This is a genomic window from Rhizobium sp. 25PS6 (assembly GCF_032464655.1).
In the GTDB taxonomy this organism is placed as follows: Bacteria; Pseudomonadota; Alphaproteobacteria; order Rhizobiales; family Rhizobiaceae; genus Rhizobium; species Rhizobium laguerreae.
Genome location: NZ_JAWDIV010000014.1, coordinates 1 through 212,151, shown reverse-complemented (window position 1 = coordinate 212,151; position 212,151 = coordinate 1). Strand labels below are relative to the sequence as shown.

190 protein-coding genes, 1 tRNA gene and 8 pseudogenes are annotated in these 212,151 nt (G+C 61.9%); 96 read left to right on the top strand and 103 right to left on the bottom strand.

Features of this window, described 5'->3' with window-relative positions; all coding sequences use genetic code 11:
* Positions 1-89: 89 nt before the first annotated feature.
* The 12 genes from ccmE to ccoN all read right to left on the bottom strand — a co-directional run bounded on the left by ccmE (position 90) and on the right by ccoN (position 11,672).
* Positions 90-542 (bottom strand): cytochrome c maturation protein CcmE, encoded by a 453-nt coding sequence (gene ccmE / locus RWK44_RS21325; RefSeq protein ID WP_131664332.1) that lies wholly within the window; start codon positions 540-542, stop codon positions 90-92.
* Positions 539-1,621, bottom strand: coding sequence for a c-type cytochrome biogenesis protein CcmI (ccmI, locus tag RWK44_RS21320; protein WP_316029350.1), 1,083 nt, complete (start codon positions 1,619-1,621; stop codon positions 539-541). The genes ccmE and ccmI overlap by 4 nt, the downstream gene beginning before the upstream one ends.
* 78 nt (positions 1,622-1,699) lie before the next feature.
* On the bottom strand, positions 1,700-2,419 hold the full coding sequence (locus tag RWK44_RS21315) for a response regulator (protein ID WP_131664334.1): 720 nt from the start codon (positions 2,417-2,419) through the stop codon (positions 1,700-1,702).
* A 286-nt stretch (positions 2,420-2,705) separates the two neighbouring features.
* Positions 2,706-3,371 (bottom strand): Crp/Fnr family transcriptional regulator, encoded by a 666-nt coding sequence (locus RWK44_RS21310; RefSeq protein ID WP_131664335.1) that lies wholly within the window; start codon positions 3,369-3,371, stop codon positions 2,706-2,708.
* Entirely contained in the window at positions 3,371-3,547 is a 177-nt protein-coding gene (ccoS, locus tag RWK44_RS21305) for a cbb3-type cytochrome oxidase assembly protein CcoS (RefSeq protein ID WP_131664336.1), read from the bottom strand. The genes RWK44_RS21310 and ccoS overlap by 1 nt, the downstream gene beginning before the upstream one ends.
* Complete coding sequence (locus tag RWK44_RS21300) at positions 3,544-5,823, bottom strand: cation-translocating P-type ATPase (RefSeq protein ID WP_316029349.1); 2,280 nt, start codon at positions 5,821-5,823, stop codon at positions 3,544-3,546. The genes ccoS and RWK44_RS21300 overlap by 4 nt, the downstream gene beginning before the upstream one ends.
* Positions 5,820-6,305, bottom strand: coding sequence for a FixH family protein (locus RWK44_RS21295; RefSeq protein WP_316029348.1), 486 nt, complete (start codon positions 6,303-6,305; stop codon positions 5,820-5,822). Before RWK44_RS21295 ends, RWK44_RS21300 begins: the two co-directional genes overlap by 4 nt.
* Positions 6,302-7,870, bottom strand: a complete 1,569-nt coding sequence (ccoG, locus tag RWK44_RS21290) for a cytochrome c oxidase accessory protein CcoG (RefSeq protein WP_131664339.1) — start codon at positions 7,868-7,870, stop codon at positions 6,302-6,304. The genes RWK44_RS21295 and ccoG overlap by 4 nt, the downstream gene beginning before the upstream one ends.
* Before the next feature lie 410 nt (positions 7,871-8,280).
* Complete coding sequence (gene ccoP / locus RWK44_RS21280) at positions 8,281-9,144, bottom strand: cytochrome-c oxidase, cbb3-type subunit III (protein WP_316029347.1); 864 nt, start codon at positions 9,142-9,144, stop codon at positions 8,281-8,283.
* 1 nt (position 9,145) lies between these two features.
* Entirely contained in the window at positions 9,146-9,298 is a 153-nt protein-coding gene (locus RWK44_RS21275) for a CcoQ/FixQ family Cbb3-type cytochrome c oxidase assembly chaperone (RefSeq protein ID WP_064683053.1), read from the bottom strand.
* A gap of 8 nt (positions 9,299-9,306) precedes the next feature.
* Positions 9,307-10,041, bottom strand: a complete 735-nt coding sequence (gene ccoO, locus RWK44_RS21270) for a cytochrome-c oxidase, cbb3-type subunit II (protein ID WP_064683054.1) — start codon at positions 10,039-10,041, stop codon at positions 9,307-9,309.
* A gap of 8 nt (positions 10,042-10,049) precedes the next feature.
* Positions 10,050-11,672: a cytochrome-c oxidase, cbb3-type subunit I gene (gene ccoN / locus RWK44_RS21265; protein WP_131664343.1), complete on the bottom strand. Its 1,623-nt coding sequence runs from the start codon at positions 11,670-11,672 to the stop codon at positions 10,050-10,052.
* A gap of 234 nt (positions 11,673-11,906) precedes the next feature.
* Between ccoN and RWK44_RS21260 the strand changes: the two genes are divergently transcribed.
* From RWK44_RS21260 to RWK44_RS35065, 5 genes and pseudogenes are all read left to right on the top strand, one after another.
* Complete coding sequence (locus tag RWK44_RS21260) at positions 11,907-12,632, top strand: Crp/Fnr family transcriptional regulator (RefSeq protein ID WP_316029346.1); 726 nt, start codon at positions 11,907-11,909, stop codon at positions 12,630-12,632.
* A 15-nt stretch (positions 12,633-12,647) separates the two neighbouring features.
* Complete coding sequence (locus tag RWK44_RS21255; RefSeq protein WP_131664345.1) at positions 12,648-14,573, top strand: hybrid sensor histidine kinase/response regulator; 1,926 nt, start codon at positions 12,648-12,650, stop codon at positions 14,571-14,573.
* A 551-nt stretch (positions 14,574-15,124) separates the two neighbouring features.
* Positions 15,125-15,568, top strand: a complete 444-nt coding sequence (locus RWK44_RS21250; RefSeq protein ID WP_168283146.1) for a pseudoazurin — start codon at positions 15,125-15,127, stop codon at positions 15,566-15,568.
* Positions 15,489-15,917 (top strand): annotated as a pseudogene (locus RWK44_RS21245) (YcnI family protein); the annotation flags it as partial. The gene RWK44_RS21250 and the pseudogene RWK44_RS21245, both read left to right, overlap by 80 nt.
* A 209-nt stretch (positions 15,918-16,126) precedes the next feature.
* Positions 16,127-16,687 (top strand): copper resistance protein CopC, encoded by a 561-nt coding sequence (locus tag RWK44_RS35065; RefSeq protein WP_410056139.1) that lies wholly within the window; start codon positions 16,127-16,129, stop codon positions 16,685-16,687.
* Here the strand turns inward: RWK44_RS35065 and RWK44_RS21240 are convergent.
* Both RWK44_RS21240 and RWK44_RS21235 read right to left on the bottom strand, forming a co-directional pair.
* On the bottom strand, positions 16,684-17,142 hold the full coding sequence (locus tag RWK44_RS21240; RefSeq protein ID WP_131664348.1) for a pyridoxamine 5'-phosphate oxidase family protein: 459 nt from the start codon (positions 17,140-17,142) through the stop codon (positions 16,684-16,686). The genes RWK44_RS35065 and RWK44_RS21240 overlap by 4 nt on opposite strands.
* Positions 17,143-17,654: 512 nt before the next feature.
* Positions 17,655-17,918 (bottom strand): BON domain-containing protein, encoded by a 264-nt coding sequence (locus tag RWK44_RS21235; RefSeq protein ID WP_168283144.1) that lies wholly within the window; start codon positions 17,916-17,918, stop codon positions 17,655-17,657.
* Positions 17,919-18,093: 175 nt separating this feature from the next.
* Here RWK44_RS21235 and RWK44_RS21230 point away from each other — a divergent pair, with 175 nt between their 5' ends.
* Together RWK44_RS21230 and RWK44_RS21225 are read left to right on the top strand one after the other, a co-directional pair.
* Positions 18,094-18,486 (top strand): hypothetical protein, encoded by a 393-nt coding sequence (locus tag RWK44_RS21230; protein ID WP_131664350.1) that lies wholly within the window; start codon positions 18,094-18,096, stop codon positions 18,484-18,486.
* Positions 18,487-18,544: 58 nt separating this feature from the next.
* Positions 18,545-18,736, top strand: a pseudogene (locus tag RWK44_RS21225) (protein norD); the annotation flags it as partial.
* A gap of 134 nt (positions 18,737-18,870) precedes the next feature.
* On the opposite strand, the gene hemN reads toward RWK44_RS21225, so the two are convergent.
* Complete coding sequence (gene hemN, locus RWK44_RS21220) at positions 18,871-20,223, bottom strand: oxygen-independent coproporphyrinogen III oxidase (RefSeq protein WP_131664353.1); 1,353 nt, start codon at positions 20,221-20,223, stop codon at positions 18,871-18,873.
* A 220-nt stretch (positions 20,224-20,443) separates the two neighbouring features.
* Between hemN and RWK44_RS21215 the strand changes: the two genes are divergently transcribed.
* Positions 20,444-20,707 carry a DUF2249 domain-containing protein gene (locus RWK44_RS21215; RefSeq protein WP_168283143.1) on the top strand — a complete coding sequence of 88 codons (264 nt, stop codon included), beginning with the start codon at positions 20,444-20,446 and terminating at the stop codon, positions 20,705-20,707.
* Here RWK44_RS21215 and RWK44_RS21210 read toward each other — a convergent pair.
* The 9 genes and pseudogenes from RWK44_RS21210 to RWK44_RS21170 form a co-directional block, all read right to left on the bottom strand.
* A pseudogene (locus tag RWK44_RS21210) lies at positions 20,682-21,118 on the bottom strand (universal stress protein); the annotation flags it as partial. The gene RWK44_RS21215 and the pseudogene RWK44_RS21210 sit on opposite strands and share 26 nt — an antisense overlap.
* A gap of 90 nt (positions 21,119-21,208) precedes the next feature.
* Positions 21,209-21,622 (bottom strand): EF-hand domain-containing protein, encoded by a 414-nt coding sequence (locus RWK44_RS21205; RefSeq protein WP_131664355.1) that lies wholly within the window; start codon positions 21,620-21,622, stop codon positions 21,209-21,211.
* Between the two features lie 106 nt (positions 21,623-21,728).
* On the bottom strand, positions 21,729-23,948 hold the full coding sequence (locus tag RWK44_RS21200) for a copper-transporting P-type ATPase (RefSeq protein WP_221946923.1): 2,220 nt from the start codon (positions 23,946-23,948) through the stop codon (positions 21,729-21,731).
* On the bottom strand, positions 23,941-24,621 hold the full coding sequence (locus tag RWK44_RS21195) for a methyltransferase family protein (RefSeq protein WP_131664357.1): 681 nt from the start codon (positions 24,619-24,621) through the stop codon (positions 23,941-23,943). The genes RWK44_RS21200 and RWK44_RS21195 overlap by 8 nt, the downstream gene beginning before the upstream one ends.
* A complete protein-coding gene (locus RWK44_RS21190; protein ID WP_131664358.1) occupies positions 24,614-24,871 on the bottom strand; it encodes a DUF2933 domain-containing protein in 258 nt (85 codons plus the stop codon). The genes RWK44_RS21195 and RWK44_RS21190 overlap by 8 nt, the downstream gene beginning before the upstream one ends.
* Before the next feature lie 55 nt (positions 24,872-24,926).
* A complete protein-coding gene (locus RWK44_RS21185; RefSeq protein WP_316029345.1) occupies positions 24,927-26,402 on the bottom strand; it encodes a multicopper oxidase family protein in 1,476 nt (491 codons plus the stop codon).
* A 108-nt stretch (positions 26,403-26,510) separates the two neighbouring features.
* Positions 26,511-26,855 (bottom strand): hypothetical protein, encoded by a 345-nt coding sequence (locus tag RWK44_RS21180; RefSeq protein ID WP_312887278.1) that lies wholly within the window; start codon positions 26,853-26,855, stop codon positions 26,511-26,513.
* Positions 26,856-26,904: 49 nt separating this feature from the next.
* A complete protein-coding gene (locus RWK44_RS21175) occupies positions 26,905-27,210 on the bottom strand; it encodes a hypothetical protein (protein ID WP_316029344.1) in 306 nt (101 codons plus the stop codon).
* Positions 27,211-27,514: 304 nt separating this feature from the next.
* Positions 27,515-28,093, bottom strand: a complete 579-nt coding sequence (locus tag RWK44_RS21170) for a TetR/AcrR family transcriptional regulator (protein ID WP_221999726.1) — start codon at positions 28,091-28,093, stop codon at positions 27,515-27,517.
* Positions 28,094-28,260: 167 nt separating this feature from the next.
* Here RWK44_RS21170 and RWK44_RS21165 point away from each other — a divergent pair, with 167 nt between their 5' ends.
* Positions 28,261-28,449 (top strand): hypothetical protein, encoded by a 189-nt coding sequence (locus RWK44_RS21165; protein ID WP_131664362.1) that lies wholly within the window; start codon positions 28,261-28,263, stop codon positions 28,447-28,449.
* Positions 28,446-28,970, top strand: a complete 525-nt coding sequence (locus RWK44_RS21160; RefSeq protein WP_131664363.1) for a hypothetical protein — start codon at positions 28,446-28,448, stop codon at positions 28,968-28,970. The genes RWK44_RS21165 and RWK44_RS21160 overlap by 4 nt, the downstream gene beginning before the upstream one ends.
* A 40-nt stretch (positions 28,971-29,010) precedes the next feature.
* Here the strand turns inward: RWK44_RS21160 and RWK44_RS21155 are convergent, their stop codons facing one another.
* The 4 genes from RWK44_RS21155 to RWK44_RS21140 all read right to left on the bottom strand — a co-directional run bounded on the left by RWK44_RS21155 (position 29,011) and on the right by RWK44_RS21140 (position 31,596).
* Positions 29,011-29,343, bottom strand: coding sequence for a hypothetical protein (locus RWK44_RS21155; RefSeq protein ID WP_168323975.1), 333 nt, complete (start codon positions 29,341-29,343; stop codon positions 29,011-29,013).
* 61 nt (positions 29,344-29,404) lie between these two features.
* Positions 29,405-30,481 (bottom strand): L,D-transpeptidase family protein, encoded by a 1,077-nt coding sequence (locus RWK44_RS21150; RefSeq protein ID WP_206116724.1) that lies wholly within the window; start codon positions 30,479-30,481, stop codon positions 29,405-29,407.
* 36 nt (positions 30,482-30,517) lie between these two features.
* A complete protein-coding gene (locus RWK44_RS21145; protein WP_131664366.1) occupies positions 30,518-30,835 on the bottom strand; it encodes a hypothetical protein in 318 nt (105 codons plus the stop codon).
* A gap of 242 nt (positions 30,836-31,077) precedes the next feature.
* Entirely contained in the window at positions 31,078-31,596 is a 519-nt protein-coding gene (locus RWK44_RS21140; protein WP_168283138.1) for a Spy/CpxP family protein refolding chaperone, read from the bottom strand.
* Between the two features lie 57 nt (positions 31,597-31,653).
* Here RWK44_RS21140 and RWK44_RS21135 point away from each other — a divergent pair, with 57 nt between their 5' ends.
* A complete protein-coding gene (locus RWK44_RS21135; protein WP_168283137.1) occupies positions 31,654-32,217 on the top strand; it encodes a Crp/Fnr family transcriptional regulator in 564 nt (187 codons plus the stop codon).
* Between the two features lie 55 nt (positions 32,218-32,272).
* Positions 32,273-32,476: a heavy-metal-associated domain-containing protein gene (locus RWK44_RS21130; RefSeq protein WP_131664367.1), complete on the top strand. Its 204-nt coding sequence runs from the start codon at positions 32,273-32,275 to the stop codon at positions 32,474-32,476.
* Positions 32,477-32,530: 54 nt separating this feature from the next.
* Here RWK44_RS21130 and RWK44_RS21125 read toward each other — a convergent pair whose 3' ends face one another.
* Entirely contained in the window at positions 32,531-33,280 is a 750-nt protein-coding gene (locus tag RWK44_RS21125) for an adenylate/guanylate cyclase domain-containing protein (protein WP_316029343.1), read from the bottom strand.
* A 65-nt stretch (positions 33,281-33,345) separates the two neighbouring features.
* Here RWK44_RS21125 and RWK44_RS21120 point away from each other — a divergent pair, with 65 nt between their 5' ends.
* Positions 33,346-35,820, top strand: a complete 2,475-nt coding sequence (locus RWK44_RS21120) for a heavy metal translocating P-type ATPase (protein WP_316029342.1) — start codon at positions 33,346-33,348, stop codon at positions 35,818-35,820.
* A gap of 51 nt (positions 35,821-35,871) precedes the next feature.
* The gene (gene cueR / locus RWK44_RS21115; protein ID WP_131664369.1) at positions 35,872-36,336 is read left to right on the top strand and encodes a Cu(I)-responsive transcriptional regulator; all 465 of its coding nucleotides are present in this window, start codon (positions 35,872-35,874) and stop codon (positions 36,334-36,336) included.
* Here cueR and RWK44_RS21110 read toward each other — a convergent pair.
* The 6 genes from RWK44_RS21110 to RWK44_RS21085 form a co-directional block, all read right to left on the bottom strand.
* Positions 36,302-36,613: a transposase gene (locus tag RWK44_RS21110; RefSeq protein ID WP_131664370.1), complete on the bottom strand. Its 312-nt coding sequence runs from the start codon at positions 36,611-36,613 to the stop codon at positions 36,302-36,304. The two genes, cueR and RWK44_RS21110, sit on opposite strands and share 35 nt — an antisense overlap.
* A 64-nt stretch (positions 36,614-36,677) precedes the next feature.
* Positions 36,678-37,043, bottom strand: a complete 366-nt coding sequence (locus tag RWK44_RS21105) for a hypothetical protein (RefSeq protein ID WP_131664371.1) — start codon at positions 37,041-37,043, stop codon at positions 36,678-36,680.
* 324 nt (positions 37,044-37,367) lie between these two features.
* Positions 37,368-39,752 (bottom strand): phosphoketolase family protein, encoded by a 2,385-nt coding sequence (locus tag RWK44_RS21100; protein ID WP_131664372.1) that lies wholly within the window; start codon positions 39,750-39,752, stop codon positions 37,368-37,370.
* 9 nt (positions 39,753-39,761) lie between these two features.
* Positions 39,762-40,934, bottom strand: coding sequence for an acetate/propionate family kinase (locus tag RWK44_RS21095; RefSeq protein WP_131664373.1), 1,173 nt, complete (start codon positions 40,932-40,934; stop codon positions 39,762-39,764).
* Entirely contained in the window at positions 40,927-41,280 is a 354-nt protein-coding gene (locus RWK44_RS21090; RefSeq protein ID WP_131664374.1) for a hypothetical protein, read from the bottom strand. Before RWK44_RS21090 ends, RWK44_RS21095 begins: the two co-directional genes overlap by 8 nt.
* A complete protein-coding gene (locus RWK44_RS21085) occupies positions 41,261-42,895 on the bottom strand; it encodes an MBL fold metallo-hydrolase (RefSeq protein ID WP_168283132.1) in 1,635 nt (544 codons plus the stop codon). Before RWK44_RS21085 ends, RWK44_RS21090 begins: the two co-directional genes overlap by 20 nt.
* A 141-nt stretch (positions 42,896-43,036) precedes the next feature.
* On the opposite strand from RWK44_RS21085, the gene RWK44_RS21080 reads away from it, so the two are divergent.
* On the top strand, positions 43,037-43,285 hold the full coding sequence (locus RWK44_RS21080) for a BON domain-containing protein (RefSeq protein ID WP_312887281.1): 249 nt from the start codon (positions 43,037-43,039) through the stop codon (positions 43,283-43,285).
* Between the two features lie 250 nt (positions 43,286-43,535).
* Here the strand turns inward: RWK44_RS21080 and RWK44_RS21075 are convergent, their stop codons facing one another.
* Together RWK44_RS21075 and RWK44_RS21070 are read right to left on the bottom strand one after the other, a co-directional pair.
* Entirely contained in the window at positions 43,536-43,802 is a 267-nt protein-coding gene (locus tag RWK44_RS21075) for a hypothetical protein (RefSeq protein WP_410056138.1), read from the bottom strand.
* Positions 43,799-44,545, bottom strand: coding sequence for a DUF2092 domain-containing protein (locus tag RWK44_RS21070; RefSeq protein ID WP_168283131.1), 747 nt, complete (start codon positions 44,543-44,545; stop codon positions 43,799-43,801). Before RWK44_RS21070 ends, RWK44_RS21075 begins: the two co-directional genes overlap by 4 nt.
* A 16-nt stretch (positions 44,546-44,561) precedes the next feature.
* On the opposite strand from RWK44_RS21070, the pseudogene RWK44_RS21065 reads away from it, so the two are divergent.
* From RWK44_RS21065 to RWK44_RS21055, 3 genes and pseudogenes are all read left to right on the top strand, one after another.
* A pseudogene (locus tag RWK44_RS21065) lies at positions 44,562-45,017 on the top strand (DUF3604 domain-containing protein); the annotation flags it as partial.
* The gene (locus tag RWK44_RS21060) at positions 45,014-45,943 is read left to right on the top strand and encodes a peptidylprolyl isomerase (protein ID WP_316029341.1); all 930 of its coding nucleotides are present in this window, start codon (positions 45,014-45,016) and stop codon (positions 45,941-45,943) included. The pseudogene RWK44_RS21065 and the gene RWK44_RS21060, both read left to right, overlap by 4 nt.
* The gene (locus tag RWK44_RS21055) at positions 45,940-46,935 is read left to right on the top strand and encodes a HupE/UreJ family protein (RefSeq protein ID WP_316029340.1); all 996 of its coding nucleotides are present in this window, start codon (positions 45,940-45,942) and stop codon (positions 46,933-46,935) included. The genes RWK44_RS21060 and RWK44_RS21055 overlap by 4 nt, the downstream gene beginning before the upstream one ends.
* Positions 46,936-47,152: 217 nt before the next feature.
* On the opposite strand, the pseudogene RWK44_RS21050 reads toward RWK44_RS21055, so the two are convergent.
* Positions 47,153-47,518 (bottom strand): annotated as a pseudogene (locus RWK44_RS21050) (alcohol dehydrogenase); the annotation flags it as partial.
* 124 nt (positions 47,519-47,642) lie between these two features.
* On the opposite strand from RWK44_RS21050, the gene RWK44_RS21045 reads away from it, so the two are divergent.
* Positions 47,643-47,936, top strand: a complete 294-nt coding sequence (locus RWK44_RS21045) for a hypothetical protein (protein ID WP_131664379.1) — start codon at positions 47,643-47,645, stop codon at positions 47,934-47,936.
* A 75-nt stretch (positions 47,937-48,011) separates the two neighbouring features.
* Positions 48,012-48,155, top strand: a complete 144-nt coding sequence (locus RWK44_RS21040; RefSeq protein ID WP_245503881.1) for a hypothetical protein — start codon at positions 48,012-48,014, stop codon at positions 48,153-48,155.
* A gap of 10 nt (positions 48,156-48,165) precedes the next feature.
* Here the strand turns inward: RWK44_RS21040 and RWK44_RS21035 are convergent, their stop codons facing one another.
* Both RWK44_RS21035 and RWK44_RS21030 read right to left on the bottom strand, forming a co-directional pair.
* Complete coding sequence (locus tag RWK44_RS21035) at positions 48,166-48,537, bottom strand: hypothetical protein (protein WP_131664380.1); 372 nt, start codon at positions 48,535-48,537, stop codon at positions 48,166-48,168.
* Between the two features lie 46 nt (positions 48,538-48,583).
* Positions 48,584-49,041 (bottom strand): annotated as a pseudogene (locus tag RWK44_RS21030) (pyridoxamine 5'-phosphate oxidase family protein).
* 128 nt (positions 49,042-49,169) lie between these two features.
* On the opposite strand from RWK44_RS21030, the gene RWK44_RS21025 reads away from it, so the two are divergent.
* Positions 49,170-49,991, top strand: a complete 822-nt coding sequence (locus RWK44_RS21025) for a universal stress protein (RefSeq protein ID WP_221999733.1) — start codon at positions 49,170-49,172, stop codon at positions 49,989-49,991.
* Here the strand turns inward: RWK44_RS21025 and RWK44_RS21020 are convergent.
* Both RWK44_RS21020 and RWK44_RS21015 read right to left on the bottom strand, forming a co-directional pair.
* Complete coding sequence (locus RWK44_RS21020; RefSeq protein ID WP_316029339.1) at positions 49,988-51,850, bottom strand: heavy metal translocating P-type ATPase; 1,863 nt, start codon at positions 51,848-51,850, stop codon at positions 49,988-49,990. The genes RWK44_RS21025 and RWK44_RS21020 overlap by 4 nt on opposite strands.
* Before the next feature lie 28 nt (positions 51,851-51,878).
* Complete coding sequence (locus RWK44_RS21015) at positions 51,879-52,202, bottom strand: TraR/DksA family transcriptional regulator (RefSeq protein WP_113546138.1); 324 nt, start codon at positions 52,200-52,202, stop codon at positions 51,879-51,881.
* 238 nt (positions 52,203-52,440) lie between these two features.
* Between RWK44_RS21015 and RWK44_RS21010 the strand changes: the two genes are divergently transcribed.
* Positions 52,441-55,122: a cation-translocating P-type ATPase gene (locus tag RWK44_RS21010; protein WP_316029354.1), complete on the top strand. Its 2,682-nt coding sequence runs from the start codon at positions 52,441-52,443 to the stop codon at positions 55,120-55,122.
* 66 nt (positions 55,123-55,188) lie between these two features.
* A complete protein-coding gene (locus RWK44_RS21005; protein ID WP_131664384.1) occupies positions 55,189-56,022 on the top strand; it encodes a universal stress protein in 834 nt (277 codons plus the stop codon).
* Positions 56,023-56,211: 189 nt separating this feature from the next.
* On the opposite strand, the gene RWK44_RS21000 is transcribed toward RWK44_RS21005, so the two are convergent.
* The gene (locus RWK44_RS21000) at positions 56,212-56,421 is read right to left on the bottom strand and encodes a hypothetical protein (RefSeq protein ID WP_131664385.1); all 210 of its coding nucleotides are present in this window, start codon (positions 56,419-56,421) and stop codon (positions 56,212-56,214) included.
* Between the two features lie 138 nt (positions 56,422-56,559).
* Positions 56,560-56,847 (bottom strand): hypothetical protein, encoded by a 288-nt coding sequence (locus RWK44_RS20995; RefSeq protein WP_131664386.1) that lies wholly within the window; start codon positions 56,845-56,847, stop codon positions 56,560-56,562.
* 125 nt (positions 56,848-56,972) lie between these two features.
* Between RWK44_RS20995 and RWK44_RS20990 the strand changes: the two genes are divergently transcribed.
* Positions 56,973-57,326: a YbaN family protein gene (locus RWK44_RS20990; RefSeq protein ID WP_316029353.1), complete on the top strand. Its 354-nt coding sequence runs from the start codon at positions 56,973-56,975 to the stop codon at positions 57,324-57,326.
* Between the two features lie 1,082 nt (positions 57,327-58,408).
* Here the strand turns inward: RWK44_RS20990 and RWK44_RS20985 are convergent.
* Positions 58,409-58,624: a hypothetical protein gene (locus RWK44_RS20985; protein ID WP_131664388.1), complete on the bottom strand. Its 216-nt coding sequence runs from the start codon at positions 58,622-58,624 to the stop codon at positions 58,409-58,411.
* Between the two features lie 248 nt (positions 58,625-58,872).
* Here RWK44_RS20985 and RWK44_RS20980 point away from each other — a divergent pair, with 248 nt between their 5' ends.
* Positions 58,873-59,301 (top strand): threonine transporter RhtB, encoded by a 429-nt coding sequence (locus RWK44_RS20980; protein WP_168283124.1) that lies wholly within the window; start codon positions 58,873-58,875, stop codon positions 59,299-59,301.
* 299 nt (positions 59,302-59,600) lie between these two features.
* On the opposite strand, the gene RWK44_RS20975 is transcribed toward RWK44_RS20980, so the two are convergent.
* Both RWK44_RS20975 and RWK44_RS20970 read right to left on the bottom strand, forming a co-directional pair.
* On the bottom strand, positions 59,601-61,445 hold the full coding sequence (locus tag RWK44_RS20975) for a DUF882 domain-containing protein (RefSeq protein WP_316029338.1): 1,845 nt from the start codon (positions 61,443-61,445) through the stop codon (positions 59,601-59,603).
* 178 nt (positions 61,446-61,623) lie between these two features.
* The gene (locus RWK44_RS20970) at positions 61,624-63,171 is read right to left on the bottom strand and encodes a sigma-54-dependent transcriptional regulator (protein WP_017962060.1); all 1,548 of its coding nucleotides are present in this window, start codon (positions 63,169-63,171) and stop codon (positions 61,624-61,626) included.
* A gap of 310 nt (positions 63,172-63,481) precedes the next feature.
* On the opposite strand from RWK44_RS20970, the gene RWK44_RS20965 reads away from it, so the two are divergent.
* The 12 genes and pseudogenes from RWK44_RS20965 to RWK44_RS20910 all read left to right on the top strand — a co-directional run bounded on the left by RWK44_RS20965 (position 63,482) and on the right by RWK44_RS20910 (position 75,361).
* Complete coding sequence (locus tag RWK44_RS20965; protein WP_221999739.1) at positions 63,482-65,338, top strand: M3 family oligoendopeptidase; 1,857 nt, start codon at positions 63,482-63,484, stop codon at positions 65,336-65,338.
* A 93-nt stretch (positions 65,339-65,431) separates the two neighbouring features.
* On the top strand, positions 65,432-66,592 hold the full coding sequence (locus tag RWK44_RS20960) for an aminodeoxychorismate synthase component I (RefSeq protein ID WP_221999740.1): 1,161 nt from the start codon (positions 65,432-65,434) through the stop codon (positions 66,590-66,592).
* Positions 66,589-67,218: an aminotransferase class IV family protein gene (locus RWK44_RS20955; RefSeq protein ID WP_316029337.1), complete on the top strand. Its 630-nt coding sequence runs from the start codon at positions 66,589-66,591 to the stop codon at positions 67,216-67,218. The genes RWK44_RS20960 and RWK44_RS20955 overlap by 4 nt, the downstream gene beginning before the upstream one ends.
* A gap of 2 nt (positions 67,219-67,220) precedes the next feature.
* A complete protein-coding gene (locus tag RWK44_RS20950; protein ID WP_316029336.1) occupies positions 67,221-67,505 on the top strand; it encodes a YciI family protein in 285 nt (94 codons plus the stop codon).
* A gap of 17 nt (positions 67,506-67,522) precedes the next feature.
* Positions 67,523-67,888 carry a nuclear transport factor 2 family protein gene (locus RWK44_RS20945; protein WP_168283119.1) on the top strand — a complete coding sequence of 122 codons (366 nt, stop codon included), beginning with the start codon at positions 67,523-67,525 and terminating at the stop codon, positions 67,886-67,888.
* A gap of 195 nt (positions 67,889-68,083) precedes the next feature.
* A complete protein-coding gene (locus RWK44_RS20940) occupies positions 68,084-69,535 on the top strand; it encodes a homospermidine synthase (protein ID WP_094087431.1) in 1,452 nt (483 codons plus the stop codon).
* Between the two features lie 171 nt (positions 69,536-69,706).
* Positions 69,707-70,075 (top strand): outer membrane lipoprotein Omp10, encoded by a 369-nt coding sequence (omp10, locus tag RWK44_RS20935; RefSeq protein WP_025395995.1) that lies wholly within the window; start codon positions 69,707-69,709, stop codon positions 70,073-70,075.
* Positions 70,076-70,108: 33 nt separating this feature from the next.
* A pseudogene (locus RWK44_RS20930) lies at positions 70,109-70,333 on the top strand (hypothetical protein); the annotation flags it as partial.
* 173 nt (positions 70,334-70,506) lie between these two features.
* Positions 70,507-72,519, top strand: coding sequence for a 5'-nucleotidase C-terminal domain-containing protein (locus RWK44_RS20925; RefSeq protein ID WP_316029335.1), 2,013 nt, complete (start codon positions 70,507-70,509; stop codon positions 72,517-72,519).
* Between the two features lie 124 nt (positions 72,520-72,643).
* The gene (gene hemH / locus RWK44_RS20920; RefSeq protein ID WP_316029334.1) at positions 72,644-73,678 is read left to right on the top strand and encodes a ferrochelatase; all 1,035 of its coding nucleotides are present in this window, start codon (positions 72,644-72,646) and stop codon (positions 73,676-73,678) included.
* A 183-nt stretch (positions 73,679-73,861) separates the two neighbouring features.
* Entirely contained in the window at positions 73,862-74,902 is a 1,041-nt protein-coding gene (locus RWK44_RS20915) for an SPFH domain-containing protein (protein ID WP_221946889.1), read from the top strand.
* Positions 74,903-74,905: 3 nt separating this feature from the next.
* On the top strand, positions 74,906-75,361 hold the full coding sequence (locus RWK44_RS20910; protein WP_003542867.1) for an NfeD family protein: 456 nt from the start codon (positions 74,906-74,908) through the stop codon (positions 75,359-75,361).
* Between the two features lie 14 nt (positions 75,362-75,375).
* Here the strand turns inward: RWK44_RS20910 and RWK44_RS20905 are convergent, their stop codons facing one another.
* A complete protein-coding gene (locus tag RWK44_RS20905) occupies positions 75,376-76,371 on the bottom strand; it encodes a KpsF/GutQ family sugar-phosphate isomerase (protein ID WP_221946888.1) in 996 nt (331 codons plus the stop codon).
* Between the two features lie 176 nt (positions 76,372-76,547).
* Here RWK44_RS20905 and RWK44_RS20900 point away from each other — a divergent pair, with 176 nt between their 5' ends.
* Positions 76,548-78,089: an outer membrane beta-barrel protein gene (locus tag RWK44_RS20900; RefSeq protein WP_221946887.1), complete on the top strand. Its 1,542-nt coding sequence runs from the start codon at positions 76,548-76,550 to the stop codon at positions 78,087-78,089.
* Between the two features lie 69 nt (positions 78,090-78,158).
* Here the strand turns inward: RWK44_RS20900 and galU are convergent, their stop codons facing one another.
* Positions 78,159-79,046: a UTP--glucose-1-phosphate uridylyltransferase GalU gene (galU, locus tag RWK44_RS20895; RefSeq protein WP_020051610.1), complete on the bottom strand. Its 888-nt coding sequence runs from the start codon at positions 79,044-79,046 to the stop codon at positions 78,159-78,161.
* Between the two features lie 204 nt (positions 79,047-79,250).
* Between galU and RWK44_RS20890 the strand changes: the two genes are divergently transcribed.
* Together RWK44_RS20890 and RWK44_RS20885 are read left to right on the top strand one after the other, a co-directional pair.
* Positions 79,251-80,474, top strand: coding sequence for a lytic murein transglycosylase (locus tag RWK44_RS20890; RefSeq protein ID WP_316029333.1), 1,224 nt, complete (start codon positions 79,251-79,253; stop codon positions 80,472-80,474).
* 92 nt (positions 80,475-80,566) lie between these two features.
* On the top strand, positions 80,567-81,805 hold the full coding sequence (locus RWK44_RS20885) for an SGNH/GDSL hydrolase family protein (protein WP_206116734.1): 1,239 nt from the start codon (positions 80,567-80,569) through the stop codon (positions 81,803-81,805).
* A 128-nt stretch (positions 81,806-81,933) separates the two neighbouring features.
* Here the strand turns inward: RWK44_RS20885 and RWK44_RS20880 are convergent, their stop codons facing one another.
* Complete coding sequence (locus tag RWK44_RS20880) at positions 81,934-83,388, bottom strand: glutamate synthase subunit beta (protein ID WP_062941551.1); 1,455 nt, start codon at positions 83,386-83,388, stop codon at positions 81,934-81,936.
* A gap of 226 nt (positions 83,389-83,614) precedes the next feature.
* On the bottom strand, positions 83,615-88,339 hold the full coding sequence (gene gltB / locus RWK44_RS20875; RefSeq protein WP_316029332.1) for a glutamate synthase large subunit: 4,725 nt from the start codon (positions 88,337-88,339) through the stop codon (positions 83,615-83,617).
* A 538-nt stretch (positions 88,340-88,877) separates the two neighbouring features.
* On the opposite strand from gltB, the gene RWK44_RS20870 reads away from it, so the two are divergent.
* Complete coding sequence (locus RWK44_RS20870) at positions 88,878-89,930, top strand: threonine aldolase family protein (protein WP_316029331.1); 1,053 nt, start codon at positions 88,878-88,880, stop codon at positions 89,928-89,930.
* Between the two features lie 50 nt (positions 89,931-89,980).
* Here RWK44_RS20870 and RWK44_RS20865 read toward each other — a convergent pair whose 3' ends face one another.
* Positions 89,981-90,835 (bottom strand): LysR substrate-binding domain-containing protein, encoded by an 855-nt coding sequence (locus RWK44_RS20865; RefSeq protein ID WP_077979508.1) that lies wholly within the window; start codon positions 90,833-90,835, stop codon positions 89,981-89,983.
* A 45-nt stretch (positions 90,836-90,880) separates the two neighbouring features.
* On the opposite strand from RWK44_RS20865, the gene RWK44_RS20860 reads away from it, so the two are divergent.
* On the top strand, positions 90,881-91,930 hold the full coding sequence (locus RWK44_RS20860) for a bile acid:sodium symporter family protein (protein WP_222010901.1): 1,050 nt from the start codon (positions 90,881-90,883) through the stop codon (positions 91,928-91,930).
* Between the two features lie 61 nt (positions 91,931-91,991).
* Here the strand turns inward: RWK44_RS20860 and RWK44_RS20855 are convergent, their stop codons facing one another.
* Complete coding sequence (locus RWK44_RS20855) at positions 91,992-92,462, bottom strand: Hsp20 family protein (protein WP_003542878.1); 471 nt, start codon at positions 92,460-92,462, stop codon at positions 91,992-91,994.
* 402 nt (positions 92,463-92,864) lie between these two features.
* On the opposite strand from RWK44_RS20855, the gene RWK44_RS20850 reads away from it, so the two are divergent.
* The gene (locus RWK44_RS20850) at positions 92,865-93,839 is read left to right on the top strand and encodes an alpha/beta fold hydrolase (protein ID WP_131664407.1); all 975 of its coding nucleotides are present in this window, start codon (positions 92,865-92,867) and stop codon (positions 93,837-93,839) included.
* Positions 93,840-93,908: 69 nt separating this feature from the next.
* Here the strand turns inward: RWK44_RS20850 and hisN are convergent, their stop codons facing one another.
* Together hisN and RWK44_RS20840 are read right to left on the bottom strand one after the other, a co-directional pair.
* The gene (gene hisN / locus RWK44_RS20845; protein ID WP_221946881.1) at positions 93,909-94,682 is read right to left on the bottom strand and encodes a histidinol-phosphatase; all 774 of its coding nucleotides are present in this window, start codon (positions 94,680-94,682) and stop codon (positions 93,909-93,911) included.
* A gap of 271 nt (positions 94,683-94,953) precedes the next feature.
* Complete coding sequence (locus RWK44_RS20840; protein ID WP_017962087.1) at positions 94,954-95,835, bottom strand: N-formylglutamate amidohydrolase; 882 nt, start codon at positions 95,833-95,835, stop codon at positions 94,954-94,956.
* A gap of 187 nt (positions 95,836-96,022) precedes the next feature.
* Here RWK44_RS20840 and cpdR1 point away from each other — a divergent pair, with 187 nt between their 5' ends.
* Positions 96,023-96,385: a response regulator CpdR1 gene (gene cpdR1 / locus RWK44_RS20835; protein ID WP_003542883.1), complete on the top strand. Its 363-nt coding sequence runs from the start codon at positions 96,023-96,025 to the stop codon at positions 96,383-96,385.
* Positions 96,386-96,468: 83 nt separating this feature from the next.
* Positions 96,469-96,543, top strand: a tRNA-Val gene (locus tag RWK44_RS20830).
* A 191-nt stretch (positions 96,544-96,734) separates the two neighbouring features.
* On the opposite strand, the gene RWK44_RS35060 is transcribed toward RWK44_RS20830, so the two are convergent.
* Positions 96,735-96,968, bottom strand: coding sequence for a hypothetical protein (locus RWK44_RS35060; RefSeq protein WP_410056137.1), 234 nt, complete (start codon positions 96,966-96,968; stop codon positions 96,735-96,737).
* Positions 96,969-97,451: 483 nt separating this feature from the next.
* Between RWK44_RS35060 and RWK44_RS20820 the strand changes: the two genes are divergently transcribed.
* The gene (locus tag RWK44_RS20820; RefSeq protein ID WP_172643807.1) at positions 97,452-97,946 is read left to right on the top strand and encodes a hypothetical protein; all 495 of its coding nucleotides are present in this window, start codon (positions 97,452-97,454) and stop codon (positions 97,944-97,946) included.
* 6 nt (positions 97,947-97,952) lie between these two features.
* Here the strand turns inward: RWK44_RS20820 and RWK44_RS20815 are convergent, their stop codons facing one another.
* Positions 97,953-98,666: a hypothetical protein gene (locus tag RWK44_RS20815; RefSeq protein ID WP_168283106.1), complete on the bottom strand. Its 714-nt coding sequence runs from the start codon at positions 98,664-98,666 to the stop codon at positions 97,953-97,955.
* A gap of 220 nt (positions 98,667-98,886) precedes the next feature.
* On the opposite strand from RWK44_RS20815, the gene RWK44_RS20810 reads away from it, so the two are divergent.
* Complete coding sequence (locus tag RWK44_RS20810) at positions 98,887-99,399, top strand: MgtC/SapB family protein (protein ID WP_168283105.1); 513 nt, start codon at positions 98,887-98,889, stop codon at positions 99,397-99,399.
* Positions 99,400-99,471: 72 nt separating this feature from the next.
* Here RWK44_RS20810 and RWK44_RS20805 read toward each other — a convergent pair whose 3' ends face one another.
* Together RWK44_RS20805 and RWK44_RS20800 are read right to left on the bottom strand one after the other, a co-directional pair.
* On the bottom strand, positions 99,472-99,648 hold the full coding sequence (locus RWK44_RS20805) for a hypothetical protein (RefSeq protein ID WP_168283104.1): 177 nt from the start codon (positions 99,646-99,648) through the stop codon (positions 99,472-99,474).
* Between the two features lie 57 nt (positions 99,649-99,705).
* Positions 99,706-99,936: a hypothetical protein gene (locus RWK44_RS20800; RefSeq protein WP_168328204.1), complete on the bottom strand. Its 231-nt coding sequence runs from the start codon at positions 99,934-99,936 to the stop codon at positions 99,706-99,708.
* Positions 99,937-100,288: 352 nt separating this feature from the next.
* Between RWK44_RS20800 and RWK44_RS20795 the strand changes: the two genes are divergently transcribed.
* On the top strand, positions 100,289-101,380 hold the full coding sequence (locus RWK44_RS20795; RefSeq protein ID WP_316029330.1) for a DUF475 domain-containing protein: 1,092 nt from the start codon (positions 100,289-100,291) through the stop codon (positions 101,378-101,380).
* 99 nt (positions 101,381-101,479) lie between these two features.
* Here RWK44_RS20795 and RWK44_RS20790 read toward each other — a convergent pair whose 3' ends face one another.
* The 6 genes from RWK44_RS20790 to RWK44_RS20765 all read right to left on the bottom strand — a co-directional run bounded on the left by RWK44_RS20790 (position 101,480) and on the right by RWK44_RS20765 (position 107,311).
* Positions 101,480-101,650, bottom strand: coding sequence for a hypothetical protein (locus RWK44_RS20790; RefSeq protein WP_003542890.1), 171 nt, complete (start codon positions 101,648-101,650; stop codon positions 101,480-101,482).
* 261 nt (positions 101,651-101,911) lie between these two features.
* Positions 101,912-103,429, bottom strand: a complete 1,518-nt coding sequence (locus RWK44_RS20785) for a tripartite tricarboxylate transporter permease (protein ID WP_168283103.1) — start codon at positions 103,427-103,429, stop codon at positions 101,912-101,914.
* A gap of 88 nt (positions 103,430-103,517) precedes the next feature.
* On the bottom strand, positions 103,518-104,009 hold the full coding sequence (locus RWK44_RS20780; RefSeq protein WP_168283102.1) for a tripartite tricarboxylate transporter TctB family protein: 492 nt from the start codon (positions 104,007-104,009) through the stop codon (positions 103,518-103,520).
* Complete coding sequence (locus RWK44_RS20775; protein ID WP_316029329.1) at positions 104,006-104,950, bottom strand: Bug family tripartite tricarboxylate transporter substrate binding protein; 945 nt, start codon at positions 104,948-104,950, stop codon at positions 104,006-104,008. The genes RWK44_RS20780 and RWK44_RS20775 overlap by 4 nt, the downstream gene beginning before the upstream one ends.
* 381 nt (positions 104,951-105,331) lie before the next feature.
* Complete coding sequence (locus tag RWK44_RS20770; RefSeq protein ID WP_168328206.1) at positions 105,332-106,378, bottom strand: ABC transporter substrate-binding protein; 1,047 nt, start codon at positions 106,376-106,378, stop codon at positions 105,332-105,334.
* A 63-nt stretch (positions 106,379-106,441) separates the two neighbouring features.
* Positions 106,442-107,311: an ornithine carbamoyltransferase gene (locus RWK44_RS20765; RefSeq protein WP_316029328.1), complete on the bottom strand. Its 870-nt coding sequence runs from the start codon at positions 107,309-107,311 to the stop codon at positions 106,442-106,444.
* 433 nt (positions 107,312-107,744) lie between these two features.
* On the opposite strand from RWK44_RS20765, the gene RWK44_RS20760 reads away from it, so the two are divergent.
* The 14 genes from RWK44_RS20760 (at position 107,745) to RWK44_RS20695 (ending at position 131,819) form a co-directional block, all read left to right on the top strand.
* Entirely contained in the window at positions 107,745-109,613 is a 1,869-nt protein-coding gene (locus RWK44_RS20760; RefSeq protein ID WP_221946876.1) for an adenylate/guanylate cyclase domain-containing protein, read from the top strand.
* Positions 109,614-109,811: 198 nt separating this feature from the next.
* On the top strand, positions 109,812-110,489 hold the full coding sequence (locus RWK44_RS20755; protein WP_003542898.1) for a response regulator: 678 nt from the start codon (positions 109,812-109,814) through the stop codon (positions 110,487-110,489).
* On the top strand, positions 110,486-111,868 hold the full coding sequence (locus tag RWK44_RS20750; RefSeq protein ID WP_221946875.1) for a sensor histidine kinase: 1,383 nt from the start codon (positions 110,486-110,488) through the stop codon (positions 111,866-111,868). The genes RWK44_RS20755 and RWK44_RS20750 overlap by 4 nt, the downstream gene beginning before the upstream one ends.
* 103 nt (positions 111,869-111,971) lie before the next feature.
* Positions 111,972-115,298: a transglutaminase family protein gene (locus RWK44_RS20745; protein ID WP_316029327.1), complete on the top strand. Its 3,327-nt coding sequence runs from the start codon at positions 111,972-111,974 to the stop codon at positions 115,296-115,298.
* A 27-nt stretch (positions 115,299-115,325) separates the two neighbouring features.
* Positions 115,326-117,743, top strand: coding sequence for a circularly permuted type 2 ATP-grasp protein (locus RWK44_RS20740; protein ID WP_316029326.1), 2,418 nt, complete (start codon positions 115,326-115,328; stop codon positions 117,741-117,743).
* The gene (locus RWK44_RS20735) at positions 117,740-118,627 is read left to right on the top strand and encodes a transglutaminase family protein (protein WP_168283095.1); all 888 of its coding nucleotides are present in this window, start codon (positions 117,740-117,742) and stop codon (positions 118,625-118,627) included. The genes RWK44_RS20740 and RWK44_RS20735 overlap by 4 nt, the downstream gene beginning before the upstream one ends.
* A 114-nt stretch (positions 118,628-118,741) precedes the next feature.
* Positions 118,742-119,941 carry a vWA domain-containing protein gene (locus RWK44_RS20730; RefSeq protein WP_221999757.1) on the top strand — a complete coding sequence of 400 codons (1,200 nt, stop codon included), beginning with the start codon at positions 118,742-118,744 and terminating at the stop codon, positions 119,939-119,941.
* Between the two features lie 276 nt (positions 119,942-120,217).
* Positions 120,218-122,680: a glycogen/starch/alpha-glucan phosphorylase gene (locus RWK44_RS20725; RefSeq protein ID WP_020051640.1), complete on the top strand. Its 2,463-nt coding sequence runs from the start codon at positions 120,218-120,220 to the stop codon at positions 122,678-122,680.
* The gene (gene glgB / locus RWK44_RS20720) at positions 122,677-124,884 is read left to right on the top strand and encodes a 1,4-alpha-glucan branching protein GlgB (protein WP_316029325.1); all 2,208 of its coding nucleotides are present in this window, start codon (positions 122,677-122,679) and stop codon (positions 124,882-124,884) included. The genes RWK44_RS20725 and glgB overlap by 4 nt, the downstream gene beginning before the upstream one ends.
* A 19-nt stretch (positions 124,885-124,903) precedes the next feature.
* A complete protein-coding gene (glgC, locus tag RWK44_RS20715; protein WP_018497547.1) occupies positions 124,904-126,166 on the top strand; it encodes a glucose-1-phosphate adenylyltransferase in 1,263 nt (420 codons plus the stop codon).
* 3 nt (positions 126,167-126,169) lie between these two features.
* Positions 126,170-127,612, top strand: coding sequence for a glycogen synthase GlgA (gene glgA / locus RWK44_RS20710; RefSeq protein WP_316029324.1), 1,443 nt, complete (start codon positions 126,170-126,172; stop codon positions 127,610-127,612).
* Between the two features lie 6 nt (positions 127,613-127,618).
* The gene (locus tag RWK44_RS20705; RefSeq protein ID WP_316029323.1) at positions 127,619-129,250 is read left to right on the top strand and encodes an alpha-D-glucose phosphate-specific phosphoglucomutase; all 1,632 of its coding nucleotides are present in this window, start codon (positions 127,619-127,621) and stop codon (positions 129,248-129,250) included.
* 13 nt (positions 129,251-129,263) lie between these two features.
* Positions 129,264-131,240: a glycogen debranching protein GlgX gene (glgX, locus tag RWK44_RS20700; RefSeq protein WP_221999762.1), complete on the top strand. Its 1,977-nt coding sequence runs from the start codon at positions 129,264-129,266 to the stop codon at positions 131,238-131,240.
* 90 nt (positions 131,241-131,330) lie between these two features.
* The gene (locus tag RWK44_RS20695; protein ID WP_027667785.1) at positions 131,331-131,819 is read left to right on the top strand and encodes a MaoC family dehydratase; all 489 of its coding nucleotides are present in this window, start codon (positions 131,331-131,333) and stop codon (positions 131,817-131,819) included.
* 15 nt (positions 131,820-131,834) lie between these two features.
* On the opposite strand, the gene RWK44_RS20690 is transcribed toward RWK44_RS20695, so the two are convergent.
* The 6 genes from RWK44_RS20690 to RWK44_RS20665 are packed head-to-tail and all read right to left on the bottom strand — an operon-like array spanning position 131,835 to position 137,816.
* Entirely contained in the window at positions 131,835-132,233 is a 399-nt protein-coding gene (locus RWK44_RS20690; RefSeq protein ID WP_316029322.1) for a VOC family protein, read from the bottom strand.
* Positions 132,234-132,276: 43 nt separating this feature from the next.
* On the bottom strand, positions 132,277-132,825 hold the full coding sequence (locus RWK44_RS20685; protein ID WP_077979485.1) for a sarcosine oxidase subunit gamma: 549 nt from the start codon (positions 132,823-132,825) through the stop codon (positions 132,277-132,279).
* A complete protein-coding gene (locus tag RWK44_RS20680) occupies positions 132,818-135,811 on the bottom strand; it encodes a sarcosine oxidase subunit alpha (protein ID WP_131641695.1) in 2,994 nt (997 codons plus the stop codon). The genes RWK44_RS20685 and RWK44_RS20680 overlap by 8 nt, the downstream gene beginning before the upstream one ends.
* On the bottom strand, positions 135,808-136,149 hold the full coding sequence (locus RWK44_RS20675; protein ID WP_017962117.1) for a sarcosine oxidase subunit delta: 342 nt from the start codon (positions 136,147-136,149) through the stop codon (positions 135,808-135,810). Before RWK44_RS20675 ends, RWK44_RS20680 begins: the two co-directional genes overlap by 4 nt.
* Before the next feature lie 12 nt (positions 136,150-136,161).
* Entirely contained in the window at positions 136,162-136,563 is a 402-nt protein-coding gene (locus tag RWK44_RS20670; RefSeq protein WP_017962118.1) for a hypothetical protein, read from the bottom strand.
* Positions 136,563-137,816 (bottom strand): sarcosine oxidase subunit beta family protein, encoded by a 1,254-nt coding sequence (locus RWK44_RS20665; protein WP_017962119.1) that lies wholly within the window; start codon positions 137,814-137,816, stop codon positions 136,563-136,565. The genes RWK44_RS20670 and RWK44_RS20665 overlap by 1 nt, the downstream gene beginning before the upstream one ends.
* 253 nt (positions 137,817-138,069) lie before the next feature.
* On the opposite strand from RWK44_RS20665, the gene RWK44_RS20660 reads away from it, so the two are divergent.
* Positions 138,070-139,092 (top strand): FecR family protein, encoded by a 1,023-nt coding sequence (locus RWK44_RS20660; protein ID WP_017962120.1) that lies wholly within the window; start codon positions 138,070-138,072, stop codon positions 139,090-139,092.
* Between the two features lie 6 nt (positions 139,093-139,098).
* On the opposite strand, the gene RWK44_RS20655 is transcribed toward RWK44_RS20660, so the two are convergent.
* Complete coding sequence (locus RWK44_RS20655; protein WP_316029321.1) at positions 139,099-141,270, bottom strand: CHASE2 domain-containing protein; 2,172 nt, start codon at positions 141,268-141,270, stop codon at positions 139,099-139,101.
* A gap of 357 nt (positions 141,271-141,627) precedes the next feature.
* Between RWK44_RS20655 and RWK44_RS20650 the strand changes: the two genes are divergently transcribed.
* From RWK44_RS20650 to RWK44_RS20630, 5 genes are all read left to right on the top strand, one after another.
* Positions 141,628-143,157: an adenylate/guanylate cyclase domain-containing protein gene (locus RWK44_RS20650; RefSeq protein ID WP_316029352.1), complete on the top strand. Its 1,530-nt coding sequence runs from the start codon at positions 141,628-141,630 to the stop codon at positions 143,155-143,157.
* Between the two features lie 176 nt (positions 143,158-143,333).
* Positions 143,334-143,549 carry a 30S ribosomal protein S21 gene (rpsU, locus tag RWK44_RS20645; RefSeq protein ID WP_003542939.1) on the top strand — a complete coding sequence of 72 codons (216 nt, stop codon included), beginning with the start codon at positions 143,334-143,336 and terminating at the stop codon, positions 143,547-143,549.
* A 135-nt stretch (positions 143,550-143,684) separates the two neighbouring features.
* Positions 143,685-144,554: a tetratricopeptide repeat protein gene (locus tag RWK44_RS20640; RefSeq protein ID WP_168271041.1), complete on the top strand. Its 870-nt coding sequence runs from the start codon at positions 143,685-143,687 to the stop codon at positions 144,552-144,554.
* Positions 144,555-144,864: 310 nt separating this feature from the next.
* On the top strand, positions 144,865-146,517 hold the full coding sequence (locus tag RWK44_RS20635; protein WP_131629316.1) for a sensor histidine kinase: 1,653 nt from the start codon (positions 144,865-144,867) through the stop codon (positions 146,515-146,517).
* Between the two features lie 62 nt (positions 146,518-146,579).
* On the top strand, positions 146,580-147,062 hold the full coding sequence (locus tag RWK44_RS20630) for a DUF992 domain-containing protein (RefSeq protein ID WP_131644626.1): 483 nt from the start codon (positions 146,580-146,582) through the stop codon (positions 147,060-147,062).
* A gap of 81 nt (positions 147,063-147,143) precedes the next feature.
* On the opposite strand, the gene RWK44_RS20625 is transcribed toward RWK44_RS20630, so the two are convergent.
* The 6 genes from RWK44_RS20625 to RWK44_RS20600 form a co-directional block, all read right to left on the bottom strand.
* Positions 147,144-148,538, bottom strand: a complete 1,395-nt coding sequence (locus RWK44_RS20625; RefSeq protein ID WP_017962127.1) for an NAD(P)(+) transhydrogenase (Re/Si-specific) subunit beta — start codon at positions 148,536-148,538, stop codon at positions 147,144-147,146.
* A gap of 7 nt (positions 148,539-148,545) precedes the next feature.
* On the bottom strand, positions 148,546-148,944 hold the full coding sequence (locus RWK44_RS20620) for a proton-translocating transhydrogenase family protein (protein ID WP_003542949.1): 399 nt from the start codon (positions 148,942-148,944) through the stop codon (positions 148,546-148,548).
* On the bottom strand, positions 148,944-150,092 hold the full coding sequence (locus tag RWK44_RS20615) for a Re/Si-specific NAD(P)(+) transhydrogenase subunit alpha (protein ID WP_131664434.1): 1,149 nt from the start codon (positions 150,090-150,092) through the stop codon (positions 148,944-148,946). The genes RWK44_RS20620 and RWK44_RS20615 overlap by 1 nt, the downstream gene beginning before the upstream one ends.
* A 155-nt stretch (positions 150,093-150,247) precedes the next feature.
* Positions 150,248-150,472, bottom strand: coding sequence for an aa3-type cytochrome c oxidase subunit IV (locus RWK44_RS20610; RefSeq protein WP_017962129.1), 225 nt, complete (start codon positions 150,470-150,472; stop codon positions 150,248-150,250).
* A gap of 266 nt (positions 150,473-150,738) precedes the next feature.
* A complete protein-coding gene (locus tag RWK44_RS20605; protein ID WP_017962130.1) occupies positions 150,739-151,491 on the bottom strand; it encodes an N-acyl amino acid synthase FeeM domain-containing protein in 753 nt (250 codons plus the stop codon).
* A 147-nt stretch (positions 151,492-151,638) separates the two neighbouring features.
* The gene (locus RWK44_RS20600; protein ID WP_316029320.1) at positions 151,639-153,942 is read right to left on the bottom strand and encodes a putative bifunctional diguanylate cyclase/phosphodiesterase; all 2,304 of its coding nucleotides are present in this window, start codon (positions 153,940-153,942) and stop codon (positions 151,639-151,641) included.
* A gap of 329 nt (positions 153,943-154,271) precedes the next feature.
* Here RWK44_RS20600 and RWK44_RS20595 point away from each other — a divergent pair, with 329 nt between their 5' ends.
* Positions 154,272-154,811, top strand: coding sequence for a TRAP transporter small permease subunit (locus RWK44_RS20595; RefSeq protein ID WP_026265450.1), 540 nt, complete (start codon positions 154,272-154,274; stop codon positions 154,809-154,811).
* 21 nt (positions 154,812-154,832) lie between these two features.
* Positions 154,833-156,329: a TRAP transporter large permease gene (locus tag RWK44_RS20590; protein WP_131641702.1), complete on the top strand. Its 1,497-nt coding sequence runs from the start codon at positions 154,833-154,835 to the stop codon at positions 156,327-156,329.
* A gap of 78 nt (positions 156,330-156,407) precedes the next feature.
* On the opposite strand, the gene RWK44_RS20585 is transcribed toward RWK44_RS20590, so the two are convergent.
* A complete protein-coding gene (locus RWK44_RS20585; RefSeq protein WP_003552852.1) occupies positions 156,408-157,514 on the bottom strand; it encodes a TRAP transporter substrate-binding protein in 1,107 nt (368 codons plus the stop codon).
* Positions 157,515-157,806: 292 nt separating this feature from the next.
* Between RWK44_RS20585 and RWK44_RS20580 the strand changes: the two genes are divergently transcribed.
* Positions 157,807-158,586 carry a gamma-glutamyl-gamma-aminobutyrate hydrolase family protein gene (locus tag RWK44_RS20580; RefSeq protein ID WP_131664435.1) on the top strand — a complete coding sequence of 260 codons (780 nt, stop codon included), beginning with the start codon at positions 157,807-157,809 and terminating at the stop codon, positions 158,584-158,586.
* Between the two features lie 42 nt (positions 158,587-158,628).
* Here the strand turns inward: RWK44_RS20580 and RWK44_RS20575 are convergent, their stop codons facing one another.
* The 3 genes from RWK44_RS20575 to RWK44_RS20565 form a co-directional block, all read right to left on the bottom strand.
* A complete protein-coding gene (locus RWK44_RS20575; RefSeq protein WP_131664436.1) occupies positions 158,629-159,585 on the bottom strand; it encodes a 2-hydroxyacid dehydrogenase in 957 nt (318 codons plus the stop codon).
* Between the two features lie 29 nt (positions 159,586-159,614).
* Entirely contained in the window at positions 159,615-160,637 is a 1,023-nt protein-coding gene (locus tag RWK44_RS20570; RefSeq protein WP_003542973.1) for a LacI family DNA-binding transcriptional regulator, read from the bottom strand.
* A gap of 119 nt (positions 160,638-160,756) precedes the next feature.
* Positions 160,757-161,266 (bottom strand): MarR family winged helix-turn-helix transcriptional regulator, encoded by a 510-nt coding sequence (locus RWK44_RS20565; protein WP_168256436.1) that lies wholly within the window; start codon positions 161,264-161,266, stop codon positions 160,757-160,759.
* 85 nt (positions 161,267-161,351) lie between these two features.
* Here RWK44_RS20565 and RWK44_RS20560 point away from each other — a divergent pair, with 85 nt between their 5' ends.
* The 5 genes from RWK44_RS20560 (at position 161,352) to cysE (ending at position 165,833) form a co-directional block, all read left to right on the top strand.
* Positions 161,352-162,140 carry a creatininase family protein gene (locus tag RWK44_RS20560; protein WP_168283083.1) on the top strand — a complete coding sequence of 263 codons (789 nt, stop codon included), beginning with the start codon at positions 161,352-161,354 and terminating at the stop codon, positions 162,138-162,140.
* 146 nt (positions 162,141-162,286) lie between these two features.
* Positions 162,287-163,393, top strand: a complete 1,107-nt coding sequence (locus RWK44_RS20555) for a CobW family GTP-binding protein (protein ID WP_316029319.1) — start codon at positions 162,287-162,289, stop codon at positions 163,391-163,393.
* A complete protein-coding gene (locus RWK44_RS20550) occupies positions 163,393-164,382 on the top strand; it encodes a WD40 repeat domain-containing protein (RefSeq protein WP_168283081.1) in 990 nt (329 codons plus the stop codon). The genes RWK44_RS20555 and RWK44_RS20550 overlap by 1 nt, the downstream gene beginning before the upstream one ends.
* 15 nt (positions 164,383-164,397) lie before the next feature.
* On the top strand, positions 164,398-164,895 hold the full coding sequence (locus tag RWK44_RS20545; RefSeq protein WP_168283080.1) for a GNAT family N-acetyltransferase: 498 nt from the start codon (positions 164,398-164,400) through the stop codon (positions 164,893-164,895).
* Between the two features lie 119 nt (positions 164,896-165,014).
* Positions 165,015-165,833, top strand: a complete 819-nt coding sequence (gene cysE / locus RWK44_RS20540; RefSeq protein ID WP_221946854.1) for a serine O-acetyltransferase — start codon at positions 165,015-165,017, stop codon at positions 165,831-165,833.
* A gap of 96 nt (positions 165,834-165,929) precedes the next feature.
* Here cysE and RWK44_RS20535 read toward each other — a convergent pair whose 3' ends face one another.
* The 4 genes from RWK44_RS20535 to odc2 form a co-directional block, all read right to left on the bottom strand.
* On the bottom strand, positions 165,930-167,087 hold the full coding sequence (locus RWK44_RS20535; RefSeq protein WP_316029318.1) for a GGDEF domain-containing protein: 1,158 nt from the start codon (positions 167,085-167,087) through the stop codon (positions 165,930-165,932).
* 146 nt (positions 167,088-167,233) lie between these two features.
* The gene (locus RWK44_RS20530; RefSeq protein WP_221999795.1) at positions 167,234-168,262 is read right to left on the bottom strand and encodes a serine hydrolase domain-containing protein; all 1,029 of its coding nucleotides are present in this window, start codon (positions 168,260-168,262) and stop codon (positions 167,234-167,236) included.
* A 265-nt stretch (positions 168,263-168,527) separates the two neighbouring features.
* Positions 168,528-169,118, bottom strand: a complete 591-nt coding sequence (locus RWK44_RS20525; RefSeq protein ID WP_221946852.1) for a GNAT family N-acetyltransferase — start codon at positions 169,116-169,118, stop codon at positions 168,528-168,530.
* Between the two features lie 93 nt (positions 169,119-169,211).
* Complete coding sequence (odc2, locus tag RWK44_RS20520; RefSeq protein WP_003542992.1) at positions 169,212-170,345, bottom strand: ornithine/lysine decarboxylase; 1,134 nt, start codon at positions 170,343-170,345, stop codon at positions 169,212-169,214.
* A 528-nt stretch (positions 170,346-170,873) separates the two neighbouring features.
* Between odc2 and RWK44_RS20515 the strand changes: the two genes are divergently transcribed.
* The 3 genes from RWK44_RS20515 (at position 170,874) to RWK44_RS20505 (ending at position 173,613) form a co-directional block, all read left to right on the top strand.
* Positions 170,874-171,767 (top strand): LysR family transcriptional regulator, encoded by an 894-nt coding sequence (locus RWK44_RS20515; RefSeq protein WP_065281301.1) that lies wholly within the window; start codon positions 170,874-170,876, stop codon positions 171,765-171,767.
* A 140-nt stretch (positions 171,768-171,907) separates the two neighbouring features.
* Positions 171,908-172,549: a DUF1007 family protein gene (locus tag RWK44_RS20510; RefSeq protein ID WP_221946850.1), complete on the top strand. Its 642-nt coding sequence runs from the start codon at positions 171,908-171,910 to the stop codon at positions 172,547-172,549.
* The gene (locus RWK44_RS20505; protein WP_316029317.1) at positions 172,543-173,613 is read left to right on the top strand and encodes a nickel/cobalt transporter; all 1,071 of its coding nucleotides are present in this window, start codon (positions 172,543-172,545) and stop codon (positions 173,611-173,613) included. The genes RWK44_RS20510 and RWK44_RS20505 overlap by 7 nt, the downstream gene beginning before the upstream one ends.
* A gap of 8 nt (positions 173,614-173,621) precedes the next feature.
* Here the strand turns inward: RWK44_RS20505 and RWK44_RS20500 are convergent, their stop codons facing one another.
* The 4 genes from RWK44_RS20500 to RWK44_RS20485 all read right to left on the bottom strand — a co-directional run bounded on the left by RWK44_RS20500 (position 173,622) and on the right by RWK44_RS20485 (position 176,053).
* Positions 173,622-173,828: a hypothetical protein gene (locus tag RWK44_RS20500; RefSeq protein ID WP_017962148.1), complete on the bottom strand. Its 207-nt coding sequence runs from the start codon at positions 173,826-173,828 to the stop codon at positions 173,622-173,624.
* Positions 173,825-174,520, bottom strand: a complete 696-nt coding sequence (locus RWK44_RS20495) for a GNAT family N-acetyltransferase (RefSeq protein ID WP_131661244.1) — start codon at positions 174,518-174,520, stop codon at positions 173,825-173,827. Before RWK44_RS20495 ends, RWK44_RS20500 begins: the two co-directional genes overlap by 4 nt.
* Before the next feature lie 64 nt (positions 174,521-174,584).
* Entirely contained in the window at positions 174,585-175,304 is a 720-nt protein-coding gene (locus RWK44_RS20490) for a tellurite resistance TerB family protein (RefSeq protein ID WP_020051681.1), read from the bottom strand.
* A 110-nt stretch (positions 175,305-175,414) separates the two neighbouring features.
* Positions 175,415-176,053 (bottom strand): 2-dehydro-3-deoxy-phosphogluconate aldolase, encoded by a 639-nt coding sequence (locus RWK44_RS20485; RefSeq protein ID WP_003543005.1) that lies wholly within the window; start codon positions 176,051-176,053, stop codon positions 175,415-175,417.
* 154 nt (positions 176,054-176,207) lie between these two features.
* Here RWK44_RS20485 and RWK44_RS20480 point away from each other — a divergent pair, with 154 nt between their 5' ends.
* The 3 genes from RWK44_RS20480 to trhO all read left to right on the top strand — a co-directional run bounded on the left by RWK44_RS20480 (position 176,208) and on the right by trhO (position 178,573).
* On the top strand, positions 176,208-176,696 hold the full coding sequence (locus RWK44_RS20480; protein ID WP_131664451.1) for a CYTH domain-containing protein: 489 nt from the start codon (positions 176,208-176,210) through the stop codon (positions 176,694-176,696).
* Positions 176,674-177,582: a CHAD domain-containing protein gene (locus tag RWK44_RS20475; protein WP_222061797.1), complete on the top strand. Its 909-nt coding sequence runs from the start codon at positions 176,674-176,676 to the stop codon at positions 177,580-177,582. The genes RWK44_RS20480 and RWK44_RS20475 overlap by 23 nt, the downstream gene beginning before the upstream one ends.
* Before the next feature lie 61 nt (positions 177,583-177,643).
* Positions 177,644-178,573, top strand: coding sequence for an oxygen-dependent tRNA uridine(34) hydroxylase TrhO (gene trhO, locus RWK44_RS20470; RefSeq protein ID WP_222061795.1), 930 nt, complete (start codon positions 177,644-177,646; stop codon positions 178,571-178,573).
* Positions 178,574-178,622: 49 nt separating this feature from the next.
* Here trhO and RWK44_RS20465 read toward each other — a convergent pair whose 3' ends face one another.
* Together RWK44_RS20465 and RWK44_RS20460 are read right to left on the bottom strand one after the other, a co-directional pair.
* Complete coding sequence (locus RWK44_RS20465) at positions 178,623-180,836, bottom strand: putative bifunctional diguanylate cyclase/phosphodiesterase (RefSeq protein WP_221999777.1); 2,214 nt, start codon at positions 180,834-180,836, stop codon at positions 178,623-178,625.
* Positions 180,837-181,037: 201 nt separating this feature from the next.
* On the bottom strand, positions 181,038-182,411 hold the full coding sequence (locus tag RWK44_RS20460) for a GH1 family beta-glucosidase (protein ID WP_222010919.1): 1,374 nt from the start codon (positions 182,409-182,411) through the stop codon (positions 181,038-181,040).
* A gap of 237 nt (positions 182,412-182,648) precedes the next feature.
* Between RWK44_RS20460 and RWK44_RS20455 the strand changes: the two genes are divergently transcribed.
* Positions 182,649-183,053 carry a DoxX family protein gene (locus RWK44_RS20455; RefSeq protein WP_077979448.1) on the top strand — a complete coding sequence of 135 codons (405 nt, stop codon included), beginning with the start codon at positions 182,649-182,651 and terminating at the stop codon, positions 183,051-183,053.
* A gap of 71 nt (positions 183,054-183,124) precedes the next feature.
* Here RWK44_RS20455 and RWK44_RS20450 read toward each other — a convergent pair whose 3' ends face one another.
* The 5 genes from RWK44_RS20450 to RWK44_RS20430 all read right to left on the bottom strand — a co-directional run bounded on the left by RWK44_RS20450 (position 183,125) and on the right by RWK44_RS20430 (position 189,450).
* Positions 183,125-184,312 carry a Gfo/Idh/MocA family protein gene (locus RWK44_RS20450; RefSeq protein ID WP_221958632.1) on the bottom strand — a complete coding sequence of 396 codons (1,188 nt, stop codon included), beginning with the start codon at positions 184,310-184,312 and terminating at the stop codon, positions 183,125-183,127.
* Between the two features lie 192 nt (positions 184,313-184,504).
* Entirely contained in the window at positions 184,505-185,560 is a 1,056-nt protein-coding gene (locus tag RWK44_RS20445; protein WP_168256397.1) for a sugar phosphate isomerase/epimerase family protein, read from the bottom strand.
* A 249-nt stretch (positions 185,561-185,809) separates the two neighbouring features.
* Positions 185,810-186,757, bottom strand: coding sequence for a substrate-binding domain-containing protein (locus RWK44_RS20440; protein ID WP_025396077.1), 948 nt, complete (start codon positions 186,755-186,757; stop codon positions 185,810-185,812).
* 83 nt (positions 186,758-186,840) lie between these two features.
* Entirely contained in the window at positions 186,841-187,845 is a 1,005-nt protein-coding gene (locus RWK44_RS20435; protein WP_025396078.1) for an ABC transporter permease, read from the bottom strand.
* A 78-nt stretch (positions 187,846-187,923) separates the two neighbouring features.
* Positions 187,924-189,450, bottom strand: a complete 1,527-nt coding sequence (locus RWK44_RS20430; protein WP_077979446.1) for a sugar ABC transporter ATP-binding protein — start codon at positions 189,448-189,450, stop codon at positions 187,924-187,926.
* A gap of 169 nt (positions 189,451-189,619) precedes the next feature.
* Here RWK44_RS20430 and RWK44_RS20425 point away from each other — a divergent pair, with 169 nt between their 5' ends.
* Positions 189,620-190,651, top strand: a complete 1,032-nt coding sequence (locus tag RWK44_RS20425; RefSeq protein ID WP_077979445.1) for a LacI family DNA-binding transcriptional regulator — start codon at positions 189,620-189,622, stop codon at positions 190,649-190,651.
* Positions 190,652-190,728: 77 nt separating this feature from the next.
* Here RWK44_RS20425 and xylA read toward each other — a convergent pair whose 3' ends face one another.
* The 5 genes from xylA to RWK44_RS20400 all read right to left on the bottom strand — a co-directional run bounded on the left by xylA (position 190,729) and on the right by RWK44_RS20400 (position 197,750).
* Positions 190,729-192,039, bottom strand: coding sequence for a xylose isomerase (gene xylA / locus RWK44_RS20420; RefSeq protein ID WP_017989459.1), 1,311 nt, complete (start codon positions 192,037-192,039; stop codon positions 190,729-190,731).
* Between the two features lie 189 nt (positions 192,040-192,228).
* Positions 192,229-193,683: a xylulokinase gene (xylB, locus tag RWK44_RS20415; protein ID WP_221958626.1), complete on the bottom strand. Its 1,455-nt coding sequence runs from the start codon at positions 193,681-193,683 to the stop codon at positions 192,229-192,231.
* 21 nt (positions 193,684-193,704) lie between these two features.
* A complete protein-coding gene (locus RWK44_RS20410) occupies positions 193,705-194,730 on the bottom strand; it encodes a LacI family DNA-binding transcriptional regulator (protein WP_316029351.1) in 1,026 nt (341 codons plus the stop codon).
* A 182-nt stretch (positions 194,731-194,912) separates the two neighbouring features.
* Positions 194,913-196,511 (bottom strand): DHA2 family efflux MFS transporter permease subunit, encoded by a 1,599-nt coding sequence (locus RWK44_RS20405; protein ID WP_131641717.1) that lies wholly within the window; start codon positions 196,509-196,511, stop codon positions 194,913-194,915.
* Positions 196,512-196,538: 27 nt separating this feature from the next.
* Positions 196,539-197,750 carry an HlyD family secretion protein gene (locus RWK44_RS20400; protein WP_316029316.1) on the bottom strand — a complete coding sequence of 404 codons (1,212 nt, stop codon included), beginning with the start codon at positions 197,748-197,750 and terminating at the stop codon, positions 196,539-196,541.
* A gap of 152 nt (positions 197,751-197,902) precedes the next feature.
* Here RWK44_RS20400 and RWK44_RS20395 point away from each other — a divergent pair, with 152 nt between their 5' ends.
* The 5 genes from RWK44_RS20395 (at position 197,903) to lysS (ending at position 203,727) form a co-directional block, all read left to right on the top strand.
* The gene (locus tag RWK44_RS20395) at positions 197,903-198,583 is read left to right on the top strand and encodes a TetR/AcrR family transcriptional regulator (RefSeq protein ID WP_025396084.1); all 681 of its coding nucleotides are present in this window, start codon (positions 197,903-197,905) and stop codon (positions 198,581-198,583) included.
* 105 nt (positions 198,584-198,688) lie between these two features.
* Positions 198,689-199,528 (top strand): AraC family transcriptional regulator, encoded by an 840-nt coding sequence (locus RWK44_RS20390; protein ID WP_168283069.1) that lies wholly within the window; start codon positions 198,689-198,691, stop codon positions 199,526-199,528.
* 212 nt (positions 199,529-199,740) lie between these two features.
* Complete coding sequence (locus tag RWK44_RS20385) at positions 199,741-200,496, top strand: TerC family protein (protein WP_316029315.1); 756 nt, start codon at positions 199,741-199,743, stop codon at positions 200,494-200,496.
* Positions 200,497-200,741: 245 nt separating this feature from the next.
* On the top strand, positions 200,742-202,208 hold the full coding sequence (gltX, locus tag RWK44_RS20380; RefSeq protein WP_316029314.1) for a glutamate--tRNA ligase: 1,467 nt from the start codon (positions 200,742-200,744) through the stop codon (positions 202,206-202,208).
* Positions 202,209-202,230: 22 nt separating this feature from the next.
* Complete coding sequence (gene lysS, locus RWK44_RS20375; RefSeq protein ID WP_168256405.1) at positions 202,231-203,727, top strand: lysine--tRNA ligase; 1,497 nt, start codon at positions 202,231-202,233, stop codon at positions 203,725-203,727.
* Between the two features lie 66 nt (positions 203,728-203,793).
* Here the strand turns inward: lysS and RWK44_RS20370 are convergent, their stop codons facing one another.
* A complete protein-coding gene (locus RWK44_RS20370; protein ID WP_316029313.1) occupies positions 203,794-204,534 on the bottom strand; it encodes a hypothetical protein in 741 nt (246 codons plus the stop codon).
* A 179-nt stretch (positions 204,535-204,713) separates the two neighbouring features.
* Here RWK44_RS20370 and RWK44_RS20365 point away from each other — a divergent pair, with 179 nt between their 5' ends.
* From RWK44_RS20365 to RWK44_RS20335, 7 genes and pseudogenes are all read left to right on the top strand, one after another.
* Complete coding sequence (locus RWK44_RS20365) at positions 204,714-205,622, top strand: LysR family transcriptional regulator (RefSeq protein WP_003566676.1); 909 nt, start codon at positions 204,714-204,716, stop codon at positions 205,620-205,622.
* Positions 205,623-205,738: 116 nt separating this feature from the next.
* Positions 205,739-206,899, top strand: a complete 1,161-nt coding sequence (locus RWK44_RS20360) for an ABC transporter substrate-binding protein (RefSeq protein WP_132612409.1) — start codon at positions 205,739-205,741, stop codon at positions 206,897-206,899.
* Between the two features lie 221 nt (positions 206,900-207,120).
* Positions 207,121-208,107 carry an ABC transporter ATP-binding protein gene (locus RWK44_RS20355; protein ID WP_020051706.1) on the top strand — a complete coding sequence of 329 codons (987 nt, stop codon included), beginning with the start codon at positions 207,121-207,123 and terminating at the stop codon, positions 208,105-208,107.
* The gene (locus RWK44_RS20350) at positions 208,104-209,066 is read left to right on the top strand and encodes an ABC transporter permease (RefSeq protein WP_025396093.1); all 963 of its coding nucleotides are present in this window, start codon (positions 208,104-208,106) and stop codon (positions 209,064-209,066) included. Before RWK44_RS20355 ends, RWK44_RS20350 begins: the two co-directional genes overlap by 4 nt.
* A complete protein-coding gene (locus RWK44_RS20345; protein ID WP_017962179.1) occupies positions 209,056-209,868 on the top strand; it encodes an ABC transporter permease in 813 nt (270 codons plus the stop codon). Before RWK44_RS20350 ends, RWK44_RS20345 begins: the two co-directional genes overlap by 11 nt.
* Before the next feature lie 13 nt (positions 209,869-209,881).
* Positions 209,882-211,309, top strand: a complete 1,428-nt coding sequence (locus tag RWK44_RS20340; RefSeq protein ID WP_221946840.1) for a gamma-aminobutyraldehyde dehydrogenase — start codon at positions 209,882-209,884, stop codon at positions 211,307-211,309.
* A gap of 199 nt (positions 211,310-211,508) precedes the next feature.
* Positions 211,509-212,151: pseudogene (locus RWK44_RS20335) on the top strand (helix-turn-helix transcriptional regulator); the annotation flags it as partial.

Genomic DNA, 212,151 nt, shown 5'->3' with positions numbered 1-212,151 from the left:
ATGACGACGGGCTCCGATCACCGGCACGATGGAGAGGATGAGCGCCGTGGCCAGCGCCAGCACCAGCGCGTAATGACCGATCTCGATGATCATTCCTTCGGCTCCCCGTGCTGCCACAGGCCCTGTTCCTTGAGCTTGTCCGCCACTTCCTTCGGAACATAACGCTCGTCGTGCTTGGCTAGAACCGTATCGGCCGAGAAGATCTGGCTCCCGGCTTCGAACGCTCCTTCCGTCACCACTCCCTGTCCCTCCCGGAAGAGGTCTGGAAGGATTCCCGCATACCTGACGTGCACGACCGCCCCGCCCGGATCGGTCACGGAGAACTCGACGGACGTCCCGGAGCCTCGGACGATACTGCGCTCTCCGACCAGACCACCCAGTCGAATCCTTGCTCCCGGACGAACGTCGCCGGAGGCCACGTCAGATGGCATGTAGAAATAGGCGATGGACTGGCTGAAGGCGAACATGACCAGCAGCACGGCGGCCAAGATGAACCCCATGCCGGCGCCAATTACCGCCAGGCGTTTCTGTTTGCGTGTCATTCCGCCTTTTCCTTGCCGATACCGTACTCGCGTGCCACCGCAATCAATTTCCTGCCGCTTTCGCCATCGGCTGCAAAGACTGCCAACGCGCGATCTAGCGCATCGGCTGCACGATCCATTTCGTTCAATACCGCACAGGAGCGCACGAGCCGCATCCATCCCTCGAAATTGTTCGGTTCCTCGCTAAGCTTGGCATCCAGGCTTTCGACCATGCCGCGGATTATCTGCTGCTGGTCGACCGGGGCGAGGCTCTGCGCACCGGCCAGGGTTTCGCCATTCCTCGCGATGTGCTCGTTGACGAGCGGCAGCCACGGCGCGCCGGGCGGCGAATCCTTGGCGATGGCTTCGAAGGCGGCCTTCGCCTCGGCGGTGTCGCCTGCTTGTTCGCTGGCGAGCGCCACATAGAATTTCGCACGCGGATTGCGCGGCTGGAGCTCTAGCGACGCTTCGAGCGCCTGACGAGCCGCTGCGGTGACCGTGCCGTTGGAGGAAGCCAGCATCGCTTCGGCAAGCCCGTCCAGTCTGATTGCGCTCGGCCCAAGGAGCCGGATGGCATTTCGATAGGCCCTGTCCGCATCCGCGACGCGATTGGTGCGGAGATAGATCGGAGCGATGACGTCCCATCCCCGGCCGTCGTTCGGAGCCCGCGCAAGATGCTCTTCGGTCTTGCGAATCAGGATGGCGAGGTCCTGTCCCGGCTCGTCAAGCCTTTGTTGCAGAGCCTTCGACGGGAGTTCTGGAGAGCCGACCGCGACGTACGTGGAGATGCTGGCGATGGACAGAAACGCGGCGACGCTCAGCTTCAAGGCGACCGGCGACCGGGAGGAGGACCACTCGACGCGAACGGCATCGGCCTCGCGAAACAGCCTTCTGGCCGTTTCCGCTCTTGCCACTCGATGGTCGTCCGGAGCGATGCGTCCCGCCGCCAGTTCCCTGTCGAGTTCCTCAAGCTGGTCGCGATAGACTCGGGCGCCGTCCTTTGCGCCGTCCGCGACCGCCGGCCGGAACGAGGACAGCGGATGAAGGAGCGCGGCCGTGACGACCGCCGTCATGACGGCGAATGTAATCCAGATGATCATGGTTCAGGTTGCTCTGTTGCGAGGGCAACATAGCGTCTGCGTGGCACGGAACATTGACGCCAATCAATTACCCGCGCGTTAGGCAACGCGCCCGGTGAACACGTAGCCGACGCTCCTCACGGACTGGATCAGGGCCGGAGCCTTGGGATCCGGCTCGATCTTCTTCCGAAGACGCACGATCTGGGCGTCGATCGCCCTGTCGAATGCTTCTAGGTTTCGGTTCCGCGTCAAATCCATGAGAGTGTCTCTGGTAAGGACACGTCCGGCATTCCGCAGAAAGACGACGAGCATGTCGAATTCGCCCGAGGTCAAGGGAATGTCGCCGCCCGTCGGAGACGTCAGTTTCCGCCGGGGGACGTCCAGGACGAAACCTTCGAAACGAAACGTCTCGTCGGGAACCGCGGCCTGCGTCGTAGGCTGAGCCGCGCCGGCTCGACGCCGGAGGACGGTTCGCAAGCGTGCGAGCAGCTCCCGAAGGTGGAACGGCTTGGCGACATAGTCGTCCGCCCCGAATTCGAGGCCGATGACCTTGTCAGTCACGTCGTCCTGCCCCGTCAGCATGAGCACCGGGACGTCGGAGCCGCTTCGAAGCTCCTTCAGCAAGTCGAATCCGTTCTCGCCTCCCGGCAGCACGAGATCCAGAAAGATTGCGGCAAACGAGCCACGGGAGAGTTCGGATCGCATTCCAGCACCGTTTGCGACGGCAGTCACGCGGTAGCCGTTTTCCTCGAAGTAAAGAGCGAGCATCTGCCTTATCCGGGCGTCGTCGTCGACCACGAGAATGCGATCCGATTCCATCTATCAAGCCCCATTGCATGCCGGCATCAGACATAACGCAGGATTGCGCGGCGCGCCACCGTCGAAGTTGCGCCTTCCTTCACCTCCGACAAGAACCGTCGATTGGGAAACAGTACGGGCAAAGAGGCTGGGCGCATCAGAAGTCCTCCTACCGGACTGCCGGGGCCGCCGCGATGTCTCCCGTGACACGTACGATAAACCCGCGCTGGAGTAGATCCCGCACATGGTTGTCTGGCTGTCTGGCATGCAATGCCCGACATCTGCACACCAATTCTGGGGATGTCCGTCAGCAAAGCGTCCTGAGAAGGTTGACGTCGTCCACGGTCACCGTCCGCCCCCTGACGTCGACCCCGCGTCCCCCCAAGGTTGCGAAAGCGCGTGACAGCGCTTCCGGCGCGAGCCCCAGCTTTCCCGCCAGGATCCTCTTCTGGTAGGGGAGCCGGAAAGTGAAGCAGCTCGCTTCCGCAGGGCACCGACTCAAAAAGTAGTTGGCGACTCTTTGGGATGCGGTCTGCAGGCGGTCGGCCGCGACGCAGTCCAGCGCGGCAAGAAGGTGCTCGGACACGATGAGGGCCAGATTGGCAAGCAGCCGAGGGTGTCGAAGCGCAAGCTCGCGCAGCCCGGCCAGATCGAACGCTGCGACTTCGGTCGCCTCCGCGGCGAGAGCCGTATGGGGATGGACGCCGCCGCCGACAACGAGATGGTCGGCGAACATCTCTCCCGGTTCCAGCACGCAGATATCGGCTTCGCGACCGCTTAATTCCCTCTTCACGAGACGCACGAGACCGTGCATCAGGTAGAAGACCTCCTCCGCCGCCTGGCCTTCGCGGAATATCGCTTCACCGGCCTGGAACGCCCGAACCTCCACCAGCTCCTGCAGAAGTCCTGCCACCCCCTGGTCCAGCCCACGGAATATCCTCGCATCTCGGACAATCTGATTTCTGGCAAGCATCACGCTTCCTTCCCTCGCTCGAGGTCCGGTCGTTGGGGCTCGTCGTCCGCGATCGCCCGCCATGCGGCCCCCTCAAGATCCTCGTACTGGCCGCTCTTCAACGACCAGAGGAAGGCGGCGAGACCGACGCCTCCCATGAAGAGCGCGATAGGTATCAGGTAGATCAACATGTTCATGCGGGTCGCGCCTCCGTCTGCGGGACATGGACACCGGCGGCCGGTGCCGGAGCGCGTCTTATCAGGACGTTGAGGCGCAAGGCGTTGGTGACGACGATGATCGACGACGTCGACATCGCGACCGCCGCGACGAGAGGCGTCGCCAGCCCGGCGATGGCTATCGGCACGGCCAGGACGTTGTAACCGATGGCAAGCGCGAAATTCTGTCGGACGAGCGTCGCAGAACGTCGCGCGATTTCGACCGCCTGCGGAACGGCGTCGAGCCGGTCGCCGAAGAACACGAGGTCCGCCGCGTGGCGTCCGATGTCGGAGGCCGTGGCCGGAGCGATCGACACGTGGGCTGCCGCGAGCGCCGGGGCGTCGTTGATGCCGTCGCCGACCATGAGCACCCGGTGGCCGCCCTTGCTCAGCTCCTGGCAGGTCTCGACCTTCTGCTTCGGGGTCAATTCCGCGAGAGCGCTGTCGATGCCCAGCTTGCGGGCCGTTGCCGCCACCACGTTCTCGCGGTCGCCGGAGAGCATTATCGTCTGGAAGCCGCCGTCGCGAAGACGTTTCACGGCCTCGGCCGCTCCCGGCCTGATCGTGTCCTCAAAGAAGAAGCGTGCGACGGCCCGGCCGTCCCTCGAGAGTACGACTTCCGAGAGGGTGCCGTCGACCTTCGTCGTCTCGCCGCCGCATGCAAAGGCCGAACTGCCAAGACGATACGTCGCCTCGTCACGCGTCGCCTCAAGCCCGCCGCCCGGCACCTCCACCACCCTCTCGAAATGAACGGGAGCAAGAACGGCGCTTCGGACGAGGGCCTGTGAGAGAGGATGCCTTGAGTGAACCGCCAGCCCGGCCGCGCAGGCGACGTCGGCATCGTTCTCGGCCTCGAAGGAAACGAGGCGGGGAGTTCCCATCGTCAGCGTGCCGGTCTTATCGAACGCGACGAGGTCGATTTCCGACAGCCTCTCCAGTGCCGAACCGTCCTTGACCATGACGCCTCGGCGGAACAGCTCCCCGGCGGCGACGACCTGCACGACCGGGACGGCCAACCCGAGCGCGCAGGGGCACGTGATGATCAGCACGGCAACGGCGACGAGCACCGCCTGTTTCCAGTCGCCGCCCAGGAAGCCCCATCCCAGGAACGAAACGAGCGCCAGGAGATGGACGACCGGAGAATAGAGCGAAGCCGCGCGGTCGGCTATTCTGCGGTAGCGGGCTCTTCCTCCCTCCGCAGCCTCCATGAGCGCGATGATCTCCGAAAGAAGAGAATTCCTCGCGAGCTTCGTGGCGCGGACCACCAGCGATCCCGTCAGGTTCATTGCGCCGGAGCTCACGCAAGTGCCCCCGTGAACCGAGGCCGGGCTGCTTTCGCCGGTGACGATCGAGAGGTCGACTTCGCTTTCTCCCCTGACGACCACGCAGTCGACGGGGATGCGTTCGCCCGCCGGGATCGCAACTTCGTCGCCTACCACGATATCCTCGACGGCGACGAAACGCCGGGAGCCGTCCGGCTGAACAAGCAGTGCACCGCGGGGCGCAATACGAGCAAGACCATTGATGGCCGCTCTGGCCTTCTCACGCATCATATGATCCAGCGCCCGGCCGATCAGCAGGAAGAACAGCAACGAGACGGTCGCGTCGAACCAGGCGTGCTCGCTGTGATGCATGGTCTCCCAGAGGGATACCGCATAGGAGAGCGTCACCGCGAGCGAAATCGGCACGTCCATATTGGTCCGGCCATGCTTGAGCGCATTCCACGCCGACTGGAAGAAAAACCGCCCGGCATAGATCAAGGTGGGGGCCGCGATCAGCGCCGAAATCCAGTGGAACATGTCACGCGTCGCAGCATCTGCTCCGGACCAGACGGAAACCGACAGCAGCATGATGTTTGCGGCGGCGAAGCCGGCCACGCCGACCGCCAGGAGTAGCTGGTTGCGGGTACTGTCGTTCTCCGTCGCGACGGGCGTGAACAGATGGGCGCGATAACCCGCGCCGTCGATCGCTTCCAGTATACGCGCCGGATTCGTGGCCTCATCCTTTCCGCGCTCCGAGTAGACGCAGGTGACGCGCCGGGAGGTAAGATTCACCCTGGCCTTCTTCACGAAAGGCAGCGCCGTCAGCGCCTTCTCGATCGTCTGTATGCAGGCGCCGCAATGGACGTCGGGAACGCTGAGATCGAGCTGGTGCAGTCCTTCTCCGAGCGGGTGGCTTGCCAGCGCGACTTCCTCTGCACTGAAGGCCTTGGCACTCATCGCGAGCACCGCCTCCGCGTTCATCATGCAGCAGGTCATCGAACGAACTCCGCGGTGTCGAATCGCAGGGCTTCATGCAGGATGGTCATCCCGTCGCGCTTAGAAATCAGTTCGACGATCCAGTCGCCCGAAGGCACGTGGTGGTCGACCTCGAAGCGCCCTTCTGCGACCTTCTTCAAAGCGGCGGTGAAGTCCTCATGGTCGCCCACCGGCCTACGGAAAGCAGCGGTCACTTCTTCGGCGGGAGCGGGTGAACCGTCTCGATTGTGGAGGTTGTAGGTGAAGACGTTGCCACGTAGCGAAATGTCGCCCGAGACTCCGGTCGCCGCCATGGCCTTGATCGCGGCTGCTTTCTGGTTGAACTGCTGGCTCGCCACGTAGGTGTTCTCGACCACGAGGCCACTCCAGCTCGCGGAGGCGAACCAGGCCATCGTCACGTTGACGGAGATTACCACGGCGAAGAAGGCGCATGTCGTCAGCAGCATGTGCCGGCCCGTGAATCCTTTGTCAGTTCTGCTCATTTTATGTCTCCGGGTGAATTGAAGGCCGCGCGGTAGGTGGCGCGGTCGGAGTGGTCTTCGTCTCCGATCACGAACAGGAACTCGTCCACCGAAGCGCCGGAGGGCCGGCTGGTCACGAAGACCTTGACGGTCGTCGCGACGTCGGGCGCTGCGTCCAGCACGAAGCTGCGCGCGTCCTCCTTGCCCAGTTCAGGGATGCGCATCGTCGCGCCCTCGAGTCCCGATATGGTCAATTCGATCCTTCTGGGCTTGGGCACCATATTGAGGATGCGCAGCGTATAGCCGTTGCGGATCGACCCGTCGCTTTCCAGAACGAACTGCGGATTGCGGTCGTGGACGACGTTGAGCTCAAGCCTGTCCCGCATGGCGAGGTGGACGATCATGCCCGCGCCGATCATGCACCACACCGCCGCATAGAAGACCACGCGCGCTCTGAAGATGATCCTCCAGTCGAAGTGCCTGATGCCGTCGACGAGCGACCCGTCCGGCCCGCGCACCCTGGAGGGCTGAACCGGCGTCCGTCCCCCGTCGGTCGCGATCGCCATGTTGTCCGCATACTCGCTGAGGGTGGCGTAGGCGATGAGACCTCGGGGCTTGCCGATCTTGTCCATGACGCCGTCGCAGGCGTCGATGCAGAGCGCGCAGGTGATGCACTCCATCTGCTGGCCATCGCGAATATCGATTCCCATGGGACAGACGGCGACGCAGACGTTGCAGTCGACGCAGTCGCCGACAGGCTGTCCCAGGGCCTGAGCCTTTTTGGAATACCGGGAGCGCTGCTCGCCGCGCCAGTCGTTGTAGGTGACGACGAGGGAATTCTCGTCTAGCATCGCACCCTGGATGCGCGGCCACGGGCACATGTACGTGCAGACCTGCTCGCGCATCAGCCCGCCGAGCACGTAGGTCGTCGCAGTGAGCGTCGCCACCGTCGCATAGGCGACCATCGGCGCGCCACCGGTGAAGAGCGACACGGCGAGGTCTGGAGCGTCTGCGAAATAGAAGATCCATGCGCCGCCGGTCACCACGCCGATCGCCAGCCAGATGGCATGTTTCACAAAACGTTTCCGAACCTTGCCGAACGTCCACTGGGCCGCATCGAGCTTCATCCTGGCGTTGCGGTCGCCCTCGACCCAACGTTCGACGACCAGAAAGAGATCGACCCAGACGGTCTGCGGACAGGCGTAGCCGCACCAGGCGCGACCGACGGCGGAAGTCACCAGAAACAGCCCGAAGCCGGCCATGACGAGAAGACCGGCCACGTAGTAGAATTCCTGTGGCCATATTTCGATGAAGAAGAAGTAGAAGCGGCGCGACGCCAAATCGACGAGGATCGCCTGGTCGGGCGCGTATTCGCCCCGGTCCCATCGGATCCAGGGAGCGAAATAGTAGATGCTTAGCGTGACCAGCATCACCAGCCACTTGAACCGGCGGAAGTGGCCTTCGGCACGCTTGGGGAAGATCTTCTTACGTGCAGTGTAGAGCGGCTCCCGGTTCCGGCGGGCGTTGACGGGCTCCGCGTTCACGTGCTCGACGTTGTTGGGATCCGAGGCAGTGTAAAGGTTCATTTGCCGCTTCCTTTCCGCCGAGTTCTCCCACCTCTCCGTCAGCTCGTCCTTGATTCAAATCAAGAACGGGGTCTTCAAAAAAACGGCCGCGCCGGAGAGGACGCGGCCGAGCAGGAGCCGCTGAACTGAGTGCGGCCACGCCTCGGAGGGTTTCGAGACGTGGCCGGGAGGAACTGCGGGGGAGATATCCGCTGGGACGTCCTCGATCGAATGTCTACCGGCTGGTCGTCCGATGGTCTTTGAGCGCAGTCAAACTCACCATCGAATTTCCGATTTTCTCGGGTTCTTCTCGCTCGCATTCCGGGGCTACGGGCTTCGCCCGAACGGAGACGCGCGAATGGACCACCGAGCGTGGCAGCCCGTAGAGTGCAAGCAATGGATCATGATCATGGCCGCTCATGTCGCACTCCTCACGTTCCACCGCCGAGCGAGTGCACGAACACCGTCAGCTCCTTCACGCTCGCCTCTCCGAGGCGGGACGCCCATGCAGGCATGACACCGTGCTTCGGCGCAGCGATCTGGCGGGCGATCGCCTCTTCGCCCTTCGCCTTCAACCAGATCGCGTCGGCAAGGTCGGGCGCTCCCATGTCCACCTTCCCCTTTCCGTCCTCGCCATGACACGCCGCGCAGTTGTCGAGGAAGAGCTGCCTGCCGGCTTCGGCGAGGGCCTGATCGGAAGGTTTGTTGGTCAGGCCCCAGACATATGCGGCCACCTGCTTCGTCTGCGTTGGGTCGAGCATGTCCGCGAAGGCGGGCATCTCGGAAACGTGGCTGTCCCCGTCGCCGTCGAAGCGGATGCCGTGGGCGATCGTCGTCTGGATCGACTGCAGGTCGCCGCCCCACAACCAGTCGTCGTCGTTGAGGTTCGGAAAGCCTGGACCGCCACTCGCGCCCGAGCCGTGGCACGGCGCGCAATTGACCTTGAACGACGAAGCGCCGCCGGCGATGGCGAACTCGCGCAGGGTTGGATCGGCGTCGATTTCCTCGACTGTCTTCGAGGCGATCATGTCATGGAACTTCATCTGGCCGGCCTTCGCTTGATCGAGATCCTGCTGGAACTCGGCTCGGGTCGAATAGCCCAGGTAGCCCTCTGTTGCGGAAGTGATCATCGGTATGGCGGGATAGGCGATAGCATATCCGATCGCCCAGAGGATCGTGACATAGAAGGTCCACACCCACCAGCGCGGCATCGGATTATTCAGTTCGCGGATGCCATCCCACTCGTGTCCGGTGGTCTCGACGCCGCTGATTTCGTCAATATGCTTTTCCGACATCTCAATCGTCCTTCAGGGGAATGGCAGCGGCCTCGTTGGCCGCCTGCCTGCTGCCGGGGCGGAGCGTGAAGACGACGACGCCAAGGAAGAATGCCGTCATCGCCAGAAGACCCCAACTGTCGGCGAAGTGCCGCATTGCGGTGTACGTTTCCATGTTTCACCTCATCGGTAGCCGGTTGCGTCGTCATAGGTCGAGAAGTCGACCAGCGTGCCGACCATCTGCAGGTAGGCGACCAGAGCGTCCATCTCGGTGAGCTTCTGCGGATCACCGTCGAAATCGCCGACCTTCGCCTTCGGATAGCGGGCCAGAAGAGCGGTGGTATCGGCGTTCGGGTCGGCCTGCGCCTTGATGTCGGCTTCGGCATTGGCGAGCATGTCGTCGCTGTAGGGCACGCCGACGTCTTCGTTGGCTTTCAGATCCATGCCGACGTCCTTGACGGTCACGTCCTGCGTTTTGAGAAAGGCGTATTTCGGCATGATCGATTCCGGCACCACCGCCCGCGGGTCGGAGAGGTGCTGGACGTGCCACTCGTTCGAATAGCGGCCGCCGACGCGGGCAAGATCCGGACCCGTGCGCTTCGAGCCCCATTGGAACGGGTGGTCGTACATGGATTCGGCGGCCAGCGAATAATGGCCGTAGCGCTCCACTTCGTCGCGGAACGGACGGATCATCTGGCTGTGGCAGAGATAGCAGCCTTCGCGAATGTAGATGTTGCGGCCGACCAGCTCGAGAGGCGTGTAAGGCCGCATCCCCTCCACCTTCTCGATAGTGTTCTGTAGATAGAAGAGCGGTGCGATTTCGACGATGCCGCCTATGGAAACGACCAGTAGCGAGCCGACGAGAAGCAGCGTCGCGTTCTTCTCGAGGATCTTATGTTTGTCCAGTATCGATGCCATGGTTCACCTCACTCGGCGGGTTGTGCCTGGGGCACGTAAGCGGTCGGAATTGCGGCTTCGTTCCGCTCGCGGCCGCGGATGGTCATGAAGACGTTCCAGGCCATCACGAGGCCGCCCATCAGGTACAGCCCACCACCCACGACACGCAGGACGTAGTAGGGGATCATGGCGGAGACGGTTTCGGCGAAGGAGTAGACGAGGAAGCCCTGCGAATTGTACTCGCGCCACATCAGGCCCTGCTGGATACCGGCGACCCAGAGAACGGCGGCGTAGACGACGATGCCGAGGGTGGCGAGCCAGAAGTGCCAGTTGACCATCCTGAGGCTGTAGAGCCGCTCGCGGCCCCAGAGCTTCGGCGTCAGGTAGTAGATCGCACCGAAGGTGATCATCCCGACCCAGCCGAGCGCACCCGAATGCACGTGACCAATGGTCCACTCAGTATAATGGCTGAGCGAATTGACCGTCTTCACCGACATCATCGGGCCTTCGAAGGTCGACATGCCATAGAAGGCGATTGCAATGACCATCATGCGGATGATGGGGTCGGTGCGGATCTTGTCCCATGCGCCTGACAGCGTCATCAGGCCGTTGATCATGCCGCCCCACGACGGCATCCAGAGCATGATCGAGAAGACCATGCCGAGCGTCTGCGCCCAATCGGGAAGGGCGGTGTAATGGAGGTGGTGCGGGCCGGCCCAGATATACATGAAGATCAGGGCCCAGAAGTGGATGATTGACAGGCGGTAGGAATAGATCGGGCGGTTGGCCTGCTTCGGGACGAAGTAGTACATCATTCCCAGGAAGCCCGCCGTCAGGAAGAAACCGACGGCGTTATGGCCGTACCACCACTGCGTCAGTGCGTCCTGGACGCCCGAGAAGGCCGAATAGCTCTTGGTGCCGAGGAACGACGCAGGAACGGCTAGGTTGTTGACGACGTGCAGCATCGCGATCGTGACGATGAAGCCGAGATAGAACCAGTTCGCCACATAGATGTGGGGTTCCCTGCGCTTGAGGATCGTGCCGAGGTAGACGACGAGATAGGCGACCCAGACGATGGTCAGCCAGATGTCGACGTACCACTCCGGCTCGGCATATTCGCGCGCCTGGGTGATGCCGAGAACATAGCCGGTCGCCGCCATGACGATGAAGAGCTGGTAGCCCCAGAAGACGAACCAGGCGAGACTGCCGCCGAAGAGCCGCGCATGACAGGTGCGCTGCACGACGTAGAGGGAGGTCATGATCAGGGCATTGCCGCCGAAGGCGAAGATAACTGCCGAAGTATGGACGGGCCGGAGCCTGCCGAAGTTCAGATAGGGGGCGACGTTCAGATCCGGGAAGGCGAGCTGCGCCGCGACCACCACTCCGACCAGAAAGCCAACCACGCCCCAGAAGACGGTGGCGATCAATCCGTATCGGATGACCTCGTCGAAATAGCCGGAGGGATCGGGCTTCGGCTGCCTTCCTGCCGGCGAGAAGTCGACGCGCCGCAGCAGGATCACCGTTCCGGCAAACAGGCAGAAACTCAGGATGCCCATGTGGGCGGCGAAGAGGTGATCGTGGGCGAGTCCCGCGCCCACTAAGGCTAGGAACGCGGCGACAGCGACCACGATGGTTTCCGTTGTATAGTTCATGACGTCTTCCCCAGTGCGCAGCCGGCCACGTCAGGGCCAGCTTTCTCGAACTTTGAAGTACGACTGTCACGAGGACGTCAGCAGCTCCTTGATCTACGTCAATGAACGCGACAAACCCGCCGGGAGGCTCGCCTGTTACAAACCGTCACAACATCGCACCAATTGGCACGATCCGATCATCCACGTGTGACTCGGCCACTGTTTATTGAGCCCACTCAACGAGGGGAAACGACGATGCTGATGCAGGGCAACAACGCTTTTGAAAACGCCGAAATCGCAGTCGAGGCGACTCGCGGTCCTTGCCTGTCTTCGGTCTTCCGCGCCAGCTCCACGGAGCTCGTCGAGACCGGACAGGCGATATGCTGGGAAGGCGATGACGCCAAGCATCTGTTCCAGATCGTCGAGGGCGTCGTGCGGCTGCATCGGATTATCGGAGAAGGACGCAGGGTCATCACTGCCTTCCATTTCGCCGGCGACGTCGTCGGCGCCTCGCTGCTCGGGGAATTTCTCTTCACCGCCGAGGCCGTCACGGATTGCAAGATCCGGCGCATCTCCCGCAAGAACTTTCACCAGGAAGTCGCGCGCTGCGATGAACTGCGCCCTGCCTACATCGACCTCTTGTGTCGCGAGAACGCCGCCGCACACGACCAGATGGTGCTGCTGTCGAAGAAGAACGCCGAGGAGCGCCTCTGCACCTTCATCCTTCGGCTGGCTTCGCGACCTGGCGCGAAGCGCCGCGACGTCTTGCGCGTGCCGATGAACCGCCAGGACATCGCCGACTATCTCGGTCTGACGATCGAGACGGTTTCGCGCACCATCACCAAGCTCGCCGCGCGCGACGTCCTCGTCGCGCAGGGCCGGCACGACCTGAAGATCCTGAGCATGGAAAAGCTTGCTCGTTTGTCGGGGGGTGCAGATGATTTTTCCGCAAAAACCTGCCATAGGGTCAGCATCCACTGATCAAAAGGAACAGGCATGCCCCACCGCCTCATATCGCCACGCACGGCGTCGCCGCAGGAACTGGACGCGGTGGTGCATGTGCTTGACGGGGCGGACATCATAATCCATCGCCTGGAAGGCACCATCACCCATTGGTCGATCGGCTGCGAGAACATGTACGGGTGGACGCGGGAGGAAGCTGTCGGAGAGAAAGTGTACGAGCTTCTCGCCACGCGGACCCCCGAACCCTTCGAAGACATCCGGGCGCAACTCCGGTCACGCGGCTTCTGGCAGGGCGAGATCGTCCACCGGCACAAGAGCGGTCACGACATCATCGTCGCAAACAGATGCGTCCTCGTAAACCTCTCCGACGGCGACCTCGCCGTCATAGAGGCCAACAGCGACGTCACGGCGCTCAGGAGGGCCGAAGAGACCGTCAGGACGCGCGAGGCGCATCTGTCCTCCATTCTGGAAACCGTTCCCGACGCCATGGTCGTCATCGACCAGAAGGGCATCGTTATGTCGTTCAGCAAGGCCGCGGAAAAGCTGTTCGGGCTGACCTCGGACCAGATCTGCGGCCGCAACGTCAGCAATCTGATGCCGAATCCTTACCGCGACGCCCACGACGGCTACATCGGACATTATCTGGAAACCGGCGAGAAGCGGATCATCGGCTATGGACGCGTGGTCACCGGCCGACGGGCCGACGGCACACACTTCCCGATGGAACTGCACGTCGGCGAGGCCACCGCCAACGGCGAACGCATATTCACGGGCTTCGTGCGCGATTTGACGAGCCGAATGAAGATCGAGGAAGACCTGCGCCATGCGCAGAAGATGGAGGCCGTCGGGCAGCTCACCGGCGGCCTTGCCCATGACTTCAACAACTTGCTGACCGTCATCAGCGGAAATCTCGAGATGATCGAAGACAAGTTGCCACCGGGGCCACTGCGCGACATGCTGCGGGAAGCCCAGGATGCTGCGGCCGACGGCGCCAAGCTGACCGGCCAGTTGCTGGCCTTTGGCAGGCGCCAGCCGCTTTCTCCCAAGCAGTTGGACCTCGGGCGCCTCATTACAAGCTTTTCAGATCTTCTTCGACGGACATTGGGCGAGGACATCAAGCTGTCGACGGTGCTGTCTGGCTCACAGTTCGACGCCCTCGTCGACGGTTCGCAGCTTCAGAACGCCATCCTGAACATCGCCCTCAACGCGCGTGACGCGATGCCGAAGGGCGGCGCCCTGACCCTCGAGGTATCGCGAGTTAGCCTCGATGCCGACTACGCCAAGATGTATCCGGAAGTGCGTAGTGGGAACTTCGTGCTGATCTCCATGACCGATACCGGCGCCGGGATGACCGACGAGGTGAAGAAGCGAGCGATCGAACCGTTCTTCACCACGAAGGAGGTCGGGTCCGGCACGGGCCTCGGCCTCAGCATGGTTTACGGTTTCGTCAAGCAGTCAGGCGGACATCTCCAGATCTACAGCGAGATCGGACGCGGCACCACGATCAGAATCTACCTGCCCGCCCTCACAGGCGGCAACACCGGCGCGGGCGACGCTCCTTCGGAAGGAAGCAGAACGCCGCTTCCCGGTGGGAGCGAACTCGTTCTCGTGGTCGAAGACGACCCACGCGTGCGGAAGGTTGCGGTGGCGAGGCTCTCCGCCATGGGCTACTCGGTCGTTGAGGCGGAAAACGGGGGCCGTGCGCTCGAGGTGCTGGCCGACAACGGCGAAGTTGCCCTGTTGTTCACGGACATCGTCATGCCTGGCGGCATGACCGGCGACGAGCTGGCAGGTGAGGCGCGGCTGCTGCGGCCCGATCTCGCCGTCCTCCTCACGTCCGGATACTCGGAACCGGCACTTGCTTCCAAGGATCTCCCTCCCGGCGCCGAGTGGCTGCGCAAGCCTTATACCGCGAGAGAGCTAGCGGCGAAGGTCCGCGGTCTTCTGGACAAGACGTGATCACTGTACGAATTTGTTACTTACTAGAGGTTGGTTAACCATCCTGCCTCATTTTGGGGTGCTCCCAATCGCGGAATGTCAAGCCTCTGTGGTCGGACGTCGTGATTGCCAACACATCAACGCGATCATCACAATTTCCGCTCAATACCAGTCCGGCCTGCGCGTCATCAAGGGCGGGCAGGCTTAGCGCTCCCTGCACCGTGGTCCAGAACACCTAGGATCAATTCGCGGCGCTGAAGGATTCGACGCTGCGGAAACATCAACTGGTCGATCGACTGCCGAAGGGCCCGTCGCTTGATGCGGAGAGGCTCGCCGTCGACCCATCCATCTCCCCTGAACCAAATCGTCCCTTCGCGCTGTCAATTCCCGCGTCAGCACGCAAGGCCGAGTCCGGCGGACGTCTGGACCGACATTAACGGCGATCAGTCACCCAGCGGGAAAGAACATCGACAGACTCACTCCTATTTGACGCGGGTCAAAGAGCGGCTTCCGCGCAAGGCATAGAACCTTTTTCGAGGCCAAGATCGGCCCCTTCGAAAAGGAGACATGCAATGCAATTCAAGCTCGGTCTGATCGCTACCACGGCAGCACTGATCGCGTCGGCAGCACCGCTGATGGCCGCCGACCACGAGGTACACATGCTCAACAAGGGCGCCGACGGCGCGATGGTCTTCGAGCCCGGCTTCGTCAAGGTGGCGCCCGGCGACACCGTGACCTTCGTTCCTACGGACAAGAGCCACAATGTCGAAACGTTCAAAGGTCTCATCCCGGACGGCGCCCAGGAATTTAAGTCCAAGGCGAACGAACAATACCAAGCCAAGTTCGACGTACCCGGCGCCTACGTGATCAAGTGCACGCCGCACGTCGGCATGGGCATGGTCGCCTTGATCCAGGTCGGCGACGCGCCTGCGAACCTTGAAGTCGTCAAGACGGCCAAAGTGCCGAACCTGGTGCGCAAACGCCTCGACGCCGATCTGGCCCAGCTCACCCAGTAGTCAATTTTTCCGGACCGGCTCGTGGCTGACCGCAGTCGCAGGCCGCTTCCGGCAAGGTCTACAGGCCGTCGTCCGCATTGGCCATGGTTGCGAAGGTAAGGCCACGATCAAGGTCCGGATCAAGGTTCCCGAAGGACTCGTCTCGGCCAAGCCAAGGCCGAAGCCGGGCTGGACCATCGAGAAGATCAAGGGTTCGTACTAGAATGCGTACGACCTTCATGGCACGTTCGTGAAGGAAGGGACAACCGAGATCGTGTTCAGCGGCAACAGCCTCGCAGACGACGAGTACGATGAATTCGTGATCCGCGGCACGGTGGCCAAGGAACTCCCGGTCGGTACGCGAGTGTACGTCCCGGTCGTGCAGGAATGTACCGGTGGAGCTGCGGAGCGTTGGTCGAAATCCCCGCCGCCGGAAGGACTTCCGACGACTACGAGGCCCCGGCGCCGTTCTTCGACGTCGTCGAGCAGCCTCGCTCTTAAACAAAGGACGCCGCCCATGTCCACGACCGTACGCGCATGGGCCGCATTCGCGCAAGCAACAGCGCTGTTGCTGATCGCATCGGCGCTGTTTTACCTTCTGATATCCATGCTCATGCCGTACTGACTGGATCCTCCCCTTCCAGCGGCCAAGTTTTCAAGGCGTCGCCGACAGACGTCCAGCTTCACTTCAACGAACCCGTGCGCACCGTGCGCGCCACCGTCAGCCTCCGCAATGGCGAAAGCCAGGACCTTGCGTCCTGGGGGGCGGGTGGCGACGTCACGATCGGTGGCGCCTCTGAAAGCGGATTGGCTAGCAGGTCCGGGGCCTCCGCCATACTCTCGCTGTTCGCCATTGTCATCCATCCGAAGAGGATTCGAGCTTTGTCCGACATCTCGTCCGTATGGTCAATCTCGTCGACAACCGTCGCAACCTCCCGCCGAAACGGCAGATTTCGCGCCACCCGGTTTCAGGTCGTCCTGCGCCGCGGGCCGCCGCAGGAGTGGCACCACACGATACCGTCGGCGATCGCTCGCGGTTCGCTTTCGGGCGAGTTCCTGTCAGGGCTAAGCTCGGTGGGCGGGCGGTCCAAAAATGGATTGCTTGATTCATTTTCTGGACCGCGAAGGCCCCGGCGCTAATCTTCTCTGCTCGCCCGACGACCGGAAACTGTGTGGACGAGGATACCGAAGAACACGTGAGGGGGTTCGAATAGCGTAGGCAGATCGCTCGGCTTCAGGGAGCCGACTTCCCACCAGTCGGGCTGCGCTTGAAGCAGAGACCATGCGCGTATCCTTTCGCTTCGCCACAAGTCGTTGTCCGGGAACTCCTCGAAGACGCCGTCCACGACGACGCTCGTCCAGCCTCTCGTGTTCGACTGCTGCTCGACGTGGAGACAGACCTTCTCGTTCTCCCGCATCCAGCTCAGCTTCTTGCCGGGCATCGTGAAGCTGTACGCCATGTTTCCGGAGAAGGCGAAGTAGACGGCCGCCACGTAGGGCTGGCCATTTCTGCAGCACGCAAGATGCCCGAAGCGTGCGTGCTCGAGTACCTCATAACATTCGCCCTGGGTGAGCTCGCGAAGGTGCAGAGACATAGCTAGACCCCTTTCGATCGACTTCGTCCGGCGCGCGCCCTGATCAGCGTAAGAACGTGCGCACTCTATTCAGAATGTCGTGTAGGGCATGGCCTTCAGGCGTTCGGCCCCGATTCCAGATTCACACTCCATGCAATGCCCCGTAGATGCCACTTTCGATGCGCAGGAACGCTGCATCCACCGCTGCAATCCGATCGACGCCTTCGACTTGCATACCCCCAAAGACTTCGTCGTTCTCGACCTGAGTCGCGTTCCTCGCAGTCGTGTTCGAGAGGTACAGATAGATCGGCGTCTGTGGCCGACATCCGGCGTCCCAGATCGCTCTTTATGATCTCCAGCCGCTCTTTTGCAGCTTGCGTGCCCATACCCGCTCCTTCGAAGGCCGATCCGCGCCTTCACGGAACTTTGAATCGAGATTGCCAGACCGGGCGGATAGGTCTTTGATCTCGCTCAAACTGGCTGTCCGTGGATCGGCCCGTTCGAGGTCTTGTCGCGGAAAGGCGCGCGTCGGTTCAAGCTCTGCTTGCCCGCCCTGCCATGTGATAGGCCATCGAGATGTCGTTGATCACCCTCCGGACGCCACTCACGCTTTCCGCGGAGACTCTCGCAGCCTCGCGTCTTGTCGCATCTCCGAGTTTTCCGCGCAACGTGACCACGCCTTGCGAGACGGTAGCCTTCACGTCCTGATGCGTCAGTCCCAGTTCCATCTGCAGGTGGGTTCGCACCGCGGTCGATAGCACGTCGTCGCCGATCGGGATGATGTCGTTTGAATACATCAATTCTACCTCCTTTTTGCCAGCGGCATCAAACATCAGGGATGAAACCGGGGCGTTGATGCAGATCAGGCGCCCGGTCGGGCGTGGCCCCTGCCGGCCACCATGTACGTGGCAACCGTCCACGGTGCTCCGCAGAATTCCAGAAGAGCCGTCGGAGAAGGATGTCGACGACCTCTTGAGCTCCGGCAAGATCGCTGATGCGCTCCAGATGTCGGTGCTCCTCCGCATCGGCGCGCTCCGCCTCAGTCATGATGTAGGAGAGTCCGGTCGACAGGACCTGCTCTTCGATTCAGTGCGTCGTCTGCAGAAGTGGGACGAGCCCGTTCGTCATGGTGTCGCAGGGCCGCTCGTCGAGATGACCTGGAAGAAAGTCCGCGATCGCTTCGAGAAGATCGCACCAGGACATGAGCTGGCCGTAACAGGCTTCGAGACCGTCGCGCAGGATACGCCTTCCGACGCCGCGCTCGCGGACATCGCCGCGTCGAAGCCGGCCGATGGAACTCGCGGCTTCTGGTCAAGACATTTCCAGGCATGGCCGACCGATACGTGCGCCTCGCCCACGCGCTGACTTCCTGCCGAAAGCGCGGCAGGCTCCCGCTGATCAGTCCCGCGTCGAGACGTTTGCGAGACGCGCGCAGTTGGATGGAAACGATCTCGACATGGACGCCGTCGTCCGCTCGCGTATCGATCTTCTCGTCACCGGCGAGCCGAACGACCACATATACGAGTGCGCTCGGCCGGCCGCGCACGAACTTGCGACCACGATACTCATCGACGTCTCGCTGTCGACCGATTCCTGGGTCGATAATCGAAGGGTTCGTCCCGATACGGGCAGCTTACGGCACCCGCAGCAATTTGAAATCACGTCCGAGGACGGGAAACTCGTCGCAATCGTGCCGATCGATTATTGAATAGTCGTCGAAGACTTCCGCAGTGCTTCGATACGCGTCAATCACGCAGCTTTGCTGTGTGTCCTGCCCAGCGCACCAAAGTACGCGTCGAACGCGGCCGCGACTGCGCGCACCATGAAGCGCGAGTCCTTGGCCACCGTGACGCGACCATCGGATACGGTCGCCACGCCGTCGGCGATGAGATCGGCAAGGCGTTCGTTTCGCTCCAGGAGAAATCCTTCTTCGTGCCCCGCCTCGTGGCTGAGGCTGGCGAGATCGACCTCGAAATCGCACATCAACCGTTCGATGACCCTGGCGCGCAGCTTGTCCTCCTTCGTCAGAAGGTAGCCTTTCGCCGTCGGAAGGACGCCGGACGACACCATCTCGGCGTATCGACCAATCGCCACGTGATTCTGATAGTAGCCAGAGGCAAGGCGCCCGATCGACGACGCGCCAAGTCCGATCAGGGTCTCGCAGTCGTCCGTAGTGTAGCCCTGGAAATTCCTGTGAAGCTTCCCTCCCACGGACGCGATGGCCAGTTCGTCCTCCGGAAGCGCGAAATGGTCGAGACCGATGCGGACATATCCGGCTGCAACGAGTTCTTCAGCTATCGCCTCAGCCTGTTCGTTGCGCTCGGCCGCGCCGGCAAGTGCCGCCTCGTCGATGAGCCGCTGATGCTTCTTGAACGCAGGAACGTGAGCATAGCCGAAGACTGCGAACCTTTCCGGACGAAGTTCGATGGCCATCTGCACCGTCTCGACGCAGGAATCGACCGTCTGGTAGGGAAGCCCGTAGATAAGATCGAAGTTCGTGCTCTTGACGCCGTAGACCCGCAATCCTGCGACCGCAGCCTTCGTCTGGTTGAACGTCTGTATCCGGTTGATGGCCTTTTGAACGACCGGGTCGAAGCTTTGCACGCCGAGACTGGCTCGATCCACGCCATTCTCGCCCAGTGCGACGATCATTTCGTTGTCGAGGGTTCTGGGGTCAATCTCGACCGCCACGCTGGCGTCCTGTTCAAACGCGAACCAGGTCCTCAGCGTCTTCATCAACGCCGCGAATTCGTGCGGCTTCATGATCGTCGGCGTTCCGCCGCCGAAGTGAAGGTTCTTGACGGGAATGCTATCGCCGGCGGCTTTAGCGACGAGTTCGATCTCCCTGCTCATGACGTCGAGGTAGTCGAGGATCGGCGCGTCTTGCTTGGTGATCGTGGTGTGACAGCCGCAATACCAGCACATCGACCGGCAGAAAGGGACGTGCAGGTACAAGGACGCCGGCTCGCCCTTTCCAGCGCCCCGAAGAGCCAGCGCATAATCGTCGGGACCGACCGCGGCTGCGAATGCGGGGGCGGTCGGATAGCTCGTGTAACGTGGCAGCCGAGCTTCGCCGTATTTGACCACAAGTGCATTCGACATCTTCTTGTCTCTGGATTAGATCGTGCCCCCTTATGACCGTCGGCAGGGAGCCTTTCCTTGTCATAAGTCAATGAACGCGATCGCAGATTGTCTGAAACCTTCCGGTGTTTGCTCGCTGTCAAAGTTCGCTGGGCATCTGCCGCGTATCTTTAGGACCGATCGGGGCGAGCAGCCGCTCCATCATAGACAGAAAGCGGCGATCGAAAGGAATTCGAGTCACATGTCTGAGGCGCAAACTCAAGCAAGCGAAGTCTCGCACGTCGATGTGCGGACCCTGCATCCCGGCGAACGTCATCCGAAGATTTTCGGAACGCTTCACACCCTGACGCCGGGCGGCGTGCTGCACATCACGAGCGGTTACGAGCCGCGCCCTCTCCAGTACCAGCTCGAAACCGCGCTGCCTGGCAAGTTTTCCTGGGAATATCTGGAGCAAAGGCCTGAAATCTGGCGCGTGGAGATCACCAGGCTCCGCCGCCGAGGATGAACTCGCGAAGCCACGAATGGCCGAACCCGCCCGCGACCAATAGGTCCGCCTTTCGTTCCAGCGCGGCCGATTGGATGGTGGCGGTCGCGGTCTCGCCGCCTGCCTGGATCGATACGTCTTCCACTTCCAATCCCGCGTGCTTCAAAGAAGAGATCAGTAGCGCGCGGTTCGCCTCGTCGATCTCCTTGTCGTCGGTGATCGAGATGACCTGCACCTGGTCGCGCGCTCGATGAAAAAGCGGGCGCAGGACAGGGCGCGCGCTGCGGTGGCGCTGCCGTCCCAGGCAACGGCGATCGTGTCTATATGAGAGCAGACGCTGGTGGCAGGAAGCAGCACGAGGGGACGGCCGCTTCCGAACAGCAGCGTCTCGGAAAGTTGGCGGGAGAGCTCCGAGGTCTCGACGATGGAAAGTCCGAGGCCGATTGGCGGAAGGTACCGACAGAACAACCGAGTTCGCAGCGGTCGAAAGCCTTGCCGCCAATTCTTGTCATAGCCAAGCACCTATTGCCGCATGAACGCCTGCATCTCGTCGGGCGTGACCTTGCCGTCCTTGTTCGCGTCGACCGCGTCGAATATCCGCTTGTGGATCGCGGTCACCTCCTCGAAGGACAACGCGCCGTCTCCGTCCGTGTCGGCGATTGCAACCATGATCTTCATCATGTGCCCTCGCATGCCCATGGTCGGCATGCTTCCCATCATGCCCGATTGCATCATACTCCGCCCCATCCCCCCGCCAGGCATCGCTCCCTGGCCCTGCCCAGCCATGCCATTCGTTCCGGACGGCGAGGCTGCCTGCGACGCGTCTGCGGGATGGTGCGGGTCGGAATCATTCGTCTGTGCAAGCGCGAAACCTGCTGCGCCGAACGCAACCAGCGCGGCCAGCAGTGTCATTTGTGGTAATCTCTTCATTTTCACGTCGTCTCTCCTTTAGCTATTTCTTCGGCTCGTCCTGCACGCCGTATTTCGTGCAGGACGAGCATTTGGGAACGTCATGATCCGGCGGAAGAACCCGCCGGGCCACCTAGTCGATCGACGAGCGTCGCAGCCGCAACGAGTTGCCGATCACGCTGACCGACGACAGGGCCATGGCGGCGGCCGCGATGATCGGTGAGAGAAGTAACCCCAAGGCCGGATAGAGCACGCCGGCCGCGACGGGCACGCCGGCCGCGTTGTAGATGAACGCGAAGAACAGGTTCTGGCGGATGTTGCTCATCGTGGCATGGCTGAGCTTGCGCGCCCTGGCAATGCCCTGCAGATCTCCCTTCAGCAGGGTCACCCCGGCACTTTGGATCGCGACATCTGTTCCCGTGCCCATGGCGATGCCAACGTCGGCGGCGGCAAGGGCCGGGGCGTCGTTGACCCCGTCCCCGGCCATCGCAACGACGCGGCCTTCGCTTCGAAGTCTCGCAACCACCTTGCCTTTGTCTTCCGGCAGGATCTCCGCCTCGACCTCGTCGATGCCAAGCCGGCGTGCCACCGCCTCCGCCGTAGTCCTGTTGTCTCCGGTCAGCATGACGACGCGGATATTCTCCTTCCTGAGCGAACGCAGAGCTTCGGGCGTCGTCGCCTTGATCGGGTCGGCGATCGCGACAAGACCGCCCACCTCGCCGTCGATGGCGACGTAGATCACGGTCGCTCCTTCGCCGCGCAGAGCCTCCGCCTCGGCGACCAGGGTCGAGAGATCGACGCCTGCCTCCGCCATGATCCGATGGCTGCCGATGACCAGCTTCCGACCGTCGACCGTGCCGGTAACGCCCTTGCCGACCGGACTGTCGAACTCGCGGGCCTCGCTCAAGGCAAGGCCCCTGTCCTTGGCGGCGGCGACAATGGCCGCGGCAAGGGGGTGTTCGCTGGCACGCTCGAGCGTGGCGGCCAGCCTCAGGAGCTCAGCTTCGTCGAATCCCTGGACGACCTTCAACGCGATTACCTTCGGCCTCCCTTCCGTGAGCGTGCCGGTCTTATCGACCACCAGAGTGTCGATCCTTTCGAAGCGTTCCAGCGCCTCCGCGTTCTTGATGAGGACGCCCATTCGAGCACCGCGCCCGACGCCCACCATGATCGACATCGGCGTCGCCAGGCCGAGAGCGCATGGGCAGGCAATGATCAGAACGGCTACGGCAGCGACGAGGCCGTGGGCGAAGCGCGGGTCCGGCCCCCAGACGCCCCAGGCGACAAAGGCTGCGACCGCGATCAGGATTACCGCCGGGACGAACCAGCCCGATACTTGGTCGGCCAGCCGCTGGATCGGAGCGCGCGAACGCTGGGCCTCGGCGACCATGCGGACGATCTGCGAGAGCATCGTGTCGCGCCCGACCTTGCCGGCCCGCATGACGAAGCCCCCGCTCTGGTTCATCGTGCCGCCGATCAGTTTGGCGCCGGCATCCTTGGTGACCGGCATGGATTCGCCGGTGATCATGGATTCGTCGACGGAGCTGCGCCCCTCCAGCAATTCCCCGTCGACAGGAATCTTTTCGCCCGGCCGGACGCGCAGACGGTCGCCGACCGCGACGGCGTCCAGCCCGACGTCCTCGTCCGAACCGTCGTCCTTGATCCGGCGGGCGCTCTTCGGCGCCAGGTCGAGTAGCGCCCGGATGGCGCCGCCGGTCTGCTCCCTCGCACGGAGTTCGAGAACCTGCCCGAGCAGCACCAGGACGGTGATAACCGCGGCCGCCTCGAAGTAGATCGCGACCGAGCCGTCGGCGGCGCGGAAGGTGGCGGGAAAGATGTCGGGCGCCGCGGTGGCGACGACGCTGTAGATCCAGGCGACGCCCGTTCCCATGGCGATCAGCGTGAACATGTTGAGGCTTCGGTTGACGAGCGAGGCCCAGGCCCGTTCGAAGAACGGCCATCCGGCCCACAGAACCACGGGCGTCGCAAGCGCGAGCTGGATCCAGTTCGAGAGCTGCGCACCGAGCACCATGTGCAGGTTGGTGAGATGGCCGCCCATCTCCAGAACGAGAACGGGGAGCGACAGGGCCAATCCTATCCAGAACCGTCGCGTCATGTCGATGAGTTCGACGCTCGGCCCGGTCGCCGCGGTCGTGACCTCTGGCTCCAGCGTCATACCGCAAATGGGACAGGTGCCGGGGCCGACCTGCCTGATCTGCGGGTGCATCGGGCAGGTATAGATGACGCCTTCCGGAGCTTCAGCGGCGGTAGCCATTGGCGTCGGCGGCCGCCGCTCTTGCTGATGATGGTGGCCGCCATGGGCGTGGCCCTGATGGATGTTCTGGTCAGTCATGGACCGCTCCTCCGCGCCGGCTTCCCGCGGCAGCGTCCGTTCCACGCCCGAACCTAGGAAGAAACCTCGGAACCGTTCGGGCATAGGCGTCCCATGCAGCTCCGAACTCGGCGCGCGAGGCCTCCTCCTCCCGCTTTGCCAGCCTCACGTAGAACCAGACCAGAACGGGGAACATGGCGAGCGTCACGAGGGTCGGCCACTGTAGCAGAAAGCCGAACATGATGACGACGAAGGCGTCGTACTGCGGGTGCCGCACGCGTGCGTATGGGCCGGTGGTCGCCAAGCGGTGGTCGCGCTGGGCCGCATAGAGAACGTGCCAACTCAAGGCGAGCAGCCAGAAGCCGCCAACGATCAGGATGTTGCTCAGGAGATGGAACGGACCGACATGCGGATTGACGCGCCAGCCGAACATCATCTCCAGCAAGTGCCCGGCGTCGTGCGACCAGAAATCGATGCCGGGAAACTGTCGCCCGAGCCAACCGGACAGGAGATAGATGGTCAGCGGAAAGCCGTACATCTCGGTGAAGAGGGCGACGACGAAAGCTGAGAAGGCGCCGAGCGAACGCCAATCCCGCTTTGTATCGAGCTTGGTGAAACTCGCTGCGAAGACGATGAACACCAAGGAATTGATGATCACGAGACTCCAGAGCCCGTAGGCGGAGGTGTCAGACATCGTCGGTCTCCTTCTTCGGCAGGGCTGCGCCGGTCCCATGGCCGGCATGGTCGTGGCCGGAATGTCCACCGTGCCCGTGGTGCATGAACAGATGCATCAGCGGGCAAGCGAGGATGAGGAGCCACGGCAGGATGCCGAGGACATGCACGCGATGCTCGTAGGTGATAAGTACCAGCGCGATTGCGGCGAAGGCGATGAAGACGGTCCTGGTATAGGTGCTCCAGGCCGACGGAGGATGATTGTCGTTCATGAGAATGACCTCGTTCTAAAAATTGCAGAGAAGGCTTCGCAATCCGGGGACCGCGTCAGCCGATGCCGTCGTAAGTGACGTAGGCCATCATGCCCGTCGCCATGTGGTAGAGATGATGGCAATGGAGCGGCCAGCGACCGGGATTATCGGCGTCGAAGGCCAGGACGACGTTCGTCATCGGCGGGAGCAGGACGGTGTCCCTGACCGCACCCGCTACCGGCGTCCCGTTGATGCCAATCACCTGGAAATGGTGCCCGTGCAGGTGCATCGGATGCGCCATCATCGACGCGTTGCTGATCGCCACTTCGACGCGCTCGCCACGCTTGACGACGAGACCGTCCGCACCGTCGATGCTCCAACTGTAGGCGGCCATGTCGCCCGTCAGCGAAAGTCTGAAGCGGCGGTCCACCGTCCGGGTGGCAATGGGGGCGACGGGTCGCAGCCGCTGCTCCAGGTCGAGCCCGAGAACCGGCCCCTTCGCATCGCCCGCGACCTGAACCCTGCGGACGTCTGCCCCCTGAGTGGCCAGGATCACGCCTGCGCGCTCGACGGCCCCTTCGCGAATGGCAAGGACGGGGAAGGCACCACCCTCCATGGGCAGGTTCACACGAATGTCGACGCGCTGGCCCATGGCGACCGGGAAGTTAGACCCGTAAACCGGTTCGACACCCTGACCGTCGACCGCGATCAGCTCTCCGGAAAGGCGGCCGGTGTCGATGGTGAATGCGGTCGCCGTCGCGCCGTTTATGATACGAAGGCGGACGCGGCCGCCCTTCTCGACCGTCACGATCTCCGGATCGTCGAACGTGCGGTCGTTGGCGAGATAGGCGTCATAGTCGATATCGTTGAGGTCCATGGCCGGCATTCCCGGCGCCGCCATACCCGCCATGCCGTTGCCTGACATCATATGCTGCATGCCGTTGATGCCCGACATAGCGCTATGGTCCATCGGCATGGCGCCGGACGCGGCTTTCCCCTTCAACTTCGCCAGCAGTTCCTCCGGCGATTTGAAAGAGAAGTCGTGCAGCAGGACGACGACGTCCTGCTCGTCCCGCTTGAGTTCGTCCGCAGTCCTGACGATCAGCGGCGCGGCGAGCAGGTTCTGCTCCTGGAGCGTATGAGCGTGCATCCAGTGCGTGCCGCCTGCGCCGACCGGAAAGGTGTAGCGACGGGTTTCCGTCGGCTTGAGAAGCGCTGCCGGATTGCCGGGCACGCCATCGTCCGCCCATGGCGGCGTCAGCCCGTGCCAATGGATCAGCGTCGGCTCGTCGATGGCGCTCGATAGCGAGAGGTCGAAGTCGGTTCCAGCCTCCACCTCAAGGCCCGGTCTGCCATCCGGTTGAACCAAGCCGAAGACTCGGGCAGATCTGCCCATGACGTCGATGGTCCGATAGCCGACGGACAACCCGCGTGGCGCAGGAGAGGTGGCGGCGGCGACCTGAGCCCAGGTGCGCAGGGGAGGAAGGGCAAACGATGTGCCGAGCGCGGCTGCGCCGACCATCAGGCCATTGAGGAAGTTACGACGTTTCATTGTAGTGGTCCTATTTCGGATCGGCAGAGCCAACCATTGGTCTGGGATGTCCGGGAGGACATCCGTCGAAGCGACCGGTTGCCGCAAACAAGGCGGCCTCCGGCTTCCTCAGACCGGGCGACGAGGAGGACCGAGCGCCGGCGGAACCGTCATGCCACTGCGGGTCTGGTCGCCCCATGCGAAATTGAGGAAGGAAGCCGTAGCTGCGGGAGTTGCCGTCCCCTCCGTGCGGGTGAGGACGACGCAGAAGCCGCATTGGAGGGCGCAGCAGCCGATGTGGTCGGACGTCTGAGGGCCATGAACCGAGGCGTGGGCGTCAATCGCCGGCAAGATGGACTGCTGGAGCCCGAACTGTTCGTGGGACGGATGCTCAAGGCACTGCATCGCCTGCACGCCCGCCGCGGGCGCAAGCAGAAGCGCGACCGCGACCAGGAAGGCCAGCACTGCGTTCACCGATATGGACCTGCGGCTGTCGGCGATGTGCACGGCTCCACTCCCCTGCTCAGCCGAAGCGGCGGCTGACGAAGTTGAAGATCGTAGCGATCGATGCTCCTGCATAGCCACCGAAGATGACGCTTTGAAGGAATCCCAGGGCGACACTTCGAAAATCGAAACTCGTGAGCCCGAGATAGAACTGCAGCCACGGCCTGTGAAGACCCCATTCCGGCCCGGCGAAGCCGAGCAGCATGCAAAGCAGGAACGAGATGGAGACGAAGGCGGCGAGCGTCGCACCCAGCACCGGGACCGAAACATGGGCCGGTGTCGCCGGGGATTTCACCGAAGAAACATGCAAGCTTGTGTTCGCCATTGAAGGATCCTCCGGCCAGGTCGCATATGCAGAAAGCTGGACAAGCCAACAATGCGCCTGGCGGAGGCGTCCTTCCTTGATCTACGTCAAGGAACCCCTGAAACCTACCCGGGCCTGCACATGAAGATGGGCTAAGCCACACAGGCTCCGGCGTGGAAACGACTGGTGGTCGACAAGAGGATCTCTAGCAATTGGGACGTGCCGGCACCCACGCACGCCAACTTCCAACGATAGAGGAGCTTCGTAAGCGGTAACCTCGCCCACACGAACACGCAATTCGCTTGTCCCTCGCCTGTCCCGCACCTCAAGGGCGCGCCTGCATTGCTCCCTCCGACATCAGGCGACGAAACATCGCGTCTATGCGATGCGGCGGCAGGGTTGCGCCTCCGTCCAGCCACCAGGTGAGCGCCGCCATAAAGGCGCCTACGACGTATTGGACCACGAGTTCGCGGGGTATGGCGTTGGAGATATGCTTGCCGGAGTTCGCCGCAAGGTCATCGCGCACGAGATCGGAAAGTATCTGACGAATCGTGCCGAGCGCTACCGTGCCTCCTCGACTGCCTGCCAGCGCCCGGTAGAGATCGATGTGATCGTGGGCATGTTCGAACATCGGCAAGCTGAAGCCGAACGTGCCTCCCCGCCCGGCGCGAGCGGCGGCTTCCGCAAGCTGCCTCCTCAATCCGTCAAGTCCGTGCTGTTTAAGGTCATCCTTGCCGGTGTAGTGGAGATAGAATGTCGATCGTCCGACGTTCGCCGCATGGCAGATCTCCTCGACCGTGATCAGATCGTAGCCCTTTTCCAGGATCAGGGAAATCAGAGCCCGATGCAGCGCCGCCCTGGTGCGGGCGACTCGGCGGTCGATCCTGTGCTTCGCTGTTCCCATCGCTTTTTCCCGGTCAAATCGAGGCGATTGTCCATGATCGGGCGCTCGTGTCCGGTCGGACGTTGACATGAATGAACACACTACCCTGTTATCAGACATGATGTTCAGCTTCTTCAATCGAATTGAAGGCGAGCGACAGCGAATTCTGCGGCAGGATGCGAACGACGATGGTTGACGAACCCGCCTACCCCGGCATGCCACGTTGGGTGAAGATCTCCGGAGTCGTCCTTGCGGTGGCGATATTGCTGGCAGCCGTTCTGATGATATCCGGTATTGGCGGACAACATGGGCCTGGCCGTCACCTCCCGCTTGCCGACACGGGACGCCAGGCGCCGAACGGAGGCGACCCGCCATGATCATGCCGCAGGGCATTCGAAAGGTCGCTCTCGTCGTCCATGTCGTCTCCTCGGTCGGCTCGCTCGGGGCAGTCGCCGCCTTCCTTGCGCTCGCCATCATCGGACTAGCCGGTCAGGACGACCGGTTGGTGCGGAGCACTTACGTCGCTGCGGACGTGATCGCGCGCGTCGTCATCGTCCCTCTGGTCATGGCCTCGTTTCTCTCCGGCCTTGTCCAGTCGCTGGGAACTACATGGGGCTTGTTCCGACATTACTGGGTCCTGGTGAAATTCCTGCTGAACCTTCTCGTCGTCGTCGTTTTGCTGCTGCAGGTGAAGGGGATAGTCTACCTGGGAGTTGCGTCACTTGAATCGACCATGTCGAACTCGGACCAACTCGATCTTCGGCGCTCGCTCGTCATCCATGCCGCTGGAGGACTCGTCGTATTGCTCGTGACGACGGCGCTGTCGGTGTACAAGCCGCGCGGCATGACCCGATACGGATGGCGCAGACATCATCGGCCACGGCCGGGTGGCTCATGAACCGCCATTCCGGGCCATCGGTTCGACGTCCTGCGCTAGTTCAGAAGCCCATCGGCGGCGCATAGAAGCAACGTACCGTGTCTTCGTTGGGAAACAGGCAGAGGTGATAGGAGCCGTCCGGCGACTCCCTGGTCTGCGCCTGTGGAATCAGAAAGACGTGTCTGCGCGTCGCCAGCCTGTGGTCGCCCGGCAGGAGTGTCACTTCGTACCCTTCCTCGCGGTGATGGACGGTCTTCGATGAGATGCGCTGGCAGTCGCCGTTATCACCGTCTCCGTTGCAGCAATAGGGCTCGTAGGTGAAGCCCGACGGCGCATGATGCGCGTGGGCCGCAGTGGCGAACGCCATCCCGATCGCCGCTAGTATCATTCGCATGGCGTCCTCGCTTTCGTGTCCATACAGAACGTGGGCAACGTCACGATCCGCCACGGGATCGTCACTTGCTTCCTTCGAACGGATCGGCCAGCGCCGCAACTGGGCGGCTGATCGGATACTTGATGACGGAGACCTTCTCCGCGAGCTTGACGTCGCCGTTTTCTTCAAGGAGCGCACGGAAGCTCGGATGCATGCCACCGTCCTGGTACGCGAGCGGCGTGAATCTTTTTGCGGCCAGCTCCTGGTATTTCCGATCGTCGGCGGACGCCTTCGCGGCGACTGCGGGGTCGGATCGATCGACGCGCTCCGGACATGCTGCGAGCGGATCGGCGGGGTCGCCGTCCTTGAATTCGGCGTCGAAGACGTACTTCCTGCCGCAGACGGCGACCCTCGGCTCGCGACGGCGAACATCGAAGATGTCGTAGCCCTCCTTGAGGTTCTTCCAGAAGGCGACATTCGGATCGCCGCGATGTGCCGCCAGGTTCTGCGGCGTCATGCGGAACGGGTAGGCCTGGACCTGGAACGCCTGCTGCCCGCCTTTCAAGGCCTTCTCGACCACCGCGTAGATTTCACCTACGCCCTGATCTGTCAGCGCAAAACAGCCCGACGACGAGCAGGCGCCATGTACCATGAGAGCTTCGCCGGAATAGCCAAGGGCCGCTTCCAGGCGGTTGGGATAGCCGAGGTTGAAGGAAAGATAGAACTGTGATTTCGGATTGAGGCCTCCCATGGAAACGCGGTAGAATCCTTCGGGCGCCTGTCGGTCTCCGGTCTTGGTCTTGGGACCTAGCTTTCCGGACCAGCGGCACATCGGATAGACCTTGAGCAGCGCATACCTTCCGCTGCCGTCAACCTTCCAGATCTCCAGCTCGCTTTCCATCTTGAAGATGCGGACGAGGACCGGACTCTCCTGCTTCATTCCCTTGGCCTGCATGCCGGCCAGCAGCTTCGGCGGTATGTCGTGCGAAGCCACGCCGAGATCGTCAAGCGATTGAACGCAGCCGCTCAGGACCACGGCAAAGACGGCGAGCGCCACCCCGCAAAGCTGCTGCCGCACCCGGTCGATTTGATTCAAGTTGTTCAGCAATGAAGTTAAACTACTGACGTGGCTTGCAAACATAGACATGCGCAAGGTCATGCCCTTCCCTTTTGGCCTGGATTCGAACGAACGGATTCAGACAGAAGCGATGGGAGGACGCTGCTCGACGGGTTCAAGAACGCCCGCAAAGGCGACTGTCGCGAAGACGCCAAACGCGACGCGATCTGACTGCGAACAACGGACGTCTGGAGCTTGTGCGACGATGCCGTCCTGCTGGCAGTGCGATCCCGAAACAGATCGGCCGTCACCGCGATGGTGTCCGTCGGAGGTCGCGGGAACGCTGACGACGGCCGGGCCGGCATGGCCGTGATCTGCAGGCGCGGCGATGCAGGGCGCGGCAAGCGAACCCAGCAGCATCATGGTCGCGACGAGGACGTTGATCAGTAGGCGCATCGACTCGTTCCTGCGCAGAGTCTTCTCTGCTTCGGCGGCGTCATAATGGTGAACTTCGCCTTTTCGGTCAACGCGAAGGCGCTACTTTCCAGTCGCGAGCTCCCAAAAGGCCAACCGCCAGGTCGCGGTGATCGCGGCGGCCGTTGTCATCGCCTTCCTCGCAGCCATCGTGCTTCACGCGCTCTTGCGTGGCTAGAAGCGGCGTCGAGGCGGCCATCTCGCCTGCCGCCGTCCCCGACGGTCTATTTCGAGTAACCGCGGTGCTTGCCATAGGCGGCGATCTGGCGAGCGTCGAGAAGCCGGGTCATCTCGAGATGCGCCGCAAGGTGAATGAACCTCAGCCGTGACCGGCCCGCCTCTGCAGTGGCAACCAGGTCGCGAAGGGCGGATTCGGTAATGGTCCTGCTTCTGAACGCCGCGTCGAGCTCCCGCTCGGCCTCGACGAAGACCTTTCCCTCTTCCGATGCCCGAGCCTGCATGAGGTCGAAAACCTCCTGCACCTTCAGGAGCTGATCGTCCGTCAGGCCTAGCCGGTCCTTCATCTGAAGCACATGCGAGGGACCGGGGTAGCCGTTGAGCTCCGCCGGCTTGGCAAAGCCCCATCCGCCCCCTCTGGTCAGTTCGTCGACGTCCGTTTCCGACAAGGACTTGATATCCCGCGCCGCCTGCTGCGCATAGGGGGATGTCACGTGATGCACTCCCTCGGCCACTGCCTGTGTGGCGAGAATGGCGAATGTAAAGCTGACGAGCAGGGATTTCATCGATTGCGTTCCAGTTGGGATGGGACCGCACTATTGCTTGTCATCTCCGTAGGGAACATGATCGAGATCATGTCCAACACCCTCATTGATTACATTCGCGGCCTCTCGACCAGAAGTAAAACGTTCGGCGCCGGCCAGGACCTCTTCAACCAAGGCGACGACGTGGAAAACCTGTATCTCGTGGAGGCGGGCGTCGTTCATCTCGTTCGGCATCAGGCGGATGGCAACGTCGCGGTGCTGCAGCGGGCGTCGCCGGGACTGATCCTCGCGGAAGCTTCGGTCTTCTCGAGCGTCTACCATTGCGACGGCGTTGCCGTGACCGACGTGAACGTGACCGCGGTACCGGTCAAATTGATCAGACGCGTCCTGCACAGCAATTCGGATTTCGCCGAAGGCTGGGCGTCCTACCTTTCCAGCCAGCTACAGCAGACGAGGAAGCGCGCGGAGATCGGCAGCCTGAAGACCGTCGCCGCTCGTCTTGAATCCTGGCTCGCATGGAATGACGGCGGGCTGCCGTCGAAAGGAGAATGGAAGGCGCTGGCCGACGATATCGGCGTCTCGCCGGAAGCCCTGTATCGGGAGCTTTCGAAACGACGCATTTCTTTGCGTGATCGGTCTTGACCCTCCCATGGTTGGAAGCCCTACATGGGGGCGGTCAAACCACTTGGAGACCACGATGTACGAATTCGAAATTCAGAACATGACCTGCGGCCACTGCGCAAGCACCGTGGAGAAGGCGATCAAGACTGCCGATCCGGAAGCCTCCGCCAGCATCGATCTTGCGGCCAGGACCGCCAAGGTTGAAACGAGGAGCGATCCCGCCGCGATCAAAACTGCCATTGAGAAGGCGGGCTATCCGTCCAGTTTCCAACAAGTTTGATTTCGGAACTGAGCACCAGATTTAGCAAGTGTTCCGCGCCGAGGTTTCAAACCGTCAGCGCGGAACCTCATAGGTCTGAGGCGACCGTCGATACGCTTCTTCACACTGCGGCGAGCAAAACCACGGCCCTTCGGGGGCGGCCCGCCTGTAGGATGAGTACGGCGCATGCATCTTGCACACCGGATCGATCCAGGCGGGGTCCGCAGACGGAGCAAGCTCGATCTCATAGAGAGGGACTTCCCCTGCTACCGATCTAAGCGCCACCGTTCCGAGGTCCCGCACCAGGATGCCTCTGGCGACGGCCGCCTCGGCAACGGGCCGGGTGGCGAGCAACTGGCCGGGTGCTGCGAGCGCGGCGATTCGTGATGCAATGTTGACCGTCGATCCAAAGAGATCGCCTGCTCTGCGGACGACCGGCCCGTGGTTCAGCCCGGTCCGAGTGAGCGGCAGTCGCGGCTCCTTACGGCAGGCCTGCAGCAGCGGTCCGAGTACCTGGATCGCCGTACCCGGTTCAGGAAACGATAGCATTGCCTCGTCGCCAATCCATTTGATCGGCGGCTCATAGCCGCTGAGAGCGTCGCGGACCATGCTCTCGAATACCTCAAGCACGTCAAGCGCGGCTGCGTCTCCATAAACGTCCGCAATCGCGCTGAATCCCGCGATATCTATGAACGCAACGGTAGCCGGTGCGGTCGCTAAATCCTCTCGCTGCCTCACATCGCTCTCCATCGCCCGAAGATTAGCAACGCCGCATTCTCGCTTGCGTTCGTTTCTCAAGCAAGCCGTGAAGCTGTTTGTCAACACGGGCCCTTGACCTTCCCATCATGGGAAGGATTACCTATGTGTGCAGTTCAACAAGGGATCGACCCATGACTGCCATATCGAAGATTGAAAACTCGACCGCGATACCAATTCCCACCGAGTTCGAAATCGAGGGCATGTCGTGCGCGTCGTGCGTCGCCAGGGTCGAACGGGCGATCAAGGCCGTCCCCAGCGTCGACACCGCGTCGGTGAACCTCGCGACCGAGCGTGCGGCCGTGACGTTCAAGGACAGCGTGGACGCGACCGCCGTCCTCCAAGCCATCGAAGGCGCAGGCTACGAGGCCAGGATCGAAACGCTGGAGATGTTTGTCGAGGGCATGACCTGCGCCTCGTGCGTCTCCCGCGTCGAGCGTGTTCTGAAAGCGGTGCCTGGTGTGGTCGACGCATCCGTCAACCTGGCGACCGAGAAGGCCACGATTCGCTTCGCGGCAGGTGCGGTGTCGCTGCGCGCATTGGAAGACGCCGTCCACGCGGCCGGATACGAGCCGAAATCCGGAAGTCGGCCGGAAAAGGACGCAGCCGACGATCGCCGCGACACCGAGATTCGATCACTGGCGCTCCGCCTCGGCATTTCCGCAATTCTCACCCTGCCGCTGTTCCTGATCGAAATGGGCTCCCACGTCATACCGGGTGTCCACGAGTTCGTCATGAACACCGTCGGCATGCGGCAGAGCCTCTACCTGCAGTTCGCGCTGGCGACCATCGTCCTGTTCGGGCCTGGTCTTGCCTTCTTCCGGAAGGGCGTGCCCAATCTGCTGCGGCTGGCGCCCGACATGAACTCGCTCGTCGTGCTTGGAACTTCGGCGGCATGGGCGTACTCCGTGGTCGCGACATTTCTTCCCGCCGCCCTGCCCGCAGGAACCGTGAACGTCTACTACGAGGCCGCGGCCGTCATCGTGACCCTGATACTGCTCGGCCGCTACCTCGAGGCCCACGCGAAGGGAAAGACGAGCCAGGCCATCACGCGCCTGCTCGGCCTGAAGGCGAAGACCGCCTTCGTGGAGCGCTCCGGGACGTTCCTGGAGATCGGGATCGAAGACGTCCTGGTCGGCGACGTGATCCGCATTCGTCCCGGCGAGAAGGTTCCGGTGGACGGCACGGTGGTGTCCGGGGCGTCCTACGTCGACGAGGCCATGATCACCGGCGAGCCGGTTCCGGTCTCCAAGTCCGTTGGAAGCGAGGTGGTCGGCGGCACGATCAACAAGACGGGGTCGTTCACGTTCCGCGCGACGAAGGTCGGGGCCGACACCGTGCTCGCCCAGATCGTCCGGATGGTCGAGGCCGCGCAAGGATCCAAGCTCCCGATCCAGGCTCTGGTGGACAGGGTGACAGGCTGGTTCGTCCCCGCCGTCATCCTCGCCGCACTGGTGACGTTCGGCGCGTGGATGATCCTCGGCCCGTCTCCGGCGCTAAGCTTTGCGCTAGTCAACACCGTCGCCGTCCTGATCATCGCCTGTCCGTGCGCGATGGGTCTCGCGACGCCGACGTCGATCATGGTCGGGACCGGCCGCGCGGCCGAGCTCGGGATTCTGTTCCGCAAGGGCGAGGCGCTGCAAAGCCTGCGTGAGGCCCGAGTCGTCGCCCTGGACAAGACCGGAACGCTGACGAAGGGCAAGCCGGAGCTGACCGACTTCCAGGTTTCGGAAGGCTACCTGCGCGAGGACGTCCTCGCCTGGGTGGCGAGCATCGAGGCGCTGTCGGAGCATCCGATCGCCGAAGCAATCGTCAAGGCTGCCGAGGCGGAGGGACTGGTGCTCGCCGCCGTGAAGGACTTCGAAGCGTCTCCAGGCTACGGCGTGAAGGGTACCGTCGCAGGTCAATCGCTGCTCGTCGGCGCGGATCGGGCGCTGGTCCGCGAGGGCGTCTCCGTGGAAGGATTCGCCTCGATCGCCGAGGGACTCTCCAGCAAGGGCAGATCACCGCTCTATGTCGCCGTGGACGGCCGTCTTGCTGCGATCGTCGCCGTGTCGGACCCCGTCAAAGAAACGACGCCCGAAGCGATCAGATCCCTGCATGCCCTTGGTCTCGAAGTGGCGATGATCACCGGAGACAACCGTCGTACCGCCGAGGCGATCGCCTCCCAGCTCGGCATCGACCGAGTGATTGCGGAGGTGCGTCCGGAAGGCAAGGTTGAGGCGGTCAAACGGCTGCGCGAGCGTGGCAAGGTCGCTTTCGTCGGTGACGGCATCAACGACGCCCCGGCGCTCACGGAGGCGGACGTGGGACTTGCCGTCGGCACGGGCACCGACGTCGCGATCGAGAGCGCCGACGTCGTGCTGATGTCCGGAGACCTCACCGCCGTCGTCAGGGCCGTCGGACTGAGCCGCGCGACCATCCGAAACATCAAGCAGAACCTGTTCTGGGCGTTCGTCTATAACGCCGGCCTCGTGCCCGTTGCGGCCGGTCTTCTCTATCCGGTCAACGGCACCCTGCTGTCGCCAATCTTCGCCGCCGGCGCGATGGCAATGTCCAGCGTGTTCGTCCTCGGCAACGCCCTGCGCCTTCGCCGTATAGAACCTTGAAGCAATTGCGGCGTCGCCATCGGCGCCGCCCCATATCGACAGGAGCATGGAATGAACATCGGAGAGGCAGCAAAGGCCAGCGGCGTGTCGGCCAAGATGATCCGCTACTATGAGCAGATAAAACTGATCACGCCGGCGCATCGCACGGAATCGAGCTACCGCACATACGGCGAAAACGACGTCCATACCCTGCGGTTCATACGCAGGGCGCGAGACCTCGGCTTCTCCGTCGAACAGATGAAGACCCTGCTGGCCCTCTGGCGGGACAGGTCGAGGGCAAGCGCCGACGTGAAGAGCATCGCCCGCGAACACATTGAGGAACTCGAACGCAAGGCTGCTGCGATCCATGCCATGACGGCAACGCTCAAGCACCTGGTCAAGCACTGCCATGGCGACGATCGGCCCGACTGCCCGATCATCGAGGAGTTCGCCAACCAGAGCGATGAAGCGCCGACGCCTGCGATCAAATCCCGCTTCGGTCTCAACGGATTGAAGACGGACCACGGCGGGCGCTAGCCGCCCCCTCTCGGTCCCGAGTAGCGCCGTCATTCCATCCTGACCCTGACGTGGCAGGTCGTACGGGTGCAGGCAGAACCAGCTTGCCTTGCCGCGCCATCGTCCGCCAGGTGGAGAGGTGGTTCGGCTTCAAGCCGTACCGCTCGGCGACTTCATTCACCATCGCGCCTGGCCGAAGGCTCTCCGAAACGATCTGCGCCTTGACCTTGTCCGGCCAGTGCCGGTGAACCTCACGACCGGATTTCCTGGTCGTGAGAACCTCCAATGTAGTCTCCATGGAGAAACTCCCGTTGCTCGTCCATGGAAAGCCGATCACACATTACTATGACGACAACAACCGCTCAGGAGACCGGAGCGGTGCAGAGCGCTGCCCAGAGGTCGTGCTTCCAGTCCGCTCCCGGCGGCACCGACACGTCGATTGCATAGTCGGCGGAATTGATCCGCACCATGGCTGGCGAAATGCAGCGCACGCTCGCCTTGTGCCTTCCTCCGTCCCGATAGAGGACCGACCCGCCACCGTCGAATTCCGAGCGCGTGATGACGACGTCGAAGTCGAAGGCGGGATCGCGGGCAGGCCCGCCCTCGGCCAGACTGAGGCTGATGGACCGGCTACCGCCGAACGAAGCGGTATGAAAGGCAAGTCCGGACGCCGCCGCGATCGACGCCGATTGCGTGAAGAGGATCAGAGACAGAAGAACCCGGCGCATCTACCACTCCCGTGGTCTATGCACTGTGATCTTAGCACGTTCACGTCACATACGCACGTTGGCCCTTCATAGCTTTGCGGTGCGTGCGAGCCGGCCGCCGGAAAGGATCAAGACACGATGACCATTATCCTTTCGCCGCTGTTGATGACGCGGTCGTCTTCCACACCCCGCCATTCCTCCGGTGTATGAAGTTGTAGAGACCGATCTGCCGAACGTCCCCTGCATCCGCTCGACGGCCTCGCCAAGATCGAAGGCGTCCAGATCTCCGACGACGATGACGTCTACGTCGCTGTCCGGACGCTCCGACCCGAGATGAAGGCTAGACTAGGAGGAGCGTGCCCAGCGCCAATTCTGGATTTCCGGCATGTCTTCTCCACGCTCCCTCACGAACGCCCGGTGCTCGTCGAGCTTTGCATGCAGGTCTGCGATCACGTCTGGGACCTTTTCGGCGAGATCGGGCACCCGCGCGATCGCCTCGAGAGCGAGATGATACCTGTCCAGCTCGTTCAAGACGGTCATGTCGAACGGCGTCGTCGTCGTGCCCTCCTCCACGAACCCGCGCACGTGGATGTTGCCGTGATTGGTGCGCCGGTACGTCAACCGGTGGATGAGATAGGGATAGCCGTGGTAGGCGAAGATGACCGGCCTGTCCTTCGTAAAGATACCATCGAACCGCGCGTCGTCGAGACCATGGGGGTGCTGCTGGGGGTCCTGCATTGCAAGCAGGTCGACGACGTTCACCGTCCTGATTTTCAAGTCGGGTATCGCCTCGTGCAGCAGCATCACGGCCGCGAGCGTCTCCATCGTCGGCACGTCTCCCGCACATGCCATCACGACGTCAGGCGCGATCGAATCCTTCTCGAAGCTTGCCCACTCCCAGACGCCAACGCCCTCTTCACAATGCTTCACGGCCTCGTCGATCGTAAGGTACTGGGACTCCGGCTGCTTGCCCGCCACGATCACATTGATACGGTCGTAAGTCCTCAGGCAGTGATCGCCGACCCACAGGAGCGTGTTGGCGTCTGGCGGTAGATAGATGCGGACGACGTCTGCCTTCTTGTTGGCGACCAGATCGACGAAGCCGGGGTCCTGATGCGAGAAGCCGTTGTGGTCCTGTCGCCAGACATGCGACGTCAGGAGGTAGTTCAGCGACGACACCGGCTCCCGCCAATCCAATCCGCGCGAAACCTTGAGCCACTTGGCATGCTGGTTGAACATCGAGTCGATGATGTGGATGAAGGCCTCGTAGCATGAGAAAAGGCCGTGGCGGCCGGTAAGGAGATATCCCTCCAGCCAGCCCTGGCAGAGATGTTCGCTGAGAACCTCCATGACCCGTCCGTCTCTGCCAAGATGGACGTCGTACTCTTCGATCTCTTGCATCCAGACACGGTCCGTCTGCTCGAAGACGGCACCCAGCCGGTTCGACTCGGTCTCGTCCGGCCCGAAGATCCGGAAGTTTTTGGCCTCGGCATTGAGCCGCATGACGTCCCGCAGATACCGTCCTAAAATCTCTGTCGACTGGACCTGGGAAGCGCCACGAACGTCGATCGCGACCGCGTGGTCGCGAATGTTTGGTAGCTGCAGCTCCCGGCGCATCCGTCCACCGTTTGCATACGGCGTCGCTCCCATACGCTTCTCGCCACTCGGCGCCAGTGCCCGCAGTTCCGGCCGGAGACGGCCGTCGGCGTCAAACAAGTCCTCTGGGCGGTAGCTCCGCATCCATTCCTCCAGAATCTGTCGGTGCGCCTCGTCGCCCCTGCAGTTTGCGACAGGCACCTGGTGGGCGCGCCAGAAACCCTCCACTTTCTTGCCGTCGACCTCCTTCGGCCCGGTCCACCCCTTGGGGCTGCGAAGCACGATCATCGGCCACCGCGGCACGCCGGCCGCTGGCGACCCGTTCCTCGCCGACGCCTGCAGGGATTCGATGATGTCGAAGGCCCGGTCGAATGCGGCCGCCATCTGCCGGTGCATGTCCGCCGGCTCGTGGCCCTCGACGAAGATCGGCTCATATCCATATCCCACGAACAGGCTGCGGAGATCCTCATCGCTTGTCCGCGAAAGGATCGTCGGATTGGCGATCTTATAGCCATTGAGATGCAGGATCGGCAGCACCGCGCCGTCGCGGGCAGGATTGAGAAACTTCGTCGAATGCCAGGCAGCCGCAAGCGGGCCAGTCTCCGCTTCGCCGTCGCCGACCACGCAGGCTACCACAAGGCCCGGGTTGTCGAACGCGGCGCCGAAGGCGTGGACCAGCGCATATCCGAGTTCGCCGCCTTCGTGGATCGAACCGGGGGTCTCCGGGGCGACGTGGCTGGGTATCCCTCCGGGAAAGGAAAACTGCCTGAACAGCTTGCGCATGCCGTCGGCGTCCTGCGAGATGTCCGGATAGACCTCGCTATATGTGCCTTCGAGGTAGGTGTTCGCGACCATTCCCGGTCCGCCGTGACCAGGCCCGCAGACATAAAGGACATCCCCGTCACGAGCCTTGATGACGCGGTTGAGATGGGCGTAGATGAAGTTGAGGCCGGGCGTCGTTCCCCAATGTCCGAGAAGCCGGGGTTTGATATGTTCCGGCCGAAGCGGCTCGCGCAGAAGCGGATTGTCCATGAGGTAGATCTGGCCGATGGACAGATAGTTGGCGGCCCGCCAGTAGCGGTCGATGAGATCGAGCTCGCGCTCGGTGGGGTGTGGGCTTCTACGTTCAGACATGTTGTATCCTCAAAGCTTGTGGCGGCTGATAACTTCGATCGCTTCGTCGGCGATCACCTGTTCCTCGTCGGTCGGAATGACGAGGGCGACGATTTCGCTTTCCCTCGCGCTGATCACGGTCGCGTTCATCTTGTTAGCAGGCTCGCTCAACGAGAGACCCAGCCAACCCAGATGGTGGGCGACGCCACCCCGTATCTCCGGCTGATGCTCGCCTATGCCGGCAGTAAAGACGATGGCGTCGACCCCGCCAAGAGAGACGGCAAGCCTTCCGATCTCGCCGGCGATCCTGAAGCAGAAGAGGTCGAGGGCTTCCCTGGATGCCGGATGAAAGTCCTCCAGCAGGACGCGGACGTCGCCGCTTTTCCCGGAGACGCCGAACAGCCCGCAACGGTGATAGAGGAAATCCTCGAGACGATCCGCGTCGTGGAAATTATTGCGCAGAAGGTGGACGACGGCGCCCGGATCGAGCGAGCCCGGCCGGGTCGACATCGGAACTCCGTCCAGCGGCGAGAAGCCCATGCTGGCGTCTATGCTCACGCCGTCGACCATTCCGCAAAGGCTCGCGCCGCTTCCAAGATGCGCACAGATGATACGGCCGGCGGCCAGGTCTGGATCGTGTTTCCTAAGCTCGCCGGCGACGTACTTATAGGAAAGTCCGTGGAAGCCGTATCTGCGAATCCCGGCATCGTGCAGCTCTCTTGGAATGGCGAGCCGTGCGGCAAGACTACTCTGCGACGAATGGAACGCGGTATCGAAGGACGCCGTCTGCGGTATGTCCGGATATGCGCTCCGCACTGCGCGGACGATCGCAAGCGCCGGAGGGAGGTGCACCGGCGCGAGATGCGTCAGATCCTCCATTCTGAGGACGACCTCGGGCTCCAGCAGAACGGGGCCATCGAAGACCCGTCCGCCGTGGACGATGCGATGGCCGGCCACCACGGGGTCGAACCCTCTGCGGACGATGCAATCGACGACCTGCGAAACCAGCCGCGCGTCGATCGCTCTGCTGGACGGAAGCTCGACAGCCTCGTCACCGCCAGAAAATCGGAAGGTGAACCTCGGCTGCTCCCCGAGCGTGGCAATGCCGCCACCCAGCCGGAGCGCCCGACCGTCCTTCAGCCTGAAGACGCCGACCTTGAGACTGGAGGACCCGGCGTTGAAAGTGACGGCAACCCTATCCATGGCCCGAAACTCTGGAGCGTGCAGTCCCAGCAGGCTTCGCAGCCACCTTCGTTGCAGCCTGCCTGGCTGCCTCCTTGCTTGCCTCTTCGAAGAACTCGCATGCGTACTCGAGGACGGACGTCTCGTCTTCCGACGACAGACCGAACGGCGCGCACTGCTCCTTCATGGCCCGCAGGACCTTCTTCTTTAATGCGGCGACCGCAAAGGCATTCTTGGAAGCGAGAACCTCCCGCAGGCAGGTTATAGCGACCACTTCCAGGACGATAAGCTTGCCTTGCACCTCTCCTTGGGTCGGTATGGCGAAGCGTTCTCCGCCGCGCTTGCAGTCACGATCCATGATTAACATTGGCGTCTCTCCTCCCTTCGACCGCCGGAACATCGTCCGGGTCCAGTGCGCGTCGCAGCCTGCGTAGCACGACCGCTCGGCCCTTCTCGTCGGCGACGGATTTCAGACGATCGGACAGGTCCAGAACGAACCGCTGATAGTCGTTGTTCCAATCAGGCCTGCCGGGCACGACCGACTTGAGACGTGCGTGCGTCCTGTCTTCGATGAGGCGTGCACCCGCCGGTGAAAGCTCGTAGGCTTCGTCCAGCGACGAGCAGACGACCTTTGCGGAAACCGGCTTCGGGAGCCGAGCGGACATCGCTTCACGAGCGCTCTCCTCTCCATGGACGAGGAAGATTGCCTTGCGGATCGGTTCCCGCTCGGCAATCCACGCATCCAGTTCGCTTGCATCCGCATGTCCGCTATAGGCGTCGAGCGTGGCCATCCTGGCACCGACGTGAATCTCCTCGCCCTGGATGCGGACGTCGGTCGCGCCCTCCTGCAGGATGCGGCCGAGCGTCCCCGCCGCCTGGAAGCCGACGAACAACACGGTGCACTCCCGCCGCCAGAGCCAGTTCTTCAGGCGGTGGCGGATCCGCCCCGCCTCGCACATTCCGCTTGCCGCGATGACAATGTGAAAGCCCCGGACGAGATCGAGCGCCTTCGACTGCTCGGCGGTCTCGGTGAAACGGACGTTCGGCGCGTTGAGCGCGCGAAGGAACGCCTTGCCGTGACTGAGGTCGGCCACATGCTTCTTGAATGCCTCGGTCGCTCGCGACGCGAGCGGCGAGTCTATCATGATGGGGCACCGCGGCACCTCTCCTTCGTCCATGAGGGCGACGAGATCGGTCAGCACCTCCTGCGTCCTCTCTACGGCGAAGGAGGGAATGAGAAGAACTCCGCCGGTGCTGCTCGAGCTCGCCACCACTTCGCGCAGCCGGTCCCGTCGATCGTTCAGTGCGTACTCTTCCCGTTCTCGGTCTCCGTATGTGCTTTCGCAGATGAGGTAATCGATCCCGGAAGGCGCCCGAGGGAGATTTTCGAACAATTTGTTGCTCGCGCCGACGTCGCCGGAGAACAAAATTCTTGTCGCCCCGTCCGCGCCGGGCACCTCGACTTCGATCGATGCGGAACCCATCAGGTGTCCAGCATTCCAGTAACGGAACCTTACGCCGCCAACAGTCTCCCGCCACTCGCCGTACTCGACAGCAATGAACTGCGGCAGCATGCTGCGGGCGTCGTCGGCAGTATAGATGGGCTCCACCGTCTCTCGCGCCCGTCTGCGATTCCTTCGATTGAGCTGTCGGACCTCCGACTCCTGGATGTGACCCGAATCCTGCAGCATGATCGTGCATAGGTCGATCGTTGCTGCTGTTGCAAAGATTGGCCCGCCATATCCCGCCTTCGCGAGCTTCGGAAGCAGGCCGGAGTGGTCGATGTGCGCGTGTGTGAGCAGCACCGCGTCGATCCGCGCTGGCTCGAACGGAAAGGGCTTGTAGTTGAGCTCCTTCTCTGACTTCGATCCCTGAAATATTCCGCAGTCGATCAAAATGCGTGTGCCACCGGCCTCTAAAAGGAAACATGATCCGGTGACCGAGCCCGCGGCACCGTAGAAGTGAAGGATCGGATTGGCCATGACAACTCCTATCTGTTGTCAGGGACTTTAAGGCACCCCGGACGACCGCACGTTGACGAAGGTCAAAGACATGTTCGGCGCTCGCCTGACGTTCAGTTCCAGAAAGCTGCCGCCGAGCATGCCGTCAGGAAGCTCGGTGGCGTGGTCGGCATCCTCAATCTGCTGACGATACGGCCGTGCCCGACGGTGCCGGACGTCCGCCGTCGGATTGAAGAAGCGCTGAAACGGAGCGCCGAAGTCGACGCCGGCGGCATCTCGGTGAAGGTTCAGGACGACAAGGTCGTTCTCGAAGGCGGCGTGTGCGCCTGGCACGAGCGCGGCGTCGCCGAACGGACGGCCTGGTCTGTTCCAGGCGTGACCGCCGTCGAGAACCACATCCGCATCAACTGAAAAAGAGGGAGCGGTCGCCCCTCCCTCTCTCCGCGCCCACCGCACGCCACCCCCTCGGCGTAGCGGAGGGTTGACCGTCAGGCTGCCTTGACCGTGATCTTCTTGTCGTTCTTCGGCCGCTCGGGCGTCTTCGGCAGCTTGCGGACGGCTTCCGGCCGCTCAGCTTGTCGTGGAAGTTGCGACAAGCCGCATGAAGGTTGATGGCCTCTTCGCGCGCGAGCAGTTCCTGTTCTATCAGCGTCACAGGCCTTCACGGACATCTATAATAGACCCGCCGGTAGGCATCGACGACCTGAACGCAGCCCGGAGCATAGACCGCGCCGGCTGTAGCTCCCACAGCAACGGCCCGGCGCGTCGTCCGCCGCGCCACTCCGGCGTAGCTCACTGGCGTTAACGGGCGGCCGACGCGAGCCTGGGCTTCAGAAATAAATGAACCAACGCCGCCGGTAAGACCGTCGCCCACCAGGAGCATTGTGGTGATACCTGCCCAAGCGATAAGTTTTTTGCGGCTGGTCATTCGCTGGCTCCTTCTGGAATGTCATCGATGTGGGGCATCGCCTTCGCATCCACCCGCTTGCTGTCGCTCGGCGGCGCGAATGAGAAATCATCCTTCACCTCTCCGCTCCAGGAATTGATGATCAGCGTATATTGCGGCGCGGCGGCCACGGCCTTGGAGGTGATCACGTATTTGCAGGGAATTGGTTCCGCCCCCGTGCGCACCCACAACTGCCAGTCCGTATCCGCGTTGCGAAAGGCCAGGTGCTCACACTCCACGCCACCAATCACGCCTGTGCCGATATGCTTGGCATCGACAACGCCGGCATTGAGCGCATCGTAGACGTTCGACAACAGCAGGTCAGCACCAGGCAACGCGTGCCCATCCGATTCAAGCTTTACAATAAGTTCATCGATCGTCCCAGGAGCGTCGATCTGGGCGAATGATTTGGCGTCTTTCGAATGAATGGTCACCTGCTTACCGTCGAAAATCATTTCGACGTCGGCGAACCCGCCGGTGCGGGCTGCATGTACTTTGTTCGGGCGACTGACGGCAACCTGACCTGAGCTCGCGAACTGAATCTTTTGCAGATCAGGTGTCACAACTTCAATATCTGTATTGAAGGTTGCGGAGAAGGTCTGCTGTTTGGTCAAGTAATCCGACATGGATTTGAGAATGGCGCGAGCATCATCCTCCGCATGCGCAATCGGCGCAAAGGCTGCCAAGGCGAGTATCGCCACGGCGCAGGGACGTCCAATTTTCATGTTTTCCTCCCTCGGATTGGGCGGCGACCTGACCGCAGCGCCGGAGGGCAAGGCACCGTCGTTCCTCGTCGCCGCGCTGCGAGACCCGATCGGAGCCAATCTCGACCGCTATCAGATAATCAAGGGCTGGCTCGACGACAAAGGCGAGACGCATGAGCAAATATACGACGTCGCTTGAGGCGGGGACCGCAAACCGGGCGCCGACGGCAAGGTGCCATCGGTCGGCAGCACCGTCGACATCGAGAACGCGAACTGGACCAACACGATCGGTGCGCCGGAACTGATCGCCGTGTGGAAGGACCCCGGCTTCGATCCGAAGCAGAAGGCCTTTTACTACGGATGCGTCATCGAGATACCAACGCCGCGGTGGACCGCCTATGATGCCAAACGGTTCGGCAACAAGCCGCTCGAGGGTACGCGGATGACCGTCAGCGAACGCGCCTATACCTCGCCGATCTGGTACACGCCGTGATAACGGTGCCGGCGGTTGAATCGTCCGCTGCACCGTCGGGGCCGTCATCCGGTGAACGCGTGAGCACGATCTTGTTGAAACGCGTGTTGATGGAACCACTGGTCCACTTCATGGCTCTGGCGCTGCTGATCTTCGCAGGCTACGGGCTCTTGGGCCCTGATACGGACGACAAGCCGGACACCATCGTCGTCACGACGCCGAAGATCGAGCAGATGGCGACCGTGTTCACAAAGACCTGGCAGCGCCCGCCGACAGCCGAGGAATTGAAGGGTCTGATCGACGATCATGTGAAGGAAGAAATTCTGGTACGCCAGGCGCTGGAGCTTGGGCTCGACAGGGACGACACTGTCGTTCGTCGCCGCTTGCGCCAGAAGATGGAATTCCTGAACGCGGCCGACGCCGAAACGCTGACAGCGACCGATGCGGAGCTCGATGCCTATCTGAAAGCCAATGCAGCCACGTTCGAGATCGATCCGATGCTGGCCTTCCAGCAGGTGTTCCTCAACCCTCAGCGGCGCGGCGACACGATCGCACAGGACGCGGCTTCCGTCCTCGAAGCGCTGCTGACCAACCCGGCCACGGACCGCGCCCTTTTTGGCGACCCCACGCTGCTTCCGCCCGACCTGCCGCTTTCGAGCAAGACATCGATCGGTCAAACCTTCGGCGCCGAATTCGTGGAAGAACTCGACAAGGCCCCGCTGGGCCAGTGGACGGGTCCCGTCGCCAGCGGTTACGGGTTGCATCTGATCCGGGTGTCTGAGCGCCTGCCCGGCCGAGTGCCGGCGCTCGACGTGGTGCGCGACGTCGTTGCGCGAGAGTGGACGAACGCCAAGCGCAAGGAACTTGAAGACCAGCGATTCGCCGAACTGCTCAAGCGCTATGTGGTGAGCATCGAAAGCCCGGCTGGTGCGGAAACCGGCCCATGACGCGGCTTGGCGCCCTGCTGGCAGTGCTCATCCCGGTGTTCCTGGCCACGTCCGGCATGGCCCATGAGATCAGGCCGGCCTATCTCGACATGCGCGAAACCGCGCCGCACGAGTTCGCCGTCGTCTGGAAGGTGCCGGCGCAGGGCGACATGCGTCTCGGCCTCTATGCAAGTCTGCCGAAGCCGTGCATCGAGAAAGCCGAACCGGTGAGGTTGATCGTGAACGGAGCTTATCTGGAGCGAAGGACCGTCGCCTGTGCAGGGGGATTGAGGGGCGGCGAGATCGGCATCAACGGCCTCAAGTCGACCATGACCGAAGCGCTCGTCCGCATTGAATACACGAACGGCGATACGGAGGTTGTGCGCCTCATGCCGGACGCGCCCTCTTTCACCGCAGCAGGCGCACAGACCAGCCTCGAGGTCGCTCAGACCTATTTTCTGCTGGGCGTCGACCACATACTCTCGGGCCTCGATCACCTGCTCGTCGTGCTTGCGCTCATGCTACTAATTCGAGGCCGCTGGATGCTGGTCAAGACGATCACTGCCTTTACGATCGCCCACAGCATCACGCTGGCTGGAGCGTCGCTCGGATATTTCAGCCTGCCGCAGAAACCGGTGGAAGCGACGATCGCCCTCAGCATCGCATTTGTCGCAAACGAACTGATCAAGACGAAGCCGGGCGAAAGGCGGCTCTCCGAGAGCTATCCCTGGGTCGTGGCCTTCGCGTTCGGGCTGCTGCACGGCTTCGGGTTCGCCGGCGCCCTGAAGGAAATCGGCTTGCCGCAATCCGATGTGCCGCTGAGCCTCCTGACATTCAACCTGGGTGTCGAAGCTGGACAGTTGATCTTGGTTGCCATGGCGCTGGTTCTGGTTAGGGCGGCAAACGCGCTGATCGCGATGCCACCCGCGCCGGCGCGCCAGATCGGCGCCTACATGATCGGCACGGCCGCGATGTTGTTGCTCATTCCCCGCATCGCCAGCTTGGCGGCGTGAGCGGCAAGATCCACTGAAGGTCTGCTTCTCGCTCTGTTCGCGACAAACGGAGCTAGAAGTAGAAGGTGCGCCTTGGTCAAGCCGTGCCGTCAGGCAGGTCAGATGGCTTCAACGCATCGACAACGGCGCTTGGGCGAGCAGGCGCCGGACGTTTGACGGAGAAGCTTCCGTTTTGCCCCGAACGATCCGCTTTGATCCTCGTCGACGAGGACGGCGGCTATGGCACGATGATCGCTGCGCCGCTGATGCGGCCTGCGCGCAGGTCGCCGAGGGCCTCGTTTGCATGTTCAAGCGCGTAGACTCTTGTGACGCATCTGACCCCTACCGCCTTCGCGATCGAGAAGAATTCCGGCCCGTCGTTCCACGTCAGGTTCGCCACCGAGACCACCCGCCGCTCACCCCAGAGCAGGCGGTAGGGCATGCTCGGGATGTCTGACATGTGGATGCCGCCGCAGACCACCGTTCCGCCCTTCCGCACCACGTCGAGCGCTATCGGCACGAGCTCGCCGGCCGGCGCGAAGATGATGGCGGCGTCGAGCGGCACCGGCGGCCTTTCACCGGAGAACCCGGCCCAGGCGGCTCCACCGCCTTCCTGCTCGACTTGATTCCGGTCAAACATCCGGATTGATGCTCGTCAAAGACGGAATGCCGTAGGTCCGATAACCTCCCTGGACACAGCGCCACGACCTCATCCAAAGGAGACGGACATGCGCGAACAGACCTGTAAGACAGCAACGACCGCAGCCACATCGGTTCCGCCGGTCGAGCGAACCTCCGCCGACCTGGTTCTCGAACGTCGGGACGAGGATCGTTGGGAGGTGACGGCGGCGACGCCGCGAGGCCAGGCGTGGGCGAGAGATCATTTCTGCTGCGCGCTTCGGCAATCCTTCAGTGGCACCATGTGTCTCGACATCATGAGTGCCGATCGGCTGCTCAAGGAAGCCCATGTCGATGGACTGACCACCGAGTTCGTCAGCCTGTCTGGAAAGGACATATACTGACACGTTCTACTGACATGTTTTACCGACATGTTCGCCACAATTGTCTGCGCCATCGGCCGAGGATCCCGGCAACGCATGCTCCAGCTCGTCGAAACGGCCCGCGCGCAGCTCGCGCCCAACGGAAGCCTCCACCTCGTTCACGCGGTAGAGGGCCTCCCTTCGTCGGCCTCGCCGGACGATTGGGCGGTCGAGGTGATGGCCGCCGCCGAGACCCGGTAAGCCGCGCGCTTCACACGACCCTCTTCGCCTCAGCCTCCCTGACCTGACTGGCGGCGACGTCACGATACAGTTCGGCGGCGTGCGACAACAGTCGTGATCCGGTCTCGCAAAGCCTCGACACCTCCGTAGGATATTCCTCCAGCTCGGTTTCGACGAAGTCCGAAAGAACCTCGACCGCATCGCCGTTTTCGATACTGCAGGCAAGTCGAGTCAGAAATTCAAAGCATCGAAGCCCTCGCCGAGCGGCGGACGCCGTCAAATCCGTGGTGATCGTGGCCGACGCGACGAAGATCTGCTCTTGAATCAGAGCCCCCGGGCGAAAAACCAGCGCGAGGTTGGACGTGAAAGTGGCGCGTGGATAGAGGCTGGTGAGATATGGCATGTGGTGCTCCGTTTATGGGATAAGGGTTCAGGGCGAGCATCGACTCTCATTCCGTCCTGACGGCGCTCCGTCCTGATACGGCGGTGACGGCAATGCCGTAGAAGACGTGCGGAGAGCCTTCGAGCACCGGGGGTTCCTGCAGCGTCATGGCGCCGATCTCCCACCAGTCAGGATGCTTTTGAAGAAGTGACCAGGCATGCAACCTCTCGCTTCGCCGCGCGTCGCTGTCCGGAAACTCCTCGAACCGCCCTTCGACGACGACGCTCGCCCAGCCGCCGACGGCGGGACGCTGCTCGACGTAAAGCAGACCCTGTCGTTCCCCCGCATCCAGTCGAGCTTCTTGCCGGGCATGGTGAAGCTATAGGCAACGCCGCTGGAAAATGCGAAATAGATCGCCGCCACGTAAGGCTGGCCATTCTTGCAGCAGGCGAGATGACCGAAGTGCGCGCTCTCAAGAATGCGGTAGCACTGGGCCGGGGTGAGTTCCGTCAGCTTCATCGTCATGGTCACGCACTCCGCTCGTATCGAAGGCACGATCATAAGAGTTTTCTGAGTACCCGGCCTTGATCAAGCGCAATGCAAACTTCTCCGCAGGATGCATCATGACCACTGTTTAACCTCAGGAGGCCAGCATGAAGCCGCAGTTCCATCTTCCGTTGTCGACCTATCCCGATGCGAGCTCCTTCACCATAATCGACAACGCAATCGACCTCGCTCGCCAGAACGACGCCGATCTCGTCGCGAGCATCCCGGAAGTCCGGATCCCCCAGATCCATCAGCCCTTCCCCACATTTATCGATGTCGACACATGGCGGGGACAAGCAGAGCGGTATAGCCGGGACAGCGGTGCTTCGCTGCGGGAACACGTCACCGACGCTGTCTCGGAAACTGGCTTCGAGGTGCGAATCCACGGATTCGAGGTCACGGAACCGTTCGTCTATGAACGCTTTTCGGAAATTGCCAGGTGCCACGACCTGTCTATTGTCGAGGCCTCGGAACTCTCCCGCCAGCTTTCCGGGACGCTGCTGTTCGGGAGCGGCCGTCCACTCGTCCTATTTCCTGCCACCAGCGTCTGCTCTCATGTGAACACGATCGCCGTTGCCTGGGACGGCAGCGCCACCGCGGCACGTGCCCTTTCCTGCGCCCGCATCTTTATCGAGCGTGCGACCAAGGTGCAGGTCATCTCGATCACCGACGACAAGGAAATCGACGAGGCGAACCGCGCGCTGCTGATCTCTTGTCTGAAACACGCGGGATTGGAAGTGGAAGACGTATCGATCCAGGCAGGCGGCGAGACCGCGACCGCCGCCATCCAATCGGCCGCGCTGGAACGAAAGGCGGACCTCCTGATTGCGGGCGGATTTGGCCATTCGCGGCTTCGTGAATTCATCCTCGGCGGCGTCACTCGGGAACTGCTCGTCAAAGCCGAGCTGCCGGTGCTTCTTGCCCATTAGAGGGCGCGAAGGGCGTTGAGAATGACCGCCACGTCGATGGCCTCCTGAAGCAATGCGCCGCCGACTGGCGGAAGGTAGCCCGCTCCCGCGAACCCCATCGCGAGGAGCGAGAGACCTATGCCGGCATAGATGCTCTGAAGCGCGATCTTGCGTGAACGACGCGCGATGCCGATCGCCGTTGTTATCCTGGTGAGGTCGTCCCGGACGAGCACGATATCCGCAGCCTCCGCGGCCGCGGCAAGGTTCTCGACGCCGACCGCGACTCCGACGTCGGCTGCCGCCAGCGCTGGCGCGTCGTTCACGCCGTCGCCGACCATCAGCACCCTTCCGTGGACGCGTTCCTTTTCGATGACTGCGACTTTGTCTGCGGGAGCGAGCCTCGCCGAGACGTCGTCCAAGCCCAGCGAGCGAGCTAGGGCTGTCGCGATCGGCAGCTCGTCGCCGGAAGCCAGGACTATTCGAGTGATCCCTACTGCTCTGAGCTGGGTGACGAGTTGGACAGCGTCTTTGCGAAGCCGGTCTTCGAGCGTGATCGTGCCAGCCGGCGTGCCGTCAAACAGTACCTTCACGCGCATCGCGCTGCTTGAACCGTTCGATCCCGAGCGCAGCGCCTCTCCGAAATAGGAGTCTCCTCCGACGCCGACACGCACGCCATCGACTATTCCGGAGATTCCGGATCCCGCGGTCTCGGTCACCTGCGATGGACGGCTCAGTACCAACCCACGTCTATGCGCCTCGTCCACCAGCGCGCGTCCGACCACATGGCCCGACGCCTGGTCCAGCGAGGCGGCCAGCCGCAGGATCCTGTCGGGATGCTCCGGGCCCTCGATGTGACCGACTTCCGGCTGCCCCGCGGTGAGCGTCCCCGTCTTGTCGAACACCGCTACGGTGGCCTGGGCGAGTGCCTCGAGGGGCCCCGCGCCCTTCACCAGAACGCCCTCCTTGGCGGCCTTTGAAGTGCCGGCCGCAAGTGCGACGGGTACGGCCAATATCAACGGACAGGGCGTGGCGACAACCAGCACGGCTACGATCCTTGACAGGTCTCCGGACATGAATGCCGAGACTCCTGCGATCGCTACCGTCGCGAACAGGAACCACACCGAGAACCGGTCGGCCAGGCGCATCAGCTTCGCCTTGGAGCGCCTCGATGCTTCCACGAGCCTGACTATACCGGCATAGGTGCTGTCCTCGGCGCGGCTTAAAACGCGGATCTCGATCGCATCGCCCTCGTTCGTAGCGCCGCTCGAAATCTTGCCACCCCTGGCGATGCGCACTGGGAAAGGCTCTCCGGTCAGCACCGCCTGGTCGATCGTCGCGGCTTCGCCGACGAGCGCCCCGTCGGCCGGTACGACGTCGCCCTTGCGTATCAGGAGCACGTCGCCGACTGCGACCTTCTCGATCGGAATTTCTTCGAAACCGGCTCCGGCAAGCCGCAGGGCCGTCCGCGGAACTTGCGCCAGCAAAGCCGACATCCCCTCGTCGGCGCGACGATGTGCGTATGCCTCCAGAAACTGACCGCCGGAATACATGAGACCGACGATCGCTCCGGCAAGATATTCGCCGAACCACAAGGAGGATCCCATGGCCAGGGCCGCGATCAGATCCAGGCCGTATTCCTGCTTCCGCAGCTTCTTGGCGATCTCAATGCAAAGAGACAGCAGAATCAGGCTGGTGCAGCCTACAAGGATTAAACGATATCCAAGCCCATGACCCGCGAGATAGAGGGCGAGTGCGGCTGAAAGAGCAAGGAGCGACGATAGCACCAGAAGGCCCGGCCGGGAGCCCGCCGTCCTCAGTCGCGACACCCCGTCCTGAGGCCACGTCCACCTATCAGCCCACCAAGCCGCCGCTGTAGCCACCTCTCACCCTCCCATCAATCCGGAAGCCTCAGCGAAACGATTTTGCGCAATCGATGCAGAACGGCGTATAGGGAACCGCAGTCAGCCGCTCCTTGCCGATCGGATGGTGGCATTTGGCGCATTGTCCGTATGTGCCGTCGTTCAGCCTGCCGATCGCCGCGTCGATGGCCGCGATCTGGTCACGCCCCTCGGCTTGCATCTCGCGAAGAACTTCGTCGTTCTCAACCTGGGTCGCGCGCTCCTCGCTGTCCTTCTCGAGCGCGACGCAGAGATCCGCATCGATCGCTTCGAGACGACGGACAAGGTCATCCTTCATCGTCTGCAACACCGTCTGTACCGAGCTTTTATTCATTGTAGTCGCCTTTCAATCTTGCCCGATCAATCTCAGTCCACACGCGATGCCGTCAGAATACCGATCCAAACGCACCGCCATCAAAACGCAGTGGCCGCATATGCCGCTGCCCACAAATCGTCTGCAGCATATCTCAATGCGATCGGAGCTCCTTGATCCCGGTCAATGCCGCCTGCGCGGGCGCACATAGGCTGTCGAGCGAGCTTTCAATGAAATCGTTGCGACAAGCCCGGAGCCCATCATGAATCTCACGGCGCAGACACCCGCCCCGACAACGCCAGCCGTGATCGGACTGACGAGCGTCGAGGCCGAGGAACGCCTTGCCGAGCTCGGACCAAACACGCTGCCCGAGCCTCAGCCTCCATCGCCGCTGAAGGTCTTCCTCGTTCAATTTCGCAACCCCATCATCTACATCCTTTTGCTGGCGTCAGCGCTCTCGTTTGCAACCGGCAGGATCGAAGACGCCCTGTTCATCTTCGTCGTGCTTCTGATCAATGCCGCCATCGGCACCTACCAGGAGTATTCTGCGGATCGAGCGGCAGCCGCCCTTCGCAAGCTTGAGCAGCCGTTGACCAGGGTCATCCGGGACGGCGCGGCTTGCAGGATCGAGGCCAAGAGGCTGGTCGTCGGCGATCTCGTTCTTCTGGAATCCGGCGACAGAATCCCTGCCGATCTGACGCTTGTCGATGCAAGTGACCTCCGGTGCGACGAGTCGCTTCTGACCGGCGAGTCGATGCCTGTCGCCAAAGGGCGCACCGTCGAAGGATCGTCGGATGAAACCCGCAGTTCCATGCTGCTGCTCGCGGGTTCCCTGGTGACGCGCGGCCGAGCCAAAGGCGTCGTGACCGCTACGGGTACCGCGACCATGCTTGGCGGCATCGCCGCCGAGTTGGGAAGAGCTAGTTCGTCGCAGCCCCCGCTTGTCGCCCGTCTGGCGAAATTCACGAACGCGCTCGCTCTTTTCGTAGGATTGGCAGCATTGGTGCTGGTCGTCGCGGGCTTCATGCGAGGCCTCCCTCTGCACGATCTGGTCATGATGTCCGTAGGTCTGGCGGTGAGCGCTGTTCCTGAAGGGCTTCCGATCGCCATCTCCATCGCGCTTGCCGTCAGCATGCGGCGGATGGCCGCCCGCAACGTCATCGTCCGAAGCATGCCGGCCGTTGAGGCCCTGGGTTCGACCACGATGATCGCCACGGACAAGACGGGTACCTTGACCAGCAACGTGCAGACGGTGACCGAAATTCGCCTGCCGGACGGCACGGACATCGCCCTCGACGTGCATGCCGATCTCGACAGGTGCGAGATCAGGGCGAGCTGCCTGGACAGCGACCTGGTCCGCGAGAGGGCGCGCAGGCTGCTACGCGCTGCACTGCTTGCAAACGAAGGAAGCCTCGTTCGCCGGGACGATCTCTGGCTCGCTGCCGGCGATACGGTCGACGTGGCACTTCTTGCAGCAGGGCGAAAGGCGGGGCTGGGACAGGAAGAGCTGAACGACCGATACCCGTTGGCGGCAAGAATCGCCTACGAGCCCGAGCACAAATACGCGGCATCCTTCCACCACGGCAGCGATCGGATCCATGTCTTCGTCAAGGGGGCGTCGGAGGTGCTCATCGAGATGGCGGATCGGATGGACGTCGCGGGCAGCGCTGTCGAGATCGACCGCGCTTCGCTTTTGGCGCAGAAGGAAGAAATGGCCGCTCGGGGGCTCAGGGTGCTCGCGTTCGCCGAAGGAGAAGTCGGCGCGACGCTCGACGGAAGCCTCGGACACGGTCACCTTGTCGATCTCGTGTTCCTGGGGCTGGCCGGACTGCAGGACCCGGTTCGACCGGAAGTGCGGCAGGCTATGAAAGACTGCCGCGCGGCCGGCGTGGACGTCGTGATGGTGACCGGGGACGACCCGCGGACTGCTGCCGCGATTGCCAGAGATGCCGGCCTGGGTTTTCTTGCCAGCCAGGTCGTTTCGGGCCACGACATTGATGAAGCTGCGCGAGCGGGCGACCAACGGCTGGACGAGATTACGAGAGAGGCCCGCATCTACGCTCGCGTGCAGCCGGCGCAGAAATCTGCGATCGTCGCATCCCTGATCCGCAATGGCCACATCGTCGCCGTCACCGGAGACGGCGTGAACGACGGTCCGGCGTTGAAGAAGGCGCATGTCGGGGTCGCAATGGGGCTCAGAGGAACCGAGGTGGCGAAGGAAAGCGCCGATCTCGTCATCACGGACGACAACTTTGCATCCATCGTCGCGGGGATCGCAGAAGGCCGGGCAGCCTATCGCAACATCCGCAAGGTGGTGCTGATGTCGGTGGCAACGGGCGCCGCCGAGGTCCTGCTCTTCATGCTCGCGCTGCCATTCGGCCTGCCCATGCCGCTCCTCCCTGTTCAGCTCTTATGGCTCAATCTCGTGACAAACGGCATCCAGGACGTCGCCCTTGCAGGGGGAAGGCCGGAAGGAGACGAGCTGGCGGGGCCGCCACGTTCTCCGCTCGAGCCTCTCCTCGACCGGCTGATGATCCGTCGCGTCGTTCAATCGACGCTTGTCATCGGCGCGGGTGCCTTCCTGGCCTTTCAGTGGATGCTCGCGCACGGGTATGGCGTTCCCGAAGCCCGCAACATAACGCTTCTGATCTTCGTGATGTTCGAGAACGTCCAGACGCTGGCAAGCTCCTCCGAGAAAAGATCGATATTCTCCGTCGACATCCTCCGAAACCGGTTCCTACTCCTTAGCGTGCTCGCCGCCCAGACGATCCACATCTCGGCGATGTACGTGCCGTGGCTCAGCAGAACGCTCGGCCTTTCGCCCATCACGCCTCTCGAATGGGGCCTCAGCATGCTTGTGGCGAGCTCCCTCGTTTTCGCGACCGAAGCCGACAAGCTCGTCTGCCGGCGATGGCGCGGTCGTTCACCCCGTGTTGCTTGATGAAGATCAAAGACTTCGTCACGGGCGTCGATATCCTTACGCTATTCAACAAGAGAGGTGATCGAAATGCCCATTCGCACGGTATTGAGCATCCTGAGTTCCAAATATTTCGACGAAGACCTGAAGGCCGCCGCCGAGTTTTGCGGAGCCTCAGGAGCACATCTCAGCGCGGTCGTGATCTGCATGGGAGCGTCGCCAATGATGGGAGAATACAACTCCCTCTCGACCGTCTGGCTGGAAGAACGCCAGCGCGAAATCGAGGAACTCGTCAAAAAAGCCGAAGAGATCAAGGCATACCTGTCGCGCACCGACCTGTCCTACGACGTGCAGGACGTCTATACGGAATATGCTTTTGCGCAGGAGGACATTGCAGAACGGGCGCTCTATGCCGACGTCGTTCTCGTCGGCCGCCAAGCGTGCAAGGATGAGGAACTCCAGAAACGGGTCATGAATGGCGCTCTGTTCCAGACGCCGACGCCGGTCATCATCAACCGCGGACGGCGGCCGCTCTCTTCCACTTCCAAATCGATCGTACTGGCATGGGATTCGAGCGACGAGGCGTCGCGTGCCGCAAGGCAGGCCCTCGACCTGCTGAAGACGGCCGACTGCGTCTACGTGACGATGATCGACCCGGTCTCACGAGAGCGGGTGAATGGAGAGGAGCCGGGCGCCGACATCGCGAGCTTCCTCTCCCGGCACGGGGTCAAGGTTCAGGTGGATCGCGTGGCCAGCGGCGGAAACACGGCCGACGAGATCCTGAGGCAGCATGCGACGGACGTGAATGCCGATCTGATCGTCATGGGTGCGTACAATCACCCTCGTTGGCAGCAGACGCTCTTCGGAGGCGTGACGCGCAACATGATCGAGCAAAGCAGCATGCCAATATTCATGGCCCACTGAAGGGATGAACTCGGCGGCACACGTGCGTCCCGCCGGGCCGCTCAGGGCGACGCTGTTTTCGAGCGTGGTCAGCGAAATAGGCGACCGCCGGCGTATCCGCCGCAGAGGAGCGACGTCAACTCTTTCACGCGGCGTCCGCCGTCGCACGCGCAGTCTCGAAAAATCTGGCGAGCACCGCCTCTTCGGGCGTCAGAAACGTGTTCTTTGGAGCAGACCAGCCTTGTCGACGGCCGCCTTCACTGCCGACACTACTTCCTGATCGAGCCGCTCGACAAGCAGCGCGGGATCGACTTCATCTGAAGTCAGCGCGCCCTTCTGTATCTGCGCTTTCGTGGTGGCGACGCCGGGCTCTCGTGGCGCTGCGCTCTGTAGATCGTCCGTTGAGATGCGGTATTGCAAGCCGCCTCGGCATCCAGCCGGCCTGTTTTTCCTTGCCCGCGCCAGCCAGTCCGAACATCACTAATCTCATCAACGCAGTCCTTTGATGCAGATCGTTCTTTGGCTTTTCGTGGCCGCGAGGCGGCGCTTCATCAAGCCCTAGTGCAAGCGCGACCGTTCCAGCTTCCACGCGGTGACGTCGCTGGCACAGACGCTTAACCGAGAGTGGGGGGAACCTTCGCCACTCAGGATTTTCGACGTCGCTATTTCGCAGATCGCGCCGAGGCTCTGCTGAAGCCGGGTCTCGTCGGCCCGAGGCGGGTTGGCCATCTCGCAGAGCGCGGCGCGATCGACTACAATCACACGATGGGCGCCTGCATGTTCCATCACCACGACGCCCGCCTCGCCGGATGATTTCAGAAACGCGGTAACGAACCTCGGCAGCATCGCACTCTCCATGTCGTGCAGTTGATGGAGAGCATGTTAGACGTCTGCGCAAATCCGTCTTTGAGGGATGTCAAAGAACCGAACGCTCTCCAAGTCTATAGTCGTTGAAAATCTTGGAGATGAAGATGCGTACCCTGATGATGACGATCGCCTGGGCCTCGGTCGCCGCTGCAATCGTCGGCATTTTCCTGCCTCTGCTTCCGACGACGCCATTTCTGCTGCTGTCGGCGGGAATATTCGCCCGCATCTCGCCAAGGTTCGAGTCCTGGCTTCTGGATCATCCATGGCTCGGCGCTTCGGTAAGGGCATGGCGCGAGCGCGGGGCAATCAGATCAAGGGCGAAGGCTATGGCGGCGCTGACCATCGGGGCCAGCTTCCTGCTGCTCGTCTGGCTTGATCCCGGCCCCTTGCCACTCGCAGTCGTCGCTATGATCCTCAGCGCCTGTGTCGCATTCATCGTCACCCGTCCGTCGGCGTGAGCTCTCTTGAAGAACCTCAACAAAGAACCGTGTCAATACAAAAGAAATCAAGACCATTCGTCGAGATCAAAAAAATCCCGGCGACGGAGGCTGCAGTGCGTCTCGACCCTTCCGTCGTCACCGCGTCAATTGGCGACCGTCCGCAAGTGCAGCTGTTGATCGTGACGCCGGACGTTGACGCAAGTCAATGAGCTGTGTGACCTCAGGCGGGCAAATAGCGCTGACACCCGCGTCGAAGGTAAGGAGACACGAGATGATGCCAGTGGTCGTTCATGCTGCTCTTGACGAACGCGAGCGGTCGGGAAGAATTGAATTCCGTCGTGACGGGCGAGCGGGTATGGTAATCGTCTCACGGCGAGCGCTTTTGACAGTCGCGTCACCCCCGAGGGCCACGGAGACCAGGCTCATTCAATACGCGGCCATCTTCTGCGAAATCGCAGTCGCCCGCTCCAGGATCATCGACGGCAACCGGGACATCTTTCTGGTTACGGCGAACGATGTCATGAACTGGGTCCGGGGTTGGCGGCATGCGGAGTCGGTTATGTTGCACCGACACCCAGCCAAAGCGGCGACGCCGAAAGCACAAGTCTTTTCGCCACGTCTCGTTTGGGACGCAGGCAAAGCGGTGTAGAGGCTGTTGCTACCTGCATTGAAAGCGTCCGCGGGCCTGCTGCTTGCAGAGGCCTCGAAGCGAACCATCGTCGCAACGTCTTCTGTTGGCGAGGATGAGCTTCAACAGCTCCCATTCCGTTACGGCGGTTCGTTTAAACCACGGTTCCGTCGCGATTTCTTCATGAATTCGGCCAACTAGAACAGCTTCATCCGGTTCCAGATTGAGCACTGAAATTGTCCTTTCGGTATTTATCGGTGAAACTGCAGCCCGGTGTGAACCTCGTGGATGCACGACAGCTCCTTAGTCGATGTGAGCCGTCGTTGCGTGGAAATGGGTGGCCCGTCCTCTCCTGTCAGGGCGGGCCAGCGCTCGGACTTGCCATGGTCATAGGGGGACTCGCCCGAGGTAGCCGATCATCGCTCCCTCGACGGATGGACGTCTTTGATGCAGGTCAACCAGGCGTAAGCTTTCAATCGTCATTCTGGAAAAGAGCCGTCGCCAGGTAGCCCCCGCCGATCGTGCTCGCGAAAAGGTAGATGAACAGGCCCTGCGCCAGCCATCGCTCCGAAACGGGCGAGGGAAACATTTCCGAGAGACCATTGATCCAGACAATGGCGCCCGCGATGCCGCCTATCGCGAATCCGATGGCGAGACGAGTGAGCATGAAAGAGATCAGCGGCGGCATTCGAACCTCCATCCCGATCCGGGGAAACGAGCTCGAAGACAAGCGGTTCCGAACATGATCTGAATCAATTACACGCTCGGAGGAGAGTGCGAGGTAGCGGCACGAAGGAGACAACCGTGGAACATCTTGCGTTCGCTTCCGTATCATTCGCCTTGCTCGTGCTTCCCGGACCCACGAATGCTATGCTCGCTCTCTCAGCCACTGAGCTGCGCACGGTCCGCGCACCTCTTCGTGTCGGAACGGTCGTCATGGGATATCTTGCAACCATCGTCGGCGTCGCCAATATCGCCGGCCCGCTTCTCCAGGATCACGTGGCGGTCGAGCGGATCATCAAGCTGGCCTCCGCTTTCTGGGTGCTTTATCTGGGGTTCCGCCTTTGGGCCCCCGTGCAGTCTTCGGAAAAGTCTCTGATCGGAAACGTTCGCCTGCTGGTTACCACGCTGCTTAATCCAAAAGGCGTTGTTCTTGGCCTGACGATGATCCAGCCGTCCCAGAACTTGTCGCCCTCTGCAGCGATCGCAACGATTGCCGCCGTCGTGACCGTGACGTCCTCCCTATGGCTTCTCGCCGGTCGCCTTCTCCTCGCTGGCAGTCGTCGAACCGCTGTTGCTCGCAAAGGCGGTTCTGCAATCCTGTGGCTCTTCTCCGCCCTGTTGGCCAGCAGCGCCCTATCCTGAGGACCGACGGGATGCGGGCTCCGCAGGTTTCAATCTCTCACTAGAAGCAAGTTGCGTTATGTCAATGATCGCTTTTTAAAGGCATGCTAATGTCGCCGTCATCGGTCGCAAGGAATACCATGATCGGAGATGATGGAGGACTTGCGGACTACCTGTCCGCACTCGCAAATGCGCAATTATGCAGCAGCTGCGACCAGATGCCGATTGTTGGGTGACCTTAAATCTCAGGGCGGATCGAAATAAAAAGAAAAACCGCCGGATCGCTCCGGCGGTTTTCGACTTTTCCTCGATTGGCAGGCTCAGTTCGTGTTGAACTTGCGCACTTCCATGAAGTTCACAGCCGTGCCGCTGAAGCGGGCCGGGTCGACCGAAGCGGTCTTGACGTTGAAGCCCTCGGCATAGACGGCGATCGGCTGGGCACGCATCGTCTGGCTGACGAACCGCGGCGCCTTGACCTGCTTGGAGGCCATTTCGAGGCGGGCATTGGTGAGCGCCCACTGCGAGATCATCTTTTCCGTCAGCTTCGGTTCGGTGCGCACCGTTGTACGGCTGGCACCCGCTGCGGCGGCTTCCTTATGCGTCGGGCGACCACCCTTGGCAGGAAGCCCCTGCGCCACGGCGCTTTCGACAGCCGGTTCGTCGAAGCCGTCGCCAAAGCTTGCCGATTTGGTCATCGGCGCCAATGCGGCGAGTTCGAGCGGCGGCTTTGCGGCAGGCGCCTTTTGCGTCATCGCGGCTTTGATCGCCTGCTCGACCGTCTGCGGCGGCGCATTCGACGCGACCTGGTTTTCCTCTTCGTTTCGCTGCTGGTCGAGCGCATCGGCAAGGGCAGGAGACAGCGCGTCCTGATCGGCTTCGTCGGCCTCTGCTTCCGGATCGGCATCGGCCGCGGCAAGAAGGTTCTCGGCAACCGCGGGGCGTTCGATCGGCGTCGGAACCGGCAGCGCATTCGCGCCCGTCAGCATGGGATCGGCCAATGCAACCTCGGCATCGCCAGGCGCGCGGCGCTGGCCGAGAAGCGAGGGAACCGGAATGCTGTAGGCGCTGAGATCGGCGAATTGCTGCGGCTGGGCCTGATCGGCCGGAAGGGCCGCCGCAAGAGCCTGTTGTGCGGCATTACCCGAAGGCGGGGCGACGAGCGCGCTCGCCACTTCGCTGCCCGTCGGCTGGTTGCTGAATGCCGGGCGAACCTGCGGCACCGGCGCGTTCAGATCGGCGACTTCGGTCTGCTGCGGCTCGGCAGGAGCGGGCTCGGCCTTCGGCGGCGTCGCCTTGGCGACGGCGACAGGCGTGGAATCGTCCGACTCGTCTTCCTGCTCGTCCGCTCCGCCGCCAAAGAGCGCGGCAAACAGCGTCTTGTGCTTCGGCGCCGATTCGGAAGCGCTGGCGATCTGGATCTGCGGGCCGCTGCCGCGGCGCTTATAGTCGGCCATCGCTTGCTGGTAGCCCGGCAATGGCTTGCCATCGGCCGGAATATGGATGGTGTTGCCGTTGGGGAAAAGCCTGACGAGTTCGTCGCGGCTCATGCGCGGCCAGGCGCGAACGCCGCCGACATCCATATGCACGAAGGGCGAGCCCGATTTCGGATAGAAGCCGACGCCGCCGACCTGCATCTTCATGCCGATGGCGCGCAGCGTCGCCAGTTTGACGTCGGGAATGAAGAAATCCATCGCCTTGCCGAGCATATGCTGGCTCTTTTCGGCGACGCCGGATTTGCGCGAGCGGCCACGCAGCATCTCGTTGGTCCCCGGCGAACGGAAACCGCAGACGACGTTGATGTAATCCCTCGAACCGCTCTGGCGATAGACTTCCCAGATCAGGTCGAACAGGCGCGGGTCCATCTTCGTCGGCTGGTTCTTGCGCCAGTCGCGCAGGAAGCGGTTCAGCTGCTCCAGACCCTTGGGGTCGAACTTGCCGTTCCGCTTGTAGGTGATGACGGCTTTTTCGCCGGTATGAATGAAATAAAGCTTGAGGCTGCGGGTGTCGCCCGCTGCCTGCGAAGGCGTACCAACGAATACCGGTGAGGAAACCGCGAGCGCAAGAAGGGCGGCCGCTACCGTCCTTATTGCCTTTCCGCAAATGTCGGCGCACAAAGAACGCCAGCTCAAGCGCGAAGGCTTGGAATTTCCATTCAGATTCGGCAACTCGATCCCCGTCAGACAGACAATGTCCCGTACTGTCTCAGATGACTGTCAAATGCGGTCACACGATGGCAAAAATGCCACACATGATCAACCTTTTCTTTACATAGTGAACGCGCCACTAACAAGTGGTTTATGACTAGTAACAAAACGTGGTTGCCTTAATCTTAATGAAAAGCGCTTAAGCCGCATCTTTCTGGGGATTGTCAGGATCTATGCCGTAGTCCTTGAGCTTGCGATAAAGTGTGGATCGGCCGATGCCGAGCTTCCGCGCCACTTGACTCATCTGCCCGCGGTAGAATTTGAGCGCGAATCGGATGAGCTCCTCCTCGACATCGGCAAGCCTACGCACGTCTCCGGCAGGATTGACGCTGGCGATGGCGTTTTCCGGGGCCTCGGACAGCCGGTGGTGGTGCACCTCGCCTGAGATCGACGCCCTGAAGTCCTCGCCATAGCCGCTGTCGGGATCGAGGCCGGTATTGTCGGCAACGAGCGCCAGGTGATCCACCACGTCATATTCCGGAAGCTGGGCGGCGATCTGCGGGAAATCCGCTTCGGTCAACTCCGGCCCTTCGGCCAAGACGACCGCGCGGAAGATCGCGTTTTCGAGCTGGCGGATGTTGCCCGGCCAGTCATAGGCCGTCAGCAAAGCCAGCGTGCCGGCATTCACCGTCATGCGGCGGCCGTTCTTCTGCTCGCTGGAGAAGCGGTCAGCAAAGACGCGCACCAGATGCGGAATGTCTTCCTTACGTTTGCGCAGCGCCGGAATGGTGATCGGGAAGACGTTGAGGCGATAATAGAGATCCTCGCGGAAATGGCCGTTCTTGACCTCCTCGATCAGATCCTTGTTGGTCGCCGAGATCAGTCGGACATTGACCTTGTGCGCGGTGCGCGCACCGACGGTCTCGATCTCGCCCTGCTGCACGGCACGCAGAAGCTTCACCTGCACCTCAAGCGGCAGGTCACCGATCTCGTCGAGAAAGATGGTGCCGCCATCGGCTTCCATGAATTTGCCGATATGGCGCTCGGTCGCGCCGGTAAACGCGCCCTTCTCGTGACCGAAGAGAATGCTTTCGACCAGATTATGCGGGATCGCCCCGCAATTGACCGTGACGAAGGGCTTGTTCGAGCGGTCGCCGCCGGACTGGATGGCGCGCGCCACCAGCTCCTTGCCGACGCCGGATTCGCCTTCGAGCACGACGGGAATGTTGGACTGAGCCGCCCGCTGGGCGAGATCGATGACACGGAGCATCGCCGGGCTTGCCGAGACGATGTCGTCGAAACCGACCGAGCCTGAGCGCGACCGGCGTCCGGCCCGCGCCTTCACTTCGCGCTGGTCGAGCTTCATCGCGTTCGAGATGGAAGTGGCGATGCGTTCGGGCGAGACCGGCTTGACGACGAAATCGAAGGCGCCGGCGCGCATCGCCTGCACCACCGTTTCGATGCCGCCCTGCCCCGTCTGCACGATGACGGGGATCTGCGTGCCGAATTCGTGAAGCGCATCGAGGAATTCGAGGCCGGTCATCTCCGGCATCATCAAGTCGAGCACGATGACGTTGAAAAGGCCGCTGTCGCGTTTGACCATTTCCAGGCCGATGCGGCCGTTTTCCGCCTGGTGCACGACATGGCCGTGACGCTCGATTGCGTTCTTGAGCAGGCGGCGCTGCACGGGGTCGTCTTCGACCACGAGGATCTGCCCTGCTCCCTTGAGCTCATTGTAACCGGTCATTGTCGCCTCACTTCATGCGAAACCATAAAGCGCACTCTGACAGCAAGGCTTGAACATCCAGTTTTGAGAAACAATTGCATTTTAACGATTGCCACGCGTCGTTTTCGTGCCGAAGCGAGGCCTTTCATGCGCCGAAATCCCCTTGATGCCGGGCCTTCCCGCGCTTACAGCGCCGCCGTCTTTTCAGACGCGCAAAGGACGCTGTAACACTTTGAACCTACGCATCGTGCTTTCCGAAAATCGATTCCGATTTTCGGGCCGATGCGGTAGACAATCAGACCTGTTATGAAAGTGGAGAGGAATTGCGCCCATGAAAATCAAGCTCCCGCATGCCGGCCTTCTTTTATCGGCAGCAGCGCCAGCCGGAGCCGCCGACCCGGCGCTCGGCGAGCTGCCGGTCTGGAAGCTGCAGGATCTTTATCCCTCCGCCACCTCCACCGCCTTCGTCGCCGACATGGAAAAGGCCGGCAAGGCAGCGATCGCCTTTGAAGAAAAGTGGAAGGGCACACTCACTGAGGCGGCGGCGAAGACCGGCGCTGAGGGCATCGGCGCGGCGCTGAAGGAATATGAGGCGCTAGACGACATCATCGGCCGTCTCGGCTCCTTCGCCGGCCTCACTTATTTCTCCGACACCACCAATCCGACAAACGGCAAGCTCTACGGCGACGTACAGACCAAGATCACCGAATTTTCCGGCCATCTCCTGTTCTTTGCGCTGGAACTGAACCGCATCGACGACGCGGTGCTCGACGCCTGCATGGCGAATGATCCCGCCGCCGGACATTATCGCCCTTGGCTGCTCGACCTCCGGAAGGACAAGCCCTATCAGCTCGACGACAAGCTGGAACAGCTATTCCTCGAGAAGTCGATGACATCGGCCGCCGCCTTCAACCGCCTCTTCGACGAAACCATGGCGGAACTTCGCTACGACATCGATGGCGAGAAAGTGCCGCTCGAAGTCGCGCTGAACAAGCTGCAGGAAAAGGATCCGGAAGTGCGCCGCAAGGCAGCCATGGCGCTCGCCGAAACCTTCAAGGCGAATATCCGCACCTTCACGCTGATCACCAACACGCTTGCCAAGGATAAGGAGATCGCCGACCGCTGGCGCGGCTTCGAAGACATCGCCGACAGCCGCCACCTGGCAAACCGCGTCGAGCGCGAGGTCGTCGATGCGCTGGCCGCAGCCGTCCGCGAAGCCTATCCCCGCCTTTCGCATCGCTATTACAAGATGAAGGCGAAATGGCTCGGCATGGAGCAGATGAATTTCTGGGACCGCAACGCGCCGCTTCCGGAAACCTCCACCGCCATCATCTCCTGGCCGGAGGCGAAGGACACGGTGCTTTCGGCCTATGGCAATTTTGCCCCGGAGATGGCTGATATCGCCAGGCGGTTCTTCGACGAGCAGTGGATCGATGCTCCGGTTCGTGCCGGCAAGGCGCCAGGTGCCTTCGCGCATCCGACGGTTCCCTCGGCCCATCCCTATGTACTCGTCAATTACATGGGAAAGCCGCGCGATGTGATGACGCTTGCCCATGAACTCGGGCATGGCGTGCATCAGGTTCTCGCCGGCGCGCAAGGGGCGCTGATGTGCCAGACGCCGCTGACGCTTGCCGAAACTGCTTCCGTGTTCGGCGAGATGCTGACCTTCCGCGCACTTCTGCAAAAGACCACCGATACGCGTGAGCGCAAGGCGATGCTCGCCCAGAAGGTCGAGGACATGATCAACACGGTCGTGCGCCAGATCGCCTTCTACGAATTCGAGCGGAAGCTGCACACCGCCCGCAAGGCCGGCGAACTCACAGCTGACGACATCGGCGAACTCTGGCTCTCCGTCCAGTCGGAGAGCCTCGGGCCGGCGATCAGCATTTCCGAGGGATACGAGACCTATTGGGCCTATATCCCCCACTTCATCCACTCGCCCTTCTATGTCTACGCCTATGCCTTCGGCGATTGCCTGGTGAATTCGCTCTATGCCGTCTACCAGAAGGCGGAGAAGGGCTTTCAGGAGAAGTATTTCGAACTGCTGAGGGCCGGCGGCACCAAACATCACTCGGAACTGCTGAAACCTTTCGGCCTCGACGCCACCGATCCGTCGTTCTGGAGCCAGGGCCTGTCGATGATCGAAGGGCTGATCGACGAGTTGGAAGCGTTGGACCGAGCGGCCTGATCAGCCCTCTCCCCACGCCAAACCTCTTCCCGCAAGCGGGAAGAGGCGACGGCAGGCGGACGAGGGATCGCGCTCCAAGAAAAGACGCCGCCGATGGCCGAAACCCAACCCACTATTCTCTTCCGCGACGACGTGACCGGACAGGTGATGCTTTTCGCCGAGCCGGCAGAGATCATCGTTGCCAGGACGCGCGCCGAGTTCGTTATAGGCCTTGCCCGGATGGAGCAGGCCAAGGCCGCAGGCAAATGGCTTGCCGGCTACATGGCCTATGAGGCCGGATACCTCTTCGAGGAAAAACTTGCCCCCTTCGCCGGGGAACATCGCGAGACCCCCCTCATCTGTTTCGGCGTGTTCGATGCTCCGCAGGCCGATACCCATCCGCTTGCCCAACCAAAACAGCGCCTCGAAAACGAGGAATTCCTCACCGCTCCGAAAGCTGCCTGGAATTTCCCCATATATAAAGAGCGCTTCGACCGTCTCCACCAGCACCTGCGGCTCGGCGACGCCTATCAGGCAAACCTCACCATGCCGGTCGAGGCTCGCTGGAACGGCGACCCTCGTGCCGCCTTCTGGTCGCTGATCGAACGCCAGCCTGTCAAATACGGCGCGCTGGTCGATCTCGGCGGCCCGATCATCCTTTCGCGGTCGCCCGAACTTTTCTTCCGCACCGACGAAGAGGGCTGGATCGAGACCCATCCGATGAAAGGCACGGCGAAACGCGGCGCTACCGCCGCCGAGGATGCCGAAATCATCGAAGCCATGCGCCACGATATCAAGACGCAGGCGGAAAACCGCATGATCGTCGATCTCCTGCGCAACGATATCTCCCGCATCACCGAAGTCGGCACGCTCGACGTCCCGAAGCTCTTCGACATCGAGACCTATCCGACCGTCCACCAGATGGTGAGCCATGTCCAGGCAAGGCTCCGCCCCGATCTTTCGATCCGCGACATCTTCTCCGCGCTCTTTCCCTGCGGTTCGATCACCGGCGCGCCGAAGATGCGGGCAATGGAAATCCTCCATGCGCTCGAGGATGTCCCGCGCGACGCCTATTGCGGCGCGATCGGCATGATCTCGCCCACCGGCGCCATGCGTTTTTCCGTCGCCATCCGCACGATCACGCTTTTTAACGGCGGTAGGGCCGTCTTCAATGTCGGCGGCGGCATCGTCTTCGATTCGACTGCCGAGGCCGAATATGAGGAATGCCTGCTCAAGGCCCGCTTCGCTGTCGGCGACCAATGGATTGAGCGATGATCGATTTTTCGCTGATCGAGACGCTGCGCTGGCAGCCCGGCGAGGGCTTCATCCGGCTGCGGCTGCATCTCGCGCGGCTTTCCCGCTCCGCCCGTCGCCTTGGCTTCCCGCAACCGATCGAGGCGGCGGCCAAGCTCGACGAAGCCGTTGCGGGTGCTGCCGGTCCGCGGCGCATCCGCCTGACCTTCGACGCGCAAGGCCACATCGAAGTGACGAGCGCCGCTTTCGTGCCTCTGGCGCCCGATACCATCTGGACCGTCCGCCTCGCCGAGACCCGCCTGAATTCCGCCGACAGGCTGCTGCGCGTCAAGACCACGCGCCGTGCCGTCTACGAGGCCGCACGCGCCGAATATAGGCCTGATGAAGCCGATGAGGTCATGCTTTTGAACGAACGTGGCGAAGTCTGCGAGGGCACCATCACCTCGATCTTCCTGGACGACGGAACCGGCATCCTGCGCACCCCGCCGATTTCCTGCGGCCTGCTCGCCGGCGTGCTGCGCACCGAACTCATCTGCCGGCGTCAGGCCCGCGTCGGCCGTATCACGCTTGCCGATCTCGATGCCGGCACGCTTTATATCGGCAATTCGCTGCGCGGCCTGATCCGCGCAAATCTCGTCAGGAGCTGACCGTGTACATTCTCTCCCTCACCTATGTGAAACCGAACGATGAAGCCGACAGGCACATGGAGCGGCATATGGCCTGGGTGAAGGAGGGTTATGCCAAGGGCTGGTTCCTCGCCTCAGGCCGCAAAGTGCCGCGCACCGGCGGCGTCATCCTCGCAATCGGCGATCGCACCGCAATCGAGGCCTATGTCGCAGCCGATCCCTTCATCATCCATGGCGTTGCCGAATACGACATCACCGAGCTTGCCGTGACGACCGCGGTCGAAGGACTGGAAATCCTGAAGGGCTGAATTTAGAGGAGCAAATCATGGATGATCTCGCAGCCCATCTGAAAAAGCTCGAAGAAAAACTCTTCGAGCCATCGGTTCGCGCCTCGCGGGAGATGCTGACGACGCTGCTCTCGCGCGATTTCCGTGAAATCGGCAGTTCCGGACGGCTCTATACCTTCGACGTCATTGTGCCCAGTCTTTTGGCCGAACAACGGACGGGAACGTCCCGCGGCGAGCATTTCGAAACCCAAAGGCTTGCGGAGCACATCGCGCTCGTCACCTACCGCGCCATTTACACCGACACCGACGGAGGCGAAAGGCGGACGCTGCGCAGTTCCATCTGGCGGCTGGAAGAGGATGGACACTGGCGCATGCTCTTCCACCAGGGCACCGTCATCGGTTAAGCCAATCCATCGGGCTGCCGACCCCCAGGACGGCCTCGCCGGCTCTATCCCTGCTCGATATTTGGCCTTTCCCCGTCAACGCTCTTTATTGTGACGTCGTTTTATGGTTAGAGCCGGTCACTTCGCACTCTCTGCGGCAATTTCAAAATAATTCTTCGGGCTGAATGCCTTCGTCGCCTTCCACAGGAGAAAAGAATGACGGAACAGAACTATCCGGTATATGCCGAAATTACCGGTCCGATCGTGATGATCGGCTTTGGCTCCATCGGTCGCGGCACCCTGCCTCTGATCGAGCGCCATTTCAAATTCGACAAGAGCCGGATGGTCGTCATCGACCCTCGTGAAGAACCCTCCGACATGGAGATCCTGAAGAAGCACGGCGTTCGCCACATCAAGGAATATGTCACCAAGGACAACTACAAGGAACTGCTGAAGCCGCTGCTGACGGAAGGCGAGGGCCAGGGTTTCTGCGTCAACCTTTCGGTCGACACCTCCTCGCTCGACATCATCAAGCTCTGCCGCAAGCTCGACGTTCCCTATATCGACACCGTCGTCGAGCCTTGGCTCGGCTTCTATTTCGACAAGAGCATGAGCAATGCCGACCGCACCAACTATGCGCTGCGCGAAACCATGCGCAAGGAAAAGGCGAAGAATCCGGGCGGCGCCACCGCCGTCTCCACATGCGGCGCCAATCCCGGCATGGTCTCCTGGTTCGTCAAGCAGGCGCTCGTCAACCTCGCCAACGACATCGGCCTCAAGTTCGAGGAACCGGACCAGCACGATCGCGAAGGCTGGGCAAAGCTGATGAAGAAGCTCGGGGTAAAGGGCGTCCACATCGCCGAGCGCGACACCCAGCGCACCAAGCATCCGAAGCCGCTCAACGTCTTCTGGAACACCTGGTCCGTCGAAGGCTTCATCTCTGAAGGCCTGCAGCCGGCCGAACTCGGCTGGGGCACACATGAAGAATGGATGCCGAAGAACGCCAAGAAGCATAAGAAGGGCAACAAGGCGGCAATCTACCTGGAACAGCCGGGCGCCAACACCCGCGTGCGCACCTGGTGCCCGACGCCTGGTCCGCAATATGGCTTCCTCGTCACCCACAACGAGTCGATCTCGATCGCCGACTTTTTCACGGTCCGCGACAAGGACGGCGAAGTGACCTTCCGCCCGACCTGCCACTATGCCTACCACCCGGCCAACGACGCCGTTCTCTCGCTGCATGAGATGTTCGGCAATGGCGGCACGCCGCAGCCGGTCCATCACGTTCTCGACGAGGACGAGCTGGAGGACGGCATCGACGAACTCGGCGTCCTGCTCTACGGCCATGAGAAGAATGCCTATTGGTATGGCTCACGCCTGTCGCTGGAAGAAACCCGCCGCATCGCGCCCTACCAGAACGCCACCGGCCTGCAGGTCACATCCGCCGTCCTCGCCGGCATGGTCTGGGCGCTGGAAAACCCGAATGCCGGCATCGTCGAAGCCGACGAGATCGATTACAAGCGCTGCCTCGAAGTGCAGATGCCTTATCTCGGCCCGGTCGAAGGCCACTACACCGACTGGACCCCGCTCGACGGCCGTCCGGGCCTCTTCCCGGAGGATATCGACACCAAGGATCCGTGGCAGTTCAGGAACATTCTGGTTCGCTGAGATCGCCTGCACGGCTTTGACAATGCCCGCCGCAAGGCGGGCATTTTTGTAACGCCGGCTGTATAATTGGCGCCCGCCACCCCTCCAAGGCTTGCCTTCGTGCCGGGCGCGCGCCATGTTTTGCCCGAACTTGGCGGCTGTCCGCCGCGCCGATTCGCCGGGAGAAGCCTTATGAAAATCAGAACTGGTCTTGTTCTTGTCGGTGCAGCGGCCGCTCTTGCCGCCTGCGTTTCATCGGAGCCGCGTCGTTTGCCGGTTGCAACCTCGCCCGCCGCCACCGGTGTCGAAGGCAACTGGAGCGATCCGAACGGCATCGTTTCCACCTTCCAAGGCGGTACGTTCACCACCCGCACGACCGACAGCAACCAGCTTCTTGCCTCGGGCACCTATATCAATACCTCACCGACCCTGGTGGAGATCAACATGACCTCGCTGGTGCGCAAGACCCAGTCCAAGGTCAATTGCGCCCTCGTCAACCCGAGCCAGCTCAATTGCACCTCCGATTCCGGCGCGCAGTTCACGCTTTCCCGCCGCGGCTGAGAGATGGGGCGATAGGCTAGAGCACACCATGCGGGCATCGCCGCTCCCGATTGCGACGGGCCGCTGGTGCTGATCTTCGTCGTACCGGCGGTTCTGATCTATGGTGCAGGCGCGCTCATTGCCTATCGGGCCGGCCGGCGCTTTCATCGCCTCGTTTCCATTCTCTGCTTGATCATCGCGCTCGCGACGGTCCCGAATATCGCAGAGGCCGTGCACGAACTCTACCGAAACGCCGCCGACAGCGAATGCCGGGGATAGGAACCCGGCTTTTTTACCCTGCCCCCTTGGAAAGCGTCTCGCCTGGCCCAGCTTTCTCTTGCGGTCGTGCATCGTCTGATGGAACATCCGCAGGCCGGGAAACGGCCCCGGCGCATAATGAAAGGGATCGGCGAGGATCAGGGGGATCTTTCGCCTCAATCAGGAGAACAGGGATGACGAGGTCTTTCAGCTTCGGTCTTTTGACCGCGTCCATGCTGGCGCTGAGCGCGGGCGCCGCCTTTGCGGATTACGAACTCAATATTCTTCATATCAACGATTTCCATTCGCGCATCGAATCGATCAACAAGTTCGACTCCACTTGTTCGGCCGAGGAGGAAGGCAAGAAGGAATGCTTCGGTGGTGCGGCCCGCCTGAAGACCGCGATCGACCAGCGCCGTCAGGCGCTATCCGGCAAGAACATCGTCCTCCTCAATGCCGGCGACAATTTCCAGGGCTCGCTCTTCTACACAACCTACAAGGGAGCAGCCGAAGCCGAATTCCTGAACCTGATGAAGTTCGACGCCATGACCGTCGGCAACCATGAATTCGACGACAGTGAGGACGGGCTCGCGACCTTCCTCGACAAGGTGCAGTTCCCTGTCGTGACGGCGAACGTCAAGGCGACCGCCGCCTCCAAGCTCGGCGACCGCATCAAGCCCTCGCTGGTGCTCGATGTCGGCGACCAGAAGATCGGCATCGTCGGCGCCGTCACCAATGATACGGCAGAACTTTCCTCCCCCGGCCCGAACGTTACGATTGAAGATGACGTCCAGACCATCACGGCAGCCGTTCAGGGTCTGAAGGCACAGGGCGTCAACAAGATCATCGCGCTCACCCATGTCGGCTATCCCCGCGATCTCGCCCTGATCGCCAAAATCCCGGATGTCGACGTCGTCGTCGGCGGCCATTCGCACAGCCTGCTCTCGAATACCGATCCGAAGGCTGAAGGCCCCTACCCGACGATGGTCGACAATCCCAGCGGCTACAAGGTGCCGGTTGTCCAGGCTGCTTCCTACAGCAAGTATCTCGGTGACCTCGTCGTCAATTTCGACGATAGCGGCATGGTCAAGGATGCCAAGGGCGATCCGATCCTGATCGATTCCAGCTTCACGCCCGATCCCGCCGTCATTACCCGCATTGCCGAACTGGCAAAGCCGATCGAGGAACTGCGCAAGAAGGTGATCGGCTCCTCCGAAAGTCCGATCGAAGGCGACCGCAAGGTCTGCCGCGTCAAGGAATGCTCGATGGGTAACCTGGTGGCCGACGCCATGCTCGATCGCACCAAGAACCAGGGCGTCACCATCGCCGTTCAAAACGGCGGTGGCCTGCGCGCTTCGATCGACGGCGGCGAGGTCACCCAGGGCGAAGTCATCACCGTCCTGCCTTTCCAGAACACGCTCGCGACGTTTGAGACGACCGGCGCAGATGTCGTCAAAGCGCTCGAAAATGGTGTCAGCCAGATCGACCAGGGCGCCGGGCGCTTCCCGCAGGTCGCCGGCCTGAAGTTCTCCTTCGATCAGTCGAAGCCCGTCGGCAGTCGCGTCGGCGACGTTCAGGTGAAGGAGGGCGACAGCTTCGCTCCGATCGACCCTGCCAAGACCTACAAAGTCGCCACCAACAACTTCATGCGGGCCGGCGGCGATGGCTATTCGATCTTCAAGGACGGCAAGAACGCCTATGATTACGGTCCGGACCTTGCCGACGTGACCGCCGAATATGTCGCAGCACATTCGCCCTACAAGCCCTACACGGACGGCCGCGTCACGGAACTGGCGCAGGCAGCGCCTGCTCCCTCCGCTTCCGAGCCAGCGCCTGCTGCACCGGCTGCTCCCGCTCCGTCTGCAGAGCCGGCTCCGGCACCTGCTGCACCGGCGCCTTCCGCCGAACCGACGCCGGCGGCCCCCGCAGCTCCAGCCCCGTCTGCAGAACCCAGCCCGACTCCGGCAGCACCTGCCCCATCCGCAGAACCGGCTCCGGCACCCGCCACACCGGCGCCTTCGACCGAGCCCGCACCAGCTCCGGCAACACCATCGACCCATGTCATCGTTGCCGGCGATACGTTCTGGGATCTGGCCGAAAGCTTCTATGGCGATGGCGCCGAATGGCGCAAACTCTCGGAAGCCAATGGCAGCCCGAATCCGCGCCATCTCAGGATCGGCGAGGAAATTCAGGTCCCCGCCAAGTAAGACGATTTGTCTCGACGCCACTGGCCGGTCCGGGGTTTTCCGGGCCGGCTTTTCTTTCTATAGGGTGAACCACGATCTCCGGGCTGCGTATGAGCCGATGGGACAAATGAACGTTGGGGTCAGAATGACAGCAGATATTTCACTCCGCCCGGCCGACCATCCGGCCGTCAAATTTGGTAAGGTGGGTGTGCTGCTGGTCAATCTCGGCACGCCTGACGGCACCGATTATACCTCGATGCGCCGTTATCTCAGGGAATTCCTGACCGATCGCCGCGTCATCGAATGGTCGCCCTGGAAATGGTATCCAATCCTGTTCGGCATCGTGCTCAACACCCGCCCGCAGAAGGTCGGCAAGGCCTATGAGCTGATCTGGAACAAAGAGAGAAACGAAAGTTATCTCCGCACCTACACCCGCAATCAGTCGCACCTGATGGCTGAGCGCCTGAAGGATCTTGATAACGTCAAGGTCGACTGGGCGATGCGCTACGGCACACCGTCGATCGCCTCGCGCATCGAGGCGTTGAAAGAAGAAGGCTGCGACCGTATCGTGCTCTTCCCGCTCTATCCGCAATATGCGGCGGCGACGACCGCCACCGTCAACGACAAGGCCTTTCAGAAGCTGCTCTCGATGCGCTGGCAGCCTGCGTTGCGCACCGTTCCCGATTACCACGACGACGAGACCTATATAGAGGCGCTCGCCACGTCCGTCGAAAGGTATCTTTCGACGCTCGACTGGAAGCCTGAGATGCTGCTGGCCTCCTTCCACGGCATACCGATGTCCTATTTCAAGCAGGGCGATCCCTACTACTGTCAATGCCAGAAGACCGGCAGGCTGTTGCGCGAGCGGCTCGGGCTCACCAAAGAAAATTTCATGGTCACCTTCCAGTCCCGCTTCGGGCCGGAGGAATGGCTGCAGCCCTATACCGACAAGACCGTGGAAAAGCTCGCCAAGGACGGCGTCAAGCGCATCGCCGTCATCAATCCCGGCTTCGTCTCCGACTGTCTGGAGACGCTGGAGGAGATCGCCGAACAGGCCGCCCATTCTTTCTACGAGAACGGCGGCGAGAAGTTCGCGCATATTCCCTGCCTCAACGACGGCGAGGACGGCATGAAAGTGCTGGAAAAGGTCGTCCGCCGCGAATTGCAGGGCTGGATCTGAGAAACTTTTTCAGCAAGCGGCGCCGCGCGGATAGCTGGCGAAGGCCCGAATAATTCAACCGAGATGAAACCTCCCTCTCATGCGGATGTGTGGCATCCGTGTGGCATTTCTTCCTCGCAAAGAACATGCTACCCCACCACATCAGTTGGGCAGGCGCGCACGCGCCGATAGGAGGAATTCTTCATGCTGTTCGGCGGCTTCGACATCGTCGTGATCGTGCTGGTCATCTTCGTCATCCTGGTGCTCTTTGCCGGGATCAAGACCGTGCCGCAGGGCTACCGCTATACGATCGAGCGCTTCGGGCGTTATACCCGCACGCTGGAGCCAGGCCTCAACCTCATCACCCCCTTCATCGAGCGCGTCGGCGCCAAGCTGAACGTGATGGAGCAGGTGCTGAACGTGCCGACCCAGGAGGTGATCACCAAGGACAATGCCTCGGTTTCGGCCGATGCCGTCTCCTTCTATCAGGTGCTGAACGCCGCCCAGGCTGCCTATCAGGTCTCCAACCTCGAAAACGCCATCCTCAATCTGACCATGACCAACATCCGCTCGGTCATGGGTTCGATGGATCTCGACGAACTGCTCTCCAACCGCGATGCGATCAACGACCGGCTGCTGCGCGTCGTCGACGAGGCCGTGCATCCCTGGGGCATCAAGGTCACCCGCGTCGAGATCAAGGACATTCAGCCGCCGCGCGACCTGGTCGATGCGATGGCCCGCCAGATGAAGGCCGAGCGCGAGAAACGCGCCCAGGTGCTGGAAGCCGAAGGCTCGCGCAATGCGCAAATCCTCAGAGCCGAAGGCGCCAAGCAATCCGCCATTCTCCAAGCCGAAGGCCAGCGCGAAGCCGCCTTCCGCAATGCTGAAGCCCGCGAACGCCTGGCCGAGGCCGAAGCCAAGGCGACGAAGATGGTCTCTGAAGCGATTGCCGCCGGCGACATTCAGGCGATCAACTATTTCGTCGCCCAGAAATACACCGAGGCGCTCACCTCGATCGGTTCGGCGCCCAATTCCAAGGTCGTGATGATGCCGATGGAAGCCTCTTCCATCCTGAGCTCGCTCGCTGGTATCGGCGCCATTGCCCGCGAGGTCTTCGGCGATGCCGGCAACAGCCCGTCGACGCCGCTGCCGGTACCGCCGCGTCCGCGCCCCACACCGGCGCGCTCGACGCCGCCGATCAATCCGTCGACCCCCAATCCTTTCAATCCCGAGCAGGAGCGCTAAGCCATGCTGGCGAAGATCGTCGCCGAACTCGGTCCGTGGAGCTGGTGGGTCGCGGGCCTCGTGCTGCTCGCCGCGGAAATGATCGTTCCCGGCTTCTTCCTGGTCTGGATCGGCCTTGCCGCCTTGATCGTCGGCGCGCTGTCGCTGCTCTTCTGGGACAGCGCCTTCTGGGTCTGGGAGTTACAGGCGATCCTTTTTGCGCTTCTCGCCGTTGCCACGACCTTCGCCGGCCGCCGGCTGACGCTGCGCAACGCCACAACCGACGAGCCCTTCCTCAATCAGCGCGGCGCCAGCCTCGTCGGCCGCACAGCGACGCTGCACGAACCGATCCGTGAGGGCCGCGGCCGAATCCGACTCGACGATACGCTATGGCAGGTGATGGGACCTGACCTGCCCGTGGGAACGCAGGTGAAGGTGGTTTCGAGCAACGGCCGCGACCTGACGGTGGAACCCGTCTGATCAAACGAGCCTGATCAGGCGACGCCGATCCGCAGCAGGTCGTGGAAATGCACCAGCCCGACCGGCCGGCGGTCGTCGTCGATGACGATCAGCGCGCCGATGTGATGCTGGTTGAGCAGCGCCAGGGCGGCGGTCGCCAGCACTGTCGGCCTCACCGTCTTCGGCGTCCGCGTCATGATGTCGTCGACGGCAAGTTCAGAGAGATTGCGCGTCAGGTTGCGCGCCATGTCGCCTTCGGTGACGATGCCGCAGAGCCGCCCATCCTCATCAAGCACGCCGACGCAGCCGAAGTGCTTGCGCGACAGCACCGTGATCGCCTCCGGCATCGGTGTACCCTTGGCAACGAGCGGCAGCCGCTCGCCGGTGTGCATGACGTCGGCGACATGCATCAGGCTCGCGCCCAGCTTGCCGCCGGGGTGGAAGACGTGGAAATCCGTGGCGGTAAAGCCGCGCGCCTCCAAAAGCGCCACCGCCAGCGCGTCGCCGATTGCAAGCTGCATCAGCGTCGAGGTCGTCGGCGCCAGCCCATTGGGGCAGGCCTCCTGTTCGTTCGGCATCAGAAGGACAATATCGGCGGCAGCCGCGAGCGAGGAACCTTCGCTGCAGGTGATCGCGATCAGCGGAATGGAGAAGCGCCGCGTGAAGGAAATGATGCTCTTGAGCTCGGCGCTCTCGCCGCCTTTGGAAATCGCCAGCACGACGTCGTCGCGCGCGATCATCCCGAGATCGCCGTGATTGGCCTCCGCCGCATGTACGAAAAAGGCGGGCGTCCCGGTTGACGCGAATGTCGCCGCGAGCTTGGCGCCGATATGCCCGCTCTTGCCGACGCCGGTGACGATAACGCGGCCGGAGATGTCGCCGATGACTTCGACGGCCCGTGTGAAAGGACCGGCCAATCCATTGTCAAAAGCCTGTTCGAGCGCTTCAAGACCGCGTCTTTCGGTCTCTATCGTGCGTTTTGCCGATTCGAGCACGCTGTTTTCAACGAGGTTGATCGCTCTTCTGTTCATGAAATTGCGTTAGACCTTTTCACTTTCCAAGTCCACCCCACACGATTTCCGACCCGCACTCTTTCCGATCCCCCACTCTTTCCGAATTGTGAACAGCGCCCGCCGCCGGCAACGAATGGTTAACCACAAGGCTTTACCTTTGGGTAAGAACCGAAAGCATGTCAGGCGCGAATTGCATGGGCCAGCCAAAACAGACGAGCAGTGTGACGCCGCTCCGCGCCATGAGCTGTGCCGTCTCTTTTGCCGTGCTCGGTGGCCTGTTTCTCAGCCAGCCGGCAGCCTTCGCGCAGTCCGCCTCGCCGCAGCCGGCAAACAGCCGCTCCGCCGCCTCTCAGGATAACCGCGCCGCCAACAATGCCGCATCCGCCGCCGGTTTCGATGACGAGACCGGCGATACCGCCACGCCTGCGGCAAACGGCACGGCTGCGAATGCGGAGGATGCCCAGCAGCGGCCCGCCATACCGGATGCGCAAGCCGGCGACGACATTACCGGTTCCATCCTCGACGAAGAGATACGCCGGCTGAACACCCGTGAAGCGTCGGTCGACGAGGCGCTGCCGCGCCGCAGGGCTGCCGAAAGCGCCTCGACGGCAGAAACGCCGGGAATTCCGATCGGCACTTTTGTGCTCCGCCCGAGCGTCACCCAGAGCATCAACACCGAGACCACCAAGGACGGCAATACCAGGCAGCGGCGCGCCTTTCTCGAAACGGATGCGGCAGCGACACTGACTTCCGACTGGGGTCGGCACCAGCTGACCGTTACCTCGGAAGGCGCCTGGCAGAGGAATATCAGCGGCGAGGGCGAGGAGCAGCCTTCCTTTAAAGTCAACGGCGATCTCAGGCTGGATCTTCCCGACGATACGACCGCGCACCTGACCGCTGGTTATAATTTCTACCGTGAGGATACGGACGATCCCGACGCCATCGCCGACGCCGCACAGCAGTCGGACGTGCAGGAATTTTCGGCCGGCGCCTCCGTCCAACGCGATTTTGGCATCCTGCGCGGCACGACGGCACTTGCGCTGACACGCTCGATCTATTCGGACGCTAAACTTTCGAACGGCACGACCGTCTCCCTCAGCGACCGCAATCAGACGACGGGCACGTTGCGTGGCCGTGTCGGCTACGAACTGTCCCCCGCGCTCATCCCCTTCATCGAGGCCAACATCGGCCGCACGGTCTATGACGAAACGCAAGATTCCGCCGGTTACGAGCGTTCCGGCCATAGCTATGGCGCCAAGGCAGGCGTCGAGGTCGATCTCGGCGAAAAGCTGAAGGGTGAAGTCGGTGTCGGCTACGAGATGGCGGATTTCGAAGACAGCCGCCTGTCCTCGATCGATACCGCCACGCTTGATGCGAGCCTGCTCTGGTCGCCGATCCGCGGCACCGATGTCAATCTCGACCTGCAGACAAGCATCCAGCCCTCGACCACGGCAGGCGAAAGCGGCTACGTCTCGCACGCGCTGACGACGACAGTCACCCACCAGCTGCGCGACAACCTGGTCGGGACGATGATCGGCGGGGTCATATGGCGCGATTATCCCACGGACAGCACCATCAACGACGAGCTCGTCTATACCGCCGCGACCGGCCTGACCTGGAACATCAACCGCTATCTCGATCTCACCAGCACGCTCGGCTACGAGCTGACGACGCGCAAGGAAGGCACCGATTCGCAGCAATGGCGCGCCGGCGTCGGTCTCAAGCTGAAACGCTAAGAATGTCGGAAAATAGAGCGCCGCGCATCCGTTAGGACACGCGGCGCTCTATCGCGTTGAGTCTACGACTTATTTCAGGCCGGCCAGCAGTTCCCTGAAGCCGCCTTCGACGGAGGGGCGGATATCGGCGCGTTCGAGGGCGAAGGCGACGTTCGCCAGGATGAAGCCGTCCTTGGCGCCGCAGTCGTAAGTCGCGCCGCGGAAGTGGTAACCGGCGAAATCCTGTTCCTTCAGCAGCTTCAGCATGCCGTCGGTGAGCTGGATCTCGTTTCCGGCGCCGCGCTCCTGGGTTTCGAGGATCTTGAAGATCTCAGGCTGCAGGATATAGCGGCCGTTGATGAAGAAGTTGGAAGGTGCTGTTCCCTTGGCGGGCTTTTCCACCATGCCGGTGATGCGGAAGCCGTCGCCGATCGCCTCGCCGACGCCGACGATGCCGTATTTATGCGCCTGGTCCGGCGCGCATTCCTCGACGGCGATGATATTGCCGCCGCTCTGGGCATAGAGGTCGATCATGCCCTTCATGCAGCCCTTTTCGCCCTTCATGATCATATCGGGCAGCAGCAGTGCGAAGGGTTCGTCGCCGACGATCTCGCGGGCGCACCACACGGCGTGGCCGAGGCCGAGAGGCTCCTGCTGGCGAGTGAAGCTCACCGTGCCGGCCTTCGGCAATTGCTGGGCGAGAAGGGTAATCTCCGCCTTCTTGGCGCGTTCGCGCAGCGTCTGTTCCAGCTCGAAATGAATGTCGAAATAATCTTCGATGACGTGCTTGTTGCGTCCGGTGACGAAGACGAGATGTTCGATCCCGGCTTCGATCGCCTCATCGACGACATATTGAATGATTGGCTTGTCGACGACGGTCAACATTTCCTTCGGAACAGCCTTTGTCGCCGGCAGGAATCGCGTTCCCAACCCGGCAACCGGAAATACTGCTTTACGAACTTTGTTGTGTTGAGCCACACCCGGCCTCCTGCTTCGATCATATCGCTTTGGAAATAGAGCTTTTTAGCTTTAACTAGTATAGAATTGCTACTGTTTTGCAAATGGTGACCGCAGCGGGCCGCCATGGTAAAGAATTTGTTGACTCCGTTCCTGTAGTCTCGGGTGTGGGCGGACGTGATGCCCCGCTGCACCAGAAACTAAAGATGACGGATACGACTGTCGATGACCCAGAATCACAAAAACTCCCTTCGTGGTCTTGCTCTCGCCCTCGTTGTCGCCGTCCAGGTGACACTGGTCCCCGACAACGCGCAAGCTGATTCCCGCTTCCAGAAATGGATCGCGGATTTTTACCAGACTGCCGCTCAGAGTGGCATCAGTAAGGCAACCTATCAAAAGGCCTTTTCCGGGGTGAGCGAGCCCGATCCGACCGTGCTCGAAAAGGCGACCTACCAGCCGGAATTCACCTCGAAGATTTGGGACTATGTCGATAGTCGCGTCAATCCCTATACGGTCAAGATCGGCCGCGAGATGGCCGCCAAGCACGCAAGAACGCTCGCTGCGATCGAGCAGCGCTTCGGCGTCGACAAGACCATACTGCTGGCCATCTGGTCGATGGAATCGAATTACGGCGCGGTCCTCGACAAGGACGACCGGCTGCACTACGTGCCGCGCGCCCTGGCAACGCTTGCCTATGCCGATCCGAGCCGTGCCAAATTCGCCAAGAAACAGCTGGTCGCCGCGCTGAAGATCCTGCAGAACGGCGATGTGCCGGCACGCGAGATGACCGGCTCCTGGGCCGGCGCCATGGGCCACACCCAGTTCATTCCGACAAGCTACCTGCTTTATGCCATCGATGCCGACGGCAACGGCCATCGCGATATCTGGAACTCGATCCCCGACGCGCTGGCGACCTCGGCCAATCTCCTGATGAAGAACGGCTGGGATACCGGCAAGACCTGGGGCTACGAGGTCGTCGTTCCCGCTGCAGTCGCCAAGCAGGCCGGCAAGACCCATACATTGGCCCAATGGTCAGCCCTCGGCCTGACACGCCCGAACGGCAAGGCCTTCCGCGAGAGCGCTACCAAAGCCGTGTTGAAAATGCCGGCCGGGCCCAGTGGCCCGGGCTTCCTGATGACCGCCAACTTCTTCACCATCAAGAACTACAATGCCTCGGATAGCTACGCGCTTGCCGTCGGCCTGCTGGCCGACCAGATCGCCGGCTACGGCGGCATGCAGCAGCGCTGGCCGCGCCCGAACGGCGCACTCGACATCACTGAGAAATTCGAGTTGCAGACGCGTCTCAAGACGCTCGGCTATTACAGTGGCGAGGTCGACGGCAATTTCGGCTCAGGTTCGAAGGCGGCGATATCAGCCGTGCAGTCGCGCATCGGCATGCAGCCCGACGGCGAGCCCTCCTTGCCGCTTCTGAACGCGCTGCGCCGCTAGAACACGACACCGAAAAGTAAGCGCTGATTGGAAGCGGCGGAACCGTGACCTACATAAAGCGGGAGTGGACGCTGGCCTGCCCTGCGTGCAAGATGCCGGCAGATGCGGAACTGCCCATGACGAAGAAAACTGATCGGACCCGTAAAATCCGTTGGCTCGTGCTCGCCTTGGCGGCGGCTTCGCTATGCCTTGGCGTCTCTGCGCCCGTGCATGTCGCCGAAGCCCAGGAGCAGCGCTATCAGCGTAGGTCGATCTTCGATTTCTTCCTTGGCCGGCGCTATCTCGACGACGGCCCGCAAGCCCCTGACGTTCAGCAGCCGAGACGCCAGCAGCGCAAACGCCCGCCGGCGCAGAAAGCCATCGTCAATACCCGTACTGCACCGCCGGTCCGCGCTCCCGTTGAGGAGGAGCCGGCCGTCCAGAAGCTTGGCGACGCCCGAAAGATCCTGATCGTCGGCGATTTCCTGGCCAGCGGCCTCGGCGACGGCCTCACCGCCGCCTTCGAGACCTCGCCGGGTGTCGTCGTCGAAGCCCGCGGCAACGTCTCATCGGGTCTTGTCCGCGACGATTATTACGACTGGCCGGAACAGCTGCCGAAGATGATCGACGAGCTGAAGCCGGCAATGGTCGTCGTCATGATCGGCGCCAACGATCGCCAGCAGATGGTGACCGACACCGCCAAGGAAAAATTCCGCACCGATGGCTGGTTCACCGAATACCGCCACCGCGTGCTTTCCTTCGGCAAGGAGGTCACCGACCGCAAGATCCCGCTGCTCTGGGTCGGTCTTCCCGCCTTCGAATCCGATCAGATGAGGGCCGATGCCGTCCAGATGAACCAGCTCTACCGCAACCAGGTCGAAAGCATCGGTGGTGAATTCGTCGATATCTGGGATGGTTTCGTCGACGAAAACGGCAACTTCATCGTCACCGGTTCGGATGTGAACGGCCAGCAGGTGCGCCTGCGCACCTCCGATGGCATCAACCTGACCCAAGCCGGCCGACGCAAGCTCGCCTTCTATGTGGAAAAACCGGCGCGGCGTCTTCTCGGTACGCAGGCAAGTCCCGATCTGGTCCGCCTCGACTCCAGCAATCTGCCCGGCCTCGGCCTTCCCGCCAATCCGGTCGAACATACCGTGCCGATCAGCCTCTCCGATCCCAATCTCGACGGCGGTGGCGAGCTGCTCGGCGCCAGGCCGCCGCCTGTGGCTTTGACGCGGTCGCCGCGCGACCTCCTCGTCGAGCAGGGCGAAATGACGGCGGCGCCTCCCGGCCGCGTCGATGATTACCGCCTGCCGGTGGCAAAAGCACCGGCCGAAGTCTCGGTCAAGTGAAAAGGCCGCGCGAGGCGGTTCGCCGCTTCGAGAACGTCGCTCCCGCGTCCTGTCAAACACGCGGCGCTATAAAAAAACTCCGCCGGAGGGGCGGAGTTCTTGTCTTCGGAAAGGTGTGCGGCTGACGCTCAGTTCGGCAGGACGGTCGAGCCCATCAGCTCCTCGTCGATGGCGCGCGCCGCTTGGCGGCCTTCACGGATCGCCCAGACCACCAGCGATTGGCCGCGGCGCACATCGCCCGCCGTCCAGAATTTGTCGACCGAAGTCTTGTAGTCGCGATCGTTGGCGACGACGTTGGTCGAGCCGCGTTTGTCGGTGTTGAGCGTCAGCTTGCCGTCGAGCTCCTTCAGTACGCTGCCGGTAAACGGCCCGCGGAAACCGATGGCGATGAAGGCGAGATCGGCCCGGATGACGAATTCCGTGCCTGGAACCGGCCGGCGGCGCTCATCGACCTCGCAGCACTTGACGCCGGTCAGCACACCGTCTTCGCCGACGAATTCAAGTGTGGCCACCTGGAATTCGCGCACGGCGCCCTCGGCCTGCGAGGAAGAGGTGCGCATCTTCGTCGCCCAGAAGGGCCAGACGGCAAGCTTGTCTTCCTTCTCCGGCGGCTGCGGCCGGATGTCGAGCTGGGTGACCTTGACGGCACCCTGGCGGAACGCCGTGCCGACGCAGTCCGAAGCCGTATCGCCACCGCCGACGACGACGATATGTTTGGCGCCGGCAAGGATCGGGTCCGACGGCCAGCCGACGCTGTCGATGTTCTCGCGCCCGACGCGGCGGTTCTGTTGCACGAGATAGGGCATCGCATCATGCACGCCCGCAAGGTCGGTGCCCGGAATGCCCGCCTCGCGCGGCGTCTCGGAGCCGCCGCAGTAAAGCACGGCGTCGTGATCGGCGAGCAGCTGCTCGACTTTGACGTCGACGCCGACATTGACGCCGCAATGGAAGGTGACGCCCTCGCCCTTCATCTGCTCGACGCGGCGGTCGATGAAGTTCTTCTCCATTTTGAAATCGGGAATGCCGTAACGCAGCAGTCCGCCCGGCTTGGTCTCGCGCTCGTAGAGATGCACCTCGTGGCCAGCGCGGCCGAGCTGCTGGGCGGCGGCCATGCCGGCGGGGCCGGAGCCGATGACGGCGACCTTCTTGCCGGTATGGACCGTGGCCGGCTGAGGCCGGATGAAGCCGAGTTCATAGGCCTTGTCGGCGATCGCCTGTTCGACCGTCTTGATGGCCACCGGCGCATCCTCGAGATTCAATGTGCAGGCTTCCTCGCAGGGCGCCGGGCAAACGCGACCGGTAAATTCGGGGAAGTTGTTGGTGGAATGCAGGTTCTGGATCGCCGCTTCCCAGTTATTGTTGTAAACGAGGTCGTTCCAATCGGGAATCTGGTTATGAACAGGGCAGCCGGTCGGGCCGTGGCAATAGGGGATGCCACAGTCCATGCAGCGCGCAGCCTGTTTCTGCACTTCCGGGTCCGACATCGGGATCGTGAACTCGCGGAAATGGCGGATACGATCAGACGCCGGCTGGTACTTCGCCACCTGCCGGTCGATTTCCAGAAACCCTGTTACCTTACCCATATCTTCGTCCCTTACCCTCATGACCGCCTCACCGCAGCCAATCTGTCTATCGTCAGTCCCGGTACCCGGGGCAAGTTGCTTGTCTTGACCGTCATTGGACCATATCCCCTGAAAGACATCCGTGCGATCTGAACAGCTTTCGCCGTCGGCGTGATCGTCACGGGTCATCGAGATATTTTCGTCATCCGTCACCTGCAGTCGTCAGGTGACGGATGTCCGGTGCAATTCATTCCGCGGCGATACCCATCCGGCTGCGCTCCATTTCCTCGAGCGCACGACGGTATTCGACCGGCATGACCTTGCGGAATTTCGGGCGATAGTCGGCCCAGTTGTCGAGGATCTCAGTGGCGCGGGCCGAACCCGTATAATGCAGATGGTTGGAGATCAGCTGGTAAAGGCGCTCCTCGTCATGGCGCGTCATGTCGCCGGAGACGTCGACGCGTCCCTTGTGCATGAGATCACCGCCGTGATGATGCAGCTTCTCCAGCATATCATCCTCCTCGGGCACCGGCTCGAGCTCCACCATTGCCATGTTGCAGCGGCTGGCGAAATCACCGGTTTCATCGAGCACGTAGGCGACACCGCCGGACATGCCGGCCGCGAAGTTGCGGCCCGTGGCGCCGAGCACGACGACGACGCCGCCGGTCATGTATTCGCAGCCATGGTCGCCGACACCCTCGACGATGGCGATCGCGCCCGAATTGCGCACGGCGAAACGTTCGCCCGCCACACCGCGGAAGTAGCATTCGCCCTCGGTCGCACCATAAAGCACAGTGTTGCCGACGATGATCGAGTCCTCGGCCACGATCCTCGAATTCTCCGGCGGCCGGATGATGATCTTGCCGCCCGAAAGGCCCTTGCCGACATAGTCGTTACCGTCGCCGATCAGGTTGAAGGTGACGCCGCGCGCCAGGAAGGCGCCGAAGCTCTGCCCAGCCGTGCCGCGAAGCGTCACGTTGATCGTGTCTTCCTTCAGCCCGCGATGGCGGAAGCGCTTGGCGACCTCGCCGGAAAGCATCGCGCCCACTGACCGGTCGACGTTCTTGATGCCGACCTCGAAGGCGACGGGCGTCTTGGCCGTCAGTGCCGGCTGAGCCTGCTCGATCAGCACGCGGTCGAGAATGTCGTCGATCGGGTGCTTCTGCCGGCTCGTCCAGAAGGTCTCTTCCTTGGGAGCGTCGACCTTGTGGAAGATGCGGCTGAAGTCGAGGCCCTTCGCCTTCCAGTGGTTCAGCATCTCGTCCTTCTCCAGCAGCTCCGAGGCGCCGATGATCTGGTCAAGCCGGGTGAAGCCCAGCGAGGCGAGGATTTCGCGCACTTCGTTGGCGACGAAGAAGAAATAGTTGATGACGTGCTCCGGCGCGCCCTTGAAGCGCTTGCGCAGCACCGGATCCTGAGTCGCCACGCCCACCGGACAGGTGTTGAGATGGCACTTGCGCATCATGATGCAGCCGGCGGCAATCAGCGGCGCGGTGGCAAAGCCGAACTCGTCGGCTCCAAGCAGCGCTCCGATGATAACGTCGCGGCCGGTCTTCAGGCCGCCATCCACCTGCAGGGCGACGCGCGAACGCAAGCCGTTCAGCACCAGCGTCTGCTGGGTCTCGGCAAGGCCGATTTCCCAGGGGCTGCCGGCATGTTTGAGCGAGGTCAGCGGCGACGCACCCGTGCCGCCGTCGAAGCCGGCGACCGTGATATGGTCCGCGCGCGCCTTGGCGACGCCGGCAGCAACCGTGCCGACGCCGACTTCCGAGACCAGCTTGACCGAAACATCGGCAGTCGGGTTGACGTTCTTCAGATCGTAGATCAGCTGCGCCAGATCTTCGATCGAATAGATGTCGTGGTGCGGCGGCGGCGAAATCAGGCCGACACCCGGTGTCGAGTGGCGGGTCTTGGCAACCGTCGCGTCAACCTTGTGACCCGGCAGCTGGCCGCCTTCGCCAGGCTTGGCACCCTGCGCCACCTTGATCTGCAATACGTCGGCATTGACGAGATATTCGGTGGTCACCCCGAAGCGGCCCGACGCGATCTGCTTGATCGCCGAACGTTCCGGGTTCACCGAACCATTGGCCAGCGGTATATAGCGGTCGGATTCTTCGCCGCCCTCGCCGGTGTTCGACTTGCCGCCGATCCGGTTCATGGCGATCGCCAGCGTCGTATGCGCCTCCCTGGAAATCGAGCCGAAGGACATCGCCCCCGTCGAGAACCGCTTGACGATATCGGCCGCCGGCTCGACCTCGTCGATCGATACCGGCTTGCGGCCGAGCGCCTCGGCGCTCTTCATCTTGAAGAGCCCGCGGATCGTGTTCATGCGCAGCGCCGAACTGTTCACCATATCGGCGAATTCGCGGTAGCGGTCCTCGGCATTGCCGCGCACGGCATGCTGAAGGGCTGCAACCGCATCCGGCGTCCACGCATGGCTTTCGCCGCGCATGCGGTAGGCATATTCGCCGCCAATATCGAGTGTCGTGGCAAGAAGCGGATCGGTGCCGAAGGCCGCGTTATGGCGGGCGACGGTTTCTGCGGCGATCGCTTCGAGGCCGACGCCTTCGATCATCGTCGCGGTTCCGAAGAAATACTTGTCGATCAGTTCCGACTGCAGGCCGATCGCATCGAAGATCTGCGCGCCGCAATAGGACTGGTAGGTCGAAATGCCCATCTTCGACATGACCTTGAGGATGCCTTTGCCGACCGCCTTGATGTAACGGTAGACGATTTCGGAAGCATCCACTTCCTTCGGGAATTCGCCTTTGGCATGCATGTCGAGCAGCGTGTCGAAGGCGAGATAGGGGTTGATCGCCTCGGCGCCGTAGCCGGCGAGCAGGCAGAAATGATGGACCTCGCGCGGCTCTCCGGTCTCGACGACGAGACCGACCGAGGTGCGCAGCCCCTTGCGGATCAGATGGTGATGCACGGCAGCTGTGGCGAGCAGTGCGGGAATTGCGATCCGGTCCGGCCCGATCTGGCGGTCGGAGAGCACGATGATGTTGTAGCCGCCCTTGACGGCCGCTTCCGCGCGCTCGCAGAGCCGGTCGAGCATTTCGGGCATGCCTTCGGCGCCACGCTCGATATCATAGGTGAAATCGAGCGTCTTGGTGTCGAAACGGTCTTCCGTGTGGCCGATCGAGCGGATCTTCTCGAGATCGCCATTGGTCAGGATCGGCTGACGAACCTCGAGCCGCTTGGCGTTCGCCGCCCCCTCATGGTCGAGAATGTTCGGCCGCGGCCCGATGAAGGAAACCAGGCTCATGACCAGTTCCTCGCGGATCGGGTCGATCGGCGGGTTGGTCACCTGCGCGAAGTTCTGCTTGAAATAGGTGTAGAGCAGCTTCGGCTTTTCCGACATCGCCGAGATCGGCGTATCCGTGCCCATCGAGCCTATCGCTTCCTGGCCCGTCGTCGCCATCGGCGACATCAGGATGCGTGTATCCTCGAGCGTGTAGCCGAAGGCCTGCTGGCGGTCGAGCAGCGAGACGTCACGGCGCAGCGCCCGCGGCTCCACCGGCTTCAGGTCTTCAAGGATGAGTTGGGTGCGGTTGAGCCAGCTGCGATAGGGATGCGCTGTCGCAAGCTGCGACTTCACCTCGTCGTCGGAGATGATGCGGCCTTCTTCCATATCGATCAGCAGCATCTTGCCCGGCTGCAGGCGCCACTTCTGGATGATCTTCTCCTCCGGGACCGGCAGCACGCCGGCTTCGGACGCCATGATGACGCGGTCGTCATCGGTGACGAGGTAGCGCGCCGGCCGCAGGCCGTTGCGGTCGAGCGTCGCGCCGATCTGCTTGCCGTCGGTGAAGGCGACGGCGGCCGGCCCGTCCCAGGGCTCCATCAGCGCCGCATGATATTCGTAGAAAGCCTTGCGTTCGGCGGCCATCGACTGGTTGCCGGCCCAGGCTTCCGGGATCAGCATCATTACCGCATGCGCCATCGAATAACCGCCGCGCACCAGGAATTCGAGCGCGTTGTCGAAGCAGGCTGTGTCCGACTGCCCCTCGTAGGAGATCGGCCAGAGCTTGGAGATGTCCTCGCCGAACAGCGGCGAGGAGACCGACGCCTGGCGGGCCGCCATCCAGTTGACGTTGCCGCGCAGCGTGTTGATCTCGCCGTTATGGGCGACCATGCGGTAGGGATGCGCGAGCTTCCATGACGGGAAGGTGTTGGTCGAGAAGCGCTGGTGCACCAGGGCGACCGCGCTTTCGAAACGCGGATCCGACAGGTCCTTGTAGTAGACGCCGACCTGATAGGCCAGGAACATGCCCTTATAGACGACCGTCGCCGACGACAGCGATACCGGATAGAAATTGCTCTCCTCGCCGTCGAACTCGTCATAGATGCGGTTGGAGATCACCTTGCGCAGCGTGAACAGCCGGCGCTCGAACTCGTCGTTGTTTTCGGCATCCTCGCCGGCGCCGATGAAGACCTGCACATGATGCGGCTCGGTAGCAGCAATGGCCGGCGCCTTGGAGAGCGAGGAATTGTCGACCGGCACGTCGCGGAAGCCGATGAAGACCTGACCTTCCTCGGTGATAACGTCCTTGATCACCTTCTTGAAGTGCTCGATCTGCTTTTCATCGCGCGGCATGAAGATATGGCCGACGCCATATTCGCCGACCGGCGGCAGGGTGATGCCCTGCTCGGCCATCTCCTCGCGGAAGAAACGGTCGGGGATCTGCACCAGGATGCCGGCGCCGTCACCCATCAGCGGATCGGCGCCGACGGCGCCGCGATGCGTCAGGTTCTCGAGGATGAACAGGCCATCCTTGACGATCTGGTGCGACTTCTGGCCCTTCATATGCGCGACAAAGCCGACGCCGCAGGCATCATGTTCGTTGCGCGGATCGTAGAGGCCCTGTTTCTTCGGCAGGCCGGAGGCGGATTTGGAGATATTGGCCGTCGCGCGCAGCTCTGCAGCAGCAAACCGGTCAACTTCCATGGATGGCGTCTTCGTCATCATCTTTCCTCCTGTCGAAGCCCGCGGGGCCGCGGGCGGCTTTTCGTCCCGCGCCGCAACCCGAAGATAGGTTCGGCGCATGACAGCGCTGTTGCATTGTGAAGATCGGCCGCAGACACCTGCTTTAAAGGAAAGCAAACCGTCGCGTTCCGCGCCTGCCATTCGCCTCCGCGCGCCGCCCCTTGAGGCTTGACGCTCGAAAGAACTATAGCGTGAAAGCCGGTCTGTTCCAGGGCTTTCGGCGCCTCTTCGGTCATAAAGGCCAAAATAGGACAGTAACACTGTCCTAATTCATCAGTTCTATGCCAGAAAGCATTCGGCTCTGCAAGAGCGCCCCGGCAAAAAACGTCAATTTGTGACGGAAGATTGCCTGTGTAGCGGTGATGACGAAATAAAATTACGTCAAGCAGTACTATTTTGTTTATTGATTGCGTAGTTCAATCTCTGTGATGTGTCGCGGGCGACAACCTTGATCCTGTGAAGCTTTGGCGTAATGTCCGCTGCGGACTTTGCCAAGCCCTTACTTTCCCACGGTTTCCCCATGTTCTTTGCTTCCGATAACTGGGCCGGTGCCCACAAATCCATTGCCGAACGTCTGCTGACGGAATCGACCGGTTTTGCCGCGGCCTATGGCGCCGGCGATCTCGACAGGAAGGTCGAGGCGCGTTTTTCCGAGATCTTCGAGCGTGAGGTTTCGATCTTCTTCGTTGCCACCGGCACGGCCGCCAACTCGTTGTCGCTGGCGAGCGTCCAGCGTCCCGGCGGCATCACCTTCTGCCACTCGGAGGCCCATGTGATCGAGGACGAATGCGGCGCGCCGGAATTTTTCTCCGGCTCGGCCCGCCTCGTTGCCGTTGACGGCGAAGCCGGCAAGATCGATCCGGCAAAGCTTTCGGCGAAAATCGCAAGCTTTCCCGAGGACGCCGTCCATCATGGCCGCGCCAGCGCGGTGACCATCACCCAGGCGACCGAGATCGGCACCGTCTATTCCCTGCCGGAGATCGGCGAGATCGCCGCCATATCAAGGAGGCGCAATCTGCCGCTCCACATGGACGGCGCCCGCTTCGCCAACGCCTTGGTCGCACTCGGCGCCACCCCGGCCGAAATGACCTGGAAGCGCGGCGTCGACATGCTGTCCTTCGGCGGCACCAAGAACGGCTGCTGGTGTGCCGAAGCGATGGTCTTCTTCAATCCGGATCAGGCCCGGGAAATGCCGTTCATCCGCAAGCGCGCCGCCCAGCTATTCTCCAAGTCGCGTTTCATCGCCGCCCAGTTCGATGCCTATTTCGAAAACGGTCTCTGGCTCGATCTTGCCCGCCATTCGAACGGCATGGCCGACAGGCTACGCGCCGGCATCGCCACCAGCAACTCCGCCCGCCTCGCCTGGCCGACCGCGTCCAACGAAGTCTTTGCCGTCGTCAGCAAAAGTGCCGCAAATATCGCGGAGGAAAAGGGCGCGAAATTTTACGCATGGCCGATCCCGGCGGCAATGCCCGAACTCGTTTCCGAAAGCGAAACCCTGATCCGCCTCGTCACCAGCTTCGCGACCACGGAAGCGGATGTCGATGGTTTCCTGAAGTGCTTGGCGGCCTGACCCTCCCGAAAGGCCTGCCTCTCCGGCGGCCTTTCGGTGATGGCAAAGCCTCACGCCGACCTCAGTCCCCTCACCTTTTGCAGAATATCCTCCGACAGTGCTGAAACCAGTGTCTGGTCCGCACCCTTACGCGGCACCAGCACGAATTCCACATCCTCCAGCACCGGAAGTCTTCCCGCAGCGATTTCCTTCAGACCTGAGGGCGCCATGCTGCGCGGCTGCACCAGCACGCCCATCCCGGCCCGCGCCGCCGCCGTCAGACCGCTCAGGCTGCCGCAGGTGCAGACGATCCGCCAGGGTACGCCGTTTCGTCCGAGTGCTTCCAGCGCGATCACCCGTGTGACGCTCGGCGGCGGAAAGGCGATCAGCGGCAAAGGGCCGGAGGCAAGCACACGCTCAGGATCGCGCGCCAGCCAGACGAGCGGCTCGCGATAGACGAGTTTTCCGCGCGCATCTCCTAGCCGGCGCTTGGCGAGCACCAGATCGATCTCACCATTGTCCTGCATCTCGTAAAGAACGCCGGACAGCGCCACTGTCAGTTCGAGGTCTACCGAAGGGTGCGAACGAACGAAATCCTCGAGCACCGCCGGCAGCTGGCTGGTGACGAAATCCTCCGACACGCCGAGCCGCAGACTGCCGCGCAGGCTGTTGTTCTTAAACAGCGACTGTACCTGCCCCTCGATCGAAAGCATGGCGCGCGCATGCGACAGCAGCGCCTCGCCATCGCCGGTCAGCATCACCTTATGCGTGTCGCGTGCCAGCAGCCTGCGCCCGAGTGCTGCCTCCAGTCGCTGAATGTGCTGGCTGACTGTCGACTGCCCGAGGCCCAGCCTTTCTGCGGCGAGCGTGAAACTGCCCATCTGTTCGACGGCGACGAAACTGCGCAATTGCGAAAGGTCCAACATGATCCAGCTTCTCGATAACTGTTATTCCTTGCATCCTGGATCATAATGGACGACAGAACAATGACTGTTTTATCAAGCCGCGAGACCGCCATGCGCCGCTTTCTGCCCGATACATTCACCATCCTGCTCGTCTGCACCGTCATCCTCGCCTCGTTGCTGCCGGCAAGCGGTACCTTCGCGGATTATTTCGGCATCGCCACCGACCTTGCCATCGCTCTGCTGTTTTTCCTGCATGGCGCCCGCCTGTCGCGCGACGTGGTCTTATCAGGCCTGCTGCATTGGCGCCTGCATATCGTCATCCTGCTGACGACCTTCGGCATCTTCCCGCTGCTCGGCATGACGCTCGGGCTGATCCCCGACACGATCCTGCCGCAGCCGCTTTATCTCGGCATCCTCTTCCTCTGCGTGCTGCCGTCGACGGTGCAGTCGTCGATCGCCTTTACCTCGATGGCGGGCGGCAACGTGCCCGCCGCTATCTGCTCGGCCTCGGCATCCAACATCTTCGGCATGTTCCTGACGCCGCTGCTCGTCGGCCTGCTGTTTTCCGTCGGCGGCCATGGCGGCTTCTCCTTCGACGCATTAGAGCAGATCCTGCTGCAGCTGCTTGCCCCCTTCATCATCGGCCAGATCCTGCAGCCCTGGATCGGCGACTGGATTCGCGCCAAGAAGAAGATCCTGATGCCTGTCGACCGCGGCTCGATCCTGATGGTCGTCTATCTCGCCTTCAGCACGGCTGTCGTCGAGGGCCTGTGGCACACCTTCTCGATCGCCGATATCGCCGTCGTCATCGTCGCCGACATGGTTCTGCTGGCAATTGTTCTGGTGCTGACGATGTTCGGCAGCCGGTGGCTGGGCTTCAACAAGGCCGATCAGATCACCATCACCTTCTGCGGCTCGAAGAAGAGCCTCGCAAGCGGCGTGCCGATGGCGAACGTCATCTTCGCCGGCCAGTCGATCGGCGCGATCGTGCTGCCGCTGATGCTGTTCCATCAGATCCAGCTGATGGTCTGCGCCGTCATCGCACAGAAATACGCCGCCGCCGCGGCCCGCCGCGCAACGGACAAGGAAATCGACGAGGCAACCAGCCCGGCCTGAGCCCAAATAAAAAACGGCGCCCCATAGGAGCGCCGTCGGTTTTACCCGTAAGGGGGATCAATCAGCCGTTGATGATCTGCGCTTCGATGGCCTTCGGAGCCTCGACCGGTTCTGCGGCAATCGCGATCTTGCGGGGCTTCATGGCCTCGGGAATATTGCGCAGAAGATCGATGTGCAGCAGGCCGTTCTTCAGCGAAGCGGCGGTCACCTCGACATGATCGGCAAGTTGGAAGCGGCGCTCGAAGGCGCGCTTGGCAATGCCTCGGTAGAGGAATTCGCCGCTTTCGGCAGGTTCCTCGTTCTTTTCACCCTTCACGGACAGGACATGGGCATGGGCTTCGATCGAAAGTTCGGTCTCGTCGAAACCGGCAACGGCCATGGTGATGCGATAGGTGTTTTCACCGGTGCGCTCGATATTATAGGGCGGATAGGTTTGCGCCTGCTCCGGCTGGGCAAGGCTGTCGAGCATGGTGAAAAGCCGGTCGAAACCGACGGTCGAACGATAAAGGGGAGAGAAGTCTACGTGACGCATGATGTCCTCCTGTGGAAGCGACGTGTTGCGATGAAATGCCCCTGAGACCCCATCATTGGCGGCCTTGGGACGGTTGCGCAGGCCCTGTTCGGCACCCGCAGAAAGGAAATGGTGATGGGATTCGAGGAGTTCAAGACCTTTTGCAATCGCCTTGATCGGCCCGTGAACCCCGCATGAACGACCGGTTCGGAGCACGTTCAGGCGCATTCGCCTAGGACTTAGGCGTCGGGTGAATCTGGTCCCGATGGCTGAAGTGCATCGTCCCTTCTTCTTCAGCCTCAACTCCGGCCGGCCGCGAGCACCCTCATGCTCCTGCCGGCCCTTTTCCCCACCGCTTTCCAAGCCGGATGCCATGCGCTATCCCTGATGCGAAGCAGTCAGCAGCGGCGCATTGGCAAAGTCATGGATCAGGTTCTCTATTCGACGCCCGATAATCCCGCCCCGGAAAACCGCACGGAGGGGTTCTTCGAAACCCATGACGGCCAGCAGCTGCGTTACGCCGTCTTCCGCTCGAGCGGCCAGATTGCCAAGGGCACCGTCGTCATCCTGCACGGCCGCAACGAATACATCGAGAAATATTTCGAAACGATCCGCGACCTGACGGCCAAGGGTCTCTGGGTCGCGACCTTCGACCTGCGCGGCCAGGGCGGTTCATCAAGGCTCATGAAGCGCCGCAACCACGGCCACATCCGCCGCTTTGCCGATTACGAGCGTGATCTCGATACCTTCCTGGAAAAGGTGGTGCTGCCGGATACCCGCCTGCCCTTCTATCTGCTCGCCCATTCCACAGGCGGCCTGATCGCACTCTCGGCCGCGCCCTATCTCACCACCCGTATCGATCGTATGGTGCTGTCGGCGCCCTTCATCGGCCTGACCGGCCAGTCGGCGTCGCCCCGCGTCATCCGCGCTCTCGCCGGCACGCTGACCGCCGTCGGCCTCGGCTTCCTGCCGCTCACCTCGAAACTGAAGGAGCCGAACTTCAGCGATAATCCGCTGACCTCGGACGAACACCGCTTCGAGCGCAATGTTGCAATGATGAAGGCCTTTCCGGAATTGACGCTCGGGCCGCCGACGGCCCGCTGGCTGATCGAGGCTTTCCGCACGATGGACCGGGTCACCTCACCCTACCATCTCTTCTCGATCACCATCCCGACCATCGTCATCGCCCCGACGCGTGACGGTGTCGTGCCCTACACGGCGCAGGAGCGGCTCTCGCGTTACTTCCGCGCCGGCCAGCTGGTGCCGATCAACGGTGCTCGTCACGAGATCTTCCAGGAGCGCGATATCTATCGCGCTGCCGCCCTTGCCGCCTTCCACGCCTTTATTCCCGGCAGCGATGCCGAAGAAAACCAGGACGTCGCCGCCCTCGGTACGTGAGACGGATCGGCTTTGCCGACCGGGGGATCAGCGCTGCTGACCGAGGGATCAGCGCTGCAGACCCTGGGATCAGCGCTGCAGGATGGCGATTGCCTGTTCGTAGACTGCCCGGCTGCCGGCAGCGATGATCGAGCCGCCGTTTTCCGGCCGTCCGCCGTCCCAGGTGGTGATGATGCCGCCCGCCCCCTCGATGACGGGAATGATGCCGCCGACGTCATAAGGCTTCAGGCTGTTTTCGACGACCAGATCGATATGGCCGGCGGCAAGCAGCGCATAGGCATAGCAGTCGCAGCCGTAGCGGAACAGCCGCACCTGGCCTTCGATCTCGCGGTATTTCTCCATCTCCTCGCCGGCAAAGAGATGCGGCGAGGTGGTGAACAGGATAGCATTCGAAAGCGTGTCGCACTGGCGCGTCGCCAGCCGTCGCTCGCCCTCCGGCCCGATATAGATCGAGCCGTTCTGGTCGGCGAAATAGCGCTCGCCGGTAAAGGGTTGCTCGATCATGCCCATGATCGCCCGGCCCGCTTTCTGCAGGCCGATCAGCGTTCCCCACACCGGCACGCCGGAGATGAAGGCGCGGGTGCCGTCGATCGGATCAATCACCCAGACATATTCGCGGTCGAGCCCGATATCGCCATGTTCCTCGCCGAGAATGCCGTGGTCGGGGAAATTCTCTTCGATCAGCGCCCGGATGGCGAGTTCGGCCGCCCGGTCGCCCTCCGTCACCGGATCGAAACCGGAAGAAAGCTTGTTCGTGACATCGAGGCCGGAGCGGAAACGCGGCAGCGTTTCGGCGCGGGCAGCCTCCGCCAGGCGATTGAAGAACGAACGGTCAGGAAACATGTTGGATCCGTTTGGCTGGCGGGAGTGGCGCTTTTCATAGCGAAAAGCAACGGAAATGCAAACGCAGCAGGCAAATTGAGTTTAGTTGCACAAAGATATCGCAGCGCAATAAATTGCTTGACATTTGTGCAATGCAATAGTAGCGTCTTCATACAGTCTTCTGACTGTAAATACCCTCCTTGGGTGTTTCCTCCCTAGACTTAGCCGCGCTCACAAGCGCGGTTTTTTTTGGCCGGGGAAGGCCACACGTCAGCAAAATCGAAAAACGGATCTATTCGGCGGCCAGCGCCCGGTCGCCGGCGAATTTCTCGACATAGTCCGCCATCTGCTGCATGAAGTCCGCGACGGCATCGGCCACCGCGGCGAAATCGTCGCGTTTCTCCAGCGTCAGCTCATCGACATAGATCGCCCGGTTCACCTCAATCTGCAGCGCGTGCAGGCCGCGCGAGGGCCGGCCGTAATGTTCGGTGATGAAGCCGCCGGCATAGGGCTTGTTGCGGATCGCCGCAAAACCCATCTCCTCGAGGATGGCGATGGCCGCGCGCGAAAGTTCGGCCGAAGCGCTGGTGCCGTAGCGATCGCCGATGATGAAATCGGGCCGCGCGGTGCTGCCGGCGACGCGCACATTGCCGGGCATCGAGTGGCAGTCAATCAGCACGCCGAAGCCGAACTGCACATGCGTTCGCGCGATCAGCCGGCGGAGCGCCGCATGATAGGGCTTGTAGACCGCTTCAACCCGGTCGAGCCCCTCCTGCACCGGCAGGCGCCGCGCATAGATCTCCATGTTCTCGGCGACGATGCGCGGAATGGTGCCGAGCCCGCCGGCGACCCTGAGCGAATTGACGTTGGCATAGGGCGGCAGCAACCCGTCGAACATCCGCGGATCGAGTTCGTAGGGTTCGCGATTGACGTCGAGATAGGCGCGCGGGAAGTTGGCCGCCAGAAGCGGCGCACCGAGTGCGACCGCCGAGCCGAAGAGCTCGTCGACATAGTGATCCTCGGAACGGCGGATGGCGATGCCCTCAAGCCTCGACTGAGCGATAAATTCCGGTGGATAAATGCGGCCGCTATGGGGGGAGTTGTAGACGAAGGGAATGGTCTGCGACACGGGCTCATGGACCTCAAAAAGCTCGTATTCGCGTATTTCCGGCACTTTCGGCCCTCTTTACCATGTCATGAACTGACTGCTTCGCGTATGTTGCCAGTTGCCCGGCCGCAAGTCCATACTATGTAGAAGGGATGGCGGTCACGCACAGGCAATTCACCGGTTGTTTACCGGAGCGAGACTAGTGTAAACGGCTGGCAGCCCACCAAAAACCTATGGATCGCGGTCTGGATTGATGACTCAGAAGATACTTCTCGCCGAAGACGACAATGACATGCGCCGCTTCCTGGTGAAAGCGCTCGAAAAGGCCGGCTACAAGGTCCTTTCCTATGACAACGGCGCTAGCGCCTATGACCGGCTGCGCGAGGAGCCGTTTTCCCTGCTGTTGACCGATATCGTCATGCCCGAGATGGACGGCATCGAGTTGGCGCGCCGCGCCACCGAACTCGACCCCGACCTGAAGGTGATGTTCATCACCGGTTTTGCCGCCGTGGCGCTGAACCCCGATTCGAAGGCGCCGAAGGATGCCAAGGTCCTTTCCAAGCCTTTCCACCTGCGCGATCTGGTCGACGAGGTCAACAAGATGCTTGCCGCATAAGGCCTGCGGGCGGCGCGTCACAAAACTGAAAAAAGCCTATTGACGGCTCCGAAGGTTTTGTGATCTATGCGCCGCCATCGGATGGGCGTGTAGCTCAGCGGGAGAGCACTACGTTGACATCGTAGGGGTCACAGGTTCAATCCCTGTCACGCCCACCATCCGATCCCCCTGACATCGTTGTCAAATCCCCGCCTTGGGGATTTTCTCTTTCCTGAGCCTGGCACGCGTTCCAGATCCAGCACTTGCGGAGCGAGGGCTTGCACGTGATTGGTCCGCGTAAGGCCATATCCATAGTCCTCGGCGTCGCCCTGGTTGGGGCTGGCCTCCTCGGTTTCGGTTATATGCAGTTTCATGTCATCGAACCCGTCAGCATCAAGCTTTGGCTGATTCCGATCACGATCCTCGCGGCTGGAGCAGCGATCCTCTGGGAGATTTCAAAAATCCCTAGCGAGACGATCTCTCTTTCCGTTCGACGCCCGAGCGGCCGCCGGCAAGCTGGTGAAAAGGGCAGATAGAGCAATTCCAGCAAAACTGCGTGCCAGATCTTCGTCGCTTCGCGTCGAGGCGACGTATCGTCAAACACCAATCACCGCCAATTAGAACCTGTGGCCCGACATCGGCATGCCCCCGGCAAACCCTGCCGGCCAGAACAGGATGTCATCCGAAAACCGTTCGCACTTTTCGGCATCATGCTCTGGACCGGCAGCTACAAATTCCTCTGACTGACCTCCGATCGGGAAAGAATGGGCCTGGACTTCCCTGCCTGGGCCCATTCCCCTTGACCAGACGTGCGTCCAAGACGGCACCTCGATGAGTGTGTTGCCACTGTCGTGTCACATCGGTTCGTTGCCGATGTCCGGCAGCCTATGTCATTACCGGACCTTGTAACCAGCAAGCTCAACCAACTTTTTACTGATCTGCCGCCGATCGTCGAGCCAGCCCCGCGGCCGATAAAATTTTTGCGCCTCAGCAACAACGGCGCCAAATTCGGACACAGAGCCATGCCATGGCGAACCGAGGGTGAGGTAATGATTCGCCTCGCCACGACATGGGGTTTGAGATCGAAATGAAGTTATCCGCGCTTGCCGCTGCCGCCCTTTTTTCCGCCGTCCTCGCCTTGCCGGCCTCTGCCGCGCCGGCCGCGCCCGCAGAGACCTTTCCTGGTGCGCCCGGCGTCATTACGCTTTCCGGCAAATGCGCCAAGCTGGTCGTCGCCAAATTCGACGCCACCAAGGGCTGCAAGAACGAGCTTGCCAGCGTCACGCTGGCCAATGGCGTGGTGACCTTCATCTTCACCTCGGATGGCAAGGCGCTGGGCTTTCAGGGCGACGGCAGCGGCATCAAGCCTGCCTCCAACGGCAATGCCCGCCTGCCACTCAGCCTCGTCACCACGGGTGTCGGCAACAAGATGACCGGAGAGGTCAAGGTCGCCGGCTTCTGCACCTTCGGCAATCCTTATGCCGGCAAGCCGATCGCGATCGAATGCACCGCCGAAAGCAAGGACTCCTCCTTCACCGGCAGCTTCCGCACCGGCGGCAAGCTGGTGAAGAAGGGTAAGTAGCCGCCCTCAGGCGCACCAGGCGCTGCCGGCCGCCCCTGGCTTGCGTGCCAGGCCCTCATTGATCAGCTGCGCGCCGAAAGAGCGGCCGTCGCGCGAGACGACGCGCGGCGCGCCAGAGGGTTCGGCCTTACCCGCAGCATTCATCGTGAAAGGCCCGGCGTTCAGAAGCGCCAGCAGCCGCGACTTGGCGGCAAAGGCCACCCGGCGTTCGCCGTCACAGCGCGCCTGGTCGACCACCGGGCTTGCCATGTCGGCAATCACGATCTTCTCGCCTTTGTACCAGAAGACGCCACCGTCGCCGACGCAATTGATATGGGCGCCCTGCCCGCAATAGCCGAAGGCGACTGTCCCGGTTTGCGAAACGGCGGCGGAGGCCGGCGACGGCACTGCCTTTATCGGCTGGATCATCGGCGTCGGGATCGCGGCCGGCGGCAGCGGCTGCGGCACTGGGACTTTCGGCGTGGGTGCGGCAAGCGCCACCTGCTTCGGCGGCGCGTCCTTCTTGACGACAGGCCTCGGCTCCGCCGTGTCCCGTGTGATCGGCGTCGATTGCCTTGCCAGCATCGGCTGAATGCTCTTCCAATGGTCGTGGACGACGATGCCGCCGATCGCGGCAATGCCGATCACCGCCCAGGGCAGCAATCCGCCACCGCTGCTGCGCGCTTTGCTCTTTCCTCTCGCCGGCGCCTTGCGGCGGCCGCGTGTCGCTGTCTTGGCCATCTGTCCGATTCCCGTGAGGCCGGGATTATCGCTGCCCAATCCTTTCCGAAAGGTTGGCGCGGCGACAGGATGATGCCTGGTTCGCCAAACTTTCCCTCCATGACATGAACGCGCCGGAGAGGCCAACGGCACTGGCGAAACGCACGCGGGGAAAAAGCTGAACAAATTCCGCGTTCAGACGTTAGCCAGCGAAAAATTCCATCTTTCTGGGGGAAAATCCATGGATCTTATTATCGCCGACATAATACCGGCGTCGCGTATCCACTATCCCGTCATCTTCGCCCGCCTCTTCGGCGCCATCGTCTTCGGCGGGCTGATCGGCTTCGAGCGTGAGGCCCGCGACCGCCCGGCAGGCTTCCGCACCCATATTCTGATCAGTCTTGCCGCTGCCCTTTTCGCCATCATCTCGATCGAGGCAGTGCACATGCCGGGTTTCACCGATGACGATCAGGTGCGCATCGATCCGCTGCGCGTCATCGAAGCCGTCACCGCCGGCGTTGCCTTCCTTGCCGCCGGCATGATCGTCTTTGCAAGGGGTCGGGTGCACGGGCTGACGACGGGCGCTGGTATGTGGCTCTCCGGCGCGATCGGCCTCGCCATGGGCTTCGGCTATTGGCCGATCGCCTTTTTCACGACGCTCGCTGCCATCTGCGTGCTCTTTGCCTTCGGCAAGCTCGAACAATGGTTCGGCAATAATTCCGGGCAGCGTGCCGACCGCGATGAACACAAATAGAAAAACAAAGCGCCCGGCATCACGCCAGGCGCTCGTGTCAGCGTACCCTTCTGTTGGTCATTCGGCTGTCGGTCATTCGGCGCGTGTGGCCGAAGGATCGCTTTTCCCAACCGATGCGGTGCCGCCGATGGCGGAGAGCGGCTTCTGGCGTTTGCCGATATTGATGCTTTCGTCCGCCGCCTCGCGTACGGCCTGCCATTCATTTTCGTGCCGGAGGAAGATCTCGCGGGGCACAAAGTTGATCGTCATATGTTTCTCACCCTGTTTCAAATCTACCGTCAGCGCCGGAGGCTTCCGGAATGCCCGTTATTTCTTGGTCCCTGCATTGCCCTTGATGTCGGGGCCGCCTTTGGAAAGATCGGCGCCGGTAACATGGGCCGGCACGTGAATGTCGTGGTAGACGCCGGGCGTCAGTGTCAGGTCGACATGATGCGGCGGCAGCACCTGCGCCTTCTGCATGCGGTTCGGCTTTACCCGCTTCATGCGGTCGGACGCCTCCGTGCGTTTGTCGGGAAGATGGGTCGAAGTGTGCATCATCGGCCTCCTTTTAAGCTCAACCAGTGCCTAACGGGCGGGCGTCGGGATTGTTCCAAAAAAAATCACGCCAATCCGGTGTGACGACCGACCTTGACTGGCTCGCGAAGTTCATTACCTAGAGCCTATCCGGCAGCCTTCCAGACATCGGCTGACGGGGAACTTTGGTGCCGGGCCCCTCTGGCGAGAGTTTTTACGGCGCTCTCGTGATGTCGGTACCGCCTGCAGCTTAGCCGGCGGATTTTTCATCGATGAACAAGCTCACCATGCCTGACCCGCGTGCCCGTTGTGGCGTGCCGCGTTTTCCCACTGTAGCGACCCTCTTCAACTCGATTTGCGGCCGCGAGGTGCGGCCATGAATCAACCCGTGACCCATAACTCCTCGCTCAGCTATTTCCGCTGGGCTTTCATCGTCACTGCCCTCGGCCTCGTTCTCGGCGCGGTGCTCGGCTGGCAGACGACCGGTACGATCGGCGGCATGGCGACCGTCTTCTTCATCTGCACGGTGCTTGCGGTGCTGGAGATCTCGCTCTCCTTCGATAATGCCATCGTCAACGCCAACAAGCTGAAGGAGATGACGCCGGTCTGGCAGCAGCGCTTCCTCACCTGGGGCATCATCATCGCCGTCTTCGGCATGCGCATCATCTTCCCGCTGGCAATCGTCGCGATCGCGGCACAGATCGGCCCCTGGGATGCTCTGGTGCTTGCCGCGCGCGAGCCGGCCGAATATGCCCGCATCATGAACGACGCGCATCTGCCGATCGCAGCCTTCGGCGGCACCTTCCTGATGATGGTCGGCCTCAGCTATTTCTTCGACCATGAGAAGAAAATCCATTGGCTTCGCGGCCTGGAGAAGGTGATGGCGCGCTCGGCCACCATCAGGGGCATCGAGATCGCCTTCGTGCTGGCACTGATGCTTGTGTTCTCCTGGTTGATCGGCGGCGAGGAAGCCAGTGTCTTCGTCCATTGCGCCATCTACGGCCTGCTCACCTTCCTCGCGGTCGAGGTTGTCGGTGAGCTGCTCGATGCGTCGCAGCAGACGATGAGTGCTGCCGCCAAGGGCGGCCTCGGCGCCTTCATCTATCTGGAGGTGCTGGATGCGAGCTTTTCCTTCGACGGCGTCATCGGCGCCTTCGCGCTGACGCAGAACCTTTTCGTCATCGCGATCGGCCTCGGCATCGGCGCCATGTACGTGCGCTCGATGACGATCATGCTGGTGGAGAAGGGAACGCTTGCCGAATACCGCTATCTCGAGCATGGCGCCTTCTACGCCATCCTGATCCTCTCGGTGATCATGTATGCGCAGACCCTGGTCCATATCCCCGAGGTTATCACCGGCCTCGGCGGCGCGGCCTTGATCGGCCTGTCCCTCTGGTCGTCCATCCGCCACAACAGGCGCGAAAAGGTGGAGGATCACGGCGCCCGGCAGGAGGAGCTTCACGCCTGACGATGCAGGAAGCCGCAGTGTGTGAAGCCCTTGCAGCCAAAAATAAAGCCCGCGACCATCCGGTTGCGGGCTAATTCATTCATGCATGACTTGAAGGTGTTAACGGGAGACCTGACCGAAGGAGGCCGGGTCGATACCGAGTGTGGTAAGGTCATTGGCGCGCGGGCGGCGACCGGCTTCGACAGCAGCGCTGACGGCGTTTGCAGCACCAAGAACGGCGAATGCGCGGCCAAAGAAGCCAGTACGGACTGAATTGCGAAGTGCGGACATTGTCCTTTTCCTCTTGCTCTATGATTGACCACTCATAGATGGCATCGCGCATAGACCTCCACAATGCTCAGAAAATCACCTCAGCCATGCAAAAACAGGAGGCCGGCGCATGTCTCCATGGCCGACCTCGAGGCAGGGGTGGATGGTCTTTTTGTTCTTAGAGTGCCGTGCGTCCTTTCGGACGCACAAAGGACGCTCTAACACTTTGAAATCTGCGCATCGTGCTTTCCGAAAATCGGAACCGATTTTCGGGCCGATGCGCTAGTCTTCGTTTGCCGCCAGTTGCGAGAGCACCTGGCCCCTGCCGCGCAGCCGCAGGATCAGCGGGATGAGGAAGGCGGCCGCTGCAACGATGAGCAGGCCTGCCGCGATCGGCGACATCACCAGCGTCGTGACGTCGCCCTGGCTGATTGCCAGCGCCCGGCGCAGCTGCTGTTCGGCAAGCGGCCCGAGGATCAGGCCGACGACGGCAGGCGCGATCGGATAGCCGAAAAGCCGCATCACATAACCGAGCAGACCGAAGGCGAGCAGCATGCCGAGCTCGAACACCGACGGATTGGCGCCGATCGTCCCGAGTGTCGCAAACAGCAGGATGCCGGCATAGAGCCATGGCTTCGGAACGGTCAGCAGTCGCACCCAGAGCCCGATCATCGGCAGGTTCAGCACCAAGAGCATCGCATTGGCAATGAGCAGGCTGGCGATCAACCCCCAGACGAGCTGCGGATTGGTGGCAAACAGTAGCGGCCCCGGCTGCAGCCCGTATTGCTGGAAGCCGGCAAGCATGATCGCCGCCGTCGCCGTCGTCGGCAGGCCGAGCGTCAGAAGCGGCACCAGCGTGCCGGCGGCCGATGCGTTGTTCGCCGCCTCGGGACCGGCCACGCCTTCGATCGCGCCATGGCCGAACTCTTCCGGGTTTTTCGCCAGCCGCTTTTCGGTCGCATAGGAGAGGAAGGTACCGATTTCGGCGCCGCCCGCGGGCATTGCGCCAATCGGGAAACCGATCAGCGTGCCGCGCAGCCAGGGTTTCCACGAACGTGACCAGTCCTGCGCATTCATCCAGAGCGAACCCTTGACTGCCTCGACCTTCTCCGCGATCCGGTTGCCCTGCGCGGCGATATAAAGGGTCTCGCCGATCGCAAACATCGCCACCGCCAGCGTCGTCACCTCGACGCCGTCGAGCAGGTCGGGGATGCCGAAGGAAAGCCGCGCCTGCCCCGTCTGCTGGTCGATGCCGACCATGGCGAGCGCGAAACCGATGAACAGCGAGGTCAGGCCCCGCAAGGCGGAGTCGCCAAACGCCGAGGAGACGGTGACGAAGGCAAGCACCATCAGCGCGAAATACTCGCGCGGCCCGAAGACCAGCGCCAGCTTGACGATGTAAGGCGCGATGAAGGCAAGCCCGAGCGTGGCGATCAGGCCAGCGACGAAGGAGCCGATCGCCGCTGTCGCCAGCGCCGGTCCGCCGCGCCCGGCGCGCGCCATCTTGTTGCCCTCGAGCGCGGTGACGATCGAAGCGCTTTCACCCGGCGTGTTGAGCAGGATCGAGGTCGTCGAGCCGCCATACATGCCGCCGTAATAGATGCCGGCGAACATGATCAGCGAGCCGCCGGGATCAAGCTTGTAGGTGACGGGCAGCAGCAGCGCCACGGTGAGAGCCGGGCCGATGCCGGGAAGCACGCCGACGGCGGTGCCGAGCGTCACGCCGACCAGCGCATAAACCAGGTTCATCGGCTGCATCGCAACCAGGATGCCCTGCCATAGGAATTCGAATGTGCTCATCTTGGTGTCCCAAGCGGCATTCCCGGCCGTGCGTTTGGCAACCGGGCGCCGCGCAAAATCAAAAGAGCTGACAGCGCGTCCCGCGCGGTCAGAAGAACAGATGTTCGAGCGGGCCGGCCGGCAGCGTCAGTTGCAGCAGCTGCGAGAAGATCGCCCAGACGACGAAGCTTAGGACGATACCAAGCGGCAGCGAGATCCAGAGCTTGCGTTTGCCGAAGCCGCGTGCCGTCAGCGCGAAGAGGATGCCTGTTGCGATCGAGAAGCCGGCGACGCGCAGGAGCAGCATCTGGCCCGCAAGACCGGCGACGATCCAGATGACGGGTGCGACTTCCTGCCGGTCACGCTCCGGAAAATCGCCGCGCCAGGCTTCGAAGGCGGTCCAGATCCCGAGACAGAAGAGGCCAAATGCCACCATTTGAGGCGCTGTCGCCGGACCGATGCGGTCGTACTGCGCGATCGTTTTCAGATGCGACGCGTCCCAGGCCATCACGCCGGCGACGGCGAAGAGGAAAACGGCAATAATGAACGCCGCCCAATCAGGGCGGCGCTCGGTTGCCGAGGAGGTGTTATCCTCGCTCATTGAACAAGTCCGATGTCTTTGAGAATGCTCTCAGTGGCCGAGATATCCTTTTCGAGCTGCGCCTTGAAGGCGTCGCCGGACAGATAGGTGTCGGCCCAGCCCTTGGTCTTCAGCGTTTCCTGCCAGGTGGCGGAGCCGTGCAGCTTCTCGAAATCGGCGGTGACGCTTGCCACCTGCTCTGCCGACAGGCCGGGGGCAGCGGCGACCATGCGCCAGTTCTGTATGGTGACGTCGGTGCCGGCTTCCTTCAGCGTCGGGGCATCGACGCCGTCGATACGCTTGTCGCTGGAGACGGCGAGAAGGCGGAGCGTGCCTGACTTCACCTGCGATTCGAACTCGCTGTAGCTCGAGACGCCGGCCGTGACCTGGCCGCCGAGAATGGCGGCGAGCGCTTCACCGCCGCCGGAGAAGGCGACATAGTTGATCTTCGTCGGATCGACGCCGGAAGCCTTGGCGATCAGGCCGACGGTGATATGGTCTGTGCCGCCGGCCGAACCGCCGCCCCAGGAAACGGAGCCCGGATCCTTCTTCAGCGCCGCGACCAGATCGGCCATCGTCTTGATCTCGGAGGCTGCAGGAACGACGACGGCCTCATATTCGCCGGTCAGGCGGGCGATCGGCGTAACGTCCTTGAGCGTCACCGGCGACTTGTTGGTGAGGATCGCGCCGACCATGACATAGCCGCCGACGATCAGCGAATTCGGGTTGCCAGCAGCCTGGCTGCTGAACTGCGCAAGGCCGATGGTGCCGCCGGCGCCGGGAACGTTCTGGACCTGCACGTTGCCGGAGATCTTCTCCTGCTGCAGCGCGGTCTGCAGCGAACGGGCCGTCTGATCCCAGCCGCCGCCGGGCGCGGCCGGCGCGATGATGGTGTAGTCGGCCGCATAGGCCGGCAGCGCGATGGTCGCTGCAAAAAGGGTTGCGATGAATGTATGCTTCACGATGTGTCCTCCGTCGGCGGCTGAGCAAACCGCCTGTTATTCTCTGGGAATCGGGAGGAATGGCCGGTCAGCGGACGCAAGCGTCCTAAATGACGAGCGGAATACCCTCCCAAGGCTTCAGCTCTCCGCCTCCACGGAGAAGAAGTAGCCAAAGCGACCACAACAACCTGTCATTTAGCTGACATCGGCGAGATATCCAGAAGGAGACGACACTTTTTTGCCGTAATTGGCAGGTGCCGATCTAAATCCCGGCTCTTCATTGCCAATGGCGAGTGTATTACCCGCCGCCGAAGTACGGCTGCGAGCCTCATCCGACGAGAGGTACGGGCGGAGCGACCCAAAGCTCTGTAAAGAGGGTGATCAGGCTGAAAGCTGACGCCTTCACTGAGTCCGCAGAACCTCGTTCCAGTGCGCGATCAGCCGCGCCCGCTTCACCTGGTCGAGATAGACCATGAGCCCGGGGCTCACCGGCACCGGCCGCAGTTGGGCGCCGAGCAGTTCCTGCAGCGTATTGGCGGTATTCTCCCCTGCCACCTCGGGGCTGACGGCCGGGATCTGCAGCTCGCGCGCCATGATCGTCTGCCCTTCCCTCGACATGAAGAAGGTAAGGTAACGCCGACCGAGCTCCGGCTCGGCGGCGGCCTGCGGCACCAGCCCGATCCGCGACATCACTACGGTATAATCCTTCGGCAGCACGATGCCGACATCGGGATAGCGCGAGGCCCAGTCGGCCGCATAGGAGCCGAGAATATTGTAGCCGAGCACGAAGCGCCCGTCGGCAACGCGTTCGAGGATCGCCGAACTCGTCGAATAAAGCTTGACGCCGGCAGCCCCCATCGCCCTGATCACCGACCAGATGTCGCCGAACTGCTCCTGGTCGCGCGCCATGAAAAGAAAGCCGACGCCGGAACGCTCGATATCGTAGGTGCCGATCCGCCCGTAGACCTCGTTGCCCTTGCGCTTCAGATAGTCGACGAATTCAGCCCGCGAACTCGGCACCGGCTCATGCGCAAAGCTCGGCTTGTGATAGACGAACACCGCCGGCTCGAAGGTGAGCGCATAGGCGGTGTTGCGCCAGTTCGCCCATTTCGGCCATGCAGCACTCATCGGCAGGTTGCTGACCTGTGCATATCCGTCGTTGGAAAGCTTCACTTGCAGGTCCATCGCCGAGGAAAAGGCGAAATCCGCCGTCTTCTTGCCGGCATCCGTCTCCCTGACGATCCGGTCGTAGATGTCGCCGGTCAGCATATCCTCATATTTGACCGCGACATCGGGATTGGCGTCCTGGAAACCGCGGATCATCGGTTGCGCCAGCGGCTCGTCGAGCGAGGAATAAACCGTCAGCACCGGCGCATCGGCATTGCCCGACTTCGCCGGATAGAAGACAGGATCGGCGAGCGCAAAGCCCGGCCAGAACGCCAGCAGCAAGATGAAAACTCTCCTCATCAAGCAACAATGCCTGAGCGCGCCGGGAGGAGCAAGGGCGCCGGACTAGGCAGCGACCCACTCCATCAACGCATTCTGCGCGTGTAGCAGAAAGGCCTTGGCGGCGCGACTTTGGCAGAGCGGATGTTCCATCGCCTCGGCCGCCACCTCCTGGCCGCGCGAAACCGGCGGGCACGGCAGGAAGATCGCATCCTCCCGCAAACGGTCGAGGAGATCGGTATCGATCCGGTGGCCGGCGAGCGCCTCCCCAGCGGCGTCACTCGGCCATGAATCGGTGATGATAACGTCGGCATCCGATAACTCGCCCATATCGGTGCTCACGCGGAAGCGTCCATTGAGCAGCGCGGCGTCGCTGATGTGCCAGCGTTCGGGATAGACCTGCACCACCTTAATCGGCAATGCGATCGATGCTTCGGCCCAGGAGCGAAGGATATTTGCGTCCGCCGCCACGCCAACGACCTTCAACCCGTCGATGGAACCGCGCCGGCTGTTGATATAGGCAAGATCGCCGAGCGTCTCGCAAGGGTGGTTAGAGCGTGTGCGCGCATTGATGACAGGCAGCAGCGAGGCTGCCGCCACCGCCTTCAATGTCGCAAACTCCCTGGTGCGGATCACCAGCATGTCGAACCAGTTGCCAAGATAACCCGACAGATCGCCGGTTTCCTCCTTGGCATTGAAGCCGATCGGCACATGCACGCAGATACCGCCCATCGCCTGGATGCCGAGATCGAAGGCGGTGGTATTGCGCCAGCCGCCATCATCGACGATCAGCGCGACGCGTTTGCCCGCAAGGCTCTGCGGCATCGTGCGCTCATCCCAGGCTTTGGCAAGTACACCGGCGCGACCGATGACCAACCGAAGTCCGGCTTCCGGAATGTCATGAAACTCCAGAAAATTCCGGGCCGAACCTGTCATCCAAAATCTCCGTCAGGTATGAAACGTCGCCACAATAACTTTCGTTGGCCTCACGGCAATCGCCGAAGCAACCGCGAATCACATTCGATACCGCGATTGGATATCCTCGCGATTCGTCTTCCAAGCCATGCTGCTGGGTCCGGCGCAAGCTTAAATCAATCGGCGATCGGTTTTATGATACCGATCCAGAAAGTATCTACGAAAGCAAAACACTCCGTTTTCTCGGATGTGAATTGTCCTTTCATCACAAAGGATTATGGGCTGACGCCGCCCTTCACCCATTTAGAGTATTGATGAAGATCGGCGACGTTATATGGTCGCGCTGCCGCGCAAAAATGTCGAGACCGCCCGAATTTATTATTCGGGGGACGACTCTACGCGACAAAAACTCTATAAAAAGCTAGACTAAACTGTGAAGATCCATGGAGGGGTCATGGAACGACGACTGAGCGCTATTCTTGCTGCAGACGTCGTCGGCTACAGCCGACTGATGGGCATTGATGAATCCGGGACGTTGCAGGCGCTGAACCGCCATCGCTGCGAGCTGGTCGACATTCGTATTTCAGACTACAAGGGCCGGATCGTCAAACTCACCGGCGACGGCATCCTTGCCGAATTCCAGAGCGTGGTGAATGCGGTCGCCTGCGCTGCCGAAATCCAGCGCAGCATGGCGGCCCGCAACGAGAACGTGCCCAAGGACGAACGCGTCGAATTCCGTATCGGCATCAATCTCGGCGACGTCGTGGTCGAGAACGGCGACATATTCGGAGATGGGGTCAATCTCGCCGCCAGGCTCGAGCGCATCGCAGCGCCGGGCGGCATCGCCGTGTCGGCCTCGGTGCGCGAGCAGGTCGGCTCGCGCCTCAATCTCGGCTTCGAATTCATCGGCGAACATATGCTGAAGAACATCCGGCAGCCCGTTCAGGTCTACACCGTCAGCTTAGCGCCGCCTTCCTCCGCCAGATTGGTCGCGCAGAACCGCAATACCTGCTTCATCGCGGTGCTGCCCTTCACCAATATGAGCGGCGATGCCGACCAGGATTATTTCTCCGACGGTATCACCGAAGACATCATCACCGATCTCTCCAAGATCTCCAGCCTGCACGTCGTGCCGCGCAATACGATCTTCACCTACAAGGGCATATCGGTAAAGGTGAAGCGGCTCGCCCAGGAGCTTGGCGTACGCTACGTGCTCGAGGGAAGTGTGCGCATCGTCGGCAATCGCGTGCGCATTTCCGGTCAACTGATTGACACCGCCAATGGCGACCATCTCTGGGCCGAGCGTTACGACCGCGACATGACCGACATCTTCGCCATCCAGGACGAGATCACCCATGCGATCGTCGGCCAGTTGAAAGTGCGTCTACTGCCGGAAGAGAAGAAGGCGATCGCCAACGAGCCGACCGCCAATGCCGAGGCCTATACCTATTATCTCAGGGGCCGTCAGCTCTCCCACACCTGGACCAAATCCTATCTCCAGCTCGCAAGGCGCATGTTCTGCAAGGCGGTCGAGCTCGATCCGGATTATGCCCGCGCCTATGCCGGCATCGCCGATTGCGACGCGGCGATCCGTGACTGGGCGCCTGACGACGTGCCGCTGAGGCGCATCCTCGAGATGAGCGCCCGCGCCCTCGCGCTTGATCCCGACCTCCCGGAGGCCCACGCCTCCCATGGTCTCGCTTTGCATCAGAGCGGCTACGACGATAGGGCGGCGGCGGCGTTCGAACGTGCCCTGGCGCTCGACCCGAACCTCTTCGAAGCAAATTTCCACTATGCCCGGTTCTTCTTCATGCGCGGCAACTTCGCCGAATCCGTGCAATATTTCACCCGCGCCGCCGCAATCCGCTCTGATGATTACGTTTCGCCGATCCACCTGATGTCCGCCTACCGCTCGCTCGGCCGGGTGCTGGATACGGAAAACTGGGCGCGCCTCGGCCTGCTGCGCGCCGAACGGGCCTTGAACGTCAACCCGGAAAATTCAGGCCCCGCCCATCGCGGCGCGCTGGCGCTTGCCCATCTCGGCGACGCGGCAAGGGCACGCGACTGGGCGGCCCGTGCGATCGCCATCGATCCGGACGACATCGTCGCGCAGTATAATCTCGCCTGCGTCTACTCCGTCCTCGGCGACGTAGATCAGGCGATCGATCTGCTGGAGAAGCTGCTGCCGAACAGCTCCGTCTACCATATCAAATGGTTCGACAATGATTCCGATCTCGACAACATCCGCGACGACCCCCGCTTCCGGAAGCTGCTCGCCGCCGCAATGATGCAGCGCGAGCGGATCGAAAGGACCGGGAGCTGAGGTCGAGCTTTTCCCGGCCGTTCACTGGCGCATCGGCCCGAAAATCGGAATCGATTTTCGGAAAGCACGATGCGTGGATTCAAAGTGTTACAGCGTCCTTTGCGCGTCTGAAGGACGCGCGGCGCTGTAAGCTTGAAAATCGCTGTGACATCCCTGCTTCATCTCTGTAATCTCCCTTGAAAAACAGGGGAAACATCCGTGCGCATCCTGCTCACCGAAGACAATATCGCGCTGGCAGACGGCCTGTCGGCGATCTTGCGCGGCACGGGCCATGCCGTCGATGTCGTCCATGACGGGGCGTCTGCCAATGCGGTCATCGCAGCGGAAAATTTCGATCTGGTGATCCTCGACCTCAACCTGCCGGAGATGGACGGTCTCGACGTGCTGCGTGCCATGCGCGCCCGGCAGAACCAGGCGGCCGTCCTCATCCTGACCGCGCGCGGCACGCCGGAAGAGCGGGTGAAGGGGCTCGATCTCGGCGCTGACGATTATCTGATCAAGCCCTTCGATATCGCCGAATTCGAGGCCCGCGTGCGCGTGCTGCTGCGCCGCCAGGCCGGGCTGCGCTCGGCGACCGTCGGCTTCGGCGGCATCTCCTTCGATCTCAATTCCCGCACCTTTTCATCAGGTGCCACGCCGCTCGATATTCCCGCCCGCGAGCTCGGCCTGCTCGAAATCCTCTTCATGCGGGCCGGCAAGGTCGTCGCCAAGGAGGCGATCATTCAATCGCTGACGGCCTTCGACGACGACATTTCCGCAAATGCCATCGAGCAATATGTCAGCCGCCTGCGTAAGCGCCTGTCGCCGCACGGCCTGACCGTCAAGACCGCCCGCGGCATCGGTTATTATCTCGACAAGCTGCCCGAGGCCTCATGAAAGCCGCCTATTCCCTCCGGCGCCGGCTGCTCTTCTGGCTGCTCGTCTCGACCGCCGTCATCGGCACGCTGGCACTCGCCGACACCTATCGCGAAGCGGTCCAGACCTCGAATATCGTCTCCGACCGCGTGCTCGCCGGCTCCGCGCTGGCGATCGCCGAGCGCGTCGTCGTCGCCGAGGACGGCACGCTGCAGGTCGATATCCCCTATGTCGCATTGGAGATGCTGACCTCGGCCGCGCAGGATCGCGTCTTCTACCGCGTCGACGGCCCGCCGGGCCAATTCATCACCGGCTACCAGTCCCTGCCGGTCCTCGAGAAAACGCCGGGCGATGCGGCCGCCTTCGCCGACGACACCTTCCGCGGCGAACCGATCCGCGTCGCCACACTCGAACGCTCGGCCTCGACAGGCATCCGCTCCGTGCCCTTCGTGGTGACGGTCGCCGAAACCACCATCGCCCGCCGGCAGTTGGCGCGGGCAATCCTCGTCCGATCCGCACTCCGTCTTGCCTTCATGATCGCGGGCGCCGCCGTCATCGTCTGGATCTCGGTCACGGTGGCTCTGCGCCCGCTCTACAAGCTCGGCGACGCCATCGGCGAACGCAGCCCCGATGACCTGCATCCGATCAAGCAGACCGTGCCGAGCGAGGTCGAGCCACTGGTCGATACGGTGAATTCCTTCATGGTCCGCCTGCAATCGGCGCTCGATGCGCTCCGCCATTTCACCGGCAATGCCAGCCATCAGCTACGCACACCGCTGGCAATCATCCGCACCCAGCTTGCCCTTTCCGCCCGTGCCGGCTCGCTTGATGAGGCGCAGGCGGCGGCACTGAAGGGCGACCAGGCGGTTGCGCATGCCGAACGCATCCTTGCCCAGCTTCTCCTGATGGCCAAGATCGACGCCGCCACCGCCAAGGAGGCGCTCACCGCCTCCGCCATCGATCTCGCCGCCATCGCCCAGGAAATCACCGGCGAGCAGATCCCGACGGCCGCCGTCGCCGGCATCGATCTCGGCTTCGAGGGCGAGAGCCCGGCGATGGTCCGCGCCGAGCCGCTGTTGATCGGCGAAATGCTGCGCAACCTTGCCGGCAATGCCATCGCCTATGCCGGCAACGGAGCTGAGGTCACCGTCCGTATCATCGCCGCGTCAGAGACGATCCGCCTCGAAATCGAGGACAACGGTCCCGGCATCCCGCCCGAAAAGCTGGAGGCGGTGCGCCGGCGCTTTTCGCGCGGCAATGAGTCCAGTGCGCCCGGTGCCGGTCTCGGTCTGCCGATCGTCGAAGAAATCGCCAATCTTTTCAATGCCGCGCTGACGCTGGAGCCGGGCACGGGCGGGAAGGGCCTGAGGGCGGCGGTTACCTTTACCAAGGCAGCGTAAGAGCCGTCGACCTTTCCGCCTTGCTTTCTTTCGCTGCATTGCACACACTGATTTTCGGGAACAGCAAGCCGCACGACGATGCGAGCCGGATAAAAAGAGAAATATGTCGATCAAAGCCAGCATCTATCATCTGACGCATTATACCTATGACAAGCCGATCCGCCTCGGCCCACAGATCATCCGGCTGAAACCTGCCTCGCATTCGAAGACACGGGTGCTCAGCCACTCGCTGAAGGTCACGCCCTCCAACCATTTCGTCAACCTGCAGCAGGATCCATACGGCAATTACCTTGCCCGCTATGTCTTTCCGGACCCGGTGACGGAGTTCAAGATCGAGGTCGATCTCGTCGCCGACATGACGGTCTATAATCCCTTCGACTTCTTCGTCGAGGAAGAGGCAACCAAGTGGCCCTTCGGATACCCTGAAACGATCCAGGAGGATCTGTCGATCTACATGACGCCGGAGCCGGCCGGTCCGCGCCTCAAGGCGCTGCTGCCGACGCTCGACTGGTCGCCCGACCAGCCGACAGTCGATATGATCGTCGGCCTGAATGCCCGTCTGCAGCGACAGATCGGCTATGTCATCCGCATGGAAACCGGCGTGCAGACGCCGGAGGAGACGCTGGAAAGCGCCAAGGGTTCCTGCCGCGACACCAGCTGGCTGCTCGTCCAGATCCTGCGCCATCTCGGTCTCGCCGCCCGCTTCGTCTCCGGCTACCTCATCCAGCTGACGCCGGACCTGAAGGCGCTTGACGGCCCTTCCGGCACCGAAGTCGATTTCACCGACCTGCATGCCTGGGCTGAGGTCTATCTGCCTGGCGCCGGCTGGGTCGGCCTCGATCCGACGTCCGGCCTGCTGACCGGCGAAAGCCACATCCCGCTTGCCGCCACGCCGCATTATCGCAACGCCGCTCCGATCTCCGGCGGTTATTTTGGCGAGGCTGAAACCGAATTCGCCTTCGACATGAAGGTCTCGCGCGTTGCCGAGCACCCGCGCATCACCAAGCCCTTTTCCGATGAAAGCTGGGAGGAGCTCAACGAACTCGGCGAGAAAGTCGATCGTATCCTCGAAGCCGAGGACGTGCATCTGACGATGGGCGGCGAACCGACCTTCGTTTCGATCGACGATTTCCAGTCCGAGGAATGGAACACCGCCGCGGTCGGCCCGACCAAGCGCGAAAAGGCCGACATCCTGATCCGCAAGTTGCAAGAACGCTTCGCCCCCGGCGGTTTCCTGCATTACGGCCAGGGCAAATGGTATCCGGGCGAAAGCCTCCCGCGCTGGACCTTCTCGCTCTACTGGCGCCGCGACGGCAAGCCGGTCTGGCAGAACCTCGATCTGGTCGCCGCCGAAGGCAAGGATACCGGCGTCAAAGCCGAGGATGCCGAAAAGCTCCTGACGGCAATCGCAAAGGAGCTGGCGATCAAGCCTGACATGGTGCAGCCGGCCTATGAGGATCCGGCCGACTGGATCATCAAGGAAGGCAGCCTTCCCGAAAATGTCGATCCGTCGAATTCGAAGCTGAAGGATCCCGAGGAGCGCAGCCGCATCGCCCGCGTCTTCGCCCGCGGCCTCACGACCCCGACCGGTTACGTCCTTCCGGTTCAGGCATGGAACGCCAAAGCAGCCGAAACACGGGTCTGGGTCAGCGAGAAATGGCGCACCCGCCGCGGCAAGATCTTCCTCGTCCCGGGCGACAGTCCGATTGGATATCGCCTGCCGCTCGGCACGCTGCCCTATGTTCCCCCGGCGCGTTACCCCTATATCCACCCCGCCGATCCGACGATCCCGCGGGGACCGCTGCCTGATGTCTTCGTACCGGCCGGCCGGGCCATGCCGGAAGCCTCCTTCCATGCCGACGAGAGCAATCGCGGCCGGGTCGAACAGACGCTCGGCGAGCTTCGCGGCGCCGTACGCACCGCCATGTCGGTCGAGCCGCGCGACGGCAGGCTCTGCATCTTCATGCCGCCGGTGGAGCGCATCGAGGATTATCTCGAGCTGATCGCAGCCGCCGAAAACGCCGCCGCCGAGGTCAAGCTTCCCGTCCATATCGAAGGTTATCCGCCGCCGCAGGATGAACGCATCAACGTCATCCGCGTCGCCCCGGATCCCGGCGTCATCGAGGTCAATATTCATCCGGCTTCGAACTGGAAGGACTGCGTCGACATCACCACGGCGATCTACGAGGAGGCCCGCGCCACCCGGCTCGGCGCCGACAAGTTCATGATCGACGGCCGTCATACCGGCACCGGCGGCGGCAACCATGTCGTCGTAGGCGCGGCCAATCCGAACAACAGCCCCTTCCTGCGCCGTCCCGACCTCCTGAAAAGCGTGATCCTCCACTGGCAGCGTCACCCCTCGCTCTCCTACCTCTTCTCCGGCATGTTCATCGGCCCGACCAGCCAGGCGCCGCGTATCGACGAGGCTCGTCACGACAGCCTCTACGAGCTGGAGATCGCCATGGCGCAGATCGGAGCCCCCGGCCGTGGCCAGCAACCGCTGCCCTGGCTCGTCGACCGCCTGTTCCGCAATCTTCTGACCGACGTCACCGGCAACACCCACCGCGCCGAGATCTGCATCGACAAGCTATTCTCGCCCGACGGCCCGACAGGACGGCTCGGCCTCATCGAGTTCCGCGGTTTCGAGATGCCGCCGAACGCGCGCATGTCGCTTGCCCAGCAATTGCTGGTGCGCGCGCTGATCGCCCGTTTCTGGGTCAATCCCGTCGACGGCAAGTTCGTCCGCTGGGGCACGACCCTGCACGACCGTTTCATGCTGCCGCATTTCGTCTGGGCCGACTTCCTCGACGTGCTCGCCGATCTTCGCGAAAACGGCTTCGACGTCAGCCCGGAATGGTTCAAGGCCCAGCTCGAATTCCGCTTCCCCTTCTGCGGCGAGGTCGAATACGAGGGTTCTAAGCTGGAGCTGCGCCAGGCCTTGGAGCCTTGGCACGTCATGGGCGAGGAAGGCGCGCCGGGCGGCACTGCCCGCTACGTCGACAGCTCCGTCGAACGCCTTCAGGTGCGGCTCGAAACCGGCAATGCCTCGCGTTATACCGTCACCTGCAATGGCCGCACCTTGCCGCTGACGCCGACCGGTACATCGGGCGTGTCGGTTGCCGGCGTCCGCTACAAGGCGTGGCAGCCGGCCTCGGGCCTGCACCCCGTCCTGCCGATCAACACACCTTTGACTTTTGACATTTATGATACATGGTCGAAGCGTTCGATCGGCGGCTGCATCTATCATGTTGCTCATCCGGGTGGCCGGACCTATGACACCTTCCCGGTCAACGGTAACGAGGCGGAAGCAAGACGGCTCACCCGGTTCGAGCCGTGGGGGCATACGGCGGGCGGATACATTCCGCGCGTCGAGACGGGTTCGCCGGAATTCCCGCTGACGCTGGATCTGAGGCGACCCGCCGGGGTTTGAGGCCGAGGGTTTGAGGCTTAAGTTTTGATGGGCAAGAAGCCGGCAGTGGAGCGCAGGGAAGAGGCAGAGGACCGCATCGCCAAGAATGCGGCTTTCGGCTATGCGCCGCTTCCCGATACCGCCGATGAAATGGTCGACAACGACGGCGCCGTCCGCCCCGTCTGGCAGAATTTCCTCTCGCATCTGAGCGCAATGCCGGAAAAGGATCTCGCCGAGCGGTTCGCCCGCGCCGACCGCTATCTCCGTGATGCCGGCGTCTTCTATCGCGCCTATGGCAGCAAGGGCGCCGGCGAGCGAGCCTGGCCGATCTCGCATATCCCGGTGCTGATCGACGAGCGCGAATGGCAGACGCTGTCGGCGGGCCTCGTCCAGCGCGCCGACCTGCTGGAAGCGATCATCGCCGATATCTACGGCGACAACCGGCTGGTAGAGGAAGGGTTCCTGCCGCCGGCACTGATCGCCGCCAATCCCGAATTCCAGCGCCCGCTCGCCGGCATCAAGCCGGCATCCGGCCATTATCTGCATTTCTGCGCCTTCGAAATCGGCCGCGGGCCTGACGGCAACTGGTGGGTGCTCGCCGATAGGACGCAGGCTCCCTCAGGCGCTGGTTTCGCGCTGGAAAGCCGCGTCGCGACGACCCGGGCCTTCTCGGATATCTATGCCGAAACCCCGGTCCATCGCCTTGCCTCCTTCTTTGGCGCCTTCCGGGATGCGCTTCAGGGTATGAAACATTCCGGCGACGACCGTATCGCCGTGCTGACGCCCGGCCCCGCCAACGAGACCTACTACGAGCACGCCTACATCGCCCGCTATCTCGGCTTCATGTTGCTCGAAGGCGAGGACCTGACTGTCGTCAAGGGCCGCGTCATGGTGCGCACCGTCGCCGGCCTGAAGCCGATCGGCGTGCTCTGGCGCCGTCTCGATTCGGCTTTTGCCGACCCGCTGGAGCTCAACCAGAATTCGCATATCGGCACGCCCGGCCTCGTGGAAGCGCTGCGCGCCGAAAGCCTCACCATCGTCAATGCGCTCGGCACCGGCATTCTTGAAACCCGGGCGCTTCTCGCCTTCATGCCGACTATCTGTCACCATCTGCTTGGCGAGGATCTGCAATTGCCCTCGATCGCCACCTGGTGGTGCGGTCAGAAGGAAGAGCGCGAGCATGTGGCGAAGAACATTGAGAAGATGGTGATCGGCCCGGCCTATTCCCGTGCACCCTTCTTCGACGACAACGGCGAGTCCGTGCTCGGCTCGTCGCTGCGTGCGGCCGCCAAGGATTCGATCACCGACTGGCTGAGTTCGGACGGCCCGAAACTTGTCGGCCAGGAGGTCGTCACGCTGTCGACGACGCCCGCCTGGGTAGACGGCAAGCTCGTGCCGCGGCCGATGTCGCTGCGCGTCTTTGCCGCCCGCACGGCAAACGGCTGGCAGATCATGCCCGGCGGTTTTGCCCGCATCGGCTCCGGCGCCGATGTCGCGGCGATCGCCATGCAATCCGGTGGTGCGGCGGCCGATGTCTGGATCGTCAGCGACAAACCGGTCGAGCGCCATACGCTGCTGCCCGCCGAAGGCAGCTTCACCCGCAACATGCCGGGCAGCTTGCCCAGCCGGGCGGCCGACAATCTGTTCTGGCTCGGCCGCTACATCGAGCGCGCCGAAGGGGCGTTGCGCATCCTGCGCGCCTGGCATGCCCGTTTCGCCGAAGCCGCCGACCCGAGCCAGCCGCTGCTCGCCGACGTCTCCGATTATCTTGCCGCCGTCGATATCGATACTGCCAACGCCGTGCCGGAAACGCTGCTGCGCAACATTGACAGCGCGGTCTTTTCGGCCAGCAACATCCGCGATCGCTTCTCGCCGGACGGCTGGCTGGCGCTCAACGATCTCGCCAAGACCGCGCGCCGCTTCCACGTCACCGTCGCTGCCGGTGACGACGCCAGCCACGCGATGACGATCCTCTTACGCAAGCTTGCAGGCTTCGCCGGCCTCATGCATGAAAACATGTACCGCTTCACCGGCTGGCGGTTTCTTTCGCTCGGCCGCTATATCGAACGCGGCCTGCACATGACGCGCCTGCTCGGCCACATGTCGGGCCCGGAAGCGCCTGACGGCGCGCTCGACATGCTGCTGGAGATCGGCGACAGCGTCATGACTCATCGCCGCCGCTATAACGTCAACACCGCGCGGCTGACTGTCACCGACCTCTTGGCGCTCGACCCGCTCAACCCGCGTTCGGTCCTTTTCCAGGTGAACGAGATCCATCACGAGGTTGAACAACTGCCGAATGCCATGATCAACGGTCAGATGTCGCCCTTCTACCGCGAGGCGATGCGCCTCCATTCCGGCCTGGCGGTGATGACGCCGGAGGGCATGGGCGTCGAGGTCTATCAGCGACTGGAACGCGAATTGGAGCAGCTCTCCGATCTGCTCGCCCAGACCTATCTCGGGTGACGGCCGTGCTCTACGATCTCTCCCTCCACATGGGTTACAGCTACGACGCGCCGGCCTCCGGCGCCCGCCACATCATGCGCCTGATGCCGCTGTCGCTGGCCAATCGGCAGCGGCTGATCGCCGGATCGATCACCATTTCGCCCTCGCCGGACGAACAGTCGCATTTCGTCGATTTCTTCCATCATCCCGCCACCTCCTTCCTGCTGCGCGCGCCGCACGAGACGCTCGACATTCGCATGCAGGCCCGCGTGCAGGTGGAAAGCCAGCCGATTGCCGCCGATTTCTCGCCACTGCTTGCCGACCTGCCGGAGGAGCTATCAGGCATGTGGTCGCTGGCGCCGGACTCGCCGCACCATTTCCTCGGCGACAGTCCGCGCCTCACCGAAGCGCGCGAGATCGCCGACTATGCGCGAAGGTGTGCGACGCCTGAGCTGACGGCGATGCAGATCGCCCATGCGCTCTGTGCCCGAATCAACAAGGACTTCACCTACGATCCCGACGCGACGACGGTGGACACGACGCCGCTCGAGGCGTTCAAACTGAAGAGCGGCGTCTGCCAGGATTTCACCCATGTGATGATCCTGGCGCTCCGAAGCCTCGGCATTCCGGCCGGCTATGTCTCCGGTTTCCTGCGCACCATCCCGCCGCCCGGCAAGGAACGGCTGGAAGGCGCGGACGCCATGCATGCCTGGGTCAGGATCTGGTGCGGTGAGACGATCGGCTGGATCGAGCTCGACCCGACCAACAACATCCCTGCCGGCACGGACCACATCGTCGTCGCCTATGGCCGGGACTATTCCGACGTCGTTCCGGTCATCGGCGTCTTGAAAAGCTATGGCGGCCAACGCGCCGTCCAGGCGGTCGACGTGATCCCGCTGAAATAATCCCAAAACTGGAAAAATCCGACGATTCGTTAAAATTGCGTTGACGCCGTAAGGGCCGCGTAAAGAAGCAGCATGCCTAAATCACCTCACAGGGTTTCCAGTTGGGTGAACATGATGAACACCTCCTTTTTGCATCCCTGCCTGCATCGCATGTTCAGCGATCGAGGCGGTAATTTCGGTATCATGACGGCGATCATGATGCCCGTCCTGCTCGGTGCCGCCGGCCTGGCGATCGACTATTCGAACATGGCACTGTCGAAGCGCGAGCTGCAGGAAGCCACCGACTCGGCCGCTCTCGCGGCAGCGACCGCACTCGCCAGCGGGGCGGCTTCGACCACTGCTGACGCCGAGGCCATAGCCAAAGACTTCGTAAGCGGCCAGATGGCCAATCATGTCGACACCGACGCCATCAGCAGCATTAAGGCTGGAACAAGCGTCGACATCGACGTCAGCACGACGGCAACAAGCAAGAGCTATAAGGTTACCGTCGCGACCTCTTATGGAATCGCCGCCACGCCATTCATGAGCGTTCTTGGCTACAAGACGCTGAATATCGGCGCCTCGACTTCGACTTCGAGCGGCACGAGCGATACCAAGACCGCTCTCTCGATGGAACTGGTCCTCGACCAATCGGGTTCGATGGGCGAAAAGACGACTACCTGCGCGACTTATAATGGTAAGAATTGCAAAAGCTACGTCACGAAGATCGACGCGCTCAAAAAGGCTGCCGATGCCCTCTTTGATGCATTGGACACCGCCGATCCGGATCACAGCCTCGTACGCACGGGTGCCTATTCTTACAATAACGGTCTGATTTATAAGGATTGGCAAAAGACCCAGATCAAAAGCATGAGCGGTATGGCCTGGGGTACGGCGACGACTGCAACTTATGTGAGCGGAATTACAGCAAGCGGGGGCACCGACGCCACCGAACCGATGAGACAGGCAACTCTTTCTATTGCCAAAGCCTCGGACAGCTCTGATGTTGAGACTCAAGCGCATGCTACCAAAGGCAACACAATTGTATCTCGGTACATCATCCTGATGACCGACGGCGAAATGACCGGCAACACAGGCGAATGGCAAAGTTCGTTCGACCAGAACGTGCGCAACCAGTGCGACGCGACCAAAACAGCCGGCATCAAGATCTTTACCGTCGCCTTCATGGCACCGGACAGGGGCAAGCAGTTGCTCCAGTACTGCGCTTCGCCGGGCGGAAACTATTATGAAGCCGAAACGATGGAGAAGCTGGTGGCGTCCTTTACCAGCATTGCAAAAGAGGCGACGAAGGCTGTCACACTGCTGACCAACTGAATGCTCAGCCCAAAGTTCAACTTAGAAAAAAGCCGCACCGGAACAAACCGGAGCGGCTTTTCGTTGTGCTCGTTCGGCGCATCAGATCGGGAAAAGCGATTGAAATCAACCCCCTTGACCCGCGTGAATATGAAGGTTTCGCAAATTTTTCGTTTGTCCAAATCCTTTGTTGCAAGTGCTTAGTAACGATGCATAAACTGTCGCTGGTGCAAGCGACAAATTGATTGAATCAGGCATAACATCCTGAAACCAAATTAAAATTGGCGAGACCTGACGATGAACACTGTTTCCAAGCCGATCATCCCCTCCCCCGCCCCTCGCAGTTCAAGGCCGGAAATTCTCGCTGAAGAAATTATCGAACGTCTGACCTACCGCATCGGCAAGGATGCCAAGGTGGCGAAGCCGCATGACTGGCTGACCGCGACCATCCTGGTGGTGCGCGACCGCATCATCGACAAGTGGATGGCTTCCACCCGCGAGGTTTATGCGACTGGCGCCAAGCGCGTCTATTATCTTTCTCTCGAATTCCTGATCGGCCGCCTGATGCGCGACGCCATCTCGAACCTCGGCCTGATGGAGGAGGTGCGCGATGCGCTCGCCTCGCTCGGCGTCGACGTCAACGTCATTGCCGGCCTGGAGCCGGACGCCGCACTCGGCAACGGCGGCCTCGGCCGGCTGGCTGCCTGTTTCATGGAGAGCATGGCGACGGTCGAGGTTCCGGCCTATGGCTACGGCATCCGCTATGTCCACGGCCTCTTCCGCCAGCAGCTGGCAGACGGCTGGCAGGTGGAATTGCCGGAAAACTGGCTCGCCCACGGCAATCCCTGGGAATTCGAGCGCCGCGAAAGCGCCTATGAAATCGGCTTCGGCGGCGCCGTCGAATTCATCACCACCCATGACGACCAGCCGCGCTACGTCTGGAAACCGGCCGAGCGCGTCATCGCCGCCGCCTTCGACACGCCGGCCGTCGGCTGGCGTGGCAAGCGCGTCAACACGCTGCGCCTCTGGTCGGCGCAGCCGATCGATCCGATCCTGCTCGATGCCTTCAACGCCGGCGACCACATCGGGGCGCTGCGCGAAAGCAACAAGGCCGAAAGCTTGACCCGGGTTCTCTATCCTGCCGACGCCACCCCGGCCGGCCAGGAGCTGCGCCTGCGCCAGGAATTCTTCTTCTCGTCGGCCTCGCTGCAGGACATCCTGCGCCGCCATCTGCAGCAATATGACGATTTCACCTCGCTGCCGGACAAGGTGGCGATCCAGCTGAACGACACTCACCCCGCCGTCTCGGTCGCCGAACTCGTGCGCCTGCTCTGTGACGTACACGGGATGGATTTCGACCAGGCCTGGGACATCACCCGCCACACCTTCTCCTACACCAACCACACGCTTCTGCCCGAAGCGCTGGAAAGCTGGGCGGTGCCGCTGTTCGAGCGCCTGCTGCCGCGCCACATGCAGATCATCTATGCGATCAATGCCAAGATCCTGATCGACGCCCGTAAGGGCAAGAACTTCTCCGATGGGGAAATCCGCTCGATCTCGCTGATCGATGAAAGCGGCGACCGCCGTGTGCGCATGGGCAACCTCGCTTTCGTCGGCTCGCATTCGATCAACGGCGTCTCGGCCCTGCACACCGACCTGATGAAGGTCACGGTCTTCGCCGATCTGCACAAGCTCTATCCCGACCGCATCAACAACAAGACCAACGGCATCACGCCGCGCCGCTGGCTGCAGCAGTGCAATCCCGGCCTCACCGGCCTGATCCGCGAGGCGATCGGCGACGAATTCCTCGATGATGCCGAAAAGCTGCGTGCGCTCGACGTGCATTCCTCCGATCCGGCTTTCCAGCAGAAATTCGCAGCGATAAAGCGCGCCAACAAGGTGGCACTCTCCAACCTCGTCGCCAGCCGCATGGGCGTGAAGCTCGATCCCTCGGCGATGTTCGACATCCAGATCAAGCGCATCCACGAATACAAGCGCCAGCTGCTGAATATCATCGAGGCCGTCGCGCTCTATGACCAGATCCGCTCGCATCCGGAGCTCGACTGGGTGCCGCGCGTGAAACTCTTCGCCGGCAAGGCGGCGCCGAGTTACTACAATGCCAAGCTCATCATCAAGCTGATCAACGACGTCTCCCGCACCATCAACAACGACCCGTCGGTACGCGGTCTGCTGAAGATCGTCTTCGTCCCGAACTACAATGTCTCTCTCGCCGAAGTCATGGTTCCGGCCGCCGACCTCTCTGAGCAGATCTCGACCGCCGGCATGGAAGCATCCGGCACCGGCAACATGAAGTTCGGCCTCAATGGCGCGCTGACGATCGGCACGCTCGATGGTGCCAATGTCGAGATGCGCGACAATGTCGGCGAGGACAACATCGTCATCTTCGGCCTCAAGGCCGACGAGGTGTCGAAAGTCCGTAGCGATGGCCACAATCCGCGCGCCATCATCGAGGGATCGCGCGAACTCGCCCAGGCGCTTGCCGCCATCGGCTCCGGCGTCTTCTCGCCCGATGACCGCAACCGCTATACGTCGCTGATCGACGGCATCTATTCGCACGATTGGTTCATGGTCGCGGCCGATTTCGACGCCTACGCCCAGGCCCAGCGCGAGGTCGACCAGATCTGGACCAACCAGTCCGCCTGGTACACCAAGACGATCAACAATACGGCACGGATGGGCTGGTTCTCTTCCGACCGGACGATTAGGCAATATGCAGACGAAATCTGGAGAGCCGGATGAAAACGCCGAAAACCGTCCCTGAAGTAAAACTTTCCTGGGAAATTTCGGCAGATGAAATCACGGCAATCCTCGCCGGCTCGCATTCGAATCCCTTTGCCGTCCTAGGTGTGCACCAGGCCGGCGACGCTTTCGTCGCCCGGTGCTTCATCCCGGGCGCGGAGGAGGTGACCGCCATGACGCTCGACGGCGGCGCCATCGGCGAACTGAATCAGCTCCATGCCGACGGCGTCTTCGCCGGCCCGGTTTCCCTCACCAAACTCCAGCCGGTGCGTTACCGCGCCCGGCGCGGCGACGCCGAATGGGCCGTCACCGATCCCTACAGCTTCGGTCCGGTGCTCGGACCGATGGACGATTATTTCGCTCGCGAGGGCTCGCACCTGCGCCTGTTCGACAAGATGGGCGCCCACCTCATCAAGCATGACGGCGCCCAGGGCATCCATTTCGCCGTCTGGGCGCCGAACGCGCAGCGCGTCTCGGTCGTCGGTGATTTCAACAATTGGGACGGTCGCCGCCACGTGATGCGCTTCCGTGCAGACAGCGGCATCTGGGAAATCTTTGCCCCTGATGTAGCGATCGGCGTTGCCTACAAGTTCGAGATCCGCGGCCAGGACGGCGTATTGCTGCCGCTGAAGGCCGATCCCTTTGCACGGCGCAGCGAGCTGCGGCCGAAGACCGCCTCGATCACCGCCGCCGAGCTGGAGCAGGAGTGGGAAGACGAGGCCCATCTGAAGCACTGGCGCGAGACCGACAAGCGCCGCCAGCCGATCTCGATCTACGAGGTGCACGCCGCCTCTTGGCAGCGCCGGCAGGACGGCATGATGCTGTCCTGGGACGAGCTCGCCTCCAGCCTCATCCCCTATTGCGCTGATATGGGCTTCACCCATATCGAATTCCTGCCGATCACCGAGCACCCCTACGATCCCTCCTGGGGTTACCAGACGACCGGCCTCTACGCGCCGACCGCCCGTTTCGGCGAGCCGGAGGGTTTTGCCCGTTTCGTCAACGGCTGCCACAAGGTCGGAATCGGCGTCATCCTCGACTGGGTGCCGGCGCATTTTCCGACCGACGAACACGGCCTCGGCTGGTTCGACGGCACGGCACTCTATGAGCACGAAGACCCGCGCAAGGGCTTCCATCCGGACTGGAGCACGGCGATCTACAATTTCGGCCGCACCGAGGTCGTTTCCTATCTCGTCAACAACGCGCTCTACTGGGCCGAAAAGTTCCACCTCGACGGCCTGCGTGTCGATGCCGTCGCCTCGATGCTCTACCTCGATTATTCGCGCAAGCACGGCGAATGGATCCCGAACGAATATGGCGGCAACGAGAACCTCGAAGCGGTCCGTTTTCTGCAGGATCTCAACATCCGCATCTACGGCAAAAATTCCAACGTCATGACCATCGCCGAGGAATCGACCTCCTGGCCGAAGGTCTCGCAACCCGTCCATGAAGGCGGCCTCGGCTTCGGCTTCAAGTGGAACATGGGCTTCATGCACGACACGCTGAGCTACATGAGCCGCGATCCCATCTATCGCGGGCACCATCACAACGAGCTCACCTTCGGCCTGCTCTACGCCTATTCGGAAAATTTCGTCCTGCCGCTCTCGCATGACGAGGTTGTCCATGGAAAAGGCTCGCTGATCGCCAAGATGCCGGGCGACGACTGGCAGAAGTTCGCCAATCTGCGCGCCTACTACGCCTATATGTGGGGCTATCCCGGCAAGAAGCTGCTGTTCATGGGCCAGGAATTTGCCCAATGGAGCGAGTGGAGCGAAGAGAAGGCACTCGACTGGAACCTGCTTCAATATCGTATGCACGAGGGCATGCGGCGCCTGGTGCGCGACCTCAATTTCACCTATCGCAGCAAGCCGGCGCTGCATGAGCGTGACTGCGAGGGCGAAGGTTTCGAATGGCTGGTCGCCGACGACCACCAGAATTCCGTCTTTGCCTGGCTGCGCAAGGCGCCGGGCCAGAAGCCGGTCGCCGTGATCACCAATTTCACCCCTGTCTATCGCGAGAATTACTCGATCCGCCTGCCGTCCGCAGGGCGCTGGCGGGAAATCCTGAACACCGATGCCGACATCTACGGCGGCAGCGGCAAGGGCAATGGCGGGCGCGTGCAGGCCGTCGATGCCGGCGGCGACATCACCTGCTCGATCACCTTGCCGCCCCTGGCGACAATCATGCTTGAACCTGAAAATTAGTGACTGGTGGGAGGAGAAAATGGTAGAAAAGCGCGTTCAGCCACTTGCCCGCGATGCAATGGCTTATGTTCTGGCAGGCGGTAGGGGAAGCCGTCTCAAGGAACTCACAGACCGGCGTGCCAAGCCGGCCGTCTATTTCGGCGGCAAGGCCCGCATCATCGATTTCGCCCTGTCGAACGCCCTGAATTCCGGCATCCGCCGCATTGGCGTTGCGACGCAATACAAGGCGCACTCGCTGATCCGCCACATGCAGCGCGGCTGGAACTTCTTCCGCCCCGAGCGTAACGAGAGCTTCGATATTCTGCCCGCCAGCCAGCGCGTCTCCGAGACGCAATGGTATGAAGGCACGGCCGACGCCGTCTATCAGAACATCGACATCATCCAGGATTACGGCGTCGAATACATGGTCATTCTTGCCGGCGACCACGTCTACAAGATGGACTATGAATGGATGCTGCAGCAGCACGTCGATTCCGGCGCTGACGTTACCATCGGCTGCCTGGAAGTGCCGCGCATGGAAGCGGTCGGCTTCGGCGTCATGCATGTCAACGACAAGGACGAGATCATCGCCTTCGTCGAGAAACCGGCCGATCCGCCGCCCATTCCCGACAAGCCGGATTTCGCCCTCGCCTCGATGGGCATCTACGTCTTCCACACCAAGTTCCTGCTCGATGCGCTGCGCCGGGACGCCGCCGATCCGACCTCGAGCCGCGACTTCGGCAAGGACATCATCCCCTATATCGTCAAGAACGGTAAGGCTGTTGCCCACCGCTTCGCCAAGTCCTGCGTCCGTTCCGATTTCGAGCACGAGCCCTATTGGCGCGACGTCGGTACGATCGATGCCTATTGGCAGGCCAATATCGACCTGACGGCGATCGTTCCGGAGCTCGACATCTACGACAAGTCCTGGCCGATCTGGACCTATGCCGAGATCACTCCGCCGGCGAAATTCGTCCATGACGACGAGGATCGCCGCGGCTCGGCCACCTCCTCCGTCGTGTCAGGCGACTGCATCATCTCTGGCGCCATGCTCAACAACAGCCTGCTCTTCACCGGTGTCAGGGCCAATTCCTTCTCCAAGATGGAAGGGGCGGTCATTCTGCCGAACGTGAAGATCGGACGCCGCGCGCAGCTCAAGAATGTGGTGATCGACCATGGTGTTGTCATTCCGGAAGGCCTGGTCGTCGGCGAGGATCCCGAGCTCGATGCCAAGCGCTTCCGGCGGACGGAAAGCGGCATCTGCCTGATCACGCAACCGATGATCGACAAGCTGGATATCTGACTTATGAAAGTTCTTTCGGTTTCGTCCGAAGTCTTCCCTTTGATCAAGACAGGGGGTCTGGCCGATGTGTCCGGCGCCCTGCCGATTACTCTGAAAGCCTTCGGGGTCGAGACCAAGACCCTTCTGCCCGGCTATCCCGCCGTCATGAAGGTCATTCGCGACCCGGTCGTCAGGCTCGAATTCCCCGACCTGCTCGGTGAGCGGGCGACCGTGCTCGAGGTCCAGCACGAGGGGCTCGATCTGCTCATCCTCGATGCGCCGGCCTATTATGACAGGCCGGGCGGGCCCTATCTCGATCCGCTCGGCAAGGACTATCCCGACAACTGGCGCCGTTTCGCCGCCCTGTCGCTCGCCGCCTCCGAGATCGCCGCCGGCCTGCTGCCCGGCTGGCGGCCGGATCTCGTCCACACTCACGACTGGCAGGCGGCCCTGACGTCGGTCTATATGCGCTATTATCCGACGCCGGAACTGCCGAGCGTGCTGACCATCCACAACATCGCCTTCCAGGGCCAGTTCGGTTCCGAGATCTTTCCCGGCTTGCGCCTGCCTGCCCATGCCTTCGCCACCGAAAGCATCGAATATTACGGCACCGTCGGCTTCCTCAAGGGCGGCATGAAGACCGCCCATGCGATCACGACGGTCAGCCCCACCTATGCCGATGAGATCCTGACGTCGGAATTCGGCATGGGGCTCGAGGGCGTCATCGCCAGCCGCATCGACGATCTGCACGGCATCGTCAACGGCATCGACACCGATATCTGGAACCCGGCGACCGATCCTGTCGTCCACACCCATTATGGCCCGACGACGCTGAAGAACCGCGAGGAGAACCGTCGCTCGATCGCCGAATTCTTCCATCTCGACAATGACGACGCCCCGATCTTCTGCGTCATCAGCCGTCTCACCTGGCAGAAGGGCATGGATATCGTCGCCAACGTCGCCGATGAAATCGTCGCCATGGGCGGCAAGCTCGTCGTGCTCGGCTCCGGCGAAGCCGCCCTCGAAGGCGCGCTGCTCGCCTCCGCCAGCCGCCATCCCGGCCGCGTCGGCGTCTCGATCGGTTATAACGAGCCGATGTCGCACCTGATGCAGGCCGGCTGCGATGCGATCATCATCCCCTCGCGCTTCGAACCCTGCGGCCTGACCCAGCTTTACGGCCTGCGTTACGGCTGCGTGCCGATCGTCGCCCGCACCGGCGGTTTGAACGACACCGTGATCGACGCCAATCACGCCGCACTTGCAGCGAAAGTCGCAACCGGCATACAATTTGCCCCCGTGACCGAAACAGGCATGCTACAGGCAATCCGCCGTGCGATGCATTTTTATCAGGACCGAAAACTCTGGACCCAATTGCAAAAGCAGGGCATGAAATCGGATGTCTCCTGGGAGAAGAGCGCCGAACGCTACGCTGCCCTCTATTCAAGCCTCGTCTCGAAAGGCATGTGACCTAAAATGATCAAGTCCGTCCCCACCACGCCCTATCTGGACCAGAAACCCGGCACGTCGGGCCTGCGCAAGAAGGTTCCGGTCTTCCAGCAGCCGAACTATGCAGAGAACTTCATCCAGTCGATCTTCGATTCGCTGGAAGGCTATCAGGGCAAGTGCCTCGTCATCGGCGGCGACGGACGCTACTACAATCGCGAGGTCATTCAGAAGGCGGTCAAGATGGCCGCGGCCAATGGCTTCGGCAAGGTCATGGTCGGCAAGGGCGGTATCCTGTCGACGCCGGCCGCTTCCCACATCATCCGCAAATACAAGGCTTTTGGCGGCATCATCCTCTCCGCCAGCCACAATCCCGGCGGCCCGAGCGAAGACTTCGGCATCAAATACAACATCAACAATGGCGGCCCGGCGCCGGAAAAGATCACCGACGCGATCTATGCGCGCTCCAAGACGATCGACAGCTACAAGATCGCCGATTTCGCCGACGTCAATCTCGACCGCATCGGCAAGGACGAGCTTCCCGGCGGCACGATTCTCTCGGTCATCGACCCGGTCGAGGATTATGCCGCGCTGATGGAAGAGCTGTTCGATTTCGGCGCCATCCGCAATCTGATCAGCCTCGGCTTCCGCATTGCCTTCGATGGGATGAGCGCCGTCACCGGCCCCTATGCCAAGGAAATCTTCGAAAATCGTCTCGGCGCTCCCTCGGGTTCGGTGCGCAATTTCATGCCGCTGCCGGATTTCGGCGGCCATCACCCGGACCCGAACCCGGTGCACTGCAAGGAGCTCTTCGATGAGATGATGGGCGATGACGCGCCCGATTTCGGCGCCGCTTCCGACGGCGACGGCGACCGCAATCTCATTATCGGCCGCGGCATCTTTGTCACGCCTTCCGACAGCCTGGCGATCCTTGCCGCCAACGCCAATCTCGCCCCCGGCTATTCCGGCGGCCTTGCCGGCATCGCCCGTTCGATGCCGACATCGGGTGCTGCCGACCGCGTCGCCGAAAAGCGCGGCATCGGCATGTACGAGACGCCGACCGGCTGGAAGTTCTTCGGCAACCTGCTCGACGCCGGCATGGCGACGATCTGCGGTGAGGAAAGCTCCGGCACCGGCTCCAGTCACGTCCGCGAAAAGGATGGCCTCTGGGCCGTGCTGCTATGGCTGAACATTCTTGCCGTGCGCGGCGAGAGCGTCGCCGATATCGTCACCCAGCACTGGCAGACCTACGGCCGCAATTATTATTCGCGCCATGATTACGAAGGCCTCGACACCGATGCGGCGAACGGCCTGGTGGATAATCTCCGCAGCCAGCTTCCCACCCTGCCCGGCAAGAGCTTCGGCAGCCTGAAGGTGGAGAAGGCGGACGACTTCGCCTACCACGATCCGATCGACAAATCGGTGAGTGACCACCAAGGTGTCCGTGTGCTCTTCGAGGGCGGTTCGCGCGTCGTCTTTCGCCTGTCCGGCACCGGCACGTCTGGCGCAACCTTGCGTGTCTATATCGAGCGCTACGAGCCGGATTCGACTCGCCACAACATCGAAACGCAGGAAGCGCTCGCCGATCTGATCGCCGCCGCCGAAAGCATAGCCAGCATTCGTGAACGCACGGGACGCGATGCGCCAACCGTGATCACCTGATCCGGGGGGAAACATGCGGGGAAGCAGTTCGGCGCAGGCCGGCGCGATCGTCTTCGAGACCGGCGTCGAATTTGCCGTGTGGTCGCATCATGCCGCACAAATCGAACTCTGCCTCTTCGAGGATGACGGCCACAGGGAATTCGCGCGCCTGCCGATGGCGCGCGACAGCAACTACTTCCATCGTCTCTTTGTCGACGGACTGAAGGAGGGCGCGCGCTACGGCTATCGCGCCGACGGTATCTATGCGCCCGATAACGGCCTCTGGTACGATCCTTCCAAACTGCTGATCGATCCCTACGCCAAGGAGATCGACAGGCCGTTCCGCTACGATCCCCGCCTCGGCATCTATGGCGAGGACAGCCAGGTTCTGATGCCGAAGGCGATTGTCACCACGGATACCCGAGCCGCGATCGGCAAGCCGCTGTTCAAGCCGGGCGGCTTTATCTATGAGGTGGCGGTGCGGCCCTTCACCGTTCTTCATCCCGACGTACCGGAGGCTCAACGCGGCACGGTCGCAGCGCTTGCCCATCCCTCCGTCGTCGCGCATCTGAAACGGATCGGTGTCGACGCCGTCGAACTGATGCCGATCACCGCCTGGATCGACGAACGCCATCTGCCACCGCTCGGCCTCACCAACGGCTGGGGCTACAATCCCGTCGCCTTCATGGCGCTCGATCCGCGGCTCGTCCCCGGCGGCATGACGGAGCTGCGCGAGACGGTCGCGGCCCTCCATGCCGAAGGCATTGCCGTCATCCTCGACCTCGTCTTCAATCATACCGGCGAGAGCGACCGTTACGGCGCGACGCTGTCGCTGCGCGGCCTCGACAACGTGCATTATTATCGCCACGCTCAGAATTGCCCGGGCGAACTCGTCAACGACACAGGCACCGGCAACACGCTCGCCTGCGATCATCCTGAAGTCCGCCGCCTCGTCATCGACAGCCTGCGCCATTTCGTGCTCAACGCCGGCGTCGACGGTTTTCGCTTCGATCTCGCCCCGGTGCTCGGCCGCACCGCGACGGGTTTTGAACGCGACGGAACACTGGCCGCGATCCTCTCCGACGATGTGCTTGCCGACCGGATCATGATCGCCGAACCCTGGGATATTGGCCCCGGCGGTTACCAGCTCGGCAATTTCCCGCCGCCCTTCCTTGAATGGAACGACCGGGTTCGCGACGACCTGCGCTGCTACTGGCGCGGCGACGATTGGAAGACCGGCGCGCTGGCAACCGCACTCGCCGGCTCCTCCGACATCTTCTCGCGCAACGACGGCCGGGAAACGCGCAGCGTCAATTTCCTCGCCGCCCATGACGGCTTCACGCTGATCGATCTCGTCTCCTATACCGGAAAGCACAACGACGCCAACGGCGAACACAATCGCGACGGCCATAACGAGAACCATTCCTGGAACAATGGTGTCGAAGGCGAAACCGTCTATCCGACGATCCGCAAGCGCCGCCGGGACGATGTGATGGCGCTGATCTCAACGCTTTTTGCCACCCGCGGCAGCATCATGCTGACGGCGGGCGACGAGGGCGGCCGCAGCCAGCACGGCAACAACAACGCCTATTGCCAGGATAACGAGATCACCTGGCTGGACTGGAAAGCGTTGGACGGGGATCTCATCGCCCACACCGCCTTCGTTGCGGGGCTGCGGCGCCGCTTCACCGTCTTCTCCGAAAGGGACTTCCTGTCAGGAAACGGCGATGTCGAATGGATTTCGCTCTCCGGCGAGCCGATGACCGTTGCCGAATGGGAGACGCCGTCGCTCTCCACCCTCGGCATGCTGCTATCGACCGGTGACCGTTCCGCTCGCGGCAGGCAGACCCGGCTCGGTGTGCTTTTCAACCGCTCGGGAAGCCGCCAATTTTTCACGCTGCCTTCTGAGGGCGAACCGGGCTGGCGCCAGTTGACCCCGGATGGAGCGAAGAAACCCGGTGGCCGCGCAACCGTTGGGCCGCGCTCGATTGCCTTTTTCGTAGAAAATTGATCGCCTCCCCTCGCTTGCGCAAATCCTTGTCGCAATCGTCACAAATGCACGATAAGGCTTTGCCGCAGCGGCTTATTTCACGAGGAATTCATGGTCACGGAAATTTCTCTCTCCGACGTGCGGGGATTGATCGGCATGGAGACGGGCCTTTCGGATTGGGTCACCGTCGACCAGACGATGATCGACGCCTTCGCGTCGGCGACCGACGACCATCAGTTCATCCACGTCGATCCTGAGCGCGCGGCGGCCGAGAGCCCGTTCGGCGGTACCATCGCCCACGGCTTCCTGACCCTGTCTCTGCTGTCGACGATGAACTACAACTGCCTGCCGAAAGTGCGCGAACAGACCCTCGGCATCAATTACGGCTTCGATCGCGTCCGCTTCATGACGCCGGTGAAAAGCGGCGCCCGTGTCCGCGGCCGCTTCCTGCTTTCCGAAGCCCGCTTCCGCGGCGCCGGCATGCTGATGACCACCTATGACGTCACGATCGAGATCGAAAACGAGAAGAAGCCGGCGCTGACGGCAAAATGGATCACCATCATCCAATTCGACCCGAAGGACCGTCCCGAGGACGTCTGAACAAGACTGCTTTTGTTACTCGGCTGAATTGAACACGGCTTCGAGAGCGTGTCCGTCGAGATCCATGACGAACGCAGCATAATAGTGTTCACCGTAATGGGGCCGCAGGCCGGGGCGGCCATTGTCACTGCCGCCATGCGCGATTGCCGCCGCATGAAACCGATCGACCGCCTGCCGATTCGGCGCAGCAAATGCGAGATGAAAGCCGGGACCGGCCGCACGCTGGCCATCCGGGCGATGCTTGATCGCCAGTTTATCTCCGCCGCCGGGAAGGCCGTAGCCGACGGCCTGCCCCGTTTGTCCCGGCCTGATATCGTCCCAGACCCTGACATAACCGAGCGCGGCGAGGGCGGCATCGTAAAATGCCGCAGACCACTCGATGTCGGAAACGCCGAGGGAGGCATGGTGCAGCATTCGCTTACTCCTTGAATGAGCACACGCCCGCGATGGCTGAGACTCAGTGCCCCGCGTCTTCAGCCGCCTCGTTCAGCAGCCCGAAGACATAATCCGAAAACGACCGCCAGCACTCCACTCGGAACGTGTCTTCTTCCGTACGGAAAAGCACGATTTCCGCTTTGCCGAACACCGTGCGCGATGCAGCCCCGACCGGAAAGGAAGAAAGCGACAGATCCTGCGGGCAACCGGCCGAAAGCGTCGCCTCCGAACCCGGTCCCGAGACGATGATCGCGACATTGCGGTGGGAAACGTCGGTCGCCGAATGCAGCGTGCCGGCACCGGAAAGTGTTGCCATCAGATCGGCGCCGGCCTCGTCGATCACCAACCACTCGTCCGGCCCAATCCAGAGCGCCGATCGGGCGCCGGCCCGGCCGGATGTCTTCGGGGCATCCGGCAGCGCCAGGCCGAGAGCAGAGGAAAGTGCTGCAAGCGATTCCGCCGGCGCGCGCAGCGCCACCCGGCTGGCAGTGGGAGCGGTCGTCAGCCGCACCGCTGCGGAGCCGCCGAAACGTCCGGCAAGCGCCGGTTTGCGAATTGCGACATCAGCCATGGATGCGGCCCCCTTCCTTGTCAAAGAATACCAGATCCGTCACTTCGACGGCGATCGTCCGGTCCGGCATCGGCACATAGAGCGTCTCGCCCATCCGCGCCCGGCCGCCGGCGACGAGCGCAAACGCGATCGACCGGCCGCAATTTTCCGACCAATAGGCCGATGTGACGTGGCCGAGCATGGTCATCGGCTTCGGCTCGTTCGGGCTCGCGACGATCTGCGCGCCTTCTTCGAGCACCAGCTTCGGATCTTTGGTGACGAGGCCGACGAGCTGCTTGCGTCCGTCCCTGACGAGGTCCGGCCGCTTCAGCCCGCGAATGCCGACGAAATCCGTCTTTTTCTTCGAAACCGCCCAGGAAAGTCCGGCGTCATCGGGGGTCACGGTCCCATCGGTATCCTGCCCGACGATGATGTAACCCTTCTCGGCGCGAAGAACGTGCATCGTCTCCGTACCGTAGACGCAGGCACCGAGCGGTTCGGCATTGGCCCAGACCGCTTCGAGCACCGACTGGCCGTAATCGGCCGGCACATTGATTTCGAAGCCGGTTTCGCCGGTGAAGGAGACGCGGAAGAGCCGTGCCGGCACCCCGCAGACCGTGCACTCGGCAACGCTCATATGCGGGAAGGCTTCGTTCGAAAGATCGAGTCCTTCGACCAGCGGCGCGACGATCTCGCGCGCCTTCGGTCCCTGCACGGCGATAACAGCCCATTGTTCGGTTACCGAGGTCAGCCAAACCTTCAGATGCGGGAATTCCGTCTGCAGGTAATCTTCCATGTGATGGAGAACACGCGGCGCGCCGCCGGTCGTCGTCGTCACATGAAAACGGTCGTCCGCCAGGCGTCCGACAACGCCGTCGTCATAAACGAAGCCGTCCTCGCGGGTCATGATACCGTAGCGGGCCTTGCCGGGCTTCAGCGTATCCCAGGCATTGGTGTAGATGAGGTTTAGGAATTCCGCCGCATCCGGTCCCACCACCTCGATCTTGCCGAGCGTCGAGGCGTCGAAGATACCGGCCGCCTCGCGTGCCGTCCGGCATTCGCGAGCGACCGCCTGGTGCATGCTCTCGCCGGCCTGTGGATAGAACCAGGCGCGCTTCCAGTTGCCGACATCCTCGAAGACCGCGCCATGAGCTTCTTCCCAGGCGTGCAGCGGCGTCTTGCGTGTCGGATCGAACAGCTCTCCGCGCGAATGGCCGACCAGCGTACCATAGGTGACCGGCGTATAGGGCGCACGGAAAGTGGTGAGCCCGACCTGCGGGATTTCCTTGCCGAGCATTTCGGCGGCGATCGCCAGGCCATGCATGTTGGAGAGCTTGCCTTGGTCCGAGGCCATACCGTTGGTCGTGAAGCGCTTGATATGCTCGATCGAATGCATGCCCTCGCGCACGGCAAGGCGGATATCCTTGGCGCAGACGTCGTGCTGGAAGTCGATGAAGGCCTTGGCATTGGTCTTCGGCCCGGCGCCTTCGGCAGCGCCGATCATGCCGCCCGTCCAGTCATAAGCCTGCTCGGCCGAAATTGCGATCTTCTCGCCGCTGCTTCTGCCGGTGGCCTGCGCCATCAGCTCGCCGGCGGCAAGCGATTCCTCGATCGTCCGCTGCAGATCGTCGGTGCCGTTGCAGGCGCCGACCGAGAGGCAGTCCTGCGCATAGGAGCCGGGCAGGAAACGCTGGCTTTCTGCATCGAAGGCCACTTTGCCGCGCGACTGCGAGAACAGATGGACGGACGGCGTCCAGCCGGCCGAAACCAGCAGCGCATCGACCGCGATCTTGCGCGGCGAACTGCCGCCGTTGCGAGCCACCGTCATCGACGAGATGCGCAGCCGCCCCGACGTGTTGACGACCGATTGGCCGGCCAGAACATCGATGCCGAGCGCACGCGCCTCCGCCAGCACTGCCGCTCCCGGCGCCTGCCTGCTATCGACGATGGCGGCAATCGAAACACCCGATCGTTTCAGATCGAAGGCCGCCTCGTAGGCCGAATCATGCGCCGTGTAGATGCCGACCTTGGTCCCGACGGCGACGCCGTAATGATTGAGATACATCCGCCCCGCCGAGGCGAGCATGATGCCCGGCCGGTCGTTGTTCGGAAATACCATGTGCCGCTCGATCGCACCGGTGGCAAGGATCACGCGCTTCGCCCGGACCTGCCAAAGCCGCTCGCGCGGCAGATCGCGGGTAGGTTTGGCGATATGATCGGTGACGCGCTCGGCAAGACCGACGAAATTGTGGTTGTAGTAGCCGAAAGCTGTCGTGCGGACCAGCACCTCGACATTGTCCATCGCCTTCAGCCGCGCCACGGTCTTCTGCGCCCAGCTATTGCCGTCCTCGCCGTCGATCCTGATGCTGGCGCCGTAACGCAATGCGCCGCCCGCTTCCGCCTGCTCGTCGCAAAGGATCACCCGGGCACCGGTCTCGGCCGCAGCCAGCGCCGCCGAAAGCCCGGCCACGCCGGCGCCGACCACCAGCACGTCGCAATGCGCATAGCGGCTGGCATAGTGGTCCGGATCCTCCTCCGTCGGCGCGACGCCGAGGCCGGCGGCGCGGCGGATGAATGGTTCATAGACGTGTTTCCAGGCGGCGCGCGGCCACATGAAGGTCTTGTAGTAGAAACCGGCCGCGAAGAACGGCGACATCAGGTTGTTGACCGCGCCGATGTCGAAGGCAAGCGAGGGCCAGCGGTTCTGCGAGCTGACGATCATGCCGTCGAAGACTTCCTGCACGGTGGCGCGCACGTTCGGCTGTTTGCGCGCCGTATCGCGGGAAACGTCGATAAGCGCATTCGGCTCCTCGGCGCCTGCCGACAGAATGCCCCGGGCCCGGTGATATTTGAACGAACGACCGACAAGATGCACGCCATTGGCGATCAGCGCCGAGGCGACGGTATCGCCTTCGAGCGCTGTATAGCTCTTGCCGTCGAAGCTGAAGCGCGCGGTTCTGGCCGGTGTCAGGCGCCCCTTGCCGGCGATACGGTTCACGCCGCTCATTGCGCCTCTCCTTCCACGGCTTCATATGTTTCGACAGGCCCATGCTGCTGGGCCGCCGTGCCGATCTCAGGCTTCGGCTCACCCGCCTTGTAGGTCACGATGAACTTGTCGGTCACCGTATCGCGCGCCGCATTGAAGAAGCGCCCGCAGCCGTGGATGTGCCGCCAGCGTTCGAAGATCAGCCCCTTCGGATTGTCGCGCAGAAAGAAATAGGCCTCGAATTCCTCGTCCGAGATCGAGGCGATGTCGGCGGGCCGCGCGATATGCGCGTCACCCGCGCCACGGAATTCGAGCTCGGAGCGCTCTTCCTGACAGTAGGGGCAATAGATCAGCAGCATGTGTTACCCGTCTTAGAGTTCCGATCCGGAAACATTGGTTCCAGGAGGTTGATTGCAGAGACGCTTTCCCATCGTCACATAGGGGATGAGGCGCTTGAGAAGCTGTTCGAAATTGTCATAGGGCTCCAGCACACCGGTCATGCCGATGTTCGCAAAGGCCATCTTGGCGATATCGTTGTCGATCACGAAGGCACGTCCCGGCGTTTCGCCGACATCAGGCACGAAATAGACGGCTGGCTGGCGCAGGACCATCGCGCAAAGCAGCGTGCCGCTCTCGGCAACGAAGGGCCATTCGCTTTCGCCGGCAGCCCTGTGGATCTCCTGCAGGCGGAAATCCCCGACGCCGGGAAAGACGTCACCGGCCGGCATTGCCGCGCCGCTGATCCCGATCGTCAGGAAAGCCGCCGTCCACATCAGTGCGCCACCGCCGCCGCCGCCGCTTCGTCGATGAGCCGGCCGCTGCGGAAGCGCTCCAACGTCAGCCCGGCGTTGAATTTGTGCGGCTCGTCGCGAGCAATCAGATGCGCGAAGAGATTGGCCGAGCCCGGCGTCGCCTTGAAGCCGCCGGTACCCCAGCCACAATTGACGTAAAGCCCGGGAACCGGCGTCTTCGACTGGATCGCCGAACGATCCGGCGTATTGTCGACGATGCCGCCCCATTGCCGCATCATCTTGACGCGCCGGAACATCGGGAAGAGCTCGCAGATGGCGTCGAGCGTGTGCGTGATGATCTGCAGCCCGCCGGTCTGGGAATAGGAATTATACTGGTCGGTGCCGGCGCCGATGACGAGCTCTCCCTTGTCGGACTGGGAGATATAGGCATGCACCGTGTTCGACATGACGACACAGGGAAAGATCGGCTTCAGCGGCTCGGAGACCAGCGCCTGTAGAGGGCTCGATTGCAGCGGCACGCGCACACCAGCCATCTGCATGATGGTTGTCGTATGGCCGGCCGCAGAGACGGCGATCTTTTTGGCGCCGATGAAGCCGCGCGAGGTCTCGACCCCGGTTACCCGTCCGTCCGGACCGCGCCGGATGCCGGTCACTTCACAATTCTGGATGATGTGAACCCCGCGGTCTGAGGCCGCCCGCGCATAACCCCAGGCAACCGCGTCGTGCCTGGCCGTGCCGCCGCGCCGCTGCAGTGCCGCCCCGTTGATCGGGTAGCGCGCGCTGGCCGAGATATCGAGCGGCGGACAATAGGCCTTCGCCTGCTCCGGCGTCAGCCATTCATTATCGATGCCGTAGAGCCGGTTGGCATGGATATGCCGTTTGAAGGACTGCTGGTCGTGAATATTGTGCGAGAGCATCATCACGCCGCGCGGCGAATACATCACATTGTAGTTGAGCTCCTGGGAAAGCCCCTCCCAGAGCTTCATCGAATGCTCGTAGATGTGCATGCTCTCTTCGTAGAGATAGTTCGAGCGGATGATGGTGGTGTTGCGCCCGGTATTGCCGCCACCGAGCCAGCCCTTCTCGATCACCGCCACATTGGTAATGCCATGCTCCTTGGCGAGATAGTAGGCAGCACCCAGCCCGTGGCCGCCGCCGCCGATGATGACGACGTCGTATTCGGCGCGCGGCTCAGGCGAATTCCATTGCTTCTCCCAGCCCCTGTGGCCGCGAAGGGCCTCCCGTGCCACGGCAAAAACCGAATATTTCCGCATCCGCCTTCTTCTCCTTCGGGAAAGGGCTTGTTCTCCGCGCTCATACAAATCGCAAATCCAAATGCGGCACAACGGTTCTTTTGCGACGCGCGAGAGCTTTGGTTTCGACACGCTGAAGAGAATGCCGCTTCAGGCGAATGAGGCAAGCGGCAGCGTTTCTGCTTGTCCGTCGACCGGCCGCCTAACCCAAGAGGGTTAGAAGACAAGCAATTACTAAAATGTTAACAATCACATGTTGTGGGGTATGTGTATCATGTGGGGTTGGCGCTCAGTATCAGTCGCGACGCTTTGCATCGCGTTAAACGGCGCATGGCCGGCGCTCGCCGCCGAGCCGGTCGGCCAGGCCGTCGTCGTCAAGACGCAGGTGACGGGACAGAGTGGGCCGATCGAGGTCGACACCCGCGTTCATCGCAACGAACGCATCAAGACGTCGCAATCGGGGCTTGGCCAATTCGTGTTTCGTGACGGCACGAAGCTCGCGGTCGGCTGGGGTTCGTCGGTCGTGATCGACAAATATGTCTTCGATGATTCCCAATCGGTCAAGAAACTGACGATTAGGGCGGCAAAGGGCACATTCCGCTGGGTCAGCGGCAATTCCAACTCCTCGGCCTACCAGATCCTGACTCCCGCCGGCACGATCGGCGTACGTGGCACCGCTTTCGATTTCTACGTCGGCCCGGATGGCACGACCGCCATCGTGTTGCTGAATGGTGCTGCCCGTTTCTGCGGCCCCGGCGGCTGCCGGCAGTTGCAGCAACGCTGCGATTGCGTGGTGGCCAAGCCGAATGGCGATATGTCCGCGGCACGCCGGGTCGACCCCAGCATCCTCGCGACGCTCGGAAATCAGCGCGCCCTACCCTTCCTCTCCGGCAATCAGCGACTTGCGGGCGGCATCGGCATGCTCGGCGGCTGCAATATGGCCTCCGTTGCGCCGGAAAGAAAAGACAGAACGCGGCCTCCACCGGCAGTTGCGCCTGCTCCGCAAAGGCAGGATCCGCCACAGAGACAGGCCGAGCCGCAAAAGGAGCGACCGAACAAGCCCGACAAGCCGCATCATGACAAGCCTCATCATGACAGGCCGCACCACGATAAGCCCCATCATGACAAACCGGACAGGCCCGACAAGCATGATGGCCATGGCCGGCATGACGATGACGGCAAGCCCGGAAATCACGGTTTGGATCATCGGGGGCACGAGCGCCACCATGATAGAGATCGCGATCACGACAACGATCGGAACCACGACAGGGGTCATAATTTCAATCGCGGTCGCTGAGGCCTGTCAGTCTGCGGCGCTTTTTTCGACCTCCTCCGGCACCTCGCGGAAATGATCGGCCCTGCGGTATACGCGCTCGTAGAATTCAGCCAGACCGCCGATCACCTGCACAGCCCTGAGCTTTGCCGTACCGATAAGCTTCCGGCTATTCCTTGAGTGTGATTGCAGGGCCTGCATCAACTGGTTATGGACGACCTTGAGCGAGGCAAATTCCTGAGATGCCGCGACCCGCTCATCGCCGACAACGGCGAGGATCTGTGTGCGGTTGCTCTTCCCCTTTAGCGGGAGCGCGCCGGCCTCGATCAGCGCCATTTCCGGCACTGACCGTGCCGTGCTGTCGGAGATGAGGATATCGAAGCCGACCTCCTTGCAGGAGGACTCGATCCGAGCCGCAACGTTGACGGCATCTCCGACAGCCGAATAGTTGAAGCGGGTCTTGGCGCCCATATTGCCAACGCAGGCAAGGCCAGTATGTATGCCGATACCGATGCTGACCTCCTGATCAGGCCCGAAGCCAAAGGCGTCGCCGGCGTTCAATTCAGCGAGTGTCTCGCGCATGGCAAGCGCTGCGCGAACAGCCTTGGCTTCATGATCCGCTACATCGACGGGCGCATTCCAGAATGCCATGATCGAGTCGCCGATGAACTTGTCGAGCGTGCCCTCATTCGCCACGACATGACGGCTCAACGCATCGAGCAGCGTGTTGAGGAAAGCGACGACATCCGTCGGCGCCAGCCGCTCGCTCATTTCGGTAAAATTCCTGACGTCGACGAACATCATCGTCAACTCGCGATCGTCTCCGCCGAGACGCAACGCATCGCGATTGTGCTCGATACGGTGGAGCAGCGACGGGGAAAGATAATGTCCGAAGGCGCGCCGCACCTCGCGTCGCTCTCGATCGATCACCAGGATCTTGAACGAGGTCGCGGCAAAATGGATGATCGATCCGCTGATGATCGGCGCCAGCGGATCGAAGAGAAGTCCTGCATAAAGAAAGGCGAGCCACGACGCGACAAGCGCCATAGCGGTAATTAGCAAACCGCAGACGAGCGCGACGGCGGGGCTGACGAAAGTCGTCACCACAACGAGCAGGCATCCAAGCACTGCGATGACGAGGATTTCAAGGCCATCCGCCCAGTCGGGCCGAGATAGGAATTGGCCGGAGAGGATCTGCTCCACCGCTTGCGCATGCAGCGAGACACCCGGAACGTTCTCGCCCAGTGCGGTAACGCGGATGTCCTGCAAGCCGGCCGCCGATGTGCCGACGAAGACGATGCTTCCGGCGATGGCGGCTTCGACTTCTGCGGAGGCGCCACCTGACGAAAGCACCTGACGGACGGAGATATACCGCTCGGCCCGGTCGGGAGTGACATAGAGCCAGAGCTCGCCCGCCGCCGTCAGCGGCACGACGAAATCGCCGATCTTAGCCGATGTCATGATACCCGCGTGGTCGGGCGCGCCCGATACCACGTAGGTCGATGCTTCCTGCGCGACGCGCAGCGCCTCGACCGCGAGATTCGGATAGAGCTGTTCCCCATCGGTCAGGAACAGCGGGACCGCTCGCACCACCGGCGAAGGGTTTCCCGGGTTGAGGCTGATGTGGCCGAGGCCCGCCGCGTTGGCCTCCAGTTGCGGTCTGAGCGGCGTCGAAGCGCCGAGACGGGGCGGGGCCGAGATGGGGCTTTCGCCCGTGAATGCGAAGCCCGCTTTTACGGGCGGCCGGTAATTGCCTGCGTTGGAAAGACCGAAGCCCAGCACAACGGGCTTGTCGGCAATCGAACGGGCGAATATTTCGTCATTGTCGGGTAGCTTTTCGGCAAGCGAGGGATCGACCCCGACCACCTCACGGACGACATTGCGCGGCGACAACCGATCCGGCTCGGAGAAGAGAACATCGAAGGCGATGGCCGCGGCACCCATTTCCGAGAGCCGGTCCACCAACAGGGCCAGCCGATCCCGCGGCCACGGCCATTGGCCGAATTCGCTGAGCGAAGTCTCGTCGATGTCGATGACACGAACCGGCATCGGCTCGAAGATCCTGGGAACGAGCCGCTGATACTCATCGAACGTCACGCCGCGGATCAGCTTAAACATCCCGGGATCGCCGGCGCGCAGCATCGTCAGCAGAATCACGATGATCAGACCGATAACGACACCGATTTGCTGCTCGCGCGTCATGATCTCACCGGCTGTCCCTCCCACGGCCGCTCGAGCGGCCCCGCACTGCCGGCTGACAGGCTACGCCGCTTTCAGCCCGAACGCCATTCGCACCTGCGCTCCAGGCGCTTCTTTTCGGTTTCCCGCCTTTTCTTTCCGTCCACCGGCGCAACAGGATCTTCAAATTCAGCGACGCCGCCAGTTCGGCTAAGTTTTTGCTTGGACGACAAGGGGTCCGATCTTGCCGGGCGAGGAACGAAATGTTCTTGTAACGATCGAAGGGTGAATGCGTTTTAGATGAGATAATGAGAGGCTCCCGTGATTTCGGAAACCGCCGCGCGCCGCAGCGGCTATTGGCTGATTGTCGTCGTTCTGGCAATGCTCGCCGGGCTGCCGCTTGCCGTCTGGCTCGACATCAGCGATCTCTCCGGAAACACGCTCAGGCGCCAGGCGCGCGACATGAGCTCGCTGATATCAAGCATCCGCTCGTATTATTCCGCCAATGTCGTGGGGCGCGTCCTGGCCGCGCACGCCAGCGGCGCAACTGCAGGCACGGTTGTCTCCCACAATTACGCCAATATATCAGGCGCCATTCCGCTGCCGGCCACGCTTTCCCTGGAGCTCGGCGACGTCATCAAGGAGCAGCAGGCCAATATCACCTACCGTTTCGTCTCCGACCTGCCGTTCAAGAGCCGCGCATCCCACGACCTCGACGATTTCGAGAGACGAGCGTTGGCCGAGCTGCGCGCCAATCCGCAGCAGACGCTGAACGACCTCACCCGCGTCGGACTGACTGATACCGTGCGGTTCATTACGCCCGTGCTCATGGGGCAAGCCTGTGTTGCATGCCATAACAGCCATCCGGAAAGCCCGAAGACCGACTGGAAGGTCGGCGATGTACGCGGCATTCAGGAAGTGGTCATCAAGCAACCCTATGTAAGCAACGTCTTCGCGTTCAAATATCTGCTCTGCTATTTTCTTTTTGTCGCCATCATCGGCCTCAGCTTCATTCTGCTGCAGCGGCAGCAGGCGCGCGCGATCCATAGCGCCAACCGGGATCTTGAAGCAGCGAACGAATTCCTGGCGAGCGTTTCCCTGAAGATTTCGCGCTATCTCTCGCCGCAGATCTACAAGAGCATCTTCAGCGGACAGAAAGACGTCGTGGTCCACACCGAGCGCAAGCGCCTGACGATCTTCTTCTCCGACATCAAGGACTTCACCGCGACCACCGAGCGCCTGCAGCCGGAAGCCCTGACGGAGATGCTCAACGAATATCTGACCGAGATGTCGAACATTGCCCTGGAGCACGGCGGCACGGTCGACAAGTTCATTGGCGATGCGATGCTGGTCTTCTTCGGCGATCCCGACACCAAGGGGCCGGAGGAGGACGCGAAAGCATGTCTGCGCATGGCCGTCGACATGCAGCGCCGTCTCGGCGAGCTCAAGGACAGATGGCGCAGAAACGGCACCGAAGAGCCTTTCGTCGTCCGCATGGGAATTAACAGCGGTTATTGTAACGTCGGCAATTTCGGCAGCAGCGACCGCATGGACTATACGATCATCGGGGCCGAGGCCAATCTGGCAGCCCGGCTGCAATCGATCGCTGAGGGAGGAGAGATCGTCATCAGCTACGAAACCTATGCGCTGGTGAACGAAATCGTCGACGCTCATCCCTTGCAGCCAATCACGATGAAGGGCATACAGCGCGAGATCGTGCCCTATGGGGTGGATGGGCTGACGCTCGGCGCGGACCACAAGAGCCGCGTTCTGAGCGAGCACCTCTCCGGTCTCGACCTGCATCTGGACATAAGCCGGCTGGAGCCTGCCGATCGCCTGAGGGTCAGGACGGCTCTCAAGGAGGCAATCGCCGCGCTGGATGAGGCCCAGCCGGAGGCGGCCGGATCATGACCGGATCAGGCGAAGCGTGATTTTTCCGCCCGCCTTCCGTATCCATCTGGACTTCCCGTACCCAATCTGCTATCCCGCATCACCAATCGCAAGGCTGCGGCCGCGCGAACGTTATTGTTTTGCCTCTGGCCGCTGCGCCGCCTCCGGCATCAACCAACCAAAGGAACGTGATTCTCGTGCAGGTACTTGTCCGCGATAACAATGTTGATCAGGCTCTCCGCGCTCTCAAGAAGAAGATGCAGCGCGAAGGCATTTTCCGCGAAATGAAGATGCGCGACTACTACGAGAAGCCGTCGCAGAAGCGTGCTCGCGAAAAGGCCGAGGCTGTTCGTCGTGTTCGCAAGCTGGCCCGTAAGCGCGCCCAGCGCGAAGGTTTGGTCGCAGCACGCTGAGCGTTGCCGTCGTTTTTTCGACGTTTTCAGATGCATTGTGGCGGGGGCGATGGGTTCGCCGCCGCCTTTTTTAGTTTGCCGCTGAAGATCGCATATCCGCGCACCGGATATGCCGCATGGGGAAAGCGAGCCCGAATGGCTGTCAACACCTTTAATCCGTCCCGCACTTTGCGCTTGCAGAAAACGGCATTCCTACCCGCTTTGGCGCTGGCGGCAATGTTCGGCCTCGCCGGCTGCGAGACGACCAACACCACGGATGCCGTGATCCGCATCGACAAGGCGCAGGGTTCGGAAGAGAATATCGCGTCGCTGACGGCGGTTATCAACGCCAACCCGAGGGATCCCGAAGGTTACAACGTCCGTGGTTCCGCCTATGGCCGCGCCGGCCAGTTCCGCCCGGCGCTGAACGATTTCAACACGGCATTGCAGATCAATCCACGGTTTTTCCAGGCTTACGCCAACCGCGCTCTCGTCTATCGCAACATGGGCCAGCAGGCTCAGGCGATTGCCGATTACAATGCCGCCCTGCAGATCAATCCAAGCTACGACGTCGCCTATATCGGCCGCGGCAATGTCTATCGCATGGCCGGCCAGGACGATCAGGCTTTCAACGATTTCGACAGAGCGATCCAGCTCGGCACCACCGATGGCCGCGCCTATCACAATCGTGGCCTGATCTACCAGAAGCGCAATCAGCAGGATAAGGCGATCGACGATTTCTCGAAAGCGATCTCGCTCGCGCCGAATTCGGCCGAGCCCTATAATGGCCGCGGCATTTCCTATATCGCGCTGAACGACGACGACAACGCCTTTGCCGATTTCAACCATGCGATCGAGCTTAACGGCAACATCGCCGAATCCTGGGCTAACCAAGCGCTCGTCTATGAACGCCGCGGCGACAAGGCGAAGGCCGCCCGCTCCTATCGTCACGCAATCGGACTCGACCCCAAATACCAGCCAGCCCGCGATGGCCTTGCCCGCGTCGGCGTTGCCCCAGCCGGCTAAGGACTTGAGTTGGGCGGCCCGGAACATCGGGCAGCCGAACGGACTTTCGCCGGTCGCACCGCATTGAAAAGAGAAAGCGGAAAAGCGCCTGTCATCGTCGGCGGCGTGTCATAGTATGTTGCAACCTGCTCTTGCTCCCCCTAACATGGACCGGCTTCGATAGCCTGCTATCGGGCGTTCGAACATGGGTTGAGGGCGGTTTGCGAGAGATGCGGATCTTTGCTTTCCTGGCCGCAAGCGAAAACCGTTGCGGGCCATGCGCATTACAGCGCCGCGCGTCTTTTCAGGCGCATGCCATCTGGCGCAACAGATGAAGATCGTCACCCTGTTCTTTCCCAAGGCTTCGATCGGCACCTACCTCGTCGCCATGGCCGTGGCAATCGCACTGCCGATCTTCGCGTTCGTAGCGCTGCTTCTGCTGCAGCTGGAGGATAACCAGCGTTCGGCGCTGAAGCGCGAGACCGCCCAGGATGCGCTTGCCCTTTCACGCATCATTGACCGCCAGCTTCAGGACATGGCGACGACCCTGCGGCTGCTTTCGAGTTCGCCGGAGCTTGAAAACGGTAATTTCGCCTCCTTCCATGAGCGCACGGAAACGGCCCTCAGAGACAACACGCTTTTCGTCATCGCCGTCGACCGCACCGGCCAGCAGCTGCTCAACACCCGTCGTGCGTTCGGCACGCCGCTCGGCCAGACGGCGAACATGCCAGCTCTCGAGGCGGCCATGGCGTCCGGTCGCATCGAGGCTTCCGACGTCTTTCGCGGCCGGACCAGCGGCGAATGGGTCTATAACGTCACCCTGCCGCGGAAGAATGAGCCGGTCGCAGCCCTTATCATCACGCAGAACGCCCAGGATCTGCGCAAGCTCGTGACCACCGAGGGCCTTGGCCCCGGCTGGTCGGCCGCCGTTATCGATGAGAGCGGCCACGTCGTCGCGGCCACTGGCCCCGCCAATCTCGAACCCGGAACGCCCTTCGATCCGCGCATTTTGCCGGCGCTCACAGTGTCCCGCGGCGTCTTCGAGGACGAGGCGATCCTGCCGCACATGCTCCTCGGTTATGCTCAGATCCCCGGCTGGTCGTGGAAGACGGTGATCTGGGGACCGATCGCCCAGGCTTCGATCCTCAGCACCTGGCGTTTCCTTATCATCGGTGGCGTGGCGCTGGTGCTCGTTGCCGTGCTGGGTGCCTATGCCGTCGCAAGACAGGTGCGCACCACCATTCGCGATATCGCCGACATGGCAAACCGCATGGGCGAAGGCCATATCGTCTCGCCGGTCGAGACCAGCGTCATCGAGGCGAACCAGGTGGCGATTGCCCTTTCGAATGCCTCTTTCGACCGTAGTCAGACCGAGGACCGGCTGCGTTTCGTCATGCATGAACTCGTCCACCGCACGAAGAATCTTCTGACACTTGCCCAGGCAATGATGCGCCAGCTCGCTAAGCAGTCCGACAGCGTCGAGACCTTCCGCGCCGCCGTCGCCGACCGCCTCGAGGGATTGGTGCGTTCGATCGAGCTCCTGACCAGCGAACAATGGGGAGGGGTATCGCTGCGGCGGGTCGTCGACATCCATTTGCACGCCTTCCCGCAATCGCGCGAGCAGATCGACATCAGCGGCGAAGACTTCGTGCTGAAGCCGGATGCCGTGCAGAATCTCGGCCTTGCCTTGCATGAACTCGCCACCAATTCGGTGAAATACGGGGCGCTATCCGTACCGCAGGGCCGTGTCCGCTTCGAATGGCGCGACGTCAGCGAGGAGGACAAGCCGGATGCCCTGCTCCGCTTCACCTGGGAAGAGCGCGGCGGCCCGCCGGTCACCGAGCCATCGCGCTCGGGCTTTGGCACGACCGTTATCAAGGCTCATGCCGCCTCCGCCTTTCGCGGCACGGTTGAGATCGATTTCCGGCCCGAAGGCCTGTTATGGGTGCTGACGGCGCAGCGCGCCACACTGGAGCGGGAGTAAAAGTCCCGGAACAATCGCTACCTCCACCCGTTTCGGACAGGTCGTTCCAAAGGAGAAAGACCATGTTCAAGCAAACGATGATCGCAGCCGCGGCGTTGACAGCCGTTGCCTGGGCGAGCCCGGCGGGCGCGGAAAATTATGTCACGCTTGGCCGTCTGGTCTGCGGATCGGATGGCGGTCAGGGTCTGATCGTCACCTCGCAGAAGAACCTTATCTGCACCTATACACCGGCGGCCGGCGGTGCCAAGGCGGTCTATGCCGGCAAAATTGAGAAATTCGGCCTCGATATCGGCCAGACCGGCAAGAGCGTCATGATCTGGCAGGTGCTGGCGAAGACCGGCACGGATATCCCGCAGTTCGCCCTTGCGGGCGAATATTACGGGATCGGGGCCGACGCGAGCATCGGTGCAGGCGCCGGCGCCAAGGTCATCGCCGGCGGCACCGATAAGGCATTCATGCTGCAGCCACTGAACGTCCAGGCTCAGGAAGGCCTGAACCTGGCAATCGGCGTCGAAAAGATGACGCTCGTGCCGGGCGAGACCTGACGAAAGCAGCTATGTCGGCCAAGTCAGACAGCAGTTGCCTGCTTGCATAATCAAACAGCCGCCGAAGGGCGGCTGCATCGATCAATGTGCGAGCGCCTTGTTGATATCCTCGGTCATCTTTTTCGCGTCGCCGAGCAGCATCATCGTACCGTCCTTATAGAACAGCGTATTGTCGATACCGGCATAACCCGAACCGAGCGACCGCTTGACGAAGAGGCAGGTTTTCGCCCGGTCGACGTCGAGGATCGGCATGCCGTAGATCGGCGAGGTCTTGTCGTCGCGCGCCGCCGGATTGGTGACGTCATTGGCGCCGATGACATAGGCGACGTCGGCCTGGGCGAATTCCGAGTTGATGTCCTCGAGCTCGAAAACCTCGTCATAGGAAACATTCGCTTCGGCGAGCAACACGTTCATGTGGCCGGGCATACGGCCTGCGACCGGATGGATTGCATATTTCACTTCGACGCCGTTCTTCTTGAGATTATCGGCGAGTTCGCGCAACGCATGCTGGGCCTGGGCGACCGCCATGCCGTATCCCGGCACGATAATGACCTTCGATGCGTTGGCCATCAGATAAGCCGCATCCTCGGCCGAGCCGAGCTTGACCGTCCTGTCTGATGTGTCGGGTCCGCCGGACGCCGTCTCACCGCCGAAACCTCCGAGGATGACGGAAACGAAGGAGCGGTTCATGCCCTTACACATGATGTAGGAGAGGATCGCGCCGGAGGAACCGACGAGCGCGCCCGTGATGATCAGCGCCAGATTGCCGAGCGTGAAGCCGATGCCGGCCGCGGCCCAGCCCGAATAGGAGTTCAGCATCGAGACGACGACCGGCATATCGGCCCCACCAATCGGCACGATCAGCAGAACGCCGAGCGCCAGCGACAGCGCGACGACGGCCCAGAAGTCGAAATGACTCTCGGTGGCGGCAAGCCCGATAATGAAGAGCACGATCAGCACCAGCAGGCTCGCATTGATCACATGCCGGTAGGGCAGCAGGATCGGCTTGCCGGACATGCGTCCGTCAAGCTTCAGAAAGGCGATGATCGAGCCGGTGAAGGTCAGCGCCCCGATCGCAACGCCGAGCGCCATCTCGACGCGCGCCTCGGTGTGGATGTGACCGATCTCGCCGATGCCGAAGGAAGCAGGCGTGTAGAGCGCAGAGGCCGCGACCAGCACGGCGGCAAGGCCGACCAGCGAGTGGAAACCGGCGACGAGCTGCGGCATCGAGGTCATGGGGATGGTGCGGGCGACATAGGCGCCGACGCTGCCGCCGATGGCAAGACCAAGGACGATCAGCACGAAGCCGCCGAAGTCAGGCGTCGCCAGCACCAGCGTCGTCAGGATCGCGATCCCCATGCCGATCATGCCGTAGAGATTGCCCTTGCGGCTGGTGGCCGGATGCGACAGGCCGCGCAGCGCCAGGATGAAGAGCACGCCGGAGACGAGGTAGAGGAAGGCTGCGATATTGGTCATCGGTCCCTCACCGGTCCTTCTTGCGGTACATCGAAAGCATCCGCTGCGTGACGAGGAAACCGCCGAAGATGTTGACCGAGACGAGCACGAGGGCGACGAAGCCGAAGCCGGTCGCAAGCCCGCTGGTCGAGATGCCGACCGCCAGAAGCGCGCCGACGACGATGACGGAGGAGATCGCATTGGTGACGGCCATCAGCGGCGTATGCAGTGCCGGCGTCACCGACCACACGACGTAATAGCCGACGAAGATCGACAATACGAAAATCGCGAGCTGGAAGACGAAAGGATCGATCGCCCCGCCGGTCGCAGCACTTGCCGCTTCCGGTGCCTGGGCCGCCGCCGTGATGACGGCGGTCACCGCCTGGTCGAGCTGCTCCAGCGCTCTGTCCATTGCTTCACTGGCCATCAGATGTCTCCCTTCTTCGCGCCGCCGAAGGCGGGATGAACGACGTCGCCGGCATAGGTCAGCATCGTCGCCTTGACGAGCTCGTCGTCGAGATTGACGACGACGCTCCGGCTTTCCTTGTTGATCATGGTCTCGAGGAAGGTGACGAGGTTCTTGGCGTAGAGCGCCGAAGCGCTGGCCGCAACCCGGCCCGGCATGTTGGCGAAACCGATCACCCTGACGCCTTCGACGTCGGCGATCTCGCCGGGGACGACACCCTCGATATTGCCGCCGCGCTCGACCGCAAGGTCGACGGCGACCGCACCTGATTTCATCGAAGCGAGCATGGCGCGCGAAACGAGCCTCGGCGCAGCACGACCGGGGATCAGCGCGGTGGTGATGACGATATCCTGCTTGGCGATGTGTTCGGCAACCAGAGCCGCCTGTTTCCTCTGATAGTCGGCGGACATTTCCTTGGCATAGCCGCCGGTCGTTTCCGCCGCCTTGAACTCCTCGTCCTCGACGGCGATGAACTTGGCGCCGAGCGAGGCGACCTGCTCCTTGGCGGCGGGGCGAACGTCGGTGGCCGAGACCGCAGCACCCAGGCGGCGCGCGGTCGCAATCGCCTGAAGACCGGCGACGCCGGCGCCCATGACGAAGACCTTGGCAGCCGGCACAGTGCCGGCTGCCGTCATCATCATCGGCATGGCGCGGTCATAAACCGCCGCCGCCTCGATGACGGCCTGGTAACCGGCGAGATTGGCCTGGGACGACAGCACGTCCATGGACTGGGCGCGGGTAATGCGCGGCATCAGTTCCATCGCGAAAGCCGAAAGTCCGGCGCTTGCCAGTGCCGCGATCGCTTCGTCATTGCCGTAGGGATCCATGATGGCGACGATCACGGCGCCGCTTTTATAGCCGGAGATTTCCGACCCGCTGGGACGGCGCACCTTCAGCACCACGTCGGCCAAGGCTGCATCTGCAAAACTGCCGATCCTGGCGCCGGCTGCCTCGAACTCCCCGTCCGGAATACGCGAAGCGGCACCGGCGCCGGCTTCGACGACGACGTCGAAGCCGAAACTCTTCATCTTCTTCACGGTCTCGGTGGAGGCGGCGACACGCGTCTCCTCCCCCGTGTTTTCCCTTGCAACGAAAACGATATTGCCCAACTGCCCCCTCCTCCGGGTCAGCCAGACCGCCGCAGGCTTCCCTGCGCGGGCCAAGCACCTCATTCAAAAGCTTCGGAGAAGCTCTCCTCCCCTCAGAGCGCCGTGCGGCCTTTCGGACGCGCAAAGGGGCGCTCTGACCCTCTGAATCTACGCGATCAGCGGAGCAGGAAGATGCCGGCAGCGAGTAGAATGATGAAGACGAAGAGACCGCCGAGAAGGCCGGCGCCGCCGAAGAAACCGGCGGTCATCGCAAGCAGGAGGACGATGAGAAGCATCGAGCCGTATTTCGCGCTGGCGACGAACATGTCGTAGGTCTTTTCATGTTCCTTGTAGTCCATCGGCGCGCCGGTCTCGACCGGTCCGGTATGATGTTCGGCCATAAATATCGTCTCCCTGAAATGCCTCTGCGCTGCTTGATTCCCTAGCCCGAGCGAGGGAAATCCCTTCCTGCAGGAATTACACAATGACAGGCAAAAGCGCAATGCATGAGAATGCCGCGAGCGCGCCTCGCAGCGACCTCATCCGGACGAGAAGACGACCTCAACGATCGGATGAAAGGAGGTTCGGCGACAGATGCGGTTTTCGCCTGTCGTCCACGCCTCATCTGCCCTGACGGCATCGCCTCTCTATCGCGGAGAAAGGGAAATCACAGCGGCAGATCGGTGCCAAGTTCGCCTGGCGGCACGAAACGCGCCGTCGGAATGATGGTGAGCGGCGGTAGCGTGTCGTTCGGAGTGCGCGAAAACATCATACGCTGCTCGCTGGCGCTGGAGATGAAGAAGGGATAGCGCGTCAGCAGCTTGCGTCCGACCTCGATCACATTCGTCGCCATCAGCGTCACGTCAACCCCGTAACTCTCCGCCAGTCGGCCGGGCACGATGGTATCGGCATAGAAGACCCGTTTGTAGAAGGCGGCATGCGGGGGCCGGACGGATTGAATAACGCGGTCAGCTCGGAAATACGCTGCCGCAACGATGGCGGGTCTCAGCGTCAGATAGGGAACCCACGGCAGATCGGCGGTGAGCTCCGGATCGGCCGCGAAACGCGCCGGATCGATCAAGGTCAGCCCGGCGTCCAAAAGCTCATCCATCGCCTCGGGAAAGGCCTCTCCGGACCGGCTGATACGATGCTCCGGCGTCACATAGTGAATTCGGATCGTACTGACCAGTTCACCATAATAATAGAGACCGAAGATATAGGCATGGCTGTCGAAATCGACATCGTCCAATAAACCTTCCGGGGCAAGCGACAGCGCGTCGTGGGCTTTGTAGGCCTTGTAGCGCAGCCGCTCCACGTCCTCCATGTCTTCACTGCTTTCGACCCGGCGATATTCGACGTGATCTAGAATTTCTAGGATTTTCCTGCTGAAATCGCTACGCGTAAAAAGTGTGTCTGACATTCTCTCGATCCGCTCGTTAACGGATCATTAATCATACGCCGCCGATATATAGGCAAGAAAATCTGAAAATTTGGGTTGAATTTAAACTATTAAGGTTAACGGCGCGCAAGATTTTCGGCTGGGGATAACCAGTCACTTGCAGGCGGCTCAGGCGACCTTGTTGCGACGGCGCTGGACGGTGCGGCGGCCGATGCCCTCTTGTAGCAGCGTGATGTTCTGGGAAGGCACCGGCCGCGAGAAGACGTAACCCTGCACGAGATCGGCGCTGCGGTGCTTGTTGAGCAGCGCCAGCTGCTCCTCGGTCTCGACGCCCTCGATGACAATCTTCAGGCCCAATTCGCGGGCGAGATTGACTGTGCCGCGCAAGAGCTTGAGGCGGCGCGCATCCTCGACGATGTTGCGCACGAAGGACCGGTCGATCTTGACGATATCAAGCGGCAGCGTGTCGAGATAGCTGAGGCTGGAGAAACCGGTGCCGAAATCGTCGATGGCAATGGTGATGCCGCGGGACCTGAGCTCCGCCAGGATGGCGCGCACCGCCGCCGGCTCGTCGATCAGGCAGCTCTCGGTGACTTCGAGATGCAGTCGTGCCGCGGCGAGGCCGGAATGGGCAAGCGCCTCGGCAACCACTGAAAGGATGTCGGCATCGCGCAGATCCCGCGCCGAAAGGTTGACCGAAACGGCGATGTGTTCCGGCCAGTTCATGCATTCGCTGCACGCCTTGAACAGCACGAAGCGGGTGATGTCGGAGATGATGCCCATATCTTCGGCGAGCCGGATGAAGACATCGGGGGGGATCGAGCCCCTCTCCGGATGCACCCAGCGGGCCAAGGCCTCGGCACATTCGATCCGCGAGCCGTCGGCCCGGAACATCGGCTGGAAGACGAGATGCAGCGCCTGCGCCGAGACCGCATCGCGCAGATCCGCCTTCAGCTTCTGTTGCTCGATATAGCGGCCGTCCATCTCCCGCTCGAATCCTGAGATGCCGCCCTTGAAGCGCGACTTGCTTTCGAACAGGGCAAGATCCGCCTTGACGCTCCATTCGTCCATCGCGAACGCGTCGCTTTCGAGAATCGCGTAGCCGGCGCTGAGCGAAACGAGAAAAGTCACTTCGTCGACCTCGTAGTTACCCTGGATCGCGGCATGAACGCGGCGGATTTCGCGGTCGAGCGAGACCTGCTCCTTCGCACGCGGGAAGAACAGAATGAACTGATCGCCCATCAGCCGGCCGAGGATGGCATTACCGGAAGCCTGTTTGATGCGGGCGGCGATAGCGCAGAGCAGATGGTCGCCGGTCACATGGCCGCGCATGTCGTTGACATGTTTGAACTCGTCGATATCGAGCACCATGAAGCCGAGCGGCCCGTTCTTTCTCGGATACTTGGCAAAATACTCCTGCACCAACTGGCCGAAATATTGCCGGTTGGGCAGGCCGGTGAGCGCGTCGAAGCGCACCATGTGCAGGATCTTCTGCTCCGCCTTCACCCGGCTTGACACGTCCTCGAAGATCAGCACGGCGCCACCGTCGGCCCTGCGGCTGGCGGAGAATTCGAGCGACAGGCTCTCGGGAAAATGAATGAGCGTGCGCGACAGGCTGCCCTCGGCGACCTGGGTGAGCTGGCGCAGGATGAGCTCCGGTTGCGAGGCATCCATGAAGCTGTAGCGCGCGCCGTAGCGCAGCACGGCGCCGAGGTCGCGGTCCTTCAGCCGCTCCGGCGCACCGATCTTCAGAAGCTCGCAGGCCTTGCGATTGACCACCTGGATGCGGTTTTCGGCATCGACCATGACGAGGCCGTGCGGCATGTTGTTGAGAGCCGTATCGAAACGGTCGGCAATGATGGTGATTTCCCGGCGCGCAATGACGTTCTCATAGAGAAACTCGCGCACGCCGTTCGCCATGGCCCGCGTCGTCAGCCAGAAAGGAATGAGGAAGATCGACAGAACGCCGCGATAGAAATCTAGCACCAGCAGGCTGCAGACGATCATCGGCAGGCAGCAGAAGAACGTCTGGAGGTCGACTGCGAAGCGCGAGCCGTAGTTGCGGCCGACGACGGAAACCATGGTTGCCATGGTGACGGAAATGCAGGCAAGCTCCGCAAAGGAATCGCGCACGACGAAGATGGCGTAGCCGCTGGCGATGCCGAGGAGCGCCGTGGTGCAGGCTCCACTGGCAACGAGAATCCGCTCCCACCGTTCGATTCCGGCGTGCGACAGGCTCTGCTTGTCGACACGATCGAACTGCCGGAAGATGGCCATGCGAGCGCCGAAGACCAGAAGGAAGGCGACCGACAGCAGGATGTAGATGGAGTATTGTGTCTTGGCAGCCACGGCAAGGCACGTCGCAACATGTACAATCACGCCAACAAGAAGCGTCATGCGATTCCCGGAGAGGGAACTCACAAACGACAGATACACATCTATTGGGACCCTGTTCGGGTTATCTGGCTTCATCCACACTTTCCCTGTGCGCGGGAATTCTAAGCCCAACCCTTTAAAAATTGATTTCAATGGAATCAAACATTTGGTCAAATTTTCTAAAACCACAGGATGAACCGCACAGCCTACGCGAGTTAATGCAGCCTACCGGCGAGATTACTGAAATAATTTATCCACGCCTGGGTTGTTGAAATATTCGACGGCCATATGATCCTACCTGCGCACTTAAGACTATACTCCAACGCGAGGCATTTATCCTTCCAATTTCAAAGGCCGTGGTCTACATCGATTGCAAGAGAGAAAAGCTGCCGGAAAACCGGCGGGACAAGAATAAGGGGAGGCGAATGTCGGTACTTCTGGCCGCAAGCCGGCTGATCGATTCGATCAGTCAGTTCATGGGCAAACTTTCCGAATATATGGTGCTGTTCTGCTGTCTGATCAGCGCCGGTAACGCCATCGTCCGTTATGCCTTCAACTACAGTTCGAACGGCTGGCTGGAGATCCAATGGTATCTCTTCGCCTTCGTCGTCATGCTCGGCGCCTCGCATGCGTTGCGCAACAATGAGCATGTCCGCGTCGATCTGATCTATGGTTCGGTTTCCGACAAGGCGAAGATCTGGATCGACATCGTCGGCCTCATCGTCTTCCTCCTTCCCGCATGCGTCTATCTCACCTGGCTGTGCTGGCCCTTCTTCGCGCTCTCCTACCACCAGGGGGAAATATCGGGCAATGCCGGCGGGCTGATCCGCTGGCCCGTCAAGCTGATCCTCGTCGCCGGCTTCGCGTTGCTGTCCCTTCAGGGACTCTCGGAACTGGTCAAGCGGATCGCAGCGCTCACCGGCTATCTCAGCATCGATACGAAATACGAAAAGCCGCTGCAGTAACGCGGGCTGGGAGACACGGATTTGTTTGATTTCGGCATCATCCCGCCGGCCATGTTCCTGGGCATGATCATTTTCATGCTCTACGGCTTTCCGGTCGCCTTCTCGCTCGCCGCCGTCGGCTTGTTTTTCGCCATCATCGGCATCTTCACCGGCCATTTCGGCGAGGTCTTCCTGCAGGCTCTGCCGCTACGCTTCTTCGGCATCCTTTCCAACGATCTCTTGCTCGCCATTCCCTTCTTCACCTTCATGGGCGCGGTGCTGGAGCGCTGCGGATTAGCCGAGGACCTGCTCGAGGGCACCGGCAAGCTCTTTGGCGGCATACCCGGGGGCCTCGCCTATGCCGTCATCCTCGTCGGCGCCGTTCTCGGCGCGATCACCGGCACGGTGGCTGCCTCGGTCATCACCATGGGGATGATCTCGCTGCCGATCATGTTGCGCTACGGCTACAACCCGCGCCTTGCCACCGGCGTCATCGCCGCCTCGGGCACGATCACACAGGTGATCCCGCCTTCGCTCGTGCTCGTCGTTCTCGCCGATCAGCTCGGCAGGTCGGTCGGCGACATGTATCTCGGCGCGATCGGCCCCTCAATCCTGCAGGTGACGATCTTCGTGCTCTTCATCCTGGTGATGTCGATTATCCGGCCGAAATCGATGCCGCCACTGCCGAAAGAGGTACGCGGCGATTTCAACTGGGCGCTGCTCGTGAGGGTGCTGATGGGCATGGTCCCCTCGATCGTGCTGATCTTCCTGGTGCTCGGCACGATCTTCATGGGCCTTGCAACGCCGACGGAAGCAGGCGCGCTCGGCGTCGTCGGCGCCATTGTGCTTGCCGCCATGAATCGCCGCCTCACCTGGCCGCTGATCCGCGAAGCCATGTCATCGACCACGCACATCACATCCATGGTGGTGATGATCCTGATCGGCTCCACCTGTTTCAGCCTGGTCTTCCAGGGCATGGACGGCTCGCGCTGGATCGAGCACATGCTGTCGGGCATTCCCGGCGGGCCGGTCGGCTTCCTGATCTTCGTCAACATCTTCATCTTCGTGCTCGCCTTCTTCCTCGATTTCTTCGAGATCGCCTTCATCGTCATCCCGATGCTCGCACCCGTCGCCTCCAGTCTCGGCATCGACCTGATCTGGTTCGGCGTCCTGATCTGCGTCAACATGCAGACGAGCTTCATGCATCCGCCCTTCGGCTTCGCGCTTTTCTACCTGCGCTCGATTGCCGGCAAGGACGTCAAGACCTCGGATATTTACATGGGGGCTCTACCCTGGGTGGGTATGCAGCTGATCCTGGTGGCGATCGTGATTTTCTGGCCGCAATCGGTCACCTATTGGCTGGATCACGGCCCGAAGGTCGACCCGAACTCGATCAAGATCGAAGTCCCGGGCTTCGGCGGCCAGCTCGGCCTGCCGCCGATGGGCGGCGGCGGCGGCAATGGCTCGCCGCAGATCCCAGGCCTGACCCTGCCGCCGCTGAACGGCCTGCCGGGAGCACCGCCGCCACCGGCCAAATAGTCCAGCAAAAAGCAAAACCCCGGATGGATATCCGGGGTTTTGTTATTGCGCTCGTCTGAAGCGTCGACGGCGGAGAGCTTAAAGCTTTCCGGCCCGCTGCTGGATCATCATGAACGTATCGAAGGTGTATTCCGAGAGCTGCATCCAGAGATAGGCGTCCCGCTTGAAGGCGGTCTGGTCGTCGTAAATCTTCTTGAAATACTGGTTCGTGCCCGAGATTTCGCTGTAGATGCCCGTGGCTGCCTGGAAGCAGGCTTCCATGATCTCCTGGCTGAACGGGCGCAACGTCGCGCCCTCCGCGACGAGCTGCTTCAGCGCGGTTGGGTTCTTCGTGTCGTACTTCGCCAGCATGTTGGTGTTGGCAAAGGCGCAGGCGTCGGTCAGCGCTGCCTGATAATGCTTGGGCAGGCTGCTCCACTTTTCGAGATTGAAGAATCCATGCACCGTCGGGCCACCTTCCCACCAGCCCGGATAATAGTAGTACTTCGCCACCTTGTGGAAGCCGAGTTTCAGGTCGTCATAGGGGCCGACGAATTCCGCCGCATCGATCGTGCCTTTTTCCAACGCCGGATAGATGTCGCCGCCGGCGATCTGCTGCGGGATGACGCCGACCTTCTCCATGACGCGGCCGGCAAGGCCGGCAATGCGCATCTTGACGCCCTTGAGGTCATCGAGCGTGTTGATTTCCTTGCGGAACCAGCCGCCCATCTGCGCACCGGTATTGCCGGCCGGCAGGGCATACATGCCCTGCGTGGCATAAAACTCGTTCATCAGCTTGTTGCCGTTGCCTTCATAGTACCAGGCATTGGTCAGACGGCTGTTCAGCCCGAATGGAATGGCCGTTCCAATGGCATAGGTCGGGTCCTTGCCGACGAAATAATAGGAGGTGGTATGGGCAGCCTCGACCGTGCCGGCGGCAACGGCATCGACGGCCTGCAGGCCCGGCACGATTTCACCGGCCGCAAAAGGCTGGATCGTGAAATTGCCATCCGTCGCGGCGGCAACATGCTTGGCGATATCCTCGGCTCCACCATAGATCGTATCCAAGCTCTTCGGAAACGACGACGTCATGCGCCACGCGATCTTCGGATTCTCCTGCGCGATCGCAGGCGCTGCCAATGCCGTTGCGGCAACCGCACCGGCGCCGGCGGTTCCCGCCTTCTTGAAAAACGAACGACGATCCATCAAAAACCTCCCGTATAGATGGTACTGCGCGGGCGATCTTCACCCTACCTGCAGTAAGGGCAAACCTAAGCATGGCGGGGGCCGCGATTCAAGCTTTAGTCTATTAGCCTTTGGCATCAAGACGGCAATAAGGCGGCCCCCAGGCGCCCATCAAAATCAGCGGCTTAGCCGCAAACCGGAGAGCCTCCGTACCGCTTCCGCCGCAATTTGGCCACCTCACGCAGCCAAGCGTTGACTTGATGGTCGTTCTGGCGGCAGAAACGGCAAGCACAAAGATTTCACCGGGGCTGATATGACGAAACCGATCGTTGCCATTCCTGCCGATATCCGCAGCTTCGACGGCGCTACCTGGCATGCCGTACAGCATCAATATCTGCGTGCCGCGTTGAATGCCGCCGGCGTCATGGCCTTCATGATCCCGGCCTTCGAGGAAGGCTACGATACCGATGCGATCCTCGACCGCGTCGACGGTCTGCTGGTGTCCGGCTCGGCCAGCAATGTTCATCCCTCGCTCTACGGTGCCGAGGTGAATGACAAGCACGGCCCGTTCGACCCCGCCCGCGACGCCACCAGCCTGCCGCTCATCCGCCGCGCCATCGACCGCGCCGTCCCGCTGCTTGCCATCTGCCGCGGCATCCAGGAACTAAACGTCGCCCTTGGCGGCTCGCTGGCAAGCGAGATCCAGGAACAACCCGGCATCTCGGACCACCGCCGGCCGGAAGGCGTCGACCGGGACGGCATGTACGCCATTCGCCAGACCGTCCACGTCAAGGAAGGCTCCTGCATCGCAGGCATCCTTGGTCCGGGCGAGATCCGCGTGAATTCCCTGCATCGCCAGGCAATCGCCAGAACCGCCCCACGCCTGCAGGTGGAAGCGATCGCCGAAGACGGCACGGTGGAGGCCGTTTCCGTCATCGACGCCAAGGCCTTTGCCGTCGGCGTGCAATGGCATCCGGAATATTGGGCTGAAACCGACAAGTCTTCGAACCAGCTGTTCGCCGCTTTCGGCGACGCCGTCCGCAGCTATGCCGCCGCCAAGCTGCCGATGATCCCCGCGCAGGCGATCGCCTGACGGCGCGGCGCCGGCCAAGGATCGTCCGCGGAGCCAGCTATGCTAAGCCTTCTGCGGCGTCTCCGGCACCGGCGTCAGCGCCGCACCTTTCTCGAACCAGGCAATGAGATTGTCGGCGACGAGATCGGCCATCGCATTGCGTGTCGGCACCGACGCGGAGGCGACATGCGGCAGCAGCACGGCATTGGTCGGTTCCAGCAGGTCGGCCGGCACGGTCGGCTCTTCATAGAAGACGTCGAGACCGGCAGCACCGAGCGCCCCGGAAGCAAGCGCCGCACTCAGCGCCTTCTCGTCCACCGTCCAGCCGCGGCCGACATTGACGAGAATGCCGTCAGGGCCGAGGGCTGCCAGAATATCAGCATCGATCGTCTTGTGCGTCTGCGGCGTCTTCGGAACGATGGCGATCAGCGTATCCACAGCATTCGCCAGCCCCTTCAGCGTCGGGTAATAATCGTAGGACACACCGGCATGGCGCGAACGTGTGTGATAACTGATCTTCACCTTGAACGGCTCCAGCCGCTTGGCAATTTCGAGCCCGATGCGGCCAAGGCCGTAAAGCCCGACATGCCGGCCCTTCAGCGAGAAACGCGACAGCGGATAGGCCGTGCCCGGCTTCCAGTTACCGGCACGCAGCCAGGCTTCGGCCCGCGGCAACTCGCGGACTGTGTTCAGCAGTAGGCCGATCGCCGTATCGGCGACCTCGTCGTTCAGCACATCGGGCGTATTGGTGACGACAATGCCTTTTTCGGCGGCATGTTTTACATCGACGCCGTCATAACCGACACCGAAATTGGCGATCACCTCGACACGCGGCAGTTGGTCCATCCAGGCGCCCGGGAAGGAGCCGGACACGGCGACAGCGCGGATGCGGCCGGCAATCTCGCCGTCAAGCGCAAGCGTCTCCTCGCGCGGGACGGCGACAATCTCAAAACGATCCTTCAACCTGTCGAGAACACGCTCGTGTATCTTCCCAGGAACGAGAATGGCGATGCGGGACATGGCTTTTCCTCTTGGATGGCGGTCTTGGTTCAGGCGCGCGGCCGATGGGGACTGGTGGACTGGCGAATGCGCATTTCCGGCTTGATCAGATGCATACCGTCAGGCTCATGGCTGCCGGCAAGGCGATCGAGCAGCGCCCGGGCGGCTAGGCGCCCGACCTCGGCCTGACCGTTCCAGACGGTCGTTAGCGCGGGCGTAGCGATCGAGGCCTCCTCGAGATCGTCGTAGCCGGTGACGGAAATATCGCGTCCCGGCACCAGGCCGGCGCGCGCAATGCCGTTCATCAAGCCGATCGCCACGAGATCGTTCCAGCAGACGGCTGCGGTCGGCTTCTGCGGCAGCGAAAGGAAATGCACTGCAGCCTCGAAACCGCCCTGTTTCGAGCGCGGACCGGGAATGCGCAGGTTCGGATCGACCTCGATGCCGGCCTTGCGTAGCGAATTGACATAGCCCTGGTAGCGATCGCGACCCGTGGATGTCTGGTCCGTGCCGCCGATCATGGCGATCGAGCGATGACCGAGGCCGATCAGGTGGTTGGTGGCAAGCGAGATACCGTAGCTGTCGTCGCCGCGATAGGTCGGCAGGTCCTGCCCTTCCATCGAGCGGGCGACCAGGATCGCCGGCATGCCGTTGTCTTCCGCCAGTTGCACGTCCTCCGGCGGCGTACCGATCGCCGGCGACATGATGACGCCGTCGCCGCCGAGCTGCAGCAGCGTCTCGATAAAGGTGCGCTGCTTTTCGACATTGTCGTAATGGTTGGAAAGGATGAAGGTGTGCCGGCTGCGGTCGAGCTCGCTTTCGATCGCCTTCAGGATCTCCCCGTAGAACGGGTTCATGATGTCGTGCACGACGACCCCGATGATGCCGGAGCGTGAGGTCCGAAGGCTGGCGGCACGGCGATTGTAGATATAGCCGAGCGCACGCGCCTGTTCCTTGATCTTCTCCCGGGTATTGCCGGCGACGAGCGGACTGTCGCGTAAGGCAAGCGATACAGTCGCCGTTGAAATGCCGAGCGTTTCGGCGATTGTCGAAAGCTTGATCTTCTGGACCACGTGTCCTCCTCCAGGCAGCACGCAAGACAGCCAAGACCCCGCCGTCAAACCGGCGCGGCCCTTAAAATGTTTAATTAAAAGATTTAATCGTTGGAAGCAATTCGTCTTTCAGGGAAATTTCAGTCTTCGTCCGGTTCTTCGATATGAATGGCTTCGGCCTGCAGATTGGCATCGATCGCCTTCAGCAAGCGGACGAGATTGCGAATTTCCTTTTCGGAGAACTCCTGCGTCGCCAGCCTGTCGCAGGCCGAGGCCGCCATCTCGATCCCCTGAACGCTGCCGCGGCCGAGTTCGGTGAGATAGACCTTGGTGAGGCGCGCATCTTCCGCATCGGGCTTGCGCTCGAGAAATCCCTGCGCCTCCATGCGGCCGATCGTGCGCGTCATCGTCGGCGCCTTGACCCCGAGCTTCTGAGCAAGACCGCCTGCCGTCATGCCGTCGCTCTCGGCAAGCGAGAGAATGACGCCGTCCTGGCCGGCATAGAGGCCGCTTTCAAGCAGGTTGCGCGAAAGCACCGTCCGCATGGAACGCGCTGCCTGGGTCAGGGCCGGGGAGAGATCGACGAGCGTATACTCGGTCTGGTCCTTCTTCTTCTTGTTCTTTTTGCCGTCCTTGTGCTTCTTTCCCATAGCCATCCCTTTGATCTTTAAGCCCCGGCGCCGCTGCGATATGACATTGCTCAGGATCTCGTCATAAACAAGAGGCAACGACCGGATGATGACACCTTCGCCGCGCTTCGAGGACGGCAACCCGGTCTTTGCGCCTGAGGGGCGCCATCTGATCGCCGTGTTGCCGCTTGGCGCCCATGAACAGCACGGCCCTCACCTGCCATTCGAAACCGACGCCCTGATTGCCGAAGGCATCGCCGGGCGATTGAAGATAGCCTTGCCCACCGGCCTGCCGGTCACCTTCCTGCCCGCCGAATCTGTCGGTTATTCCATAGAGCATATGGATGTTGAAGGAACGAAGACGCTTGCCTTCGACGAAGCGGTATACCGCTGGCTCGGCATTGCCGAGCGGCTTGCAAAGCAGGGTATCCGCAAATTCGTGATGCTGAACGCCCATGGCGGCAATTCGCCCGTCATATCAGTCGTCGCCACCGAGGCGCGGGTCCGCTTTGCCATGCTGGCGGTGGCAACGAGCTGGACCCGTTTCGGCGTGCCGGATGGCGTGATCACGCCGGAGGAAAAGGCGATCGGCATCCATGGCGGCGATATCGAGACCTCGGTGATGCTGGCGCTTCATCCCGATAAGGTGGATATGGCGAAGGCGGCGGACTTTTCCTCGCGACAGACGGAATTCGCCGAGCGTTTCAAACATCTGCGCGCCTACGGGCCGCACGCCTTCGGCTGGAAGATGTCGGATCTCAACACGGAAGGCGCGGCAGGCAACGCCGCGGCTGCGACGGCAGAGAAAGGCGAGGCGCTGATTGCCCATGCGGTAAAAGGACTGGTGGAATTGCTGAGCGATGTCGATGCGTTCGATGTCGTGCAACTGCGATGAATAAGGGGCATCTGCACCGCGCAACGATGTGATCTTATAACATTATAAAACCCTTTGAACTGCCACGCTCAAGCCATTATATGAGACCAACCGTTCAAGCAGCCGATCCCAGCCGCTCGGCCGCACGCCTAATCCTAGAGGTTCTCATGACCGACGCGATCTCCACCCAGAAGCCCATTCCCGTTACCGTGCTCACCGGTTATCTCGGCGCCGGCAAGACGACGCTGCTCAACCGCATTCTCTCCGAAAATCACGGCAAGAAATATGCGGTCATCGTCAACGAGTTCGGCGAAATCGGCATCGACAATGACCTGATCGTCGAGTCGGACGAGGAAATCTACGAAATGAACAACGGCTGCGTCTGCTGCACGGTGCGCGGCGACCTGATCCGCGTCGTCGAAGGCCTGATGCGCCGCCCCGGCCGCTTTGACGGCATCATCGTCGAAACGACCGGCCTTGCCGACCCAGTACCGGTCGCCCAGACCTTTTTTATGGATGACGATGTGCGCGCCAAGACCGAGCTCGACGCCGTCGTCGCCCTCGTCGATGCCAAGCACCTGCCGCTGCGCCTGAAGGACAGCCGCGAGGCCGAAGACCAGATCGCCTTCGCCGACGTCGTCATCATCAACAAGAGCGACCTGGTGACCCCGGAAGAACTTGATGTGATCGAGGATATCGTCCGCGCCATCAACCCGGCCGCCCGCGTCTACAAGACCAGCCGCTCCGGCGTCGACCTCGCCCGCGTGCTCGATCAGGGCGCCTTCAACCTGGAGCGCGCGCTCGAAAACGATCCGCATTTCCTGGAGCACGGCCATGACGACCACGTCTGCGGCCCCGATTGCGATCACGACCACCACCATCATGACCATGATCACCACGGCCACCAGCATGATGGTCACGACCATCATCAACATGGCGCCCATCAACATGGCGCAATGTCGGCGATCCATGATGTGACAGTGCAGTCGGTCTCGCTGCGCGGCGGCGAGATGAATCCGGAGCGTTTCTTCCCCTGGATCCAGAAGATCACCCAGACGCAGGGGCCGAATATTCTGCGTCTCAAGGGCATTATCGCCTTCAAGGACGATCCCGAGCGTTACGTCGTTCAGGGCGTGCATATGATCATCGAGGGTGATCATCAGCGGCCGTGGAAGGAAGGCGAAAATCACGAGAGCCGTCTCGTCTTCATCGGCCGCGAACTCGACCGCGAGAAGCTCGAAACCTCCTTCAAGGCCTGCGAGGCAGCCGCCTGATGCCGACAGTTGCACCGCTTGATCTCGACGGCCACGTTCTGGCCGTCGAATTTTTAGGTGATGTTCCCTTCTTCGCAAGCGCAAACGGCACATTCCATCGGCTGGACGGCGGCGACAGGGTTTCCGAAGCCCACCAGGGCATGCTCACCGCCATCCGCGATCCCTACAGCGAGAGCCTGATCTCCGGCGGCGAGGACGGCAAGGTGCTGCGCATTGCCGCCGACGGCAGCGTCAGCGAGATCGCGACCGCGCCGCGCAAGTGGATTTCGCAGGTGGCAGCCGGCCCGCAGGGCGCCGTTGCCTATTCCTACGGCAAGAGTTCGCTCGTGCGCCTTGCCGATGGCACGACCAAGGAATTCCCCGAAGAGCGCACCGTCGAAGGTCTTGCCTTTGCGCCGAAGGGCCTGCGCATCGCGGCCGCGCGCTACAACGGTGTGTCGTTGCACTGGATCGGCATGAATGCCAAGCCGATCGATCTTGAATGGAAGGGTGCGCATACCGGCGTCACCTTCTCGCCTGATGGTAATTTCCTCGTCACCTCGATGCAGGAAAACGCATTGCACGGCTGGAAGCTCGACATCAAGCCCGGCACCGAAGCCCGCCACATGCGCATGACCGGCTACCCTTCCAAGGTGAAATCGCTCTCCTGGTCGGTCAAGGGCAAGTGGCTCGCGTCTTCAGGCGCGCCTGCGGCAATCGTCTGGCCCTTCCAGGGCAAGGACGGGCCGATGGGCAAGGCGCCGCTGGAGCTCGGCACCCGCGCCAATATCATGGCAACCGCGGTGAAATTCCATCCACTCGAGGACATCCTCGCCATCGGCTTCATCGATGGCATGATCCTGGCCGTGCGCATCGCCGACAGCAAGGAAGCGCTGCTGCGCCGACCCGGCAAGGGTGCGATCACAGCGATGAGCTGGAGCAAAAACGGCAAGCTGCTCGCCTTCGGCTCGGAAGCCGGCGATTGCGGCGTCGTCGATATTTCGGCTTGAGGCCCGTTGCCGGCAATGGACGACGCCCTGATGGAACCCGAAATCATGGCGCTCACCGCCGATCAAATGCAGGCGGCGGCCGGAATCAGGCGCGTCGCCCTGTGGCAACGGCTGCCCTGGCTGCCGGATGTGCATACGCCTGAGGAAGAGGAGCAGTACTGGCGCATGCATTTGCTGCCGAATTGCTCCATCCTCGGCGCCACCTTGAAAAGCCAGCTTGTCGGTGTCATCGCCTATGGCGACAACTGGATAGAGCAGCTTTACGTTCTTCCCGGTTTCCAGGGCATGGGCATCGGCTCTTCACTCCTCGGCTGCGCCAAGGAGGAGATGAACGAGATCAGGCTCTGGACGTTTAAGCGTAATGCAGGCGCTCGCAGCTTCTACGAACGGCACGGTTTTACCGCTGAAAAGGAGACCGATGGCGCCGACAACGAAGAACGGGAGCCTGATGTGCTCTATCATTGGCGCCGGCTTCCGGAGCTGACACTTCGCCTGCAGCCGTCCGGTGGTTAGAATTGCTATCGGACTCAAGTCCGTAGGATATCGGGGCTTGCCAAACGCCGTGTCCGGGCGAAACATGAACCACGAGCAGGAAGCGCTTTGCGCTGCCGTGGCTGACAGAGGAAACGGAAATGTCGAAATCGACCCGCCTCGGTTTGGCCAGGCAACAGCCGCAGCCTTTGGGCGACGCATCCGTCTGGACCGTGATCCGCGCCGAGGCGGCCGAGTTCGCCGCGCGCGAGCCGATACTGAAGCAGCTGCTTGCCGCTCAGGTAACCGACACTGCCAACAACGATGAGATCATCGCCCGCGTGCTGGCCGCGCGGCTCTCCGTAGCGCAGGTGGAAACGGGTGATCTGTTCGATCTCATCCTGTCCACACTTGATGACGATATCATGCGGAAGGTCGAGGCCGATCTCATCGCCGTGCGCGAGCGCGATCCGGCCTGCACGACATTTCTGCACGCGCTTCTCAATCTGAAGGGCTTTCATGCGCTTGAGACGCATCGCATCGCCCATGCGCTCTGGATCGCCGGCCGTCCGGAGATCGCCAGTTGGCTCGCCAATCTCGTTTCCCTGGTCTTCGGCCCGGACATCCATCCGGCGGCACGGATCGGCGCATCCATCATGCTCGATCACGGTTCGGGCATCGTCATCGGCGAAACGGCTGTCATCGAGGATGAAGTGTCTATCCTGCAGAACGTCACGCTCGGCGGCACCGGCAAGGAGACCGGCGACCGCCACCCGAAGATCCGCCACGGCGTGATGATCGGCGCGGGCGCCAAGATCCTCGGCAATATCGAAATCGGCGCCTTCAGCAAGGTCGCCGCCGGCAGCGTCGTGCTCAAATCGGTTCCCACGCATTGCACGGTTGCCGGCGTGCCGGCAACGGTCGTGCGCATCCACCGCGCCGACGAAATCCCGGCCGAGACGATGGACCAGAATATCTAGAGCAATTCCAGCAAAAGTGCGTAGCGGTTTTGCGTCCGGAATTGCGCAAAGGCAAAAAGATAGAGCCGCTTCGACATAGGAACATTCGCCCCGTTCCTACGCGGCCTGCTGATTCTCCCCGAAGGCTTCAACCCGGTTGCGGCCTTCGCGCTTCGAACGGTAGAGCGCCTCGTCCGCCTTCTGCATCAGCCGCTCAAAATCTCCGTCGCTTTCCGCACGCGCGGCAACGCCGATGCTCAGCGTCGGAAAGACGGCCAGATCCGGCCGCTGCATGACGGCGGCGGCGAAAGCGAGACGGATGCGCTCGGCAATCGCCACCGCCTCCTCCCGGGAAGTATTTTTCAGCACCGCCAGGAATTCATCCCCACCTTGACGGGAAAGCAGATCGTCCGAGCGCATGATGCCCCTCGAAACACGGGCGAAAAGCCGCAGGATGTCGTCACCGGCGGCATGGCCATGCCTGTCGTTCAATTGCTTGAAATGGTCGATATCGATGATCAGCAGCGATACCGGCCGGGAGCCGAGGGCGGGCAGGTGCTGGGCAAGGCCGCCGCGATTGAGCGCGCCGGTCAGCGGATCGTGGTGAGCGAGTTCCGTCAGCTGATTTCGGCTGCGCTCGGCGGCCATCAGCACCATCGCCATGCTGCGCAGCATGATGAAGGCGACCGCCGATACCGCCATCCAGCTATGAATTGCACTGCCGCCGAAAGGATCCGGCCCACCGATCTCACCGGTCGCCGCGAGAATGCTGCGAACCGCAAAGATCGCGGCAGTGCAGGCGTAGAGGCCGACAAGCAAGGCTGCCGAATAAAGCCTCTCGCGCCGGACAATGCTGATCGCCTCCCTTGCAACGGCAAGATCGCAGAGGCAGCAGATGACGGAGACGTAGAGGAGCCTCGCCGAGACTGCCGATGGATCGCTGACGATGAGGACGACAGGAACGCTGATGAGCAAGATCGCAAGCCAAAAAGTGCACTGATCGAGCGCTCGTCCCGAAAAGACGCGCACGGCAAAGAACATCAGCATATAGCCGGCGATGGTGACGATATTGCCGCCGTCGATCGAGACGGAGGTGGGAACGAGATTGCGCAGCGCGACGAGAAACGAGCCGACACCAACAAGAAGGTTGCTCAAGCCCCACCAGAGCGGCCACCTCTCGAAGCGACCCGTCGCATAGGCTGCAAGCTGGAGAACGCCCAGCACGAAACAGCTCACGGCAACAATGAAATAGATTGTCCTGAGATCCAGCAGCATGGCGCTTTCCCGAAATTCTCGCGGAACTTACAGGAAGCGTTTTGCGGATTGATTGGAGCCTTCGCTAAAAATTTAACGATCGGGGTTTTTCGCCGCTGCATAATTCAAAGTCCTACAGCGCGTCTGAAAGACGCGCGGCCCTGTCGTCAGGCGGCACGCACCGAGCCGATGATGTCCGCCAACAGACCGTGCAGCAAGTCCCTGTAGCCGCTTCGGGCAGACGGACCGCTCTCTTCCGAGGTCATGACGACGGTGAGATCGAGCGACGGCACGATGTAGAGCATCTGCCCGCCATATCCCCAGGCGAAATGCACCTGCTCGCCGCCGATCTGCCGCGTGAACCAGCCATAGCCATATTCATCGCCAGAGAAACGCGAGTTGGTGCGCTGCTGCCACGACTGGGAGATCCAGTCGGCAGGGACGATCTGGCGGCCGTTGGCGGTCTTGCCGCCGTTGCGGTAGAGTTCACCGAAGGCAAGCAGGGACCGGGCGCTCATCGCCATCTGATTGCCGCCCAGATAGATGCCCTGCGGATCGCGCTCCCATGCGCCAATGCGGAAACCTTCGACAGGACCCAGCCATTCGCGCGCCAACACCAGCGTCGGCCGCCGGCCGACCTTGGTGAGAATGGCCGAAAGCAGATGCGTGGATGCGGTGGAATAGAGCATCTCGCCACCTGGCTGATCGACGAAAGGCTGCGACAGCGCAAAGCGCACCCAGTTGCGCGAGGAGACCCAGCGACCGTAGTTCGCCCCCGACATGCGATCGAGCCCCGCCTGCATGGAGAGAAGATTGCCGATGGTGATGTCGTTGATGCGCGGGTCTGGTGCTGCCGGAAGATCGGCCTTCAGGATCGGCGCGATCTTCTGGTCCGGCCCCGTCAGCAGGCCTTTGTCGATGGCGATACCGACCAGCGCCGAAATGATCGACTTCGAAGCGGATTTGATGTTGGTCGCTTCCGAGGGCGAATGACCATGGAAGCCACGTTCGCTGAGCACGCGTCCGTCGCGAGCGACAATCACCGTCTTGAGAGGCCTCATCGCGGGGTCGCTCGCCGCGCGATCGAGACGCGGGCCAAGGCCGCCGACGCCGGAAGCCGTGCTCTGAGCAGTCGCCGGCCCCGTTGCGGCAAGCGGCAGGCAGAAGAAAAGCAGAAGGGAAAGAAGGCGGATCATGCGACGCAAGATAGGATATCGCCGCGATATGTTCGCCTGCCGGCGCCCCTTTTCACGCGATTGTGTTTCAGCGTGCTGCCGGCGCCTTTTCGAAACTTGATGCCAGAAAGACAATCCGCGCCGCAACCACACCAGGCCCGCCTGCCTGCGTGGTCAAACGGCGCGGATATTACCAGCCGGGGGGAAAATTCCCAACCTGGCCGGCCGGTCGGAGCAGCCTTACGGCTCCGCGTGACGTTTCAGGCCGACCCGGCCCAATCCCGTTCTAGGCTGCGGGGCGAACCGGGGCACTGGTCAGCATGCGTCCCGAGGGGACGATCATGCCGGCCGCGCCGTCAAGCCAGCCGTCCGTGAGCTCGAGCGCCAGAAAGCGCGAGCGTTCGAACGGACCCGGCATGACGAGATGGCGAGCCTTTTCGGCAAAGAAGCCGAAGCGCTCGTAATAGGCAGCATCGCCGACGAGCAAGACGGCGCCGTGCCCGCGCTTCTTCGCTTCGAGAAGCGCCGCGCGCATCAGCGCCGAGCCGATGCCCTTGCCGCCCTGATGGGGCGCAACGGCGAGCGGTCCAAGCAGCAGCGCATTGATCGGCGTGCCTTCGTCATTGACGCCGGCCTCGATGTTCCAGAGCCGCACCGAGCCGATGACATGGCCGTCGCGATCGCGCGCGACGAGCGCAAGGCCCTCGGCCGGGACGCGGTTGCGGCGGATCTTCTCCGACGACTTCTTGCGGCGATCCGGCCCCATGACGCGGTCGAGCAGGTTTTCACGCGCAACGACATCCGAGGGATTTTCGGCGTCGATGGCGAAAGTGGTAGGCGCAAAGAATGCGCGGACAGAATCAAGAACAGCGGCCATCTTGGCCTCCCGTACCCAATACCGTTATCAGCGGCGATGAAGGAAAATTGTGAAATGCCGCCCCGGCTGGTTACGGGGCCGGCGGAAACGACCTTAGATGACGTAGGCCTTCAACGGGTCGAAACCGTTGAAAGCGACCGCCGAATAGGTCGTCGTATAGGCGCCGGTGCCTTCGATCAGGACCTCGTCGCCGATCGAAAGGGAGATCGGCAGCGGATAGAGGTTCTTCTCGTAGAGCACGTCGGCCGAATCGCAGGTCGGACCGGCAATGACGCAGGGCTCCATCTCGTCGCCGTCGTGTTCCGTACGGATCGGATAGCGGATGGCTTCATCCATCGTCTCGGCGAGACCGCCGAACTTGCCGATGTCGAGGAAGACCCAGCGGGCATCGTCATTGTCCGACTTCTTCGAAATCAGAACGACTTCCGCCTTGATGACACCGGCATTGCCGACCATGCCGCGGCCCGGCTCGATGATCGTCTGCGGGATCTGGTTGCCGAAATGCGTGCGCAGCGCCTGGTAGATCGACTTGCCGTAAGCTTCTGCGGACGGAACGTCACGCAGGTACTTGGTCGGGAAGCCGCCGCCCATGTTGACCATCTGCAGGTGGATGCCCTGCTTGGCAAGCGATACGAAGACGCGCTTGGCATCGGCGAGCGCCGAATCCCAGGCATCGACCTTGGTCATCTGCGAACCGACATGGAACGAGACGCCATAGGACTGAAGGCCAAGCTGATGGGCGTAGACGAGAACGTCGACAGCCATCTGCGGAACGCAGCCGAACTTGCGCGACAGCGGCCATTCGGCGCCTTCGCCATCCGTGAGCACGCGGCAGAAGACACGGGCGCCGGGAGCGGCGCGCGAAATCTTCTCGACTTCCTCGTGGCTGTCGACCGCAAAGAGGCTGACGCCGAGCGCATGCGCGCGGGCAACGTCACGTTCCTTCTTGATCGTGTTGCCATAGGAGATGCGGGCGGCGGTCGCACCGGCTTCGAGCGCCATTTCGATTTCGGCAACGGATGCGCAATCGAAATTGGAGCCGAGGCCTGCGAGCAGCTTCAGCACTTCCGGGGCCGGGTTGGCCTTGACGGCATAATAGATGGCGCTGTCCGGCATGGCGTGACGGAAGGCGTGGAAATTGTCGCGAACGACGTCGAGGTCAACCACGAGGCAGGGACCATCGGGACGTCGGGTTGCGAGAAAGTCGCGGATGCGCTGAGTGGTCATATCGATTCCCTCTTCCAATTCCAGAACTCCGGCATGAACCGGAGGACAAAGGGCATACGATAGCTCGCATTGGAACCAGCCGGTGGAGACCCCGGAACCATAGCAAGCGCTCGATGCGCAGATAGTGAACCAACGCCGCGATGCGGTGTAAGTTCGGCTTTGTCTGCCATGGATTGGAGGGAGAATCCCAACCGCACTTCCGGCAATGATGGTGTGCCTCTTCAGTAACCCCCGCTGATGGAAAGCAGGGAGAGAACAAAAAGGCCCGCACCGTCGTTGCTTCAGGCGTCCTCGCATTTTCCGGTTGGCCGGAATAGCGACTGGAGGGGTTAATTCCAGGTACCTTACCGATTTCCTCACCAATTCGAGGGTTCGGCGGACACCCATGGGCACGTGCGACTTTGGGCTGAGTGGGAAATAAGAATATTCGCCTTCATAATCAAGCGATTTTTTGATCTCAGGGCTAAAAAAATTATTGAACAAGACGAGCCAATTTGTTCAACATTCCGAAACAGCCTGAGGGGTGCCATGGATACCTTGACCCGCATACGCGCCTTCATCGATGTCGTCGAGGCCGAAGGTTTCTCCGCTGCGGCACGGCGCACCGGCCGCTCGAAGGCGCTGCTCTCCAAATATGTGCGCGAGTTGGAGGACGAGCTCGGTGCGCTGCTGCTCAACCGCACCACCCGTCAGTTCTCGATGACCGAGGCCGGCCATACCTATTACCGCACCGCCTCCGATATCCTGAAGGAGATCGACAACCTCGCCGATCTCGTGCGTGAAAACAATGCGCAACTCAAGGGACGGCTGCGCATCTCGGTGCCGCGCACCTTTGTCGATGCCGATGTCGGCCAGTCGCTGATCGACTTCGCCAAGGAGAACCCGGACCTTTCGCTGGAGATCGCCGCCGACGACCGGTTCGTCGATCTGATCGAGGAAGGTTTCGACGTGGCGATCCGCATCACCAAGCTCGAAGATTCCGGCATGATCGCCCGCAAGATCTCGGATTTCCGCATCCATATCTGCGCTACCCCTGAATTTCTCGAGCGCTATCCCGATCTCGATCACCCGACGGCCCTTTCGAACGTCCCTTTCATCGTCGATACCAATGCGCGCACCCAGGCGAGCATCCGCTTCCACAATCCTGACAACACCTCGTTCGCCGTCGCCGTTTCCGGACCGATAGAGGTGAACAGCCCGCATGCGACATTACGCGCAGCACTGGCCGGCATCGGCGTAGCCTTCATCCCGGATTTCATCGCCCGCAAGCCAATCGAGAGCGGCGAACTGGTGACCCTGTTCAACGATTACATCCCCACCGACCGCGGCATCTATGCCGTTTACCCGCACCGGCGCTACCTGCCGGCCAAGGTGAGGATTTTCGTCGATTACCTGCACAACTGGTTCAAGAAGCACCCATGATGCGACAACAGATTCCATGTTGATTCACATGGCTGAGACGATCGGACGGCGACGATCGGGGATCCGCCAGTGAAGCCCGTCCCAATTCCGTCCCAATTTCTGGCAAGAAGTCAGGGTCACCGAACAGAGCAGCGGAATAGATGAAACATTCGACGATACTGATGGCGGCGCTTCTTTCGCTGGCGCCGGCCGCCGCCTTTGCCCATCCGCACATCTTCGTGGAAGCGCGCCTCGAAGTCGTCGCCAGCAAGGACGGCAGTGTCGAGGAGCTGCGCAATGTCTGGCGCTTCGACGAGGTCTTTTCGTCCTCCGTCGTCATGGATTTCGACAAGAACACCGACCTGAAGCTGGAGCCGAACGAGCTCGCGGAGGTCGGAAAGACGGTGAAGCAGTCGCTTGCCGACTACGATTACTACATGAACCTGACGATCAACGGGAAGAACATCACCGTCCAGAAGCCTGACATCATCCATGTCGACTACAAGGAAGGTCAACTGCTGATGTTCTTTGCGGTGAAGCCGGTGGAGAAGATGCCACTCAAGGGCAGGCTCAGCTTCGGCGTCTATGACCCGACGCTCTATACCTCGATCGACTTTCCCACGGACGGTGAGCTCGCGATCGTCGGAGACGGCTTCAAGGCCTGCAAACATCAGGTAGTGCGGCCCGATGCCGACCAGGTGATATCGGAAAACAAACAGTCGCTGACGGACGCTTTCTTCAACGATCCCACCGGCACCAACATGTCCAAACTCTTCGCCACCCGGCTGGAGGTCACATGCTGACAAAACGCCTGCCCCTCATTTTTTCCGCAGTCGTCCTCGCGCTCCTGGCGGCGGCAAGTCTCGCCCATGCGCAATCTCCGCTTGGCATCGGCACGGCGGAGCCGAGCTTCCAGCCGACCGGCGGTCCGCTCGCACCGCTTTTGCTCTATGTGAATTATGAACAGCAGGCCTTCTACCGGGCGCTGACCGGCGCCTTGAAGGCGATGCGTCAAGACCCATGGCAACTGGCATCGCTGATCGGCCTGTCCTTCGCCTACGGCGTCTTCCATGCAGCCGGCCCGGGCCACGGCAAGGCGGTCATCTCCTCCTATATGATTGCCAACGAGATCGAGCTGAAGCGCGGCGTGATGATTTCCTTCATTTCGGCCTTCATCCAGGGCGTGGTGGCGGTAGCGCTGGTCGGCGGCGCCTGGTTGGTGTTGCGCGGCACCGGCATCACGCTGACGGCAGCGACCCACGCGATGGAGATCGCCAGCTTCATCATGGTCATCCTGTTCGGCGGCTGGCTGCTGTTTCGCAAACTGCGCTCGATAGCCGGCAATATGCCACGGCGCCGGCTGATGGCGACGCCTGCCGGCCCGGTCAGCATGATGCTCGACTGGAAGGATAATGCAGCCGAACGCCAGGCCTATGCCTTCAACGGCAAGGCGCAGGCTGTCGAAGCCGGCCACACCTTTGTTCCCGGCATGGTCTGCGAGACCTGCGGCAATGCCCACGTGCCCGACCCGGCCCTGCTCGGCGGCGATAAGTTCAGCGTCCGCGAGGCCTGGTCGGCAATCGTTGCCGTCGGTCTGCGCCCCTGTTCCGGCGCCTTGCTGGTCATGACCTTCTCACTGCTGAACGGGCTCTATCTCGGCGGCGTGCTGTCGATCGTCGCCATGTCGCTCGGCACGGCGATTACCGTTTCCCTACTTGCCACACTTGCCGTCACTGCCAAGAGCGCGGCCGTCCGCCTCTCCGGACGCGGCTCGACCGCCTCGATCTGGGTCGGCAATGCCATCGAAATCCTCGGCGCCGTGCTCGTCATGCTGATGGGCGCCCTGCTGCTTGGGGCCTCGCTGTAGGGTTAAACCTATTTCCCCCGGCTGCGCTGGTAACGCGCCCGCAACCAGAAGACAGCGAAAAACGCCATGATCAGGCAGACGCCGACGACGATCGCCAACGTCGGCGAGAAGTTGCCGATCCACAGAACGATGGTCGGCAGAAAATAGATGACCAGCGCAGCGCTAAGCAGGATGATGCCGGCGGCGGTCGCCTGCGAGCGGCTTTCCGGGCTCATACGAGCCTTTCCTTTTCGAGATCGGCGCGGATATCCTGCAGGCGGCGGATCTGATTGCCCTCGGCGTCGAAATTCGCGGGGGAAAGCCATGCTTCGAAGGCATCGTTGATCACCGGCCATTCGGCATCGATCATCGAGAACCAGGCGGTGTCGCGGTTGCGATGCTTGGAGATCATGTGCTGGCGGAAGACCCCTTCGAAGCTGAAGCCGTAACGCGCGGCCGTCGTCTTGCTCGCCTCGTTCTTATTGTCGCATTTCCATTCGTAGCGGCGGTAGCCGAGATCCTCGAAGACGTGCTTGGCCATCAGGTAATGCGCCTCGGTCGAAAGCGGCGACCGCTTCATCTCGGCCCCGTGCGCCACTCCGCCGATCTCGACGACGCCGTTTGCCGGGTCGGCGCGCATGTAGTTCGCCATGCCGACAATCTTGCCGGTGGCGTTGTCGCGGAAGATATGGGTGAGCCAGCCGGACTTGGTATTGACGGTTTCCAGCCAGCTGGCGAAATCGTCGATACCGGAGAAATCGTCCTGCGCGAAATAGAGAAGCAGCGGGTTGATGCCCATGCCGCCGAGCCCGTCCCACAGCGCCTCGAGATGTTCCGCGCGCCGATAGGGTTCAACCGTGACGAAACGGCCCTTCAGCGTCACCGGCTTCGGCGCCGGGCAGCCCTTGAAATTTGCAAGATCGCGCATGTTCACTCCCCTTTTCGGAAGAGTGGATAGGCCAGCCGCCCGACAAAGGCAACCGGCCTAGATGTCACTGTGACAAGGTCACCTTGGCGGACGACACCGTCGCCTCGATATGGTCGACCAGCTGGTCGGCGAGGCCGAGGCGGCCGGCGAGCAGGTCGAGATAACCGCGCTCGGCGCGTGAATCCGGCTCGATGGTGAGCCGCGAGGCGGTGTAGAGCTCGACGCGCTGTTCTTCCGTCACCGCGGCGGCCACGAGCGCATCGATATCCGTCGGCGAGGCGAGTTCATGCTCGATGAAGGCCGCAGCCTCGCCGCTGACATCGGCGGCCTTGACCTTCTCCATGATGAGGGCGCGTTCGGCATCGTCGATATGGCCGTCGGCCTTGGCGGCGGCAATCATCGCGCGGATCAGCACCAGGGCGAATTCATTGCTGCCGGCAGGCGACGTCGGCCCGAAACCGGATTCGGCAGGCGGCGGCAGAAGCACCGGATTATTGGCCGACGGTGCATCGGAAGGGGCAGCGGGGGCCTGCCCGGCCTGGTAATTCTTGTAGGCTTGGTAACCGAGGCCGGCAATCGCGGCAAGACCGCCGATCGCCAGTGCATTGCCGGCAATACTGCGGCCGGTCTTGGTGCCGAGGAGCGCGGCAGCAATGGCACCGGTCTTCATCGGATTGTTCCTGGCCGTCTGAACGGCATCACCCGCCCTGTCGCGGACCGAGCCGCCGAGACCCGGCACCTGCGAACCCAAGAACTGGTCGAGAAGCTTTTTTGCGTCGAACATTCCTCGTCATCTCCCTGTTGAAACTGGAGGAGTACATAGGTTTGCGACGGCTGAAATACAAACTTGGGGAGCGGGATTGAGCCATGAGGCTCACCCGCCCTTGCCGAAACTCAGGCCTTCAGCGCCGCCGCCTCTGCCGCGAGCTTGGTAATGCCGGCCCAGTCGCCGGCCGCGACCAGTTCCTTTGGCGCCACCCACGAGCCGCCGACGCAAATGACGTTCGGCAGCGAGAGATAATCATTGGCATTCTTCAGCGAAATACCGCCGGTCGGGCAAAACAGCGTGCCGGCAAGCGGCGAGGACAGCGCCTTGAGATAGGCGGCGCCGCCAGCCTGCTCGGCCGGGAAGAATTTCAGCACCTGGTAGCCTTCTTCGCGCAGCGCCATGACTTCGCTGGCGGTCGCAGCGCCCGGAAGCAGCGGCACGTCGGAATCGGCGGCGGCATCGAGCAGTTCCTGCGTCGTGCCCGGGCTGACGATGAACTTCGAACCGGCCTCGACGGCGGCTTCCCAATGGGCGACATTGAGGATAGTGCCGGCGCCGACTTCGGCCCCCTCGACCTCTGCGGCGACAGCGCGCACGGCCTCGAGCGCCGCCGGCGTGCGCATGGTGATCTCGATCGCCTTCAGGCCGCCCGCGACGAGCGCACGGGCCAGCGGCACCGCCGTCTTCGCATCGTCGACGATCAAGACCGGAACGACAGGCTGGAGTTTCAGGATGGAAAGGAGCTTCTCTGTTTTCTCGCCCATGGTCGCGCGACCTCCTTGAAACGATTGAATTCGGACCCCGAATAACGCCCCCGCGGAACCTTGTCGAGATAAAACCGGGTCGCATGCCGAGAAGGGTATGAAATGCGTGGAAATTGGGCTACCGTGCCGCAATCGTCACAAAAGGTTCACCGGTATGGCGAAAGAGATCGAGCGGAAGTTTCTTGTGCGCAGCGATGGATGGCGTTCCGCCGTCGAGACGAAGTCTATCCTCAGGCAGGGTTATATTGCCTCGATGGACGACCGCTCCGTCCGGGTGCGCATCCTCGACGGCAGGAAGGCGAAACTGACGATCAAGATCGGCCGCAGCGCCATCACTCGTGACGAATTCGAATATGACATCCCGATCGCCGATGCCGAAGAGCTGTTGCAGAACGCGATCGGCGTCGTCATCGAGAAGACGCGCCATCGCGTTCCGCATGAGGATTTCGTCTGGGAAGTCGACGTCTTCACCGGCGAGCACCGCGGACTGGTGATCGCAGAGGTGGAGATGACGGCAGAAACTGATGATCCGCCCCTGCCTACCTGGCTCGGCCGCGAAGTGACCGGCGATTTCCGCTATTCCAATCAGGCCCTTGCCACAGAATACGGGCACGACAGGCATGGCCTATCGCATTCGGCCTGACGCCGATTTCACCAAGGCATTCCGCAGCGTCGCGACGGAGCAGCTGGAACGAGCCGTCACTTTCCTTGAGGAACGCCCGGACGGCGCGCATGAGGCGATCCATTCTTTCCGCAAGAACCTGAAACGGCTGCGCTCGCTCTACCGCCTCGTGGCCCGCGAGGTGCCGGATTTTCAGGCCCAGGAAAACGCAAGGCTGCGCGATACCGCACGCTCGCTTTCGGCGATCCGCGACGCTGCCGCCCTCATCGGCACCGCGGAATATCTGCAGCACGCAGCCCGCGGAAAAGAGGAGAGCGAGGCGCTCGGCCGCATCGTCACCATTCTCGAAGGACGCCGTGACTGGATGGTGCAGGCCGAAAGCGGCCTGGAACAGCGGCTCGCGGAAACCTCCGACGTTCTGAAGGAAGCGATCACCGCCCTGGATGCCGTCTCCTTTGATGGCGGCCACCGCAAGAATGCCCGCATACTGGCAAAGAGCTGGCGACGCACGGCGCGGAAGGCGAAGACCGCGCTTGCGGCTTGCCATGGCGAGGCATCGGCCGACGTTTTCCACGATCTGCGCAAACGCACCTACGACTATCGGCTCTACCATGCGCTTTTGCGTGACGTCTGGCCGGGCGCGATGAAGGCCAAGCGCGATGCGGCCAAGGAACTTGTCGAGGATCTCGGCCACATCCACGATCTCACCGTGCTCTCCGAACTGGTCGAGGCCGAACCGCAGCTCTTCACCCGCAATGACGACCTGGCGCATCTGCTCGACATCATCATCTTCCGCCAGCAGGAAGACCGTCGGCAAGCGCTGGTCAAAGCCGAAGCGGTCTTCGCCGATGATGCCGACGAGGAAGCCCAGCGCATCGAGCTTCTCTGGTTGATGGCTGGAAACTGAGAGAAGGCCGCCACTGGCGAAGGCAATTGCGCGGCCCACCGATTTTCTGTATTTCCGGCCTATGACCGACAGCCTGACACACACCAGCCCGTTCCTCGTGGCCGCACTCTACCATTTCGTTTCCGTGCCGCACTTTGCCGGCCTGCAGGCGCCGTTGCAGACGCTTTGCGAGGAGAACGGCGTCAAGGGAACGCTGCTTCTGGCGCATGAAGGCATCAACGGCACGATCGCAGGCCCGGATGCCGGCATTCACGTCGTGCTCGCTTTCCTGCGCGCCCAGCCGGAATTTTCGGGCCTGGAGCACAAGGAAAGCCGCGCCTCGAAAATGCCCTTCCTGCGCATGAAGGTGAAGCTGAAGAAGGAAATCGTCACCATGGGCGTCGAAGATATCGACCCCAACAAGGTGGTCGGCACCTATGTGGCTGCCAAGGACTGGAACGCGCTGATTTCCGACCCCGACACCATCGTCATCGACACCCGCAACGACTACGAGACGGCGATCGGAACCTTCCGCGGTGCGCTCGACCCGAAGACCAAGAGCTTCCGTGAGTTTCCGGAATGGGTGCGTCAGAATCCCGGTCTGCACAACAAGCCGAAGGTCGCCATGTACTGCACCGGCGGCATACGCTGCGAGAAGGCCACCGCCTTCATGAAGGCTGAGGGCTTCGACGAGGTCTATCATCTGAAGGGCGGCATCCTGAAATATCTGGAGGAAGTGCCGAAGGAGGAAAGCCTCTGGGATGGCGCCTGCTTCGTCTTCGACGAGCGCGTGTCCGTCGAGCACGGTTTGAAGGAAGGCGAACACCGGCTCTGCCACGCCTGCCGCAACCCGATCACCGCCGAGGAGATCACCTCGCCGCTTTACGAGGAAGGCGTTTCCTGCAGCCACTGCTACCACGCGCGCACGGACGAGGACCGGCTGCGCTACCGTCAGCGGCAGCACCAGATCGCTCTCGCGAGAAAACGCGGCCAGCGACATATCGGCAGCTGAGCCGGATTCTGTGTGGATCAAGTTTGCTTTCTGAAGATCAGGCCGCCGGTCAGGCTGCGCCGATGCGACGCCGGCCTGTCGGCTCCGCTGCGCGTCGCTCGTTCAGCATCTCGGTGATAAGGTCTGATGTCACGGGCTTTCCGAACCAATAGCCCTGCAGGCAGTCACAGCCGAAGAGGCGCATGGCGATCGCCTGCTCCTCGGTCTCGATACCTTCGGCCGTCACCGGAATATCGAGCGAACGGGCAAGTGCTACCGTCGCCTGCAGCATCTCGCGCTGGCGTCTGTCCTCGTTCACACCCATGACCAGCGAGCGATCGATCTTGATGCGGTCGAAGCCGAACTGCCTGAGATAGCCGATCGAAGAGAAGCCGGAACCGAAATCGTCGAGCGCCACCTTGACCCCCAACCCCTTCAGTCGGTCGATCGACTGGCGGGTGCGCTGCGGATTCTGGATCATGTAGCCTTCGGTGATCTCAAGCGTGATGCGGCCGGCCTCGGTCTCCGTCTGCTTCAGCACGTAGCGCACATAGTCGCTAAAGGCGGGATTGCGGAACTGGCCGGGCGAGACATTGACCGAGACATTGAGTTCCGGCCATTGCTTGGCCGTCTCGCAGGCCTTGCGCAGTACGAACAGGCCGAGCGATTCGATGAGGCCGCTGGTCTCGGCAATCGGGATGAACAGCTCGGGCGAAACAGGACCATGGCCCGGGCGGTTCCAGCGCACCAGAGCCTCGACGCCGGTCATCGCATGTGTGCTCGCATCGATCAGCGGCTGGTAGGCGAGCGTCAGGTCGCCGCTTTCGATCGCCATCCGAAGATCGAGCTCCAGCGCATTACGCTGCTCCCGATCCGCATCCATCGACGGATCATAGAGCATCATCCGCGCGCGGCCGGCCTCCTTCGCTTTGTACATGGCAAGGTCGGAGCGGCGGACCAGCTCTTCGCGCCCGACCGCACCCAAAGGCGACATGGCGATGCCGATACTGGCTCCGACGACGACCACGCGGCGGCCGATCTCTAGCGGCTCGACCAGAAAATCGAGGATCTGTTCGGCAAGCTGCAGGGCGGCGGCATTCTCGCTGTCGGAGAGAAAGGCGATCGCAAATTCATCGCCGCCGATGCGCGCGAGAACCGCACCCTGCGGAATGAGCACAGCGAGCCCGGCCGCGACCGCACGGATCAGCTGGTCACCGGTGCCGTGGCCATAACTATCATTGACTTCCTTGAAGCCATCAAGATCAAGATAGAGGAGCAGCACGTTGCGCTTGGCCTGGCATGCCTCGACGACAAAGCGATCGACGGCGAGCCCGAGACCATCGCGGTTGGAAAGACCGCTCAACCTGTCGCGCAACGCCTCCTCGCGGGCGCTGCCTTCCTCTGCCCTCAGGCGGCGGCCGGCAAGCCAGCCGATGACCAGCAGCACTACGAAGAACAATCCGACGAGGCCGAGAGCCTGGATGACCATCGGCCGCACCTGAGCATAGGCGATATCGCCGGGTGAACGCGAGGTCCAGACGAGCTTGCCGAGCGTTGCCCCCGTCGGATCGACGATCGGTACGCGATAGTCGGCAGCAAAACTCGGCGGCGCCAGCCTCAGCCCGCCGATGACATAGGTCTGGCCGAGCGCGGTCACTCTGTCGTCATCGAGATGGCGGGCGAAAACAAGATAGCGGCGCTGGCCGACGGGCGCATCCAGCGCACCGGACTTTTCCCGCACCAATGCCACGCCGACAGCGGCAATGCCGCGTTTGGTGGTGACGAAGCCGACCGCTTGAGGACGATCGGCCGGGCCGGCCGCCTTCACCCTGTCGAGCAGGACCCAGAGCGACGGCGCGAAGAAATCCGTGAGCGGCTCCTCCATCGGTTTGCCGTCGCGATAGGTCATGATCGCCTTCTTCTCGCCATCGATGACGATCGCCACGTCAAACAGCGAGCTATTGACCGACATCTCGCCGTAATTGCTCACCGTCCAGGCCATACCGTCCGGCGCGTAGACGTTGGCGGCGGCATCGTCCCAGGCGGCATAATCGTCGAGCGTCGCGCCGAGCTGATCCTCGAATGTCTTCACCGCGCCGATCGTCGTTTCGCGCGAGCGCTCGTCATCGAGGAGATTGGCGTTTTCGGTCACGCGTTCGAGTGCCGTCAGCACCATGACGGTGACGACGGCGACGATGACCGCGAAGGAGAAAAGTACGCCGGTGACGGTAATGTGACGGCCTATTCCCGATCCCTTGCTCTGCGACTTTCCGACTGCCTGCATAACAGCTCCCTGACCGGTGCACTTTGCCAGCCAAGGGTTCAAAAACGTTTAAACAACCGCCTGTTGCACGTGTCTGACGATCGATTTTTGTCCGTGCCGCCGGTGGTCGCGAAATTGACGGCAAGCAGCGTCAGCTTGCCGTGCCGCCGGACGGGCAAGTTCAAAAGGCGCCTGGATCAAGTGCCCGCTGGAGTAATTGCGCTAACCCGCTTTGTGATTGCCCTTCGGGAACTGAGCCGCCAGTTCGCGATACCACTTGCCGCTCTTTTTTACCGTGCGTAACTGCGTCTGATAATCGACATGGACGAGGCCGAAGCGCATGCGGTAGCCTTCCGCCCATTCGAAATTGTCCATCAGGCTCCAGGCGAAATAGCCGCGCAGGGGATAGCCGTCCTTGACGAGGTCGGCCACGACGTCGAGGTGATCGCCGAGATAGTCGACACGCATCACATCGTCGACCTCGCCGTCGACGACATCGGTATTGTCGCAGGCGCCGTTCTCGGTGATGTAGCATTCCGGCAGGTCGTAGCGCCGGTAGAGGTCCTCGACCGAGAGCTTCAGGCCCGGCGCATAGATTTCCCAGCCGATATCGGTCTTGACGTCGCTTGCCGGCGGCGCTTCCACCGTCCAGGGGAAATCGCCCTTGCGTTCGGCATCGTCGGTGACCCGCTCGGGCTTATAATAGTTCAGGCCCCACCAGTCGAGTTTCTGGCTGATGAGTTTCAGATCGCCATCCTCGATGACGGGCATGCGATCGCCGAGCGCTTCGACGAATTCCTTGGGATACTCACCCTTGAAGACGGGGTCGAAGAAAGCGCCGTTGTGGAACTGATGCGCTCGCTCGGTGGCGGCGCGATCGGCCGGGCTGTCGGAGCCGGGAATGATCGAGGCGGCATTGAGCACGAGGCCGACCGGCACATTGGGGGCTTCCGAGCGAATCGCCTCGACGCCGAGGCCGTGTGCCAGGTTCATGTAATGCATGGCGTGAAGGGCGGCCTGCATGTTGCGCTCGCCCGGAGCATGGATGCCGTAGAGGTGGCTGAGCCAGACGATGCACCAGGGCTCGTTGAAGGTGGCGACACTGTCAAGGCGATCCCCCAAGCGGTTCATCACCGTCTTGGCGTAGCGCTGATAGGCGTAGGCGGTCGAGCGCGCAGTCCAGCCGCCCTCGCCGGCGAGCAGCAGAGGTAGGTCCCAATGGTAGAGTGTCGCGAAGGTCTTGATGCCCCGCGCCTTGCAGCCGTCAACCAGCCGGTCGTAGAAATCGAGGCCGGCCTCGTTTACCGGACCCGTACCGTCGGGGATAATGCGCGGCCAGGCGATCGAGAACCTGTAGGCTTCGACACCCATCTCCTTGATGAGATCGAGGTCCTGCTCCAGGCGATTGTAGTGGTCGCAGGCAACGTCGCCGTTATCGCGATTATGGACGCGGCCGGGCATATTGCAGAAAGCATCCCAGATGGATGGCTTGCGGCCATCGGCCTTGCTGGCGCCTTCAATCTGGAAGGCGGCGGTGGCAACGCCGAAAGTGAAGTCGCCGGGAAAGCGCTCCGCGAGTTTCTTCGGATCGATCATCTGCAAATCCTATCTCTCAGGTTCAGCCGTTTGCGCCGGATTTAGCCAAGCCCGAGTGCAAAGTACAGGCTGGCGGCGAGAAAATCTGCAACGTTGCAGGAGGAAAAACAGAACAGCTGCAACGCCGCTCCCTATCCGGCAACCACCCTCATAACGGCATTGTCAGCAGTCGTGACTTGGCCGTTGAGACGGAGATCCTTACACGGGAAATGGAATCACAAATGTGAAAGGAATCCAATGCTCTCTTCGTTCCATTCGCTGCAGCCTCATCTGCTGAGCCTGTTGCGCATCGTCTCGTCACTCGTGCTTTTCAGCTACGGAACACAGAAAATCCTGCATTTTCCGGCTGCGGCAAGCGTGCCGCCCGCGGGCTCGCTTTCCTGGATTGCCGGGCTGCTCGAACTCACCTTCGGCTTCCTGGTCCTGGTGGGATTCCAGACTCGTATCGCAGCCTTCGTGCTCTCGGGCCTGATGGCCTTCGCCTATTTCATCGGGCACGCGTCGAAGGGCATCTATCCTGCGCAGAACGGCGGCGTCGCGGCGATCCTGTTCTGCTTCGTGTTTCTTTATCTGGTGGCGGCAGGTGCCGGACCGTTGAGCGTCGACAATCTGCTGAAGCGCGGGCGCACTGCTACTGCCTGACCAAATAAACAAAATGCCGAGACGGCTTGACCCCGCCTCGGCGCTTTCATGGCGCAATCCAGATCGTTAATTCAGACCTTGACCCAGGCGCCGTTCTTCTTCGAAGACGCGACGCAGGCTTCGACGAAAGCCACACCCTTCACGCCGTCATCGACTGTGGGGTAGACCACTGCCTTGTCGACGGCCTTGCCCTTTTTGCGGGCGTTGATCGCATGTGCGGCTTCCGTATAGATCGTCGCGAAGGCTTCGAGATAACCTTCCGGATGCCCGGATGGCACGCGCGTGACACGGCCGGCAGCCGCGCCTGAACCGGCGCCGCCCCGGGTGATCAGCCGCTTCGACTCGCCGAAAGGCGTGTACCACAAGTAGTTCGGGTCCTTCTGGGTCCATTCGAGCCCGCCCTTGGTGCCGTAGACGCGGACCATCAGGCCGTTCTCGTGGCCCGGTGCCACCTGGCTGCACCAGAGCATGCCTTTGGCCGGCTTCTCCGAGCCCTTCGCCTTGAAGCGCAGCATGACATGCGCGTTATCGTCCAGCCGGCGGCCGGGAACGAAGCTGTCGAGATCGGCAGCGAGGCTGTCGAGCTCCAGGCCAGTGATGAAGGCGGCGAGATTATAGGCATGCGTACCGATATCGCCCGTCGAGCCGCCGACGCCGGACTGTGCCGGATCGGTGCGCCAGGCAGCCTGTTTCTGGCCGGTTTGCTCGACCGCTTCCGTCAGCCAGTCCTGCGGATATTCGGCCTGGACGACGCGGATGTCGCCGAGTTCGCCATTCGCGATCATCTCCCGCGCCTGGCGGACCATCGGATAGCCGGTGTAATTATGAGTCAGCACGAACAGCGCGCCGCTCTCGTCGGCGATCTTCTTCAGCTTCTTCGCGTCGGCAAGGTTGGACGTCAGCGGCTTGTCGCAGATGACATGGATGCCGCGCTTCAGGAATTCCTTGGCTGCATCGTAATGCACATGGTTCGGCGTGACGATCGCCACCGCCTCGATGCCGTTCTTCAGCTTCGCCTCGCGGATTGCCATCTCGCGGTAGCTGGAATAGGTCCGCGACGGATCGAGGCCGAGGTCGCGGCCGGATGCGATCGCCTTTTCGGACGAAGCCGACAGCGCGCCGGCGATGAGATCGTACTGATCGTCGATGCGTGCCGCGATACGGTGCACCGCGCCGATAAACGCGCCCGCGCCGCCGCCCACCATACCGAGCCGGATGCGCGGCTCGCGGGTCTGTTCGGATGATGCTTCGATTGCCATTGATTCCTCCTGAAATTTGAACTTGGTGCGGAATGCCCCCTCATCCGACTGCCGCCACCTTCTCCCTGCTCGCGGGGAGAAGGTGTATGCCGCGGCGTCTTTTCCGCTCTCGACGCTTGGTCGGGCAAGTCCCCTCGCCCCGTTTACGGGGAGAGGGTCAGGGTGAGGGGCAACCAACCAATATGAACTGATTTAGGAAAGCCCCAGCATCCGCCGATTGGCCGCCTGGTCTGTGCCGCTGCCGGCGAAATCGTCGAAGGCTTTCTCGGTGACGCGGATGATATGGGCGGCAACGAATTCGGCGCCTTCGCGGGCACCGTCCTCCGGATGCTTCAGCGCACATTCCCATTCGACCACCGCCCAGCCGTCGAAATTATTCGCCGTCATCTTCGAAAACACCGCGCCGAAATCGACCTGGCCGTCGCCGAGAGAGCGGAACCGGCCGGCGCGTTCGACCCAGCCCTGATAGCCGCCGTAGACGCCCTGGCGTCCGGTCGGATTGAACTCCGCATCCTTGACGTGGAACATCTTGATGCGGTCCTTGTAGATGTCGATATTGTCGAGATAATCGAGGCACTGCAGGACATAGTGCGAGGGATCGTAGAGCATGTTGGCGCGCGGATGGTTCTTCACCCGCTCTAGGAACATCTCGAAGGTGATGCCGTCATGCAGGTCCTCGCCCGGGTGGATCTCGTAGCAGACGTCGATACCGTTCTCGTCCGCATGGTTGAGGATCGGCGTCCAGCGGCGGGCAAGCTCGTCGAAGGCAGTCTCGACCAGACCGGCAGGACGCTGCGGCCAGGGATAGATGAAGGGCCAGGCAAGCGCGCCGGAGAAGGTCGCATGCGCCGTAAGCCCGAGGTTCTTGGATGCGGTCAGCGCCATCTTGACCTGCTCGACCGCCCATTCCTGACGCGCTTTCGGATTGCCACGCACCTCCGGTGCAGCAAACCCGTCGAAGGCTTCGTCATAGGCCGGGTGAACGGCGACGAGCTGGCCTTGCAGATGGGTGGAGAGTTCGGTGATCTCGATGCCGTTTTCGCGCGCCTTGCCGGCGAATTCGTCGCAATAAGCCTTGGATGTGGCAGCCTTCTTCAGATCGATCAGCTGGCTGGCCCAGGTCGGCACCTGGACGCCCTTGTATCCGATGTCGGCCGCCCATCTGGTGATGGCGTCCCACGAATTGAAAGGAGCAGTATCGCCCGCGAACTGGCCAAGGAAAAGGCCGGGGCCCTTGATCGTCTTCATGTCAGATTCCTCCCTGAATATCGACCGTAAACGTTTCTGAAGTGTTGTAGCACGCTATTTGGCGGGAGCAAGGCGCCTCCTCGCCCTTGCGTCGAATTTGGCGCGAGGCCAAATGCGATATGGCTGCGAGCTAATCATGATGGGCTTTGGCGGGCAAGAGGTACGTGCAGCATTTTCGGCCAGCCGCTGTATGGAAGCATAAAAAATGCGCCCATCCTTTCGAATGGGCGCTTGTCTCAAGTCGATGGATTAGAACGGCGAATCCGGGAAATAGAAGTCCTTGGCATTCTCCTTGGTGACGAGCGTCGCATCCAGAATGTAGCTGCCATGAACCGGAACCTGATCGTAGAGGGCCGCCGCCGTCAGCTCCATTGCCGTGCCGACCATTGCCGGCGGATAGAGAACGTCGACGGGGATCATCTTGTCGCCGTCCATGACCTTCTTGACCATGTCCTTGGAGCCGGCGCCGGCGACGACATACTTGATGTCTGTGCGCTTGGCCTGCTCGATCGCCTGAAGAACGCCGACGGCCATGTCGTCGTCCTGGCACCATACGACGTCGATCTTCTGGTACTTGGTCAGGTAGTCCTGCATGACCTTGAAGGCATCGTCGCGGTTCCAGTTGCCATATTGGCGGTCGAGAACCTTGACGTTCGAGCCGGCAATGCCCTTATCGAAGCCGTCCTGGCGCTGCTGATCGATCGGGATCGGCAGACCGCGGATGATGACCACTTCGGCGTCCGGCGTCGTGTCCTTGATGTACTTGCCGGCGACTTCGCCGAGAGCCGGGTTGTTGCCGGCGACATAAAGGTCGCGCACGGAATTGTCGTTGTTGCTCGGCGCGCGGTCGACGAGGGCGACGAACTTGCCTTTGGCCTTGACTTCCTTGATGGCGTTGACGAGCGGATCCGGGTCCGACGGCAGGATGACGAGGGCGTCGATGCCTTGCGTATCGAGATCCTGCACGGCGTTGGCCTGGCTGGCGGCGTCCGGCGAGGTCTTGACGATGACGTTGAGACCGGGATGTTCGGCCATCAGAAGCTTGGCGACGCGTTCGGCATGGAACACGACGCCCGACGTCCAACCGTGGTCGGCGGCCGGAATGGATACGCCGATCGTGAATTTCTTGTCCTGGGCGTGAGCGGCGCCGGCGAACGTCACCGCCGCAACCGCCAGACCCAACATCAATTTACGCATGCTATTTCCTCCCAATAAGGTCAGGGACTTTTCCATACGGGACCGGACGCCCTGTAAGTCCGGTCAATTCATGATTTGGCAATTCAGGCTTTGCGCACCAGCGAGCGCTGGACGAACATGGCGATGATGATGATTGCACCCTGGATGGCGCCGATCAGATACTCGCTGATGAAATTCGAAAGCAGCATGATGTTGCCGACCAATTCGAGAATAAAGGCGCCGCAGATCGTGCCCCAGACCCTGCCCGCGCCACCCTTGAGCGCCGTGCCGCCAACGACGACGGCGGTGATCGCCTGCAGTTCCCACAGGATACCTGTCGTCGCCGAGGTCGAGCCAAGACGGGGAACGTAGAGCAGCACGGCAATGGCGACGCACAATCCCTGGATGACGAAGGCAATCGTCCGCACACGGTTGACCGCGATGCCCGAATAGCGGGCGACATCGCTGTTTGATCCGACCGCGACGACGTGGCGCCCGTAACGGGTGCGGTAGAGGATGAAGGCAGCAACCGCCGTCACCGCCAGGATCACTACGATCGGCACCGGTATGCCGGCGATATTGCCGAAATAAGCAGGGCGATAGAGCGTCTGGATATCCGCGGAGCGAAGCGTGATCGCGCCGCCCTGCGACAGCCATGTCGTCAGGCCGCGATAGATGCCCATCGTGCCGAGCGTCGCGATGAACGGCTCGATCCTGCCGACCGTCGTGATCAGGCCGTTCGCCAGGCCGCAGAGTGCGCCGGCAACCATGGTGAAGACGACCGCGACCACCAGCATCAAAGCAGGGTTTTCGATGGCGCCTGAGTTCATCAGCAGGATCATCAGGCTGGCGACGAAGGCCACCATCGAGCCCACCGACAGGTCGAGATCCCCCGCCGATATCACGAAGGTCGCACCGACCGCGATAATGGCGATGAAGGCGCTGCGCGTCGCGACATTGGCAAGGTTGGTGATGCCGATGAAATTAGGATTGACCAAGGCTCCGACGATCAGCAGCAGCGCCAGGGCGACAAAGGGCGCGACCGCACGCAGGTCGACATCCCGCCAGGATCGGCGCCGGATTTCCCTGGTCTCCTCGTTGACACTCATTTCCAAAACCAACCTCCCGTCCCATATTTTCTGGGAATCTTATCTGTCACCCTGATCGGTAAAGCCCTGCTTCAGCCTTCAGGCAGCTGCCTTCTTCTTGAGCCCGGCGGCGTAACGCATGATCTCCTGCTCGGAAATCTCCTCGCCCTCGAGCACGCCGACGATACGCCCTTCGCGCATCACCGCCACTCTCGTGCAGAGGCCGATGACCTCCGGCATCTCCGACGACACGACGATGATTGACCGGCCGTCCCGGGCGAGTGCCGAGATGAAATGATAGATCTGCTGCTTGGTGCCCACATCGATGCCGCGCGTCGGCTCGTCGATGATGATGATCTGAGGTTCGGTCTCCATGACCTTGGCGAGCAGCAACTTCTGCTGGTTCCCCCCCGACATCCGGCCGGCGACGATATTGCTGTCGCGAACCCTGATATCGAAGCGGCGTTTGGCCTTTGCCATCGCGGCCGCCTCGCTGCCCGGGCTGAGATAACCGTGGCGAGCGTGCCTTCCAAGCGATTGCAGTGTCAGATTGGTCACCATGCCGGAGCGCAGCAAGAGGCCTTTCGACTTGCGGTCCTTGGTCATATAGGCGAGCCCGCAGCGATTGGCGGCATGGACGTCGCCGGAGGGAACCGTTTCGCCCTTGATGACCACCTCGCCCTCGAGACGGGTCCGCAACCCGGCGATTGCTTCCATCAGCTCGGTGCGGCCGGAGCCGATCATGCCTGAAAAACCGATGATCTCGCCCTTGCGCACCTCGAAGCTCGCGTCATTCACATAGCCCGTGGACAACGACGCGACCCTGAGGACAATCTCCTCGTCGATATCAGGCTCGACCTTGGCGGGATAGAGGCTGGAGAGTTCGCGGCCGACCATCAGCTGCGCGATCGATTCTCCGTCCAGAACGGATGTCGGTGAAGTCTTGATCCATTGGCCATCGCGAAGGACGGTGACCCGGTCGGTCAACTCCATCACTTCGTCGAGTTTGTGGGACACGAAGACGAAGCTGGTACCCTGGTCGCGAAGTTTGCGAACCTGCTTGAACAGCATGCTGGTCTCTTCACTCGACAGCACTGCTGTCGGTTCGTCCATGAACACCACCCGCGCATCGCGGCTGATTGCCTTGGCGATTTCGACCATCTGCTTGTCGGCGATGGAAAGTGTGCTGATCAGCGCATTCTCATCAACATGCGAACCGAGCACATTGAGAACCTTGCGTGTCTCCGACCGCATATATTTGCGATCGAGCACGCCGAAGCGCGTGACTTCGCGCCCGAGAAAAAGGCTCTCCGTCACGGTCAAATGTTCGGCGAGGTTGAATTCCTGGTGAATGATGACGATGCCGAGCGCCTCGGCGGCGCCATTCGGCGGCAGGACGACCGGCTTGCCGTCGAGCAGTATTTCGCCGGAACTCGGCTGTTCGAAACCGGACAATACCTTGACAAGCGTGGATTTTCCGGCGCCATTTTCACCCATGAGTGCATGGATTTCGCCGGCGCGGAGATCGAAGTTCACGCTGAAGAGAACCTGCACTCCACTGAAGGATTTGCATATGCGCCTGGCGGACAGCACCACGGGTGCGGTGTCGGCAGCTTCCACAGTCATCCGGTCCTCCCAAAGCGGCATCCCACCCGCTCTGGGGCTTATGTAAACCTTTACATACATCATGTAAAGGTTTACATCGTTGATTTACACAGATCAGTTGAAGCATGCCTTTGACCTCTCGACAAGTCTGTGTAGTGTCGCGGCGAAGACAGCCCCAAGGCAGAGCCAAGTGTCGAATTCCACGCCCGCAACCATCGAAGACGTCGCCCGGATCGCCGAGGTCTCCATCGCGACGGTTTCCCGGGCAATCCACATGCCGGAGAAGGTCGCCAACTCCACCCGCCTCAAGGTCAACCAGGCGATCGCCATCACCGGCTATACGACCAACGCCATGGCGCGCAGCCTGAGGCTTGGCCGCTCCAACATGATCCTCGTCGTGGCGCCCGATATCGGCGATCCCAATTTCTCCAACATTCTCGTCGGGCTGGAAAACGAAGCGCGAGCTCACGGCTACGGCATCCTGATCGGCCACACGCAGAACGATGCGCAGCGCGGTCTGGAATATCTGAAATTCTTCAATTCCAACCAGGCGGCCGGATTGATCCTGTTCACCGGCATCCTGCCCTTCGGGCATCAGACCATGACCGCGCGGCTGCCGCCGAGCGTCGGCGTTTTCGAGCCCGTCTTCAACGGCGGCATTCCCTATGTCGGCGTCGACGACACCGAGGGCGCTCGCAAAGCGGTGGATCTGCTGCTGGCCGAAGGGCATCGCAAGATCGCCTTCATCGGCGATTCGCGCACCCGGCTTGCCTATACCAGACGCCGCATGGGTTACGATGCCGGTCTCGACGCAGCAGGCATCCCGCCCGACACCAGGATCGTGCTCGAAGGCGACGGCACGATCGAAAGCGGGCGGCATGCGGTCGAACAGCTTTTCATGCGCGACACGCTTCCAACCGCCTTCATGTGCGTGAACGACCAGACGGCGATCGGCGTCATGATTGGTCTCGGCGCGCGAGGCTACGACATTCCGCGGGATTTCTCGGTGACCGGTTTCGACGACGTGCCGCAGGCCGTCTTCATATCCCCACCGCTGACCACGGTCCGCCAGCCGAGAACGGCAATCGGCAAGCAGGCAATGGCGCTGCTGCTGGAACTTCTGTCCGATGGCCGGCCGGCCGAAACGGAAATCCTGCTGAGGCCGGATCTGGTGGTTCGGAACTCAGTCTCGGCGCCGTCGCGCAACTGGTCGAAGCGTTGAACCCATATCGCTGAGCGCTTAAGGCGCATTTAGCCGGCAAAATTGCGCCGGCGACCAATGGCCGCCGACGCACTTTATCAAACGTAACGGTTGACGACGTTCTCCAGCAGTTCCTGCTTGCCCGACCGTGGCTGCGGGTTCACGTCGTGGCTCTCGACATAGTGGGTGATCTCATCCAGCGAGTACTCGCCGCGGAAGAGCTTCTGCGCCTCGGCGGATTCCCAGCCGGCGTAACGATCGGCGAGCGGCTGCGACAGAGCCTTGTCCTCGATCATCCTGGCAGCAGCCTTCAGGCCGCGAGCGCAGCAATCCATGCCGCCGATATGGCCGATCAGCAGATCCGCCGGGTCGAGAGACTGACGGCGCAGCTTCGAGTCGAAGTTGGTGCCGCCGGTCTTGAAGCCGCCACCAGCCAGAACATGGTAGTAGGCGAGCGCCATTTCGGGAACATTGTTCGGGAACTGGTCGGTATCCCAGCCGGACTGGTAGTCGTTGCGGTTCATGTCGATCGAGCCGAAGATGCCGAGCGCATTGGCAAGCGCCAGCTCGTGCTCGAAGGAGTGGCCGGCAAGGATCGCGTGACCCTGCTCGATATTGAGCTTCACCTCGTTTTCAAGGCCGTGCTTCTTGAGGAAGCCATAGACGGTGGCAACGTCGTAGTCATACTGGTGCTTGGTCGGCTCCTGCGGCTTCGGCTCGATCAGGATCGTGCCCTTGTAGCCGATCTTGTGCTTGTATTCGACGACGAGGTTGAGGAAGCGGCCGAGTTGGTCGAGCTCGCGGCCAATATCGGTGTTGAGCAGCGTCTCGTAACCTTCGCGGCCGCCCCAGAGCACGTAGTTTTCGCCGCCGAGCTTCTGCGTGGCGTCGATGCAGGTCTTTACCGTCGCGGCTGCGAAAGCGAAGACGTCAGGATCCGGATTGGTCGCAGCGCCCGACATATAGCGGCGGTGGGAGAAGAGGTTCGCCGTGCCCCAGAGCAGCTTGGTGCCGGTTGCGGCCTGCTTCTCGGCGAAATAATCGACGATCTCGTTGAGGTTTTTAGTGTTCTCGGCAAAAGTCTTGCCTTCCGGACGCACGTCGGCGTCATGGAAGCAGTAATAGGGCGAGCCGAGCAGCGAGAAGAATTCGAAGGCGACGTCGGCCTTGAGCTTGGCGGCCTTCATCGTGTCCTCGAACCAGGGACGCAGGAAGGTCTGCCCGCCGAAGGGATCGCCGCCCGGCCAGGTGAAGGTGTGCCAGTAGGCCACCGCAAAGCGCAGATGGTCCTCCATGCGCTTGCCCATGACGATCTCGTCCGGCTGGTAATGGCGGAAGGCCAGCGGATTGGTGCTGTCCGGGCCTTCGTATTTTACTTTCTGAATATCGCCGAAAAATCCGGTGCTCATTTTGGTTCTCCTTGGGTTCGTATCTGTTGGCAGTTCCGAATTCTTGTCTACGCCAGGGGCTCCCTCATCCGCCTGCCGGCACCTTCTCCCCGATGGGGAGAAGAGACTCGCTGCGGCGCTTCTTTTCCCTTCTCCCCTGGGGGAGAAGGTGGCCCGAAGGGTCGGATGAGGGGGCCGCCGTCTCAGTTCTCAGTGCGCCAGCGACTTGATCGCCGGGTACAGCGCACGATAGCGCTTGTAAGCATCCTCATACGCGCCGCTCAGCGACGCCACCGGCTCGATCGTGCCCGCCGTCACCGGCGGCGTGCAGACCGTGATCGGATCTGCGCCCGTTGCCGCGATCAGGCCGAGGCGGGCAGCGCCGAAGGCCGCGCCGAAATCGCCGTCGGCCGGCAGATCGACCGGAACGCCAAGCGCGGTCGCGATCGACGCCAGCCAGTAACGCGAGCGCGAACCGCCGCCGATTGCCGTGACGCGGGAGATGCCGGTGCCGGCCGAACGCAGCGCTTCGAGATTATCGCGGATGGCGAAGGCGACGCCTTCGAGCACCGCTTGAGTGAGAACGACACGACTGCTTTCATGTTCAAGGCCGATGAAGGCGCCGCGGATGACGGCATCATTGTGCGGCGTGCGCTCGCCGGAGAGATAGGGCAGGAAAGAGACGCCGGTAGGCGCCTTCAGCGTCTCGCCGAGTTCGCCGGTGAGATCGGCGGCCGACTTGCCGGTCACGCCGGAATGCCAGTTCAGCGCATCGGTCGCCGACAGGATGACGCCCATCTGGTGCCAGGTGTTCGGCAGCGCGTGGCAGAAGGCATGCACGGCGCTTTCTGGCTTCGGCAAATAGGAACCGTTGGCGGCAAAAAGCACGCCTGATGTGCCGAGCGAGACGAAGGCGGCGCCATCGCTGACCGTGCCCATGCCGCAGGCCGAGGCCGCGTTGTCGCCGGCACCGCCGGCAACGATGACATCACCTGATATACCCCATTGCGCCGCCAGTTCGGACCGCAGCTTACCAGCCTGCTCGGTGCCTTCGACGAGCGCCGGCATCTGCTCCTCGGAAAGCTTGGTGGCGGCCAGCAGTTCGGAGGACCAAGCGCGCTTGCCGGTGTCCAGCCAGGAGGTGCCGGCCGAATCCGACATTTCCGAGATATAGTCGCCGGTCAGCCAGAGACGCAGATAGTCCTTCGGCAAGAGCACCTTGGCGATCTTGCCGAAGACATCGGGCTCATGCTTTTCGATCCAGGCGAGCTTCGGCGCCGTAAAGCCGGGGAAGACGATGTTGCCAGTGAGCGCGCGAAAGCGCGGATCGGCATCAAGTGCCGCGGCCTCGACGTAGCTGCGCGTATCGTTCCAGAGGATGCAGGGGCGCAGGACCTTGTCGGTGGCATCGATGAGCGTTGCGCCATGCATCTGCCCGGAAAGGCCGATGCCCTTGACCGCCGCCAACTCCTTCGGGTGTTTTGCCTTGAGGCCGGCGACAGCCTCCTCCGTGGCGCGCACCCAGTGGGCCGGCTCCTGCTCCGACCAGCCGGAATGCGGACGCGACACGTCGAGCGAACCGTTGGCCGAGCCGACGATCTTCTGATCACCGTCGATCAGCATCGCCTTGACGCCGGAGGTTCCGAGATCGAGACCCAGATACATGTGGTGTTTCTCCCTTTGCCGTTACGGCAGATTGTCTTTCAGGAATATGTCGAGGCGGATGCGCTCCTGCGCTTCGATGACGGCAAGTCCGTCCGCCTTGGCTTTCAGCACCCGGATCGCGCTGCGCACCTCATGGCCGGCATCCTGATTGAGGATCGCATCGATCGTGTTGTCGATCAGTGCTGCGCGTGTATGGGCGGTCAGTTCGTGGGCAATCACGGTCAGCACGCGGTCGACGGCCTTCTCCTTCAACGCCCGGATCAGGCCGCGGTTGCCGGCGCCGAGGCTGTAGACGCCGATGATCCCGGCATTCCTCGAAAGCGCGTCGGCAACGAGCCTGTGGGCGACCTCCGGGTCGTCGCGGCCTTCGAGAACCGGCAGGATCGCAAGATCGGGAAATTCCTCGGCCATGACAGCGGTGAAGCCCTCCAGCCGCTCGCGATGGTCGCGCACCAGCATGGAGCCGGCGAGCACGGCGATTTCACCCTTTCGCGGCCCGAGGAATCGTCCGAGCAGACGCGCGGCTGTGCGGCCGGCGGCGATATTGTCGACGCCGGCATAGTGATGGCGTAGCGACCCCGTGAGATCGGACACCAGGGTGACGATGGGAAAGCGCTCGCGCACCAGCCGGTCGACGGCGGCGCGCACCTCAGGCGCATCGGTCGCAACCAGTGCGATGCCACAAGGCTTTTCCCGGGAAAGACCCTCGAGCACGGAGACAAGGGCGGCGGGATCGAAGGCCGGCACCTCGATGGTGCGGATATCGGTGCGCTCGGCCGACGATCGGAGGACTGCCTGGCGGATCTCGGCATTCAGCCCGTGCATGAAGGAATTGTCGCTGGCCGGGAGGATGAAGACCAGCGGATAGGTGCGCCCCTTGGCAAGATTGGCGGCGGCGACGTCTCTGACATAACCGAGATCGCGGATCGCGGTCTCGACCTTTTCCCGCGTGACGTGGCGCACACCGGGGCGCTGGTTGAGAACCCGGTCGACAGTCGCCAGACTGACACCGGCGGCGGCGGCGATATCGTGAACGGTTGGCCTCATCATTCCTCCTGACGAGACCATTAGCGCCAATTTTGATGTACGTAAATCAAAAAATCGAACAGACCGGTTCCACGTCGTTTTTTGGGACTGGCGGGTATCATCGGGCGGACGGCACGGCGCGAAAACAGCAAACAAAAAAGGCCCTCCGAAGAGGGCCTTTTCAAGGGGCGGCAGGCCGGAGGTCAGTGGCCGCCACCGCCTCCCCCGCCTTGCGGCGCGGGTTTCTTGATCATGGCGACACCGAGGATCATGGCAAGGAAGAGTGCGGTCAGGATCAGGAACACGTCGCTGAAGGAGAGAATGATCGCCTGTTTGGTGGCAAGGCCGACCATCTGCTTGATCGCGACCGAGGCGCCGTCCATGCCATAGGTGTTGAAGTTGGCGGCCATGTTGTTCATCTGGTCGATCGCCGCCGGATTGCCCCAGTCCATATTCTCCCGCAGCCGCTCGTAGTGCACGTCCTGCCGGTTGGTGAGCACGGTGTTGATGACCGCGAGGCCGACGGCGCCGCCGAGGTTTCTGGTCAAGTTGAACAGGCCGGAAGCGCCGCGGATGCGCGAGGGCGGCATCGTACCGAGTGCGATGTTGTTGATCGGCACCATGCACATCATCAGCCCGAAGCCGCGCAGGATCTGCGGGATGAAGAGTTCGTAGAAATCCCAATCCGCCGTCAGATGCATCATGATGAAGGTGCCGGCGGCGAAGCTGACAAAGCCGATCACCATCATCAGGCGCAGATCCATCTTGGTCGACAGCCGCCCGGCGATGGGCGCGGTGAAGAACATCGCAAGTCCGGAGACGAACATCGTCTCGCCGATCATCAATGAGTCATAGCCGCGGATGCGCCCGAGATAGACCGGGTAGATATAGGTGAGGCCATAGAGGCCGATGCCCATGACGAAGGAAAACACCGAACCGAAGGAGAAATTTCGGTTCGCAAAGGCCTTGAGGTCGACGACCGGGAAATCCACCGTGAAGGCGCGATAGAAAAAGACGATGGCTGCAGCACCGGAAGCGACTGCCGCTATGGTGATGTAGCTGTCGTTGAACCAGTCGTTGGAATTGCCCTCTTCGAGCACATATTCAAGGCCGCCGAGGAAGACGCCCATCGAGAACAGCCCCCACCAATCGAACTTCTTGAAGAGCGACAGTTCCGGCTTGTCGAAATCGATGAAGTTCCAGGTGACGATCGTGACGATGATGCCCGGAATGATATTGACGAGGAACAGCCAGTGCCAGGAGAAGGCGTGGCTGAGATAGCCGCCGACGGTCGGGCCGATGGTCGGCGCCAGCGTGGCGATCAAGCCGATGATCGGCGAGACGATGCTGCGCTTCGACGGCGGGAAGATGGTGAAGGCGGCCGCGAAGACCGACGGGATCATGCCGCCGCCGATGAAGCCCTGGATGACCCGGTAGACGATCATCTGGTCGATATTCGTCGCGGTCGCGGCAAGCGCGCTCGCCATGGTGAAGCCGGCAGCCGAGATCGCGAAAAGATAACGCGTCGAGATGATGCGCGCCAGCGTGCCCGAAAGCGGGATCATGATCACTTCGGCGATCAGATAGGACGTCTGCACCCAGCCGATCTCGTCGCTGCCGGCCGAAAGGCCGGCCTGGATCTCCGCAAGCGAGGCCGAGACGATCTGGATGTCGAGGATCGACATGAACATGCCGACCACCATCGCGAAGAAGGCGATAAGCTTCTTCGGATCCATGCGCTCGTCGGCACGGGCGGGTGCCGCCGGCATCATTCCCGCCGTTGCTGTCGCGCTGCCGGCCATCAGATCACCTCTGCCTTTCCTGAAGGCTTACTTGCTCGGCGCCGTACGGGTGTCGACATCGACGACGACGCTCAGGCCCGCGCGCAGACGGCCGCTGTCGAGCGTATCCTGCGGCAGCGCAATGCGCACCGGCACGCGCTGGATCACCTTGGTGAAGTTGCCGGTAGCGTTTTCCGGCGGCAGCAGCGAAAAGACCGAGCCGGAAGCCGGCGAGATCGACTCGACGGTGCCGACGATCGGATGGTCGTCATAGGCATCGACATGGACGTTGACCTTCGAGCCCGGCACCAGATGCTGGATCTGCGTTTCCTTGAAATTGGCGTCGATATAGAGTTGTCGCACCGGAACGAGCGCCATCAGGCGCTGGCCAGGAGAGACGAGGTCGCCTTCCTGGACGGAGCGGTTGCCGACAATCCCGTCATAAGGCGCCTTGAGCACGGTGAAGGAAAGGTCACGGACGGCCTTGTCGCGCGAGATCTCAAGCGAACGGACCGAGCCTTCGGCTTCCTTGCGCTGGGCCTGGAGGATGGTGATGTTGGCCTGTGCGGCGGTGATGTTGGCGTCGCCGCCGGCAAGATTGGCCTTGGCCTGGTCGAGGGCGATATTGGCATTGTCGAGATCGGCGGCGGTGCCGACCGACTTCGCCTGAAGGTCGCTCTGGCGCTTCTGGGTGATTTCGGCACCGCGAACGGCCGCTTCGAGTGCCACCTTCTGCGCCTGCGCCTGCACGAGGCTCGCATTCGCGCCTTCGATCTGCGCGTCAATACGCTGCAGAGAAAGCTGTTCGGTGACGATTTGGGCCTGGGCCAAGTCGAGGGCGTTCTGATAGTCGCCGTTATCAAGCATGGCAAGAACGTCGCCCGCTTTGACTTCCTGGTTGGCGACAACGTTCACCTTCGCGACGTAGCCCGTGACCTTCGGCGAAATCGTTGCGATATCGCCTTCGATATAGGCGTCGTCGGTCGACACCATGAAGCGGCCGTTCGTCCACCATTCGTAACCATACCAGCCGCCGCCCGCGAGAAGGGCGAGCACGACGATCGGCAGCACAAGGCTGCGGCGCTTCTTCGCAGCCGCGGGTGCGGTGACCGAAGCCGGCGCCGACTGCGCGAGAGCTGAAGGAACTTCGCGGGCTTCCGCCGTCGGAGCTTCTACGGCCGCGACATCGGCCTTTACCTCTTCGGTCCCGGCGTTTTCGCTGACGATACGCGCGACGTTGCTCTTCTGGTTGCTCGACATGGCCACTTTACCGATCTGGAAGTAAATAATCGAACTGAACGGTTCGGTTCAGTTGACTTAAACCTGTTTTATCGTCATATCAAGATGCATAGAACCAATCGGTTCGATTTCTTTTAAAGAACATGCGAAACCGTCAACACGGTTAAGAGGACATGACGCTGACACCCGACCACGCTGCCGTATTCAGTCCTCCCGCTGCCGGAGGCCGATTTGCCGCAGGCGAAGATCCGGCCAAGCGCCAGCAGATCCTCGCCGGCGCCAAGCGCGTCTTCATGAAGATGGGCTTCGACGCCGCCAGCATGAACGACGTGACCCGCGAGGCCGGAGTCTCCAAGGGAACGCTCTACGTCTATTTCACCAACAAGGAAGAACTGTTTTCGGCGATGATCGAGACCGAGCGCGCCGCCTTCGTGGCGGCTGTGCGCACGGCGCTTGCCGAACATGACGATCCCGAAGCCGGCCTGTACGAATTCGGGATAAGCTTCGTTACCCATATGACCGATGAAAAGGTCATCAGCGCGATGCGCACCGTGCTCGGCGTTCGAGACCGCATGCCTGAGCTCTGTCAACGCTTCTTCAAGGGGCCGGTCAATCTGCGCACCATCATGCGCGATTTCCTGGAACGCCATATCGCCGAAGGCACACTCGAGATCGATGACATCGATCTCGCCGCCGGCCAGTTTCTCGATCTTGCCAGCGGCAGTTTCTTCAAGCTGCGCCTGTTCGGAAGCATGGAAGAGCCGCCGCCGCTTGACGAAATCGAGCGCGTCATCCGCGGCGCGATCCGGGTCTTCATGGCCGCCTACGGCGCGCGCCGGCACGAGACGGCCTGACTGCACCCTTGATTGCTGTCCTCCATCGGCCAAAATTCCGCAACTACGATCAAACCCGGCTGCCGGCTTTTCTTTAAAGAAGAAGCCGCAACCAGGGGAGTGAGAATGAGCGCCGTCGGACGGGCGATCTGGTTCATCGAGAGCCATTTCGAAAGCGATATATCGCTGGAAGAGATATCGGAAGCAGCCGGATTGTCGCGCTACCATCTGTCGCGCGTCTTCGGGCTCGTCACCGGCCACTCGATCAGCGGCTATATAAGAGGGCGCCGCCTCAGCCGCGCCGTCCCGACACTGGTCGGCGGTTCATCCACCATTCTCGAGGTTGCGCTTTGCGCCGGCTACGGCTCGCACGAAGCCTTCACCCGTGCCTTCCGCGACCAGTTCGGCATGACGCCGGATGCGGTGCGCAGACAGGGGCACGCCCGTAACCTTGTCTTGCTGGAGCCGATCAGAATGGACCCCGCCCACCTCAACGACCTCGAACCGCCCCGCTTCGAAACCCTTCAACCGATGCTGTTTGCCGGCTTGCAGGAGACCTACCCCTATGGCGGCAATGCCGCCATCCCCTCCCTCTGGCAGAAATTCAATGCCCATTTCGGTCATATCTCCGGCCAGAAAGGCAACGTCGCCTACGGCATCTGCACCCATATCGATGGTGAAGCAGAGAAATTCCGCTATATGGCCGCGGTTGAAATTTCCGATGCCGGCGATCTGCCGGCGGATTTTGCAACGCTCAAGCTTCCGGGCCAGCGTTACGTCGTCTTTGCCCATCGCGGCCATGTCTCCGGCATTCCGGCGACCATGAACCGGATATTTGGCGCATGGTGGCCAACCTCAGGCCTGGAGCACGGCGAGACACCCGACATGTTCGAACGCTACGACGAGCGCTTCGACCCCTATACCGGCATGGGCATCACCGAAATCTGGTTGCCGGTCAGAGCATGATGCCGGAAAGTGTCAGCGGTTTTCGGACGACATCATGCTCTAACTCTTTAATCTGGAACGGGATTCAAATTTAAGGCCGCCCCGGCCTTAAATCATCCTGTTCTAGGGAATAAAAGTCACATCGGTTTCGTATACCCCCTTGCGGCGCTTGCCTGAGAGGCCGGCAACATTACATTGCGAGCGTCAATACTTACGTGACGCAAAAGGGATATATGCTGATGCAGGAAATCATGACGCTCATTCAGGATCCGGCCGCCTGGGTGGCGCTCATCACGCTGGTGGTGATGGAAGTCGTTCTCGGGATCGACAACCTGATCTTCATTTCCATTCTCACCAACAAACTGCCGCCCGAGCACCGGGAGAAGGCCCGCAAGATCGGTATCGGTCTTGCGCTCGTCATGCGTCTCGTCCTGCTCGGCACCATCGCCTGGATCGTGCAACTGACCGAACCGCTGTTTGAAGCCTTCGGCCACGGCTTCTCCTGGAAGGATCTGATCCTGATTGCCGGCGGTCTGTTCCTCGTCTGGAAGGCCACCAAGGAAATCCACCACAGCGTCGATCCGGAAGATCACGGCGAGGACTTCATCGCAAGTTCGGCCACGACAGGCTTTGCATCGGCCATCGGCCAGATCCTGCTGCTCGATCTCGTCTTCTCCGTCGACAGCATCATCACCGCCGTCGGCATGACGCCGCATCTGCCGATCATGGTAGTCGCAGTCGTCGCCGCCGTCACCGTCATGCTGGTCGCCGCGACGCCGCTTGCCAACTTCATCGAGCGGAATCCGACGATCGTCATGCTGGCGCTCGCCTTCCTGCTGATGATCGGTACGACACTGATCGCCGATGGCATGGGCTTCCACGTGCCGAAGGGCTACGTCTACGCCGCCATGGCCTTCTCGGCGCTGGTCGAGGTGCTGAACATGTTCGCGCGCAACGCCCGCAAGCGGAAACGAGGCGACGCTCATTGAGGCTGGGGTTGAGAGGGCGCGTCGCAACGGCGCGTCCTCCCTCATCGCCATCAAGCCCTTGCAGGCGTGGTTTTTCTTGACGCGCCCGGTTGAATATGGCCTAAGGCCAGCCGAACGGACGATCGGCGGATAGTGCGGGCGCATGCCCTTTTCCGGCCGGTTTGCCGACGAAGCTATCTGCATCCTTCCGGCCGAACGTCGCTTTCCCATGAAAGCCGTCCGGCATCCATTGACGGGCACACACAATGACAGTTTCCGGGACAGCCACCGGCGTCCGCGTCCGCATCGCTCCCTCGCCGACCGGCGAGCCGCATGTCGGCACCGCTTACATCGCTCTCTTCAACTACCTTTTCGCCAAGAAGCACGGCGGCGAGTTCATTCTGCGCATCGAGGATACCGATGCGACGCGCTCGACCCCTGAATTCGAAACGAAGGTGTTGGACGCACTGAAATGGTGCGGGCTGGAATGGAAGGAAGGCCCTGATATCGGCGGCCCCTACGGCCCCTATCGCCAGTCCGATCGCAAGCCGATGTACCAGCCCTATGCACAGGAGCTGCTGGACAAGGGCCATGCCTTCCGCTGTTTCTGCACGCCCGCGCGCCTGGAACAGATGCGCGAAACCCAGCGTGCCGCCGGCAAGCCACCGAAATATGACGGCCTCTGCCTGAATCTTGCGGCCGAGGAAGTCACCTCGCGCATGGCCGCCGGCGAGACGACCGTCATCCGCATGAAGATCCCGGCCGAAGGCTCCTGCGACTTTACCGACGGCGTCTATGGCGATGTCAGCATCCCGTGGGATTCGGTCGACATGCAGGTGCTCGTCAAGGCCGACGGCATGCCGACCTATCATATGGCCAACGTCATCGACGACCATCTGATGAAGATCACTCATGTGGCGCGCGGCGAGGAGTGGCTGGCTTCGGTGCCGAAGCACATCCTGCTCTATCGCTATTTCGGCTGGGACCAGCCGGTCTTCATGCATCTGTCGCTGATGCGCAATGCCGACAAGTCGAAGCTGTCGAAGCGCAAGAACCCGACCTCGATCTCCTATTACTCCGCGCTCGGCTATATCCCCGAAGCGCTGATGAACTTCCTCGGCCTGTTCTTCATGCAAATCGCCGAAGGCGAAGAGCTGCTTGATATGGACGCTCTCTCCGAGAAGTTCGATCCGGAGAACCTCTCCAAGGCCGGCGCGATCTTCGACATTCAGAAGCTCGACTGGCTGAACGGCCGCTGGATCCGCGAGAAACTGTCGGAAGAGGAATTCCAGGCACGTGTGCTGACCTGGGCGATGGAAAACGACCGCCTGAAGGAAGGTCTGCGCCTGTCGCAGACGCGCATTTCCAAGCTCGGCGAACTGCCCGATCTTGCTGGCTTCCTGCTGAAATCCGATCTCGGCCTGCAGCCTTCCGACTTCGCCAAGATCAAGTCGCCGCCGGAAGAGATACTGGAGATCCTCAACACCGTTCAGCCGGATCTCGAAAAGATCCTGGAATGGAAGGTCGAGACGATCGAGGCGGAGCTGCGCGCGATCGCCGACCGCATGGGCAAGAAGCTGAAGGTCGTGGTCTCGCCGCTCTTCGTCGCGGTCTCCGGTTCGTCGCGCTCGCTGCCGCTCTTCGATTCCATGGCGATCCTCGGCCGGTCCGTTGTGCGCCAGCGCCTGAAGCTCGCCTCGCAGGCGGTCGCCGCCCTCGTCGGCTCGAAGTAAGAACAGTCAGAGGATTTCGAAAGTGGCTGACAACAAGACCGAAAACACCCTTTCCTCCGACGCGACGGAAGTGCGCGCCCAGAAGCTGAAGCTGCTGCGTGAGCAGATCGGCGAGGTCTATCCGGCGCATTTCCACCGCACGATGACCAATGCCGAGCTCATCGCGAAATATGAGAACCTGGAACCTGACGTCGAGACGCAGGATGTCGTCACCGTCGCCGGCCGCGTCTACTCATCGCGCAACTCCGCCATGTTCATGGACATCCACGATGCCGGCGGCAAGATCCAGATTTTCAGTCACAAGGACACGACCCCGGAAGAAGCCCGTGCGCTTCTGCCGATGATCGACATCGGCGACATCATCGGCGTCACCGGCATCGTACGCCGCACCAAGCGTGGCGAGCTGACGATCAACGCGCATACGATCACCATGCTGACGAAGTCGCTGCTGCCGATGCCGGAGAAGTGGCACGGTCTCTCCGACATCGAGCTGCGCTACCGCAGGCGTCACCTCGACATCATGACCAACGAGGATTCGAAGCTCCGCTTCCAGCAGCGCTCGAAGATCCTCTCCGGCATCCGCCGCTTCATGGAAAATGACGGCTTCATGGAAGTCGAGACACCGATGCTGCAGTCGGTTTATGGCGGCGCCACCGCTGAGCCGTTCAAGACGCATCACAACACGCTGAAGCTCGACATGTACCTGCGCATCGCGCCGGAACTGTTCCTCAAGCGCACGCTGATCTCGGGGCTGACCGACAAGGTCTTCGAGGTCAACCGGAACTTCCGCAACGAAGGCGTCTCCACCCGGCACAATCCCGAATTCACCATGATGGAGTGTTACTGGGCCTATGTCGATTACGAGGACATCATGGACCTCGTCGAGCGGCTGTTCGAAACCTTGGCGCTCTCCATTCACGGCACGACGGAATTCCCCTTCGGCGACAAGACCATGTCCTTCAAGGGGCCGTTCAAGCGCGTGCCGATGCCCGATGCCGTCAAGGAAGCGACCGGCATCGATTTTCTCGCCATCAAGACCGATGAAGAGGCCCGCGCCGCCGCCAAGGCTGCCGGTTTTGCGGTCGAGAAGGATTGGACCTGGGGTGAATGCCTTGCCTTCATCTTCGAGGAAAAGGTCGAATCCACGCTGATCCAGCCGTCGCATGTCACGCATTTCCCGAAGGATATCTCGCCCTTCGCCAAGGAAGTGCCGGGCGAGCCGCGCCTCGTCGAGCGCTTCGAGACCTATTGCAACGCCTGGGAACTCGGCAACGCCTTCTCGGAACTCAACGATCCCGAAGAGCAGCGCCGCCGCATGGTCGAGCAACTCGAACTGGCGCATGCCCGCGGCGAAAAGGAAAAGCAGCTGGATGAGGAATTCCTCGACGCAATCGACCAAGGCATGCCGCCGGCAGGTGGCCTCGGCATCGGCGTCGACCGTCTCATCATGCTGCTGACCAATGCACCGTCGATCCGCGACGTCATCCTCTTCCCGGCCCGCCGCAGCAAAGCCGACTGACCGGAAGACAGGTCGAAAATGCCAAGCGGAGTGCCTCCCGGCGCTCCGCTTTTTCATGCTCGCTGTTCAGTGGGTCTTGGCGGCTTCAGCCGGCGGCTCTTCGACCGGCGCCTCTGCGACCGCATCTGCGCCGTGGCCGCCTGCAGCCGGCGCGGCTTCGCTTTCGGCTGCCGGCGCTGCGCCATACCCGCCGCCTGCGGCCTTCTTGCCCTTTTCCTCGCTTCTGGTCGAGGCAACCGCGACCGGGTCGACGCAATCCTCGGGATCCTTGAAAGCGGCGCTGATCATGGCGATCTCGTCGAACGGCATCTCTATCCGCTCGCCGAAGAACAGCCCGTTTTCACTGGCCTTGCCGTCGTAGTAGCGTGCTGTATAGGACTTGTCGTCGAGGCCCGGAACGGCCTTGTCGGGATGTGGGATATAGACGACATCGGCGCCGATCGCCCGGCCGCGAATATCGGCGCGCATCGTCGGTCCGTTTTCGTCGAGCACCACCACCTGCACCAGATCCGGCTTCTGCGCGGCATAAACCGCCTGAGCGACACGAAGCGCGGTCTTGACCCGCGTCATCCCGTCGGTCGGTTCGGTCTTGATGTATTTGCGCACCCAGACGTGATCCTGTTTGCGGATCGTCACCAGGTTGACGTCACTGCATTCGAGTCCGTAGCCACCACCAGTTGCACCGATCAGCCTGTCCTTGCCGACATAGACCGCCGCACCGCCGGACACGCCCATGAGAAGAGCGACTCCGCCAATGATGATTGCCAATTTCCGGGAAGGCCGGAATATGCGCAGTAAGGCCTTCACGCCAACTGCTCCGCCATCTGAAACTCCAACGCAGGACAAGTGCTGAGAACGCTAAGGAAATGACGTTTCCGAAAGTTTAAGTGGGCATGCGAAGCCCGCTCCATTTTAGGAAAATACCAAAAAAGGTCCGCTTTTTTCGGCCGCTTGCCACGGCCCGTTCCGCCATGCTCTAAAACCCCATGGCCTTCACGCTTCGCCAGGTTCAATATTTTGTCGCCGTCGCCGAACAGGGTTCGGTGACGCGAGCCGCACAGAACCTTTCGATCTCGCAATCCTCGGTGACGGAAGCGTTGAAGGAGCTCGAAACCGACCTTGGCGTCGAGCTGTTCGAGCGCCATCCGCGCGGCCTGACAATCACCCATAACGGACACCAGTTCCTGCGTCATGCGACGAAGATCCTGGCCTCCGTCTCCGATGCACGGACCAGCTTTTCCGGCCAGCAAAGCGCCCTCTCCGGCACACTGAACATCGGCGTCACCTCGCTTGTCGCCGGCTACGTGCTCTCTGATCTCCTGGCGCGATACCGGCGCGCCTGTCCCGGCATCGAGGTCAGCGCCATCGAGGACAATGGCGGTTACCTCGAACATCTCCTGGTCGGCGGCGAGCTGGATGTCGCCGTGATGGTGATATCAAACCTGCGCGACCGCATGGCGCTGCAGGCGGAAATCCTCGAAACCTCGCCCTATCGACTATGGCTGCCGATGGGCCATCCGCTGGTGTCGGCCGACATCATCTCGGTCGCCGACATCGCCCGCGAACCGCTGATCATGCTGACGGTCGACGAAATCGAAGAGAATACCGGCAAGCTGCTCTCAGCCCTCGGCGCCCGCCCGCATGTCGCCTTCCGCACCCGCTCGGTGGAGGCGGTGCGCAGCCTGGTTGCAACAGGCGCCGGCGTAGCCCTGCTTCCCGATCTCGTCTACCGACCATGGTCGCTGGAAGGCGACCGCATCGAGAGCCGCGACGTCTCGGGATCGCTGCCGGTCGTCCAGGTCGGCATGGTCTGGCGCAAGGGCTCCAGCCTGCCGCAGGCGGCGCGCGATTTCGTCGGCATCGCCGAAAGCTTGCGCTCCGGGCGTATCCGCTGATATCGGAATTTCCGATACCGCCTTTCTGATAAATGAATTTGCGAAAGCGGCTTTTTCGCGTCACCTTTTCATTCGGGAACAAACCGCCACAAAAGTGGCAAACCGGGAGACGGATGATGACGAATCTGTTGAAATCCTGCACGGCAGCGCTCGCCTGCCTGAGCTTCGCGACGCAGGGAATCGCCGCCGAACCGCTGAAGGCCTTGGGCAAGGGCGAAGGTGCTGTCAGCATCGTCGCGTGGGCCGGCTATATCGAACGCGGCGAAACCGACAAGAACTACGACTGGGTCACCGATTTCGAAAAGGAGACCGGCTGCAAGGTTTCCGTCAAGACCGCCGCCACCTCGGATGAAATGGTGTCGCTGATGAACGAAGGCGGCTTTGATCTCGTCACGGCATCGGGCGACGCCTCGCTCCGCCTCATCGCCGGCAAGCGTGTCCAGCCGATCAACACCGATCTGATCCCGAGCTTCAAGACCGTCGACGAGCGCCTGCAGAACGGCCCGTGGTATACGGTCGGCGGCGTGCACTACGGCGTGCCCTATCTCTGGGGGCCGAATGTGCTGATGTATAATACTGATGCCTTCAAGGACAAGGCGCCGACCAGCTGGAACGTCGTCTTCGAGGAGCAGACACTGCCCGACGGCAAGTCGAACAAGGGCCGCGTCCAGGCCTATGACGGCGCGATCTACATCGCCGATGCCGCCATGTATCTGATGGCCCACAAGCCGGATCTCGGCATCAAGGATCCCTACGAACTGACCGAGGACCAGTACAAGGCCGCCCTCGACCTGTTGCGCGGCCAGCGCAAGCTCGTCTCCCGCTACTGGCACGATGCAATGATCCAGATCGACGACTTCAAGAATGAAGGTGTCGTCGCCTCCGGCTCCTGGCCTTTCCAGGTGAACCTGCTGCAGGCCGACAAGCAGAAGATCGCCTCCACCTTCCCGGATGAAGGTGTCACCGGCTGGGCAGACACCACCATGCTGCACGCCGACAGCGAACATCCGAACTGCGCCTATATGTGGATGGAACATTCGCTGAAGGCCAAGGTCCAGGGTGACGCTGGAGCCTGGTTCGGCGCCGTGCCCTCCGTTCCCGCCGCCTGTAAGGGCAACGAACTGATGGGTGATAGCGGCTGCGCCACCAACGGCTTCGATCACTTCGACAAGATCAAGTTCTGGAAGACCCCGGTCGCCAAATGCACAACGCAGAGCGAATGCGTGCCCTATCATCGCTGGGTGTCGGATTATATCGGCGTGATCGGCGGGCGGTAATTTACGTCCTCACTGAGATGACCGTTGTAGCGTGAGACCCCTCCCCACCCCCACAAGGGGAGGGGCTCCGAGTGGCACCGCCGATTCCTGCCGAAACGCCAAGGTATTTGCGAAAGGGGTACGGCAGATTAAGCCCCTCCCCCTTGTGGGGAGGGGTTTGGGGCGGGGTCCTTGTTGGCCAAGACCGAGCCCTCTCTGAACACACACGACCCGGAGCCCCCATGACGTCAGCCGTCCGCTTCCAGCAGGTATCGCGCCATTTCGGCCAGGTTCGCGCCGTCGACGGCGTCGATCTCGAGATCGCGCCCGGCGAATTCTTTGCCATGCTCGGGCCATCCGGCTCCGGCAAGACGACGTGCCTGCGATTGATCGCCGGCTTCGAACAGCCGACCGCGGGCCATATCCAGATCTTCGGCGAGACGGCTGACGGCGTTCCGCCCTATCGCCGCAACGTCAACACCGTGTTCCAGGACTACGCGCTCTTTCCGCATCTCAATATCCTCGACAATGTTGCCTATGGCCTGATGGTCAGAGGCGTCGGCAAGGCGGAGCGGATGAAGGCGGCAGGTGATGCCCTCGAGCTCGTCAAGCTACCGGGTTACGGCGCCCGCCGCCCCGGCCAGCTGTCCGGCGGCCAGCGGCAGCGCGTGGCGCTCGCCCGCGCGCTGGTCAACAAGCCGAAGGTGCTGTTGCTCGATGAGCCGCTCGGCGCGCTCGACCTGAAACTGCGCGAGCAGATGCAGGAAGAATTGAAGAGCCTGCAGCGCGCGCTCGGCATCACCTTCGTCTTTGTCACCCACGATCAGGGCGAGGCCCTGTCCATGGCCGACCGCGTCGCCGTCTTCAACGACGGCAACATCGTCCAGGAGGGCACGCCGCAGGATATCTACCGCCGCCCGAAAAACCGCTTCGTCGCCGATTTCGTCGGCTCGTCGAACGTCATCGCGCCTGATCTGATGGCCTCGCTCGGCGGCGAAAGACGCTGGGCAAGCCTCCGTCCCGAAGCAATCCGGCTGGCAGGCGACGGCGTCGAGGCGCAGGTCGACAATGCGAGCTTCCTCGGGGCAGCCACGCGCCTCACCGTTGGCCTCCGGGGGGCGCGGCTGCATGTGATGCTGCCGGCGGGCGCAGATGTGCCTGTCGTCGGCGCCGGCATACGCCTTGCCTGGCAGCCCGACGATATCCACTACATGGATGATGCGGCATGACGGCGCTCACCATGTCAGGCGGCAAGACATCGATCCTTCCGGGGCGCGGCGGCCTCTTCGGCCGGCTGTCCGATGCCTTCTGGCGGCACCCGAAACTGCTGCTCTTCCTGATGCTGACGCCGCCGCTGCTCTGGCTCGGCATCATTTATATCGGCTCATTGATCGCCCTGCTTCTCCAGAGCTTCTTCTCGATCGACGATTTCTCCGGGCTGGTGAATACCGAATTCACCCTCTCGACCTATGCCCAGCTGCTGAATCCTGTAAATTTCGATATCATCATCCGTACCCTTGTGATGTCGGCGCTGGTCACCCTCGCTGCCGCCCTGATCGGCTTCCCGATCGCTTACTATGCGGCGCGTTATGCGCAAGGCAAATGGAAGGCGCTCTTCTATCTCGGCGTCATGCTGCCGCTTTGGTCGAGCTATCTCGTCAAGATCTACGCCTGGAAGCTGATCCTCGCCAAGGAAGGCATCCTCACCTGGATCTTCGAGAAGCTCCATCTCTCCTGGCTGCTTGACGCGACCCTGAACCTGCCCGTGATTGGCGGCAATTCGCTTTCGGTGAGTTACCTCGGCACCTTCATCGTCTTCGTCTATATCTGGCTTCCCTACATGATCCTGCCGACGCAGGCGGCCCTCGAGCGTGTGCCCGGCAACCTGATCGAGGCCTCGGCGGATCTCGGCGCCACGCCGCGCCAGACCTTCCGCACCGTGCTCCTGCCCTTAGCGCTCCCCGGCATCGTCGCTGGTTCGATCTTCACCTTCTCGCTGACATTGGGTGATTACATCATCCCGCAGATCATCGGCTCGTCCAGGCTGTTCATCGGCCAGGCGGTCTATGCCCAGCAGGGAACGGCCGGCAATGTGCCGCTCGCCGCCGCCTTCTCCGTCGTGCCGATCGTCATCATGGCGCTTTATCTGTCGCTCGCCAGGAAATTGGGGGCTTTCGATGCGCTCTGACCTCAAGAGATCGCCACTGCCCCTGAAAATCGCCGCAGCCGCCGGACTGCTTTTCCTGCACCTGCCGATCCTGCTGATCTTCGTCTATGCGTTCACGACGGAGGAGAAGAGCTATCAATGGCCGCCGCCTGGGCTGACTCTGCAATGGTTTACTGTTGCCTGGAACCGGCCGGACGTCTGGTCGGCGCTCAGCCTTTCCGTACAGGTCGCCGTCATCGCCACGGCGATCGCGCTGGTCCTCGGCACGCTCTGTGCGGCCGCCGTCAGCCAGACGAAATTCTTCGGCCGCGAGGCGATCTCGCTGCTGGTCATCCTGCCGATCGCCCTTCCCGGCATCATCACCGGCATTGCGCTCCGCTCCGCCTTCAGCCTGTTCGACATCCCGTTTTCGGTCTGGACGATTGTGCTTGGCCACGCCACTTTCTGCGTGGTCGTCGTCTACAACAATGCGGTCGCCCGCTTCCGCCGCACCTCCGGCTCGCTGATCGAGGCCTCGATGGATCTCGGCGCTGACGGCTTCCAGACCTTCCGTCATGTCATCCTGCCGAATATCGGCACCGCCCTTCTGGCCGGCGGCATGCTTGCCTTCGCCCTGTCCTTCGACGAGGTCATCGTCACCACCTTCACCGGCGGCCAGCAATCGACCTTGCCGATCTGGATGCTCGAAGAACTCATCCGCCCGCGCCAGCGCCCCGTCACCAATGTGGTCGCCATGGTCGTGGTGCTCGTCACCTTCCTGCCAATCCTGGCAGCCTATTACCTCACCCGCGACGGCGACCAGATCGCCGGCGCCGGCAAATAACAGGGAGAACATCATGGATATCCAAATGCTGATCGGTTCCCGCTTTGAAAAAGGCACGGAAACGGAAGAGCACGTCCTGAACCCCAAGACGGGCGAGACGGTACTGAACCTTGCCGAGGCGTCGCTTTCCCAGGTCGACGCCGCCGTCGACGCCGCCGAAAGGGCCTTCACGAGCTGGTCGCAGACGACGCCGGGCGAACGTTCCGGCTACCTATTGAAGATCGCCGATGCGATCGAGAAGGATGCCGCCGGCTTCGCCACACTGGAGGCTTTGAACTGCGGCAAGCCGATCAATGCCGTGCTGAACGACGAAATCCCGGCGATCGTCGATTGTTACCGCTTCTTCGCCGGCGCCGTGCGCAACCTGCATGGACCGGCCGCCGGCGAATACCTGCCCGGCCACACCTCGATGATCCGCCGCGATCCGATCGGCATCGTCGGCTCGATCGCGCCGTGGAACTATCCGCTGATGATGATGGCCTGGAAGCTGGCGCCGGCCATTGCCGGCGGCAATACCGTCGTCTTCAAGCCTTCTGAGCAGACGCCGCTGACGGCGCTGAAGATGGCGAAGCTGCTCTCCGAAATCCTTCCTGAGGGCGTCGTCAACGTCATCCTCGGCCGTGGTGAAAGTGTCGGCAACGCCCTGATCAATCACGCCAAGATCGGCATGGTCTCGATCACCGGCGATATCGCAACTGGCAAGAAGGTGCTGCAGGCCGCGGCCAAGACGGTCAAGCGCACCCACCTGGAACTCGGCGGCAAGGCCCCGGTCATCGTCTTCGACGATGCCGATATTGATGCGGTCGTCGCCGGCATCCGCACCTTCGGCTACTACAATGCCGGTCAGGACTGCACCGCTGCCTGCCGCATCTATGCCGATGCCAGGGTTTACGACAATTTCGTCGCCGATCTCTCCTCGGCCGTATCGAGCATCCGCTTCAACCAGACCGACGATACCGAAAACGAGATTGGTCCGCTGATCTCCAAGCGCCAGCGCGACCGCGTCGAAAGCTTCGTCGCCCGCGCTTCCGAGCACAAGCACATGGAAATCACTGCCGGTGGCAAGGTCTCCGGCGACAAGGGCTTCTTCTTCACGCCGACTGTCATTGCAGGCGCCACACAGGACGACGAGATCGTCCGCCGCGAGGTCTTCGGCCCGGTCGTCTCGGTCACCCGCTTTTCCGATGCCGACGAAGCCGTTGCCTGGGCAAACGACAGCGACTACGGCCTGGCCTCCTCCGTCTGGACCAAGGATATCGGCCGCGGCATGAAGACCGCCGCCCGCCTGCAATATGGCTGCACCTGGATCAACACACATTTCATGCTCACCAACGAGATGCCGCATGGCGGCCTCAAACAGTCAGGCTACGGCAAGGACATGTCGGTCTACGCGCTGGAGGACTACACCGCCGTACGCCACGTGATGATCAATCACGGCTAACCGGCAAAAGGGCAGGATATTCCGTGGATATAAGGCGCGCCGATAGCAACCAGGCAGCTTTTGTTGAAACGGAACATTCAGCCGATAAATATCGCCTGCTATTGTCTTATTTTGTTGTTGCGGCAATACGGGCACTCCATAGTCGACCTCCGGCTCGAAAGCTGGGTCGGCAATAGCTTCGGTCAGGCAGTCTTTGTTCATGGCGACGCGCATCGATATCCCTGAGCTCGAAAAGGCCATGGACGGATTGCTGGAATCCGCCCTCGTCCCGGAAAGATGGGCCGGCACGCTGGAAGCGATCTCTCGGGCGACCGGCTCAGTGGGCGCCCACATCATGCCGGCGGTCGGCAAGTTTTCTCCGGGGTTCCTGACAACGCCAAACCTGCTCGAAGCCTTCGACGTCTATTTCGCCGAAGACTGGTACAAGCGGGATTTCCGCGAGCGCGGGCTTTCGGTCGCGCTTGCCAAGGGCATCGTCATCGAGCACGACATCGCCTCGGAAGACGAGTTCCGGCGCCAGGAATTCTACACCGAATTCCTCGCTCGCTTCGGTCTGCGTTATTCCGCGATGATCGGCTTTACCTCGGGTGATACGCTGCTCAGCCTCAACCTGCAGCGCCGCGTCGACGATCATCCTTTCGACCGGGAGGAGGAGCGGATACTACTTGCCATGCGATCGAAGCTGACCGCCTCGGCCGAGATCATCCGCTCGCTGCAAGCTGCAAAGATCGAAAGCATGAGCGAGGCCTTCGAGCTCAGCGGCACCGCCTCGGTCTTCTTCGACCGCACCGGCCGCGTCAGCCATCTGAACAGTCGCGCCGAACGGCTGCTCGACGGCGATA

What these genes read in the sequence shown, in the direction of transcription:
- ccmE (WP_131664332.1), bottom strand. Translation starts at nt 542, where the DNA reads ATGACACGCAAACAGAAACGCCTGGCGGTAATTGGCGCCGGCATGGGG.
- ccmI (WP_316029350.1), bottom strand. Translation starts at nt 1,621, where the DNA reads ATGATCATCTGGATTACATTCGCCGTCATGACGGCGGTCGTCACGGCC.
- RWK44_RS21315 (WP_131664334.1), bottom strand. Translation starts at nt 2,419, where the DNA reads ATGGAATCGGATCGCATTCTCGTGGTCGACGACGACGCCCGGATAAGG.
- RWK44_RS21310 (WP_131664335.1), bottom strand. Translation starts at nt 3,371, where the DNA reads ATGCTTGCCAGAAATCAGATTGTCCGAGATGCGAGGATATTCCGTGGG.
- ccoS (WP_131664336.1), bottom strand. Translation starts at nt 3,547, where the DNA reads ATGAACATGTTGATCTACCTGATACCTATCGCGCTCTTCATGGGAGGC.
- RWK44_RS21300 (WP_316029349.1), bottom strand. Translation starts at nt 5,823, where the DNA reads ATGACCTGCTGCATGATGAACGCGGAGGCGGTGCTCGCGATGAGTGCC.
- RWK44_RS21295 (WP_316029348.1), bottom strand. Translation starts at nt 6,305, where the DNA reads ATGAGCAGAACTGACAAAGGATTCACGGGCCGGCACATGCTGCTGACG.
- ccoG (WP_131664339.1), bottom strand. Translation starts at nt 7,870, where the DNA reads ATGAACCTTTACACTGCCTCGGATCCCAACAACGTCGAGCACGTGAAC.
- ccoP (WP_316029347.1), bottom strand. Translation starts at nt 9,144, where the DNA reads ATGTCGGAAAAGCATATTGACGAAATCAGCGGCGTCGAGACCACCGGA.
- RWK44_RS21275 (WP_064683053.1), bottom strand. Translation starts at nt 9,298, where the DNA reads ATGGAAACGTACACCGCAATGCGGCACTTCGCCGACAGTTGGGGTCTT.
- ccoO (WP_064683054.1), bottom strand. Translation starts at nt 10,041, where the DNA reads ATGGCATCGATACTGGACAAACATAAGATCCTCGAGAAGAACGCGACG.
- ccoN (WP_131664343.1), bottom strand. Translation starts at nt 11,672, where the DNA reads ATGAACTATACAACGGAAACCATCGTGGTCGCTGTCGCCGCGTTCCTA.
- RWK44_RS21260 (WP_316029346.1), top strand. Translation starts at nt 11,907, where the DNA reads ATGCTGATGCAGGGCAACAACGCTTTTGAAAACGCCGAAATCGCAGTC.
- RWK44_RS21255 (WP_131664345.1), top strand. Translation starts at nt 12,648, where the DNA reads ATGCCCCACCGCCTCATATCGCCACGCACGGCGTCGCCGCAGGAACTG.
- RWK44_RS21250 (WP_168283146.1), top strand. Translation starts at nt 15,125, where the DNA reads ATGCAATTCAAGCTCGGTCTGATCGCTACCACGGCAGCACTGATCGCG.
- RWK44_RS21240 (WP_131664348.1), bottom strand. Translation starts at nt 17,142, where the DNA reads ATGTCTCTGCACCTTCGCGAGCTCACCCAGGGCGAATGTTATGAGGTA.
- RWK44_RS21235 (WP_168283144.1), bottom strand. Translation starts at nt 17,918, where the DNA reads ATGTATTCAAACGACATCATCCCGATCGGCGACGACGTGCTATCGACC.
- hemN (WP_131664353.1), bottom strand. Translation starts at nt 20,223, where the DNA reads ATGTCGAATGCACTTGTGGTCAAATACGGCGAAGCTCGGCTGCCACGT.
- RWK44_RS21215 (WP_168283143.1), top strand. Translation starts at nt 20,444, where the DNA reads ATGTCTGAGGCGCAAACTCAAGCAAGCGAAGTCTCGCACGTCGATGTG.
- RWK44_RS21200 (WP_221946923.1), bottom strand. Translation starts at nt 23,948, where the DNA reads ATGACTGACCAGAACATCCATCAGGGCCACGCCCATGGCGGCCACCAT.
- RWK44_RS21195 (WP_131664357.1), bottom strand. Translation starts at nt 24,621, where the DNA reads ATGTCTGACACCTCCGCCTACGGGCTCTGGAGTCTCGTGATCATCAAT.
- RWK44_RS21190 (WP_131664358.1), bottom strand. Translation starts at nt 24,871, where the DNA reads ATGAACGACAATCATCCTCCGTCGGCCTGGAGCACCTATACCAGGACC.
- RWK44_RS21185 (WP_316029345.1), bottom strand. Translation starts at nt 26,402, where the DNA reads ATGAAACGTCGTAACTTCCTCAATGGCCTGATGGTCGGCGCAGCCGCG.
- RWK44_RS21175 (WP_316029344.1), bottom strand. Translation starts at nt 27,210, where the DNA reads ATGGCGAACACAAGCTTGCATGTTTCTTCGGTGAAATCCCCGGCGACA.
- RWK44_RS21170 (WP_221999726.1), bottom strand. Translation starts at nt 28,093, where the DNA reads ATGGGAACAGCGAAGCACAGGATCGACCGCCGAGTCGCCCGCACCAGG.
- RWK44_RS21165 (WP_131664362.1), top strand. Translation starts at nt 28,261, where the DNA reads ATGGTTGACGAACCCGCCTACCCCGGCATGCCACGTTGGGTGAAGATC.
- RWK44_RS21160 (WP_131664363.1), top strand. Translation starts at nt 28,446, where the DNA reads ATGATCATGCCGCAGGGCATTCGAAAGGTCGCTCTCGTCGTCCATGTC.
- RWK44_RS21155 (WP_168323975.1), bottom strand. Translation starts at nt 29,343, where the DNA reads ATGCGAATGATACTAGCGGCGATCGGGATGGCGTTCGCCACTGCGGCC.
- RWK44_RS21150 (WP_206116724.1), bottom strand. Translation starts at nt 30,481, where the DNA reads ATGACCTTGCGCATGTCTATGTTTGCAAGCCACGTCAGTAGTTTAACT.
- RWK44_RS21145 (WP_131664366.1), bottom strand. Translation starts at nt 30,835, where the DNA reads ATGCGCCTACTGATCAACGTCCTCGTCGCGACCATGATGCTGCTGGGT.
- RWK44_RS21140 (WP_168283138.1), bottom strand. Translation starts at nt 31,596, where the DNA reads ATGAAATCCCTGCTCGTCAGCTTTACATTCGCCATTCTCGCCACACAG.
- RWK44_RS21135 (WP_168283137.1), top strand. Translation starts at nt 31,654, where the DNA reads ATGATCGAGATCATGTCCAACACCCTCATTGATTACATTCGCGGCCTC.
- RWK44_RS21130 (WP_131664367.1), top strand. Translation starts at nt 32,273, where the DNA reads ATGTACGAATTCGAAATTCAGAACATGACCTGCGGCCACTGCGCAAGC.
- RWK44_RS21120 (WP_316029342.1), top strand. Translation starts at nt 33,346, where the DNA reads ATGACTGCCATATCGAAGATTGAAAACTCGACCGCGATACCAATTCCC.
- cueR (WP_131664369.1), top strand. Translation starts at nt 35,872, where the DNA reads ATGAACATCGGAGAGGCAGCAAAGGCCAGCGGCGTGTCGGCCAAGATG.
- RWK44_RS21110 (WP_131664370.1), bottom strand. Translation starts at nt 36,613, where the DNA reads ATGGAGACTACATTGGAGGTTCTCACGACCAGGAAATCCGGTCGTGAG.
- RWK44_RS21105 (WP_131664371.1), bottom strand. Translation starts at nt 37,043, where the DNA reads ATGCGCCGGGTTCTTCTGTCTCTGATCCTCTTCACGCAATCGGCGTCG.
- RWK44_RS21100 (WP_131664372.1), bottom strand. Translation starts at nt 39,752, where the DNA reads ATGTCTGAACGTAGAAGCCCACACCCCACCGAGCGCGAGCTCGATCTC.
- RWK44_RS21095 (WP_131664373.1), bottom strand. Translation starts at nt 40,934, where the DNA reads ATGGATAGGGTTGCCGTCACTTTCAACGCCGGGTCCTCCAGTCTCAAG.
- RWK44_RS21090 (WP_131664374.1), bottom strand. Translation starts at nt 41,280, where the DNA reads ATGTTAATCATGGATCGTGACTGCAAGCGCGGCGGAGAACGCTTCGCC.
- RWK44_RS21085 (WP_168283132.1), bottom strand. Translation starts at nt 42,895, where the DNA reads ATGGCCAATCCGATCCTTCACTTCTACGGTGCCGCGGGCTCGGTCACC.
- RWK44_RS21075 (WP_410056138.1), bottom strand. Translation starts at nt 43,802, where the DNA reads ATGACCAGCCGCAAAAAACTTATCGCTTGGGCAGGTATCACCACAATG.
- RWK44_RS21070 (WP_168283131.1), bottom strand. Translation starts at nt 44,545, where the DNA reads ATGAAAATTGGACGTCCCTGCGCCGTGGCGATACTCGCCTTGGCAGCC.
- RWK44_RS21055 (WP_316029340.1), top strand. Translation starts at nt 45,940, where the DNA reads ATGACGCGGCTTGGCGCCCTGCTGGCAGTGCTCATCCCGGTGTTCCTG.
- RWK44_RS21045 (WP_131664379.1), top strand. Translation starts at nt 47,643, where the DNA reads ATGCGCGAACAGACCTGTAAGACAGCAACGACCGCAGCCACATCGGTT.
- RWK44_RS21040 (WP_245503881.1), top strand. Translation starts at nt 48,012, where the DNA reads ATGCTCCAGCTCGTCGAAACGGCCCGCGCGCAGCTCGCGCCCAACGGA.
- RWK44_RS21035 (WP_131664380.1), bottom strand. Translation starts at nt 48,537, where the DNA reads ATGCCATATCTCACCAGCCTCTATCCACGCGCCACTTTCACGTCCAAC.
- RWK44_RS21025 (WP_221999733.1), top strand. Translation starts at nt 49,170, where the DNA reads ATGAAGCCGCAGTTCCATCTTCCGTTGTCGACCTATCCCGATGCGAGC.
- RWK44_RS21015 (WP_113546138.1), bottom strand. Translation starts at nt 52,202, where the DNA reads ATGAATAAAAGCTCGGTACAGACGGTGTTGCAGACGATGAAGGATGAC.
- RWK44_RS21005 (WP_131664384.1), top strand. Translation starts at nt 55,189, where the DNA reads ATGCCCATTCGCACGGTATTGAGCATCCTGAGTTCCAAATATTTCGAC.
- RWK44_RS20995 (WP_131664386.1), bottom strand. Translation starts at nt 56,847, where the DNA reads ATGCTGCCGAGGTTCGTTACCGCGTTTCTGAAATCATCCGGCGAGGCG.
- RWK44_RS20990 (WP_316029353.1), top strand. Translation starts at nt 56,973, where the DNA reads ATGCGTACCCTGATGATGACGATCGCCTGGGCCTCGGTCGCCGCTGCA.
- RWK44_RS20985 (WP_131664388.1), bottom strand. Translation starts at nt 58,624, where the DNA reads ATGCCGCCGCTGATCTCTTTCATGCTCACTCGTCTCGCCATCGGATTC.
- RWK44_RS20980 (WP_168283124.1), top strand. Translation starts at nt 58,873, where the DNA reads ATGGGATATCTTGCAACCATCGTCGGCGTCGCCAATATCGCCGGCCCG.
- RWK44_RS20970 (WP_017962060.1), bottom strand. Translation starts at nt 63,171, where the DNA reads ATGACCGGTTACAATGAGCTCAAGGGAGCAGGGCAGATCCTCGTGGTC.
- RWK44_RS20965 (WP_221999739.1), top strand. Translation starts at nt 63,482, where the DNA reads ATGAAAATCAAGCTCCCGCATGCCGGCCTTCTTTTATCGGCAGCAGCG.
- RWK44_RS20960 (WP_221999740.1), top strand. Translation starts at nt 65,432, where the DNA reads ATGGCCGAAACCCAACCCACTATTCTCTTCCGCGACGACGTGACCGGA.
- RWK44_RS20955 (WP_316029337.1), top strand. Translation starts at nt 66,589, where the DNA reads ATGATCGATTTTTCGCTGATCGAGACGCTGCGCTGGCAGCCCGGCGAG.
- RWK44_RS20945 (WP_168283119.1), top strand. Translation starts at nt 67,523, where the DNA reads ATGGATGATCTCGCAGCCCATCTGAAAAAGCTCGAAGAAAAACTCTTC.
- RWK44_RS20940 (WP_094087431.1), top strand. Translation starts at nt 68,084, where the DNA reads ATGACGGAACAGAACTATCCGGTATATGCCGAAATTACCGGTCCGATC.
- omp10 (WP_025395995.1), top strand. Translation starts at nt 69,707, where the DNA reads ATGAAAATCAGAACTGGTCTTGTTCTTGTCGGTGCAGCGGCCGCTCTT.
- RWK44_RS20925 (WP_316029335.1), top strand. Translation starts at nt 70,507, where the DNA reads ATGACGAGGTCTTTCAGCTTCGGTCTTTTGACCGCGTCCATGCTGGCG.
- hemH (WP_316029334.1), top strand. Translation starts at nt 72,644, where the DNA reads ATGACAGCAGATATTTCACTCCGCCCGGCCGACCATCCGGCCGTCAAA.
- RWK44_RS20915 (WP_221946889.1), top strand. Translation starts at nt 73,862, where the DNA reads ATGCTGTTCGGCGGCTTCGACATCGTCGTGATCGTGCTGGTCATCTTC.
- RWK44_RS20910 (WP_003542867.1), top strand. Translation starts at nt 74,906, where the DNA reads ATGCTGGCGAAGATCGTCGCCGAACTCGGTCCGTGGAGCTGGTGGGTC.
- RWK44_RS20905 (WP_221946888.1), bottom strand. Translation starts at nt 76,371, where the DNA reads ATGAACAGAAGAGCGATCAACCTCGTTGAAAACAGCGTGCTCGAATCG.
- RWK44_RS20900 (WP_221946887.1), top strand. Translation starts at nt 76,548, where the DNA reads ATGGGCCAGCCAAAACAGACGAGCAGTGTGACGCCGCTCCGCGCCATG.
- RWK44_RS20890 (WP_316029333.1), top strand. Translation starts at nt 79,251, where the DNA reads ATGACCCAGAATCACAAAAACTCCCTTCGTGGTCTTGCTCTCGCCCTC.
- RWK44_RS20885 (WP_206116734.1), top strand. Translation starts at nt 80,567, where the DNA reads ATGCCGGCAGATGCGGAACTGCCCATGACGAAGAAAACTGATCGGACC.
- RWK44_RS20880 (WP_062941551.1), bottom strand. Translation starts at nt 83,388, where the DNA reads ATGGGTAAGGTAACAGGGTTTCTGGAAATCGACCGGCAGGTGGCGAAG.
- gltB (WP_316029332.1), bottom strand. Translation starts at nt 88,339, where the DNA reads ATGATGACGAAGACGCCATCCATGGAAGTTGACCGGTTTGCTGCTGCA.
- RWK44_RS20870 (WP_316029331.1), top strand. Translation starts at nt 88,878, where the DNA reads ATGTTCTTTGCTTCCGATAACTGGGCCGGTGCCCACAAATCCATTGCC.
- RWK44_RS20865 (WP_077979508.1), bottom strand. Translation starts at nt 90,835, where the DNA reads ATGTTGGACCTTTCGCAATTGCGCAGTTTCGTCGCCGTCGAACAGATG.
- RWK44_RS20860 (WP_222010901.1), top strand. Translation starts at nt 90,881, where the DNA reads ATGGACGACAGAACAATGACTGTTTTATCAAGCCGCGAGACCGCCATG.
- RWK44_RS20855 (WP_003542878.1), bottom strand. Translation starts at nt 92,462, where the DNA reads ATGCGTCACGTAGACTTCTCTCCCCTTTATCGTTCGACCGTCGGTTTC.
- RWK44_RS20850 (WP_131664407.1), top strand. Translation starts at nt 92,865, where the DNA reads ATGGATCAGGTTCTCTATTCGACGCCCGATAATCCCGCCCCGGAAAAC.
- hisN (WP_221946881.1), bottom strand. Translation starts at nt 94,682, where the DNA reads ATGTTTCCTGACCGTTCGTTCTTCAATCGCCTGGCGGAGGCTGCCCGC.
- cpdR1 (WP_003542883.1), top strand. Translation starts at nt 96,023, where the DNA reads ATGACTCAGAAGATACTTCTCGCCGAAGACGACAATGACATGCGCCGC.
- RWK44_RS20820 (WP_172643807.1), top strand. Translation starts at nt 97,452, where the DNA reads ATGAAGTTATCCGCGCTTGCCGCTGCCGCCCTTTTTTCCGCCGTCCTC.
- RWK44_RS20815 (WP_168283106.1), bottom strand. Translation starts at nt 98,666, where the DNA reads ATGGCCAAGACAGCGACACGCGGCCGCCGCAAGGCGCCGGCGAGAGGA.
- RWK44_RS20810 (WP_168283105.1), top strand. Translation starts at nt 98,887, where the DNA reads ATGGATCTTATTATCGCCGACATAATACCGGCGTCGCGTATCCACTAT.
- RWK44_RS20805 (WP_168283104.1), bottom strand. Translation starts at nt 99,648, where the DNA reads ATGACGATCAACTTTGTGCCCCGCGAGATCTTCCTCCGGCACGAAAAT.
- RWK44_RS20800 (WP_168328204.1), bottom strand. Translation starts at nt 99,936, where the DNA reads ATGATGCACACTTCGACCCATCTTCCCGACAAACGCACGGAGGCGTCC.
- RWK44_RS20795 (WP_316029330.1), top strand. Translation starts at nt 100,289, where the DNA reads ATGAATCAACCCGTGACCCATAACTCCTCGCTCAGCTATTTCCGCTGG.
- RWK44_RS20790 (WP_003542890.1), bottom strand. Translation starts at nt 101,650, where the DNA reads ATGTCCGCACTTCGCAATTCAGTCCGTACTGGCTTCTTTGGCCGCGCA.
- RWK44_RS20785 (WP_168283103.1), bottom strand. Translation starts at nt 103,429, where the DNA reads ATGAGCACATTCGAATTCCTATGGCAGGGCATCCTGGTTGCGATGCAG.
- RWK44_RS20780 (WP_168283102.1), bottom strand. Translation starts at nt 104,009, where the DNA reads ATGAGCGAGGATAACACCTCCTCGGCAACCGAGCGCCGCCCTGATTGG.
- RWK44_RS20765 (WP_316029328.1), bottom strand. Translation starts at nt 107,311, where the DNA reads ATGACAGGTTCGGCCCGGAATTTTCTGGAGTTTCATGACATTCCGGAA.
- RWK44_RS20760 (WP_221946876.1), top strand. Translation starts at nt 107,745, where the DNA reads ATGGAACGACGACTGAGCGCTATTCTTGCTGCAGACGTCGTCGGCTAC.
- RWK44_RS20750 (WP_221946875.1), top strand. Translation starts at nt 110,486, where the DNA reads ATGAAAGCCGCCTATTCCCTCCGGCGCCGGCTGCTCTTCTGGCTGCTC.
- RWK44_RS20745 (WP_316029327.1), top strand. Translation starts at nt 111,972, where the DNA reads ATGTCGATCAAAGCCAGCATCTATCATCTGACGCATTATACCTATGAC.
- RWK44_RS20740 (WP_316029326.1), top strand. Translation starts at nt 115,326, where the DNA reads ATGGGCAAGAAGCCGGCAGTGGAGCGCAGGGAAGAGGCAGAGGACCGC.
- RWK44_RS20730 (WP_221999757.1), top strand. Translation starts at nt 118,742, where the DNA reads ATGAACACCTCCTTTTTGCATCCCTGCCTGCATCGCATGTTCAGCGAT.
- RWK44_RS20725 (WP_020051640.1), top strand. Translation starts at nt 120,218, where the DNA reads ATGAACACTGTTTCCAAGCCGATCATCCCCTCCCCCGCCCCTCGCAGT.
- glgB (WP_316029325.1), top strand. Translation starts at nt 122,677, where the DNA reads ATGAAAACGCCGAAAACCGTCCCTGAAGTAAAACTTTCCTGGGAAATT.
- glgC (WP_018497547.1), top strand. Translation starts at nt 124,904, where the DNA reads ATGGTAGAAAAGCGCGTTCAGCCACTTGCCCGCGATGCAATGGCTTAT.
- glgA (WP_316029324.1), top strand. Translation starts at nt 126,170, where the DNA reads ATGAAAGTTCTTTCGGTTTCGTCCGAAGTCTTCCCTTTGATCAAGACA.
- RWK44_RS20705 (WP_316029323.1), top strand. Translation starts at nt 127,619, where the DNA reads ATGATCAAGTCCGTCCCCACCACGCCCTATCTGGACCAGAAACCCGGC.
- glgX (WP_221999762.1), top strand. Translation starts at nt 129,264, where the DNA reads ATGCGGGGAAGCAGTTCGGCGCAGGCCGGCGCGATCGTCTTCGAGACC.
- RWK44_RS20695 (WP_027667785.1), top strand. Translation starts at nt 131,331, where the DNA reads ATGGTCACGGAAATTTCTCTCTCCGACGTGCGGGGATTGATCGGCATG.
- RWK44_RS20690 (WP_316029322.1), bottom strand. Translation starts at nt 132,233, where the DNA reads ATGCTGCACCATGCCTCCCTCGGCGTTTCCGACATCGAGTGGTCTGCG.
- RWK44_RS20685 (WP_077979485.1), bottom strand. Translation starts at nt 132,825, where the DNA reads ATGGCTGATGTCGCAATTCGCAAACCGGCGCTTGCCGGACGTTTCGGC.
- RWK44_RS20680 (WP_131641695.1), bottom strand. Translation starts at nt 135,811, where the DNA reads ATGAGCGGCGTGAACCGTATCGCCGGCAAGGGGCGCCTGACACCGGCC.
- RWK44_RS20675 (WP_017962117.1), bottom strand. Translation starts at nt 136,149, where the DNA reads ATGCTGCTGATCTATTGCCCCTACTGTCAGGAAGAGCGCTCCGAGCTC.
- RWK44_RS20670 (WP_017962118.1), bottom strand. Translation starts at nt 136,563, where the DNA reads ATGTGGACGGCGGCTTTCCTGACGATCGGGATCAGCGGCGCGGCAATG.
- RWK44_RS20665 (WP_017962119.1), bottom strand. Translation starts at nt 137,816, where the DNA reads ATGCGGAAATATTCGGTTTTTGCCGTGGCACGGGAGGCCCTTCGCGGC.
- RWK44_RS20660 (WP_017962120.1), top strand. Translation starts at nt 138,070, where the DNA reads ATGTGGGGTTGGCGCTCAGTATCAGTCGCGACGCTTTGCATCGCGTTA.
- RWK44_RS20655 (WP_316029321.1), bottom strand. Translation starts at nt 141,270, where the DNA reads ATGACGCGCGAGCAGCAAATCGGTGTCGTTATCGGTCTGATCATCGTG.
- RWK44_RS20650 (WP_316029352.1), top strand. Translation starts at nt 141,628, where the DNA reads ATGCTCGCCGGGCTGCCGCTTGCCGTCTGGCTCGACATCAGCGATCTC.
- RWK44_RS20640 (WP_168271041.1), top strand. Translation starts at nt 143,685, where the DNA reads ATGGCTGTCAACACCTTTAATCCGTCCCGCACTTTGCGCTTGCAGAAA.
- RWK44_RS20635 (WP_131629316.1), top strand. Translation starts at nt 144,865, where the DNA reads ATGAAGATCGTCACCCTGTTCTTTCCCAAGGCTTCGATCGGCACCTAC.
- RWK44_RS20630 (WP_131644626.1), top strand. Translation starts at nt 146,580, where the DNA reads ATGTTCAAGCAAACGATGATCGCAGCCGCGGCGTTGACAGCCGTTGCC.
- RWK44_RS20625 (WP_017962127.1), bottom strand. Translation starts at nt 148,538, where the DNA reads ATGACCAATATCGCAGCCTTCCTCTACCTCGTCTCCGGCGTGCTCTTC.
- RWK44_RS20620 (WP_003542949.1), bottom strand. Translation starts at nt 148,944, where the DNA reads ATGGCCAGTGAAGCAATGGACAGAGCGCTGGAGCAGCTCGACCAGGCG.
- RWK44_RS20610 (WP_017962129.1), bottom strand. Translation starts at nt 150,472, where the DNA reads ATGGCCGAACATCATACCGGACCGGTCGAGACCGGCGCGCCGATGGAC.
- RWK44_RS20605 (WP_017962130.1), bottom strand. Translation starts at nt 151,491, where the DNA reads ATGTCAGACACACTTTTTACGCGTAGCGATTTCAGCAGGAAAATCCTA.
- RWK44_RS20600 (WP_316029320.1), bottom strand. Translation starts at nt 153,942, where the DNA reads ATGAAGCCAGATAACCCGAACAGGGTCCCAATAGATGTGTATCTGTCG.
- RWK44_RS20595 (WP_026265450.1), top strand. Translation starts at nt 154,272, where the DNA reads ATGTCGGTACTTCTGGCCGCAAGCCGGCTGATCGATTCGATCAGTCAG.
- RWK44_RS20585 (WP_003552852.1), bottom strand. Translation starts at nt 157,514, where the DNA reads ATGGATCGTCGTTCGTTTTTCAAGAAGGCGGGAACCGCCGGCGCCGGT.
- RWK44_RS20580 (WP_131664435.1), top strand. Translation starts at nt 157,807, where the DNA reads ATGACGAAACCGATCGTTGCCATTCCTGCCGATATCCGCAGCTTCGAC.
- RWK44_RS20575 (WP_131664436.1), bottom strand. Translation starts at nt 159,585, where the DNA reads ATGTCCCGCATCGCCATTCTCGTTCCTGGGAAGATACACGAGCGTGTT.
- RWK44_RS20565 (WP_168256436.1), bottom strand. Translation starts at nt 161,266, where the DNA reads ATGGGAAAGAAGCACAAGGACGGCAAAAAGAACAAGAAGAAGAAGGAC.
- RWK44_RS20560 (WP_168283083.1), top strand. Translation starts at nt 161,352, where the DNA reads ATGATGACACCTTCGCCGCGCTTCGAGGACGGCAACCCGGTCTTTGCG.
- RWK44_RS20555 (WP_316029319.1), top strand. Translation starts at nt 162,287, where the DNA reads ATGACCGACGCGATCTCCACCCAGAAGCCCATTCCCGTTACCGTGCTC.
- RWK44_RS20550 (WP_168283081.1), top strand. Translation starts at nt 163,393, where the DNA reads ATGCCGACAGTTGCACCGCTTGATCTCGACGGCCACGTTCTGGCCGTC.
- RWK44_RS20545 (WP_168283080.1), top strand. Translation starts at nt 164,398, where the DNA reads ATGGACGACGCCCTGATGGAACCCGAAATCATGGCGCTCACCGCCGAT.
- cysE (WP_221946854.1), top strand. Translation starts at nt 165,015, where the DNA reads ATGTCGAAATCGACCCGCCTCGGTTTGGCCAGGCAACAGCCGCAGCCT.
- RWK44_RS20535 (WP_316029318.1), bottom strand. Translation starts at nt 167,087, where the DNA reads ATGCTGCTGGATCTCAGGACAATCTATTTCATTGTTGCCGTGAGCTGT.
- RWK44_RS20530 (WP_221999795.1), bottom strand. Translation starts at nt 168,262, where the DNA reads ATGATCCGCCTTCTTTCCCTTCTGCTTTTCTTCTGCCTGCCGCTTGCC.
- RWK44_RS20525 (WP_221946852.1), bottom strand. Translation starts at nt 169,118, where the DNA reads ATGGCCGCTGTTCTTGATTCTGTCCGCGCATTCTTTGCGCCTACCACT.
- odc2 (WP_003542992.1), bottom strand. Translation starts at nt 170,345, where the DNA reads ATGACCACTCAGCGCATCCGCGACTTTCTCGCAACCCGACGTCCCGAT.
- RWK44_RS20515 (WP_065281301.1), top strand. Translation starts at nt 170,874, where the DNA reads ATGGATACCTTGACCCGCATACGCGCCTTCATCGATGTCGTCGAGGCC.
- RWK44_RS20510 (WP_221946850.1), top strand. Translation starts at nt 171,908, where the DNA reads ATGAAACATTCGACGATACTGATGGCGGCGCTTCTTTCGCTGGCGCCG.
- RWK44_RS20505 (WP_316029317.1), top strand. Translation starts at nt 172,543, where the DNA reads ATGCTGACAAAACGCCTGCCCCTCATTTTTTCCGCAGTCGTCCTCGCG.
- RWK44_RS20500 (WP_017962148.1), bottom strand. Translation starts at nt 173,828, where the DNA reads ATGAGCCCGGAAAGCCGCTCGCAGGCGACCGCCGCCGGCATCATCCTG.
- RWK44_RS20495 (WP_131661244.1), bottom strand. Translation starts at nt 174,520, where the DNA reads ATGCGCGATCTTGCAAATTTCAAGGGCTGCCCGGCGCCGAAGCCGGTG.
- RWK44_RS20490 (WP_020051681.1), bottom strand. Translation starts at nt 175,304, where the DNA reads ATGTTCGACGCAAAAAAGCTTCTCGACCAGTTCTTGGGTTCGCAGGTG.
- RWK44_RS20485 (WP_003543005.1), bottom strand. Translation starts at nt 176,053, where the DNA reads ATGGGCGAGAAAACAGAGAAGCTCCTTTCCATCCTGAAACTCCAGCCT.
- RWK44_RS20480 (WP_131664451.1), top strand. Translation starts at nt 176,208, where the DNA reads ATGGCGAAAGAGATCGAGCGGAAGTTTCTTGTGCGCAGCGATGGATGG.
- RWK44_RS20475 (WP_222061797.1), top strand. Translation starts at nt 176,674, where the DNA reads ATGGCCTATCGCATTCGGCCTGACGCCGATTTCACCAAGGCATTCCGC.
- trhO (WP_222061795.1), top strand. Translation starts at nt 177,644, where the DNA reads ATGACCGACAGCCTGACACACACCAGCCCGTTCCTCGTGGCCGCACTC.
- RWK44_RS20465 (WP_221999777.1), bottom strand. Translation starts at nt 180,836, where the DNA reads ATGCAGGCAGTCGGAAAGTCGCAGAGCAAGGGATCGGGAATAGGCCGT.
- RWK44_RS20460 (WP_222010919.1), bottom strand. Translation starts at nt 182,411, where the DNA reads ATGATCGATCCGAAGAAACTCGCGGAGCGCTTTCCCGGCGACTTCACT.
- RWK44_RS20455 (WP_077979448.1), top strand. Translation starts at nt 182,649, where the DNA reads ATGCTCTCTTCGTTCCATTCGCTGCAGCCTCATCTGCTGAGCCTGTTG.
- RWK44_RS20450 (WP_221958632.1), bottom strand. Translation starts at nt 184,312, where the DNA reads ATGGCAATCGAAGCATCATCCGAACAGACCCGCGAGCCGCGCATCCGG.
- RWK44_RS20445 (WP_168256397.1), bottom strand. Translation starts at nt 185,560, where the DNA reads ATGAAGACGATCAAGGGCCCCGGCCTTTTCCTTGGCCAGTTCGCGGGC.
- RWK44_RS20440 (WP_025396077.1), bottom strand. Translation starts at nt 186,757, where the DNA reads ATGCGTAAATTGATGTTGGGTCTGGCGGTTGCGGCGGTGACGTTCGCC.
- RWK44_RS20435 (WP_025396078.1), bottom strand. Translation starts at nt 187,845, where the DNA reads ATGAGTGTCAACGAGGAGACCAGGGAAATCCGGCGCCGATCCTGGCGG.
- RWK44_RS20430 (WP_077979446.1), bottom strand. Translation starts at nt 189,450, where the DNA reads ATGACTGTGGAAGCTGCCGACACCGCACCCGTGGTGCTGTCCGCCAGG.
- xylA (WP_017989459.1), bottom strand. Translation starts at nt 192,039, where the DNA reads ATGAGCACCGGATTTTTCGGCGATATTCAGAAAGTAAAATACGAAGGC.
- xylB (WP_221958626.1), bottom strand. Translation starts at nt 193,683, where the DNA reads ATGTATCTGGGTCTCGATCTCGGAACCTCCGGCGTCAAGGCGATGCTG.
- RWK44_RS20410 (WP_316029351.1), bottom strand. Translation starts at nt 194,730, where the DNA reads ATGAGGCCAACCGTTCACGATATCGCCGCCGCCGCCGGTGTCAGTCTG.
- RWK44_RS20405 (WP_131641717.1), bottom strand. Translation starts at nt 196,511, where the DNA reads ATGGCCGGCAGCGCGACAGCAACGGCGGGAATGATGCCGGCGGCACCC.
- RWK44_RS20400 (WP_316029316.1), bottom strand. Translation starts at nt 197,750, where the DNA reads ATGTCGAGCAACCAGAAGAGCAACGTCGCGCGTATCGTCAGCGAAAAC.
- RWK44_RS20395 (WP_025396084.1), top strand. Translation starts at nt 197,903, where the DNA reads ATGACGCTGACACCCGACCACGCTGCCGTATTCAGTCCTCCCGCTGCC.
- RWK44_RS20390 (WP_168283069.1), top strand. Translation starts at nt 198,689, where the DNA reads ATGAGCGCCGTCGGACGGGCGATCTGGTTCATCGAGAGCCATTTCGAA.
- RWK44_RS20385 (WP_316029315.1), top strand. Translation starts at nt 199,741, where the DNA reads ATGCTGATGCAGGAAATCATGACGCTCATTCAGGATCCGGCCGCCTGG.
- gltX (WP_316029314.1), top strand. Translation starts at nt 200,742, where the DNA reads ATGACAGTTTCCGGGACAGCCACCGGCGTCCGCGTCCGCATCGCTCCC.
- RWK44_RS20365 (WP_003566676.1), top strand. Translation starts at nt 204,714, where the DNA reads ATGGCCTTCACGCTTCGCCAGGTTCAATATTTTGTCGCCGTCGCCGAA.
- RWK44_RS20360 (WP_132612409.1), top strand. Translation starts at nt 205,739, where the DNA reads ATGACGAATCTGTTGAAATCCTGCACGGCAGCGCTCGCCTGCCTGAGC.
- RWK44_RS20355 (WP_020051706.1), top strand. Translation starts at nt 207,121, where the DNA reads ATGACGTCAGCCGTCCGCTTCCAGCAGGTATCGCGCCATTTCGGCCAG.
- RWK44_RS20350 (WP_025396093.1), top strand. Translation starts at nt 208,104, where the DNA reads ATGACGGCGCTCACCATGTCAGGCGGCAAGACATCGATCCTTCCGGGG.
- RWK44_RS20345 (WP_017962179.1), top strand. Translation starts at nt 209,056, where the DNA reads ATGCGCTCTGACCTCAAGAGATCGCCACTGCCCCTGAAAATCGCCGCA.
- RWK44_RS20340 (WP_221946840.1), top strand. Translation starts at nt 209,882, where the DNA reads ATGGATATCCAAATGCTGATCGGTTCCCGCTTTGAAAAAGGCACGGAA.